Genomic DNA, 223,175 nt, shown 5'->3' on the forward strand with positions numbered 1-223,175 from the left:
GTGGAGCACGTTGTGCCCGACCTCCATGTTGTCGAGCACCTTCGACAGGGTCAGCGAGGCCGTTCCCAGCCACCACGCGGTGCGGCTCCGGCTGCCGAGGAGGACCACTCGACCCGCCACCTCGAGGCAGCGCTGGACGGCGATCACGCGTCGGATGTACGCCGCGTCGCGGGCGCCGCGGTCGGCGAGGACCTCGTCGCGCAGGGCGTCCAGGGTGCGGCCGATCTCATCGACCTCGGCGTCCGTCAGGTCGGCGTACGTCCGCTGGCGCGGGGAGTGCTGGAGAAAGGCAGCCATCGCTCCCAGTGCCCCGGTGCCGGTGGTGGCATGCATCTGGGAATTGCCTCCCCTCGGGTGGACTGGGACACGACCCGGTGGGTACGGAGCGCGCATGACCGAGCAATCCCACCACGACCAGGACGCGGACCCGCCGACGCCCACCGGGGAGGAGCCCGACCCGGGGCAGCTCGAGCCGGGCTCCGAGCCGGCCAGCCATCCAGACCCCGACCCCGACCCCGACGCAGGCATCACCCACACCCACTCCGAGGAGGACGCATGACGACCTACGGAAATGACCCACTCAGCGCCGGCGGCACGAGCGGCACCGGCACCAGCGGCTACGACGCGGACACGACCGGGACGACCGGCACCACCGGCACCACCGGAACGGGCGGCTACGGCACGAGCGGCTACGACTCAGGCAGCAGCGGCACGAGCACGACCGACAAGGCCAAGGACACCGCGTCCACCGCAGCCGACCAGGGCAAGCAGGTGGCCGGCACCGCGAAGGACGAGGCGCTCAACGTCGCCGGGACCGCGGCCGAGCAGGCCCGCAACGTCGTCGGTGAGGCGAAGCAGCAGGTCACCAGCCAGCTGAGCGACCAGGCCACCACCGGCCGCGACAAGCTGTCGCAGACCCTGCGGACCCTGGGCGACGACCTGCAGCAGATGGCACAGGGACAGGCCCCCTCGCAGGGCATGGCGACCGACCTCGCGCAGGAGGTCTCCGACCGTGTCCGCGCCCTCGGGAGCCACCTCGAGAACCGTGACCCCGGACAGCTCCTCGACGACGCCCGCGACTTCGCGCGACGCCGCCCCGGGACGTTCCTCCTGGGCGCGCTGGCCGCAGGCGTCGTGGCCGGGCGGATGTTCCGAGCGACCGCCGACGGTGCGGCCGCCGCATCGCTCGCCGAGTCCGGCGGCACGGGCACGACGTACGGTAGCCGCCCGACCGACCCGACGTACGGCACCACCGGTGTCGGGACGGGCCCGATGGCCACGGCCAGCGGCGCAGCGCCCCTGGCGGGTCAGTCGAGCACCGACCGCCCGGGCACGACGGGGTACGACACCCCCGTGGCGGACCCCACGCTGACGACCCCGTCCAGCCTCGACTCCACCTCGTCGGGGCTCCCCGGCCAGCGCACCCAGGACACCCCGTGACAGGGGCGCCGGGCGTGGATCCCGTGCCGACGACGACCACGGCGGGCCCGGTGGGCTCCCACGTCGCCGGTGTGGAGGACGAGCGCAGCCTCGGACAGATCGTGGGCGACCTGAGCAACGACCTGACGACGCTGGTCAAGCAGGAGCTCGAGCTCGCACGCACCGAGCTCAAGGAGGAGGCGGCCAAGGCCGGGAAGGGCGCCGGGATGCTCGGCGGTGCCGGCGTCGCCGGCCTGCTGACGCTGATCCTGGCGAGCTTCGCCCTGGCCTACCTGCTCGACAACTGGATGCCCGTCGAGCTGGCGTTCCTGATCGTCACGATCCTGTGGGCGATCGTCGGCGCCGTCCTCGCGGCGAGGGGCCGCAAGGAGCTCAAGAACGCCAACCCGCAGCTGCCGGAGACGCAGCAGACACTCAAGGAGGACGCAGCATGGGTCAAAGCACAGAAGAACTGAGGTCCGAGATCGAGCAGACGCGGCAGTCGATGACCGCTGACGTCGACGCCCTGCAGGACCGGGTGAGCCCGTCTGCCATCGTCGAGCGGCGCAAGCAGGCGGCGCGCAGCCGCGTGCTCGGCGTCCGCGACAAGGTGATGGGCACCGCCCACGGCGTGAGCTCCTCCACCTCCGGCACGGCCGGGTCCGCCAAGGACTCCGCCAGCGGGGCAGTCGACTCCGTCAAGGGCACCGCCCAGGGCGCCGTCAGCGGCGCCCAGGACAAGGTGCAGGGCGCTCCGCTGGCGGCCGGCCTGGTCGCCTTCGGGGCCGGGGTGATCGTCGCCGCGCTGATCCCCGCCTCCGAGAAGGAGGCCGTGGCGGCCGGTCACGTCGTCGACGCCGCCAAGGAGCACGGCCAGCCGGTCGTGGACCAGGCGAAGTCGGTGGCCCAGGACGTCGCCGACGGCGTCAAGGAGACGGCTGCCCAGGCCGCGCAGGAGGTCAAGGACACGGCCTCCGACAGCGCCGGCAAGGTGAAGTCCGAGGGTCAGTCGGGAGTGGACGAGGTCCGCTCGCAGACCCAGTCCTGATCCCGGTCCACCCGCAGCACAGCCGGCCCGTCCCCACCCGGGGGCGGGCCGGCTCGCTGCGCGTGGGGTTCGACCCCAGTGGGTACGGCGATGCATGACCTCACTCGCGGACCAGGACATCGAGCAGCTCGGCGGGCCCCTGAGCATCCTCACCCGGCAGAAGCGCGACCACGAGCGGCTCGACCGGCTCCTCAAGCGCCTCGCCCACAGCTCCCCGGGCGTCGAGGAGCAGGCCACGCTCCACTCGATCGCCCGGCTGGTCTTCCCGCACGCCTTCGCCGAGGAGTCCGTGCTCTGGCCCGAGGCGCGCCGCGTCCTCCCCGACGGTGAGGCGCTGACGCTGCAGGTCGAGCAGGAGCACCAGGAGGTCAACGAGCTCTGGACCTCCCTCGAGCAGCTGCCCTCCGGCAGCCCGGCCCGGAGCACCGCCATCGTGCGGCTGACCGAGGTCCTGCGCGAGGACGTGCGTGACGAGGAGGACGAGCTCCTCCCCCGGTTGCAGGACGCGGTCGGCGTACGACGCCTGCGTGTGCTGGGCGTCGCCTGGGAGGCCGTGCGTCGCACGGCCCCCACCCGCCCGCACCCCGTCGTCTCCCGACGCCCGCCGGGCAACGCCCTCGCCGCGCTGCCGCTGACGGTGCTGGACCACGGGCGGGACCTGCTCGACGCATCCGTGCGCCGGTTCCCGAAGGCGCACGGTCCGGCGTCACGGGCGAGCGACGGCCTGGCGCGGGCGGCCGGCCGCGTGGAGCGGACCGGCGTGCTGCGGCGTGGTGAGCACCCCTCGACGCACCGCGACTGAGCGGTCCACGGCCCGACGGGCCGAGCGCCGCGCCGCGAGCACGCCGAGGACGACCACCGCCATCGTGACGCCCCAGGGCGTCCCGGTCAGGGCGCAGCAGAGCGCCAGGGTCAGCTGGAGCCGGTCGCTGAGGGACAGGTGCAGCGGACCGGCCAGCGGGCGCGCGAGGTGGGCGGCGGCGTGGGTGGGGACGCGGGCTGGGACATGGGTGCTCATGGGTGCTACCTCCAGGGAGTCGGTCGAGGTCGGTCGTGGGTCAGGTGAGGACGAGAAAGGCCAGCCCGACCAGCAGGGCGGGAACGGTGGTCAGCACCGTGGCGAGGAGCGCCGAGCGGTGCTCCAGGGCCAGGAGCGGCAGCAGCGCGTCGCCGTCCTGGCTGATGGTGTTGGCCACGAAGGTCGCGAGCGGCATGCCACCGGCGGCGAAGATGCCGACGAAGACGATCTGCACCGCGCAGCCGGGCACCAGGCCGATGAGGGCGCCCACCAGCACGCCCGCCAGCCCGAGGACGGGGAGCTGGGAGCCGTCGAACCCGGTGACGTGGGTGAGCAGCGACCAGGCGAGGTACGCGACGGCGACCCAGACGGTCACGAACGCGACCTCGTGACCTCCGTGCCGCAGCACCGCCGCCATCGACGTCTCGGTCGCGCTGCCCTCGTCGTCGTCCGCGAGACGGCACCCGCCGCGCACGAAGACGACGAGCGCGACAGCCGCGCCGAGCACGCCGAGCACGAGGTAGAGCGTCTCCGGGTCGAGCAGCTGGAAGGTGACGGGGACGCTGACGGTGGCGCCACCGCCGATCGCGAGCCACAGGAGCACCGGCAGCGCGCCCACGTCGTGGAGGACGAGGCCCCGTCGGGGCACCACCGGTGCGGTGACCAACGGCCGTGACGGCGCCGGGGTCGGCGCGACCGCCGGGGGGATCGGCGACCTCCCACGCCGCCGCGGGTCGATGCCCAGCGCGTCGACGAGCAGGCCGCTGACGGTGCCGACGACGAGCAGCAGCGCCTTGAGCTGGACGGTCAGCCACGGGTCGTGCGCGAGCAGCACCCACGAGGCGTCGCCCATCGTCGCCACGAGGGCGGCGACGGCCGCGCCGTAGGACACCGCGCCGCGCCCGTAGGCCGCCATCACCAGGATCGCGCCGCCGCAACCGGGCGGCATGGTGAGGGCGGCCGCGACGAGGGGGCCCGCCGCCCGACGCCGCTCGAGAGCGGCGTCGAGGCGGTGGCCCCACCGGCAGCGGGCCCAGCCGAACGGCGCGACCATGAGGGCGACGAAGACGCCGACCTGCATGAAGGCGTCCGCCAGCGGGCGCAGCAGGAGCTCGGTCATGACGGGTGCTCGCCGTCGGCTCACTCGCCGGGAGTGAGCTTCTCCTTGGCCTTGCTCACCAGGTTCTGCGCTCCCTGCGCGTAGGCCACGCCGGCGTTCCCGGGCTTGCCGGGGCCCTTGGAGCCGTCGTACGTCGCGAACTGCAGCGGGTCCGGTGCGGGCAGCTCCTGCACGTCGTCGGTGAGCGCGCGTCCCTCCTCGAAGCGGATCTCCTCGTCGCCCACGAGCGTGGTGCCCTGGGCCCAGCGACCCTCGTGGGCGGTGCTGCCCTCGTGGAAGCTGTAGAAGACGCTGGCGTGCTCGGAGGCCTCCTCGTCCTTGCGCGAGTCCTCGAGGCCGTCGGTGTGGCCGTCCTCGATGAGCTGCTCGATGCCGAGCAGCCACTGCTGCTGGTGGAAGGTGTCGCGGGCCAGGGCGAACGACAGCGTCTCCTTCACCCCCGGGTCGTCGGTCATGCCGATGAGCCGGGAGACCTGCAGGCGGCCCTGGGCCTCCGCGGCGACGTTGTGCCGGAAGTCGGCCAGCAGGTTGCCGCTGGCCACGATGTAGCCGGCGTTCCACGGGACGCCCTGGCTGTTGGTCGGCATCGCGAAGCCGCCGCTGACAATGGCCTGCTGGGGGTTCTGGCCACCGAGCACCGCCGCGAGCGCGGGGTTGGCGGCGGCGGCCTCGGCCTGGGTCTCGGCCGGCGCGCCCTCGAGCAGCCGGGCGAGCAGCGTGGTCAGCATCTCGACGTGGCCGATCTCCTCGGTGCCGATGTCGAAGATCATGTCCTTGTACTTGCCCGGGGTGCGGCAGGCCCAGCCCTGCCACAGGTATTGCATCATCACGGTCATCTCGCCGAACTGGCCGCCGATCACCTCCTGCAGCTTGGCGGCGTAGAGAGCGTCGGGACGCTCGGGCTTGGCGCTCCACTGGAGCTCCTTGGTGTGCCGGTACATGTCGTTCTCCTCGCGATCGGGTCGAGCCTGGAGCGCCGGTCGCTCCCGGTGGTCCACGCTTCCGGAGCCCCGTTCGGGGCCCGTGACGGTCGCGGCAGCAGCGGCGTGCGAGCGGGGTCCTCACCCGCGTGCAGGCTCCGCCTGCTCGCGCGTCTCCGCCGACGCCGCCGGTCCTGCAACGGGCCGTCACGGCGGCGTCACCGGCATGCATCGGACGCAGGCCCGTGGGGCACTGTCCGCGCACGCGATCTGGGGAGGCGCAGTGGCACTGACGGCACGGCTGAGCCTGCTGGGTGGGTTCCGTCTGGAGGTGGACGGCCAACCCCACCCGGTGCCTGCCAGCGCGCGCCGTCTCCTGGCGCTGCTCGCCGTCGTCCACCAGGGTCGGCGCGCCTCACGCAGTGCGCTCGCCGAGATGATGCGACCCGACTCCGACCCCGCCCGCGCGACCTCCACCCTGCGGTCGGTCCTGTGGCGGCTGCCCCGCGACCGGGGTCGGGCGCTCGTGCTCGGCGACGCGCTCGAGGTGTGGCTGCACCCCGAGCTGCGCGTGGACCTCTGGGAGGCGGAGAAGCAGGCGCGGGTGCTGTGCGGCAGCGACGCACCCGCTGTCGAGGAGCTGCCGGACCTGTCGTTGCTGACGCAGGACCTGCTGCCCAGCTGGCACGACGACTGGCTGTCGGTGGAGCAGGAGTCGTTCCGGCAGCGGCGCCTCCACGCACTGGAGCGGGGGGCCGACCTGCTGTGCCACGCCGGTCGCTACCACGACGCCCTCAGCGCGGGGCTGGGCGCCGTGCGCTCGGAGCCGCTGCGCGAGAGCGCGCACCGACGCGTGATCCAGGTGCACCTCGCGGAGGACAACCACGCCGAGGCGCTCCGGCAGTACGACCACTACCGCCGGCTACTGGCCTCCGAGCTGGGCCTGGCGCCCAGCGCCACCATCCGCCGCTTGGTCGCCCCCCTGCTCGGGCGGCCGGTGGACCTCCCGGCAGGGCGGGACTGAGGCCGGCAGCCTCAGCCGAGGGGGTTCGGGTCGAGGCTGACGACCCCACCGCGCTCCGGGCACCTCAGGCGCTCGGCGAGCCCGGCGGCACCGGCGCGCTCGACGAAGTCGCCGAGCGGCGACCGGAAGACGGTGTAGTCGTCGTGGTGCACCGGCACCACGACCCGCGGGCGGGTGCGCTCGACGAAGTCGACGCCCATCCGCCCGTCCATGGTGACCGTGCGCAGCAGCACCCGCGTGCCACCGAGGTGGACCACAGCGGCCTCGATGTCGGGGAACCGCTCGCGGACCTCGTCCACGTGGTCGCCGGTCAGCGTGTCCCCACTGACGTAGACGCGGCGCCGTACCTGTCCGTCCACGAGGTGCTCGAGGACGCTTCCCATCACGGGCGGCAGCATTCGGCCGAGGAGCCCGCGCGCGTGCACGGCGGGGACCGCGGTCACCCGCAGCTCCTCGGCGCCCTTCGTGAGGACGTGCTGGTCCCAGGTCCGCAGTGCGTGCGCGTCGAAGCCCCACGGGCCGAGACGGCGTACGGCGTGCGGCGTCGACAGCACCGGCGCGGAGCGGTCGAGGCGCTCACGGCTGACCCGGTCGAAGTGGTCGCCGTGCAGGTGGGAGAGAAGGACCGCGTCGAGCGCCGGGAGCGCCTCGGGCTCGATCGCCGGTTCCGTCAGCCGACGGCTGGACAGGCCCCATCCCAGGTAGGCCCGCTGGCCGCGGTGCAGGAAGTTGGGATCCGTCAGCAGCGTGAAGGAGCCCAGCGACATCACGGTCGTGGCGGTGCCGATGAAGTGCAGTCGGTCGCCGGTCGTCATCGTGGGCTGCCGGTGCTCAGCGACGGACGCCGGTCGTGCCGGGCCGCCTGGCCAGCACGACACCGAGGGCGATCATGCCTGCGCCCAGCACGAAGTGCAGCCAGTCGTCGGCGGTGTTGAGCGGCACGAAGTTGGCCTGGGAGTCCTTGTCGACGATCAGCCCGTAGAGGAACAGCCCGAGGTAGATCACGCCGCCGCCGACGAGGAAGGCCCGCGCGCTCGACGGCCTCCGCGCCAACGCGATCCCGGCCGCACCGAAGAGGAGGTGGACCACGTTGTGCAGGACCGACACCTGGAAGATCCCGAGCAGCTCGGCGTGCGACTCGTGCCCGGCCCCCTCGAGGCTGCCGGTGGTGATGCCGGGGATGAACCCCAGCACCCCGACGAGCAGGAAGACGGCACCCACAAGGGCGGCCGCTGCCTGGACGGGCGTCCCGGACGCGGTGGACCGGGACCGGAGACGGGTGTTCTCTGTCATGGGAGCTCCTCTCTCGTCACGCCGAGCCGCTCGGCGTGGGCCCGCTACGTACCCTCTGACCGGTGCCGCACACATCGCTCCCACCCGGAGTGAGGTGGCGCAGGTCACGGTCTGTGCGGCGCCGATCGGGGTACTGGTGTGTCCCGACCGAGAACCTTGAGAACCTTGACGAGAGGATCGCTGGTGAACCCCATCCGCCTGGTCTCCGGAGCCGTCACGCTCCCCGCCCACGCCGCCGCAGCCGTCATCGGGACGTCCGTCGGCGTCGCGACCACCGGGGTCCGCACGACGGCCCGCGTCGTCGCCCGGGTCATCGAGCAGGTGTCGGGCTCGGCTCCGGCCCCGTCCGCGCCGTGGCCTGCCGACCAGTCCGCCGACCAGCCCGTCCAGCCTGCCGACCGGCCCGCGTCCACGGACGTCGACCCGATGCTGGGTACGCGCCGGTCCTCGGCAGCCGAGAAGGTGCCAGCCGCGAAGACCGCGGCCAAGAAGGCGCCCGCGAAGAAGGCCGCGGCCCGGAAGGCGCCCGCGAAGAAGGCTGCCGCGAAGAAGGCGCCGTCGAAGCAGGCCGCCGTGCTCGCCCCGGCCCTCGGGCTGAGCGAGGCCGAGGTGGAGGCCGAGCTCGACGCGACGAGCACCGACGACATCACCACGCCGTCGGGCATCCCCGCTGCGGGAGAGGGGTTCAACCCCGACACCACCGACACCGACCTGCACCAGCCGGGCACCGAGCCGCTGATGGACCCGGCCACGGTCAAGGCCGTGGCCAGCGAGTCCGAGGTGCTGCGCCGGGCGGCGGACACCGACAAGGGCTGAGCCCGGCACCAGCCGGGACGGATGTCCGTCGTCCGCCCTATCCTCGGACCGTGCACCGGATCTTCACCACGAGCGTGGCCTCGGTCTACCCCCACTACGTCGCCAAGGCGGAGCGCAAGGGACGCACCCGCGAGGAGGTCGACGAGGTCATCGAGTGGCTGACCGGCTTCGACGCCGCGCAGCTGCGGGCCCACCTCGACGACGGCACGACGTTCGAGGAGTTCTTCGCCGCGGCGCACCTCAACCCCCGCTCGGACCAGATCACCGGCTCCGTGTGCGGCGTCAAGGTGCAGGAGGTCGAGGACCCGCTCATGCGGCAGATCCGCTACCTCGACAAGCTGGTCGACGAGCTCGCCAAGGGCCGGCCCATGGACAAGGTGCTGCGGGCCTGAGCCACTGGACAACCGTGTCCGGGGGTACCTAGCGCCATGCACCTCCACGCGGACCCGCTCCCCGACCCGCACCTGTCATGGCGTCGCCGCACCGTCCGTGGCGACGGGGTCGACCTGGCCGTGCAGGAGGCCGGCGATCCCGACGCCCCCGCGGTCGTCCTGGTGCACGGCTACCCCGACACCCACCGGATGTGGTTGCCGGTCGCCGAGCGGCTCGCCGCCGACCTGCGGGTCGTGCTCTACGACACGCGCGGCCAGGGCCTGTCCCCCACCGACGCCTCCCACGAGGCCTTCGCCCTCCCCCACCTCGCCGCCGACCTGATGGCCGTCGTCGACGACGCGAGCCCCGACCGCCCTGCCCACGTCGTGGGCCACGACTGGGGATCGGTGCAGGCGTGGGAGGCGGTGTGCGAGCCGGGCGCAGCCGACCGCATCGCCTCCTTCACCTCGATCAGCGGACCCAACCTCGACCACGTGGCCGCCTGGACGCGTCGTACGCTCCGGCATCCCACGCCGGCCGCGGTCACCCGCCTGGCCGGCCAGGGCCTCTCCTCCTCCTACGTCCCGTTCCTCGTCTCGCCGCTGGCACCTCCGGTCCTGCGGGTGCTGGGCGGCCGGGAGATGGTCTCCGGGCTGCGCTACTACCGAGGCAACGTCGCTGTCGGCCGCCGGCCCCGCGAGCGTCGTACGTCCGTGCCGGTGCTGCAGCTCGCGCTCATCCGCGACCCCGCGATCCGGGAGTCGTCGCTCACGGCGAGCGAGCCCTGGTGCGACGACCTCCGGCGCCACCACCTGCCCCTCGGTCACTGGGCGCCCCGGACCCACCCCGACGTCGTCGCCGAGGAGGTCCTCGGCCACGTCACGGACGTCGAGGCGCGGCGGTGACCAACCGGTCCGTCACCGCCCGCAGCGGCGGCCAGCCTCCCCGCCCGCGCCGGGTCACCGCATAGGCGCGCAGCCGCACCTCCGGGTCCCGCAGGCGTACGACGCTCACGCCGCGTCGCGACGCTCGCCCCCGTGGCAGCAGGGCGACCCCGCGTCCGGCCACCACGAGGTCGTCGACGAGCTCGAGCGCGTCGATGCGGTGCACGACGTGCGGCACGAAGCCGGCCCGCGAGGCCAGGGTGCGCAGCGCGTCCTCGTCCGCGGTGTGGCGCGAGTTCACGATCCAGTCGCGGTCGGCGAGGTCGGCGAGCGCCAGGTGCCGGTCACGCGTCGGCACGCCGATCCCCCACTCGAGGTCCCACAGCGGGGAGACGACGTGGTCGTCGCGCCACTCCGCCGGCGCGAGGTCGTAGTCGTAGACGAGGGCCAGGTCGACGTCGTCGCGGGCCAGCAGGTCGAGCGACTCCAGCGGCTCGTACTCGTGGATGCGCACCTCGAGGCGAGGGTGGGTCGAGCGCAGGTCGTCGATCGCCGGCAGCAGCGACCTCCTGATCGCGGAGGCGAACCCTGCGACGCGCACCACGCCGGCCGGCTCCGCGGTCGGGTCGAGGTCGAGCCGCGCGGCCTCGACGGCGGCGAGGATCGTCACGGCGTGGTCGGCCAGCCGTCGTCCGGCCGGCGTGAGCCGCACCCGCCTGCCGTCGGGCTCGAGCAACGGGCTCCCGACGTCGCGGGCCAGCGCGGCGATCCCCTGCGACACGCTCGACGTCGTGGTCCCGACCGCGTCGGCGACCTCGTGCATCGAGCCGAGGCGCGATAGCTCCAGCAGCATGCGGAGGCGTCGGACGTCCATGGCTCTATTGTGTCGATAGGACGAACAGACTGTCCAGCAAAGTCACGTGGACACGAACGGTCGGACCGCCGTCTACTGGGGCCATGGCTTCCACCACCCTCCGATCCGGAGCCCGCGCAGGCGCCTCCATGGCTGTCGCGTCGATGCTCTGCGTGCAGCTCGGCCTGGCCGTCTCCGTCGGACTCATCGACGACCTCGGTGCGTCGGGCGCGGCCTGGCTGCGGCTCTTCTGGGCGGGCATCCTCCTCCTGGTCCTCGTCCGCCCCCGACTGTCGCTGTACTCGCGTGAGGCACTGTGGTCGGGTGCCGCGCTCGGCGTGGTCACCGCCGGGGTGACCTTGCTCTTCATGGCCGCCGTGGCCCGCCTCCCCCTCGGCACGGCCAGCGCGCTCGAGTTCCTCGGTCCCCTCACGATCGCCGTGTGGCGCAGCCGCGGCGTGGGCCGGTCCTGGGCGGCGGTGGCTGCCGTCGGCGTGCTCCTCCTGACCCAGCCGTGGACGGGCGCGGCCGACCCGGTCGGCGTGGCGTGTGCGCTGGGCGCCGCCGTCTGCTGGGCGGCATACATCCTGCTGACCCAGCGCGTCGGCGACGCGGTGGGTGGGCTGGGCGGCCTGGCGGTCTCGATGCCCGTCGCCGCCCTCGTCGCGACCTTCGTCGCGGGCCCGGGTGTCGTCGGGCAGCTCACGCCCGAGCTGCTGCTGTACGGCCTGGGGCTGGCGATCCTGCTGCCCGTCGTGCCCTTCGCCCTGGAGCTCCTCGCGCTGCGCCGGCTCACCACCGGCGCCTTCGGGACCCTGATGGCCCTCGAGCCGGCCTTCGCCCTGGTGATCGGCTTCCTCGTGCTCAGCCAGGTGCCCAACGGCATCGCCGTCGTGGGCATCCTGCTCGTCGTCGCCGCCGGGATCGGTGCCGAGCGCACCGGCGCCCGCGCGGACGAGCCCGCGCCGGTGGACGGGTCGGGCCTGGTCCCGGCCTGACCGCCCGGGCGACCGTGCGCTGGCACGGCGCGGGCGGGCCGCCCGCTGGCGACCCGCCCTCACCCGTCCGTCGTCGTGCGTCAGCGGGTGCGCTGGTCCCTGATCGCGGCGAGGGTCCGCTCGGACTCACCGGGCTTGACCTGGCCCCGACCCGGGTGCCCCGGCGCGCCGTTGACGGTCGACGTGTCGTAGGCGAACGTCAGCACCGCGGTGGCGATGGCGTCGGAGTTCACGTCCAGCGCGTGCACGTTGATGTTCCCGATGAGGGTGTAGTCCGCGCGCAGCTGGTCGTAGAGGGCCGTGTTCTGCCCTTCTCCGGTGAGGTTGTCGCACGGCTCGTGGTAGCACGGGTCGTACGCCGCGCCGGCCACGCCACCGTAGAGCGCCGCCTCTGCAACGGTCTTCGGCACCTCCGCGCCGGTGAAGAGACCACCGGCCGGGATGCCCACCGCGATGAACGGCCCGTAGTCGGAGCGACCGGAGAACTCGCTGTCCTGCGAGGGCTCCCCGCGGTCGGCGTAGAACTTCTCGAAGACGTCCTCGATCTGGGCGCTGCCCGCCGGGATGAAGCCGGGTGCCGCGGTCCCGCCGGAGTTGTCCCCGTCGTAGATGCCGAACATGTAGTTGGGCGAGGCGACCATGTCGAAGTTGAGGTAGAGGGCGATGTCCTCGGCCTCCTCGTCGCTCAGCTGGTCGACGTAGTACTCCGAGCCGAGCAAACCTTCCTCCTCGGCACCCCACCAGGCGAACCGCACCGTGTTGGTGGGCTTGACCTTCGCCATCTGGATGGCGGTCTCGAGGAGCGCGGCGCTGCCGGAGCCGTTGTCGTTGATGCCCGCGCCGTTCTGGACGCTGTCGAGGTGAGCCCCGGCCATGACCGTGTTGTCGTCGTTGCCATCGGCGGTCTCGGCAAGCACGTTCGAGGCGGTACGGATTTCGGCGGCGTAGTCGACTGTCACCGTGACCGTCGCGCCGGGAGTGCTTGCGAGGTCGGCGCCGGCCTCGAAGGTTGCGAAGACCGCCGGGATCGTCAGGCCGGTGGCGTCACCGATCATGTTGAGCAGGCCGGTACGGCCCGGCTGACCCTCGTTCATGATGACGACAGCGGAGGCCCCAGCGGCCTGCGCATTGAGGGCCTTGATCGAGAAGCCGCAGGTGCCCCGCTGCATCAGGGCAACCCCCCCGACCGGGAAGCCCGCGAAGTCGGCGGCCTCGCAGCCGCTCGAGTTGCTGTTGGGCGGCAGGCTCGGGTCGATGACGAGCCCGACAGGGACGAGCGAACCCGTCGCCGTCCCCTCAGGGCTCCCGGAGTCGAAGGTGTTGCGAAGGAAGTCGGTGCCGTTGACGAAGGTGCGAGGGTTCGGCGAGACCCTGATCAGCTCCGAGTTCTCCTCGAAGTAGGGAAACTCGAACTCCTGGACGGTGGGTTCGTATCCCGCGGCCTCGAGCTGCTCGACGACGTAGTCGACGGACGCCTGGTAGCCCGGGCGTCCCGCGGCTCGGTCGCCGTACTCGTCGGCGATCTCCTGGAAGGCCTCGAGGTGGTCGACCACCCCGTCCACCGTCACGGCCTCTGTCAGCTTGCGGACCGTGTTGTTGTTCGGATCGGCGTGCGCCGGTGGGGTGGTCATGGCACCGATCAGGGCCGCTGTCGCGGCCGCGGACACGGCCAGGTGGAACCGTCTGGACATGGGATCTCCTGCGCGCGGGGGGAATAGGGATCCTTCGGACCCTAGGCCGGGCGAGGGCGCGCCGAGTCACCCGTTGCGGATGAGTGGGCAGACGGTCCAGACCAGGGCCCCGCTACCGTGGAGCGAGGGCGACCGGGTGCCGAAGGGGGATGTCATCGTGAGCGACGAAGGCAGCGACGAGGCCGAGGACCGCGCCAGCAGCCCGGTCGACTACCCCGATGCGGACCGAGCGGCGGTCGAGGACGAGCCGCCGCCGTCGGCGCGGGTCCCCCTCAGTCGCGAACGCATCGTCGAGGCCGCCCTGGAGTTCATCGACGCCAACGGCCTGCCCGGCCTCACCATGCGTCGGCTCGGGGAGCAGCTCGGCGTCGAGGCGATGGCGCTGTACCGCTACGTCCCCAGCAAGGAGGAGCTCCTCGACGCCGTGGTGGAGTACCTCGTGGCGGGCGTGCGCGCCGACGAGGTCGTCCTCGACGCGCCGCAGGACGGGTGGCAGGACTTCCTGCAACGCCTGGCGCACGGTGTCAGGCGGATGGCGCTGGCTCACCCGAAGGCGTTCCCGCTGGTGGCATCGCGTCCGGCGGAGGCGCCCTGGCTGCGCCCACCGCTGCGCAGCCTCGAGTGGGTGGAGACGTTCCTGTCCGGGCTCCTCGCCGAGGGCTTCAGTGACGAGGCCGCGCTGGAGGGCTACCGCGCGTACACCAGCTTCCTCCTCGGCCACCTCCTGCTCGAGGTCGCCGTGCACGGCGCCGACGTCGGACCCCTCGACGTCCTCGACGACCAGACCGGTGCGCCGGGCCTCGCCGACCATCCCACGGTCGCGCGGCTCCGCGAACCGCTGTCCCAGGACCACTCGGCCGTCGAGTTCGAAGAGGCACTCGAGGCCCTGCTGGACCGCCTCGCCGTCACCCGCAACGAGCACCTCACGGACTGAGCTCCCTGATCCCTCCCTGAGGGTGGAATTTCCTCGGATCCGCATCGGCCCTCCGCCGACGGGTACGGCTTACACCGTAAACCCGTACATCCACACGGCCGTGCGCCGACGTCCCCTCCCCGTGCCGGGACGTGCGTGCGCCGGCCGCAGACGGAGGACTCATGAGAGACGCACTACGTGACGGCTTGACCACGATCGCCGAGTTCGTGCCCAAGTTGGCGCTGTTCCTGGTGATCCTGGTGATCGGCATCATCATCGCCAAGGTCATCGCCAAGGCGCTCAACGCGCTGCTCGAGCGGACCGGCTTCGACCGGGCAGTCGAGCGGGGCGGCATCAAGCGCGCCCTGTCGAGCTCGAAGATGGACGCCAGCGACATCGTCGCCAAGCTCATCTACTACACGCTGCTGCTGTTCGTCCTGCAGCTCGCGTTCGGGGTCTTCGGTGCCAACCCGATCAGTCGCCTGATCGAGGACGTCATCCGCTTCCTGCCGAGCCTCGTCGTGGCGATCATCATCCTCGTCGTCGCCGCGTCCATCGCGGCCGCGGTCAAGGGCCTGCTCGAGAACATGATCGGCGGGCTGTCCTACGGCCGCGCGCTGGCCAACATCGCCTCGGCCTTCATCCTCCTCCTCGGCGTGATCGCCGCGCTCAACCAGGTCGGCGTGGCCACCACGGTCACCACGCCGGTGCTCATCGCGATCCTGGCCACCGTCGCCGGCGTCATCATCGTCGGTGTCGGCGGGGGTCTCATCCGCCCCATGCAGCAGCGGTGGGAGGGCTACCTGTCCACCGCCGAGCGCGAGGCTCCGCGCCTCAAGGCGCATGCCGAGTCCGCACCGTCCGTACGCGACCAGGCGCGGTCGGCCGCCCAGGACCTCGCCCCGTCGGGCAACGGCACCACCGCGTCCAGCACCAGCACCGGCACCCACGTCGGTGGCAGCACGGCGGTCTACGACCAGAACGCCGACCAGACCAACGGCACCGGCTACGACAGCTCGCCGCGGCAGTACTGACCCCTCGGGTCAGACCACCGTCCAACGAAGGGGCGAGGTGGCCCGGACCCCGGGCCGCTCGCCGATCAACTGAATGGAGAACACGCACATGAACACCAACGACCACGGCCGCTTCATCGGCCAGACGCTCTACTCCAGCGACAACGAGAAGATCGGCAAGATCGGTCAGGTCTTCCTCGACGACGACACCGACCGTCCCGAGTTCCTGACCGTGAACACCGGACTGTTCGGGATGAACGAGTCGTTCGTGCCCGCTGCCGACGCGAACGTCACCGGTGACGGCGTACGTGTTCCCTTCACCAAGGACCAGGTCAAGGACGCCCCCAACGTCGACGTCGACAGCGGGCACCTCGACCAGTCCGAGGAGCGACGCCTCTACGAGCACTACGGCATGACCTACTCCGAGCGGTCCAGCGACTCCGGCTTCGCCGACGGCGACACGGGCCTCGCCACCGGCACCACCGGCACGGCGGGCACGGCCGGCACGGCCGACACCACCACCGGCACGTTCACCGGCGAGGGCCACGACACCTCGGGTCCGAACACCGACGACGCGATGACGCGCTCCGAGGAGCGCCTCGACGTCGGCACGACCTCGCAGGAGGCGGGCCGCGCCCGGCTGCGGAAGTACGTCACCACCGAGCAGGAGACCGTGACCGTGCCGGTCAAGAAGGAGCGCGCCGTCCTCGAGACCGAGCCCGTCACCGGCGAGAACCGGGACGACGCGCTGTCCGGACCCGCCATCTCCGAGGAGGAGCACGAGGTGGTCCTGACGGAGGAGCGCGCGGTCGTCGGCAAGACCGCTGAGCCGGTCGAGCGCGTCAAGCTCGGCACCGAGACGGTCACCGACGAGGAGACGGTCACCGAGGAGGTCCGCAAGGAGCACATCGAGGCCGAGGGCGATGTGGACGACCGCCGAGGGACCCGGTGAGCACCAGCTCCGAGCAGCCGCGTCACGACACCGGCGCGGTGCACGGCGACGTGCGTGACACCGACGGGGACGGGGTGCCCGACCGGCACACGGTCCTCGCGCGCGAGAAGGAGGAGCACGGCGGCATCAAGTGGGGCTCGGCCTTCTTCGGCTGGCTCACCGCCGCCGGAACGGCCATCCTCGTGACCGCGCTGCTCAGCGCCATCGGCACCGCTGTGGGCCTAGGGGCGCTCTCAGGCCCCCAGCAGGCCGAGCGCGAGGCCACGCAGAACGCCCAGACCGTCGGCATCGTCGGAGCCGTCGCGCTGCTCGTCGTCCTGTTCATCGCCTACTACGCCGGCGGCTACGTCGCCGGCCGGATGGCACGGTTCGACGGGGCCAAGCAGGGCATCGCCGTGTGGCTGTGGGCTCTCGTCATCGCCATCGTCGTGGCGATCGTCGTCGCGGTGGCGGGCAGCGAGTACAACGTGCTGTCCCAGCTGAACAGCCTGCCGCGCGTGCCCATCAGCGAAGGCGACCTCGCGACCGGTGGCATCATCACCGCCGTCGCAGCCGTCGTCGCGAGCCTGGGCGGTGCCATCCTGGGCGGCCTCGCCGGCATGCGGTTCCACCGCAAGGTGGACCGCACGGGACTCGGAGCCTGATCCCACTCGAGCCGCCCGTTCCGGACACCACCGGAACGGGCGGCTCGTCCATGTCGCCTCGCGTCCTCAGCGCGTCTAGGGTGCGGGGCATGGAAGGGCTTGTGCTTCGCGTCCGGCTCGTCAGCGGTGACAGCATGGATGTCACGTACGACGACCACAGCGCGGCCAGCGAGGACGAGGTCATCGACCACGTCGTCAGCACGCTCTCGGAGGAGACCGGATTGCTCCGCTGCAGGCACGGCGACCGCCTCCTGGTGCTGTACGCACGCGGGGTTGCCGCGGTGGAGGTCGCGCCTCGCGGCGCGGTCCTCTAGCAGCCTCACCCCGCCGCCCGGTGGCGCGTACGCCTCCCAGCAGGCTCCCCACGCACCGGGTCGTTCGCGACGGCCGTCGGCACGTATGCAGCCCGTCGGAATGGGTAGTGAACGGTGCACCACGTCCGCGCACCCCGCCAGGAAGGGGGCCGTCATGCCCGATCGAACGGTTCGCGTCGGAATGACGCGACACGACCGCCCGGCAGGCTGACGTGCGCACCGACGTCGAGGCGTGGTTCGCGCGCCGCACGTCGAGGATGGCGGACTGGGACCGTGCCGCTCTCGCGCGGGCGAAGGGATCGACGTCGGTGAGCGTGGTGCTGCCGGCACGCAACGAGGAGCGGACAGTCGGCGACATCGTCCGGCGGCTGCGTCGTGAGCTGGTCGACGAGCTGCCGCTGGTGGACGAGGTCGTCGTCATCGACTCCGGCTCCGAGGACCGCACCGGCGATGAGGCCCGCGCCGCGGGGGCGACCGTGCACCGGCAGTGCGACGTCCGCCCCGAGCTGGGCGACCGGCCCGGCAAGGGCGAGGCGCTGTGGAAGTCCCTGTTCGTGACCACGGGCGACGTCGTGGTGTTCCTCGACGCAGACCTGCGGGACTTCAACCCCGGCTTCGCCGTGGGGTTGATCGGCCCGTTGCTGGCCGACCCGCGCACCCACTTCGTCAAGGCCATCTACGACCGCCCCCTGACGGACGGCCGCACCGTGCTGCCGGCCGGTGGTGGGCGGGTGACCGAGATCCTCGCCCGCCCCCTGATCAACGTCCACTTCCCCGAGCTGGCCGGTGTCGTGCAGCCGTTGGCCGGCGAGTACGCCGGGCGCCGGGCGTTGCTGGAGCGCCTACCGTTCGTCTCGGGCTACGGGGTGGAGATCGCGATGCTCGTCGACGTGCTGCACGACGTGGGGCTCGACGGCCTGGCACAGGTCGACCTCGGCCGGCGCGTGCACCGCAACTCCCCGGACGACGCCCTGTGCCGGATGGCGGGACAGGTGTACCTCGCGCTGTTGTCCCGGCTCGAGCTCCACGGCCGCGCACTGCCCACTGTGGATCCCAGCACCGACCTGACCCAGTTCGCCCGGGACCGAGGCGCCTTCGTGCCGCTGGTGTCGTGCGTCGGCGTCGACGAGCGGCCGCCTGCGGCGACCCTTCAGCAGTACCGCCCCCGGTCGGACCGCGTGCCGTCCGCATGAGTCTGCGCGTGCTCGTCAACGCCGGACCCTGGTTGCCGGTCCCGCCCATCGGCTACGGCGGCATCGAGACCGTGGTCGCGACGCTGGTGCCGGAGCTGCGGCGGCTGGGGGTCGAGGTCGCCCTCGCCACCGTCGGCACGAGCACGCTGGAGGTCGACCACCTCGTCACGCCCCTCGGCACCCCGCGCTTCGAGTCCGTGGCGCAGCCCTACAACCAGGTCTCGGGCATCGCGCACGCCCACATGCACGGCGTCCTCGCCTGGCTCCGAGACCACGAGGTCGACCTCGTGCACGACCACCTCGAGGTCGTCGGCCCGGCCGTCCTGGGCGCTGCCGGGGACAGGGTGCCGCCGACGCTGCAGACCCTGCACTGGGACCTGCGCAAGCACCGCGACTTCTACAGCTCGTTCGACGGTCACCGGCGGGTGCGCTTCGCGGGCGTCTCCCAGTCGCAGGTCGACCGTGCTCCCGAGAACCTGCGCCGCCAGGCAGTCGAGCACGTGCCCCTCGCGGTCCCCCCGCCGGTCGCACTGGACGTGGAGCGGGGCGACCACGTGGTCGTGCTGGCGCGCATCACCGCGGACAAGGCGCAGGACGTCGCCGCGCGCGTCGCCCGACGAGCGGGGCGCCCGCTGGTGCTCGCCGGACCGGTGGGAGGCGTGGGCGATCCGGAAGAGCTCGAACGCCGGCTGGCCGACGGCGACACGAAGCTGGCGTCGCACCCGGACGTCCGCTTCTTCGTCGACCGGGTCAGGCCCCAGCTCGACGGCTACCACGTCCGATGGGTGGGCGGCGTGGCCGGCGAGGAGAAGGAGCGCCTTCTGCAGTCGGCCGCCGCCCTGCTCAGCCCCCTGCGGTGGGACGAGCCCGGCGCCACCGCCGTCGTCGAGGCGCTGACCCGCGGGATACCGGTCGTCGGAAGTCCACGCGGCGTGCTGCCCGCCCTCGTCGAGCACGGTGTCACCGGCTTCCTCGCCGACACCGAGGAGGACCTCGCCGCCCACCTCGGCAAGGTCGACGACCTCGATCCCGGCGCCTGCCGCGCCGCGGCGGCGTCGTGGACCCCGGACGTCATGGCGCGCCGCTACCTCGACCGCTACGACCGCGTGCTCTCGGAGGCGCCATGAGCACGAGGCTGGTGGTGGTGGGAGCCGGCGGCGTGGCACAACGACACGTCGAGGTGCTGTCGGCGATCCCCGACGTGGACGTCGTCGGCATCATCGACCCCCTCGAGGACGCCGCCCGCTCCCTCGCGCAGCGATGCGGTGCCACGGCGTACTCCTCCACCGGTGAGGCCCTCGACGAGTGCCGTCCGGACGGCGCGTACGTCTGCGTGCCGCCGTTCGCCCACGGCGAGCCGGAGCGCGAGGTGCTCGAGCGCGGTCTCCCGCTGTTCGTCGAGAAGCCCTTGAGCGTGCGACCGGAGGTCGCGGAGGACCTGGCCCGCCGCGTGGCCGAGGCCGGCGTGGTGACCGGTACGGGCTACCACTGGCGCTGCCTCGACACCGTCCAAGCCGCCAGCGAGCGGCTGGAGGCCTCCCCTGCCGTGCTCGCCACCGGCTACTGGCTCGACAAGCGCCCTCCCGTCGCGTGGTGGCCCCACCGCGACCGGTCCGGCGGACAGGTCGTCGAGCAGCTGACGCACGTGCTCGACGTCGCCCGCGTCCTGCTCGGCGAGGCCGTCGAGGTGTACGCCGCGGGGGCGCTCCGGGCGCCCGACCCCGCGGAGAGCGACGGTGGCCCGCCGCGCGGTGACGTGGACGACGCCACCGCCGCCACGATCCGCTTCGCCTCGGGGACGGTCGCCACGCTGGCGGCCACCTCGCTGCTGCGCACCAAGCACCGCGCTGCCCTCCACACCTTCAGCGACGGCCTCGTGCTCGAGCTCACCGAGGCTTCCCTCACCGTCGACGACGGGGAACGACGAGACGTGGTCGAGCCGACCGACGACCCCCGGGAGGTGGTGGACCGTGAGTTCGTCGCGGCCGTTCGCGGGGAGCGCGAGTCCACCCGCGCCCCCTACGAGGAGGCGCTGCGGACTCACCGCCTCGCCTGCGCGCTCGCAGAGTCCGCGCGGCGGCGCGAGCCCGTCCGCCTCCGCGAGGAGGGTCAGTCGTGAAACGTCGCAACCTCGTCGTCACCGCTCCGGGCGAGCTCTCGCTGGTGGTGGAGGACCTGCCCGAGGTGCCGGACGGCGGCCTGCTGCTGGAGACGGTCGCCACCGGCCTCTCCGCCGGCACCGAGCTGACCTTCGTCAAGGGTGACCACCCCGGCCTCGCTCGCGCCCACGACGCCGAGATGGGCCTGTTCCGGGGCACGGCCGACGCCTTGCGCTACCCCGTCACCCGCCTCGGCTACATGGAGGTCGCGCGCGTGGCCCGCAGCCGCTCCCCCGCCTTCGCCGAGGGAGACCTGGTGGCGGCGGCCTACGGCCATGCCACGGCGCACGTCGCCGACCCGGTGCACGAGCACGTCGTCCCCCTGCCCGCCGACCTGGACCCGGTGCTCGGCGTCTACGTCGCCCACCTGGGGCCGATCTGCGCCAACGGGCTGCTGCACGCAGCCGCGGACGCCGTCGGCCCGACGGTCGACCACCTCGGAGCAGGTGTCTCCGGCCGTCGCGTCCTGGTCACGGGCGCAGGACTGATCGGGCTCCTGACCGCGCTCTTCGTGCGCGAGCACGGCGCCGACGAGGTCGCCGTCGTGGACGCCGACCCGCGCCGTCGAGCGGTGGCGGCGAACCTCGGCCTGCTCGCCCTCGACGAGGCGGACGACCCGGCGCTCGCGTTGAAGGCGCGGTGGCGCCACGGTCCCGGCGACCACGGCGCCGACGTCGCGTTCCAGTGCCGTGGCCGCCCCCACGCCCTCGCCACGGCGCTACGGGCGCTCCGGCCGCAAGGTGTCGTCGTCGACCTGGCCTTCTACACCGGCGGCGCTGACGACGTACGCCTCGGCGAGGAGTTCCACCACAACGGCCTGACCGTGCGGTGTGCCCAGATCAGCCGCACCCCCCGGGGCACCGCCGGCCACTGGGACCGGGCTCGGCTCTCGGCCGAGACCGTGCGACTGCTCCGCCGCTGCGGCGAGGAGGTGCGTGACCACCTGCTCACCGAGGTCGTCCCGCTGGAGGACGCGCCGCGACTCATGCTGGAGGTCGCCGGTCACCAGCGGCACGTGGTGTCGGCCGTGTTCACGGTCGACGCCGAGGGCCAGTAGCGCCCGGTCTCACGGGTCGGCCCGCCCGGTGCGTTCGACCTCCTCCGACGACAGCTCGAGACGTCCGGTGACGTGCGCGACGCGATCGCCCTCCACCTGCACCACGCACCCCTCCGCGTTCGCGACCTCCGGGCCGGGCACGTCGAAGACGGCGCCGAGCGCGACGAAGGTCCCGGCGTGGGCGGCGACCAGGACACGACGCCCGTGCCCGGCCGCGGCCAGGAGACCGTCGAGCACGCGGTCGGTGAAGGCGGCGAACTCCTCGTGGGGCCCCGGCGCTGCGACCGGCCGACCACGACGCCAGGCGGCGAGCGTCCCGGGGTACGCGGTCTCGATCTCGTCGCGCGTGCGACCCGTCATCCACTGGCTCCAGCGCTCCCGCAGGTCGGACACCACCACTGGCGCCGACAAGCCCAGGACCCCTGCGACGACCTCGCCCGTCCGGTGGGCCCGCTGCAGGTCGGAGGTGACCACGGCGTCCACCGAGCGTCCCCGGCACGTCGCCGCAAGCGCCTGCGCCTGCCGTTCGCCGAGCGCCGACAGGGGCGGGTCGGCCTGCCCGGTGAAGCGATGCTCGACGTTCCACGTCGACTGGCCGTGACGTACGACAAGGACCTCGGTCACGACACCGACCCTAGTTCGCGTCTGCGCCGTGCGGACGGAGGTCGGCACGGCAAGGTCTGACCACGAACTGCCCACGAGGCCCGAAATACAGTCAGAGGCGGCTTCCCGGATCTCTCCGGAGAACCGCCTCTGACCTGCGGTTCCACTTTGTAGCGGGGGCAGGATTTGAACCTGCGACCTCTGGGAGAGATCGAGCGCTACGGACGAGCTCGGACGATCACGGATCTTCTCGTGTTCCCGTGGAGGGACCACACGGTCCGGTGCGGAGTGTGTCTGCCCATGGCGGACGAGAACGGAACGTATGTGGCGGGTAGGTGGCGGCCGTGAATTGTCGAGAAGGTCGTGGCCATGGGGGCATCTGCGTGAGTCAAGGTGGTGCCCTTCGAGGCGATGGAGGGTGAGCAAGCAGGTCCGGAGCGGGAGCGGCTACTTGACCTCTGCCCGTACGACGAACGCGAGGCCGATGGCCAGGGGGATCAGCAGCCAGGTGAGACCAGTGACGGCGATGTTGGCCCACTGCTCACCGGTCAGTGCCTGGTCGAAGACGAACAGTCCGCTCTGGGCGAACTGGACGTCGACCCACGGCTGCAGGCCGCGGAACCACTGCTGGCTCTCCGCGAGCAGACCGAAGATGGTGGGCAGCACGAACGTGAGGACGAAGTAGGCCACGATGGCCCCGGTCGATGAGCGGATGAGCACGCCCAGCATGAAGCCGATCAGCAGGCTGAGGATCATGCCGAGGACGTAGTAGAGGCACTGGGTCCAGGTCACGTCCCACACCAAGGCGGTACCGGTCACGGCGGCACTGGCGAGGTTGCCGATGGCGCCTACCGCGAACGTCAGCACCATGGCCCCGACGGCAATGAGGACCGAGGAGACGGCCTTGGCCGAGATGATCCGGCCGCGGTGTGGAACCAGGGTGAAGGTCGTCAGCCCGGTGCGTTGGCTCCACTCGCTGGTGACCGAGAGGATCGCGATCAGCGGGAGGATGACCACGACGGGGAACCGGATGGCGGTGGCGAAGGTGGAGTAGGTCAGTTGGTTGTCTGGCGCCCACAGGATGACGCCAGCAGTCGCGAGGACCGCGGAGATGGCGATGCTGGCGATCAACCAGAACCCGGAGCGGGTGTTGAACATCTTGCGTAGCTCGACCCGCGTCACCCGTGCCAACGTCAGCCCGTGGCGCAACGGAACTCCACTCGGGAGGGCTTGTGCTGCGCTGGCAGTCATGTCGTTGCTCCTTCTCGCTGGGAGGTGGCGGTGAGCTCGAGGAACATGTCCTCGAGTCCGGCGTCCTCGGCACGCAGCTCGATCAGGGCGACGCCGGCCTCCAGCGCCACCTTCCCGACCAGGCCGGGGTCCGCGTCGGTGTGCAGGGCGCCGTCGCCGGACCTGGTCGTGGCGATGCCGAGCTCGCCGAGCGCGTCCTTGAGCAGGCGGGGGTCCGCCGCACGGACAACCGTCCCGGGAGCGTGGAGGAGCTCGATCTTGGAGCCTTGCGAGACGATCCGGCCGTTGCCGATCATCACGATGTCGTCGGCGATGACCTCGATCTCGTGGAGCAGGTGGGAGGACAGCAGGACGGTGCCACCGCGGTCGGCGTAGCCGCGGAGCAGGTCACGCATCCAGCGGATGCCCGCCGGGTCCAGGCCGTTGGCCGGCTCGTCGAGGATGAGCACCTCCGGCTCTCCGAGGAGGGCGGCGGCGATGCCGAGTCGTTGGCGCATCCCCAGGGAGTAGTTGCCGACCCGCCGGGACGCCTCGGTCTGGGTGAGGCTGACGACCTCGAGCATCTCCTCGACGCGGCTGCGCGGCAGGCCCATGTACATCTGCGCGACGGTCAGGATCTCCCGGCCGGTGCGACCGGCGTGCTGGGCAGAGGCGTCGAGCAGCACGCCGACCTCGAGCCCCGGGTTGGGCAGGTCGACGTAGCGCCGTCCGGCCATGGTGACGCTGCCCGCAGTGGCTCGGGTGAGCCCGACCATGATCCGCATGGTGGTGGACTTCCCGGCTCCGTTGGGGCCGAGGAATCCGGTGACCCGGCCGGCGCGGGCGGTGAAGCTGACGTCGTCGACCGCGGTGAACCGGTGGTACGTCTTCGTCACTCCCTCGACGGTGATCATGAGGGGGCACCGCTGCCTGCCGGCACCGGAACGGGCGCGGCCGGCAGCTCCGGGGCTTCTGCTGGCACGTCCGTCACATCTCGGCCCTCGGCGTCGATGTGGGGCAACAGGCGATCGAGCCAGGTCGGCAGCCACCAGTTGCGATCGCCGAGCAGCTCCATCGTCGCGGGGACCAGCACCATCCGGACGAGGGTCGCGTCGATGAGGACCGCCACGCCGAGCCCCAGGCCGAACATCTTCGTGAGCACGGACTCGCCCAGCACGAAGGAGAAGAAGACGGTCACCATGACAGCGGCGCTGGCGGTGATGACGCGAGCCGACTTGGCCAGGCCGTCTGCGACGGCGAGGGCGTTGTCGCCGGTGCGGTCGTACTCCTCCTTGATCCGCGAGAGCAGGAACACCTCGTAGTCCATCGAGAGGCCGAACAGGATCGCGAAGATGCCGATCGGCAGCTGGATGGGGACGGGCGTCGCCTCGGGGATGCCGACCAGGTCTCCCAGCGGTCCGCCGCCGGTGGCCAGGGCCAGGACTCCGAACGCCGCGCCGGTCGCCAGAAGATTCATGAGCACCGCCTTCAGCGGGACCAGGACCGAGCGGAACACCATCATCAGCAGCAGGAACGACACCAGCAGCACGCCGCCGAAGAAGAACGGCAGCCGGTCCGCGGTCCCCCGCGTGGAGTCGAGGTTGGCCGCGATCATGCCGCCGACGTGGACCGTCAGACCGGTGTCCGCGGTGGCCGTGGGGATCGCGTCCTCGCGCAGGAGGTCGACGAGCTTCTCGGTGACGGCGTCCTGCGGTGACGTGGTCGGGGTGACGGTGAGCACCGCGGTGTCCCCGACCTCGTTCACGATCGCGGGTGCGACGTAGGCCACCCCGTCCACCTGGCCGAGCGTGGCCCCGAGCTGGTCAGCGGCGCCCTGGAGGTCGGCGGCCGCGCCTTGCACGGTCAGCACCATCGGTGCCGAGAAGCCGGGGCCGAATCCCTCTGCCAGGAGGTCGTACGCCTGGCGGCTGGTGGAGGTCGGCGCGTCGTTCTCAGCGTCGGGGAAGCCGAACCGGATGCCGAGGAACGGCGCGGCCAGCGCGAGGAGTACCGCCAGTCCGCCGATCGCGGCGACCCAGGGACGCCGCTGGACGAAGCGGCTCCAGCGGAACCAGCGGGAGGCGTCGTAGGGACGGGCCTGCCTGCTCACGAACGGGACGTGCAGGCGTTCGATGCCATGACCGGTGAACCCGAGCATGGCTGGCAGTAGCGTCAGAGATGCTGCGACGGTGACCAGGACCGCGAGCACGACGGTGAAGGCGAACCCGTTCATCGCGGGCTGGCCCATCAGGAGGATGCCCAGCATCGAGACGATGACCGTGATCCCGGCGAACAGGACCGCGCGACCGGCGGTCGCGATCGCGGTGGAGGTCGCGCGCCGCGGGTCCTGACCGGCGGCGAGGCTGGTGCGGTAACGGGTGACGATGAGCAGGGCGTAGTCGATACCGACGCCGATGCCGACCATCGCCGCCGTCGCGGGAGCCCAGTCTGGGACGTCGACCACGCGCCGGAGCACCTCTCCGAGCGCCATCGCGACACCGAGGCCGAACAGCGCGGTGATGAGGGGCAACCCCATCGCGACCACGGAGCCGAACGTGAACAGCAAGATGACGGCGGCCGCGACCAGTCCGACCACCTCCGAGCCGACTGGCGGCGCCTGCGACAGGGCAGCCACCGGACCGCCGACCTCGACCTGAAGGGAGTTGTCGCCTGCCTCGAGGATGGGATCGACGAGGGCAGCGGCGCGCGCCGGCGTGTACTCGTTGACCGTCGTGCTGAGGGCGACGTCGGCGTACGCCGTCGTGCCGTCGTCCGAGATCTGGGCGGCACCGCCCTCGGCGAACGGGCTGGCGATCCCGACCACGTCGTCGTGGCGAGCCACCTCGGCGAACAGCGCCTCGGCCTCGCCCCGCACCTGGGGCGACCTCACCCCCTGCTCGGCGTGCAGCACCACCTGGACGGTGTCACCCGAGCGCTGCGGGAAGGTCTTCTCAAGTGCCTGGGAGGCCGCCCTCGACTCCGAGCCGGGTTGGAGGTAGTCCTGTCGGAACTCACCGCCCACGGCACCGGCCAGGAGGAAGGACGCGACCAGCGCGCCGAGCCACGTGATGACGACGACGCGGCGGCGCCTGAAGCACCAGTCAGCGAGATTGACCAACATGTCGGGCTCCTCAGGACGAAGGATCGAGATGCCTCGACGCTAGGGACGCGGCTCGCCGGTGAGGATGGGGCTGACAGCACGACTGCAGGGGCCAGCACCCCGGCCGAGATGCGCCACCACCACTAGAGTCGGGTCATGGCCTTGCGGGTCGTCTTCGCCGACGACAACTACCTCGTCCGCGAGGGCGTCGCCGCACTGCTGTCGGAGGTCGAAGGCGTCGACCTGGTCGACGTCGTGGCCGATCCCGATGAGCTGCTGGCCTCGGTGGCCGCCCGCTCCCCCGACGCGGTGCTCACCGACATCCGGATGCCGCCCACGCACACCGACGAGGGCATCGTGGCGGCCAAGCGGATCCGCTCCGAGCACGCCGGCACCGGAGTCGTCGTGCTGTCCCAGTACGTCGAGGAGGACTACGCCTTCGCCCTGCTGTCCGAGGGGGTCGCCGGCATGGGATACCTGCTCAAGGAGCGGGTCGGCGACCTGGACGAGCTCGTCCGTGCGCTCACCGCGGTCTCGCGTGGAGAGTCGGCGCTCGACCCCTTGGTCGTCGAGGCACTGCTGGCCCGACGAGCCGGTGAAGGTCCGCTGCTCGGGCTGACGGATCGTGAGCGGGAGGTGCTGGCGGTGATGGCCACCGGGCGCAACAACGCGACGATCGCCAAGACCTTGTACATGAGTGACAGGGCGGTGGAGAAGCACATCGGCTCGGTGTTCCAGAAGCTCGGGCTGGTCGACGAGCGCGAGACCAACCGGCGCGTCATGGCCGTCCTCGCCTACGTGGAGGCCCGAGGCGGTTGACCAGCGGGTCGGGTCGGGGGCCAGCCCCACCCGAGGGGTACGGCCGGTGTCCTGTCGCGTGACGGTCATGAGGCGCACACTCACAGGATGAGGATCCGCCGCGGCACCGGTCGGCTGCACAACCGCGTCCTGCACCGGGTGCTGGTGTGGATCTGCATGACCGTCTTCGTGGCGGGCGTCTACGTGGTGGTCGTCCGGGGCGGCGGGGCCGTCATCGGCCGCACCGACTCGCCGAGCGTCGCTCTATCGGTCCTTGCCACGGCGACGGTGGCGTTGTCCTTCGTCCGCGTGCAGACCGACGCCGAGCGGTGGGCATCGCGACTGCTCGGCGACGGGTCCGCGGCGCCCTACGAGGTCCTGAGTCGGTTCTCCGAGGGCGTGCCTGAGGAGGGCTCGACCGACGACCTGCCGGCACGGATGGCTCGGCTGCTCGCCGAGGGGACTGGTGCACGGTGGGCCCAGGTGTGGGTGTCGGTGTCGGACCACCTGACCCTGTCCGCCACGTGGCCGGCGGACGCCGAGGCCACCGAGACGCCACCCGCCCTCCTGCCGGGGGCACGCGATGCCGCCGGGCCGGGGCTCCGGGCCCTCCCCGTCACGCACGGCGGGGAGCTGCTGGGCGTCCTCCGACTCCAGGAGCGCCCCGGCCTCCTGCTGGCCCCGATCGAGGAACGGCTCTTCACCGCTCTCGCGGACCGGGCTGGACTGATGCTGCGCCACGTGGGGATCCGGGCCGACCTCGAGGTCCGGCACGCAGAGCTGGTCGAGCAGGCGGAGGAGCTGAAGGCGTCACGACGGCGGCTCATCGAGACCCAGGACGCCGAACGGCGGCGGTTGGAGCGAGACCTGCACGACGGAGCCCAGCAGCACCTGGTGGCCCTCACGGTCAACCTGCGGCTGGCGCAGAGCCTTTCGAACAGCTCGCCGGCTCGTGCTGCGGCGCTCCTCGGACTGCAGTCCGACGCCACGACGGTCGCGATCGAGACCCTTTCCTCTCTTTCTCGCGGGATCTACCCGAGCCTGCTGTCCGAGCAGGGCCTGGTGGCGGCGCTGCGGTCCGCCGTGGCCACCAGCGCGATCCCGGTGACCATCACCGCCGACCGGATGGTGCGACTCGCTGCCACGGTCGAGGCAGCGCTGTACTTCTGCTGCATGGAGGCCGTGCAGAACGCGGCGAAGCACTCCGGGGGCAGCACGCTCCTGGTGCGCCTCAGTGCAGACGCCGGGACGTCGCGGCTCGTGGTGATCGATGACGGTGACGGCTTCCACGCCTCCGGCGGGCAGCCGACAGGCGCGGGACTGGCCAACATGCGTGACCGGCTGGACGCCGTCGGCGGAGTCCTGACCGTGACGTCGGCGCTGGGCACGGGCACCACCGTGACGGCCCTGGTCAACGATCGGGCGGCCTGAGGTGCGAGCGCCGTTCGCCTGGGCGGTGCTGGGCGTCGTGCTGGTCGCGTCCGTCCTGGACACCGTCTTCACCGCCGCGCACGGCTCCCTGTGGACCGAAGCGACCTGGGCCGAGCACGGCTGGCCTCTGGCGCCCCTGGCCGGTGTGGGGTGTGCCCTGATGGGTGCGCTCATCGTCCGGCGCCATCCCGCGCACCCCATCGGCTGGCTCCTGTCCGTCGCCAGCCTGCTGGCGGTCACCCTGGCTGCGGATGCCTACGGCATCTGGGCGCTCGACAGCGGTGATCCCGGACGCGAGGTCTCGGGCCACCTGGCGCTGTGGGCGGCACCGCTGCTCGGCTGGCCCGCCTTCGCTGCACTGGTGCTGGTGTTCCTCCTGGCACCGGACGGCCGCCTGCCCTCGCGTCGGTGGCGTTGGGCCGTCTGGTTCACCGGTGCCGGGGTCGCGCTGCACACCCTGGGGACGTTGACCACGCCGCCCGGGGACTTCATCTACGGTCAGCGGGACAGCAGCCGCGCCATCACCGAGCCACTTCTCACAGTCGGATGGATGCTGGTCGCGGTCGGGCTCATCGCCTCGGCAGTGTCCCTGGTGGTGCGGCTCCGACGCTCGCGCGACGACGTACGCCGCCAGCTGCTCTGGGTCGCGTCGGCTGCCGCGCTGCTGGCCGTGGGCGTGGTGGTGATCCTGGTGGTGCCGCGGCTGACCGGTGTCGAGGGGACGTGGCTGGCGGCGCTTCCGCTGCGGGTGGCCCAGGTCGCCGTACCGCTGTGCGTGGCGGTCGCGGTTCTTCGCCACCGGCTGCTCGAGATCGACGTGATCGTCAACCGCGCCGTCGTTCTGGCCATTGCCACCGTGCTGGTCGCGGCGGGCTACGTGCTCGTCGTGGTCGCCGTCGGCCTCGCGGTGGAGGGGACCAACGGCTTCTGGCCCTCCGTGCTCGCCACGGCCGTCGTGGCGCTGGCCTTCCAGCCCCTGCGGAGCTGGGTGGTCCGGGTGGCAGACCGGCTGGCGTACGGCACTGCGGCTGCGCCGTACGAAGCGCTCACCGACTTCAGTCGGCGCCTCGGCACCAGCCCCGATCCCGCGTCGCTGCTGCCGGCGGTGGCCGAGGCCGCAGCGCGTGCGGTCAATGCCACCAGGGCATCGGTGGTGCTGCACGTCGCCGGCGGCGCCGACCAGACGGCGAGCTGGCCGCCCGGCCGAGCGACCGCCCCTGACGCTCCCGGGCTGCAGCTGCCGGTCATGCACCACGGGGAACGCCTCGGCAGCATCACGGTGACCATGCCGACCGGGCATCCGATGCGCCGCCGCGAGCACCAGCTGCTCACCGACCTGGCCGACCAGGCAGGACTCGCCTTCCGCAACGCGCGACTCACGGTCGAGCTGTCGGGTCAGGTGCAGCAGCTGGGCGAGCGCACCCGTGAGCTGAGCGGCTCACGCCGTCGGCTCATCAACGCCGGTGATGCCGAGCGGAGCCGTCTCGAGCGAGCGATCGCCGGTCAGGTCCTCCCCCACCTGCAGCCGCTGCCCGAGCGTCTGCGACAGCTGTCAGTGGTCGACGGCCAGGGCACGGACCCGGACGGGGCCCTCGGTCCCTCCCTCGACCCGATGGTGGGTGCCGTGAACGCAGCGTTGGAGTCGCTGCGCGAGATCACCCGCGGCGTGTTTCCCGCCCAGCTCGCTCGTTCCGGGCTCCCCACCGCCCTCCAGTCCCTCTTCACGAGGACCGGCGGCTCCCGCCGTCTCGTGCTCGACGGCCACGCCGATGGTCGGCGCTTCGATCCCCGCGTCGAGGCCGCTGCCTACTTCTGCGTCGCCGAGGCGACGCGCGACCTCGGCGACCCCGTGCGGGTCGCCTTGTCGGCTGTCGGCGACGAGCTGCTCGTGGCGGTCACCGGCGGCGACGGGGGCCAGCTGCCGCTGAGCCACATCCGTGATCGGGTCGAGGCCGCCGGCGGGACCGTCTCCCTGGCGAACGAGGAGGGCCTCACCTCCGTGGAGGCGCGGTTCCCGCGCCCACGTCAGTTGGTCGCTGCCGTCCATGCCTCCCGCAGTCGGTCCGGGCCGAAGGCCGACTTGGTGACGTAGGCCGCCGCTCCGCACTCAGCGATGAAGCGTGCGCCGGCGTCCTCGTCGTACGTCGAGAGCAACAGCACCACCGGCGCCGAGGTGCGGGCCCGTAGACGCCTCGTGGCCTCGAGCCCGTCGATGCCGGGGAGGTTGACGTCCATCAGCACCAGGTCGGGGAGCAACGCCCGTGCCGCCACGACCGCCTCCTCGCCCGAGCCGGCCCGGCCCACGACCCAGAACCCCTCGGTCTCCTCGATGACCGCGCTCATGGCACGCAGGAACGGCGCTTGGTCGTCGACGATCAGCACGCTCACGGGAATCACTCCGGCACACCTCCGCTGCCCACTCTGGTGGGGCAGGACTGCAGGGAGGAGGGGGTGAGCCGCACGACTGAGGTGATCAACCCCAGCGCGTCAGCGGTGTCACGCGGCGGCGATCCTCCCCGACGCCGTTTCCCACACGGCACGGAGCCGGTCCGGCCCGAACGCCGCCTTGGCGACTTACGCCGCAGCGCCGCACCAGGGAACAAGGTGGGCGCCTGCATCCTCATGACAGGTCGACACCGGCAGCACGACCGGCGGCGATGGCCGGGCGCGGAGCCGACTGGTGGCCTCCACCCCGTCCATCCCGGGCAGGTCGACGTCGATGAGCACCAGGTCGGGAAGCAGCTGCGCGGAGTCCACCAGGCACTGCTCCCCGGACGCCGCCTCACCGATGACCTCGCAGCCATCCGCTTCCTCGACCACGGCACTCATGGTCCGCAGGAACGGCGCCTCGCCGTCGACCACCAGCACTCGCACGTCGGTCATGGGAACCACACTCCTCACTGGATCTTGACCGCTCGGAACGGCACGTGGAATGGGGCGCACCGTACGAACGGTGGGGCCTATCCCCCTGGAACGGCATGGACAGTCCGCGAGACCACGATCTTCGCCCGCGCATGCTCCGACTCCAGATGGGCAGCGCCCCCGCGGCCTCGTCGAGACCAACGCCTTCACGAGCAGTGCTATCGGGCCCACCCTGACCGCACTCGGACCTCAACCCGGTGCTCACGCACCTACGTGCTCGCCACCATCGCGGTGCCGACCGTCATCTATGGACTCATGCCGCGACGACACCGCCTGAGGGTCCGCCTGCTCAGCGCCTAGCGTTCGCTCCGGCGAGGAGCGACAACGCTTGTCGCTTGTCGAGACGTTCCCGCTCGGGGACGGCGGTCGGGGCCAGTGCAGCCGCATCGTCGGCCCGCCCGAGAAGGGTGAAGGCCAGGGCCGGCTGAGCGTCCAGGGCCGCGTGGTGGGCCTGGGCGTCGAGGGCGTGGACCAGCACCGGTACGTCGTGCGTCCGGCGGGCTTCGTCGAGGACCGAGGCGAGTGCCGGCGCGTCCCGCCTGTCGGCGACGAGGATGCACGTGCTCAACAAGGCACCGTCGCCGCCGCCTGCGTGCGCGTACCACTCGACGTTCTGCTCAAGAAGGTCGAGGGCTGCCGGGCCCTCCCCTTCCGCGCGGAGCAGCTGGGCCACGTGCAGCCGCGCGGTCGCCGCGAGCCGTCCGTCCCCACCGGCCATGGCCTGGTCGACCGCCCGACGCAGGGTTCGCACGGCGCGCCGGTCCTGCCCGAGCTGACGCTCGACCTCGCCGAGGCTCGCCAGGTGCAGCGCCGCCTGCCCCGAGAAGCCCAGCACGCGCGACTTCTCGGCTGCTCCGCGAAGTGCGTGCGAGGCCTCGTCGAGACGCCCCTCCACCCGCGCGATGCCCGCGAGGAGCCCTTGGGCGTGCACGAGGGCCCACGCATCGTCGATCGGCGACAGGATCTCCACGGCCGCCGTCGCCTCTGCCGCCGCCGTCGCGGTGTCGCCGACCATGAGGGCCGCGTAAGCGGCCAGGATCAGGCTGGCCGCCGTCTCCCACGCTCGTTCCGCACGCTGGTTCGCGTCGAGGCTTCGACGTGCGGATCGCGCCGCCACGTCGGCTCGACCCTGCTGCAGGGCAAGGAACGCCTCGTGCCGGTCCACGTCAGCGGAGTCCAGGTCGTCATTGAACGCCGTGGCGATGCGTCGGGCGGCGCCGAGGTCGTTCTCGGCGAGCACCAGGTCACCGGCCGAGGCCTCGAGCCACGCTGCGAGCAGGTGGGCCCGGAGACGGTGAAGAGGCTTTGCGTGGAAGGTGTTCGCCTTGCGCAGGCGTGCGGCACCCACGGGTCCCTCGCCCATCACCACCCACGTCCATCCCATCTCGGTGGCGATCTCGGCGCCGAGTTCCGGGTCGTGCTCGCTGCACCAGGCAAGGGCGGCGTCGATGTTGTCCCGTTCGGCTCGGGCGATGCGCAGACATCCGGGTTGTCCGGCGGTCCGCACGTGCTGCGCGCACCACCGTGCCATGTCGGCGTACCAGGTCGCGTGCGCGGCCGCGACGAGCGGCGTTCCACCGCTGTCCTCGAGCCGGTCGGCGGCGAAGGTCGAGATGCTGTCCAGCAGCCGGTAGCGAACGGCACCGTCGACAGCGGCGTCGACTTCGACCAGAGAACGGTCGACGAGGCGCGTGATGACGTCCACCGTCGCACCAACGGGCACGCCGAGCGCGCCCAGGACGTGCTCGACCGCGTCCAGAGTGGCTCCGCCGGTGAAGCACGACAGCGCCCACAGCCCGCGCTGGTCGTCGGGGAAGAGCAGGTCGTAGCTCCATCCGATCGCACCGGCGAGTGCCCGCCGCCGCTCCGTGCTGGTGCTGCTGGGGTCGCGCAACAGGGCGAAACGGTCGTCAAGGCGCCGTGCGATGTCCTCGACCGACATGGATCTCACACGCCCCGCTGCAAGCTCGATCGCCAGAGGGAGTCCGTCGAGGGACTGGCAGATGTCTCCCACGAGGTCGGCGGTGGAGACGTCGAGGACGAAGCGGTCGCGCAGAGCCTTCGCACGGGTCGTGAACAAGGACACCGCATCGGCCTGGTCGAGCGGTGACAGGTGGTGGACGCACTCGCCCCCGACACGTAGCGGCGCCTGGCTGGTCAGAAGCAACCGCACGGAGGGAACCGTGTCCATCAGCCACGAGACGAGATCTCCAACGGCTTCGGCCACGTGCTCGCAGTTGTCCAGCAGGAGCAGCGTCTGGGCACCGCCCAGCCGTTCCAGCAGGGCCGCATCGCCTCCGGAGACGTGGAGCTGGCCGGCGACGACGTTCCTCAGGTCGGCACTGCCATCGAGACCTTCCAACCGGATCAGCCACACACCGCCCGGCAGCTGACGGCGATGGGCTGATGCGAGGGCGAGAGCCGTCTTGCCGATGCCCGCCGTACCGACCAGGGTCACGATCCTGTGGTTGTCCATCGACTGCATCACCCGGGCGAGGTCGCCGTTGCGGCCGATCAGCTGGGCTGCCTGCTCAGGCAGGTTGCCGGGGCGGACCAGCGCGTCGTGAGGGCGCGGGTTCGACACGAGGGCTCCCTGGCGGAGCACCTGCACCTCAAGAAGTCGCAGCTCCGTCCCGGGCTCGACGCCCAGCTCCTCGACCAGCAGCGCTCGCACCCGCGCGTAGGCGGTCAGCGCCTCCGCCTGCCGACCGGAGCGGTAGAGCGCGGTAATCAGTGCAGCCCAGAGCCGCTCGCGAAGGGGATGCTGGGCGACGAGCATCTCCAGCTCTCCGATGAGCTCGCCTCCGGCACCCAGATCGGTGCGCGCAGTCATCGAGACCTCGACGAGAGTCAGTCGCACCTCCTCCAGCTGGACCCGGTGCGGAGTCGCCCAACCGCCGAGATCGACGAGGATGTCGCCGCGGAACAGAGCCAGGCCCTCGAGTGCCCGTGCGGCGGCCTCGGACGATTCGCCGCGCTCGAGAGCGGCGGTCGCCGCGGCTGCCAACGCGATGGCGCGCCCGGCGTCGACCTGCTGCGGATCGACGGCCAGGACGTAGCCGTCCCCCGTTCCGCGGACGAGATCCCGGTCGCCCAGGGCTCGCCTCAGCTGGGAGACCTTGGACTGCAGTGTGTTCCGGTTCGCCGACGCTCCGCCCCACAGGTCCTCCAGCAGCGCATCGGTGCGCACGCGGCCCCCTGGTGACAGAGCCAGCCTGACCAGCAGCTCGGTGGTCCGACCTGCCGGGACGGTGAGCATCGACCCACGTTGGCGGATCTCGACCGCGCCCAGCAGGGCGACTGTCAGCATGCTTCGACAGTAGGCCTCTGAACCGCTTCCTGCGCCGCGCGGACTAGACGTTCCGCCCCCGAAGCAATGCTGACGGCCGGTCCCGGCGCCCGTCAGCCAGTCGTCAGCGCCGCGGAGCAGGGTTCCTCCATGCCTGACCCGACACTCGTCCTGCTGCACCGCCTCATCGGTGGTGACCCCTCCGCCGCCGCCCAGATCATCCGTGCCTCTGAGACGTCGAGCTCCCCTCCCCTCCTGGTGGCCGCCGCGCTGCTCGGTCGACACGGCGACATCCTCGACAGGGCCGAGGCGCTCTCGACCACCAGCCGCGACCGGCAGCTCGTCGTCCTCGCCCGCACCCACCTGGGCGGCGACACCGACCGCCTCGACGCGCTCGTGCGCGACCACCTCAGCGACTACCCCGACAACCTGCTGGCGTCCTGGATCGCTGGACGTCCGGCCCCATCAGAGGTCCTACCCACATCCATCACCAGCCCGGAGGACACGACATCATGACCACCACACCTGCCAAGCCGCGCGATGCGGCGAGCGGCCCCCGTCCAGCTGACCCCAGCAGCACGGCCCCATCCAGCCCCTGGCGCACGTTCGGCCGCTGGTTGGTGTCCTTCCTCGGCTTCCCCGTCGGTGGGTACGTCGCGTTCCTGACCATCGGGCCCTTGGAGTCGATCCCCACCGCTCTCGCGGGAGGAGCCCTCACTGGCGTCGTCCTCGGCCTGGCACAGGCCTGGGCCTTCGGTCCCACCCGCCCCCGTTCGATCATTTGGGTGCTGAGCACGGCAGCCGGGCTCGCGGCCGGGACGGCGCTCGGCGCGGCCCTCACCGACTACGCCACCGACACGACGTCGCTCGTCGTGCTGGGGGCGGTGACCGGTGCGTTCGTCGGGGCCGCTCAAGGCGTGCTGTTGATCCGCCACCTGAGGGCTGTCGCCCTTGCGTGGCCCCTCGTCCTCAGCGGAACATGGGCACTCGGCTGGCTGGTCTCTGAGGCCGTCATCGGCAGCTCCGTCGACCAACACTTCTACATCTTCGGATCCAGCGGCGCCATCGTGGTCGCCGTACTGACGGCGCCGCTCGCGCTGGTGCTGGCCGGTCCAGGGTCCACCGACAGGCCGTCCAGTGCAGCCCGGCCCATGGGGAGCGCGTCGTGAGCCGCCACGTCGTCTTCGGCACCGGCCAGGTGGGCCGTCTCGTCGTCGAGCACCTCGTCCGCGACGGGCACGACGTCATCGCCGTCAACCGCAACGGCGCAGCCGACCTCCCCGGCGCTCGTCTCATGGCCGGTGACGCCGGCGACACCCGGTTCACCGAACGAGTCTGCTCAAGCGCCGACGCGGTCTACTTCTGCCTCAACGCACCGAGCTACGACCGCTGGGAGGAGCAGTTCCCTCCCCTCCAGCGCGGTGTGCTGACTGGTGCGGCGAGCGCCGGGGCACGCCTAGTGGTCCTCGACAACCTCTACGCCTACGGCCCGCCTCGCGGGCGGGACCTGGTCGAGACCATGGCGCCGGCGCCCACGTCGGACAAGTCGGCCACCCGCGCCGCGATGACCGAGGAGCTGCTCCTCGCGCATGCCAAGGGTGACGTCGAGGTCGTGATCGGTCGCGCATCGGACTACTACGGACCCGGTACGACCCACTCCGCCTTCGGTGAGTCCGTCTTCGGCCCGGCCATCACCGGCCGCACGGCGCAGGTGATGGGCGATCCCCGGCAGCTGCACAGCTACTCCTACACCCCGGATGTCGCGGCCGCGCTCGTGAACCTGGCCGCGGCCGAGGGCGTCACCGGGCAGATCTGGCACCTGCCCGTCGCGTCGGCGCAGACCACCCAGGACCTCATCGGTCAGGTCTACACATTGACGGGGCACCGACCCCGCACGCTCGCCGCCGGCCGCCTCACCCTGGGCGCGTTCGGCCTGATCAAGCCCATGATGCGCGAGTACCAGCACACCCTCTACCAGTTCACCGACCGGTGGGTGGTGGACGACGCGAAGTACCGCGCCCGCTTCGGCGAGCACGCGACTGCCCTCCACGACGGCCTCGCCGCCACCGTCGCCTGGTACCGCGACGCCGCCCTCGCTCACGCCGGCTGACACACACCGTCCGTCCCCTCACCTCAGGAGTCCCTGATGTCCACCACGCTGACCCGCCCCACGACCCATGCCAGCTCCACGCACGCTCGTGTGGCCGCCGCTTCCCTCGCTTCGGCGTCCCTGCTGGCGATCGCCGGATTCACCGTCCTCGGAGTCGTCTTCGAGTACCCCCAGATCCTCGAAGAGCCCACCAGCGATGTCCTGTCGCTCTTCCGCGAGAACCAGACCTCCGTCACCACGTGGTTCCTCGTCCTCGCGGTCAGCGCGGCGCTGATGGCGCCCGCCGGCATCGCCCTCGGGCGTCTCGCCGGCGGCCGGCTCGGCCGATGGATCGCCATCGTCGGCATCGCAGCCGCCACGGTCCAGGTCATCGGCCTGCAGCGCTGGATCACGCTCGTGCCCGGCATTGCCAAGGACGCTCTGGACCCGGCCGCCAGCGAGGACGCAGAGGCCCGCTTCGAGCTGTTCCACCTGGTGCTGGGCAAGGTCGTCGGAGAGACGATCGGCTACGCGCTCACCGCCGTCTTCACCGTGCTCGTCGTGCGGGCGCTTCGCCGCACGGTCCTACCGCGGTGGGCCGCCGCCATCGGCTACACCGCCGCCGCGCTCATCGCGACCGGGATCGCCGTCCCCCTCGTGCCGGCAGCAAGCCTCACCAACTTCGCCGGCTACGTCGCCTGGTGCGCCTGGCTGCTCCTGGTCAGCTGGCTGCTGGTGAGGCCGTACGCCGCCGAGCAGGCGTCCGTCTTCCCCGACAGCCAGCGCACACCGGCATGACGAACCCATCGAGCCGGCCGATGACGGGCAAGGCGGTCCTCATCACTGGAGGCAGCGGCGGCATCGGCAAGGCGACCGCCCTCCGCCTCGCCCAGATGGGAGCCTCCGTGTCCATCATCGGTCGCGACGCCGGGCGCACCGCGACCGCGGCCCGCGAGATCGGAACCGCCGGCGGGACCCAGACCAACGCCTACACCGCGGACCTGTCTTCCCAAGCCGAGGTGCGGCGCGTCGCGGCCGAGGTGCTTCTCGCGCTTCCCCGGCTCGACGTGCTGGTCAACAACGTCGGCGGCTACTGGAACACCCGCCACACCACCGTCGACGGTCTCGAGCGCACCTTCGCCGTGAACCAGCTGGCCCCGTTCTTGTTGACGAGCCTGCTCCTCGAACGGCTCACCGCCTCCATGCCGGCACGGGTGGTGACCGTGGCGTCGAACGCCCAGGCCCTCGGACGCATCGACTTCGACGACCTGCAAGGCGAGCACCGGTACTCCGGAGCCCGCGCCTACAACCAGTCCAAGCTCGCCAACGTCCTCTTCACCTACGAGCTCGCGCGACGTATGTCGGGCAAAGGCGTCACGGCGAACGCCCTGCACCCGGGAGTCGTCAGCACCGGGTTCGGGGCCTCGGACCCGGGGCGGAGCCAACGCCTGATCGTCCCGTTCGCCCGCCCGTTCATGCGACGAGCCGACCAAGGTGCGGCCACCTCGGTCCTGCTCGCCGCCGACCCAGCTGTCGGAGCAACGACCGGGGCCTTCTTCGCCCGCGGCAAGCCGAGGAAGTCGTCACCCCGAAGCCACGACCAGGCCGTGGCCCGTCGTCTGTGGCAGGTGTGTGACGAACTGGTGAACTCCCCCACATCTCGCCACAACTAGGCGCTGCCAAGGCGACCAGTACCGAGCTGACTCGTTGAGAGCGCCGATTCATGGAGCCACTATCGACCGATCCGGCAACAACTTGATGACCCGTACAAGATGAACCCAGCTCTCGGGTTCCGCTGCTTGACGTCCACCAGGGACATCCCAGCGGAGGCCGATCCGCCGCCACTGCACCGCCCGGGTTCCTACTCGCCCGCGTACATCGATCCTGTCGAGCGGTCAGTCCTGGGTGAAGGTGATGGACTTGACCAGCTGGGTCACAAGCTTCGCGTCACGCTTGGTCGCTCCGAACGTGCGCGCCCGGAGGACGTGTCGGACGCCGTCGACGTCCAGGATCCAGATCCGGTCGACGGTTCCGGGTTCTTCGACGCCCTGGGGGTCCTGCATGATGACGTCAACCGACCCGTCCTGGCAGGCCGAGACGTTCGCGTCGTCGGGGACACTCGCTTTGACGAACAGTCCGTCCGCGCCGCCGACGGTGACCGCGACCGGCTTGGTGGTGGTGAGATAGGGCTGGCGGTGCAACGCTGACGCCAAGTCGCCGACGGTTGGCCCGACGACCTTGCGGTCGTGGTTTCGGCATGGGTGGACTGGCAGTGAGGTGCGCTTGTTCGCTTGGGTCAGCCAGACGATGGAGTCTCCGCCGGCCCGTCGGCCCGGGTTCAGGTACACCCCGCTGTGCACGTCGGAGTAGGCGGGGAGGTCGAACTGGTACAGCAGCGACTCCGAGACCCGCACCGCGTACCGCCCTGCATCCACCGGGGCGAAGCCCTCGACGTCCTGCGACAGCACCTTGACCCCACCGGGAAGTGTCGGTTCGTCGGGATCAAAGGGATTGAACAAGCCGTCCGACGGCTCGTCTGCCTCGGTGGGAGCGGTGGTCTTCGGGCTGCCGGTCGTCGCGGAGCCCGAGTCGGGTGACTCGGCACTGCACGCACCGAGCAGCACGGCCAGCGTCACGAGCAGCGCCGGTGCCCATCGAGCTGCGCGGAGGCGAGTCCTTCGGCCTTCTTCGCCGTGGGTCGAGAGTGTCCCGCTGCCCGCACGAAGCCTGGTCGGAAACATGGTGACCCTCCTCTGGGTCGACGACCGTGCACCTCTACTGTGCTAGATCACTGATACAGTTAGATTCACGACGGTAGGCCTCAGGAGGAACAGTTGTCAACCTTTCAGCTCTACCCTCGATCGGGCTTGGGCATCGCGGCGCAGATCCGTGCCCGCATCGCCCTGCAGATAGCCGATGCGGAGCTCGCTCCAGGTGACCGACTGCCTTCTGTCCGCTCCTTGGCAGGCGACCTCGGCGTCAACGTCAACACGGTCCGTGCCGCTTACGCCAAGCTGGAGGCGGACGGTCTGGTCGAGACCAGGCAAGGAATCGGCTCGGTGGTGCTGGCGACGCCGACCGCGGGTCCGCCGAGTGGCGCCGTCGGGTTCGGAGCCAACACGATCGCCGTGCTCATCGCGGGCCTGAACCCGTTCTACCTTCCCCTGCTGCGCGGAATCGAGGACGCCGCCGGCGAGCGGGGGTCACTCGTGCTGATCACCGACTCCCATGATTCACCCGCCCTCGCCGATGCCATGATGCGTCGCCTGATCGCGCGCGGGGTGGACGGCATCATCGCGGTCTCCGTCGGCTCCACGCCGGATCCTGTCCCCGAGGACGGCATCGCTCGGCTGCCACCGATCGTCTACGTCGACCAACCCGAGCGGCGCGGATACAGCCTGGTCTTCGACGGGTCCGGCGGCGGTTACGCCGCCACACGTCACCTCAACGACCACGGGCACGCCCGGATCGGACTCCTTACACCTCCCCTCACCTTGCCCAACGTCGCCGAGGTCCACCGTGGATACCTGAAGGCCCTCGAGGACGCCGGTCACGCACCCTCACCCGAGCTCGTGTCCGAGGTGCCAGAGTTCAGCGCCGAAGCCGGCCGCGCGGCCCTGTCCCGGTTGCTGGAGTCGCCCGATCCCCCCGCCGCTGTCTTCGCGGCCGATTCGAACCTGGCCCTGGGGGCGCTGTACGAGGCGAGGCTACGAGGGCTGCATGTCCCGCACGACCTGGCCATCGTCGGCTACACCGACTCGCCGTTGTCGACGCTTGTCGACCCCCCGTTGACCATGGTCGAGGTCCCCGCGCGCGAGATCGGCGTCAAGGCCATGCGAACGCTCTCCGACCTGATCGACGGCAAGAAGCCCCGCCCGCGGCGCACCGTGCTGCCCACCGAGCTCATTCTTCGCGACAGCTGCGGGTCACACTGACATACCACCGCCAGCACAGGTTCCTGTTGCCCAACCCTGACTATGCCTCTCCAGGCGACCCGGTCGACACGACAGCAATGGCGAGGCGGCGCCCAGCTGGCGCTGATCCGGCCAGCACTCACAAGCCTCCCTCCGCGCACCGTTGCGCTTGCGTCATGTCACCGCCTGCCGGACGAAAGGTCCGGCGGGGCGCATTCAGAGTTCGTACGAGTCTGTCGCGTGCGTAGTAACGGGAGCCGCTGCAGTCATACGCTGGGCGCATGGCCATCTTTGCCAGCATCGCGGCCAGTCTCGACGGCTTCATCCGGACGGAGAGCGGCGACATGGCGTGGCTCAACGGCGCGATGCGACGCGACGAGGACTACGGGATGGCGAACACGATGCAGCGCGCGGGGGCCTACGTGCTGGGTGCCCGGACGTACCGCGAGTCCGTGGCGACGTTCGGTGGCGGCATGACCACGTCGCCGACCTACGTGCTGACTCACGCAGCGCCCGATGAGGCGCCATCAGGCGTGACGTTCACGTCCGAGGACGTTCGCACGGTCGTGATGACCGCCCAGTCCGCCACTGACAAGGACGTGAACGTCTTCGGGGGAGGCGATGTGCTGACCCAGGCTCTTGCGGCTGACGCCCTCGACGAGTTGATGGTCGCCTTGATCCCCGTCCTGCTGGGCGGTGGCACCCGACTCTTTGGTGAGCTCCAAGAGTCCAAACGGCTCAGCCTGACGGATTGCACGTCATTCAAGAGCGGATCGTCCTGCTGCGCTACGCGAGCGCCTGAAGAAAGCTCAGCGCGCCGCGGGCAACCGACAGGACGACGCGGGTTCGTGCGTTCCAACGACCCTGGTTCAGGCAATCCCGGATTCGTGCGCTTTGAGCGCCGCCGCAGTGCGGTCGGGCACCTGCAGCTTGGTCAGGATCTGGGACACGTGGTTTCGCACCGTCTTCTCCGACATCGACAGCCGCCGCGAGATCTCGTGGTTGCGGCAGCCGTGTGCAAGCAGCTCGAGCACGTCTCGCTCTCGTGGAGTGAGGTCCGGGAAGGCCCGCGCCGTCGCTGTGGTGGTTGGCTCACCGGCATAGAACGCGACAATGCGGCGTGCGACGCTCCCGCCGTAGACCGCGCCGCCGCCAGCCACTGCGTGCACGGCGCGCACGATCTCCTCGCCGTCGGCTCCCTTGACGAGGTAGCCGCGGGCTCCGGCACGCAGGGCAGCGAAGACGTGTTCGTCGTCCTCGTGCATGGTCAGGGCGATGATCGGCAGCTCCGGCCATGCCTCCAACAGTTGCCGCGTGGCGGCGACCCCGTCGAGGTCCGGCATGGCCAGGTCGGTGAGGACCAGGTCGGGCGCGTGCTCGGCCACGGCCGCGATGAGTGCGGACCCGTCGCCAACCTCGGCCACCACCTCGATGCCTTCGGCCTGGCTGAGGACTGCGGTCAACCCGAAGCGGTACATGGGGTGGTCGTCAGCAACGACGATGCGTAGCGTCATGCGGGCGCCTCCAGCGGTAGGACGGCGGTGACGACAGTGCCGCTGGGGTCTACTGGGTCGATGGTGAGGCTCCCGCCGACGTCGGCTGCGCGGCGGCGCATCGAGTCCAGACCGTGTCCTTGACTCCGATGGACGTCGATGCCCCACCCGTCGTCACTGACTTGGACCCGCAGGTCGCCGTTGGCCTGCTCTAGGTGGACCGCGCAGTGGTCGGCATGGGAGTGGCGTACGACGTTGGTCAGCGACTCGGCAGCGATGCGGAAGGCCGCCTCCTCGATGCTCGGTGGGAGCAAGGGCGGCAGGTCGGCGCGGAGGTCGAAGTGCGGAGCTCCGGGGTGGCCCATTCCGAGCGACGACGCGGTGTCGCGGACCGCGCCGTCCAATGCGTGCATGTCCAGGGCACCCGGGCGGAGCCCGTCGAGGACCCGACGGATCTCGCGCACCGCCGCGTCCGCCTCGGTGCGGGTGCGTCGGAGGAGCTCGGGGATGGCGTCGGGGTCGACGTCGTACGCCGTCGAGGCCGCCTCGAGCCCGAGAGCGATGCCGGACAACGAAGGGCCGAGCCCGTCGTGCAGGTCCCGGCGGAGTCGGTCACGCTCGGCGAGGGTGGCCCTGGTGACACGGATCCGCGCGCTGGCGAGGTCCTGCGTGAGCCGGCTGGACCTGACGACCACCGCAAGCTGGGGTGCCAGGGCGGTGACCAACTTCAGGTCGCGACCGGACGGCGAGCGCTGGCCGGTCGCAGCCCCTACCTCGAGCACCCCCAGGTCCTCACCGCCGTGGAGCAGGGGCACCCGCATCACAAGCTCCCCGGTGCCGCCGACCTGGGCGAGGAGCTGCCCGTTCGGGTCGCGGACCACCGCGTACGACGCGTCGGCTGCGGACGCGACCGCCTCGAGCATGGAGGCCACCGGGTCGGCGTGCTCGACCTCGAGACCGGCTCCGACCCGATCCACGACGGCCAGCGGATCCGCGCGCTCGCCCAGCACCAGCCGATCGACCGCGCGGCGCAGCCAGGCCGCGACCGGGACCAGGACCACCGCCACCACGGCCGAGGCTGCGAGCAGGGGCAGTGGACCTTCGGGCGCCAGTCGTGCCAGCGCAGTGGTCAGCCCACCCACGACCAGGGCGACCATGACGGTGAGGGGCAGGTACAGGAGAGTGCGACGCAGGGCGAGCTCGATCCCGAGGAGGCCGTAGCGGAGCACACCGATCGCCACGGCGACGGGGATCAGGGTGTAGGACAACAAGAAGAGGATCTCCGGGGGGTTGAACGTCGTGGCGACCAGCACCGCGACCACGCTGATCAGCCAGAGCAGCTGCTGGCGTTCGGGTGCGCTGGCCCGCCAGGCCCGCACGAACGTGCCCACGATGCTGCTCGCCACGGCGACGACGAGCAGGACGGCTGCCGACAACCCGAGCACGTACGTCGTCCACACCGGCGCCGCCCACGGGAGCTGTGTTCCGGCCACGGTGTCGTCGAGTCCGCCGGAGGCTGAGGCCAGGGCCAGCGAGGCCAGCACGATCCCCATCAGCGAGACCCGGACGTGCCAGCGCCAGTAGCGCGATGGTGGCCGACCGGTCGGGTAGAGCGCGGGCAGGACGAGTATCGGCAGCAGGAGCGACGGTGGCCAGGTCCACGAGGCCAGCCACGCCATGGGCAGCCCCAGGGGAAGCGAGCCGTCGGGGTCGGTCAGCGCCCGGGTGGCGTAGGAGTCCGCCGCGAGGTTGGTGACCTGGAACAGCCCGGAGATGAGCAGGATCCAGCCGATCGGGTTCCGCGGCCGCAGGTGGACCAGGACTCCCCCGGACAGGATGAACGCCGGCACGAAGGCCGCGATCCAAGGGCCGGGACCGGCAGCCACCACCCCGGGCCGGGTCATGACTCCGTCGGACAGCGACAGCGGCACGCTCACGAGCAGCAGCAGACCGAGGAAGACCAGGCACCAGCCACCGAGTCGGCGCGCGCGGTCACCGGAGAGGGCTCCCATACGTGCAGTGTGCGCCCGTTCCGTGTGTTTGTCCCGGGACAGGAGTCCTGCCACGTGCAGGAAAGTCTCCCGGTCGGTTTGCGTCTCCTGACAGGTCCTGCCCGGCCACCACCGGTGGTGTGCTCGTCACCTCATCACCACACGGAAGGCACACCCCATGAGCACCATCGCCACCCGACCCGCCCAGCGGGTCGACGTCCTGCATCCACTCGTCGCCTCGACCGTCGGTGCGGTCACGTTCGCCTGCACGATGGTCGCGGGCGACGTGCTCGGCCTCAACTCCGACGGGGACGACGCGCCGGCCACGACCCTGCAGGACCTGGCCTGGTACGCCGGGCTCGTCCTCGTCGGGGTCACGCTCGCCATCTGGCTGGGCACACGTGCCCGCTCGGGCACGCCGGACAGGCTGGCCAAGGCGTCGCTCGCGTTCGCCCTGGCCTCAGCCGTGACCTTTATCGGCTTCTGGTCCGGCTGGCCGCACATCTTCGCCGCGGTGGGCGTCGCGCTCGCGCTCGAGCACCGCCGCCGCGTCGGAGCATTCTCGGCAATCACTGTGGCCGCCCTGGTGATCAGCGCCGTCTGCTTCATCGCCACGTCCTGGATCTGCCTGGTCGGCTGATCCCCCAACTCGAGGAGCACACCATGCGACACCGCCTCAGCACGCTGCTCGGCAGCGCTGCGTTGATCTACGCAGCAGTCACCGGCCCCGCCACGGCCGCCGAAGCCGACCGCGACTTCTACCCCGAGCACTACGACGCCTACGAGCACTTCGCAGCAGGTGAAGGATTCTGCGTCACCTGGGCCGGCACCTTCCACGAGGTGCGCAACGGCGGCTACCGCCTGGTCGCCGCACCCGGAGGCCAGCAGCCCGGCGAGCTGCACATCAACGGGGTCATCGACGGCACCGTCGAGCTGATCCCCGACGACAAGTCCTTGCCGACGTTTGCCGGCGACTACCGCGAGAAGGTGAACGGCGTCGTCACCGAGTTCACCGACGAGGGCGACATCGAGCGCATCGGCCAGTTCCGCCTGCGCACCACCCTGCACGGCACAGACGGATCGAGCCTCGAGCTGAGACTCTCGGGCAAAGTCACGTTCAACGCCAACGGGGTGGCCACCGTCGCAAGGGAAACCTTCACCTGCGCGTAGCCAGACGAAAGGCCCTGCACCTGCCACGCGCGGACAAGATGAGGTGCCTCCTGGCGCCGCGACCGCTCACGCGGGTCAGGCAGGGGCTCGCCACTTCGACGGCGATTGGGGCGGGGCCCAGCCCACTTCGCCGGCGTTGGTTCGACTGGTGCGAAACGCACGTCCTCGACCTTCGAGGCGGGAGTCCCGCTGCGCGACGCTCAGATCCTGGCCACGCACGCCGACCCCCGCGCCACCGAGCACTACGACCGCGCCCGCGGGAATCTCGACCGTCACGGCGTCCACTTCCTCACGGCTTGTGTTGCCGCCGTCTGGACGAGCTGGGCGTGTGCAGCCCCGTCGAGCAACTACGCTCACTATGACGGTGGTCGCCACGCGAGTCAGGTCAGATTGACAGTGCTGCGGTCAGCCGAGCAGTGCTTCCACATCGGGGAGCCCATCGAACCGGGAGAATGTCCCGGCTTCGGCGATCTCCTCGGCGGCCTTGAGGAACCCGTCCCAAGCGGTTCGGGCGAGTGTGCCGCCCACGCTGATCCGCCGCACCCCCAGCTGCGCCGCCTCCCCAACCGTCGTGAACGGAGCGTTGATCAGTAGGTTCACCGGCTTCGGCGACACCGCGGCCACGATCGCCGACACGTGATCAAGGTTGTCGATGCGGGGTGCGTAGAGGCAGTCCGCTCCGGCCTCGGCGTATGCCACGAGCCGACGGATCGTCTCGTCGATGTCGGGACGCCCGTAGACGAAGCCCTCTGAGCGTCCCGTCAGAAGGACGTTCGTGCCGCTCTGGTCGATGGCGCGGCGAGCGGCGACCAAGCGTCTCACCGACAGGTCGAACCCGAGGAGCGGGTCAACGTCATCACCAGAAGAGTCCTCGATGGAGAGCCCGGCGATCCCCGTGCCCACGGCCATCGTCACGTTGGCCGCGACCCCCTCCGGCTCGATCGCGTAACCGTCGCGGAAGTCCGCATTCACCGGCACAGCCACCGTGCCGGCCAGGAGACGAAGATGCTCCAGCGCCGCGTCCAGCGTGACCTGCGCGTCGCCGCGACCGAGCGACCAGGCCAGGCCGGCGCTCGTCGTGGCCAAGGCCTCGAACCCCAGCTGCTCAAGCACCCGCGCGCTGCCCACGTCCCACGGGTTCGGCATCACGAAGCACCCCGTGGCATGAAGCGAGTGAAACGTGTCGACCCGAGTCACCTGCGTGTCCATGCCACACCTCACCAACGGCCGGGATCAGCACGATACCCCTGCCCGCCCCGCGCCTGCGCTCGAGGCCTCCGGGCGGTCGACATCAGGTTGTCGGAGGGGGCGTCCATGTCCGACGGCACCCGGAACGGAGTCATTCCGCTGCCTCAGAGCGCTGCTCAGGCTTGGAGAAGGTGCCTCTGTGTGCACCGGACTGACGACCTGGCCGGGTTGCTCACTTGGGCGCGCTACGAAGGGTTGCGACTGCCTCGATCTCCAGGTCGAGGTGGCGGCCGACCAGTCCTCGTGATCCGGTGATGCCGAACGCGGTGCGATCCAAACCTCGAGCCCACCCATGCACGTGAAGCTCCGAGGCGTCGGTCGTGAGCCGGTCGACGCGTACGTCGATCCGTACCGCGTGTCCGTGCGCGGTGACGGTGCCGGGAACGAGCCAACCTTCAGGTGTTCTGCGAATGCTCTCCGACGCAAAGGTGATGTCGGGGTACTGCTCGACGTCGAGCAGGCCACGGGATCGGACGTCCCGGTCCCGCTTGCTGCTGCCGGAGAGAAAGCTGGCGGCGTCCACAGTCACCTTGGTGCTCAGCGTTTGTCCGTCGTCGCCTATGCGCAGTTCTCCTTCCCGGACCGAGAACGTGGCGTGGACCGTTCCGAGGCCCAGCATGTGCTTGCCGGTGTAACGCACCCGCGACTTCTGTGGGTCCACGCGGTAGATGCCGGATGCCGGCGCTGACAACGGCTGCGAGTGCTGGTCGAGCATGGCTCCTACTTCCCCGGACGACACCTGCCCTAGTGGCGTAGCACCGCCCTAATCATTAGAGTGTTACTCTGTCCAATGTGTCTGTCAAGAGGTCCTACTCCTCCGCACGTCGCGACGCCCAGGCCCGCGAGACCCGCCGGTCGATTCTCGACGCGGCAGGTCTCTTGTTCATCGCGCACGGGTATGCCGCCACCACCCTTCAGGCAATCGCCGATCAAGCGGGGGTGGCGGTGCAAACCGTCTACGCCGCCTTCGGGAGCAAGCGTGAGCTCATGCGGCAGCTGATAGAGGCCACGATCGCCGGCGACGACAACCCCGGGCCCGTCACCGAGCAGGCCGAGGCGAAGGGCGTCGCCGCCGAACCGGACGTGCGCCGGCGCGCGGAGCTCGACGCCGCTCTTGCACGCGCCATCGTTCAACGTGTCGGCCCGATCGTGCGAGTTGCGGAGGAGGCGGCGGCGTCCGATCCCGAGCTCGCCACCATGATGGAGAAGATCAAAGCGGCTCGACGAGACGAGATGCTCGTGTCGGCCCGCCAGCTGGCCGGCCCCGAAGGGCTACGCCTGGACCCGGACGAGGCCGCCGCGACCCTGTACGTGCTCTACAGCCCACACGTGGCAGACATGCTGATGAGAGACCATGGCTGGTCACCTCAGCGTTACCAGGCCTGGTTGGCCAGGATGCTGCTGGAGACCGTCCTCGGGACAGCGCCGCACGATCGAGCGTAGAAGCCCTTAGCGCGTTGCAGGTGCACGCCCGCGTCGATGCAGGCAACTCCGAGGCGTCCAACCGGCGCTTGCTCTTGAGCGAGGGACACGCTTGCACCGGTCGACAGCCCTGACGCTGGGTGCCGCGCGCGAGAGGCGCCAATTTGCTGACTTCAAAGGTCTAGCCGCAGCTGTTGGCGTACCGAAAACGAGAATCACCGTCGCGTCGGACTGACCCCCTCACTGTTCAAACCGAGGACAAGGAAAGAGACCGGGCCGCCGGTCCCGACGGCGGCTGTTACGACCGCTGCGCGTCTGGGCGGACCAAAGAGCCATCCAGCAGTACCGCGATTGGAAAGATCGGAATCGCCATGTCCTCTCCGGCGGACGCTGCTCTCCCCTTGAACCCATACCGGGCCGGGCGAACAGGTCAAAACGACGCGCCGATCATGCAACCTCGCCGGGGTGGCCTGTCTTCTCGACGTGATCGGACGCCTTCCGATCCCCCCTCCGACGCAGAACAGCGACGCCGATGCCGACCATGAAGACGAAGAAGCCGAGAAAGCCAATCGTGGAAATTCCCTCGAAGACCGGTCACCGACCACAAGTGTGCGTATCAACTGGCTCGCAGAGCCGACAGTCCTGGGGGCGAGGTGGACGCGGTCTGCGCCGTCGCGATCGCGTGTTATTCCACGTCCGATTGCGCCGCGTCCCTACTGGTGCCTGGCAGTTCACAAGCGGACGGGTTGCAGGGCAGGTCGACCCTGGAGAACCGGCCGTCACCGTGGAAGATCCTCCGCTGCGAAGGCGCCAGATGAGTGCCTGTCGATGGGTCTTCGCTCGTACCGAGGTTCCGTGCATACCTCGGATGCGCTCCACCAGAGACCTGTAGCCGGATCCGGACTCCGGACGTGAAGCGGTGAGCGATTGCGTCAAGCCGGAGCTGGACCGTCCCGTTCGGTTGATTGGGTTCCAGTCTCGTGAACCCGTCGCTCACGTTGATGGATCGACCGTCCTGCCCGACCTCGCACAGTCTGACGAAGAAGTCGGCGTGTGGATTGTCGGTCTCGTACGACAGCTCGACGCGGGGGCTGCCGACAACCTCCACAGGCTCGACCAGAGGTGTGCTGGTGAAGGTGAGGACGTCCGATCGCTCCTCCAGTCTGCGGTTGTCGCGGTGACCCCCGATCGTCGGGTTGATCACGCGGCCGCCAACAGCCGGAGTGGGATCCGCGGGGTCGTAGGTGAACGCCGTTGGGGTACTGCGTGGCGGCGGCATGCTCGCTTTGAGCCCACCGTGTGGCTGGAGGTAGAGCACCCGCTCCTCGGTCGGTGGCGGCCAAGTCGCAAGGTGGCGCCATTCCTCGGCTCCTGTCACGTAGATGCGGACCGGGCTCGGCCGTCGGCGGTCACCGGTCGTGATGAGATGTTCGGCGAACCAGTCGAGGGCCTCGGTCATGACGGTTCCAGCGCCCTTCGTGGCGGTCTGGACGTGGGTCCACGGTCCGACAGTGAGTCCAACTGCCACACCTCGCCGCTGGAGCCGCTCGTACTGCTCGAGCATCTGAGCCGGGAACCGGTCCTGCCACCCCGTCTGCAACAGGACCGGGACAGCAACCCTCTCGAGTGCCGGACCGAGGCGCATGCTCCGCCACACGGGATCCTCAGGATCCGTGGCCTGGAGCCAGTCCCGGTACGGCATGCCGCTGTCCGCGAGGACGGTGTCCTGTGCCCGTGCCAGCGGGAGATCTTCGAAGGCAGATCGCAGCCGTCGGCTCGCCGTCACCCCACGCAGGAGTCCCCGGGCCGCACCGTCGCCGAGGTGACCGAGACCGTCCATCAGGCTCACGACTTCCTCGAGGGAGAAGGCGCCGGCACCGTGGGCGACCCAGTGCCCGTCGTGCGCGGACATGGCCACCACCGCAGTCGCCAGCTCCGGGGGAGGATCCATCATCACCGCCCACGCCGTGTACCCCATGTACGAGGCTCCCCACAGCGCGAAGCGGCCGCCGAACCAGGGTTGCTGTCGCAGCCACGCGACGGCATCGGCCCCGTCGGCGATCTCCTGGCTGAACGGGTCGAGGTCACCACCCGACCCGAACGTCCCGCGGCAGCTCTGATTGACGACGTGGTAGCCGTGGCTGGCGAAGAAGCCCGCAGTGAGATGTGCGATCAACCCGTCACGGCCGTACGGCGTGCGGATCAGAACTACGCCCAACGACGTGCCCACAGGGGCATGGACGTCAGTCAGGAGCTGCACGCCGTCACGCATTCGGACACGTTCCTGAACCACCGTGTAGCCGTGGCGGCCCGATGGCAGCCGCAGGATCCGACCAACCGCTGATCCGATCGGAAGCCGCAACCGGGGCCGCCTCATGCCGCCCTCCCTGCTCAGCGAACGAGCGGGTCGATCACACCGCACGCCACGCGAGCGCCCGCGTCACCTGAACCCAGCGTCGTGCCGTCCGGTCCTGCCACGCCACCAGCCGTGTATCGGAGCGGGATGTTAGCAAGGTTGTCGCGCCCGGCGTGCACCATCACCGCGGACCCGTCCACGTCGCGCAGACTGTCCAGGCTGAACCGGTCGGTGGCGAAGCTGGTGTACGCGTGGCCGTCGGCGGTCACCAGCAGCGGCGGCATGTCGCCGGGGTGGTCCCCGTGGTTCAGCAGCGTCGGGCTGTAGTGACCACCGGCGGACATGAAGGGCCCGGTCGGTGCCGCCGGGTCACACACTCCGACCGCGTGGATGTGGAATCCGTGGAAGCCCGGCGTCAGTCCCCGCGCGAGGCCGCTCACCACCACCTTGTCCCGGACCTCGTGCATCATCACCCAGCCCATCGCGCCGCCGTCGACACCGGCCAGCTCGACCCTCACGGCCGAGGAACCAGGGTGCTTGCGGTCGGTCCCCGCAGTGGCGTTCGTCGCGACAACGCTCGCCATCACGAGCACGGCCGACGCGCCCGCCAACGTCAACCTGCGTACCTTGCTTCTGTTCGTCACGTTGCTCACCTCATCCATAGACTTTTGCGTCTGACGTCTCGGACGGGCCCAACCCGCGTCGGTGCCGAGAGCTCTGGACTCGGTCGCCGCCCAGGATTGACTGGCCCAGGCGTTCGCTTCTGCCTTTCAACGATTGATCCGGGTACGGAATCTGTCAACGAGACCTCTAGACCGGACTGCCTGCCACCGGCTCTTCGTTGCCCTCTCAAGCACGTGCAAACGGAATCGTCTTCGCTGCGTGAACCAGACGATTGGGCTCCCCAGATTGCGGCGAGGTCCCACGCTTCGGTCGACTCCCCCGTGCTGTTCGGAAGGTGGCGTGTCGCCAATCGGGGCGTCGATTGTTGAACGACGAGCGCTCACGCGCGGCGTACGAAGCTTTCTCGACCCTGCCACACCGGCCTCTACCGCAACTCGAGGGCGGCCCTGGCCTGCGGCGGTGGCTGGATGGACGTCAAGAAGGACGGGGATCTACTTGCGCACCTGTCACGGTTCACGGACGAGTCTGCGTCCTATCCCCGCCTGTCGGCGCGTGTGCGGACGACCGGATCTAGCGATGGGCGGAGCCTGACGCGGTGCTGACTTACGGTTGCTTGGTGAACGATCCGCGATCGGCGCTGCTGCACGACATGAAGCCTGAGCTGTTGCGGAGGTTCAAGGAGTCCGGGGTGTTGCGAGTTGAGTACGTGTCCGCCTTCTCGTTTCAGGACGATGCCTGGGTGTGGCTCGGAACGGCGACGGACGCCGAGCGGGACGCCTTGACGGGCTCGGAACCTCGCCTGCTCGCGGAGGCGCGTCTGATCGCGGAGAGCCACGGCTTCCCCGCGCAGAACGTCAGCGGAGTGACCGTGCAGTCAGAGGAGACAGGCGCCCGTGACTTCGAGGGAAGTTGGTTCTACGCGCTTCGGTGAACATCCGGATCTGCCACGACGAGTGCGCGGATCTACCGATACCCGGAAGGGGGCAGCGTGCGTCGCTACCGGTTCAAGTCCATCCCCCGTGAGCGGTAGAGGAGGGTTGCGCCATAGACGGTGATTCCTCCCAACACGATGGCGGTAAGCCAAAAGACCGCGCTGAACCAGCCGTCGGTGTTCACAGCCCCAATGATCGAGCCGGCGCTGGTCAAGGCCCACAGATTAGTCTGGACCGCAACTTCCATCTTCAGCCCCATTCTTCTATGTGAGCGCACCTCGGGACGGATCGCAATATGCGCGCCCTCAGACGGTGACAAGAACTGAACCCCTCCGACATGCCGCTGTCGGATCGGAGCATCCGACCATGCCGCGATGGGTGCGTCTTATCGCCGCTTGTCGGCGTCGGGCGGTAGCCCAAGGGTGGGGCGCCGGCGGAACGAGGGTCAGGCCAGCGATAGGAACAGCTTCTCCATCTTCTTCACGTCGAGGGTGTCGAGGTCACCCTCGCCTTCGACGAGACACTGCTGGAGGCCGTTGGCGACGATGGCGAACCCAGCGCGGTCTAGCGCCTTGGAGACGGCCGCGAGCTGGGTGACGACGTCCTCACATTCGCGGCCTTCCTCAAGGAGCCGCAGGACGCCGGCGAGCTGGCCCTGGGCGCGCTTGATGCGGTTGATGACCGGCTTCATCGAGGTCGGGTCGAGCTCCATCAGTTCTCCTGGTTGTGCGAGGCGAGCGCGGCAAGGGCTGCGGTGAGGCGCTGCTTGGCGTCGGCAGCCACCGTGTCGAGGGCACCCTCATCAGAGTCGGTGCTGGCGAGGCCCATCATGGCGTCGGGGTCGAAGGCCTCCACGACGGTGGTGGTATCGCCGGTCGAGCGGACGACGACGTTGCACGGCAGAACGGCGGCGATCGACGGGTCGATGCCGAGAGCTTCGTAGGCCAGCTGCGGCCGGCAGGCGCCGAGGATGACCTGGGGCGGCAGGTCGACGTCGAGCTTGGCCTTCAGGGTGGCGGCGAGGTCGATCTCGGTGAGGATGCCGAAGCCCTGGTCAGCGAGGGCGGCCCGGGTGGCGGAGACGGTCTCGTCGTAGGGCAGGTCGACGGTGGTGCTCAGCGTGTAGCTCATGCGCTCCTCCGCTCGGTGTTGGAGCCGGAGTTCGTCTCGGCCTCGCTCAGTGCTGCCTGGACGTCGAGGGCGCGGACGGAGGCGATGAGCTCGTTGAGGGCCGCGGCCGGGAGCGCGCCGGGCTGGGAGAACACGAGCACGCCGTCCTTGAACGCCATCAGCGTCGGGATGGAGGTGATGTTCGCGGCGGCGGCGAGCTGTTGCTCAGCCTCGGTGTCGACCTTGCCGAACACGATGTCGGGGTTGGCAGCGGCTGCGGCGTCGTACACGGGAGCGAACTGGCGGCACGGGCCGCACCAGGCAGCCCAGAAGTCGACGAGCACGATGTCGTGCTCGGTCACGGTGGCCTCGAAGTTCGCGGCAGTCAGGTCCTGAGTGGTCAAGAAACCTCTCCTTGTCGTAGTGCGGTTGGGGTTGCAACCACCTCAACCACGATACCCCCCACCGTATGCCCAGCGCCCCTCGTGAGCGCCATCACCCGGGGCTCCCTCCGCGCGCTCGCGCAGCCCACTGCACTGTCGCATCGTGGCGTAGCGCCGTGGGTCGACTCGGTGAGCCACCGGTTTTGGATACCCCCGGGGGTGTGTGTATCGTCGTCGAGTAGATACCCCACGGGGTATCACCCAAGCGAGATGAAAGGACGAACCGCCATGACCAGTCGCACGCCTGAAGTTGACGTCGACCAGCTCGCCGCAGCTCTGGACGGCGGCGCCTCGCTCGTGGACGTCCGCGAACGTGGCGAGTACGCCCACGTGCACGTCCCCGGTGCGCAGCTCATCCCGATGGGCCACCTCACGGCCCGCATGGACGAGCTCGACAAGACCGCACCGGTCTACGTCATCTGCGCCAGCGGGAACCGCTCCAGCGCCATGACCGACCTGCTGCGCGCGAACGGCTTCGACGCCTACTCCGTCGCCGGAGGCACCCAGGCCTGGGCCGCGTCCGGACGGGCCGTCGGAGTCGGTCTGTGATTCCCGACCTCTACGACGCACACGACCTGCCTGAGCCGACCGACTCGAAGGAGACGTCCCAGATGACCCACCACACCAGCGACTCCCACGCAGACCTGACCTTTCTCACCATCGAGACCCCCACCCTCGGTGACCGCGACTACCTCGTCCACGACGGGGAGGTCGCGTTCGTCGTCGACCCCCAGCGCGACATCGACCGTGTGCTGGACCTGCTCGACGAGCACCAGGTCCGCCTCACCCACGTCGCGGAAACGCACCTCCACAACGATTTTGTCACCGGCGGCTACGCCCTCGCGGAGCACACCGGTGCCACCTACCTCGTCAATGGCGAGGATGACGTCTCCTTCTCCCGCACCCCCGTAGCGGACGGAGATGTCATCGAGGTGGGTGAACGTATGCGCCTCACCGCGCTGGCAACCCCCGGCCACACGTTCACCCACCTCTCCTACGCGTTGACCGACGCCGCCACCGGCAAGCAGGTTGCCGTGTTCACCGGCGGGTCGCTGCTCTTCGGCGCCACCGGCCGCCCCGACCTCCTGGGCGCCGAGCACACCCACGACCTGGTGCACCACCAGCACGCGTCCGCGCACAAGCTCGCGGAGCTGCTGCCTGACGACGCCGAGGTGTTGCCCACCCACGGGTTCGGGTCGTTCTGTTCCGCCAGCCAGTCGGATGCGACGTCGTCGACCATCGGGCAGGAGAAGGAGTCCAACCCGGTCCTCACCCAGGACGAGCAGACCTACGTCGACGAGCTCCTGGCGGGCCTCGGCCCGTACCCGGCCTACTACGCGCACATGGGACCGGCCAACGCTGCCGGCCCGTCGGCGCCCGACCTGTCGCCGCCTGCGAAGGCCGACGCCGTCGAGCTGCGTCGCCGCATCGAGGCCGGCGAATGGGTGGTGGACCTGCGGACCCGCACTGCGTTCGCCGCCGGGCACGCACCGGGGACGCTCAACTTCGGTCTGGATGGCGCCTTCGTCACCTACCTCGGCTGGCTCATCCCGTGGGGCACCCCCGTCACGCTGCTCGGTGAGAGCGCAGACGACGTCGCCGAAGCGCAGCGCGAGCTGGTTCGCATCGGCATCGAGCGGCCCGCAGCCCATGCCACCGGTGGACCCGAGCAGTGGAGTGAGGGTGAGCTCAGCTCGTTCCCCACCGCCACGTTCGCCGACCTCGCCCAGGTCCGTCACCACCGCGACGTCGTCGTCCTCGACGTCCGCCGCGCCGACGAGCACGACAAGGCCCGCATCGACGGTGCCGTCAACGTGCCCATCCACGAGCTGCCCCAGCGTCTCGACGACGTCCCCGCCGGCGAGGTGTGGGTCCACTGCGCCGGCGGGTACCGCGCCTCGGTCGCCGCGTCCTTCCTCTCCGCTGCCGGGCGGAACCTCGTCGCCGTCGACGACAGCTTCGACAACGCCGAGAAGGTCGGACTCCACCTGGTCGGACCCGAAGCGTGACCCTCGCACTCCTGGCCGCCGTCGTCGCCGGCGCGCTCATCGGGCTCAGCCTCGGAGCGCTCGGCGGCGGCGGCTCCATCCTCGCGGTCCCCGTGCTCCTCGCGCTGGGACAGACCGCGACGCAGGCCACCACCGGGTCCCTGGTCGTCGTGGGCGTCACCTCCGTGGCTGGAGCCGTGACCGCCTACCGCGCCGGGAACGTCCTCCTCGCGCGCGGCGTCGCGTTCGGAGTGGTCGCCATCGCTGGCGCCGTGGCCGGCGCCCACGCCTCCTCGGCCGTCCCCGAGGACGTGTTGTTGACCGCCTTCGCGGGCCTGATGCTCGTCGTGGCCGGCCTGATGGCCGTCCGCCAGCTGCGCAACCGCCGCGGCAGCTCCTCGGGTGCTCACGCCGACCGGCCTCGCCTGGACGACCCCATCATCACGTTCAGCCCCACCTTCATGTGCCAGTGCCCCCACGCGCTGAAGGTGCTGGTCACCGCGACCGCGGTCGGCCTGCTCACCGGGTTCCTCGGCGTCGGCGGCGGGTTCCTCGTCGTCCCCGCACTCGTCCTCGCCCTGGCGCTCCCCATGGGCTACGCCGCGGGGACCTCGCTGGTCGTCATGACCATCACCAGCGCCGCCGCTGTCGCCGTTCGGGCCGGCACCGGCATCGCACCCGACTGGTGGCTGGTCGCCGCCCTCACCGTCACCGCCGTCGCCGGCTCCGTCGCCGGAGCCCGCCTCGCCGCGCGCACCGACACCGCCAAGCTGTCCGCCGCCTTCACCGGCCTGGTCCTCCTCGTCGCCGCCTACACCGCCGCGACCGCCGTACCCGCCCTCCTCTGACCGCTTCCCCGCACGCCCCCCGACAAGAAACGAGTCCCACTCATGACGTCGACGGCCACCCGCCGCCACGCCCACACCCCGACCGATGCTGACCCGTACGGCATCGGCTACCGCCCCGGCCCGCTCGGCCGGATCGGCCTGTGGGTCACCCACCACCGCAAGGCCACCGCCCTCGTGTGGCTGCTCCTCGTCATCGGCCTCGGCGCCTTCGCCCCCAAGGTCGAGGCGAACCTCTCCGGCGCCGGCTGGCAGGCCGACGGCTCCGAGTCCGTCGCCGTACGCGAGCTCGCCACCGACAGCTTCGGCGGCAACGCCAGCTCCGCCATCCAGGTCGTCATCCACGCGGACGACGGACCCGTCACCACGGGCACCGGCGCGGACGTCATCGAGGAGGTCACCGCCATCCTCGAGGACGAATCGCGGATCGCCGACGTCATCGCGCCCCAGCCCGGCGCCACGCTCAGCCAGGACGGCGACACCGCCGTCATCCTCGCCGGCGCGGGCGCTGACCCCAACGAGATGGTCCGCGTCGCCGACGACCTCAAGGGTGAGCTCGAAGCCCTCTCCGGGAACGGCATCGAGGTCAACCCGACCGGCGCGTCCCTGCTGTGGTCGGACTTCAACGAAGCGAACCTCGACGCCATGCTGAAGTCCGAGATGATGTCGTGGCCGGTCACCCTGGCCATCCTCGTCCTCGCGTTCGGCGCCCTCGTCGCCGCCGGCCTGCCGCTCATCCTCACCCTCGCAGGCCTGGTCGCCTCCGCCGGCTCACTGGTCCTCATCAACGAACTCATCCCGGTCTCCATCTGGGCGATGAACTTCGCCATGATGTTCGCCCTCGCGCTCGGCATCGACTACGCCCTGTTCCTCGTCGTCCGGTTCCGCGCCGCACGCATGGGCCACCACGAAACGCCACGCCAGGCCATCGCCGAGACGATGGACACCGCCGGCAAGGCCGTCCTGCTGTCCGGCGCCACCGTCCTCGTGTCGCTGTCCGCCGTCATGCTCGTGCCGTCACCGGCGTTCCGGTCCATGGCTGGCGGCATCATGCTCGCCGTCGTCTTCGTCCTCGCCGCCACGCTGACCCTGCTTCCGCTCGTGCTGTTCAAGCTTGACTACAAGATCAACAAGGGCAGCCTGAAGTGGGTGCACAGCGGCGAGCACCGGTCCCCGAAGTTCGCCGCCTGGGGGGAGCGCCTGTGGAAACGCCCCGTCGCGTTCGGGCTCGCGTCCCTCGTCGTGCTGCTCGCCCTCGCCGCGCCGGTCCTGGGCTTGAAGACCGCGATGCCGTCCATTCAGGTCCTCCCCGACGACGCCAGCGCCCGCGTCGGCTACAACCAGGTCAAGGACGCCTTCGGCGACGGAGCCCCCGGCACCCTCCAGGTCATCACCGACGCGTCCGACGCCAAGGCCACCGCCAAGATCCTGGGAAGCGACCCAGGCATCGCCGGCGCCATGCCGGCCCAGCCGTCGGCAGACGACACCGACGTGGTCCTCATCCAAGCGGTCCCGACCGTCGACCCGTCCGACCCCGGGCTCTCCGAGACCGTCGACCGGCTGAGAGCCGACCTGCCCGACTCGGCGCTCGTCGGCGGCGCCGCGGTCGAGAACCTCGACCTCAAGACCCAGCTCGACGACTCGACCCCGCTCGTCATCGGCGTCGTCCTCGGCCTCGGGTTCCTGCTGCTCCTCATCGCGTTGCAGGCGCCGCTCATCTCGCTCCTCGGCACCCTCGCCAGCCTGCTGTCCACCGCCGCCGCATTCGGTGTCGCGCGCCTGGTCTTCCAGGACGGCATCGGCGCCGACCTGCTCGGCTTCGAGTCCCAAGGGTTCCTCGACGCGTGGGCGCCGGTGTTCTTCTTCGCGATGATCTTCGCCATTGCGATGGACTACACCGTGTTCCTCCTCGCCTCAGCCAAGGAGCACTACGAGAAGTCCGGCGACCCCAAGGAAGCCATGGTGGGTTCGCTGGCGCACTCCGGACGCGTCATCTTCGCCGCCGGCGCCGTCATGGTCGCCGTGTTCTTCACCTTCGCGCTCTCCGGCCCGCTGCCCCCGAAGGAGATGGGCATCGTCCTCGGCGTCGCCGTCCTCCTCGACGCGTTCCTCGTCCGCCTCGTCCTGCTGCCCGTGCTGCTCCGCCTCACCGGTAGGGCCGCCTGGTGGACCCCACGCTGGCTCACCCGCGTCCTGCCCAACATCACCTTCTCCCACGGCTGAGCGCCCAGCACAAGACCAACCAGCTCGACCTACACCCACAGAACGGAGTCACATCATGTGCCGACCGACCACCTGCAAAACCTGCAGCAAGACCACTTGGGCCGGCTGCGGCCAGCACGTCGCCGACGTCAAGGCGATGGTCCCCAGCAACCAGTGGTGCAACGGGCAGCACACCCCGGCCGAGAAGGCCGCGGCCAAGGCCGACAAGGCCGGAAGCAGTGGTGGCTTCCTGTCGCGGCTCTTCGGCCGCTGACCCCTGACCGGGTGGAAGACGCACACCCCCGGCGTTCCCCACCCGCCCCGCTGCCCCCCGAACGGACCGAATCCCTTGATGAACGACCGCGCCGTGCTTGCCCTCGCAGGGCCATGTGAAGTTGGGAGCGTCGCGCTGGCCGTCCTCGTCTTGGTGCTCACTGCAATTCTGAGGCTCAACATGCTCGAGCCAGCGTCACCTGGTTCTGCTGGGCGCGCGCATGTTCCGCCGGCTCGGCGTAGATCCCGGCTGCGCCTTCCCCTGAGAGCCAGCGGTCGGATGTTCGCACATGCCGCATTCCGAACAGTCGCAAGATCACCCATTCCGCCGCGTGACGGCGACGCCCCATCATGAAGCCGCTGTAGTCGCTCAGTCGTGAGGCACGCGCCTGGCCCGGCTGCCCGGCGCGGGGTTCGGAAGGGTTCCGTCGGCGGCGGGCTCCGAATCCGGGATGCCCGCGCGTGGCACGGCCGGGTCGGCGGCGTGCGCCGCCGCCTCGAAGTAGCGCAGCAGTTCCACCGGGAAGGGCACCACCAGGGTCGAGTTCCGCTCAGCGGCCACCTCGACCATCGTCTGCATCAACCGCAACTGAAGGGCACCGGGTGTCGCGGTCATCGCTGCAGCAGCCTCGGACAGCTTCTTCGAAGCCTGGAACTCCCCGTCGGCGGTGATCACGCGGGACCGGCGCTCACGCTCGGCCTCCGCCTGGCGCGACATCGACCGCTTCATCGTCTCAGGCAGCGCGACGTCCTTGATCTCCACACGGTCGATCTCGATGCCCCACGGGGCGGCCGGGCTGTCGAGCATCACTTCGAGGCCCTGGTTGAGTTGCTCACGGTTGGACAACAGGTCGTCGAGCTCGCTCTTGCCGATGACCGACCGCAACGAGGTTTGTGCCACCTGCGAGATCGCATACCGGTAGTCCTGCACCTGGACAACCGCGCTGATCGGGTCGTGGACTCGGAAGTAGACGACCGCATCCACGCGCACGGTCACGTTGTCGCGGGTGATGCCGTCCTGCGCCGGAACAGGCATGGTGGCGACCTGCATGTTCACGCGACGCATCCGGTCCACAAACGGGATCAGCATCGTCGGGCCAGGTCGCCTCACCTCCCGCTGAGCCCGGCCGAGCCGGAACACGACGCCGCGCTCGATCTGCGTGACCACGCGGAAGCTCGTGGCGACGCCCACGACGACCAGGGCGACCAGCGCTAGCAGCACGATGAGCAGGACGTCCATGACGACCTCCAGAGGACCGATGATTGCCTCGCTATAGAGCGTACGTCGCCCGAGCCGTTCTCCCCATCAGCCCGCGTCACAACCGGCAGTGACGCCGTCCTCGGCTTCGGCGTCTACCAGATCCCGCCGGAGGACACCGAGCGCGCCGTGTCCGAGGCCGCCCTCGAGGTCGGCTACCGCCACCTCGACACCGCCGCCGCCTACGGCAACGAGGAAGCGGTCGGCCGGGCCGTCGCCGCCAGCGGAATCCCGCGCCAGGAACTGTTCGTCACCACCAAGCTCTGGATCCAGGACCGCCCCGCGCAGGACAACACCGGGCGTGCGTTCGAGACGTCGCTGCGGCGTCTGGGGCTCGACCACGTCGACCTGTACCTGATGCACCAGCCCTACGGCGACGTCCACGGCCAGTGGCGGGCCATGGAGGAGATCAACGCCGGCGATGGCGCACGCGCCATCGGCGTCTCCAACTTCCACCCCGACCGGCTCGTCGACGTCATCGTCCACAACGACGTCGCACCGACCGTCAACCAGATCGAGACCCACCCCTTCCACCAGCGCCACGCCGACCAGCAGGTCATGCGCGAGCACGGCGTGCAGATCGAGTCCTGGGGACCATTCGCCGAAGGCCGCAACGACCTGTTCACCAACCCGGTGCTCGCCGAGATCGGCCGAGGCCACGGCAAGTCCGTGGCTCACGGGTACTGCGTTGGCTCATCCAGCGCGACGTGGTCGTCATCCCCAAGTCCGTGCGCCGCGAGCGGATTGCCGAGAACTACGGCGTCTTCGACTTCCAGCTCACCGACGAGCAGATGGCCCGTATCAGCGAACTCGAGACCGGAGACAGCCTGTTCTTCGACCACCGCGACCCCGCCACGACCGCCCAGCTCGGCGGGTGCCGCCTGTCATGACCGCACGCGGAGACACGACCGTGCCGTCGTCGGTTCGGCGCATCCTGGTCGTCGGCGCGACGGGCACCGTCGGCCGGCACGTGGTCGAGCAGGCACGCGACCTCGGGCTCGACCTCCGCGCCCTCGTCCGCGACCCTGAGCTCACCCTGGCTGACGATCTTCGTCCGCTCAGCGAGCAGCTCCTTGAGCCTGCGTTCGGCGGCGCGCGGACTGCTGGAGGTGGCTTGCACGCGACGCAGCTGGCCGTCGTAGTCCCGGAAACGAGTCGAAGCTCGTCCGCGGGCGTCCGGCAGTGTCTCGAGATAGGGGTACGGGGCCTGGCCACGTCAGCTCACCCGCCGCTGGGCCCGTGCCCGGGCTCGCTCTCGCGCTGGCGCACCAGCCACGCGAGGACATCGGAGGTGGCGAAGCGGACCCGTCCCCCGGCCTTGACGGCACAGGGTCCCTTGCCGTCGGTGCGCCAGTCCCGGATGGTCGTCACCGGCACGTGGAGGTAGTCGGCGAGCTCGTCGATGCTCAGCAACGGCTCCAAGCCGCTCAGCGTGCTGTTGTTGGTCTTCATGCAGCTGAGGTGCACGGGTGGATCCGCGCGGTCGTACGGTGGTCCGCACCCGACCGTGTCGGTGCCTGCCGGAGCGTGTTTGTGGCGGCTCACCGCAGGTCTGGCGGGTTTGTGGCGGTCGGATCAAGTCTCAAATGCTTTCAGGCTCGGAGATCAGTGATCTCCGAGCCTGAAACTTTGTAGCGGGGGCAGGATTTGAACCTGCGACCTCTGGGTTATGAGCCCAGCGAGCTACCGAGCTGCTCCACCCCGCGTCGGTGAACAGAACATTACAGGGGTGGTCGGCCGAGCCCAAATCGGGGTCAGTCCGCGAGCTCGACAGCCTCCTCGATGAGCGCTCGACCCTGCTCCATCAGGCGGGCCCACCTCACCGTCTCGCCGTCAGCCTGGGCCTGGTCCGCCTGGACGAACTTGGTCTCGGCCCGCCGGAGCAGCTCGCGGATCTGCGCCTGGACGCTGCCCGACGGTGCCTCGGTCGGGCTGGCACCCTCGCTGGGGGTCGGCTCGTCAGTCGGACTGGGCTCGTCGGTGGGTTCCGGGGACTGGTTCTGGTCCCGGCCGCCGTCGTCGGCGAAGATCAGCGAGTCGGCGATCGCCCCGCGCAGCGTCTCCCCGATGCCGACGTTGCCCTCGTAGGAGACCAGCACGAAGCGCAGGATCGGGAAGTTCGACTCACCGGCACGACGGGTGTAGACCGGCTGCACGTACATGAACGTGTCACCGATCGGCAGCGTCAGCAGGTTGCCGGGCACCCGGTCGGCGTCGCCGGTCGTGTAGGGCAGCAGCGCCTGGCTGACGTCCTCGTTGGTGGCGAACGTGTTGGCGATCTGCAGGGGGCCACCCGAGGGCTCGTTGGGCAGCTGCAGCACCGAGACCTTGCCGTAGTCCGTGCTGGTCGCGTCGCTGTTGACCGCCATGTAGGCCGCGAGGTTGTTCTCCTTGCGCCGCGGCACGTAGACGGAGGTCAACGACCACGTCTCGCCCTCACCGGTGTCGGTGAAGAGGCGGTACGGCGGCTGCAGGCGGGTGGTGCGCTGCGGGTCGCTCGGGACCTCCCAACGGCTCGATCCCTCGAACCACGCCGACGCCGACGTCTCGTGGTAGCGCTGGAACTGGAATCGCTGGGCCTTGAACAGGTCCTCCGGGTAGCGCAGGTGCTCCCTCAGCGCCTCGGGGATGTCCTCGTTGGGCTGCACGACATCGGGGAAGACCTCCTCCCACGCCTGGAGGATCGGGTCCTCCTCGTCCCACTCGTAGAGGGTGACCGTGCCGTCGTACGCGTCGACCGTGGCCTTCACCGAGTTGCGGAGGTAGTTGATCTCGTCGGTCGGCAGCGTCTGGAAGCCGGTGTTCTCCTGCAGCGAGTCGTCGGTCATCTCCTCGAGCGACTCGCGCTGGGAGAGCGGGTACTTGTCGGTGACGGTGTAGCCGTCGAGGATCCACTGGATCCGGCCGTCCACCACGGCCGGGTAGGGGTCGGAGTCGACGGTCAGCCACGGGGCGACCTTCTCGACCATCTGGCGAGGGTTGCGGTCGTAGAGGATCTTCGAGTTCTCGTGCACGCGGCTCGACAGCAGCAGGTTGGGCTCGCTGAAGCGCACCGCGTAGAGCAGCTGGCTGAAGATGTTGCCGATCGGGACGCCGGCCGCGCCGTCGTACGTCGTCGCGACCTCCTCGTCGCTGCGGTCGCCGCGGGGCAGGTCGAACTCCACCGGGGCACCACCGGGCCGCTGGCCGACGATGCTGTAGGTCGGGCTCTGCTCGCCGAAGTAGACGCGCGTCTCGTAGCCGTCCTCGCCGGCGAGCCTGGTGAGCGCGTCCTCGTCGGCCTCCTGGCCCTCGGCCCACTGGATGCCGGTCTGCTGGACCGAGTCGTCCTCGGGTCGCTGGTTGGCGTAGGCAGCGATCACGCCGTTGCCGTGGGTGTAGGCGGTGTGGAGGTTGGACCAGTTCTGGTCGCCCTCGGCGAGCCCGCTCTGGTCGAGCTCGCGGACGCCCAGCACCACGGCGCGGTCCTTGCCCTCGATCTCGTAGCGGTCGACGTCGAGCACGTTGGGCACCGAGTAGTAGGCCCGGACCTGCTGCTGCTGCTCGAAGATCTCGCTGACGATCTGCGGGTCGACCAGCGGGATCCCGTCGGTCACGTCGTCCAGGGTCTCGAGCTCACCGTCGCCGGAGACGGCGGTCCCGCCGACGTCGCGCACGTCGATCTGGTCGAGCTGGTAGGCCGCGCGCGTCGCGTCGATGTTGGCCTTGATGTAGGGGCCCTCACGGTCCGGCACGTTGGGGTTGACCCGGATCGCCTGGACGAGCGTCGGGACGATCAGGCCGAGGATGATGGCGGACAGCGCGAAGAGCGCGACGCCCACCGACGGCAGCAGCCACGTGCGCCGCCAGATGTTGGCCAGGAACAGCAGCGCGCAGACGATCGCGATGCCGGCGAGGATCTCCTTGGCGGGCAGCACCGCCTTGTCGTCGGTGTAGCCCATGCCGGTGAAGATCGAGCCGGAGTTGGTGACCAGGTCGAAGCGGTCGAGCCAGTAGTCGACGGCCTTGGCCAGCACGAAGAGCGCCAGCAGGGCCGAGACCTGGATCTGCGCGGCGCTCGTGAGCCGCTCGCCGGGACGGGCGGAGAGCCGGATGCCGCCGAACAGGTAGTTCATCAGCAGCGAGGCGATGAGGCCGACGACCGCCAGGGCCATCACGAAGTCGACGATGTAGTGCCAGAACGGCAGGTCGAAGACGTAGAAGCCGACGTCCTTGTTGAAGTACGGGTCGGTCGTGCCGAACTCCTTGCTGTGCCGCCACAGGGAGTAGCTGCGCCACTGGCCCGACGCCGAGGCACCGGCGAAGAGGCCCATCAGGGCGGCAGTGCCACCGATGACCCAGCCCATGCGCGGGCCCACCAGCTGGCGGTAGCGGTCCATCCCGTCGTCGGGCATCCCCGGCATGCCGGGCCACAGCACGGGCCGGTAGCGGTAGGCCATGGCCATCGCCACCGCGACCACGGCAGCCATCAGCCCGGCGAAGACGAAGAAGAGCCCGATGCGGGTGAGCAGGAGCGTCGTGAAGACCTCCTGGTAGCCGACGGAGCCGAACCACAGCCGCTCGGTCCAGAAGGACGCGAAGGCGCTGAGCAGCATGAAGGCGAGGACGAGGATGATGGCGGTGATGACCAGCGCACCCGGTCGGCGTGACGTGCTCGCCGGACGCGCGCCGCCCGAGCCTCCGTTCCCGCCGGGCCGCTGGGGGCCGTCGGGTCCGGTGGGTCCGCTGGGTCGGTCGAAGGGATTGCTCATGGCCTCAGGGGTTCTCGTCGGGGCGGGGCTGGGTGTCGTGCGTGAGGTCGTGGGACGGGTCGTGCAACGTCGCGTGGAGGAGGTCGAGGAGACCGGGGACCAGCTCCGTGCCGTTGACCACCGACTGCTCGTCGTCGTGCGCCCGCAGGCGCAGGGCGCAGTACGACGCCCCGGCGCGCGTCACGCCGGCGACCATCCGCACCTCCTGGCGATCGGGGTGCTCCCGCGCGAACAGCTCCGCAGCGGTGGGGTCGTCCGGGATCTCGTCGTCGACGTCGGGCGGGAGCACGAGCCGTTCGATGACGGCGGCGCACCCGGCGACGCTCTCGGGCCAGGCGATGGTGTGCAGCGCGTCCTCGAGCACCTGGCCGGGTGGCAGACCGTCCTGCTCGATGGGCGTGAACGACCCGTCGTCGCCGGGGCCGTCGATCGCCATCGCGGCGGCCAGCTCCGGCTCCTGGGCCACGAGCGTCGCCGTGTCGACGAGGGCGTACAGCCGGGCCGGCTGGTCCCACCCTTCCTGGGCGACGTGCGCCTCGATCTCGAGGATCGCCGCGGCCAGGGCCGGGTCCTCCGGGAGCGCGTCGGGAGCGCCGGGCTCGGGGACGGCGTCGGGAGTCGGGTCGGTGGGGCTCGTCATGAGGCGGTCTCCTCGCAGCTGGGGAGGTCGGCGTCGGGGTCGGCGACCCAGTCGTCCAACGTCTTCACGGCGCCGTCCATCGTGGTGGCCTTCGCCAGGCGCATGTCGCCCGGGTCCACTCCCCCGATGCCGTCGCAGTTGTCGGACGGGACGAGGAACAGCTCCGCGCCGGCGTCGCGGGCGGCAGCGATCTTCTGCTGGATGCCGCCGATGGGTCCCACCTTGCCGGCCGGCGTGATGGTGCCGGTGCCGGCGATGTCGGCGCCGCCGGTCAGCGAGCCGGGGGTGAGGGTGTCGTAGATGGCCAGCGACATCATCAGCCCGGCGCTGGGCCCGCCGATGTTGTCGGCGATGTCCACGCTGACCTCGAAGGGGAAGTCGAAGCCGACGCCCGGCGTGATGCCGATGCGGAGGTCGCCGTCGACCTCCTCGGGGGTGACGTCGACCGCCACCTCCTTCTTCCCGCGTCGTACGACGAACGCGACCGGCTCACCGGGCGACGCGGCGTCGACGGCGTCGACGACGTCCTGGGCGCCGGTGACCTTGGCGCCGCCGACCTGCAGCAGCACGTCGCGCACCTCGAGCTTGCCGTCGGCCGGCAGGCCCGGGGTCACGTCGAGGACCTCCACGAGCGGGTCCACCTGCTCCCCGAGCTGCGTGAGGGCAGCCGCGATCGCGGTGTCCTGCGAGGACACCATCGCGGCCTCGGACTGGCGGTCGCTCGACTCGTCGGTCTCCTCGGGGGCGTAGATGGAGGAGCGTGGCCAGACCGCGGCGTCGGGGTCGAAGTAGGCGCGCAGGAGCTCGGGAAGGCTGACGTCCTCCTGCGGCGTGCTGACGTAGACGGTCGTCATCCGCAGCTCGCCGTCGTCGTAGTAGGCCTCGTGGCCGGTGACCTCGACGATCTCGTCACCGTCGTCCTCGGCCAGGATGTCGACGGTCGGTCCTGGGTAGTAGGTGACGTAGGGCAGGGGGACGAACGCGGCCGTCGCCCACAGCACTGCCAGCAGGCACAGCGCGAGCAATCCCGCCCTGGTCCGCTGACTCATGGGCGCAACTCTCTCAAACGACGGCAACTCCGCGGCAACGCGCGTCGCTCACGAGGCGCGTCGGGTGGCGCGGTCGCCCGGGTCGGCCCCGTGGCTGGGCCGGACGGCGATGCCCGTGCTGCGGTCACGCACCCGTGTCGACGTACGACGCGTGCCCGCCGGTGGCTCCTTGGTGAGGGCTCGGCCGAGGCGTTCGACGGCGACGTCGCGGTCGACCTCGCCGCGGCCGTCCCGCCCGGCCCACGACACCCACGCCATCGCCGCGAGGGCCACGACGGCCGACGGCACGAGCCACAGCAGGATCTCCACGCGACGAGCGTAGGTGCCGCGAGGGGTCCGGGCCGGGAGGCCCTACGGCGTGCCGACCCACTCCTCGGTGTGGTCGTCGAAGACCTGGTGCTTCCAGATCGGCACCTCGGCCTTCAGCGTGTCGATGAGGGCGCGCGAGGCAGCGAAGGCGTCGCCGCGGTGGGCGGCGGTCGTGGCGACCACGACGGCGAGGTCCCCGATCCGCAGCTGGCCCACCCGGTGCACCGCCGCCACGCCGCGGACGTCGTGGTCGGCGGCCACCTGTCGGCAGACGTCCTCGAGCCGCGCCAGCGCGGTCGGGTGCGCGGAGTAGTCGAGCGCCGTGACGCCCTTGCCACCGTCGTGGTCGCGGACCTGGCCCACGAAGAGGGTGAGCCCGCCGGCACCGTCGTCACCGAGCGCGTCGAGGACCTCGGTCACGTCGAGCGGGGTGTCGCGGATGTCGACGAGGCGCACGGGATCGGACGTGGGGTCGCTCACCCGGCCGAGTCTAGGGGTGCCGCTGCTGGGCGCGGTGAGTACCGTGGAGGCCATGAGTGACACCCCCGGTGGTCCCGGATCGTCCGGTCAGGGTCCCGACGACAACAACCCCTTCAAGGGCACGCCCTTCGAGCAGATCTTCTCCCAGATGGGCGGCTTCGGCCCGGGAGGCGGCCTGCCCGACCTCAACTCGCTGATGGCGCAGATGCAGTCCTTCTTCGCGCCGCACGACGGCCCGGTCAACTGGGAGACGGTCACCGACCTGGCCCGCCGGGCCGCGGCCCAGGAGCCCGACCCCACCGTCAGCCCCGCCCAGTCGGGCGCGGTCGCCGACGCCGTGCGCCTCGCCGACCACTGGCTGGACACCACGACCGAGTTCCCCTCGGGCGTGACCACCACCGCCGCGTGGTCGCGGGCCGAGTGGATCGTCGAGACGATCCCGGTCTGGAAGGTGCTCGTGGAGCCGATCGCCGGCTCCGCCACCCAGGCCCTGGGCCAGGCGATGCCCGAGGAGATGAAGCAGCTCGCCGGTCCGCTCATGGCGATGCTCGGCAAGGCGAGCGGCGCGATGGTCGCCTCCCAGGTCGGCAGCGGCCTGGGTGCGCTCGCCGCCGACGTGCTCAGCGCCTCCGACATCGGCCTGCCCCTCGGGCCGATCGGCAAGGCCGCGCTCCTGCCCACCAATGTCACGGCGTTCGCCGAGGAGCTGCCCGACGTCTCCGCCGACGACGTGCTGCTCTACCTCGCGCTGCGCGAGGCCGCCCACCAGCGGCTGTTCGCCGGCGTGCCGTGGCTGCGCGACCACCTCATCGAAGCGGTCTCGGAGTACGGCGCCGGCATGGACTTCGACACCTCCGGGATGGAGGCCAAGCTGCGCGAGGTCGACATGACGAACCCCGAGGCCATGCAGGACGCCCTCGCGGGCGGGCTCTTCGACCCCGAGCCGTCGACCGCACAGAAGGCGGCGCTGGAGAAGCTCGAGGTGACCCTCGCCCTCGTGGAGGGCTGGGTCGACGAGGTCGTCAGCCAGGCCACGGCCGAGCGGATGCCCGCCGCGGCCAAGCTGCAGGAGACCGTACGCCGCCGGCGCGCCGCGGGCGGTCCGGCCGAGCAGACGTTCGCCACCCTCGTCGGCCTCGAGCTGCGGCCTCGCCGGCTCCGGGACGCGTCGGTCCTCTGGGGCTCGCTGCGCACCCGCCAGGGCGCCGAGGCCCGCGACGGCGTCTGGATGTCGCCGCACCTGCTGCCCACCGCCGCCGACCTCGACGACCCGCTTGGCTTCCGGGAGGACTCGGTGACGCCCGACGAGCTGTCGGAGGAGGAGTTCGACGCCGGCCTGCGCGACCTGCTCGACGGCGGCGACAGCGGCACCCGCCCCGCCGAGTGACCCTCCACGCGAGCGCCGTCGCCACGCTGTCGGGCTGGGTCGCGCCGACGCCCGCGCAGGCCGCACTGCGCGACCGCTACCTCGCCCACCTGGCCGCGCACCCCGACGGCCTGGCCAAGGCGTGCTTCCCCGACCACCTCACCGCCGGCGCGATCGTCGTCTCCCCCGACGGCGGCGCGGTGCTCCTCAACCACCACCGCAAGGCCGACGCGTGGCTCGCCTTCGGCGGCCACCTCGAGCCCGACGACGCCTCCCTGGCCCGCGGCGCCCGGCGGGAGCTCGTCGAGGAGTCCGGGCTGATGTCGTTCGACTTCGACGAGGAGCCGCTGTCGCTCGACGAGCACGCGGTGGAGTTCTGCTCCGACCGCGGCACCGTCCACCACCTCGACGTGCGCTTCCTGGCCACCGCCGAGCCGGACGCCGGCCACGCCACGAGCGAGGAGTCGCTCGACGTGCGCTGGTGGCCGGTCGACGCGCTCCCGGCGACGTTCGACGACATGTACGTCCTCATCGAGGTCGCGGTCGCGCGGGTGCGGGAGGCTCAGTCCTCGTCGACACCCGGGGGCGGCTCGAGCCGGGCGGCCGCGGAGTAGCCCTCGAGGTAGCCCTTCGCCTTGTCCGCGCGGGGATAGCGGTCGACCCACGCCCAGAACGCCGGCGTGTGGCCCGACTCCAGCAGGTGGGCCAGCTCGTGGACGAGCACGTAGTCCACGACCCAGCCGGGCACCTTCTGCAGCCGGTCGCTGAGCCGGATGGTGCGGTCGCCGGGGGTGCACGAGCCCCAGCGCGCGTTCTGGTTGGTCACCCACCGCACCGAGGCGGGGACCGCGAGGCCCCCGAGGTAGAGGTCGTTGAGCTTGGCGGCCCGGGCGACGAGGTCGTCGTCGGACCGCAGGCGGCGCTTCTCCTGCCGCTCGATGCGCGCGACCATGTCGGCGACCCACGTCGCCTCGTCGCGCTTGCTCATGGCGGCGGGGATGAGCACCACGATGCGGTCGCCGTCGCGGTAGGCCGAGACCGTCCGACGGCGGCGGCGCGAGCGGCGCACCTCCACGTCGGGCGGGGTGGCCGGGGTGCTCATGTGCCGAACCTAGCCCCCGCCACCCACACTCGAGGGTGGACTCGCTGGGGCGCAGCCACGCTCAGAGCCGGGCCGCGGCCCACTCGAGGAGCCGGTCGCGGTCCCAGGTGGTGACGATCCGGTCGGCGTCGATCCCCGCCTCGGTGGCGCGGGCGGCGCCGTAGTCGAGCATGTCGAGCTGGCCCGGCGCATGGGCGTCGGAGTCGATCGAGAACAGGCACCCGAGGTCGCGGGCGAGCTCGAGCAGCCCGGTGGGCGGGTCGCGGCGCTCGGGCCGCGAGTTGATCTCCACGGCCACGCCCTCCTCCGCGCACGCGGTGAACACCGCCTTCGCGTCGAACTGGCTCTGCGGTCGCACACCCCGGTTGCCGGTCACCAGGCGACCGGTGCAGTGGCCGAGGACGTTGGTGTGCGGGTTCCGGACGGCGGTGACCATCCGCTTCGTCATCGGGGCGGCGTCCATCTTGAGCTTGGAGTGCACGGACGCGACCCGGACGTCGAGTCGGCCCAGCATCTCCGGGGTCTGGTCGAGCGAACCGTCGTCGAGGATGTCCACCTCGATCCCCTTCAGCAGGGTGAACGACCCGCCGAGGTGCTCGTTGACGGCGTCCACGACGCCGAGCTGGCGCGTCAGCCGCTCGGCGCTGAGCCCGTTGGCCACCCGCAGCCGGGGGCTGTGGTCGGTGAGCACGAGGTAGTCGTGGCCGAGCTCCATGGCGGTCATCGCCATCTCCTCCAGCGGCGAGCCGCCGTCGGACCAGTCCGAGTGGGAGTGCAGGTCGCCCCGCAGCCGGGCGCGCAGCTCCTCCCCGCCCTGCGCCAGGGGTCCGGCGGTCGCCTCGAGCCTGACGAGGCGCTCGGGGACGACCCCGTTGCACGCGTCGGTGATGGCGGCAGCGGTGCTGGGGCCGATGCCGGTCAGCTCGGTGAGCGTGCCGTCGGCCGCGCGTCGGCGTACCTCCTCCTCGGGCAGCGGCAGGATCGTGCGCGCCGCCTTGCGGAAGGCCTCGATCCGGCGGGTCTCCTCGCGCTGGCGCTCCATCAGGAACGCGATGCGCCGCAGGGTCGCCACGGGACCGCGGGCGGTGCCCGCCGTCGACTCCTCGCCCAACTTCTTCTCCTCCACAGCCCCGTCGCGGGTGAAACCGCTGGTCACCCGCACAGTACGGCGCTCGCCCCGGGCGTGTCGCGCACAGGGTCCTCCCCACACCCGGTGCCTCCGTCCACCCCCGACGGACCGCGGTGCACACCGTCTCCACAGGACTGTCCACAGGGGTGGACACCCACCCGTTGACCGCGCGGGTGGCCGGCCCTAGCGTTGCGCCCAGAAGGGCCCCACGGCTCCTCGACGCCAGCTGGGGAAGGCAGGCGTCGGAGGCTGCGGGGCCCCTTCTTCGTCCTCTCTTCCGGGAGGCCGCGCGCGGTCAGCGTCCGTGGAACTGCGCGGACCGCTTCTCCCTCGCGGCCGCGATGCCCTCCTGGAGGTCGGCGGTCGCGAGCGTCATCGGCTGGGCGAGCGCCTCCCACTGCAGCGCCGACTCGAAGTCGGCGTGGCCACCGTCGGCGAGCGCGACCTTGGTCAGGCGCGCCGCGATCGGCGCGGTCGCCGCGATGCCGGCCGCCGTCTCCAGCACCTCGTCCAGGAAGGACCCGGAGTCGATGACGCGCGAGACCAGGCCGAGCCGCAATGCCTCGTCGGCCTCCACGACGCGGCCGGTGAGGAGCAGGTCGCGCGCGTGGGCGGGGCCGACGACGTTGGGGAGCAGCCAGGTGCCGGCCATGCCCGCGTGCATGCCCAGCTTGTTGAAGGGCACGCCGAGCTTGGCGCCGTCCGCCGCGTAGCGGATGTCGCAGGCCAGGGCGAGGCACAGGCCGGCCCCGATGGCGGCGCCGTTGACGGCGGCGATGGTGGGCACCTCGAGGCGCCGGATCGACAGCCATGCGCGGTAGAACGGCAGCATCCGCGACCGCAGCCGGTCGACGCTCGCGTCGGGCTCGCTGGCGATCCACGACGTGTTGCCACCGGAGCAGAAGGCACTGCCCTCCCCCGTCACCACCACCGCGCGCACCGACGTGTCGGCAGCGATCTCCTCGACGGCCGCGACCCACGACGAGGTCATCTCGTCGCTCATCGCGTTGCGCATCCCGGGGTTGTCGAGGGTCAGCAGGACGACCCCCTCGGAGGGGCGCTCGAGGCGGAGGTGGGTGAGGTCGGAAGAGGTCGCGGGCATGGCCCGAGGGTACTGATCCGGCTGAGCGTGAACTGACCCGGATTCACGCTCAGCGCGTGTGGTGCGTGAGCGTGGCCCACGCGTGGCGTAGGGTCGTCGGCGGAGCGCTGGCAACCGTCGGCTCTCCCCGGCGGGCTTCCCCGAGAGACTTCCCCGTCGCGACGACCAAGAAAACAAGCAAGGAGGCCGTCATGGCGGAGACCTGGAGCGGTGAGTTCTACTGCGTCAAGTGCAAGGAGAAGCGCGAGGCGGAGGGCGAGATCAAGGTCAACGACAAGGGCACCAAGATGGCCAAGGGCGTCTGCCCGGTCTGCGGCACGAACCTGAACCGGATCCTCGGCAAGGCGTGAGCCTCAGCTCTTGAGCTCTCGGCAGCGGCGTCACCCCTCGGGTGGCGCCGCTGCTGCATGTCGGGGTGCTGAACCCGGGGTCGCCTGTGGACGACGGCCCGCACCCGTCACCGTCGTGGCACCGTCGGAGGGTGCCCACCCGCCCCGCCCCCTCGCCGTACGCCGGCGGCACGCGCGCGCAGCTCGACTGCCCTGACGCCTGGACCGGGCCCGTCGTCGCCGCGCTCACCGCGGCGGGGGTCGCCGTCGACCGCGGCGCGCCCGTCGGGATCGCGGTGACCCCGGCACGCCTGGTCTCGGCCACGGTCGACGCGTGGTGCGTCGACTCGCTGCCCCACGTGCTGGTGGGCGTGCAGCCCTACGCCGTGGATGTCGGCCCGTGGGTCGCGCCCGGCGTCGGGCCGTGCGCGCGGTGCGTGGCCGCTGCGGTGCTCGACGAGGGCGATCGCGCGGCACCGGGAGCCGTCCCGAGGCCGTTGCTCTCGCTCGCCGCCGGAGCGGTCGCCCGCGACCTCGCCGCGTGGTCGCGGAGCGAGCTGCCGCACACGTGGCTCACCTCGTGGCGCGTCGACCACGAGCCGGTGCCGGCCGCACGGCGCTGGCAGCGCCACCCCTACTGCGGGTGCGCGTGGTTCGACGGGATCGACGCAGGCTTCGACACCGGCTGATCGGCGTCGGTCACCACCACTCGCTGTCGAGCTTGCTCTCCATCGCCCGCAGGTGGGTGCGCGAGCAGGTGTCGCAGTAGGCGCGTCGCCGGCCGTTCTCGACGGCGGTCGTCCACGTGAGGGTCTCCCCCTCGGGGGCCTGGGTGCCGCAGAAGTCGCACGTCACGAGGTCGCTCACACCTCGAGGCTACCGCCGCGCGACGGGGTCGCGAGCCGGCCGGACGTCCAGGAAATGGCAGCGAGCCGGTACGTCGTCACGGTGACGACGTACCGGCTCGCTGTGTGTGCTCACCCGCGATCAGGGCGAGAGCCGTCCCGGGGCCAGGTCGGCCTCGGAACACGTCAGATCGCGCGAGCGAGGGCGAGACGCGCCTGCTGCGCGGCCTGCTCGGCCTTGCGGCTCATACGACGGGCCAGGGCCAGCTGGTGGCCGCGCCGCAGTTCGTGCGCCTCTCCCAGGCGCGCGGTCATTTGCGCGCGTGCGAGTTCTTCATGCATGAGATTCATGTCGTTTCGTCCATTTCGGTAGGTCTTCATGGCAGATGTGTTCCTGTACTTCTTCGGAGGTGGTGGAGCGGTGGCGCCTACGCGGCGGCCCCGTCCTTCTGGTTCTGGCCGGCCTGAGCGGCGACCTGCTCGGACTTGCGGGGCCGGCCTCGCGGCCGCTTGCGCGGGATCACCACACCCTGGAGGAAGAGCTCGCCTCCCCAGACGCCCCACGGCTCACGCCGCTCGAGGGCTCCGTCGAGGCACAGTGCCTGCACGGGGCAGTCGATGCAGAGGGCCTTGGCGTGCTCCACGTCCGCGGGGGACTCGGCAAACCACAGCTCTGCGTCGTTGACGCGGCAGGGCAGCAGCTCCTCGTTCACTCCGGCAGCTGCGTCGTGCAGGACTCCGAGCGGGGCCTGGGGCTCCACCTCGGTCTTGTCGGCAGCTCGGTCTCGGTCGAGAACGCTGATGGTCATGTTGTTCACCTCCTCCTCGTTGACCTGATCGCGGTTGGACTCACTCGGGACAAACAGAAAGGCCGCGGATCCCGGGTTTCGGGTTCCGCGGCCTGGAGGCTGCCGATGTAGGTGTGTGACCTAAGTCGACGGACTCCAGGCTGGAGTACCCGGGAAGACGCCCTTGACGCGCTCGATGGACACAGCGGTCCCCTGGAGCGCAGCTTCGGCACCGAGGATGCGCACATCAGTGGCGCAGCGGTGGCCGGCAGCGGGCATGCCGAAGGACGGCGTCCAAGCCGTCATCGTCTTCGTGTAGTTCTCCATGGGGGCCACCTCCTTCGGGGCGTCGGGCGCGGATCGTTGTCAGCGATCCCATGCGCGGGTTGTTGTTGAGGGAACGTTAGACCCCTCACATCGTCAGGGGCAAACCATTTAATGGGTATTACCGAGATTTCTTTTCAGGACGCTCTCCGGCGGCCGTCCGCACCCCTTGTCAGTCAGCTGCCGGCCTCGGCGACCAGCGCGAGCACCTCGTCGCCGTACTTGGCGATCTTGCTCGGCCCGACGCCGCTGATCTTGCGCAGGCCCGTCTCGTCGGTGGGCACGTGCTCGGCGATCAGCTGCAGGGTCGCGTCGGTGAACACCACGAACGCCGGCACGCTGTCCTCCGCGGACCGTGCCAGGCGCCACTCCCGGAGACGCTCGTAGAGCGCCTCGTCGTAGGACGCGGGGCAGTCGGCACAGCGGCCGGTCTTCTTCTCCACCGACGTCGACAGGGCCTTGCCGCACTCGCGGCAGTGCATCGCGGCGCGGTTGCGCTTGGTGCGCTCGCGCCGCTGGGCGGACACGCCGGGCACGCCGTCGAGCAGGGGCGCCAGGAACGGCGAGCTGCCGCGCGTCGAGCGACCGCCCGGCTCGCGCGCGGTCGCCCACGAGACGGTGAGCTCGTCGCGGGCGCGGGTCATCGCGACGTAGAGGAGGCGTCGTTCCTCCTCGACCTCGGCGGGCGTCTGCGCCTGCGAGATCGGCATCATCTTGTCGTGCATGCCGGCCACGAAGACGGCGTCCCACTCCAGGCCCTTGGCGGAGTGGATCGTCGCGAGGGTGACGGCGTCCGCCACCGGCGCGTGCTGCTCGCTGGCCCGGCGGTCGAGGTCGTCGACGAAGTCGCCGACGCCCGCCTCGGGACGCTCGCGGCCGAAGTCGGCCGACAGGTCGACGAGCGCCTGCAGCGACTCCCACCGGTTGCGGACCTCGCCCCTGCCCTCGGGCGGATCGGTGGAGTGACCCATCTGCGAGAGCACGGCGAGGACCGCCTCGGACACCGGGCCGGACGCCTCGCCCGAGCGGGCCGCGCCTCGGACCAGGGTGATCGCCTGCCGCACCTCGGGACGGTCGAAGAACCGCGCGGCACCGCGTACGACGTAGGGGACGCCGCGAGCGGCCAGCGCCTCCTCGAAGCGCTCGGACTGCGCGTTGATGCGCAGCAGCACGGCCATCCGGCTGGCGGGCGTGCCCTGCGCGCGGAGCGCAGCGATCCGGTCGGCCACGGCGTCGGCCTCCGCGACCTCGTCGGTGGCCTCCCGCCACGTGATGCGGGCCCCGGACGGACGTTGGGCGACGAGGTCGACACCCTTGCTGGGCGTGCCGGCGAGCAGTCGGTTGGCCGCGGAGACGACCTCGGGGGTCGAGCGGTAGTTGCGGACCAGGTCGACACTCGTGGCGGACGGGAAGCGCTGGGTGAACTCACGCAGGTAGCGCGCGTCGGCGCCGGCGAAGGAGTAGATCGTCTGGGCGGGGTCACCCACGACGCACAGCTCGTCGCGCCCGCCGAGCCACAGGTCGAGCAGGGCGTGCTGGAGGGGCGAGACGTCCTGGAACTCGTCGACGACGAACCACTTGTACTGGCGGCGGACCTGGGCGGCCACGGCCTCGTTGTCGGCGAGGAGCCCCGCGCCGAACAGCAGCACGTCCTCCATGTCCATCCGGCCCTGGCCGCGCTTGACCTCCTCGTAGGCGTCGAACGCGCGGGCCACGACCTCGGGATCGAGGCTGGACACCGCGCGCCCGCGCGTCCGGGCGATCGCGGCATAGCTGTCGGGGCCGACGTTGGAGACCTTGGCCCACTCGATCTCGCTGGCGAGGTCGCGCAGCGTGGCCTGGTCGACGCCGAGGCGCTGCCGACGCGCGGCGAGCGCGAGCATCCCGAGCTTGGACTGGACGAGCTCGGGCAGCTCGCGCTGGTGCACGCGCGGCCAGAAGAACCGCAGCTGGCGCAGCGCGGCGGAGTGGAAGGTCCGAGCCTGCACCCCCGGCGCCCCGAGGGCGCGCAGCCGCTCGCGCATCTCCCCCGCGGCGCGGGTGGTGAACGACAGCGCCAGCACCTCGGTGGGCGCGTAGACCCCCTGGGCGACGCCGTGCGCGATGCGGTGCGTGACCGCGCGGGTCTTGCCGGTGCCGGCACCGGCCAGGACCCGCACGGGTCCACGCAGCGCCTCGGCGACCTGTCGCTGCTCGGGGTCCAGCGCTTCGAGCAACGGAACAACTCCTGCGACGTCGTGGTTGGGCCTGGTGGAGGGTGTCGAGCACCCTCCTCCTCAAACCCTAGACGCCGGAGGGGACACTCGATCCATGACCTTCACGATGTTCAGCACCCCGTGGTGCGGCTACTGCCACCGCCTCAAGAGCCAGCTCGACCGCGAGGGCATCGAGTTCTCGATCGTCGACATCGAGCAGGAGCCCGAGGCCGCGCTCACCGTCGAGCAGGCCAACGGCGGCAACCAGACCGTCCCCACCCTGCTCTTCTCCGACGGCAGCACGCTGACGAACCCGTCGGTCGCGCAGGTCAAGGAGAAGCTGGCCGCGATCTCGTGACGCTGCCGTGGAGCGCGCGCGGCACCGGGGTTAGCCTGACGTCGTGTCACTGCTGAACTCGATCGACCGCGACCACGTCCTCACCGCGATGGAGACGTGGGACGCCGCGGGTGGCGCCAACTACATGCTGGTGCGCGGGGGCGTCTCGACGCACGTGCTGATGCACCACGGCAAGGAGTACGACGCCGCGGCGATCGCCGGCATCGCGCACGGCCTCGCGACCGGGCGCACCCTCACCCCCGCCGACATCCCCGGCGGCGGCGCCGGGGCGAGCAAGCACCTCGTCCGGCTCGGCTTCGACATCCGCGACGACTCGCCCCCCACCGAGCGGGTCTCGGGCACCCGGGCGCGCACCCCGCGTACGTCGTCGGCGTCGCCTCGCGCCTCGCGCAGCACGGGCACGCCGCGCCCCACGCGGGTGGCCGCGAGCGACAAGCCGGTCAACCTGTGCCCGCGCTGCTTCATCGCGCTGCCCGCCACGGGCGTGTGCGACACCTGCGACTGAGCCCTTCCCCAGCGCTCAGTCCCAGCCGGGACCGTCGAGCGGGCGTCCGAACCAGCTCTCGATGAGCGACGCCGAGATCGAGATGCCGCGGGGCACGACGAGCTCGCCGGACCGGCCGGCGGCCTCGAAGTCGGCCCTCGTCCACCAGCGCGCCTCCTCGATCTCCGCGCCGTCGACGTCGATCTCGGTGGTCATGGCCCGTCCGGTGAAGCCCAGCATCAGGCTCGCCGGCAGCGGCCACGGCTGGCTGCCGAAGTAGGCGACCTCGCCGACCTGCACGCCGACCTCCTCCATCACCTCGCGGCGCACCGCGTCCTCGAGGGTCTCCCCCGGCTCGCAGAACCCGGCGAGCGTGGACCAGCGACCCGCCGGCCAGGCCGTGTTGCGGCCGAGCAGGATCGCCTCGTCGTCCCCGTCGCCGTGCGTGATGGCCATGATCACCGCGGGGTCCGTGCGCGGGAACTGGGCGCGGTCGCACTGCGTGCACCGCAGCTCGTGCCCGGCCGACCGGCTGGCGAGGGTGCCGCCGCAGCGCGGGCAGAACCGGGTGGCGTGGTGCCACTCGGCCAGGCCGATGGCGTGCATGACGAGCGGCGCGTGCTGCGGGCTGCCCTCGGCGAGCAGGGTCAGGACCGAGCGCAGCGGCACCCACTCCTCGGGCACGCCGGGGGCGTCGTCGGGCGCCACGATGACGGCGAGGTGGACCACGCCGTCCCTCTCTCCCAGCAGCACCACGGTGCCCTGCGGGGCTTCGTCCGGACCCACCCACCAGACGGCACCGTCGACGGGGCGCAGCCGGTTGCCCGCGACGACGAGGACGCGCGTGGTGGGGTCGGCCATCTGCTCGGCGATCCAGGCGTCGTCCGTCCGCCGGAGTCCCATCCGGTTGTGCGCGTGGGCGGAGAGGGCGACGTGCGGCAGAAGGCGTTCGGGGCTCACGCCTTCCCACGCTAGCCGGTGCGCCAGTCGCTAACGTCACCCCCGTGAGCACCCACATCGGCGCCCAGCCCGGCGACATCGCCCCCACCGTCCTCCTGCCCGGCGACCCCCTCCGGGCCAGGTGGATCGCCGAGACGTTCCTCGACGACGCCCGCTGCTACAGCGAGGTGCGCGGGATGTACGGCTTCACCGGCAGCTGGAACGGCCACCCGGTCTCGGTCCAGGGCTCGGGCATGGGCCAGCCGTCGATGGCGATCTACGTCAACGAGCTCTTCACCGACTACGACGTGCAGTCCGTCGTGCGCGTCGGCTCGTGCGGCGCGGTCACCGACCGCGTGGGGGTGCGCGACATCGTCATCGCCTCCGGCGCGTGCACCGACTCCTCGATGAACCGGATCGCCTTCCACGGCATCGACTACGCCCCGGTCGCCGACTTCGGCCTGCTGCGCGGCGCGGTCGAGGCGGCCGAGGCGCGCGACGGCTCGCCCTTCCACGTCGGCCTGATCTTCTCGAGCGACTCGTTCTACCCCGCGCGCCCCGAGCTCCTCGGCGAGATGGTGGCCTACGGCGTCCTCGCGGTCGAGATGGAGGCCAGCGCGCTCTACACGCTCGCTGCCAGGCACGGACGCCGCGCCCTCGCGATCTGCACCGTCTCCGACCACATCGTCACCGGCGAGGAGACCACCTCGCAGGAGCGCGAGCAGACCTTCGGCGAGATGGTCGAGATCGCGCTGACTGCTGCTGTCGGCTGACCCGCTGGGCGGTGCGTGAGGGGGGTTCTCGGCGGCGAGAGTCATGCCTCATTCACCGCTCGGCGGTGCAGGAGGGGGGTTCGCGGCTGGGAGATCCCCCTCAGGCACCGCTCCTGCGCGTGTCGGCGTACGCCGCGCTGGGCGGCGGTGAGTGAGCCACCTTCCGTCGCTCTGGAACGTGGGTGGGGCACCGCCGGCGGTTCTAGAGGAGGGTTCTCGGCGGCGAGAGTCCCCCTCAGTCACCGCTCCTGCGCGTGTCGGCGCACGCCGCACCCGCGGGCGGTGCAGGAGGGGGGTTCGCGGCCGGGAAATCCCCCTCAGACACCGCTCCTGCGCGTGTCGGCGTACGCCGCGCTGGCCGGCGGTGCGTGAGCCACCTTCCGTCGCTCTGGAACGTGGGTGGGGCACCGCCGGTGCAGGAGGAGGGTTTGAGGGCGACGCGAGTCCCCCTCGGCCACCGCTCCCTAGCGTGTCGGCGCACGCCGCGCCCGCGGGCGGTGCAGGAGGAGGACTCCAAGCGGCGAGAATCCCCCTCAGACACCGCTCCACAGCGTGTCGGCGTACGACGCGCTGGGCGGCGGTGCGTGAGGCAGGTTCTGGAACCGCAGAACCTGCCTCACGCACCGCTCGGGCGGCTCAGACGTCGGTGAGGAGCTTCGCGAGGGCGTCCCGGTCGGGCAGGTCGTCGAAGTGGACGGTGCGACCGGAGCGGACGTAGTGGAAGGCGGCGCGGACCCGGTCGAGGGGCGTGCCGGTGAGCTCGGACCAGGCGAGGCGGTAGAGCGCGAGCTGGAGCGGGTCGGCGGTCTCGTGACGGTTGGTCTTCCAGTCGACGACGAGGTAGCCGTCACCGGCCGGGGAGGCCTCGGCGTAGACCGCGTCGATCCGGCCGCGCACGACCTGCCCGGCCAGCACGAGGGCGAAGGGCGCCTCGACTGCGTGGGGCGCGCGATCGCCGAAGGGGCCGTCCTCGAAGCGCTTCACGACCTCACCCAGGTCGGCCTCGTCGTCGATGCCCGCGTCGGCGCGACCGGGGAGCTCGTCGGGCTCGATCAGTGCCTGCTGGCCGAACCGTTCCTCGATCCAGGCGTGGAACGCCGTGCCGAAGCGGGCTGCCGGTGCCGGCGGCCGTGGCATCGGCCGGGCCAGCTCGCGGGCGAACGCCTCGGGGTCCTCGCGCAGCCGGGCGAGGGCGGTGACGGACAGGCTGTCGGGCAGCGGGAGGTCCACCGTGGTGGCGCGCTCGGCGCGGGCCTCGGTGAGGAGCTGCGCGAGGTCGTCGTCCCACTCGGCCACCCGGGCGGCCTCGACCATGTCGAGGCCCTCGTCGGGGGCGGTGGGGTCGACGGAGCGCACGAGCTCGGCAGCGGCGAGCCGCCGGCGGGTCTCCTCGCCGGTGCCGGGTACCGGCCACGGGCGCGAGGTGTCGACGTCGTCGTTGGGGTTGGGCGACTTCGGCGGCGGCTTCTCCAGCCACCGCTCGACCGTCCGGCCCCAGTCCTCGAGCTGCTCGCGCACGACCCGCTGGTAGTCCGACGGACCGAACGCCGACGAGCGCTGACCCCAGACGTACGACGTCACCGCGAGGTGGTGGGCGGCGCGGGTGTAGGCGACGTAGCCGAGTCGCAGCTCCTCCTCGGCGTCGTGGGCCTTGGTCGCCGCGCGGTAGGCGTCGAGCGCCGCCTTGTCGTGCCCGGCGAGCTGCGGCTGGTCGGCCCTGTCGCCCCGCAGCGGTGCGGGCAGCACGGCCGGGGACGAGGTCCAGAGGGTGCGCGAGCGGTTGCTCGGGAACCGGGTCTCCCCCACGCCCACGCAGAACACCGACGACCACTCGAGGCCCTTCGCGCGGTGGACCGTCAGCAGCTTGACCGAGTCGGCGGCCGTCGGCGTGGCGACGTCGAGGCCGTTGCCCTGGTCGTCCTCGGCGGTGAGGTAGGCCAGGAGCGCCGGCAGGGTCACGTCGCCGTCGACGGACTGGAACTCCGCGACGGCCTTCACGAACAGGTCGAGGTTGTCACGACGGGCGGCGGCCGCCTGCGACGTGGCCGACGCCAGCTCGACGTCGACGCCGGTGGTGTCGATGATGCGGCGGACCACGTCGAGCAGCGGGTCGCCGACGTGGCCGCGCAGCCGGCGCAGCTCGACCGCGAGCAGGCCGAAGCGGTCGAGCGCCTCGGCGGAGTAGGCGGCCTCCCCCGGCGACTCCACGGCGTCGCTCAGCGCGGGCAGCTCGGAGGAGTCGATGCCGTCGGCGATCTGGAGCAGCTGGTCGGCGATCGACGCGGCCTCCGCGCGCCCGCGCACACCGGCGATCTCGGCGGCACGCTCGGCGAGCAGCCGCAGGTCGCGTGGCCCGATCGACCAGCGCGGCCCGGTCAGCAGGGTGAGCATCGAGGAGTTGGCCGTGACGTCGTGCATCAGCGTCAGCGTCGCCACCACCTCGGCGACCTCGGGCAGCCGGACCAGGCCAGAGAGGCCCACGATCTCGACGGGGATCCCGGCAGCCGTGAGGGTGTCGTAGACCTCCTCGCCCTGGGCGTTGTCGCGGCTGAGGACGCCGATCTCGGACCAGGGGGTGCCGGTGTCGTGGACGCGCTGCACCTCGGCCGCCAGCCATGCGAGCTCGTCGACCGAACGCTCGAACACGTGCACCTCGACGTGTCCTTCCGCGGCATCGTCGGCCGCGCGCAGCCGCGCGACCTTGTCGCCGTAGGCGGCCAGCAGCGGCTCGGCGAGCCGGTTGGCGACGTCGAGGATGTGGCGGTCGGAGCGCCGGTTGACCGTCAGCGGCAGTCGCCCGGGCTCTCCGTCGACGGCCGGGAAGGTGTCGGCGAAGTTGAGGATGTTGGACACCGACGCGCCGCGCCAGCCGTAGATCGCCTGGTTGGGGTCGCCGACGGCCATCACCGGGTGGCCGAGCCCGTGGGCGGGATCGGGCCCGGAGAACAGCCGCGAGAGCATCGTCGCCTGCGCGACCGAGGTGTCCTGGTACTCGTCCAGCAGCACGACCTTGAAGCGCGCCCGCTCGAGCTCGCCCACCTCGGGCTGCTCCTCGACGAGCCGGGCTGCGAGGGCGATCTGGTCACCGAAGTCCATCAGCCCCAGGTCGGCCTTGAGCCTGCGGTAGCCGCTGACGAGCTGCAGGAGCTCGGCGCGCCGGTCGATCGCGTTGATGGCCTTGGCCGGCGGCTCGAGGTAGGTCTTGCGGGCCTTGCCGGCCTGCTCCTCGGCGAGCGCGCGCTCGAACCCACGGCGGGCCTCCTCGTCGACACGGCGTACGTCGTCGGCGTCGACGAGGTGCTCGCTCATCGCACCGTCGAGGGCGAGGAGGTTCTGGATGGCGGTCGCGGGGTGGTCGGTCAGCAGCTCGATGTGGCCGGTGAACCGGTCGATGACCCGGGCGCCGAGCTGGTAGCGCGAGGCGTCGGAGACGACGCGGGTGTCGGGCTCGTGGCCGATCCGCAGGCCGTGGTCGGCGAGGAGGTTGGCGGCGTAGGCGTGGTAGGTCGCGACCGTGGGCTCGAGGACGTCCTCCCCCTCGACCACCACGGACCGGTCGAGCAGGCCGGCGGCTCCGAGGGCGGCGGTGACCCGCTGGCGCAGCTCGGCGGCGGCCTTGGTGGTGAAGGTCAGCCCGAGGACCTCCTCGGGACGGACCTTGCCGGTCGCCACGAGCCAAACCACGCGCTGCGCCATCAGCGTGGTCTTGCCGCTGCCGGCTCCGGCGACGACGACGGTCGGCCGCAGCGGCGAGGTGATGGCGGCCCACTGCTCGTCGCTGGCGGCGTGCTTGGCGCCCATGAGGACGCGGAGGTCCTCGGGTGACTCGAGCCGGATCGGCTCGAACGTCTGCTGGGTCACTGGACGGTCACGCTCCCCGCGCCCCGGGCCGGGCAGATGGCGACGAACGGGCAGTCGCGGCAGTGGGGGCCCGTGGTTGCCGGGAACGTCTCGGCACGCACGAGGTCGGCGGCACGGGCGAGGCCGGCGCGGAGGACGAGCCGCTCCGGCCCGGCGTCGGCGTGCGGCGGCTGGGGCTGCACCTTGGCGACGGCCGAGTCGTCGTCGATGCCGAGCTGCACGAGCTCGGCTCCTCCCGAGGCGACGGGACGCCCCGCCGACTCGTCGAGCGCGCCGGTGTCGACGGCGTACTGGTAGAGCGCGAGCTGGAGGTTGCCGGCGACGGAGGGCCCGGTGGGAGCGCTGCGGGAGCTCTTGAAGTCCACCACGACCACCCGGCCGGCGTCGTCGATCTCGAGCCGGTCGGCGAAGCCGGTGAGCAGGACGGGCCGGCCGTCGACGTCGACCACGCTCTGGAACCGCTTTTCCGCGCCGAGGAACTCCCGTGGGTTGTCGAGGTGCCAACGGACGAAACGGGCGACGGCCTTGCGGATCCGGGCGAGCTCGCGCTGCCGGGACCACGGCGTGCGGAAGGCGAGCCGGTCCCAGACCGCCTCGACCTCGGCCATGAGCGGCTCGACCTCGGCAGGCAGGTCGCCGACGGCGACCCGCTCGGCGAGCGCGTGGAGGACCTGCCCGAGGTTGGCGGACTGGTGGACCGCGGAGACGCCGCCGGCCTCGCGCTCGAAGAACCACTGCGCGGGGCAGACCAGGATCGACTCGAGCATGCTGGCCGAGATCGGCACCGGGCGGTCGGGGTCGCGGATCGGCCGGACGGAGCGGGTGGCGCTGCGGGTGCCCCACCACGTCGACGGGTCGGCGGTCGGCACCAGCTGTCGGCCACCGACCTCCTCCGCGGCCAGCGCGGCCAGCCGGCGGGCGGCGGCCTCGCGGAGCGGCGCGGACACGGCCGGGTCGGCGGCCGTGCGTCGCAGCTCGGCCACCAGTCCTCCCAGCGACAGCGGCCGCGGCGGCCGGCCGTCCTGGTGGTCGATCGTGACGCCGAGCTCCTCCAGGAACCGGGAGGGCTGCTCGCCGTCGTCGTCCGGGGACCGCACCGCGCTCACCACGAGGCGGCGCCGGGCGCGGGTGCAGGCGACGTAGAACAGCCGCCGCTCCTCCATCAGCAGCGCGCGGGTCGTGACCGGCGGGACGAGGTCGGGGTGCCCGGCGGTGTCGACCCCGATGCGGTCGGCGCCGAGCAGGGTCGTACGACGGCGCAGGTCGGGCCAGCCCTCCTGCTGCACGTGGGCCACGACGACGAGATCCCACTCGAGCCCCTTGGACCGGTGGGCGGTGAGGAGGCGCACCGCTGCCCCGCGCACGCCCTGCTCGGCGAGCGTGTCGGCGGGCAGCTGCTGGGCGACGACGCTCGCGAAGAACGCGCCGACGCCGACGTGGTCGCGCTGGTCCACCGCGCGTGAGGCCAGGTCGAAGAGCGCGACGATCGCGTCGAGGTCACGGTGGGCCCGGCGGGTGCTCGCCCCGCCCGTGTCGACCTGGCGCCGCAGCCGCTGGGGCCACGTGGTGCCGGACCAGAGGTGCCAGAGCACGTCCTCGACACCGGCCCGCTCCTCGAGCATCCGTGCACCCCCGCGCAGCAGGCCGGCCACGCCAGCGGCCCGCTCGACGTCCGTGCCCTCGAGGCCGTCGAGGAAGCCGGGCTCCACGACCGCGAGCCGGAGCAGCTCGCGGGACGTGCGCCGGACGGAGGGGTCGGCCTCGACCTTCTCGCGCATGCGGAGGCGGCGCAGCAGCGCGCGGAGGTCGGAGGCGTCGAGCCCGCCCAACGGCGAGAGGAGCAGCGACTCGATGCGGCCCGGGTCGAGGTAGTCGGGTGAGTCGGGGTCGTCGTTGTCGAGGTTGACCACGGCCCGCAGCCCGTCGAGGAGCGGCACCACCGCCGGGTCGCGGACCAGCGGCAGGTCGTCGGAGGCCACCTCGACCGGGACACCGGCCGCCGCCAGGGCGCGACGGAGCGGCGGGATGCTCGTGCGCCCCGAGCGCACCAGGACCGCCATCCGGTCCCACGCGATGCCGTCCTCGAGGTGGGCCCGGCGCAGCAGATCGGCCAGCCGCTCGGCCTCGGCGCGCTCGGTGTCGTAGGTGACGACCTCGACGCGGCCGTCGCCCTGCGGCCCGGGGACGGCCTCCGGGGCAAGGAACGCCTCGCGCGCCGCGGGGTCGATGCTGCCGGTGAGGGTGAGGCGGTTGGCCACGCGGCCGGCGGCCAGCAGGATCCGTGGACCGAACCGGCGGGTGCGCTGCAGCACCACCACCGGGGCCGGGGCACTGGAGGCCGTCGGGAAGCTCGCCGGGAAGTCGAGGATGCCGCGCACGTCTGCGCCGCGGAAGCCGTAGATCGACTGGTGCGGGTCGCCCACGACCGTGAGGTCGCGCCCGTCGCCGGCCAGCGCGCGGAGCAGGGCGACCTGCCCGGGGTCGGTGTCCTGGTACTCGTCCACGAACACGTGCTGCCAGCGCGCGCGGAGCTCGTCGCGGTGGGTCTCGGCCTCGATCACGGCCCGGCGGATGAGGTCGGAGTAGTCGGTGGCGCCGAGGTTGTCGAGAACGGTGAGGTACTGCTCGAGGAAGAGGCCGGCCGTCACCAGCTCCGGGAGCTCGTGCTCGATGCCGAGGGCACGCAGCCCGGACGGGTCGAGACCCTTCTCCCGGGCGCGCGCCAGCACGGCCTGGACCTCCCGGACGAAGCCCCGGGTGCCGGCCGCTCGACGCAGCTGCTCGGGCCAGACGACCGACTCGGGGTTGTCGCGGAGCAGCTCGCGCAGCACCACGTCGGCCTCGGGGGCCGACAGCAGCCGGATGGCTCCCTCGTAGAGCTCGGCCGGGGCGTACTTCCGGACGAGCGCGTAGGCGAAGGAGTGGAACGTCGAGCACGCCGCCGCCGCGGTCGTGCGGGCGACGCGGGCGGTGACCCGGTCGCGCAGCTGCTCGGCGGCCTTGCGGGAGAACGTGAGCGCCAGCACCGCGTCGGGCGAGGCCCCGCGCTGCTCGATGCGGTCGACGATCGCCTCGACCAGCGTCGTCGTCTTGCCGGTGCCGGGGCCGGCGAGCACGAGGAGCGGGCCGCCCTCGTGGTCGACCACCCGCTGCTGGTGCTCGTCGAGCTGCGGGACGACGACCTCGCGCTCGGGCCGCACCAGGCGGTAGCGGGTGGACGTGTCGTTCATGGACCCCACCTCATCACGCGGGACCGACAGTGTCCTGCCGGCCCCGCGGTGGGGTGTGGACGAACCTCAGCCCAAGTCGACGATCGCGGCGACCGGGCCGCCGCCCTCGGGGCCCTGGTGGGCGGCGGAGACCGAGACGAAGACCGCCGGGTCGCCGGTCACGGCGGCGGTGACGCCGCCGACGCACGACTTGATCTGGCGGTGCCAGTGCACGTCGGAGTCGTCGAGCATCGCGTTGCGGCGCCCGCGGACCATGCCGTCCTGGCTGGCCTCGCACTTGAGGAAGACGTTGACCAGCTTGCCGTCCAGGTCGCTGGTGCGCGGCCGCTCGGGCAGGTCGAGGCCGGCGGACCGGATCGCCTCCCAGATGCCGTCGGCGTCGAGGGCGTCCTCCATCACCGAGTGGCCGATGCGGTAGCGGCCGCCGACACCCTTGGCGTTGCCGACGACGACGATCTGCGCCTGGTCGAGCTCGACGCCCGAGGAGCAGGATGCGACGGAGGAGTAGAGCTCGCGGTTGTGCATGACGTCGGCGTCCTTGGGCATCTCGATCTCGCCGAGGGCGACGGCGATGCCGAGGCCGGTGACGCCGTTGGAGAGGTCCATCGACTCGTGGGTGTGCTCCGTCCACACCTTCTTGCCGCGCGACTTCGCGTCACGGATGGTGTGGATGGTCAGCAGCGGGGTCTTCGTCTGCACGTAGTGCACGTCAGCCGGGTCGGTGATCCCGGCACGCTCCATCGCGACCTTCACGCCCGCCGCGACCTTCTCGATCATCGCGGTGTAGCCGATCTCCTCGGGCAGGATCGCCTCGCTCATCGCGAAGCCCGCGGTCAGCCGCATCTCCTCGCGCGACGGGTCGTCCTCGGGGACGTCGGTCGTGGCGAAGATCGTGGCGTGCGGGCTGATCACGCCGTCGGTGCCACCCGACCAGACGATCGGGATGCCCTTGACCTGCTCGGGGTCGGCACCCTTGGCGACCAGCGCCTCACGGAACGCACGGTCGGCGATGATCCGCGTGTAGTCGTTGACGCCGCCGTTGCCCTCGGTCTTGCCGATGATCGCGAAGACCCGGTCGGCGGCGATGACTCCGTCGTCCACGAGCCTGGTCAGCTCGGAGGCGTCGGCCACGGAGTGGATGGGGACCTTGCGGACTTCGATGGCGCTGGGCATGGAGTTCCTTTCGGGCGGAGTGCGGGATGGTTCAGGCGGGTACGACGACGGTGCCGGCGTCGCCGGCGACGGCCGCGGTGATCTGGTCGAGGCTGGTGATGACGCCGGTGCCCCCGGTGGTCTCGACGAAGCGGCAGACCGCGTCGACCTTGGGGCCCATCGAGCCGGACGCGAAGTGGCCGTCGGCGGCGTGGGCGCGGAGCTCCTCGGCGGTGATCCGACCCAGCGGCTCCGCGTCCGGCTCGCCCCAGCGGATCACGGCGTTGGGCACGTCGGTGGCGATGACGAGCACCTCGGCTCCGGTGGTGCGGGCGAGCAGGGCGGCGCCGAGGTCCTTGTCGATGACGGCCTCGACGCCGGCGAGGGAGCCGTCGGGTCGACGTACGTGCGGGATGCCGCCGCCACCGTTGGCGACGACGACGAAGCCGGCCTCGATGAGCGCGGCCACGGCCGGGGTGTCGAGGATCTCCTGCGGCTCGGGCGAGGCGACGACGCGGCGCCACCCCTTCTCGCCGCGGTCCTCCCACGTCTCGCCGTGGTCGACCAGCACCCTGGCCTCGGCCTCGGGCAGGTGGCGCCCGATCGGCTTGGTCGGCCGGGTGAAGCCCTCGTCGGCGGCGTCCACCAGCGCGCGGGTGACCAGGGCTGCGCTGCGCCGGTCGATCCCGCGGGCGGCGAGCTCCTGGTCGAGGGCGTCCATCAGCACGAAGCCGAGCGTGGCCTGCGTCTGCGCGCCGCACCAGTCCAGCGGGACGGGGGGCACGACGCTCGCGGCGAGCTCGTTCTTGACGAGCAGGTTGCCGACCTGGGGGCCGTTGCCGTGGGTGATGACCACGTCGTGGTCGTGCTCGAGCAGGCCGGCGACCGCGGCCATCGCGACCTGCGCCGCCTCGATCTGGTCCTCGGGGCGCGCCCGGCCGTCGGCGTTCGTCATGGCGTTGCCACCGAGTGCGAGCAGGACCCTCATGCGGCAACCGTAGTGATCTGGCGCACGCTCCCCACCGGCAACAGATGTCAGGTGCGCACGACTTGCTGAGCAGATGTTGCCAACGGCCGATCGAGGATCAGCGGCTGCGTTCGTCGTGCTCGGCGTCGTGGGTCGCAGCCCCTGGCGCCTCGTCGTCCAGCGACTGCCGGTAGGCCACGCACCCGCGCATGAACCTCGGCCACGGCGGGACGGCGATCTCGGGGTCGACCCGTTCGGGGAGCGTGCCCCACAGGTCGGGGTGGTGCCAGCACAGGTCGTGCCCGGAGCTGTCCCGGTGCGTCCGGATCGCCGCGCGGAGCGCGAGCACCTCGGCGACCAGCTCCTCGCGACCCATCCGCGCGACGTCCTCGTCCATCGACCCAGTGTGCGTGGGCAGTGCCCTGGCTGGCGAGGGCCACATCCGCCGCACGTGCGGCGGTCAGGCGTCCCTGGGCAGGTTCCACCAGGTGTCGAGGCGCGCGATCGCGGGCGTCGTACGCCCCTCCCGGAGGACGCGGGCGAGACGGAGGAGGTACGCCGCGATGCCCGCGCTCCCCTGCATCCAGCCGACGCCGGGCGGGAGGAGCGGGTCGGCGTTGCGGTGCTCTGTGAAGCGCCAGCAGGCGCGGCCCTCCTCGACGATCGCCCGCTCGACGAGCGCGTCGCCGAGCACGCGCGCGAAGACGAGGTCGTCGTCGACCCCCAGCCGCTGCCAGGCGTCGAGGAACACCTCGCCCACCCCGGCGGTGCCGCAGCAGCGGCCGTCGTTGTCCCAGAAGCCCGGGCGGCGGCGCTCGGGGATGCCCGAGGTGCGGATCGCGTGCAGGCAGCGGCGGTGCCACTGCGCCGGCGTCTCGCCCGCGACGAGGTCCACGCCGGCGTGCTCGAGGGCGCTGAAGAGCAGGGACGTGCCGGTCGGGCCGTGGCACCAGCTGTAGGTGACCTCGTCCGTGTCGGGGTCCGGCGGGATCACGTGGGGCACCACGAAGCCGCCGTCGCGCGCGTCGCCGAGGGTGACGAGGTGCTCCGCGCCGCTGCGGGCCGCGGCGACGAGGTCCGGGCGGTCGAGCTCGGCACCGGCGACGGCGAGGGAGGCCGCGATCCCGGCCAGCCCGTGCGACCAGTTGGGCATCTGCTGGTCCCCGCGTTCGGCCCGCACCTGCTCCGTGAAGCGCCGCGGGATGAAGGGCCAGGTCGTGCCGGCCTCGGTCGGCTCCCCCTCCGCCAGGAGGATGCCGGCCGCGCGCTGGGCCAGCTCGGCCGCGCCAGGGGTGCCGTGCCGGTGTGCCCAGACCGCCCCGAGGAGGTTGCCCGCCGTGCCCAGGGTGGCGTCGTTGATGCGGGTGTGCGGAGGGAACCGCGGGGGCGTCATCCACGGCTGCTCCCAGCCGTCGTCGGTGGCGATCTCGGCGAGCCGCGCGACCGCCTCCGACGCACCGTCCGCGCCCAGGGCGGAGAGGACGCCGAGGTCGCTGACGAGGCCGTCGAAGTAGGAGTCCGCCTCGCTCGTCGGGAGCCGGCGCCGGACCCGGTCGACGATCCCGTCCGCCAGCGCCTGCTCCTCCGCGGTCCACGCCCTGCTCGCGCGGACCTCCGCCAGCACGTGGGCGAGCCCACCGATGCCGCTGTGCATGCCGTCGCGCTCCTCGGGCGGGCCGCCGGCGTGCGGCACGGTCTCGGGGATCCAGGGCCCGTCGTCCCACTGCACCTGGTCGAGCACCCAGCGCCAGGCCGCCTCACCGAGGTCGGCGTACGTGTCGTGCGAGGTCATCCGGAGGCCCTCCCGCTCATCCCTGGTAGGGCGGCGCGACGCCCCAGCCCCACCGCGGGGTGGGCGCGTGCTCGACCACCTGCGCTCCGTGCCGGGAGTTCTCCATCGCCAGCCGGGTGCCCCACTCGAGGTAGCCGATGATCGCCGCGCGGAACTCCGGGTCGGCCGGGAGGTCGGCGTCGTCGGCCGCGAGGCTCATCGTGGTGGCGAAGCGGTGCCGCTGCGCAGGGGTGATGTCGAGCCCCACGTGGTGGCGGAGCATCGACTCGTAGCCGCCGTGCCGGTCGGTGTAGGTCGTCGGCCCGCCGAGCACCTCGGCCCACCAGTCGGTGACGTGCTCCCGGTGCCGTTGCGACACCCCGCCGGGGAAGAAGCCGGCGAGTGCGTCGTCGGCCTCGACCCGGTCGTAGAAGGAGTCGATCATCCGTCGCAGCGGGCCGAGGCCGCCCGCCCACTCGTACAGCGTCGGTAGCCCCGGTTCGTCCACTCCACCCATGCAGGCATTCCACCGCACGGGACGCCCGGCCGCACCTGCAATTGCGCGCGGCTGGTCAGCGCCGCTCGACCAGCGCGTCCAGGACGCGCGTGCCCACGGGCAGCCCGTGGTCGTCGTAGTAGGCGAACATCGCCGACAACCAGGCGTGGGTGCCGGGGTCGTCGACCCGACGCACCGGGACACCCGCCTCGTCGGCCAGCTCCCGGACGGTCGCGACCCGGCTGGCGAGCTCGTACGTTGCTCCTCCGTGGCCCGGCTCGGTCAGGACGACGGCCGCGGCGCGACCGAGGTCGGTGAGGTCGAGGAAGCCGAACCGGACGTCGGGCGAGTAGGGCAGGTCGACCGGGCCGGTCAGGTCGAGGTTCTGCAGGTAGGCGCCGGGCTGGAGGATCGTCCAACCGAGCCCGCTGCGCCGGACCAGGTCCTCGCTGACCGCCTTGCCGACGTGGTGCGGCATCGCCGGCGCGTAGGGCGAGGCGACGGAGTGGTAGACCACCCGCTCGACCCCGGCGCTGCCGAGCGCGGCCAGCACGGAGGCGACGTACGCCGGCTCGTCGGGGTGCAGGTTCGGCGCGATGACGTACGCCGCCTCGCAGCCGACCACCGCCGACGCGAGGTCCGGCCAGTCGGCCCGCCCCAGCGGCCGGGCGTCGACGCCGCAATCGGCCAGCGCCGAGCAGACCGCCCGGCCGGTCTTGCCGTGACCACCGACGACCGCAATGCCCATCAGACCCGGTCGACCTCGGCGAACGCCGCGCCGTCGGCCAGCGAGGCGTAACCGGGGCCACGGTCGAAGAACGGGTCGTCGTCCCGGCTCCACGCGGCGCGCGACGACCGCTCGGTCGCCGTCGCGGAGGCGTCGAAGCCCAGGCTCCCGTCGTCGGCCGAGCCGGTCAGCACCACGCCGTAGTCGCGCAGCGCGGCCTCGGCCGACACCTTGCGCCAGACCACGTCGCGGACGACCGACTCGGGGTCGCGGGCGAGCGGGTCGCCCCAGCCGCCGCCACCGGTCGTCCGGATCCGGACGAGCTGGCCGGCCTTGATCTCCTCGGCGTCGGCGAGGGCGTCGACCTCGCGCTCGTCGGGGCCGCCGGGGTCGATGACGACCTGGAAGGGCATGCCGGCCCTGCCGCCCCGCACGCCCCAGCAGGCCAGGATCGAGCGGTCGGCGATGGACATGAAGTGCGCGTCCTTGAGCATCCGGATGTGCTTCTCGTAGCCGAGGCCGCCGCGGTACTCCCCTGCGCCGCCGGAGTCCATCGCGAGGCCGAGGCGCTCGACGATGAACGGGAAGCGCGACTCGGTGAACTCCGTCGGCAGGTTGCGGGAGTCGGGCACCACGTGGATGGTGTCCTCGCCGTCGGCGTAGTAGCGACCGCCCGAGCCGCCGCCGAGCACCTCGCGCATGAGGTAGTCGTTGCCGTCCAGGTCCTTGCCGTAGACGCCGGTGTAGCGGATCGTCTCCTGGTCGGCCGGCATCTTGCCGTCGACGGCCTTGGCCACGACGCCGGCGAGCACGCCGAGCAGCCGCAGGATCACGAACGTGCGGGCGTTGGTCGGGCCGGGGTGGATCGGCGTGAGCAGGGTGCCCTTCTCGGGGAAGCGCATCTCGATGAGCGGCACGATGCCCTCGTTGACGTCGAGCTCGGCCATCCGCTCGGGGGTGTCGGCGAGGTTGCGGAGGATCGGGGCGAGCCACTTCTTGAGGAAGTTGCCGCCGACGTAGTCGCCGCAGTGGTTGATCGGCCCCTTCGCCTGGGCGCTGGTGCCGGTGAAGTCGATGATCAGCCGCGGTCCGGCAGGGCGGCCGTTCTCCGGGTCGGCGGGGGCGTCGCTGACCTTGGTGAGGGTGATCCGCTGGGTGTGCAGCTGCGGCTCGTCGACGCCGTCGTGCTCGGCGTAGTCCTCCCAGACGTAGGTGCCGTCGGGGATCTTGGAGAGGATCTCGCGACGGTAGGTCTCCGTCGTCGTGTCCAGGATCGCGTCGAACGCCGTCTCGATCGCGTCGCGGCCGTAGCGCTCGAACAGCTCGCCGAGCCGGCGCGCGCCCATCAGGCAGGCGGAGCACTCGGCGTCGAGGTCGGCGGCGAGGCTGTCGGGCATGCGCGAGTTGCGCGTCATGATCCGCAGCGCCGACCTGTTGGGCACGCCGGCGTCCCACAGCTTGATCGGCGGGACGGCCAGACCCTCCTCGTAGACGGTGGTCGCGTTGCTGGGCATGGAGCCCGGCACCGCGCCGCCGATGTCGTCGTGGTGGCCGAAGGCCTGCACGAAGGCGACGACCTCGCCGTCGTGGAAGACCGGCACGGTGACGCACAGGTCGGGAAGGTGGCCGATGCCGCCCTCGGACTCGTAGACGTCGTTGTGGAAGAAGACGTCGCCCTCGCGCATCTCCTCGATCGGGTAGTCGCGCACGATCGGGTGCACCAGGGCGCTGTAGGAGCGGCCGGTCAGCTTGCGCAGCTGGCGGTCGTGGATGCCCGCGCGGAAGTCGTGGGCGTCGCGGATCATCGGCGAGCGGCTGGTGCGACCGATCGCGGTCTCCACCTCCATCTCGACGCTGGCGAGCGTGCCCTGGACGATCTCGACCAGGATCGGGTCGACGCTCGTCCCCTCGGCCGTCAGGCGGCCGCCGTGCTCGTAGGCGGTCGGCAGGCCGGCCGGGTTCACCGGCTTGGCGGTGACGTACGCCGGGTCCACTGCGCGGGTGCTGACGTCGGTCATCGGGCCGACTCCTTCCGGATCACGAGGTTGGCCCAGTCGTCGACCACGACCTCGAAGCCGGGGTGGACGGGGATCGTCGAGCCGAACTCCTCGACGATGGCCGGTCCGCTGAAGGTGTCGCCGGCGCCGAGGTCCGCGCGCCAGACGACCGGGGTGTCGAGGTAGCCCTGCTCGGCGTCGAAGCAGACCTCGCGCCGGCTGCGGACGGCGCGCTCGAGGACGTCGCCGTCGGCCTTGTCGAGCGTCGGGATCTCCGGTCGCGTGATCGGACCGATGCCGGTCACGCGCAGGTTGACCCACTCGACCTGCTGGTCGCGGTCGCCGCGGAAGTCGTAGCCGTAGAGCTGGTGGTGCTCGCTGTGGAACGTCTCGGCCACCTGCTCGACGTACGCCTGGTCGACGGTGCCCTCCGGCGCGGCCACCCGCACCTCGAAGGCCTGGCCGACGTAGCGCACGTCGATGGTGCGCTGGAAGCGGTGCTCCTCGGGCGCGAAGCCCTCCTTGGCCAACGCTGCCCGGGCCCGGTCGGTGAGGTCGTCGAGGATCGACTGGACGGCCGCGTGGTCGAGCGCGGACTCCTTGGCGACGTGGGTCTGGACGTAGTCGTTCTTCACGTCGACCGTCAGCAGGCCGAAGGCGCTCACGTTGCCCGGGTTGGGGGGTACGACGACGCCGGCGAGGTCGAGGATGTCGACGAGCCGGCAGGCCAGCAGCGAGCCGGAGCCACCGAAGGTCGTCAGCATGAAGTCGCGGACGTCGAGACCGCGCTTCACGCTGACCTGGCGCAGGGCGTTGGCCTGGTTCCAGGCCGAGATCTCCAGGATGCCGGTGGCGCAGCGCTCGAAGTCGAGCCCGAGCTGCTCGGCGAGGTCGGCGATGCCGGTCCGGGCGGCCTCCACGTCGAGCGGGATCTCGCCGCCGAGCAGGTGGGGAGGGATCCGGCCGAGGGTGACGTGGGCGTCGGTGATGGTCGGCTGGGTGCCGCCCTTCGCGTAGCAGAGCGGGCCCGGGTCGGCGCCGGCCGAGTGCGGGCCCACCTTGAGCGTGCCCTCGGGCGAGAGCCAGGCGATCGAGCCGCCGCCCGCCCCGACGGTGACGACGTCGATCATCGGGATCTTGCTCGGGTAGGCGCCGACGGTGCCCTCGGTGGTGAGGGTCGGCTGGCCGTCGAGGACGACCGACACGTCGGTCGACGTGCCGCCGCCGTCGCAGGTGAGGATCCGGGGGAAGCCGGCGACCTTGGCGATCAGCGCGGCGCCCAGGGCACCGGCGGCGGGGCCGGACAGCACCGTGGTGATCGGCTGGTGGACGACCTCGTCGGCCGAGAGCACGCCGCCGTTGGACTTCATCACGTAGAACGGGATGGCGCTGCCGGTGAACCCGAGCAGCCGGTCGGAGATGTTGGTGACGTACCGGCTGACGTTGGGCTTCACGGCCGCGTCGACGAGCGTGGTCATCGAGCGCTCGTACTCGCGGTACTCGCGGAGCACCTCGCTCGAGATGGAGACGACGGCGTCGGGGTGCTCGCGGCGGAGGATGTCGCGCATCCGCAGCTCGTGCTCGTCGTTGGCGTAGGCGTGGAGGAGGCAGACGCCGATCGTGGTGATGCCCTGGTCCTTGAACCAGCGGGCAGCAGCGACGGCGTGGTCCTCGTCGAAGGGGCGGATCTCCGCGCCGGTGAAGTCGAGGCGGCCACCCACGGTGCGCACGCGGTCCGCCGGGACGATGCGGTCGGGCTTGACCCAGAAGTAGGAGTTCCCGTAGCCGTCGGGCACCGACTGGCGGGCGATCTCGAGCATGAACTCGTAGCCCTCGGTGGTGATGAAGCCGAGGGCCTCGACCTTGCCCTCGAGCAGCTTGTTGGTCGCCACCGTCGTGCCGTGCGAGACGGCGGTGATGTCGCTGCCCCCGGCGCCGACGATGTCGAGGATCTTCTCGATGCCGGCGATGAAGCCGTCGGCCGGGTTGCCCGGCGTGCTGGGGGTCTTCGTGGTGACCAGCTCACCCGAGTCCTCGTCGAAGGCCACCACGTCGGTGAACGTGCCCCCGGTGTCGATGCCGATCCTGATCCGCCGCGCGCTCATGGGGACGATTCAACAGATCCGGGCGCCGCGGTGACCACGGCACAGTTTGCCGACGGATCGCCACTTCCTCGGCAAGACCTGCCGGGTGACGCGGGGAGGAAGGGTGTGCGGGGTACGTGCAGTCCCAAAGGCGAAGGGCCCTCGGCGGTATGAGCGCCAAGGGCCCTTCTGGTGACCGGTCATGTGATGCTCCCGGTCGATCGCTCTCTCCGTTCGTCCCAGCCACCTCATCACCTGGTGCCTGCGACGTTCCCCGGCGTGCCGGTTCCCGTCGTGCGGACTCACGTCCAGAGCCATCCCGCCTCCCCTTGCGGGGCTGCGTAAGGAGAGTTCTATGCCCTGCGTCACACCGTCCGCAAGGGCTCTGGGCGGGCTTCTTCGACATACTTCGGGTTCCGGCGCGTCGTGCACAGCCAGGCCCGCACCGTCCCCAGGTGTCAGCAGTTCTCCACAGGTTCGTGCACAGCTTCATCCACACCGCCGTCGCCGTCGAGGACGCGGGCGAGCACCTGGTCGAGGGTCAGCCGCGCGCCCTCGGCGCGCAGCTCCTCGAACCGCTCGTCACCCAGGGCGCTGCGGAGCGCTGCCACCACCCGGTCGTGCTCGGGCACGTCGCCGGGGTGGCGCCGGGCGCCGAGGACGCGCAACGCCTCGTCGCCCGCGCCGACGAGCACGGCCCCCAGCTCGGGGCGGCCCAGCGCGTGCTCGGGCCCGGCGAGCTGGGAGACGGTCCACGCCGCCATCAGCCGCCGGCCCTGCGACCAGCAGATGCGCAGTGCCTGGTGGGTGAGCCGCCGGGCCTCCTCGTGGTCGCCCCGGTGGTCGGCCAGGTAGCTGAGGTTGGACAGGAACACGCTGACGTACATCTCGTCGCCCAGGTCGCCGGAGATCTGCAGGCCCTCCTCGTAGGCCTCGCGGGCCTCCTCGTCGCGCCCGGCGACCCGCGTCAGCTCGCCGCGGATGTTGAGCACCTGTGCGACCAGCGCGGGGCTGCCGACGCCACGCCCCAGCGCGAGCGCCTCGTCGTTGGTCCGCATGGCGAGCCCGGTCTGCTCGACATCGCCGATGTACGTCGCCGAGGTGACCGCGAGCCCGTACGCCACGAGACGGGTCGCCCCCAGCTCGCGGAACAGGACGGTCGCGCGCTCCCAGTGGGTCCGGGCCTCGGGCCGGCTGGAGGGGAACGCCATGAATCCGGCCGCCAGGTGGATCCGGGCCGAGATGTAGGGGTCGAGCCGGCCCTCCACGGCGAGCATCTCGTCGATCCACCGCAGTCCCTCGGCATGGTTGCCCTCGAGGAACCAGTAGGCGCCCAGCGCGGCAGTGATGCGCGCGGTCAGCGGCAGGTCGCCGGTGCGCGCGGCCCACGTGTGCGCCGCCCGCACCTCCTGCAGCATCTCGCTGATGTCGTCCAGCCAGCGGTAGGTCGCGTCGGTCCACCGGCGCTCGTAGAGGTCGTCGAGCCAGGACGAGAAGTACGCCGCGTGGGCGGCCCGGGCGGCCTCGCGGTCCCCGTCGACCAGCCGGGCGGCGTGGTCGCGCACGAGCGCGAGCATCCCGAAGCGCGGCTCGTTGCGGTTGCCGGTCGTCCGCCGCACCAGGCTGTGGTCCACCAGGACGCTGAGCGGGTCGACCACGTCGCCGTCGGCCCACACCGCCTCCACCGCCTCCAGCGGCACGGCGCCGTGGAACACCGTGAACAGGCCGAACAGGTGCTGCTCCGCCGGACCGAGCAGCTGCAGGCTCCAGTCGATCGTCGCCGGGATGGTCTGCTGCCGGTCGGGCAGGTCGCGCCCCGCGCCGGCCGCCGATCCCAGTCGGCTGGTCAGCCGCTCGCGCAGCAGCGACGGGGAGAGCGTGCGCAGGTGTCCCCCGGCGATCTCGATCGCGAGCGGGAGGCCGTCCACCGCGCGGCAGATCGCGACGACGTCCGCGGTGTGGCGAGCGAGCTCGAAGTGCGGGTCGACCGCGGTGGCGACCTGGTCGAAGAGGGCGACAGCGTCCGCGAGGCCGCCGGTTCCGTCGCTGCTCTCGACCGCGAGGGGGTGCACCTCGTGGACGTGCTCGCCGGCGACGCGCAGCCGCGCCCGGCTGGTCACCAGCACCCTCAGGTCGGTGGACCACTGCAGCATCTCCGCCACGAGGTCGGCGGCCTCGACCACGTGCTCGAAGTTGTCGAGGACCAGCAGCAGGTCCTGGCGCTGGAGCGCCTCCTCGAGCATCTGCACGACGTTCGAGTTGTCGCCGGAGCGGATGCCGAGCTCGCTCACGGTGAGCTCGGCGACGAGTCCGGCGTCGGCGACCTTCGTGAGGTCGACGTAGCAGGTCCGTCGCGAGGTGGCCTGGCCCCAGGCGTGTGCCACCTCGGCCGCCAGCCGGGTCTTGCCGACGCCTCCGATGCCGAGCAGCGTCACCAGCCGGTGCCCCTCGAGCAGGGAGAGGACCGCGGCCACGTCGGCGTCGCGGCCCACCGTGGCGGTCGCCGGCCTCGGCACCCGGCTCGCGCTCGCACCCGGCGCCGCGGACGGCGGCTCGACCGGCGGCATCGCCTGCGCTCGTGCATGCAGCGCACGGGCGGCAGGGCCGGGTTCGGCGCCGAGCTCGCCGCGCCAGGTCCGGGCCATCGCCTCGAGCTGCCGCAGCGCCTGGCTGCGGCGGCCGCCGTCCACGTGCTGCTGGACCAGCCGGAGGTGCGCCTCCTCGTCGAGCGGCTCCGCGGCCACCAGGTCGGCCCAGCGCCCGGCCGAGCGGAGCAGCTCCAGGTAGGAGACGCGGAGGCGCTCGCGCTCGGCGTCGGCCCACGGCTCGTAGAGGTCCTCGGGCAGCAGGTCGCCGCCGTAGAGGTCGATCGCCTCCCCCACCGACGCCGGGTCGCCCGCCGCACGGTCGAAGCGCTCGACGTCGACCGCCACCTCCGCGTCGGGGAGCAGTCGGACCACGTCGCCGGCCAGGACCACCGCGGACGGGACCCCGACGGCCGCCCGCGCGTAGTGGGCGGCCTTGTGCAGCCTGGGCGCCGCCTGCTCCAGGAGCAGGTCGGGCCAGAGGAGGTCCACCAGCTGCTCACGGGGCAGCTGCCGGCCGGGCCTGAGCGCGAGCACCTTCACCAGGGTGGCGGCGCTGCGGCGGGCCCAGGCGTGCGCGGCGACGGCGCGGCCGTCGACGACGACCGCGAACCCTCCGAGGAGACTGATGTCGACGTGCACCGCACCCTCCCAGCCGCGAGCGATGCGACTCTACGCCGGTCCGGGTGCCCGGATCGACGCCATTTCGCGGGGCCGTCCGGCCGGACGGCGCTCAGCCGGCGACGTCGGCCCGGTCGAGCTGCTCGAGGTGCTCGACCTCGTCGCCCATCGCCGCGCTGAACCGGCGGAGCAGCGACCGGACGCCGGGAGCGTCCCAGTCGTACGCCGCCACGCGCTCGGTCACCGCCAGGAGCTCGCGCGAGAGCCGGTCGCGGGTCTCCTCGTAGCGCGCCAGCGCCGCGTGCTCAGGGACGGTGCCGGCGTGGGAGTCGAGCACCTGCCCGGCGAGCAGCTCGGCGTCCCGCAGCGCGTCGGTGATCCCGTGGGAGGTGATCGGGTCCTTGAAGCAGCCCGCGTCCCCCACGAGCGCCCACCCGCGCCCGGACGACTCGCGAACGTAGCCGGGCAGGCCGGCCCAGCCACGGACGGGGGTGACCGGCCGCAGCCCACGCGCCCGCTCCGCGGCGGCAGGCCCCGCCGCGACGAGCAGCTCGGCGAAGGCCCGCTCGACGCCGAGGCGGCGCAGGCGACGCATCCGCGCCGGGGTGGTGCCCACGAAGACGCACGAGGCGCCGTCGTTGGTCGGGATCACACCCGACCCGGCGCCGTCGCCGTAGGTCCACTCGAAGCCGTCGCCCAGGGGGTCCTCGACGTAGCGGTAGAGCACCGCGCTCGACGTGCGTCCCTGCCACGTGCTCCTCGCGCCGACCTGCTCGGCGACCCTGGACCGGATCCCGTCGGCACCGATGGTGAGCCCGGCCGCGAGCTCGACACGGCCCCCGCTCCGGGTACGGCCGACGACGCCGGCCACACGTCCCGAGCCGTCGCGGCGGAGGGACGTCACCGTCGTCTCGTGCAGCACCCGCGCGCCGGCCTCCTCGGCGGCCTCGACGAGGAGCCGGTCGAGCAGGTGCCGGCGAGGTGCGTACAGCGCGTCCACCCCGGACCGGGGTCGGATGGCGACATCGGCGACCTCCCCGTCCGCGTAGCGGAAGAGGGTGCGCCGGACGGCCGGTGTCCCGGCCGCCACGACGTCGGCCAGCACGCCCCAGCGGGACAGCTGCAGGACTCCGCCTCGCATGAGCGCGTGCGTGGAGAGGGTGTCGCTCCCGCGCCGACCCCGGTCGACCAGGGCGACCGACAGGCCGGCCCGGGCCAGGAGCAGCGCCGTGGAGGCGCCGGCGACCCGGCCGCCCACCACGACGACGTCGACGGTGCTCATGCTGCCGGCTCCCGTCGTCCGGTGCCGTAGCCAGCGCTCGCCGTCGTCCGTGCCCCGCTCGCGGCGAGCAGGTGGGCGACCACCGACCCGGCGTCGTGGCGTGCCCCGTCGATCTGGCCGGAGTCGCGCCGGTGCTGGAAGCGCTGCCCCACGACGTACACGCCCTCGGCCGGGGTCACGCCCCGGTGCTGGCGGACGGTCCCGTCGGGTCCGGTGATCGGCAGTCGCAGCCACGGGTGGTGGGGGCGGTAGCCGGAGGCCACCAGCACGGTGCCGATGCCCTCGGCACGCAGGTCGACCCGGCGCCGCGGGGTCCCGATCGCCACGGGACGGGGCCGCGGGCTGTCCCACAGCTGGCCGGCCAGGCCGATGCGCTCGACGAAGTGGTCGAGGCTGTCGAGGAGCTGGTGCAGGTTCGCGTCCGCGGCGCCGACGGTGGCGGCGAGGTCGTCGCGGAAGTGAGCCGTACGGCCGTCGACCGTGTCGAGCCGGCCGACGAGGCGGACGCCCTGCTCCTGGAGGCGGCCGAGGTCGAGGTCCTCGGTGGCCCGCTCGGGGTCGTCACGGCCCACGAGCTGCAGCGAGGTCTCCCCGCGCGCGGCCACCGGGTCGGCCACCTCGTCGATGGTCCGGGCCAGGCGTCCGGTGTTCTCGAGCCACCAGAAGATGTCGAGGCCGCGGTGCCGCCGGGGCATCCGGGTGTGCCGCCCGACCGCGAGGGTCACCTCGCGACCGGCCCGGTTGAGCTCGTCTGCGATCTGCATGCCGGACGCCGACGCGCCCACGACGAGGACGCCGCCCGTCCCGAGGCGGCCGGGGTTGCGGTAGCTGTTCGAGGTCACCAGGTCGACGCCCGAGGTGTCGAGGCCGGCCAGCCCGGCCGGCACGTGCGGTGTCCCGTGCGGGCCGGTCGCGATGACGACGTGGCGCGCGTGCCAGGTGCCGCGGCTGGTGACGACACGGTAGCGACGTGCCGGGCGGTCGCCGGGTGCGGCGGCCACTTCGTGCACGGTGGCTCCGTCGACGACGGGGGCGCCGAACGAGGCGGCGTACGCCTCGAGGTAGCCGACGAAGGAGCCGACGCTGAGGTAGCCGTCCGGATGGGGCCCGCGGTAGCTCCACCCGGGGAGCCGGGTCATCCAGCTCGGGGTGAGCAGGTGCAGGGAGTCCCAGCGCTCGGTGCGCCAGCGGTGGCCGATCCGGCCTCGGTCGAGCACGACGTGCTCGCGTCCGGCGTCCGTGAGCAGCTTGCTCACCGCAAGGCCGGCATGGCCGGCCCCGACGACGACGGTGTCGATGGTGGTCATCCAAGGTTCCCTTCAGGTTCTTCGTGCGAACGACCGGCCGGTGGTCCGGCCGGCCGCCCGCACGAGGTGTCTCTTCAGCTGGTGACGACGTCGATGTGGACGGGCGTCGGGTTGGTGAGCGCGTCGTAGACGGCCGAGCGACGGCGGGACTGGTCGACGATGTCGCGCAGGGTGGCCTCGTCGGCGTCGCCCTCGATGCGGAACGTGACCTTGACCTGCTCGTAGCCGTTGCGGACGGCGCCGCCCGAGAGCCCGAGGATCCCGAGCAGGTCGATGTCGCCCGTGACGGACGACGACACGTGCGTGAGCCGGACCCCGCGGGCCGCCGCGATGTTGGCGATGCCGGAGGTCAGGCAGGCGGCGATGGCGTGCAGCAGGTACTCGACCGGCGTGGGGGCGACGTCCGTGCCGACGAGCACGGCCGGGTGGTCGGACTCGACCACGGTGTCCTGCGCGTGCCGCATCTCCTGCATGGCGCCGTGGAAGTCGGCGAACGTCGAGCGGCTGTGGGTCCCGGACACCCAGGTGTTGGTGGCCCGGAACTGGAACTTCGCGATCTCGTTCGTCTGCCTCACGGCGTCACGCGTGCCGAAGAGCGTCGGGACGTCGACTCCGTTGAGGGGCGCCTTCTCGGTGGTGGTGCTCATGCGATCTTCTCCTGCGTCGGTGCCGGTGACCCGGCATGTGGGGCGGGTGGTGGCACCGAGGTTGGTCGACGGACCTTCCCCCCGCCTTCCGGATTCCTTCCCCGGCCGGCACGGGCTGCGGAAGGCCGGCGGAAGGGCATCGGGTCAATGTCGGACCACCCAGTCCGACACCGACCAAGGAGCCGCTCATGCACCCCACGCTCACCACCGTCCTCGCCACCTCACGCGAGCGGGAGCTGCGCACCGTCGTACGCCGCCCCGACCGCTTGATGGCACGCGTGCTCGAGCTCGAGGCGGACCCGCCGACGAGCCGGCGCGCGCCCCGATTCCTCCACGCCATCCGTTCCTGAAGGAGATCCCCATGACCTGCAGCACCACCATGGCCGCCCCCCGCACCGCTGCGCCCACCACCGGCGCAGCGGGCGGGCGGCCGGTCCACGCCGTTCCCGTCCCCGTTCCCGTCCACGTGCACGTCCACGTCCGGCTCCGTGACGGCGGGTCCGTCCTGCTCCGCCCGCTCGTCGGAGGCGAGGTCGCCGTCCTGGAGACGGTGTTCGAGGGGCTGTCGACGCGGTCGCGCAGACAGCGGTTCCTCGTCCCGATGCCGCGGCTCCCGAGCGGGCACCGACGCGCCCTGGCCGACGTCGACGGCCACCGGCACGTCGCCTGGGTCGCGCTCGTCGACGGGGTGCCCGTGGGCATCTGCCGCTACCTGACGACCGCCCCCGACGCCGGGGAGCTGGCCTTCGAGGTGGTCGACGCGCACCAGGGCCGGGGCATCGCCTCCGCACTGGTCGACGCCGTCACGACGGTCGCCCGCGCCCGCGGCATCACGTGGATGGAGGCGACCGTCGAGCCCGGCAACCTCGCGTCGGAGGCGGTCCTGGCCCGGGTCGGCATCGAGCTGTTCCTCTCCGACGGCCTGCTCGAGGGCCGCGGGGAGCTCCGCCCGGCCCCGTCGACGACGCTGGTCAACCCGCACGCCGTGCTGGCCCTCGCAGGTCAGGGGGCGAGCAGCTCCTCGACGGCAGCGGCGACCTCGAGCAGCTGACGGTCGGCGCCGTGCCGGGCGACCAGCTGGACGCCGACGGGCAGACCGTCAGCGGTGCGGCCCGCGGGGACGGAGATCGCCGGGCAGCCGGTGACGGTGATGAAGTAGGCCGAGCGCATCCAGGCCAGGTAGTCGGGCATCTGCTGCCCGTTGATCGTCTCGGGGAACTCCTGCTCGACCGGGAACGGCGGCACCTGGGAGGTCGGCAGCAGCAGCACGTCGTGGTCACCGAAGAAGAGCCGCATCGTCTCCGACAGCGAGGTGCGCTGGGTGTAGGCGCGGGCCACGTCGGCACCGGTCAGCGGCTCCCCGGCGCGGATGTTGGCCTCCAGCGACGCCTTGAACGAGGTGGGGTGCTCGGCGAGCAGCCCCCCGAGCTTGGCCTGGAAGTGCCAGGCGCGCAGCGTCCGGAAGGTGTCGTCGGCGAGGGACAGGTCGGGGTGCGCCTCGGCCACCGCCGCTCCCGCGTCCGAGAGCCGCGCCGCGGTGGCGCGTACGACGTCCGCGACCTCGTGGTCCACCACGAGCGAGCCGCCGAGGTCCACCGAGCACGCCACCCGCAGCCCGGCGAGGCGCGCGGGCGTGAGCGGCGGGGCGAACGACGCGCCGGGGTCGCCCAGCGCGAGCGGCGCCCGGGGATCGGGACCGGCGAGCACCGACAGCAGCAGGGCGAGGTCGCCGACGTTGCGGGCCATCGGGCCGCCGACGGACGTGCTCTCCCACTGGTTGTAGAGCGGCCACTCCGGCACGCGGCCGAGCGAGGGCCGCATGCCGACGACGCCGCAGAACGACGCCGGGTTGCGCAGCGAGCCGCCCATGTCGGAGCCGTCGGCCAGCGGCACCATCCCGGACGCGAGCGCGCACGCCGCTCCCCCGCTCGAGCCGCCCGCGGAACGCGACGGGTCGACCGGGTTGCGGGTGACGCCGAAGACGGTGTTGAAGGTGTGCGACCCGGCCGCGAACTCCGGCACGTTGGTCTTGCCGACGAACACCGCGCCCGCGCCGCGGATCCGCTCGACGAGGAGGTCGTCGTGGTCGGCCACGGAGTCGGCGAAGATCGGCGAGCCGTACGTCGTGCGCCATCCCTTCAGCGCATGGGTGTCCTTCACCGCGAAGGGCAGCCCGTGCAGCGGACCCACCTCCTCGCCCGACGCCTGCGCCTGGTCCGCGACGGCCGCCCGGGCGCGGGCGCGCTCGGCGTCGAGGGAGACGATCGCGTTGAGCTCGGGGTTGCGCTCCTCGATCCGGTCGAGGTGCAGCTCGAGGAGCTCGGTCGCCGAGATCTCCCCGGACCGTACGGCGGCGGCCTGGGCGCGGGCGGTGGAGTCGACCGTCAGACCGGTCACCGGCGACGTCCCAGGAGCACGCCGAGCGCGACGAGCCCCGCGCCGACGGCCACGCCGAGGAGGAAGTCCTGCTGGGAGCCGGCCGCCGCGAGGGAGGACGGCCTGGCGGGAGCGGTGAAGACCTGGCCACCGCTGGTCGGTGCGTCACCGCCGCTGGTCGAGGAAGGCGCGCTCGCGCCGGTCACGAGACCCGGCTCAGCGGCCGGTCCGCCCGCGATCGCCTTCTCGACGTTGCCGAAGAACTCGGCGGCCATCCGTCGCGACACCGAGGTGAGCATGCGCTGGCCGACGCCGCCGACCATGCCGCCGACGACCGCGTCGGCGTCGTAGGAGAGCGTCGTGGTGCCGTCGGGATTGCCCTCGAAGCGGACGGCCACGTCGGCGCCCACGGTGCCCGGGGCGCCGGCACCCTGGAGGTTCATCTTCAGCGACTCGTGCGGCGTCAGGTCGCTGAGCCTGCAGGTGCCGGCGTAGGTGCCGCGGATGCTCGCGACCCCGGCGGTGACGGTCATGTCGTAGGTGTTGTCCGCGGTCTCCTCGAGCCGCTCGCAGCCGGGGATGGTGCGGACCAGCACGGCGGGGTCGAGCAGCGCGTCCCAGACCTGCTCCACGGGCGCGACCAGGGTGGCCTCTCCGGTGATCTTCATGCGGACTCCTCGGTCAGGGGGTGGGGTTCGTCGGCGTGCGCGAGGCGCAGCTCGAAGAGCTCGGACGGCGAGATGGGCATCGACATGATCGGGAAGCCCTCGGCGTCCTCGATGGCCGCGGCGAAGACAGCGGCCGACGGGATCACGCCGGCCTCGCCGGCGCCCTTGATGCCGAGCGGGTTCAGCGGCGACGGCGTCTCGAGGTGGTCGATGTCGATGGTCGCCGGGACCTCGGTGACGTAGGGCATCAGGAAGTCCATGAACGACGCGTTCAGCAGCTGTCCCGACTGGTCGTACGCCATCCGCTCGTAGAGGGCGCCGCCCACGCCCTGCGCGACACCGCCGTGGATCTGGCCCTCGACGATCATCGGGTTGATGAGGTTGCCGCAGTCGTGCACGACGGCGTACTTGAGGATGGTGATCTCCGCGGTGTCCGGGTCGGTCTCCACGATCACGGCGTGCATGCCGTTGGCGAAGGTCGAGCGCGGCGGGGAGTAGAAGTCCTTGCCCTCGAGGCCCGGCTCGTCGTCCTCGGCCACCGGCGGCTTGCCGGGGTCGCCGACGGAGAACTGGGTGGCGGCCTTGGACGCCTCGTCGAAGGCGTAGCGAAGCGGGTTGGACAGGACCGCCACGGTGCCGAGGTCGATGGAGGCGTCGGTGCCGCGCACCGTCACGACCCCGTCGGCGATCTCGAGGTCGTCCTCGGACGCCTCCAGCGCCTCCGCCGCGATCCGCAGCGCCTTCTCCTTCGCGCGCAGGGCGGCGAGGTGGATGGCCGACCCGCTCATCACGGCCGCCCGCGAGGCGAACGTGCCCACCGCGTAGGGCATCTTGCGGGTGTCGCCGGTCGTGATCTCGACGTCCTCGAACCGCACCCCGAGTGTGTCGGCGACGATCTGGGCGAACGCCGTCTGGTGGCCCTGGCCCTGCGTGGTGAGGCCGGTCGCGACCTTGACCTTGCCGGAGGTCTCGACGTGCACGTGGGCTCCCTCGTAGGGGCCGACGCCGGTGCCCTCGACGTAGCACGCCAGGCCGATGCCGACCTTGCGGCCCTGGGCGGCCATCTCGGCACGGAAGTCCTCGAACTCGTCCCAGCCGACGAGCTCCTTGAGCCTCTCGAGGGAGGCCGGGTAGTCCCCGGAGTCGTAGGTCAGCTCGCGGCCGTCCTGGAAGACCAGGCCGTGCTCGTAGGGGAACTCGTCAGGCTGGATGAAGTTCGTCGCGCGCACCTCGGTGCGGTCCTTGCCGAGGTAGGCCGCGATCGCGTCCATCGTGCGCTCCATGACGAAGCAGCCCTGGGGCCGTCCGGCGCCGCGGTAGGGCGTCACGATGACGGTGTTGGTGTAGAGCGACTCGAAGACCACGCGGTAGTTGGCCGGCTTGTAGGGGCCGAGCAGCTGGGTGGAGGTGATGATCGGGACGATGAGCCCGTACGGCGTGTACGCGCCGTGGTCGTGCCAGAACTCCACGTTCAGCCCGATCAGCCGACCGTCGTCGTCGAAGCCGACCTCGACGTGGTGCTGCTGGGCGCGCTCGTGCGCCGAGGAGATGAAGTGCTCGCGCCGGTCCTCGGTGAACTTCACCGGGCGCCCGAGCGTCATGGCCGCCAGCGGGACGAGGAGCTCCTCGGGCCACGGGTGGTTGATCTTCACGCCGAAGCCGCCGCCGACGTCGGGGGTGACCACGTCGACCTTGGCGAGGTCGAGGCCGAGCTTCGCAGCCACACAGCCCCGCACGCCGGTCGAGGTCTGGGTCGAGGACCACACCGTCAGGCGTGAGGTGTCGGGGTCCCACCGGGCCACCGTGCCGCGCCCCTCCATCGGCGTGCACGCGGAGCGCTCGACGTCGAGGTCCAGGGTCAGCGTGTGGGGCGCCGTGGCGATGGCCGCACGGGCGTCGCCGTTCTCCTGCTCCATGCGGGCGCCCACGTTGTCGGGCACGTCGTCGTGCACGGCCGTCGCCGCCGCCCGGGCAGCGGCGATGCCGACGACGGGCTGGAGGAACTCGTAGTCGACGCGGATCCGGGACACGGCGTCCTCCGCGACGTAGCGGTCGACGGCGACGACGAAGGCGATCGCCTCGCCGACGTAGTTGACCTCGTCCTTGGCCAGCGCGTACTGGGTGCGGCCGTGGGTCAGCGTCGGGTGCGGGATGAGCAGCGGGAGCGGCTCGGCCATCGGACCGGTGAGGTCGTCCCACGTCCACACGGCGACGACGCCCTCGAGGTCGAGCACGTCGGAGACGTCGATGTCGACGATCCGCGCGTGGGCGTGCGGCGAGCGCAGCACGGCGGAGTGCAGCAGCCGTGGGTCGTCGGTGAGGAGGTCGTCGACGTAGCGACCCTGGCCGCGCAGGAAGCGCTGGTCCTCGACGCGCGCCACCTTGGCGCCGAACATCTTCGTGGTCACTGCTCGCTCCCGTCGGTCCCTGAGGGAGCCCCGCGCCCGTCACCAGCGGCACGCTCGGCCACGATCTCGCTGGCGCGCAGCACCGACTTCACGATGTTCTGGTAGCCGGTGCAGCGGCAGAGGTTGCCGGCGATCATCTCGCGGGCCTCGTCCTCGGTCGGGTCGGGCGTCTCGCGCAGGCCGGCCGTGATGGTGGTGAGGAAGCCCGGCGTGCAGAAGCCGCACTGCAGGCCGTGGCAGTCGGAGAACGCCTGCTGCACCGGGCTCAACCGACCCTGGGCGGAACCGTCGTCCTCGGTCAGCCCCTCGACCGTGGTGATCTCGGCGTCGACGGCGGAGACCGCGAGCATCAGGCACGAGCGCATCGGCGTGCCGTCGACCAGCACCGTGCACGCGCCGCACACGCCGTGCTCGCATCCGACGTGGGTGCCGGTCAGCCCGCAGTCGTGACGCAGCGCGTCGGACAGCAGGCGCCGGGCCGGCACCTGCACCTCGTGGACGGATCCGTTGACGTGCAGGCGTACGTCGTGGAGCTGTTCGGTGGTCACGGGTGGATCGCCTCTCCTGCCCGCGAACGGGCGTGGTCGGTCGCGGCCGCCAGGACCCGCGGCGCCAGCACCTTCACCAGGTGGGTCCGGTAGGCGGCGGTGGCATGGATGTCCTCGGCGGGGTCGAGCTCGGCGAGGGCCGTGGCGGCTGGGTCGCCCGCCGGGTCCTGGACGGCGTCGGTGACGTCGACGACGACGGGGACGTCGCTCACCGACACGAAGCCCACCCGGGCGCGGGTGATGGCCTCGCCGTCCGTCTCGACGTGGGCGGCGACGCCGACGAGGGCGTAGTCGCCGTGGCGCCGGGCGATCTCCTGGAAGGCGACGCCGGCCCCGGGCGCGAGGCCCGGGAAGAACGCCTCGACCGCGATCTCGTCGTGGGCGAGGGTCGACTCGAGGGGGCCGGCGAACAGCTCCGCTGCCGGGACCGTACGACGACCGCGCACCGACGCGACGTCGACCGATCCCTCCAGCAGCCGCAGCACCATCGGCATCTCGGCCGCGGCGTCGGCGTGCACGATCGAGCCGACGGTGGTGCCGCGGTTGCGGATCGTCGGGTGCGCGACGTGGCTCAGCGCCATGCCCAGCAGCGGCTGGGCCTGCGCGGCCTCGGCCGAGGCGAGCACCTCGGCGTGCCGCGCAAGCGCCCCCACCCTGACCCCGTCCTCGGCCACGCGGACGTGGCCGAGGCCGGGGAGGGCGTTGATGTCGACGAGCATCGAGGGAGCGGCCAGCCGCATGGAGAGCAGCGGGACGAGCGACTGACCACCGGCCAGCACCTTCGCCCCCTGCTCCCCCGCGAGCGCCGCGAGGGCTTCCTCGAGGGTGGACGGTCGCAGGTAGGCGAAGGGTGCGGGCTTCATCGCTTGTGGGTGCCTCCGGAGGCCGCGTCGTCGACGCCCTCGTCGTAGTCGGGGTGGCTGAGGTTGCGGGTGACGGTGCCGGAGCCGTCGCTCCCGCGGCCCTTGACCATGTGGAAGAAGACGATGACCAGGATCGTGCCGAGGGCGATGCCGCCGAGCTCGAAGTCGTCGCCGAAGGTGAGCGTCACGCCACCGATGCCGGCGATGATGCCCGCGGAGAGGCCGACCATGTTGACCGGGTTGCCGAAGTCGATGTTGTTCTCGACCCAGATCTTCGCCCCCACCAGGCCGATCATCCCGTACAGGACAACCGTGATGCCGCCGAGGACGCCGCCGGGCGTCGCGTTGACGACCGCGCCGAACTTCGGGCAGAGGCCGAGCAGGATGGCGACCAGCGCAGCGACGTAGTAGGCAGCCGAGGAGTAGACCCGGGTCGCGCCCATGACGCCGATGTTCTCGGCGTACGTCGTGGTCGGGGAGCCACCGAACGCGCTGGAGAAGGCGGTCGCGATGCCATCGGCACCGATCGCGCGGCCCATGTAGGGGTCGAGGTCCTGGCCGGTCATCTCGGCGACGGCCTTGACGTGGCCGGTGTTCTCCGCGACGAGCGCGATGACGCCGGGCAGGACGAGCAGGATCGCGGTGAGCGAGAACGACGGGCCGTGGACGACCGAGACGCCGTCGGCGAGGGTGCCGCTCGGCAGGCCGATCCAGTTGGCGGCCTCGACGCCGGCCCACGAGACGCGGTCGTGCTCGGTCGCCTCGGTGGCGCCGCCGAGGACGGAGGTGATGGGACCGAGGACGAGGTCGGCGAGCCAGGACAGCACGTAGCCGAAGATCAGGGCGAGGAGGACCGCGATGCGCGACCAGAAGCCGGGGAGCACCACGGCCGCGAAGACCATGAAGGCCGCTGTCAGCAGCGCGATCCACTGGTCCTGGGGCCAGTAGATCCCGGCGACGACGGGAGCGAGGTTGAAGCCGATCAGCATGACGACCGCACCGGTGACCGCCGGCGGCAGGATGCGGTGGATGAGCTGGGCGCCGGCGAAGTGCACGAGCACGCCGACGGCGGCGAGGACGAGGCCGCCGACGAGGATCGCGCCGGTGACGTACGACGAGTCGTTGCCCTCGTCGAGCGCGCGGATCGCTGCCACCGACGCCACGAACGACGCGCTCGTGCCGAGGTAGCTGGGCACCCGGTTCTGCACGATCAGCAGGAACAGGATGGTGCAGAAGCCCGAGAACAGGATCGCGAGGTTGGGGTCGAGCCCCATCACCAGGGGGAAGACGAAGGTGGCGCCGAACATGGCGACCACGTGCTGGGCACCGAGACCGATCGTCTTGCCCCACGGCAGGCGCTGCATCGGCAGCACTGCTTGCCCCGGTGCGGGATCGACCACTTCCCACTTGAACATCGACATGTGCAGGCCTCCAGATTCGACGGGGTGGTTACCCGAGAAGCCACAAACTAGTGCGGTCCATCTCACACCCTCACTGGCGACATCTGCCGAAGGAACGCCGCAGTCGCTGACAAGTTCTCGGGCGGGTCGAGCCGCGCCGGTGACCTCACCACTTTCGGTCATGTCCGTGGGCGGTCCCGCCGCCGACGGCGTCCCGCGCCCTAGCGTCGCCGCCGCGTCCTCTCGGGCGCCCGGACGCACGATCCCCCAAGGAGATGAGATGAGAAGGATCCTGGCAACGACCGTCGTGGCCCTGGCGACCGTGGCAGCGACCGGCACGGCCGCGTCCGCCGGCGAGATCACGGGCAACGGCAACCCGACCCCGATCAACGGCTACAACGCGAACTCGATCTGTGCGTTCTCGGGCCTCGACGACATGGACTTCGAGGCACCGGTCCAGCCCGGTGTCGTGCAGAACTGGGGCAGCATCCCCCGGGAGATCCGGGACTTCCTCGCCACCATCGGCGAGCACCCCGGCACCGCGTGCAACGGCAGCAAGAACGGCACCAAGGGCTGAGCCGCTGCCACACTCGCGGGGTGACCGACCTCCGTCGGGCCGACGCCGCCGACGCGCCTGCGCTGCACCGCATCGCGTCGGCGGCGTACTCGCCCTACCTGCCGCGGATGGGCGGGCAACGCCCGGGCCCGTTGGACGCCGACTACGCCGCCGCCGTCGAGGAGTGCGAGACGTGGCTGGCGCTCCTGGACGGGTCCCCGGTCGGCTTCGTCGTGCTCGCCGGCGAGGGGTCGGACGTGCTGGTCCTCGAGAACGTCGCCGTCCTCCCCTCCCACCGCGGCCGCGGCATCGGCCGGGCCCTGCTCGAGCTGGCCGAGGCCCGCGCCGCCACCCGCGGCTGCACGCGCATCCGCCTCTTCACCCACGTGACGATGGTCGAGAACCAGGCGCTCTACGAGCGCATCGGCTACCTCCGGACCCACCACGCCACCGACGACGGCGTCACGCTGGTGTTCTACGAGAAGGTCCTCTGACCCTCCCACCCGCTGGTGGAGGCGGTCACCCAGCGACCGTCACCAGACGGTGACCCCACTCCCGTGAGATCTCGCCCGGGGGGGTGTGTGGCACCGGTCCAGACCTGTGGCATCTTCTTGCTCCCGTTCATCTCGCTGGAGACCAACGGCGAGTACCCACCCGTGCACGGAAGAGCGACAACGTGACCACCGCGTCCCTCGCCCCTGAACGTCCCACCAGCCCGCCCGGCACGTCCGAGGCCGTCCGACGGCTCGTCGAGGACCACCTCGACGTCGCGACCTCGATGGCGACCCGCTACCGCAACCGCGGCATCGAGCTCGAGGACCTCCAGCAGGTCGCGCTGCTGGGCCTCACCAAGGCCGCCCACCGCTTCGACCCCGACCTGGGCCACGACTTCCTGTCGTTCGCAGTCCCCACCATCCGGGGCGAGCTGCGGCGCCACTTCCGCGACCTCGGCTGGGTGGTTCGTCCGCCGCGCCGCGTGCAGGAGCTCCAGTCGCGGATCAGCGGGGCCCAGGCCCAGCTCGAGCAGGCGCTCGGCCGCTCACCGCGTCCCAGCGAGGTGGCGAGCCACCTCGAGGTCGATCTCGACGACGTGGTGGAGGCCCTGGCCGCCGACGGCTGCTTCACGCCCACCTCGTTGGACACGCCGCTCGACGACGTCGCCACGACGCTCGGCGACATGATCGGCGAGGAGGACACGACGGTCGAGGCCGTCGAGGCCAAGGTGGTGCTCGAGCCGCTGATCGCCGAGCTGCCCGCCCGCGAGCGTCGGATCCTCTTCCTGCGCTTCTACGAGGAGCGCAGCCAGCAGGACATCGCCGAGGCCGTCGGGCTCACGCAGGCGCAGGTCTCACGCATCCTCGCGCGCCTCATGACCCAGCTGCGGGCCGGCCTGGACGACTCCCGACCGGCAGCCTGAGCCCGCCTAGCCCACGATCTCCAACGCCCGCAGCGCGACGGCGACGTCGAGGCGCAGGTGGGGGTCGGTGGCGACGGGGCCGAGGATCCGCTGCAGCTTGCCGACGCGGTAGCGCATCGTGTTGTAGTGGAAGAACTGGGCGCGAGCCGCCTCGGCCACGTTGAAGTTGGTGTCGAGCAGCACCTGGAGCGTCTCGCGGAGGTCGGCCGCCTCGGGCGTGCGCTCGGCGAGCGGGCCGAGGACGTCGGCGGCGAACGACGTCAGCTCGGAGCTGTCCGGGACGAGGGCGAGCAGCCGGTGGAGGCCGAGCTGGTCGAAGCGGGTCACCGATCCCCCGCCGTGCACCCGGCGCCCGATCTCGACCGCGCGCTGCGCCTGGCGGAACGCCTCGGGCAGCTCGCCGAGACCGTGGGAGACGCGGCTGACCCCGGCCGAGAAGGCGATCCGGCCGCCGCCGCGGTCGCCACGCACGGCGGCGATGATCCGGTCCACGGCGACGTGCGCGTCGGCGGGGTCGGCCGGGTCGACGGGCACCAGCGTCACCACCTCCCGGCTGAAGGCGACCGACGCGATCGTGGCGTCCACCGTCGCCGAGACCTGCCGCCACGCGTGGGCGAAGCGGTCCTGCCAGGCGCGCCGTTCCTCCGGGTCGGGAGCGAGCGAGGCGATCGCGTCGGGGTCGAGCACCGCCACCACGACCATCACCGGGCGGTCCAGGTGCCAGCCGAACGCCTGCGCGTGCTCGGCGACGTACTCGTCCTCGCCGGCCCGGTCGAGGAACACGTCGCGCAGGAAGTCGCCGCGGTACTTGTTCTCCACGGCTGTGATCGCCTCCACGCGCGTCACGAGCAGCGCGGCCACGATCGCGGCCCGCTCGAGCGCCTGCACGTCGGAGGAGTGGATCGTGCCGTCGGGGCGCAGCGCCACCAGCCGCGCGAGGTCGACGCCGGCCGCGACCACCCGGCGCACGAGCGCCTCGCCCTTCCCCACGGCCGTGCCCTCGGGGTCGATGCGCTCGACCCGCACGCGGCCGGTGGGGTCGAGGAGGTCGGCGCCCGCCATCGCCGCCCGCTGCGCCTCGTCGAGGTGCGCGGCGCGCTCGCGGCCGTCGGTCGAGGTGAAGACGACGCCGCAGCCCAACGCGTCACCGACGGCCTCCGCGATCGCGGCGAGGTCGCCGCCCTCGAGCACGATGTGGGTGAGGGCGGTGTGGAGCGCGTCGGCGCGCTCCAGCGCGGCCACGGCCTCCGGGTCGCTTATCAAGTCTTGGCGCACATTCACCCCTTGGTCCGACAAGTTCTCACATTCGCGAGTGTCGCACGAGCCGTTAGCGTCTGGGGAGTGATGTCCGGACCGATCCCCGTCGCGGCGCCGCTGCGGGTGCACGATCGGCTCCGTGCAGCCTCCGACGGCCCACGCCGGGTCGTCCACCGCAGCAGCACCGCCCTGTACGTCGACCTCGACGGCTGGTGCCTCGGCCTCGTGTCGGCGACGGCGACCCGCGTGCCGTGCGCGCTCTGGTCGACGCTGCCCGACCTCGACGCCCTCGACCCGGTCGCCGAGGTGCACCGCGGGGCGCTGGTGGTCGGCGACCTGGCGGTCCGGATCACCCGCCTCGTCGACCCGCGCACGGCCCGCGTGGGACGTCACGAGGAGCCGTCGCCCCGACCGGCGGACGCGACCACGTCCGAGCTCGACGGCCTCGACCTCCCCGCCGACGGCGGCCTCACCCCTGCCCACCTCGACCGCCTCGTCGGGCGCGGGCCCGGCCTGACGCCGCTCGGAGACGACGTGCTGGCCGGGTGGTTCACCGCCCGAGCCGCCCTGGGACGACCCGACGACGTGCTGGCCACGGCCGTACGAGGTCGCTTGCACACCACGACCCTGCTGTCCGCGACGCTGCTCGACTGCGCGATCCGCGGCGAGGCGCTGCCCCAGCTCGCCGACTGGCTCGCCGACCCCACCGACTCCGCCGCGGACGCGCTGCTCGCCGTCGGCGCCACCTCGGGCGCCGGCCTCCTCGCCGGCGCGGGGCTCGCCCTGGCATCGATCGAGGACCACACCACATCCCGGAGGGTTGCATGACCACGCCGACCAAGGACCACGTCGAGCTCCGCAGCGGTGCGTACGCCGACTCGGTGACGCTGCTGCAGGTGAGCCGGGCCGTGCAGGCCACCCCCGGCGTCGTGACCGCGCAGGTCGCGATGGCGACCGGCCTCAACCTCGAGGTGCTCGAGGGGATGGGCTTCGACGTGCCCGGCTCCTCCCCCAACGACATGGTCGTCGCCCTCCGCCTCGACGCCGACGCCGACGTCTCGGCAGCCCTCGCTGCGGTCGACGCGGCGCTCACGCCCGTCCGCCCCACGGGTGGCGACACGACGGTCGCGCCGCCGCGCACCACCGGGAGCGCCCTGCGGCGCGCGGCCACCGGCGCGATCGCGCTCGTCTCGGTGCCCGGCGCCAGCGCCACCGTCGAGGCGATGGACGCGCTCGAGGCCGGCCACGACGTGATGGTCTTCAGCGACAACGTGCCGGTCACCGAGGAGGTCGCCCTCAAGCGGTACGCCGCCTCCCGCGGCGCGCTGGTCATGGGGCCGGACTGCGGCACCGCGGTCGTCGACGGCGTCGGGCTCGGCTTCGCCAACGCGGTCCGTCCCGGACGGATCGGCATCGTCGCTGCCTCCGGCACCGGCTGCCAGCAGCTCCTCGCCCTCCTCCACCACGCCGGCGGGACGGCCGAGGGGGTCGGGGTGCGCCACGCGCTCGGCGTCGGCGGTCGCGACCTGTCGGCAGCCGTCGGCGGGCTCGCGACCCGGGAGGCCCTGCGCCGCCTCGACGCCGACCCCGACGTCGACCTGGTCGTGGTGGTGTCCAAGCCCCCGGCGCCGGAGGTCGCGGAGGCACTCACGAAGGAGACCGGGGCGTTCGACACGCCCGTCGAGCTGGGCCTGCTCGGCCGCGGCCAGCGCGACCTCACCGCGGTCGCCGAGGCCGTGCTGGAGCGGCTCGGCCACACGCCGCCGGAGTGGCCGGTCCACGGCGCCCACAACACCGGTCCCGCGACCGGGCCGCTGCTGCGCGGGCTCTTCGTCGGCGGCACGCTCTGCGACGAGTCGATGCTGATGGCGTCCGCGGCCCTCGGGCCGGTCCGCAGCAACATCCCGCTCTCCGACGACCTCGCGCTGGACCCGGACCCGCACGGTGACCTGCTCGTGGACGACCACACGATGGTCGACTTCGGTGACGACGCGCTCACCCAGGGACGCGCGCACCCCATGATCGACCCGACCCTGCGCAACGAGCAGCTGGCCAGGGCCGCCGCCGACCCAGCGACCGGTGTCATCCTGCTCGACCTCGTGCTCGGCCACGGCGCCGAGCCCGACCCGGCCGCCCTCCTCGCCCCGGCGATCGCGGCCGCCCGCCGGGACCGTCAGGTACCGGTGGTCGTCAGCCTGGTCGGCACCGACCTGGACCCGCAGGGCCTCGACGCCCAGCGCGACGCCCTCGTCGCCGCCGGCGCCGAGGTCCACCTCTCCAACGCGAGCGCCACCCGCCGCGCCATCCAGCTGATCGAAGGAGCGGCCCGATGAGCCAGCCCCCCGTCGTCACCGTCGGCGCCTCCACCCCCGCGGTCGTCACCTGCGGCGCCGACATGTTCGCCGACTCCGTGGCCGGTCAGGCCGTCGACGTCGAGCGCGTCGACTGGCGCCCGCCGATGCCGGGCACCGAGGCAGACCTCGCGACGATCGCCACCGATCCCCGTCGCTCCGACGCCAACCGCCGTGCGGTCGAGGCGATGCTCGGCGTCACCGCCCACCTCGTCGACGTCGCGCCCGCCTCCGAGGTGCTCGGCCTCGAGAAGGGCCAGTTCCTCCACGCCGGCCCGCCCATCGAGTGGGAGCGGACGTCCGGCCCCCTGCGCGGCGCACTCATGGGCGGCGCCGCCCTCGAGGGGCTCGTCGACGACCCCGAGGACGCCGCCGCGCTCTTCGAGGCCGGCAGCTCCGTCAGCCTCGAGCCGTGCCACCACCGCAGCGCCGTCGGCCCGATGGCCGGCGTCGTCACGCCGTCCATGTGGATGTGGGTCCTCGAGGACCGCGCGACCGGGCGCCGGACGTACTGCTCCCTCAACGAGGGGCTCGGCAAGGTGCTGCGCTACGGCGCGTACTCGTCCGAGGTGCTCACCCGGCTGCGCTGGATGGGCGACGTGCTCGGCCCCCTGCTCCAGGTCGCCGTGCGCGGCACCGAGGAGGCGCCCGACGTCACCGGCATCCTCACCCAGATGCTGCAGATGGGCGACGAGGCGCACAACCGCAACCGCGCCGGCACGCTGATGCTGCTGCGCGACCTCTCCCCCGCCATGGTCAGCGGCGGGTCCGACGCCGGTTTCGACAGCAAGGACGTCGCCGACGTCCTGCGCTTCGTCGGCGGCAACGACCACTTCTTCCTCAACCTCGCGATGCCGGCGTGCAAGCTCGCGCTGGACGCCGGTCGCGACGTGCCGGGCTCGACGATGGTCGTGGCCATGGCGCGCAACGGCACCGACTTCGGCATCCAGGTCTCCAACACCGGCGACGAGTGGTTCACCGGACCGGCGCAGGTGGCCGAAGGCCTCTTCCTCGGCGACTACGGCCCCGACGACGCCAACGCCGACATCGGCGACTCCGCCATCACCGAGACCGCCGGCATCGGCGGCTTCGCGATGGCGACCGCCCCGGCGATCGTCCGCCTCGTCGGCGGGACCGTGCCCGACGCGCTCGCCACCACCCGGCGGATGCACGAGATCACCCTGGCGGAGAACCCCCGCTGGTCGGTGCCCGTCCTGGAGTTCATGGGCACGCCCACCGGCATCGATGTCACCAAGGTGTGCCGCACCGGGATCCTGCCGCAGATCAACACCGGCATGGCCGGCAAGGTCGCGGGCGTGGGCCAGGTGGGCGCCGGGCTCGTCACCCCGCCCGCGGAGATCTTCCCGAAGGCCCTCGCCGCGCTCGCTGCAGAGGTCCCGACCACCTGAGCGGTGCGTGAGGGGGGTTCTCGGCCGCCGGATTCCCCCTCAGCCACCGCCCACCCGGGCGTCGGTGTACGACACACCACCCGGCGGTGCGTGAGGGGGGTTCCCGGCCGCCGGACTCCCCCTCAGCCACCGCCCACCCGGGCGTCCACAGCGGCTACGAGCTCAGGGGTCAGGTCAGGCCGGGGAGGCCGGCCGCTCGTTGTAGACGCCGGCCGGCTCCTGACCGGTGAGGCCCCCGATGGCGGCCATGATCCGGTCGGTCAGGTCACGACGGGCGCGGCCGCTCGGCACGCCGTCGTACTCGTCGGCGACGGTGATCGGCTCGCCGACCCGCACGGTGACGTCGACCTTGCCCAGCCGCGGGCGGCTCGCGCCGACCGGCTGGATCTCCTCGGTCCCCAGGAGGCCGACCGGCAGGACCGGGCAGCCGGCGGTGAGGGCGAGGTGCGCCACGCCGGTGCGACCGCGGTAGAGCCGCCCGTCGCGCGAGCGGGTGCCCTCGGGGTAGATGCCGAACGCCTCCCCGCGCCGGAGCACCTCGAGCGCGGTGTCGAGGCTGGCGATCGCCGCCTTGGTGTCGTCGCGGTCGACGGGCAGCATGCCCAGGCCCTCGAACCACGCCCGCGTCAGCGCCCCCTTCACCCCGGTGCCGGTGAAGTAGTCGGACTTGGCGAGGAAGACGACCTTGCGCGGGACGACGACCGGGATGACGACGCTGTCGAAGAAGGACAGGTGGTTGCTCGCCACGATGACGGGTCCGGTGGCGGGCACGTGGTGCAGCCCCTCGACCACGGGGCGCCACACGGCACGGGCGAGCGGGGGGATGACTCCGTGCGCGACCGTGTAGAGCATGGCGGTCATTGTGCCCCGAGGCGCGGCGACCAGAACGCCCGTGTCAGATCCACGGACCCGCTCGGCCGCAACGGGGTGGCCTCCTCGAGGTAGGCCTGCCGGGCCTCCTCGCCGTGCGAGGGCGGCAGGGAGCCGTCCGCGCGGACCACCCGCCACCACGGCACGCCGCCGCCGTGAGCGGCCAGCACCGACCCGACCAGGCGTGGACCGCCCCGCCCGAGCCGCTCACCCACGACGTCGGCGATGGCGCCGTACGTCGTCGCGCGACCGCGCGGGACCGACTCGGCGCACTGCAGCACCAGCTCGGCGTACAGCTCGCGCTCCTCCTCGGTCGTCATGACTGCTCCGGCCGGACCAGGCGGGCGGTGACGACCAGCGGGGCGACCGCTGTCGCGCCGGCGAGGAGCCACAGCCACGACGGGGCCAGACGCGGGTCGAGGCCGCGGACGGCCAGCCAGGTCACCGGGAGCGGCACCAGCGCCAGCCCGGCCCGGGCGAGCCACAGCCGCGCCAGGCGCGGGTCGATCGCGAGCGTCGGGGGGCCGTACGACACCACAGTGGCGACGACGTGCGCGGTGGTGAGCAGCACGCCGACCACCAGCAGCCGCCAGTCCACGACGTCGTGGACCGCCCACCAGCCGGCGACGAGCGCGAGTGGCGCGACCCCGACGGGGTGGTCGGGGAACCACGCCCAGGACGCCGCGGACAGCACGACCCCGGCGACCACCAGTCCGTGCGGCACCTCCGGCAGTGCCAGCGCCAGCGCGGCACACGGCAGCACGAGGAGCAGCGCCCGCAGTACAACCACCGAGGGGACCACGCCGGGACGCAGGAGGCGCATCACGCACGCACCCGCGGCACCTGCGCGCGGCGCGACAGCTGGTGGAGGACGGTGTCGAGGGTGCCCGGTCCGCGCCACGGCACCACGGGCGCACCGAGCGCGGCCAGGCGTCGGAGCCGGTCGTCGCGCTCGATCTTCTGCATCCGCATGGCGAGGCTCGGCAGGGCGAGCCGGTCGGCACCGTCGGGCTCGGTCAGGGCGTCGCCGAGGGTGTCGACGACGACGACCGACGTCCCGCCCCGCTGGAGGCTGGCCGTCGCGGTGACCAGCGGCGTGAACAGCATCGGCGACAGGACGTGGACCACGCTCCCGGACTCGGTGCCGAGGTCGAGGCGCTCCGGCGGGGTGCTGCGTGCGTCGGTGCGGATGCGGGCGAGGGTGCCGAGCAGCCGCTGCAGGTGGCGCGGTCCCGACCCGAGCGGCACCCGCGCGCCGTTGGCGGCGACGACGAGCAGCCCGACCCGGTCACCGGTGCGGACGTGGTGCTCGGCCAGGGCCGCAGCCGCGCGCACGGTGAGGTCGAGCGTGCTGGCGCGACCGTCGATCCCGCCCGAGACGCCGATGTCGCGCAGGGCGTCGACGAGGAGCCACACCCCGGCGTCCTGCTCGGCGCGCGTGGTGACGACGTGCAGCTCGCCGGTCCGCAACGAGACCGGCCAGTTGATCCGCTTGAGCCGGTCGCCGGTGGCGAAGGGTCGGATGCCCTCGAACTCGCTGCCGCTGCCCACCCGACGCGAGCGGTGCCGCCCGACGAGGCCGTCGGGCTGGGGCACCTCGGCCCGGGTGTCGTACGGCGCCGTCCTGGGCAGCACGACCAGGCTGGTCTCGGGGAGGTGCACCGGACCCCAGCGCCAGCCCGCCCACGGGCTGGTGAGCGCGACGCGCTCGGCGCCCACGGCGCGGCGCCCCCACCGACGCGGGCTGAAGTCGATGGTCGGCAGTCCCCGGTCGGCGAGGGAGCCGACCGCGCCGTACGTCGGCGAGGCGGCGACGTGGGCGGCGTGGGCCGCGACCCGGGTGACGTGCTCGACCCCGGCGAGGTCGTCGACGTCGAGGCGGGACGTGGCCCCCTGCCCCTCGTGCAGGCGCCGGTGGTCGAGGCGGGAGGCGACCTGCGGACTCCGGCGCGGACGGCCCGCGAGCCCGGTCGCGGCGAGGACCACGAACGGGGCGCCCAGCACCGCCAGCACCTCCTGGCCCAGCACGATCCCGACGCTCACGCCGCCGAGCCCGAGCAGGCAGGCGCGCACGAGCGCGGGAGTCGGCCGCCACGAGGTCACGGGCGGCCGCCCCGGTGCGCCTCCAGCGTGCGCGGCGTCTCGACCGAGGCCAGCACGGAGTCGACCACCCGCGAGCCGGACGCCTCGGTCATCCAGAGGTCCGGCCTGACCGTGATCCGGTGCGCCAGCACGGCACGGGAGACGACCTTGACGTCCTCCGGGACGACGAAGTCGCGGCCGCGGATCGCCGCCCAGGCCCGGGCGGTCAGCACCAGGCCGAGGCTGCCGCGCGGCGAGGCACCGGTGAGGACGTCGGAGTGGGAGCGCGTCGCGACGGCGAGGTCCACGCAGTAGCGCGCCACGGACTCGTCCACCACCACCCGTTCGACCGCGGCCTGCGCGGCGGCCAGCCCGGCGGCGTCGGTGACCTGGGCGATGTCGACCTCCTCGCGCTGCCGGTCGAGGCGGCGCCGCAGGACGTCGTGCTCCTCGCCGGCGGTGGGGTACCCGAACGCGACGCGCAGCAGGAAGCGGTCCAGCTGCGCCTCGGGCAGCGGGTAGGTGCCCTCGTACTCGACGGGATTGGCGGTGGCCAGGACGTGGAACGGGCTCGGCAGCAGGTGGGTCTTCCCCTCGACCGTGACCTGGCCCTCCTGCATCGCCTCGAGGAGCGCGGCCTGGGTCTTCGGCGGGGTCCGGTTCACCTCGTCGGCGAGCAGCAGGCCGGCGAAGACCGGTCCCGGGCGGAACTCGAACTCCGCCCGGCGCTGGTCGTAGACGTAGGAGCCCGTGAGGTCGGCCGGCAACAGGTCCGGGGTGAACTGCGCCCGGGAGAACTCCAGGCCTAGGGCACCTGCGAAGGATCGCGCCGCCAGCGTCTTGCCCAGGCCCGGGAAGTCCTCGAGCAGCACGTGTCCCTTCGCCAGGATGCCGGCCAGCACCAGCGACAGCACCTCGCGCTTGCCCACGACCGCGCGGGCCACCTCGTCGAGGACGCGCTCGGCGAACCCGGCGACCTGCGCGGGCTCCAGGAGCTGCAGGGGCTCGACCGGATGGGTGCTGGGGTCGACGTCGTTCACGGGACGTCCTCGATTCGGGTCAGGATGCGGTCGATGTCGGCCGGCGCGAGCCGACGGGTGTCGGCGAGCTCGCGCCGGACGGTCTCGCCGAGGCCGGGGTCGCGAGCGCGGGCGAGCGCCACGAGCCGGTGGGCGACGGCGTCGGACGGCTGGTCGGACTGCACGTGGCTGGAGAGGACGCGGAGGTCGGAGGAGGCCTCGTCGACCCGGTCCGTCGGCTGCGGTCCCTGCTCCCACTCCACGGCCGGGACGTCGACCGTGTCGATGACGAGGTACGCCGTCGCCAGCACGACGACCGACCACACGACGTACGGCAGCGGCTGGGGCTCCATGTCCAGCCAGGTCGCGACGACGAAACCGGCCCCGGCCAGCACGACGCCGCGGGCCGCTCGCCCGCGCCAGCGGACGGGGACCCGGATCATGCCCGCGCCCCGAGGCTGCGCCGGATGTCGGCGAGGGCGGCGAGCGCGCGTTCGCGGTGCTCCTCGGTGACCGGGTGGTCGGAGAACCTGGCCTCCCGGTAGAGCTCGGCGAGGCGGTTCACCGAGCCGTTGTCGGCCTCGGCCAGGTCGAGGATGCGCAGGCCGTACTCCGACGACGTCTCGGACGCCCGCCGGGCGACTCCCGCCCGCTCTCCCTGGAGCTCGAAGCGGTGCCAGGCGGCGACGATGCCGTTGCGCGGGTCTCCCTCGCGCAGCAGCGACTCCTGCTCCGTGGCGTCGTCCGTCACCTGCTGCGCCACCCGGGACGGCTCGTCGAGCACGGTGAAAGCGACTGCTGTGCGTTCGTCCTGGCGGAGGCGATAGGCCCGCAGCTCGCGCAGGACGATGGCGACGAGCCACGCCAGGACCGCGAGCCCACTGACGGCGGCCGCCGCCAGCATGAGCCCCGTGAGCACGCCGACCCATTGGGGCGCCGCCGTCTCGGTGGCGTCCCCCTCCGCGCCGCCGCCGAACTCGGGCGGCGGCTCGCAGTAGGGACGATCGGCCAGGTCGTCCGGGATCTCGACGGCCGTCGAGCCGTCAGCGGCCGTGGTCACGGGCAGCGGGATGCACGTCTCCGTCGTGGTGGTGGCCGGTACCGGCCCCGGACCGGTGAACACCTCGTCCGGACCCAGCAGCGTCGCCCAGGCGACCAGCACCATGAACAGCGTCGTCCCGCCCACGGCCAGCACGGCGCGCAGGCCCGGCGACCACTCCCCGAACGCACGCATGGCGCGACCCTAGGTGACGGGGTCGCGCCAGGCGAGGGAGCGCTGGGTGCAGCGGTGTCAGTAGGCCGGCTGGCTCGGGTCGACCTGGCTGACCCACGCCACGACGCCGCCGCCCACGTGCACGGCGTCGCCGTAGCCCGCGCCCTTGACGATGGCGAGCACCTCGGCGGACCGGACGCCCGACTTGCAGTGCAGGACGATCGGCTTGTCGCTGGGCAGGTCGCCGAGGGCGTTGCCGTTGAGGAACTCGCCCTTGGGGATCAGCTTGGCGCCCGGGATGCGGTTGATCTCGAACTCGTTGGGCTCGCGGACGTCGATGAGCTCGAAGTCGCGGGTGCCCTCCTCGCGCTCCTTGAGCATCGCCTCGAGCTGGGTGACCGAGATGGTCGAGCCGGCGGCGGCCTCGGCGGCCTCGTCGGAGACGGCGCCGCAGAAGGCGTCGTAGTCGATGAGACCGGTGACCGTGGGGTGGTCGCCGCAGAGCGCGCAGCTCGGGTCCTTGCGGACCTTGAGCTTGCGCCACTCGAGCTCGAGGGCGTCGTAGATGACGAGCTTGCCGATGGCCGGGTCGCCGATGCCGGTGATCAGCTTGATCGCCTCGTTGACCTGGATCGAGCCGATGCTGGCGCACAGCACGCCGAGCACACCGCCCTCGGCGCAGCTGGGGACCATGCCCGGCGGCGGGGGCTCGGGGTACAGGCAGCGGTAGCAGGGTGCGTCGTCGGCGAGGGTCGGCGCGAACACGGACGCCTGGCCGTCGAAGCGGTAGATCGAGCCCCAGACGTAGGGGATCTTCAGGAAGTAGGCGGCGTCGTTGACCATGTAGCGGGTCGCGAAGTTGTCGGTGCCGTCGACGATGAGGTCGTAGCCCTCGAAGACCTGCAGCACGTTGTCGTTGTCGAGGCGCTCGTTGTGCACGACGACCTCGACGTAGGGGTTGACCTCGGCGATCGACTCCTGGGCGGACTCGGCCTTGGGGCGGCCGATGTCGGACATGCCGTGGATGATCTGGCGCTGCAGGTTCGACTCGTCCACCTCGTCGAACTCCGCGATGCCGAGCGTGCCGACGCCGGCCGCGGCCAGGTAGAGCAGGGCGGGCGAGCCCAGTCCGCCGGCGCCGATGACGAGCACCTTGGCGTTCTTCAGCCGCTTCTGCCCGGCCATGCCCACGTCGGGGATGATCAGGTGGCGGCTGTAGCGGCGCACCTCGTCGGTGCTGAGCTCGGCTGCGGGCTCGACAAGTGCAGGGAACGACACGTCTTCTCCTCGACTCGGGTGTGGGTGCAACAGCACCGACGACTTCCATGTTCCCCGTGGGCCCCCACGCCTCTTCACCGGTCCCGCGATGCGGACGCTGGCCGCCGGGTTCCGACGCCGGAGCATCTTCGGCCCCCGGGGTGTATTCCGAAGATTTTCCTTGCCACGAGCCCCACCCTTGGGGTGGAGTAACCCGCTGGTGGCTCGATGTGACCACTTTCGGGTGGCCCGCACGGGCCACGCACCACCGTCCCCCCGCTCTCGGAACACGGAGAACTCCCTGTGAAGAAGAAGTCCCTCCCCGGCCTCGTGGCCGGAACGGCGTGCCTGGCCCTCGGCCTCGCCGCCCTGCCCGCGGCAGCGGTCCCCTCCGACGGCGCCCCGGCGTCGTCGGACCAGGTCCGCGCCAAGCCCGACAACCGGACGTCCCCGCAGATCAGGAAGCAGGCGCGCCTCAAGGCGAAGGCCCGCGCGATGGTCGAGAACGGCTCCGCCACGGCCCGCACCCTGGCTGACGGCAGCCAGGTCGTCGAGGTCGCCGACGGCGAGTTCGTCGAGCTCGGCGAGACCGGCACCGACAGGATCTGGACGGTCCTGTCGCAGTTCGGCACCCAGGGCTCGAAGAAGCTCGGCCTCACGCCCGGCCCCCTGCACAACGAGATCCCGAAGCCCGACCGCACGAAGGACAACTCCACGACCTGGGAGCCCGACTACGGCAAGGCCTACTACGACGAGCTCTTCAACGGCTCCGGCGAGTCGATGAAGAACTTCTACGAGGCGCAGTCCAACGGCACCTACAGCGTCGACGTGACCACCGAGGACTGGGTCACCGTCCCCGGCAACGCGTCGACGTACGGCGACAACGCGGTCGAGGACGACGGCGGCTCGTGGTCCTTCATCAACGACACCGCTGACTCCTGGGCCACCTCGTCCGGCAAGTCGACCGCCGAGCTCAACGACTACCTGTCGCAGTTCGACGTGTGGGACCGCTACGACTTCGACGAGGACGGCAACTTCGACGAGGCGGACGGCTACATCGACCACTTCCAGGCCGTCCATGCCGGCGAGGGCGAGGAGGCCGGCGCCGACCCCGACGCCATCTGGTCGCACCGCTGGTACGCCTACCCGACCACCGCCGGCGCCGAGGGCCCGACCGTGGCTGGCAAGCCCAACCTCAACGGCGGCGCCCGGATCGGCGACTCCGACTACTTCATCGGCGACTACACCGTCGAGCCCGAGAACGGCGGCCTGGGCGTCTTCGCCCACGAGTACGGCCACGACCTCGGCCTGCCCGACTTCTACGACACCAACGGCGGCGACAACGGCTCGTCCTTCTGGACCACGATGTCGTCCGGCTCGTGGCTCGGTCACGGAGGCGCCGACGAGGGCATCGGCACGCACCCCGGCAGCTTCGGCCCGGAGGAGAAGCTCTTCCTCGGCTGGCTGAAGTACACCGAGGTCAACAAGGGCGCCGGCACCCGGAGCATCACGTTGAGCCCGTCCGAGAAGCAGGTCGAGGGCGCTTACCAGGCCGTCAAGGTCAACCTGCCCACCGCCACGACCACGCAGGCCCAGGTCGACATCCCCGGTGGTGACTACGCCTGGTGGTCCGGTCGCGGCGACGAGCTGCGCAACACGTTGACGCGCGACGTGCCCGCCGCGAGCTCGGTCACCGTGACCGCCGACGCGTGGTACGACATCGAGCAGGGCTACGACTTCCTCTACGCCCAGTACTCCACCGACGGCGGCAGCACCTGGACCACGATCGGTCGCGGCCTCACCGGCACCAAGACGCGCTGGGGCGGCCTCCGCTTCAGCTACAAGGCGGCCGGCCAGGCCACGAAGTTCCGGTTCCGCTACGCCACCGACGGTGGCGTGAACGAGACCGGCGCGTTCCTCGACAACATCACCATCAAGGCCGACCGGACCACCTTCACCGACGACGTCGAGGCCGAGGCCCCCGGCTGGGTGGTCAAGGGCTGGAAGCGCTCGACCGGCACCGAGACGGTGTCCGACAACCGCTACTACCTCATCGAGAACCGCCAGTACGTCGGCTACGACGCCACCCTGGCGCAGGGCCCGTACAACTTCGCCGAGGCGATCACGCGGCCCAACTGGGTGGAGTTCTTCAAGTTCCAGGACGGCATGCTCGTCTGGCTCGTCGACCCCACCGCGCCCGACAACAACACCTCGGAGCACCCGGGCTCCGGCTACGCCCTGCCGGTCGACGCCTCGCCGAACTCGTTCACCTACACCGACGGCACGAGCCCGACCAACCGGCGTGAGCCGTTCGACGCCACCTTCGGCCTCGACGTCATCGACCCGACCTGCCTCCACAAGCAGGTCGCGGCCGACAACGCGGCCGGGTACACCACGCTGGAGACCTGCTCGGGCGGCGTCCCGCAGCAGGCGACCTTCGACGACACGCTCGTGTCGACCTACTACGACGCGGCCGCCAACCCGCAGAACTCGGTGAAGGTCGCCGCGGAGGGTGTCAAGGCCACCGTCAAGAGCGTGGACGGCACCAGCCGCAACATGCTCGTGGACGTCACCTACTGAGGCGTCCACCGACCGCCACGGCGGTCGTCACCTGACCGGTGACTGACACGCGGGGAGGGACTCCGGGACACCGGGGTCCCTCCTCGTACGTGCGCCTGCCGATAGGCTCCACCCTGGCCTACCCGGCAGTACCTTGCGGGCGCGAGGCCACCGCGACCCAGCACCATCCCGGCACCGCCCAGCACCACCCCCAGCACCACCCCCGGCATCAGGAGCACGACGTGACAGCAGGCAGCACCGACACCACGTCCGACGGACTCAGCCCGCGACCGCGCGGCGGCCGGATGCCGCGGCGGGAGCGTCGCGCGCAGCTGCTCGAGTCCGCGCTGGAGGTCTTCGTGGCGCAGGGCTACCACGCTGCCGCGATGGACGACATCGCCGACCGGGCCGGGGTGTCCAAGCCCGTGCTCTACCAGCACTTCCCCGGCAAGCTCGACCTCTACCTCGCACTGCTGGACACCTCGTGCGACCTGATCATCGACAACTGCCGCGAGGCGCTCGCCTCCACCAACGACAACCGGGACCGCGTCGCGGCGACGATGAAGGTGTTCTACAGCTACGTCGCGTCCGAGGAGGGCGCGTTCCGGCTGGTCTTCGAGTCCGACCTGACGAGCGAGCCCGACGTGCGCGAGCGCGTGGACCGGGTCACCACCGAGTGCGCGTCCATGATCGCTGACGTGATCCGCACCGACACGGGCCTGCCCGACGAGGCCTCGGAGCTGCTCGCGGTGTCGCTGGTGGGAATGGCGCAGGTGTCCGCGCGGTTCTGGCTCGCGGGCGGTGGTCAGATCACCCAGGACGACGCGGCCGCCCTGATCGCCGGGCTGGCCTGGCGCGGCATCCGGGGCTACCCGATGACCGACGACCACTGACCCGACCACCCACCCGGCATCATCGAGACGTCACCCAACACCCTGAGCTGAGGAGCAACATCGTGGAGGTCAAGATCGGCGTGCAGCACGCGCAGCGCGAGCTGGTGCTCGACACCGACAGCACGCCCGAGGACATCGAGGCGCGGCTGACCGAGGCGCTGTCCGCCAGCGGCGTGCTGCGCCTGGCCGACACCAAGGGCCGCTCGGTCGTCGTGCCGGCCGACAAGATCGCCTACATCGAGCTGGGGTCGCCGAGCGCCAGCACCGTCGGTTTCCGCTGACGCCTCACCGGAGGGGGTGAGACACCCCATCCTTCCGGGCGGCGTGGTGATTGATCCGGTCCACTTCGGGGAACATGATGAGCACGCCGGCACACACTGTCGGCACTCCCGTCACGAGCTCGTGACAAAGAAAGGTGGCCCATCATGGTCGTAGATCTCATCGTCCTCATCATCATCGGCGCGATCATCGGACTGCTCGGCAAGCTCGTCGCTCCGGGCGACAAGGACAACATCCCGATCTGGCTCACGATCCTGTGCGGCATCGGCGGCGTGCTGCTCGGCTACTGGATCTACTCCCTGTTCGGTGGCGACGGCTCGCGCGGCATCGACTGGGTCCGCTGGATCGTCGCGGTCGTGACCGCGGCCGTCCTGGTCGTGATCGCCTCGACGGTCACCGGCCGCAACACCGGGTCCCGCACGCGGGCCTGACCGGCACGCACCACTGCACGAGGCCCCGCATCCGACGGATGCGGGGCCTCGTCACGTCCTGGGTCGCGTCGGCGGTGCCGGCTCAGGCCTCCAGGCCGAGCCGGGCCATCCGGTCGGTGTGCAGCTCGGTCAGCCGGGTGAACATCCGGCCCAGCGCGGCCAGGTCGAGACCCGGGCGGTCCACTCCCCCGGCCAGCAGCGCGGTGAGGGAGTCACGGTCGCCGGCGACGCGCTGCGCCTGGGTGAGGGCCTCGCCCATCAGCCGCCGCCCCCAGAGCGCCAGCCGGCCGCCGAGCCGGTGGTCCTCGGCGATGCCGGCGCGGACCCGTTCGACGATGAACGCCGTCTGTCCCGAGTCCTGCAACGAGCTGATGATGACCTCGCGGGTCTCGGCGTCGAGGTAGGCGGCGATCTCGCGGTAGAAGTCGGCGGCGAGCCCGTCGCCGACGTAGGCCTTGATCAGGCCCTCGTAGTAGTCGGAGGGCGCGGTGTGCGCGTGGAAGCTGTCGAAGCTCGGCCGGAAGGCCTGCATCGCCTCAGCCGGGTCGGCGCCGAGCTGCTCGAGCCGCTCGACGAGCTTCTGCAGGTGCCCGAACTCGGCGGTGGCCATGGCGCCGATGGCGATCTTGTCGTCGATCCCGGGCGCCATCTTGCCGTCCTCGACGAGGCGCTCGAAGGCCGACAGCTCGCCGTAGGCGATCGCTCCGAGGAGGTCGACTGCGGCGCGGCGGTAGTCCTCGTCGGGCGATTCCGTCATGTTCGCAGCCTAGCGATAGCATCATGGTGACCGAGCCGCCGACGTATCTGCCGGTGGCCGCCTGTATGTGCGCGGTCGGCACTCGCCCACCAAGGGCCTCTCGAGTGGGCTGACCGCATACGTGGGACATCCGACTCAGCAGAGAGCGACACCATCTCGTGACCACCTTCCGTGAACTGGGCGTGCTGCCCGACATCTGCGACGCGCTCGACCGCGCCGGCATCACCACCCCCTTCGCCATCCAGGAGATGACCCTCTCGGTCGCCCTGATGGGCACCGACCTCATCGGCCAGGCCCGCACGGGCACCGGCAAGACCCTCGCCTTCGGCATCCCGGTCCTGCAGCGCAGCGTCGCGCCCAAGGACCCGGCGTACGCCGACATGCCGCAGGGCAAGCCGCAGGCCCTGATCGTCGCGCCGACCCGCGAGCTCGCCCTCCAGGTCTCCAACGACCTGCACCTGGCCAGCAAGGACCTCGGCCTCCGCGTCCTCACCGTCTACGGCGGCGTCGGCTACGACGCCCAGCTCGAGGCGCTCGAGTCCGGTGTCGACATCGTCGTCGGCACGCCGGGCCGGCTCATCGACCTGGCCAACCGTCGCTCGCTCGACCTCTCGCACGTGCACGCGCTCGTCCTCGACGAGGCCGACGAGATGCTCGACCTCGGCTTCCTGCCCGACGTCATCACGCTGATCTCGAAGACGCCCGAGACCCGCCAGACGATGCTGTTCTCGGCGACCATGCCGGCCGCCATCGTCTCGCTGGCCCGCATCCACATGCGGCACCCGATGAACATCCGCGCCGAGTCGTCCTACGACACCACGATGGTCCCGGCCACCGCGCAGTTCATCTACCAGGCCCACGACCTCGACAAGCCGGAGATCATCGGCCGGATCCTGCAGGCCGAGGACGCCGAGAAGATCATCGTCTTCACCCGCACGAAGCGCCAGGCGCAGCGCGTGGCGGACGACCTCGCCGAGCGCGGGTTCCTGGCCTCCCCGCTCCACGGCGACATGGCGCAGGTCGCGCGCGAGAAGGCGCTCGCCAAGTTCCGCGAGGACAAGATCCGCGTCCTGGTCGCCACCGACGTCGCTGCCCGCGGCATCGACGTCCGCGGCGTCTCGCACGTCATCAACTACACGTGCCCCGAGGACGACAAGACCTACGTCCACCGCATCGGTCGCACCGGTCGCGCCGGCGCGACCGGCACCGCGATCACCTTCGTCGACTGGGCCGACCTGCACCGCTGGAAGATGATCAACAAGACGCTCGACCTGCCCTTCGACTCCCCGCAGGAGACCTACTCGACCTCCGAGCATCTCTTCCACGACCAGGGAATCCCGGCCGGCACCAAGGGCCGCATCGTCGACCCCGCCCCCGTCGAGAAGAAGGAGCGCGCGCCGCGCGAGCGTCGTCCCGGCTCCGGCTCGGGTTCGGGCTCGGGTCGCAGCGGCTCGGACGCCACGTCCTCGGAGAAGTCCGGCGACGCACCCCGCCGCCGCAACCGCAACCGCCGCCGCACGCGCGGTGGCGAGTCGGTCGAGGCTCCCAAGGCCTGACCTCCGGCCCTCCGGGTCACCTCGCGCGAGCGGGCTTCTTCGCCACCTTCTTCTTGGGGCGGGAGGCCCGCTCGACGAGGTTCTGGGCGACCTCGCGGTAGGCGTTGGCGCCCTTGCTGCTGCGACTCGTGGCGAGGATGGACCGGCCGGCGGCCGGGGCCTCGGCGAACTTGATCGTCTTGGGGATCGGCGGCTCGACGACCTCGAGGTCGTAGGTCTCGCTGATCGTCTCCAGCACCGTGCGGGAGTGGTTGGTGCGGCCGTCGTAGAGCGTCGGGAGCACGCCCCAGACCTCGAGGCCGCGGTTGGTGAAGCGGCGCACGTCGTGCACGGTGTCGAGCAGCTGCCCCACACCGCGGTGCGACAGCGTCTCGCACTGCAGCGGCACGAGCACGCCGTCGGCGGCGGTGAGCGCGGCGACCGTCAGCACGCCGAGCGAGGGCGGGCAGTCGAGCAGCACCCAGTCGTACGGCCCCTCCTCGGAGTCCTCCAGGTCCTCGGCCAGCTGCTCCAGCGCGCCCTTGATGACGTGCTCCCGCCCCGTGCGGGTGAGGAGGTCGGCCTCGGCGCGGGCGAGCTCGATCGTGGCCGGCAGGACGTCGACGCCCTCCTCGGTCTCGAGGATCACCTCGATCGGGTCGACGCCCTGGGTCAGGACGTGGTGCACCGAGATCTCGAGGTCCTCGGGGTCGATGCCGAGGGAGAAGGTCAGGCAGGCCTGGGGGTCGAGGTCGACCAGCAGCACGCGGTGCCCGAGCTCGGCCAGCGCGGCGCCGATCGAGGCGACGGACGTGGTCTTGGCGACCCCGCCCTTCTGGTTGGCGACGGCCAGCGTGACGGGGGCCGCTCCCCGGCTCTTGGTGCTCATTGCCGGCAATTGTGCCGGACGGGCTCGCGGCCGGTGGGGCGGTCCTGAAATGCTGGTGCCATGAGCACCTCCCTGATCACCGGCGCGACCGCCGGCATCGGCCACGAGTACGCCGTCCAGCTCGCCGCCCGCGGCGACGACCTCGTCCTCGTCGCCCGCGACTCCGCCCGTCTCGAGGAGGTGGCCGAGGAGCTGCGCCGCACCCACCAGGTCCGGGTGGAGGTGCTCGTCGCCGACCTCACCGACCGTCAGCAGCTCGCCACGGTCGAGGTCCGGCTCGCCGACCGCGACCGACCGGTGGACCTGCTGGTCAACAACGCCGGCTTCGGCCTGAAGAAGCGGTTCCTGGACAACACCGCCGACGACGAGACCGCGATGCTGGAGGTCCTCGTCACCGCCGTGCTGCGGCTGAGCCACGCCGCCCTCGGTGCGATGGCCGAGCGCGGCCACGGCGGCATCATCAACGTCTCCAGCGTCGCCGCCTTCCTCCCCCGCGGGACCTACTCCGCTGCCAAGGCATGGGTCAACAGCTTCAGCGAGTGGGCGCACCTGGAGTACGCCGCCCGCGGGGTCACCGTCATGGCGCTGTGCCCCGGCTTCACCAAGACCGAGTTCCACGAGCGGATGCAGGTCAAGCGCGGCGAGGGCTTCATGTGGCTCGACGTCGACTTCCTGGTCCGCGAGTCGCTCAAGGACTTCGACAAGGGCCGCACCTACTCGATCCCCGGCATGCAGTACAAGGCGATCCGGGTGCTCACCACTGCGATCCCCAACCGCGTGCTCCGGCTCACGCAGAGCATGGGCCGCCGGTGACGGTGCGCATCGCACCGGCTCGGGTCGCCGACGCCGAGCAGCTGGCCGACCTCCACCTCGACGTCTGGGAGGAGGCGTACGCCGACCTCATGCCGGCGGCGGTGTTCACCGAGCGGCGTGCGCGCCGCGACGAGCGGGTGGCGAGCTGGAGCGGCATCATCGCCAACGGCTCGAGCGACAACCTGCTGGCCTGGTCGCCCGGGGGTCGGCTGGTGGGCTTCTCCAGCACCGGCGCCGGCCGCGACCCCCATGACGGTCTCCCTCCGCTCGAGCTGATGGCGCTCTACGTGCGCGCGTCGTCGTACGGCACCGGGGTCGGGCACGCCCTCCTCCAGGCGGCGCTCGGCGACTCCCCCGCCTACCTCTGGGTCCTCGACGGCAACGTCCGGGCGATCGGCTTCTACGAGCGCCACGGCTTCGCCTTCGACGGCGCGACGAAGCCCGAGGACGTCGGGCTCGAGCGGCGCATGGTGCGTGGTCCGACGGTGGGTTGACCACCGCGGCGCGGTGGACGCCGTGCCCGCCCGTCGCGGCGCGAAAGAACTGCGGCCGCGCGACCGATCGGCGGTGCCGCAGCCGTCGTCCGGCCGCAGTTCTTGCGGGCGGGGTGGCAGACACTGACGGTCGTACCTCTGGCGCGACAATGCGCAGGCCCGGGGAAGGTTGGACGACCTGGCTGGGCATCACACCTAGGCCCGCCCCGGCACCACCAGCCCGTGCTCGTAGCAGAGCACCACAGCCTGGACCCTGCTGGTGATGCCGAGCTTGGCGAACACGTGGTTGACGTGCGACTTCACCGTCGCCCGCGAGACGAACAGCTCGGCCGCCACCTCGTCGTTGGACCGGCCGCGGCCGACCAGCACGAGGACCTCCCGCTCGCGCTCGGTCAGACCTGCGACGAGGTCGTCGGCGCGGCCCGGGGACGGCCCGGCGAGGTGGTGCTCGATGAGGCGCCGCACGAGCGAGGGCGACAGGAGCGCCTCCCCCTGCGCCACGACCTCGATCCCCTCGACGATGCGGTCGAGGGGCGTGCTCTTGAGCAAGAAGCCGGCGGCGCCGTGCCGTAGGGCCGCATGGACAAGGTCGTCAAGGTCGTACGTCGTCAGCACGAGGACCCGCGTGGGGATCTCCTCCTCGACGATCCTGCGGGTGGCCTCGATCCCGTCCATGATCGGCATCCGGATGTCCATCAGGCACACGTCGGGTCGCACCCGCCGCACGAGGTCGACGCCGGCCTGCCCGTCCGGCGCCTCGCCGAGCACCTCCACCCCGCGCGACTCGAGCATGACCCGCAGGCCCATCCGGATCATCTCCTGGTCGTCCACCAGCACGACGCTCGTCATGCCGGCTCGCCCAGCGGCATCCGGACGTCCACCACGAAGCCGCCCTCGTCGGTCGGTCGTGCGGTGAAGGAGCCGCCGAAGACCGCGACCCGCTCCCGCATGCCGATCAGGCCCTGCCCGCCGGCTGGGAGCCTCGGAGCGCCACCGGAGGTGCTCTCCAGCACGACGTCGACCCGGTCGGCACGGCGTCGGTAGCTGACACCGACATGCGCACCGGGGGTGTGCTTGAGGGCGTTGGTCAGCCCTTCCTCCACGATCCGGTAGAGCGACAGGTCCAGCCCGGCTGGCAGCCCTTCGGTGCTGCCGTCCATGTGCAGGCGGACGTCGAGCCCCGAGCCGCGGAAGCCGTCGACGAGCCGCGGGATGTCCGAGGCGGAGGGCTGGGGCGCAACGTCGGTCTCCTCCTCCTCGCGCAAGAGCCCGAGCATGCGACCGGTCTCTCCCAGGGCCGAGCGCCCCGAACGCTGGATCTCGTCGAGCGACCGCGCCACCCCCTCGTCGTCGCGACCGAGCAGCTCCCGCGCCGCTCCCGCCTGGACCACCATGACGCTGACCGAGTGGGCGATCACGTCGTGGAGCTCGCGGGCGATGCGGCGTCTCTCGTCGGCGACGGCCCGCTCGGCGACGTGCCGCTGCTCCTCGACCAGACGCCGCGCCTGGACCGCGAGGAGGGCGCTCTGCTCCGCGTGGGTGCGCACCATGCGGCCGAAGAACCAGGGCACGAACGTCAGCGAGGCCACCCACAGCACATCGGCGAGCGGCACCGCGAGAGCTGTCTCCTGCCAGTGGACCGTCAGGTCCACCACCACCACCGCAACGGCCCCTCGCCACCAGGTCGGTACGTGGCGGCCGAGGGCGAAGCAGCCCGCGAAGAGGATCAGCAGCGGCGATGTCAGCGCGTCCTCGGGGATGCCGAAGAGCTGGGTCATCACCACCCCCATCGCTGCCAGCGTCGCGAACACCAGCGGAACCTGTCGGCGCCCGACGAGCAGGAGGCACGGGACGACGACCGATGCGATCCCCGCCGCGCGTGGCAGCCCGTCGACGGTGAAGACCTCCGCCACGCCGAGCAGTGCCAGCGCGGCCGGCACCATCCAGTCGCCGCGGGTGATCACGGGGTGCGTCCCCTCCATGGCCGGAGGTTACGCCGATCCGAGCCGGTCGAGGATCAACCCGGAGGTGGAGAAGCGCTGGCCCGCGGGCCGATGCCGCGGCCCGCTCCCGTCCCTAGCGTCGGAGCACACACACGACCAGGGGGTCCTTGGCATGAACCGTCCCGAGCTCTCCGACACCACTGTTCGACGCTGCGGCCTCGCCGCCGTCGTCCTCGCCCTCGCCAGCATCCCGCTGGCACCGCTCAACGCGCTCGCCCGCATGCAGACCGAGAGCGGTCGCAGCGATCTCGAGAACCCGCAGGCGTCCTGGTGGGCGCAGCCCTCCATGGACGCCCTGCAACCCTGGCTGCTCGACTTCGCCGACGTGGACATCGTCTACGTCACGTACGGCAAGTTCTACCTCTTCGCCGTGGTGGCCGTTCTCGCCTGCGTCCTGGCGGCGTGGAGCCGGCGCCCGGAGGAGCTCCAGTGGGCCGAGCGGTGGGGCTGGCGCCTCACCGTCGTCGGGTACGCCGTGATGTGCGTCGGCCACGTGGTGGCGTACTGGCTGCTGTGGGTCGAGGGCGGGTTCGCCGTCATCCTCTTCGCGATGCTCATCGGGATCTTCGGCAACGTCCTGCTGGGCTACGGCCTGCTCCGCGCCGGCTTCCGTCCGCGCGTGGCGGCCTGGGTGGTCCTGCTGGACCTGCCGCTCAGCCTGGTCCTGGTGGAGATGTCGACCATGGCCATGAGCATGTGGCCGATGATGCTGGCCTGGGGCCTGGTCGGGTGGTCGCTGTGGCGTGCCCCGTCACCTCGGACGACGACCGCTCACTCCCCCGCGGTGGCCGCCCGGCCGTGACGACCGTGTCGATGTGACGCGGCGCGCGAAGAACTGCGGCCGCCCGACCGATCGGCGGTGCCGCAGCTGTCGTCCGGCCGCAGTTCTTGCGGGGGCAGGGTGGCCGGACGCGGTCGGGCGGCTCAGGCGTCAGCGGCCGCGGGACCGAGCGTGTCGATCCAGGCCTCCAGGTCACGCGGGCGGCGGAAGAGGAGCACCGGCGGCCCGTCGGGCGAGGCGGCCCAGGCACGCATGCGGGAGCGCTTGCGGGCGAAGGACCGGAAGTGCCACACGATGATCGAGTCGCGCGCGACGATGTTGCGCCAGGTCTCGACGTTGCCGTTGCAGCGGGGTTCCTTCGAGATCGCACCCGACACCGTCCTCCGCACCAGCCGGCCGAGCGAGAGCCAGCGTGGGTAGTCGAGCCCGACCACCAGGTCGGTGTGCGGGAGCACCAGGTCGAGCCAGGCGCCGTACGCCGAGTCGAGCAGCCACCGCTCCCCCGCGACGACCTCGCCGATGAGCTCCCGCTGGACCTCGCCGTCGACCGGCACCCAGCCGGGGAGCCACGTCAGCTCGTCGACCAGTGTCGCCGGGCGCCCGGTGCGGGCGCCGATCGCCAGCGCAGCGGTCGACTTGCCGCTCCCCGTGACGCCGTAGACGAGGACGCGGCCGGGCAGCTCAGCCACGGAGCGGGTTGCCGGCCAGGGAGATCAGCCGCTCGTACTGCTCGGGGTCGGTCGTGTTGACGCCCAGGTCGTGGTCGACCTTGCCGAGGCCGTGGTGGTCGCTGCTCCCGGTGACGACGAGGTCGAGGTCGGCGGCGATGGCGCGCAGCTCGGCCCGGTCCGCCTCCGAGTGGTCCTGGTGGTCGACCTCGATGCCTGCCAGCCCGAGGTCCTTCAGCGTGGCGAGCGTGTCGGCGGACAGCACGGACCGGCTGCCCCGCCCCCAGGGGTGCGCGACGACCGCGACGCCCCCGGCCGCGGCGACGAGGGGGATCATCACCTCGAGGGCGGACGCGTAGCGGTTGACGTAGCCGGGATGCCCCGGGCTCAGCAGCGTCGCGAACGCCTCGGTGCGGTCTCGGACCACACCGAGCCGTGCGAGCGCGTCGGCCACGTGCGGGCGCCCCGCCGCGACCGACCCGCCCGACTCACGGCGTACGTCGTCCTCGGTGATGTCGATGCCGTGCGCGCGGAGGGCCGCGACGATGGCCGGCGTCCGAGCGGTGCGGCCCTCCAGGATCCGGTCGAGCTCCAGCACCAGCGCCGGGTCCGTCGGGTCGGGCAGGTAGCCCAGGAGGTGCACGCCCCGGTGGCCGAAGCGCGTGCTGATCTCCAGGCCCGGCACCAGCGTGATGCCGACCTCGTCGGCCACCTCCCGCGCCTCCGCCCATCCGGACATCGCGTCGTGGTCGGTCAGCGCGACGACGTCCAGGCCCGCGGCCGCGGCCTCGCGCACCAGGTCTCCTGGCGTGTCGGTGCCGTCACTCGCCGAGGAGTGGGTGTGGAGGTCGATCCGCACGTCAGCTGTTCCACTTCAGCAGCGCCGGGTGCTCGCGCTCGAAGCCCAGCACCGACACCGTCGACGTGTCGAGCTTGAAGAACCGGCCCGCGTCGGCCGGCTGCCCGGCCCAGCGCGCGGTCAGCACGCGCAGCGAGTGGCCGTGGGCGAAGACGAGGGTGCGGTCGTGCTCACGCGCCCGCGCCACCACGCGGTCCAGGCGGGCGGACACCTCGTCGAGGGTCTCGCCTCCCGGCACGGGGTGCGTCCAGATCGTCCAGCCGGGCACGTCCTCGCGGATCTCCGCGGTGGTCACACCCTCGTAGTCTCCGTAGCCCCACTCGACGAGGTCGTCGTCGACCGCAGCGTCCGGGAAGCCGGCTAGGTCCGCCGTACGACGCGCGCGCTGCCGCGGGCTCGTCAGGACGAGGTCGAACTCCACCTCGGCCAGCCGGGACGCCAACGCCGTCGCGCCCTCCTCGCCGGTCTCGGTGAGCGGCAGGTCGGTCACCGAGGTGTGCCGACCGTCGCGGCTCCACTCCGTCTCACCGTGCCGCACCACCCAGAGCTCGGGGCCATCGGACGTCGCGCCGCCGGAGGTCATGTCCGCGAGTCTGCCACGGGCGCCGGGCGGGGCTGCCACGATGCTCGGCATGACGACCGCCGACCTCCGCCGGGCGCGACGGGCGATCGCCGCGGCGTTCGCCGTGCAGGGCCTGGTCTTCATCAGCCTGACCACGCGGCTGCCCCGCTTCCAGGACCGCTGGGACCTCGGCGAGCTCGCGCTCTCGGGCGTCCTGCTGATGATGGTGCTCCTCGCCGGGGCCGGGTCGCTCGTCGCCGAGCGCCTCGCCCCACGCCTCGACAGTGCCGTGGTCCTCCGCGCCGGGCTGCTGGTCGTCGCGGTGTCGGTCGCGGTGACCGTCCTCGCCCCCACCCGACCGGTCTTCGTCGTCGGCCTCGCGGCGTACGGCGTGGGGCTCGGGCTCGTCGACGCCACCGGCAACATGCAGGCGGTGGCCCTCGAGCACCGGTGGGGCCGGGTCGTGCTGCCGTCGTGCCACGGGGCGTGGACGATGGGCGGCATCGTCGGAGCGGTCGTCACGCTGCTCACCGGCGACGTCCCGTGGTCCGCGGTCGCGCTGGTCGCCGTGCTCCCGCTCGCGGCCTCGACGGCGCCGTACCTCCGCCGCGACCACGGCGGTCCGGCGACCACCACGGAGACGGACGTGCCGTGGCGGGCGATCGTGATGGTCGGGCTGGCGCTCGTCGCCTTCTACACCGTCGACACCGCGGCGGCGACCTGGGGACCGGTCTACCTCGACGACGTCTTCGACGCCCCCGAGGACCTCGTGGCCCTGGCCACGCTCCCCTACCTCGTGGCGAGCGGCGTGGTGCGTCTCGCCGGCGACCGCCTGACCGAGCAGGTCGGCGCGGTGCGCCTGGTGCGGACCGGGGCGGCGATCGCCCTCGGCGCGCTCACCGTCGTGGTCGCCGCGCCGTCGTGGCCGGTGGCGGTGCTCGGCTTCACCCTCCTCGGCTGCGGGGTGGCCGTGGTGGCGCCGCTCAGCTTCTCGGCCGCCGCGGCGCTGGCGGGCCGGGACGCCGACCCGGCGACGCGGCGCGCCCGGGTCGACGCCGTCGTGGCGCGCTTCAACCAGTTCAACTACGCCGGTGCGCTGCTCGGCGCCGTCATGACGGGCGCTGTCGGCTCCGGCTCGCTGCGGATCGGCTTCGCCGTGCCGCTCGTGCTCGTGGTGGCGCTGTTCTGGCTGGCGAACGCGTTCGCGCCGGCGGACGAGGTGCCCGCCGGCGCGCGCTAGGTGTTCTCGGCCGAGGGGGCTCAGACGCCGCCGCCACCGGCCTTGCGTCGGTGCATCGGCTTGGCGACGTTCTTGTCGTTGACCTCGGAGCCGTGCGCCTTCTCCCGCGAGCCCGCACTGTCGTCCGGGTGGTGGTGGCCCTTCTTGCGATCGAGGGCCTCGCGCATCTTGGCCTTGATGTCGGCGTTGGGGTCCTGATCGGCCATGAGGTCCTCCTGGATCGATGAACGGTCGGAACCCCCACCCTGCCAATTCCGGCAAGCCGGGTCGAGCGGTTAACCCTTGCGCAGCACGTCGATCCGCGCGCCGAGCTTGCCCATCGTCCGGTAGACCTGCCAGCGGCAGTCGCCCAGCATCACGTCGTACGCCGCGTCCCCGAACTCGGAGCGGTAGCGCCCGGGCTCGCGCAGCAGCCGCGCCAGGCGCAGGAGCGCGCGCCCGCCGCTGCCGTCCTGCTCCTGCGACCACTCGCCCCACTCGGTGGACAGGTCGATGCTGTCGACCACGTGCAGTCCCGACCGGGCGATCGCGTCGTCGATCACCCGCGGGTCGGCGGAGGCGGGCACCACGCCCATGACGTCGAAGAGCGCGTCGGCCTCCTCGTCACCGAGCAGGTCGGTCGCGACGGCCTGGAACGCCACGACGTGGCCCCCCGGCCGCAGCACGCGGGCGAACTCCGCGAAGGCGTCGTCGGGATGCTCGACGTGGACCATCACGTCGCGACACCACACCAGGTCGAGCGTGGCGTCGGCCACCGGCAGGTGCGTGGCCGTGCCGCGCTCGAACGAGAGCCGGGAGGAGATGTCGGGGACGAGGTCGCGACGGGCCGCACGGGCGAGGTCGAGGTGGCGCTGCACCGGGTCGATGCCCAGCACGCGGAAGCCGAAGTGGGTCGCGAGCCGGACGGCGTGGGTGCCCTCACCGCAGCCGACGTCGACGACGCGGCTGTCCGGGCGCAGGTCGAGCTCGCGCACCACCTGAAGCAGCACCGACGGGTCCCGCGGTGCGAGGCTCTCGTCGAGGCGCGCCGAGAAGGCGGCCTCCAGCCGCGGGTAGGTGTCGTAGAAGAACGTGCGATCCCAGGCCACGGACCGAGTCTGACGCCACCCAGTAGGGTCACCCGCATGGCTCGCCGCGTGTTCCTCCACGTCGGCACGGCGAAGTCGGGGACCTCCTTCCTGCAGGACCTGTGGTGGCGGCACCGCGACGAGCTGCGCGGCCGCGGGCTGCTGCTGCCCGGCGTGCGCCGCGACCACTTCGCCGCAGCCGCCGTCGTCAAGGGCATGACCGCCGTCGTCGAGACCCTCGTCGACCGCGAGCGCGACGCCTGGCAGCGGCTCGTCGAGGAGGCGCGGCACTGGCCGGGCGACGTGCTGCTCACCAACGAGCACTTCGCCGACTCCCCTGCCGAGGCGGCGAGGGCCGCGCTCGACGACCTCGCGGACGTCGCGGACGAGGTGCACGTGGTCGTCACCGCCCGCGACCTCGGACGGGTGCTGCCCTCGGCGTGGCAGCAGCGGGTCAAGATGGGCGCCCGACAGGCCTACCGCCGCTTCCTCGCGACCGTCCGCCGCGACGAGGACCACCAGAAGTTCTGGCGCTACCAGGACGTGCCCGCGATCCTCGAGCTCTGGTCCACCGGCCTCCCCGACGAGCGCGCGCACCTCGTCGTCGTACCTCGGCCCGGCGCGCCGCGCGAGGAGCTGTGGTTGCGGACCGCCTCGGTCCTCGGCGTCGACGTGGCCGGCCTCGACACCGAGGCCGAGCGCCCCAACGACTCCCTCGGCCTGGTCGAGGCGGAGCTCCTGCGACGGATCAACGAACGGGTGCCGCGGTCCGAGCGGTCCCCCGCGCTCGCCCGCCACGTGAAGGGGACGTTCGTCCCCGAGGCGCTCGTCGGCTCCGCGACCCGTGAGTCGTTCGTCCTGCCCGCCCGGCACCATGCCTGGGTGCACGAGCGCGCGGCGGCGATCGTCGCCGACCTCCGCGCCAGCTCGTACGACGTCGTGGGCGACCTCGACGACCTGCTGCCGGCGCCGCCACGCGACGGCCGCACTCCCGACGACGCGACCGACGAGGAGCTGCTCGCCGCCGCCCGGGCGGTCCTGCCGCGCCTCGGCACCGACTCCGAGCCGGCGTCGCTCGAGGAGGCCGTCGGCCTGATCGCCGACGACCTGCTCGGCCGCGTGTCACCGTCACCCGGCCGAGCGATGTCTCAGCCACCTGCCGAGGCTCCCGGAGGTGGCTCAGGCACCGCCCTCGGGCGTGTCCTGCGACGGCTCACCGAGCAGCGGTGAGCCACGGGGGTTCCGGCCACCCGGAATCCCCCTCAGGCACCGCCCGGCGCGCGGCTCAGCGCGGGACGAGCGCCCAGCAGTCGAGGTCGAGCAGGACCCCGTCGGCGTACGACCCGTCGTCGCCACGCAGCGTCATCGACTCGTCGCGGCCCCGGGTGGCGACCAGCCGCAGGCGCAGTGCCCCGACGCCCGGTGCGTCGAGGACCGCGGTGTCGAGCACCTCGGACCAGGCGTGGACGGTGTCCCCGGCGAACGCCGGCGCGACGTGGGCGCCGGCGTTGATCGCGGCGAGGAGCTGGGCGTTGGCCAGGCCGTTGAAGGACAGCGCCCGCGCCAGCGAGATGACGTGGCCGCCGTAGACGAGCCGCCGGCCGTCGGGGCGTGCGTCGGTGTTGAAGTGCACCTTGGCGGTGTTCTGCCACAGCCGGGTGGCCATCATGTGCTCGGCGTCGGTGAGCGTCACGCCGTCGACGTGGTCGATGCGCTCCCCCACCTCGTAGTCGCCGAGCCGGTGCGGCTCCCCGGCAGCCACCACGTCGTACGACGAGAAGTCGAGGCCGGCGGGCACCACGAGGTCCTCCGGCGCGACGGCGCCCGCGAGCGACGGCACGACGGTCTCGGGGGCCGGCGAGTCCGCCGACCGCTTGTGCACCATCACCCAGCGGGCCCAGTCGATCGCGACCTCACCGCGCTGGTTGGTGGCGGTCGAGCGCACCCAGACCACCCCGGTGCGGCCGTTGGAGTTCTGCTTGAGTCCGATGACCTCCGAGCGGGTGCGGAGGGTGTCACCCGGCACGACCGGCACGTGGAAGCGGCACTCCGCGTAGCCGAGGTTGGCCACGGCGTTGATCGACACGTCGGGCACCGTCTTGCCGAACGCGACGTGGAAGCCGACCAGCTCCTCGACCGGGTGGGCGGGCAGCCCGACGGACGCGGCGAACTCCGCCGACGACGGGACCGCGAACCGAGTCGGGTAGATGGCGCCGTAGACCGCCCGGTCACCCTCGGTGACCGTGCGCGGGGTGGCGTGCTCGATGACCTGCCCGACGGAGAAGTCCTCGAAGAAGTTGCCCGGGTTCGTCTTGGCGGCGGAGGTCATGGCCGCCATCGTGCCGCAGGGCACGTCCCCGCGGGCCCGCCGCCGGGCGTGGGATGCGTCACCCGTGGGCGGCGAGCCGGGCCGCCTCCTCGAGCGGCAGGGCGACCCACTGGCCGGTGAGGAGGCGGATCGGGCGACCCATCAGATCGGACCCCCGTCGACCTCGACGCAGCTCCCCCCGCGTGCGGAGCTGGCCTCGATCGCGGCGAGCACGCGCTGGACGGCGAGCCCGTCCTCGAACGACGGGGTCGGCTCCCGACCGGCGGCGAGGGCCGCGAGGAAGTCGGCGGCCTGGTTGGTGAACGTGGCGTCCCAGCCGAGGACGTGGCCGGGCGGCCACCAGCCGTCGATGTAGGGGTCGTGCTGCTCGGTGACGAGCTGCCGGCTGAAGCTGTCGGCGCCGTCGAGGCAGACGTCGAGGTGGTTCAGCGACTCGAGGTCGAAGCGCAGCGCGCCGTTGCTGCCGTAGACCTCGATGCCGAGCGCGTTCTTGCGGGCGGTCGCCATGCGGGTGACCTCCAGGCTGACCACGGCACCGGCGTCGGTGCGCAGGGTGCCCCACGCGGCGTCGTCGACGGTGACCTCCTCGGGCCCGTCGGCACCGGTGCGCTCCGGGACGAAGGTATGGGTGATCGCGTTGACGGCCGCGACCTCCTGGCCGAGCAGGAAGCGCACCTGGTCGACGGCGTGGGAGGCCAGGTCGCCCAGCGCGCCGGAACCGGCCAGCTCGCGGCGCAGCCGCCAGGTCATCGGGGCAGCGTCGTCGGCGAGCCAGTCCTGCAGGTAGGAGACGCGCACCTGCCGCACGTCACCGAGACGACCCTCGGCGATGTGCCGCTGGGCCAGGGCCAGCGCGGGCACGCGCCGGTAGTTGAAGCCGACCATCGAGTGCACGCCGCGCTCGCGAGCGGCCTTCGCGGTGGCGACCATCTTCTCCGCCTCGGCCATGGTGTTGGCGAGGGGCTTCTCGGCGATGACGTGCTTGCCGGCCTCGAGGGCGGCGATCGCCACCTCGGCGTGCAGGTGCCCGGGGACGCACACGTCGACGATGTCGATGTCGTCGCGGTCCAGGACCTCGCGCCAGTCGGTGGCCGACTCGGCCCAGCCGTACTGGCCGGCGGCAGCGGCCACGGCGTCCGCGTCACGACCGACCAGCACCTGCTGGCGTACGCCGGGAGCGCCGGGGCGCAGGGCCGCGACGTTGCGCCACGCGTGGGAGTGCGCCTTGCCCATGAAGGCGTATCCGATGACGGCGACTCCCGGGGACCCGGCGGCGCCCGATGCGCTGGGTGTGCTGGTCACGTGCTTTCTCCTGACTTGCGGGGAACGGTCGCTCAGGCGAGGGACCGGAGGAAGGACAGGCCGTCTCGGGCGAGCTCGTCCTGGGTGGGTGCCAGCGGACGCCAGATGGAGGCGGCCGTGGCGATGGAGGCGTTGTCGGCGGTGAAGCTCTCGATGACGAGGGGGCCGTCGTAGCCGACGTCGTCGAGGGCGGACACCAGGGCCTCCCAGTCTGTCTGGTCGCCGCCGGGCGCGCCACGGTCGCTGCCGCAGACCTGGACGTGCACCAGGTGCCGGCCCGCGGCGCGGACCGCGTCCGCGCTGGACCGCTCCTCGATGTTCAGGTGGTAGCTGTCCAGGGCCAGGCCGAGTCCCTCGCCGAGCAACGGCTCGAGGGCGGTGAGGGCCTGGTCGACGGTGTTCACCAGGGAGGTCTCGTAGCGGTTGAGCGGCTCGATCCCGAGCCGGACGCCCTGCGCGACCGCGTGGTCGACCACCGGTGCGAGGTGCGTGCGGAGGTCGTCGTACGCCGTCTGCCGCTGGTCGGCGTCCATCCGCCAGACGCGGCCGGTCGAGGCGTAGAACGGGCCGCACACCGATCGCGCGCCGATGCCGGCGGCGAAGTCGATGCAGGCGCGTAGGTAGTCCTGGGTGTCGGCGACGCAGGCTGCGTCGACGAGGTCGCGCCCCGGTGCCATGGCTCCCACGACGCACGGCGTCAGGCCGGTCTCGGCGAGCACCTCGGACACGACGGGGACGGTGAGGTCGCCGGCGTTCTCCAGCGGCAGCTCGACGGCGTCGAAGCCCATGTCGGCGATCCGGCGCAGCAGGTCGGCCGCGCCCGCGTCGGTGAGCGGCGAGGTCCAGACCCACGTGTTGACGCCGATCTCTCGCATGGGGTGGTCCTTCCGGGGCGGTGTGCCGTGGGGTGCGTGCTGGTTGGTGCGGGGACGGGTGTCGGTGGGCCGGGCGAGCCCGGCCCACCGACGACGGGTGGATCAGATCATGCGGCGATCCGGATCAGGGCCGGATCAGGGGATCTGGCGCTCCTGCCAGACCTCGGGGTAGCCGACGAGGTCCTCGCCACCGAACTTGGCGTAGTGGCCGTCGGGCATGCCGTCGTTGGCCTCGAGGTAGTCGGCACGCTCGTCCTCGGTGATCGGGGTCTGCGGCAGGACCCACTCCTTCGGGACCTCCTCGCCGGCGAAGATCTTCTCGAGCGCGAGGAGCGGGGTGCGCCACTGGAAGTTGGAGTAGACGGGCGCCAGGCCGGTCAGCCCGGTCTCCTCCCACTTGCGCAGGAAGGTCATCTCGTCCTCACCGGTCATGACCGGGTAGTCGGCGCCGAAGTCCTCGAAGGCCTCGATGGCGGCGGCAGCGCCGTCACCGGCGTCCATCCAGACGCCCTGGACCTCGCCCTTGCCGAGCTCGTCGGTGATGATCTTCTTGATCTCGGTCGGGTCGGCGCCGGTGAAGTAGTCGACCGCCTCGATGCCGTTCTCCTCGAAGAGCTTCTCGGCAGCCGCCCAGCGCTGCTCGAGCACGTCGACGCCGGGCAGGATGCGCAGCGCGACGACCTTGTCGCCCTCCTCGAGGTTGTCGATGAGGAACTCGGCGGTGTCGATGCCCCACGCGAAGCCACCGATCGGGTGGATGAACGTGGTGGCGCAGTCGGTCTGCACGCCGCGGTCGAAGACCACGACGGGCTTGCCGGTCTCGCAGGCCCGCTCGACCGCGTCGGTCATCGCGGCGGTGGAGTTCGGCGAGATGATGAAGGCGTCGCAGTCGCCCTCGGAGATGAAGTAGTCGATGTCGGCGATCTGGGTGTTGTCGTCGTCGCCCGCGTCGCGGGTCTCCATCTCGGAGATGACACCCTTGTCCTGCATCTCCTTGAGCTGCTGGTTCATCGTGATCCAGCCGGTCTGGCGCCACGGGTTGGAGATCGAGGCGTTGGCGAAGCACGCCTTCTGGGCACCGTTGGCCTTGAAGTCGGCCGTGTCGGTCATCTCGCCGTCGATGTACTGCAGGTACGGCTTCTCGGGGTCACCCTCGAAGGTGGCCGAGCGCTGCTCGTACTGCTCGTCATAGACGGCCTGGTCGAACCATTCCTGCTCCCCCTCGGGGCTCTCCTCCGAGGCCTCCGGGGACTCGGACGTCTCCGAGCTCTCGTCGGTGCCTGACGTGGAGTCCGTCGGGTCCTCGGTGCTGCACGAGGTGGCGAACACCCCGAGCAGCAGGGCCGAGGCCACTGCCATCGGCGCGCGGTGGATCTTGTGGCGCATCAGTTTTCTCCTGTTTCAGTGCCCGGGCGGGCAGTGGTGGGTGATGGTGCAGGTGCGGCTGGGGTGGACCGAGAGGGGGGACGACGACCCAGGGACCACGCGCGTGCCGAGGCGGCGACGGCGAGGATGATGATCACGCCCTGAACCGTGTTCCTCCAGGTGGACTCGACCTCCTGGAAGTTGAGGAACGAGAAGAGCAGCTCCAGCGCGAAAGCGCCGGCGGCGGCCGAGAGCACCCAGCCGCGTCCGCCGCCCAGCACGACGCCGCCCAGCACGACGGCCGTGATGGCCTGGAACTCGTAGCCGGCGCCGACCGAGGGGTGCACTCCTGCGTAGCCGACGAGGAGGATGCCGGCGATGGTGGCCGAGAGCGCGGACAGGATGAACGCCCGGGTCTTGACCCACCAGACCTTCGCGCCGGCGAGGCCGGCGGCGTCCGGGTTGTCCCCGGTCGCGATCAGCGTGCGGCCGAACGGCGAGCGCATCAGCCAGAAGCTGCCGACCGTGACGACGACGAGGATGATGACCGAGTAGGGCAGCACGTCGAGAACGGGCACGTCCTGGACGCCGCCGCGGCCGATCTCGCGGAACGTGTCGACGGGGTTGCCGGTCGCCGCGCCGCCGGTCAGGTACTTCACCAGCCCGCCGAGGGCGAGCATGGTGCCGAGCGTGACGATGAAGCTCGGCACCCTCAGGATCGTCGTGCCGAGCCCGTTCACCACGCCGACGAGCACACCGATGACCAGCATCAGCGCGATGGCCGGGAGCACGCGTCCCTCGTCCTCGCCGATGTAGTTGCCGGCGATCACGACCTGGGTCGCGATGACGGCGCCCATCGAGAGGTCGAACTCACCGGAGACGATGACGTAGTACTGGCCCATGGCCGCGATCGCGATCGGCGCGGTGCGACCGATGAACCGGATCAGCTGCGGCGGCTCGCCGAAGGAGGGGTTGACCCAGACGACGGCGATGAAGAGGACCGCGAGCAGGATGAAGACCGCTCCGCCCGGGGTGATCGCGCCGCGGAGGATCCGCTGCGGGAGCGAGCCCTCGGTGAGCGGGAGCGTGCGGCCGGCCGCGGAGGCCTCGGGGCTCGAGGTCGCGGTGCTCATGCGGTCTCCTCCTTCGTGTTCGAGCCGGGGATGGGCAGCGAGGGCCGGTTGCCTGCGAAGCGGGGCGGACGGCGTACGACGCTGCGGCGGGCGTAGACGGCGACGGCCAGGACGATGACGAGGCCGCGGACGAAGTCCTTGAGGAACGGGTTGACCTGCATGACGCCCATGACGTTGTCGATGACCGCGAAGATCGCCACCCCGCCGATCGTGCCGACCACGCTTCCCTTGCCGCCGGCCAGCAGGGTGCCGCCGAGGACGACCGCCGCGATCGACAGCAGGTCGTAGCGCCCCTGCGAGCCGATGGTCGGCAGGCCGACACCCGTGCGGGAGAGCAGCAGGAGCCCGGCGATGCCGGCGAGCAGCGAGCACAGGACGTGCGCGGCGATGACCGGGACGGACGTGCGGACGCCCGACATGCGGGCCACGTCGCGGTTGCCGCCGATGGCGTAGATGTGGTGCCCGAGCCGCGTGTAGCGGAGCATCAGCGTGACCAGCAGGGCGGCCACGAGCAGCAGGATGAAGGCGGTCGGGATCACCGCGGCGATGCCGCTGCGCCCGAGCAGCTCCAGCGCCGGCGAGGCGTCGCCGTGGCTGCCCTGGTAGTTGGTGGCGAGGTAGCCGCTGACGATCAGGCCCACGCCGAGGCTGGCGATGAAGCCGTGCACGTCGAACACGCTGACGAGCACGCCCATCGCGAGTCCGATCAGCGCGCACAGGACCAGCGTGTTGAACACCGCGGCGGACAGGTTGGAGTCGAGGCCCTTCATGCCCCCGGCCGCGACCACCGTCGCGAGGCTCACGACGTACGGGACGGACAGGTCGAGGCTGCCGACGAGGATGACGAGGGTCTGGCCGATCGAGATCAGGCCGAGCACGCTCATCGCGGTGAGGACGGCCCAGATGTTGCCCTGGGTGAAGAAGTTCCGGCCCTCGACGGCGGTGAGCACGGCCGAGACGACGACCACGCCCAGGAGCACGAGGTAGATGAGCGCGGTCGAGCCGAGCTGCTGGCCCCCACGCGGGCGCGCGGCGCGCCGACGGCGTACGGACTCGCGGCTCTCCACGCTCGCAGCCGGGTCGGGGGTGCTCGAGGGCTCCGGCGTCCTGTCAGTGGTGGCGCTCATGCTGCTTCCTCGCTCGCTGCTCCGGTGGCCATGGCCAGCACGGCTTCCTCGCTCGCACCCGCCGGGAGCTCACCGGCGAGGGTGCCGTCGCGCATCACGAGGATCCGGTCGGACATGCCGATCACCTCGGGGAGCTCGCTGGAGACCATCAGCACGGCGACGCCCTTGCGGGTCAGCTCGCGCATCAGCTCGTAGACGCGGTGCTTGGCACCGACGTCGATGCCGCGAGTGGGCTCGTCCATGAGCACCACCAGAGGGTCGATGCTCAGCCAGCGGGCGAGCACCACCTTCTGCTGGTTGCCGCCGGACAGGAACTGCACCTCCTGGCTCAGGCTGTGGGCCGCGACGTCGAGGTTCGACAGCACCCCCGGCATGTCACGCCGCGCGGCACCGGTGCGCCGCGGGAAGACCGAGCGCACCACGCCGAGGGCGTTGTCGAGGATCGACTGGTTGAGGGCGAGGCCCTTGGCCTTGCGGTCCTCGGTGATGAAGGCGAGGCGGGCACGCACGCCCTGGCGGGGGCTGCTGACCTCGAGCGGCGAGCCGTCGAGGGCGATCGAGCCGCGGGACACGGGGTGGACGCCGAAGACGGTCTCGAGGACCTCGGTGCGTCCGGAGCCCTGCAGCCCGGCGATGCCGACGATCTCGCCGGCCCGGACCTCGAGCGACACGCCGTCGACGTAGCCGTTGCCGACGCCGGACAGCGCGAGCCGCACGTCGCCGACGGTGACGTCGACGGGCTTCTCGGGGAAGTACGTCGTCAGCGGACGGCCCACCATCAGGCGCACGAGCTCGCCCTCGGACAGCTCGGTGGCCGGCCGGGTGGCCACGTGCTGGCCGTCCTTGAGGATGGTGATCGTCGTGCAGAGCTCGAAGATCTCCTTCAGCCGGTGCGAGACGTAGACGATCGCCACGCCCCGGTCGGTGAGGCGTCGGATGATGGAGTAGAGGAGCTCGACCTCGTGGTCGGCCAACGCGGCCGTCGGCTCGTCCATCTGGATCACCTTGGCGTCGAAGCTGACGGCCTTGGCGATCTCGACGATCTGCTGCTCGGCGACCGAGAGGCTGCGGACGAGGGTCCCGGCCTTCAGGCCGGCGACACCGAGGCCGGTGAGCAGCTCCTCGGTGTCACGGCGCATGCGACCGGTGTCGACCGGTCCGAAGCGGCCGAAGCGCCGCGGCTCGCGACCGAGCCAGATGTTCTCGGCGATCGTCCGCTCGAGGAGGAGGTTGAACTCCTGGAACACGGTGGAGACGCCGGCGCGCTGGGCCTGGACCGGGTGGCTGAACGACACCTCGTCGCCACCGACGACGATCGTGCCGCTGTCGGGGGTGTAGACGCCGGCGAGCATCTTCATGAGCGTCGACTTGCCGGCGCCGTTCTCGCCGACGAGGCCGTGGACCTCACCGGCGCGCAGGGTCAGGTCCAGGCCGTCCAGCACGGTGTTGCCGAAGAAGCTCTTCGTCATCCCGGTCGCGACGAGCGCGTTCTCGACCGGGCTGTTCTGGGGTGTGATCGGAGGCACGGGCGACACTGTGGCACGCGTCACGGGCTTTTGTCGAGTACCTGTCAAAAGTGTTACATCTAGCGTGCAAAGTCATGCATGTGCTTGACTCCGGCCGTGCGAACCGGTGAGCTTTTCGATCTCCTCCGTGACGGAAGGCCCTGGACGCGAGCCCAGCTGGCCGAGGCGACGGGCCTGGCCCGATCGACGATCACGGCCCGCATCGACACCCTCATGCGCCTGGGCCTCGTGGCTCCCTTCGGCGGCGCCCGGTCCACCGGGGGTCGACCCCCGGCCCTCTTCGCCCTCAACCCCACGGCCAAGCTCGTCGTCGGCGTGGACGTGGGCGCGACCCACGCCAGCGCGGCCCTCACCGACCTCAACGGCTCGATCCTCGGCGAGGTCGACGCGCAGATCGCGGTCGCCGACGGCCCGGAGGCGGTCCTGACCTGGGTCGTGCAGTCCGTCCGCGACCTCCTGGAGGCCAGCGAGCGCCCCATCGAGGACCTCGCCGCCATCGGCATCGGCCTCCCCGGCCCCGTGGAGCACTCCACCGGACGCCCCATCAACCCGCCGATCATGCCCGGCTGGGACCGCTTCGACGTGCCTGCCTACCTGCAGGAGAAGTACCCGGTGCCGGTGCTCGTCGACAACGACGTCAACATCATGGCGCTCGGCGAGCGCCGCCGGCACCTGCGCGACGTGGACGACCTCGTCCTGATCAAGGTCGCGACCGGCATCGGCGCCGGCATCGTGTCCGGCGGCATCCTGCAGCGCGGTGCCCAGGGCACGGCCGGCGACCTCGGACACGTCCGGGTGCCCGGCGCCGACGACGTGCCGTGCCGGTGCGGCAACTCCGGGTGCCTCGAGGCCGTGGCAGCCGGACCCGCACTCGCGGCCGCCGTGCGCGCGCAGGGCGAGCAGGCCGAGAACGGCGGCGACGTGGTCGAGCTCGTGCGCTCGGGCAGCCGGGTCGCGATGGGCGTGGTGCGCCAGGCCGGGCGCGACATCGGCGAGGTCGTCGCCACCATGGTGAACCTGATCAACCCGTCGGTGGTCGTGATCGGCGGCCAGGTCGCGGGCGCCGGCGAGCACCTGCTGGCCGGGATCCGCGAGTCGGTCTACCACCGGTCGCTGCCACTGGCGACCGAGCACCTGCGCATCGTCACGTCCCGCGCCGGCGGTGAGGCGGCGGTGCTGGGAGCCTCCGCGCTCGCGATCGAGCACGTCCTCTCCCCCGACGCGGTCGAGGCCGCCAGCGAGGCTCTGGCCGCCGCCGACGCCGCGGCCGAGGCGGCCGCGGCTCGCTGAGGCGGCTCAGCGCAGCTGGTAGTCCTTGAGCAGCGACCGGCCGATGATCATCTTCTGGATGTCGGAGGTGCCCTCGCCGATGAGCATGAACTTGACCTCGCGCATCAGGCGCTCGATCTCGTACTCCTTGGAGTAGCCGTAGCCGCCGTGGATCCGGAAGGAGTCCTCGACCACCTCGTTGGCGTACTCGCTGGCGACCATCTTGGCCATCCCGGCCTCGACGTCCATCCGCTTGCCGGTGTCCTTGAGACGGGCCGCCTTGACCATCATCGTGTGCGCGACCTCGACCTTCGTGGCCATCTCCGCGAGCCGGAACAGCACGGCCTGGTGCTCGGCGATCGCCTTGCCGAAGGTCCTGCGCTGCTGGGCGTAGGCGATGGCGAGCTCGAATCCGCGCCAGGCAAGCCCGCAGGCACGGGCGGCGACGTTGACGCGGCCGACCTCGACGCCGTCCATCATCTGGACGAACCCCTTGCCGGGCTCCCCGCCGAGGACCTGCTCGGCGGCGATCTGGTGGCCCTCGAGGATGAGCTCGGTGGTCTCGACGCCCTTGTAGCCCATCTTGTCGATCTTGCCCGGCACGGTGATCCCCTGGGCGGTCTGACCGAACCCGGGCTCCTTCTCCACCAGGAAGGTCGTCATGTTCTTGTAGACGCTCTCCGCCCCTTCGTCGGTCTTGGTGAGCACCGCGACGAGGGTGGAGGTGGCGCCGTTGGTGAGCCACATCTTCTGACCGGTGATGGAGTACGACCCGTCCTCCGCCTTGGTGGCCTTCGTCGAGACGGCCGACACGTCCGAGCCCAGGCCGGGCTCGGACATCGAGAACGCGCCACGCACGTCGCCCGTGGCCATCCGCGGGAGGTACTTCTGCTTCTGCTCGTCGGTGCCGTGCTGGAGCAGCATGTAGGCCACGATGAAGTGGGTGTTGATCACCCCCGACACGCTCATCCACCCGCGCGCGATCTCCTCGACCACCAGCGCGTACGTCAACAGGCTCTCGCCCAGACCGCCGAACTCCTCCGGGATCGTGAGCCCGAAGACGCCGAGCTCCTTCAGCCCCTCGATGATCTCGGTCGGGTACTCGTCGGCGTGCTCGAGCTCCTGGGCCACCGGGATGATCTGCTCGTCCACGAACTGCCGGACGGCCTTCAGGATCTCGGACTGGTCCTCGGAGAGGCCATCGGTCTGGCAGAGGCGGGGCATGTGGGGGCTCCTGGGCGCTGGCGGCTGGATCGCTCGGAGTCTAGTTATCGACCGTTCACCCTGGGCAGGGTCGCGGGCCGAGACGGTCGTCACACCGCCGAGCGGCGTGGCCCGCGTGAGAGACTGCCGTGCATGCGAGCCACCCGTGCGATCGGACCAGCCCTCGGAGCCTCCCTCGTCCTGCTCCTCGCAGCGTGCGGGGAGGACACCCCCGACACCGGCGTCGACCCGTCGTCGGAGAGCTCGCCCTCGGACGCGTCGACCGAGACGCCCAGCGAGACCCCCAGCGCCACCCCCAGCGCCGCGCCGGTGGAGCCCGTCGACTTCGGCACGGAGCCCGCGGTGGCCCCCAAGTACAAGAAGGCGGCTCTGCGCGCGACGAGCGACGACCTCATCACCATGGTCCCCTCGACGCTGCCCGAGGGCTGGACGACGGTGGGTGGCGGCTACCAGCCCGAACCGCAGTGGTGGCGGATGGAGTTCACCGCACCTACCGGCGACGTGGTCCTCGACCAGCTCCCCGGCACGAGTGACGAGGCCCTGGCCGACCAGCCCGACCTGGTCGCGGCCGACGACGTCGACCTGTCGGACTGGGGCACCGGCACCTGGTCCGCGTGGGACCACGAGGGCGCCACGGTGCTGGCCCACGACCTGAAGGGCAGCACGGTGGTGCTCCAGGGACCCGACCTGGAGACCGTCCGCGGCCTCGCCGAGTCGATCCTGCCCGCCGACCAGGCCGGCGAGCAGGAGGGCTGACCTCGGGTCAGTCGTTCTCCCAGGTCGCGCCGCGACCCTTGAGCCGGTCGGGCTCGACCGTCACCATCGGGCCGACCCCGACGCGGCGGCCGTTGACCGTCTTCCAGGACGAGTACGTCGTGGTGTAGGCGTCGCGGCTGTAGGGCTTCTGCCACATGAGGTTGAAGTTCTTCATGTAGTCCCGCACGTTGCCGCGTCCGTGCATGCTGAACAGGATCTCGTCCTGCGGGGTGCCGAGGCTGGACCAGTTGGTCGAGCCGGTCCACACCATGTGGCTGTCGACGTTGCCCTTGTAGGAGCCCTTCAGCACGAAGTACTTGTGGTGCGTGTAGCGCTCGATGTTCTCGGGCATGTTGTCGATCTCGGGGTCACCGGTCGGCACGTCGTCGGCGAGGTTGAACCCGGTGGACCGCAGCGGCACGCGACCGCGCGCGGTCGGGGCGCCGATGTGCTGCTTGGTGTGGAAGCCCATCAGGCCGTAGTTGACCCGCAGGTTGCAGCCCTGGGCGTAGAGGTCGCGCAGCTTGTCGGCGATGTAGTTGCCGCGGCCGCCACGCATCGTGTGCATCGACAGTGCGAGCTGGGTGCGCCGCTGCGCGCCCGCCGCGTCGGTGTAGACGCACTGGACGTTGTTGAGGATGTCGAGGACCGCGTCGTTGGACGGCGTGGTGTAGCGGGGGAAGACGATGTTGTAGTACTTGTGCTGGTCGCCCGAGGGGCAGTTGAGGCCCGCCTCGCAGAACGCGTAGGTCGCACGACGCTTGTCCCAGTCGGGACGCATGTCGTTGAACAGGGCGATGTACTGGTCGTAGAGCGTCGTCTTGCCGACGGTGGTCCACAGGTCGTTCCACTGCCAGCGCACGGCGTTGAGCGTCATGTTGTACGAGCCGAGCATGACGACGTCGCGGTTCTTGCCGGTGCGGCTGAACAGGTAGAACTTGCTGTGCAGGTTGTTGTACTCGTTCTCGTCGGCACGACAGCCGGCGGTGCACCGCTTGAGGAAGTTCTTCTTCTTGGTGTTGTGGCCGAGCACGCGCTGGATGCGGACCTGCGCGCCGGGCACGAGGTGGTCGTTGAGCAGGACCCGCACCTTCACGCCACGCTTCTTGGCGCGGATCAGCTCGTCGGCGAACACCTGGCGGTCCAGGGAGTAGGCCGAGATGGTGATCTTCTCGCCCTTGGGCGTGTTGCGGATCGCGCGCAGCACGTGGCGCTCGATGACGAAGCGCTTGCTGGGGATCATCGGGTTGTTGAACTTCGCCCCGGTGGGGACCTTCCACTTCTTGTTCGGCTTGCCGGGCTTGCGCGCGGCGGGTGCCGTCAGCTTCGTCGTGGTCGCGGCGGCGGCCGGGCTCGACGTGGGCGCTGACGCGGCGGAGGCCGCACCCGAGGCGGGCGCGACCAGCGAGGCGAGCAGCCCACAGGCGGCGAAAAGGGCAACGAACTTGGAACGCACAACAACTCCTACGTGGCACCGAAGGCGGCCGGATCAGAGATTCCCCCGACGTGGCGGCACATCACCTGTGCTCGCGCGGACGTCGGCCACGATATCAGCGACGAGTCGGGACGCCGATTCGAGAAGTTCGTCGGCGGTGACGGTGTCGGGCTCGCGACCCGAGGGCCCGCCGGCGTCCGTCGTGAGCGCCGCCAGGTCCCCCAGCACGTGGAAGCCCCGGTCGACGATCACCGCGGTGGCGGCCCGGTCGAGCTCGGCGAACCGCGCACGGTACTGCTCCGGCAGACCCCCACGCTCGCGCGGCTGCCGGGCCAGCAGGTCCTCGGCGAGGTAGCCGCGGATCCACACGCCGCGCTCCTGCGCGGAGTAGGGCGGCAGGTGCTTGTTGACCAGCCGGAGCGTCTCGATCTGGACGATCCCGAGGGCGGGGTTGACCGCGTCGGTGGGAGCCTCGTAGGCGTCGGGGTCGATGCCGAGCACCTCGGCGAAGTGCCGCCAGTGCAGGTCGCGCGGCTGGCCCGCGCCGGGCATCACCAGGACGTGCACCCGGTCGGCCGGCAGGTCGGGGGTCCACCGCTCGAGGACGCCGGCCAGGTCCCAGGTGCGCATGCTGAACTCGGGCCCGCCCGCGGCCTTGCCGGACATGACGGCGTCGAGGTCGACGGTGCTGCCGTTCTTCACCGACTCCTGCCACCCGGCCGACACGACGCTCGCGGCGTCACGGGCCGTGACGACCAGGTGCACCTCGGCGTCCGGGAAGTCGGCGATCGCCCGGGACGCCTGCTCGGCGCTCGCACCGCAGAGGAACTCGTGGGTGATCAGCACGTCACCGGGCTGGGCGGACGCCTCGTCGACGAGCCGCTGCCAGGCGCCGGGGGCGTCCGCGTGACGCCGGGCGAGCCTGGGGCGCTCCTGCAGGTCCAGGGCGGCCCAGAGGTGCTCGCGGTGGCCGAACCCGGGCAGGAACACGCCCGCCGACCGCAGCCGCTCGCGGTTGGCCCAGACGACCTGCTGGAGGTACGTCGTACCGGTCTTGGGCAGCCCCACGTGCAGGAAGACGCGGCGCGGGCCGCCGCGGTCGGGTGAGCCAGGGCTCAAGAGAAGTCCCCGCGGTACTTCCCGAGCAGCTCCTCCAGCTTCTCCTCGTCGCGCGCGGCCACGGGCAGCAGCAGCTCGGTCACGACGTCGGTGAGCTCGGCGAGCCGCACGTTGAGGGCGCGGTTCTCCTGGACCGCCTCCTCGAGCGCGGCGACGCGCTTCTCGAGGTTGGCGTCGACCTCGGGGCCGGAGCGGTGCCCCTTCCGATTGCCCAGTCCGAACATGTCTGCTCCCACCTCACGCGTTCCAGTCGATGATCATGCGGCACACCTGCGAGCTCCCGGGGGCGTCCGAGACGTGCTCGCGGACCTGCTCGAGGACCCGGCCGCCCGACTCCTCGACCTCGGCCGCGACGACCGCCGGGTCGAGGGGCTTGCGGGCACCGGTGCGGCGAGCGTAGCCGTCACGTCCCTTCTCGCTGAGGAACTGCAGGTGCAGGGTGCCGGTCGTCCCGGCCAGGACCATGCGGGCCGACCGCAGCATGTTGAGCCGGCCGCGGCGCCCCAGGCGCTCGATGACGTGGACGCAGCCGACGGCGCGCGGGCCGGGCATGCGGGCGATCCAGGCGGGGACGGCGAGGACGTGGCGAAGCTCGAGGAGGTTGAAGAGCTGGAACGTCACGCGCGGGTCGTCGGCGCGGCGCTCCGCCTCCTCGTCGTAGGCGAAGGGCTGGAAGTCGAGACCGATCGCGGTGACACCGCGGTCGGCGAACCACGCGACGTCGGTGCCGCGCCCGCAGCCGATGTCGACGTACGTCGCAAGGTCCGGGTGGCGCTCGGCGACCGCCTCGGCGACGGCGGAGACCGACGCGGAGTGGTGCGCGGTGCGCTTGTGGTAGGCGTGCCACCCGGCGCGGCCGGTGCGCATCCCGCGGAACCAGCCGTTGAAGAGCTCGATGGTGCTCGCGGGGGTGGTGAACTTGTACGCCGGGTCGGGCACGCGCCAGTGGGGGCCGTAGGTGGCGGTGAGGAACCTGTCGGTGTCGGCGGGGACCGGGAACTCCCGGCCCTCCAGCGACGCCGTCCCGAGCGGGTAGACCCACTCGCGCTCGAAGGGCACGGCGATCTCGCCCATGAGGTAGAGGGTGCCGTCGCGCATGAAGCCGCCGAACACGTCGAGCCCGCGGTCGAGGCCGTCGCTCTCGAGGACGTGGACCTTCAGCGCGATGGCGCTGTAGCGCGTGACGCGGTAACCCATGTCGGTGAGCGCGCGCTGGATGCGGAAGGACTCCCGGATGACGTCGACCGGGTGGTCGTGGGTGCTGACGTAGCCGAGGTCGGCGTCACTGTCGTGGCCGATGAGGCCGCCGTCGCGGATGGCGCCGAGGGCGGTGCCGTAGGCCAGGAAGGCGTCGAGCCCGACCTGCCGCAACGCCCCGAGCACCTCCTCGATCGCGTCGAGCAGCGGCTCGACCTGCGCGGCGTCGCGCGTGTCGAAGGTCTCGACGAGCTTGAGGGACTTGTCGAGGCTCAGCGGGCGGCCGGCGGGGTTGACCACCTCGATCCGGTCCGGACGCGCCCCGAACTGCACCGTGCTCGAGAACAGCACCGTGTCGGTGCCGGGGTCGCTCAGCGTCACCTCGGTGACGCCGTCGAGGAAGGGGCGCAGCGGCTTCGGCCAGGTGAGCGTGATGCCGTCGTCGCCCTGCTCGCCGTCACGCAGCAGCCAGAAGGACCAGATGCGGCGGCCGTCGAAGGCCACGTCGACGAGCTGTTCGTGGGTCCCGGCGACCAGCAGCCCCGCGGCGTCGATCCGGAGGACCTCCAGCGCGGCGGTACGCCTCATCTGGCTCAGGGACCTCACGCGGCGGACTATACCCAGCGGCAGGCGCGGGGCTTCAGCGCCTACTCGCCGTCGCCCTCGCCGTCGCCCTCGGTGTCGGTGTCGGTGTCGGGCAGGAGCGCGGTCTCGCCGTCGTCGCCGGTGAGCGTCGCCGTGGCGTGCACCATGCTGTGGTCGGAGGCCTGGCCCGTGCCGGTGACGGCGTAGCCGGTGAAGGCGACGCCCGTGGAGCCGAAGACCCAGTCGACCTGCATGCTCGGGGGCGGGGCGCAGCCGCCGGCCGAGCTGCCGCCCGCAGCAGCGGTGAAGACGCCGCCGGCGGTGAAGCGGCAGAAGATCTCGGCGCGCTCGTTGTAGTCACCGGTCGCGATCACCGGTACGCCCTCGGCCTGGTGCAGCTCGGTGAGGTGGGCGACCTCGATGGCGGCCGCCTCGGCCCGCCAGCGCGCGTTGTTGCCGAGGTTGGGCGTGTCGGCGGGGTTGTGGAAGTTGGCGAACCACGCGCGGCGACCGGTGCTGATCGACTCCAGCAGGACGACCGGCATCGCGATGCGGCTGCCACCGGCGTACGGGATGGTGAGGGTGTGGGCCTCCACCATGCGGAACACGTCGGAGCGCCACGCGATGTTGAATCGCACGGACTTGTTGCCGAGCGCCATCCCCGGGTAGAGCGAGTACTCCCCCGCGCGCGAGCTGAACATGCCGTACTGGCTCTGCTCGAACTCCTGGAACCCGACGACGTCGATGCCGTTGTTGCGGAGCGCGGCGATGGACATGTCCATGCGCGGGCCCGCGTCGGGGTAGCCGGGCTTGTTGCCCCCCGGCCCCGTGTGCGAGTCGCCGAGGACGTTGTAGGACGCGACCTGGAACTCGAACGGCTCGATGCGTCGCTCGACCACCTTGACCTGCCGGGAGACCCGGGCGGCCAGCCGGCGCTGGGCGGCCCGGAAGCGGCGCACGGACTCCTCGAGCTGCTCGGGCTCCGCGTGCTCGGGCTCGGCCCCGGCCGATCGCGACCGGTCCCCCGCACCGCCGTCGTCGCCGCCCGACCTGTCGGGCTCGCCCGAAGCGTCCGAGGCAGGGGTGGCCTGCGAGGCGTCCGACCGGTCGCTGGCGACCTCGTCCACCGCAGAGTCCGACCAGAAGGACGCCCACACGACGGCCGCGACGACCGCTAGCACGAGGAACGGAGCCCACAGCTCGACGCGCGAGCGGCGCGGGGCGCCCGCGCTGCTCGTCGTCTCGGGGTCCTTGTGCTTCACGGCCACCTTCTGCGGAGGGCGAGCCGACGGCCCCGGCGGACGACTCCACGCCGGGCGTGGACGGCTCAGAGCCGCAAGCCTAACCGGGCGCCGTCGCCCGGCACCAACCGTCGCGCGTCAGGACCCGGGCACCAGCAGCGGGTCGAAGACCTGGAACCGCTGCTCCGGGTCCATCGAGGATGCCGGCACCGGCGGGACGCCCAGCAAGCGCGTCACCAGGTTGGTCAGGTCACCGACCCGGATGGGCTGGGAGCCGGAGTAGCTCGGCTGCTGCGTGCCGGGCGAGGTGAAGGACGGGTTGAGGCCGTAGAGGTCGCTGCCGGCCGGGACGCCCGGACCGGTCACCCACATCGGCACCTTGTAGCTCTGTGCCCAGGTGCGCGACGAGCCGCGGGACTTCTGAGCGCCGCCGGTGCCGGTGACGATCAGCAGCGTGGTGCCGTTCATCGCGGGCGACTTGGCGATGCTGCGGCGGATGCCGGCCACCTTCTGGAACGCCTTGCGGACCGCCTTCTGGTAGGCCGGGCCCTTGAAGCCGTCGTCCTCGCCCGCCTTCAGCACGCCCGAGAGCTCGATGACGCTCAGCTCGGCGGGCTTGCGCTCGATGGTGTCGCGCCACCAGCCGACGCTCCTCGAGTCGTCGCGCATGATCTTGAACCGGTCGATCTTGGCGGTGCCGTCGTCGACGCCGTACGGGTCCTTGCCGCCCTCCTTGCGGTTCCAGCTGCGGAGGACGAGCTGGGTCTCCTTGCGGCTCGAGGCGAACATCGTCCGCGCCGAGTTGTTGTGCGCGAGGTCGAAGAGGCTGGAGACGTACTGGCCGGCCGAGTCGTGGACCGTGGACGGGAGCGTCTTCTTGGAGCCGACGCCGTGGCCTCCACCCTTGGGGAACACCCGCCGTCCGCTGAGCAGCGAGATCAGGTTGGCGTCGGCCTGCGTGCTCTCCGTGACCGTCCGCGCGTTCGTCGTCGACGTGCCGTTGGTGGCCATGCGGGTGGCCTCACCCGGCGCGCTCGAGCCGCCGGCGATCGCCGAGGTCAGGCCGGGGACGGCGACCACCACGACGTGGTCGACGCCGACCGGCGCGGAGGCCGGGACGACGACGTTGGCGGTGTAGAGCGGGTGGTCGCTGGTCTTGGAGACGAAGTCGTTCCAGACCCGCGTATAGCTGTTGAAGAAGGCGTCCTTGGTGCCCATGATCCAGTCGATCGCGCCGCCGCCGGGCGGGGAGCACGTGCTGCCGTCGACGTAGCCACCGCTCGCCGACCACATGTCGGCGCCGGGAGCGACCTTGCAGTAGTAGCTGCCGCGCTCGTTCTTGTCGCCCAGCGAGATGAAGGGCGCGTCGGGGTAGGCCGCCCGCAGCTCGTTGGCGAGGGCCACCTCCATCGCGAAGCCGGCGTCGCGGTAGCCCTGCGCCGGACCGCGGACGTCGGCGGGGTTGTGCGTGTTGAAGAACCAGACGCGGCGGCCGGTCTCGACGTTCTGCAGGAGCACGGCGGGCATCCGGCTCGGAACGCCGTCGAAGTAGGGGATCGGCAGGGTGCGCGCCTCGAGGAGCGTCCAGACGTCGGTGCGCCACCCGATCGAGTTGACCGACGGGCCGGCCGGGTTGTTGAGGCCCGGGTAGGTCTGCCACGACGCGCCCGTCAGCTCCGCGAAGCGCGTCGCCTGCGGCGGCTGGAACTCCTGGAAGCCGACGACGTCGAGGGTGTGCTCCTGCAGCAGGCTGACGACGCGGTCCGTGCGCACGGTGCCCGACTCCCAGCCCTTCCGGTTGCCGCCGGGAGCGGTGTGGTCGGCGCCGAGGACGTTGAAGCTGGCCACCCGGAAGCCGGTGGCCGGGGTCGTCTGGGGGACGGTCATGGACCGGGCGGCGACGGGCGCCGCGACCGGCTCGGCCGCGGCGGGAGCGAGGCCTGCGTCGGGCGCGGCCGGGGCCACGAGCAGGGCCGTGGCGAGCGTCAGGCCGACGGCACAGAGGCGTCGGACGGAGGACGGGCGCGGGGAAGCAGTCGTGCCGGGCATGGAGGGGGCCTCACAGATGTCGGGGAAGTGGCGTCGTCGAGGTGACCCGACCGTGACCACTCCCCACACGTCGACGACGTGTCGGCCCGGGTCCGATCGATGTGACAGAAGTGACTCGTGCGACAGTAGGGTACACCACCCCTTCGGCGCGGAGGCGGTTCGCGGAGGACGGGGCACGCTAACGTTGCGGCCGTGAGCAACACCCCGACCCGCGTCTTCGTGGCCCGGCTCGTCGGGCTGCCGATCTTCGACCCCCAGGGCGACCAGGTGGCCAAGGTGCGCGACCTCGTCGTCGCGCTCCGCACGGAGACGAGCCAGCCGCGCGTCCTCGGCATGGTCGCCGAGGTGTTCGGGCGACGCCGGATCTTCGTGCCGATGACGCGGATCACCGCCATCGACAGCGGTCAGGTCCACACGACCGGGCTGCTCAACATGCGCCGGTTCGAGCAGCGCTCGACCGAGACGCTCGTGATGGGCCAGATGCTCGACCGCACCGTGACGATCCGCGAGTCCGGCGTGACCGGCGCGGTCTACGACGTGGCGATGGAGCAGGCCCGCAACCGAGACTGGGTGCTCTCGCGCGTCGCGGTGCAGGAGCCGAGCAAGGGCTTCCGGCGGCGGGGCCAGACCCACGTCGTGGAGTGGCGCGACGTCACCGGCCTGACCACGCAGGAGCCCACGCAGGGCGCCACCCACCTCATCGCAGCGCTCAACGACATGCGCCCGGCCGACGCGGCCAACATGATCCACGACCTCCCGCCGGAGCGGCGCGCGGCCGTCGTGGCCGCTCTCGGCGACGAGCGGCTCGCCGACGTGCTGGAGGAGCTGCCGGAGGAGGACCAGGTCGAGATCCTCGAGCACCTGGACTCCGAGCGCGCTGCCGACATCCTCGAGGAGATGTCGGCCGACGACGCCGCCGACCTGATCGCCGACCTCAACCCGGAGACCGCCGCGACCCTGCTCGGGTTGATGGAGCCGGAGGAGGCCGAGGACGTGCGGCGCCTCATGTCGTACGCCGACGACACGGCCGGCGCGATGATGACGCCCGAGCCGGTGATCCTCTCCCCCGACGCCACCATCGCCGACGCGCTCGCACACGTCCGCAACCCCGAGCTGACGCCCGCCCTCGCCGCCCTGGTCTACGTCTGCCGCCAGCCGCTCGAGACCCCGACCGGCAAGCTCCTCGGCGCGGCGCACATCCAGCGGCTGCTGCGCGAGCCACCGTCGACGCTGGTCGCTGCCGCGCTCGACGACTCGATGGACCCCTTGCGCCCCGACGCCTCCCTGGACCAGGTCGCCGCCCACCTGGCGACGTACAACCTGGTCGCGGCACCCGTGGTGGACGACGAGGGACGCCTGATCGGCGCGGTCACCGTCGACGACCTCCTCGACCACATGCTGCCCGAGGGCTGGCGCGACCGCGCTCCGCGGCCCGGCCGGATCAACGGCGGACCCAGCGCTGGGAGGGCCGGGTGAGCTCCGACCGTCGGACCCGCCTCGACACTCCGCGGGACACGCGACGCCAGATCGTGCGACGCCCGAGCGTGGACGCCGACGCGTTCGGCGTGTTCGCGGAGTCGTTCGCCCGCTACATGGGCACCGCGAAGTTCCTGCTCTGGATGACGATGTTCGTCGCCGCCTGGATCTGCTGGAACGTCCTGGCGCCGGCGGACCTGCGCTTCGACGAGTTCCCGTTCATCTTCCTGACGCTCATGCTCAGCCTCCAGGCGTCGTACGCCGCCCCGCTGATCCTGCTCGCCCAGAACCGCCAGGAGCAGCGCGACAAGGTGATCGCCGAGCAGGACCGCCAGGCCAACGCCCGCGCCCACGCCGACATGGAGTTCCTCGCCCGCGAGGTCGCCTCGCTGCGCATGTCGGTCGGCGAGGTCGCCACCCGCGACTTCCTCCGCTCGGAGCTCCGCGGCCTGCTGGGCGACATCGAGGATCTGGCGCGCCGCGAGCCGGAGGACGAGCCGGGACCGTGAGCCCACGGGGTGGCTCGTAGACTTCTCCATCATGAGCACCCCCACGCAGCAGCAGGTGATGGACGCCCTGGCGACCGTCAACGATCCCGAGATCAAGCGCCCGATCACGGAGCTGGGGATGGTCGACACCGTCGAGGTGGCCGACGACGGCTCGGTCGCGGTCCACGTGCTGCTGACGGTGGCCGGCTGCCCGCTCAAGGACACCATCAACCGGGACGTCACCGCGGCCGTCACCAAGGTCCCCGGCGTCGCGTCGATCGACCTCAGCCTCGGAGTGATGACCGCCGAGCAACGCGCCGGCCTCAAGGAGATCCTCAGCGACGGCCGCGCCCAGCGCGAGATCCCGTTCGCCCAGCCGGGCTCGCTGACCAAGGTCTACGCCATCGCCAGCGGCAAGGGCGGCGTCGGCAAGTCCTCGGTCACCGTCAACCTCGCCCTCTCGCTCGCTGCGCAGGGGCTCAAGGTCGGTGTCGTCGACGCCGACATCTACGGCCACTCCGTGCCCGCCATGCTCGGCGTGGCCGACACCCGGCCGACCCAGGTCGACGACCTGATCATGCCCGTGCCCACGCCCAGCGGCGTCTCCGTGATCTCCATCGGCATGCTCAAGCCCCGCCGTGACCAGGTCGTCGCCTGGCGCGGCCCGATGCTCGACCGCGCGCTGGTGCAGATGCTGGCCGACGTCTACTGGGGCGACCTCGACGCCCTGCTGCTCGACCTGCCCCCGGGCACCGGCGACGTGGCGATCTCGCTCGGCCAGCACCTGCCGAGCGCCGAGGTCGTGGTCGTGACGACGCCGCAGGAGGCGGCCGCCGAGGTCGCCGAGCGCGCCGGCACCATGGCGTCGATGATGCACCAGCGCGTCGTGGGGGTCGTCGAGAACATGAGCTACCTCCCCTGCCCGCACTGCCCGCCCGAGGACGACCACCGCCTGGAGATCTTCGGCTCCGGTGGCGGCGCCCGCGTCGCGGCGACGCTCTCCGAGCGGTTCGGCTACGACGTGCCGGTGCTCGCGCAGATCCCGCTCGACATCTCGCTCCGCGAGGGCGGTGACGTCGGCAAGCCCATCGTGGAGGCCGACCCGACCGCCCCCGCCGCGCGCGAGCTCACGCGGGTCGCCGAGACGCTGGTAGGCCGCGGCCGCGGTCTCGCCGGCATGCAGCTCGGCCTCACCCCGTCCAGCAAGTTCTGACCACGTCCGAGCGCGGCTCCGGCCAGGCAGTAGGTTCTCAACCATGTTCGACGTCGGGCTCCTCGAGCTGGCCGTGATCGCCCTCGTGGCGGTCGTCGTGCTCGGTCCTGACAAGCTGCCCGACCTCGCTCGCCAGGCCGCACAGCTGCTGCACCGCGCCCGCGGGCTCGCCAACAACGCCCGCGACGAGCTGCGCAACGAGCTCGGCCCGGAGTACTCCGACCTCCAGCTGCGCGACCTGGACCCGCGCTCGATCGTGCGCAAGCACATCACCGAGGCCATGGCGGAGGTCGACCGCGAGCAGGCAGCGGCCGCCAAGCAGTCCGCCCTCCCCGACGGCCAGGTCCCGCCGTACGACGTCGAGGCCACCTGACGCTCGCGGTCGCCACCGCGCGTCAGTCGTCGCGGCTCTGCACGGCGAGGAGTCCGGCGTAGGGCACGAGGAATACCTCACCCGAGGTGGCGCGCCCCTCGAGGAAGTCCGCACCGACGCGCTGGACGTACGCCTCGTGGCGGGTGCCGTCGGCCAGGTGGACCAGGCACCGGGCACCGGCGTCGGCCAGGCGGCGCAGGGCGGCGCGCAGCCCCAGCCGGTCCACCGGTGACCAGGCCACCTCCGGCACCGACCGCTCGCTCGCCCCGCGTACGCCGGTGACCGCGCGCAGCGGGACGATCCAGTCCTGCCCGGTCGCGTCGAGCAGGCACCACTCCTCCCCCACCCGGGCCAGCCGTCCCTCGATCCGGCCGACGTGCGGCAGGTCGAGGGCCACGTCGCGGCCGCGCGAGGCCATCAGGCGGCTGGCGAGCGTGACGGCGGCGTACTCGGTGCGCGCCCGGTCGGCGAGCTCGGCCTGCCGGTCGGCCTCCCACGCTGCCGCCGCCTGCCCCTCGAGGTCGTCGAGCAGCGCGAACAGCTCGTGCTCCCAGGACATGGGCCGAGCCTAGCGACGCGAGCCGCCACCCCGGGTGGGTCAGCACCGTGTGGATGGGCCGTTGACACACGGCGTGAACGTTCGTTGAATGATGCAAACGCACGCAAACGGAAGGATCGCGTGATGCCTCGGGGGATCGTCCACACGGCTCGGCCGTACGTCGTGTGGCTCGGCGTCACCGCCGCCTGCACCGCGGCGGCACTCGCGGTGCCCGCCACCTGGCGTGGCGCCGCCGACGCGAGCGCCCCCGACACGGTCCCGCAGGTGCTCGTGGCCGCCTGCGCCACCGGGCTGGCCCTGTCCCTGGCGTGGCTCTGGCTGGTCACGTCGCTGACGGTCGCCGAGGTCGTGACGGGCTCGGTGCCGCGCCGCGGCGGAGCCGCGCGCCGCTGGGTGCTGCTCGCGTGCGGCGCGGCCGTGGTGGCCGGTACGGCGTTGCCGGCGCACGCCTCGGGCGGCGACGGGGCCGAGGTGCTCGCCGGGCTCCCGCTGCCCGAGCGCGCCGTCGCACCCGCCACGTCGGCCACCTCGGCCACGTCGGCGCACCCGGACGCACCCGCCGCCGCGCCGGGCGAGGACCCCTACGTGGTCCGGTCCGGCGACTCGCTGTGGTCCATCGCCCGGGCGCACCCGGCGTCGGGCACCGACGTCGAGGCCCGGTGGCGGGCCATCTGGCGCCACAACCGCGACGTCGTGGGCGACGACCCCGACCTGATCCACCCGGGCCAGGCGCTCCGCCTGCCCGACACCCACACCGACCCGAAGGACGGAGAACGACGATGAGCACACCCGACAGCGCCGAGGCCGAGGTCGTCCTCCTCCGACCGAGCGCCGGCATCGCCAGCGTGCAGGGAGCGCTGGCCCTGGACCTGACGCCGCGCACCGCTCCCCCGCGGCCACGCCTGCGCAGCACCCGCGCGAGCGACCTGGCCGAGCTGGAGCGCGCCTCGCGGGAGCAGGTGGACGCCTTCGTCGGCCGCTACCTGCAGGCCGCGGTCGAGATCGCCGCCGGCGACCGCCCGGTCGCCCAGCTGCTGCGCCACACGGTCCCCGACGTCTTCGACACGTTGTCGGGCCGCGCCCGGTCGGTCACCGCCGCCGGCGGCCTCGCGCCGGGCCGGGTCCGGGGACCCAACCCGGCGCGGCCGGTCGTGGTCGGCGTGCGCACCGCCCTGATCCGCAGCGACGCGGTCGAGGCCAGCGCGCACGTGCGCTACGGCCGACGCTCACGCGCGGTCGCCGCACGGTTCGAGGTCGTGCGGGACCGGTGGCAGTGTGTGGCGATCGCGTGGGGCTGACGGCCCCGTCCTGCTCCGCGCTCGATTCCGGGGTCCCTGCGGCGTTGCTCGGAGGAGCGCAGCGGAGGAGAAGGACGTCGTGGGGTGGTCAGCCGCCCATGGTCGCGCGGCCGGTGGCGCCGCCGGGGGCACCGTGGCAGCGCTTGAACTTCTGTCCCGACCCGCAGGGGCACAGCGAGTTGCGACCGACACCGGCGAACGGGTCGTCCTCGCCACCCGGTGACGCGTGGACCTCGGCCTCGCCGTCCTCGGACGGCGCGCTGTAGGACAGGTTCTGGGGACGGTTGGGCCTGTCGAGGCCCTTGGCCCGGATGGTGGGCGAGTGCTGCTGCGGCTGCTGCGGCTGCTGCTGCGCCTGGGCACCCGGCGCGTGGGCCGCCGCCTGCGCGAAGTCGATCTGCGGGGTGGCGCCGGAGACCTGGGGCGCGACCGGCTGGGCCTGCACCTCGTCCGGCTCGTCGTCCTCGGCCTCGACCTCGACCTGGAGGTTGAACAGGAAGCCGACCGACTCCTCCTTGATGCCGTCCATCATCGCGGCGAACATGTCGAAGCCCTCGCGCTGGTACTCCACGAGCGGGTCGCGCTGGGAGTAGGCCCGGAGGTAGATGCCCTCGCGGAGGTAGTCCATCTCGTAGAGGTGCTCGCGCCACTTGCGGTCGAGCACGGAGAGCACGACGCGGCGCTCGAGCTCGCGCTGCACCTCCTCGCCCATCTCGTCCTCGCGGCGGTCGTAGGCCTCCTGCACGTCCTTCTGCAGGTCCTCGACGAGCTTCTCGCGGTTGAGCCCCTCGACGCCGCCAGCCTGCTTGACCACGCCCTCCTTGGTCAGGCCGACCGGGTAGAGCTGGTTGAGCGCGGTGAACAGTCCGTCGAGGTCCCAGTCCTCGCCGTAGCCCTCGGTCGCGCCGCGGACGTAGCCCGCGATCACGTCGTCGAGGAAGCCACGGATCTGCTCACCGAGGTCGGCGCCCTCGAGCACCCGGCGGCGCTCGGCGTAGATGACCTCGCGCTGACGGCTCATCACGTCGTCGTACTTGAGCACGTTCTTGCGCGACTCGAAGTTCTGCGACTCGATGTTGGCCTGGGCGCCGGCGATGGCGTTGCTGACGCGCTTGGCGTCGATGGGCACGTCGTCGGGAACCTTGAGGACGGTGAGGATGCGGTCGACCCACTCCGACTTGAACAGGCGCATCATCTCGTCCTGCAGCGACAGGTAGAACCGGGACTCGCCCGGGTCGCCTTGGCGGCCGGAACGACCGCGGAGCTGGTTGTCGATGCGACGCGACTCGTGGCGCTCGGTGCCCACGACGTAGAGGCCGCCGAGGTCCCTGACCTCGTCGTGCTCGGCTGCGACCTGCGCCTTGATGCGCTCGACCATGGCGGGCCACGCGGCGTCGTACTCCTCCGGCGCCTCCACCGGGTCCAGGCCCTGCTTGCGCAGCTCCTGGTCGGCGAGGAAGTCGACCGAGCCGCCGAGCATGATGTCGGTGCCTCGACCGGCCATGTTGGTGGCGACGGTGACCGAGCCCTTGTGACCGGCGAGCGCGACGACCTTGGCCTCGTCGGCGTGCTGCTTGGCGTTGAGGACCGTGTGCGGGATGCCGCGCTTCTTGAGCAGGTTCGAGAGGTACTCCGACTTCTCGACCGAGACGGTGCCGATCAGGATCGGCTGGCCCTTCTCGTGGCGCTCGGCGATGTCGTCGGCGACGGCCTCGTACTTGGCCTCCTCGGTGCGGTAGACCAGGTCGACGTTGTCCACGCGCTGCATCGGACGGTTCGTCGGGATCGGGACCACGCCGAGCTTGTAGATCTTGTCGAACTCCGAGGCCTCGGTCATGGCCGTACCGGTCATGCCGGAGAGCTTCTCGTAGAGGCGGAAGTAGTTCTGCAGGGTGATCGTGGCGAGGGTCTGGTACTCCTCGCGGACGGTCACGCCCTCCTTGGCCTCGATGGCCTGGTGAAGGCCGTCGTTGTAGCGGCGACCGGCCAGGATGCGGCCGGTGTGCTCGTCGACGATGAGCACCTCGCCGTCCATGACGACGTACTCCTTGTCGTTGCGGAACAGCTCCTTGGCCTTGATGGAGTTGTTCAGGAACGAGATGAGCGGGGTGTTGACCGAGTCGTAGAGGTTGTCGATGCCCAGGTGGTCCTCGACCTTGGTGATGCCGGGCTCGAGCACGGAGATCGTGCGCTTCTTCTCGTCGACCTCGTAGTCGGTGTCGCGGACCATCGAGCGCGCCACCTTGGAGAACTCGGCGTACCACTTCACCTCGTCCTGGGTCGGGCCGCTGATGATGAGCGGGGTCCGCGCCTCGTCGATGAGGATCGAGTCGACCTCGTCGACGATCGCGAAGTTGTGGCCGCGCTGCACGCAGTCGTCGACCGAGTCGGCCATGTTGTCGCGGAGGTAGTCGAAGCCGAGCTCGTTGTTGGTGCCGTAGGTGATGTCGCAGGCGTACGCCTCGCGTCGCTCGGCGGGCTTCATCGACGGCAGGATCACGCCGACGGTCAGGCCGAGGAAGTGGTGCACGCGGCCCATCTGCTCGGACTGGAACTTGGCGAGGTAGTCGTTGACCGTGACCACGTGCACGCCCTTGCCGGCGAGGGCGTTGAGGTAGGAGGGCAGCACGGCGACGAGCGTCTTGCCCTCACCGGTCTTCATCTCGGCGATGTTGCCGAGGTGGAGGGCCGCCGCGCCCATGATCTGCACGTCGAAGGGCCGCATGCCGAGCACGCGCTTGCTCGCCTCGCGGACGGTAGCGAAGGCCTCCGGCATCAGGTCGTCGAGGGTCTCCCCGTTGGCGAGCCGCTCGCGGAACTCGTCGGTCATCCCGCGGAGCTCGTCGTCGGTCATCTTGACGAAGTCGTCCTCGATGGCGTTGACGGCCTTGGACACGGACTCGAGCTCACGGAGGATCTTGCCCTCGCCGATGCGGAGGAGCTTGTCGATGATGGCAGGCACGAGTGGTAACTGTACCTACCTCGACAACGGCTCTCCCAATGCGTGCGACAGGTCACCCCGCTCGCCCACCACGACGTCGTCCAGCCCGAGCCAGTCGGCCATCCGCCGCAGCTCGCCGGCCAGCTCGTGGGCGGTCTCGGGTGGGGCGCCCGCCTCGGCGAACGCGCCCTGGACGAGCAGGCGTCCCGTGGCCCGGTCGGCCTTGAGGTCGACCCGCCCGACCAGCCGGTCGCCGAGGAGGAACGGCAGGACGTAGTAGCCGTGCACACGCTTCTCCGCCGGGACGTAGATCTCGATCCGATAGAAGAAGTCGAAGAGGGCCTCGGCCCGCGCCCGTTCCCACACCAGCGGGTCGAACGGGCTGAGCAGCGTGCGGGCGCCCACCCGCCGCGGGAGCCGCGCGTCGCGGTGGAGGTAGGCCTGCCGCTTCCACCCCTGCACCGCCACGGGGGCCAGCTCGCCGGACTCGACGAGCTCGTCGATCGCCACCTTGACGCTCGCCTTCCCGGGCGCGGGCTGGAGCCGCAGGCGGTAGTAGTCGGCCAGGCACGGTCCGCTCGCCACGCCGTGCGAGCGCGCGGCGCGGCGTACGAGCTCGGTGACCGCCTCCTGCGGCGTCGGCGTGGGGGCGGCCAGCACGCTCGCGGGCAGGACCCGCTCGGGCACGTCGTAGACGACCTCGAACTGGCTGTTGCGCCCAGCGACGGCGACGTCACCCACGAGGTAGAGGTAGTCGAGGACCTTGCGGGCCTCGGACCAGTTCCAGCCCCAGTGATGCTTGGTGCGCGGGCCGGTGCTGAAGTCGGCCTCCAGGTCGCGCGCGGTGACCGGGCCCCGGTCGCGCACGGCGTCGAGCACCTGGGGCTCGAGCGACGCGTCCGCGGTGAAGCCCCACTTGCCGCGCTCGCCGCGGTACTTCTCCATCCGGTGGCGCATCAGGGGCCACAGCTCGACGGGCATCAGCGCCTGGACGTGCGCCCAGTACTCGACGAGGCGGCGCGGTCGCCGCGGGGTGCCGTGCTGGGCGCGGCGCAGCAGGTCGACGTCGTACGGGCCCATCCGCGAGTAGAGCGGCATGAAGTGGGCGCGCTGGAGGACGTTGACCGAGTCGACCTGGAGGACGCCGGTGCGCGCCAGCGTGCGGTCGAACGTCGCCATCGTGGGTGTGGCGTGGGGCCGGTCGGTGAAGCCCTGGGCGGCCAGGGCGATCCGGCGGGCCTGGAGCTGCGTGAGCTGGTCCACGGCCCGAACTCAACCAGACGCCACCGACACAGGGCGGGGTCTCGATACAACCCGTCACGTCCTCGCGGGCTCGGCCGTGGGGCCACTCGACCTGATCGTGCTCACGGCGTGCGCTCGTTCCTCGCGCTCGCCCGCACGATCACGGCAGGTCGAGGAGCTTCTCGCGCATGGCGTACATGACGGCCTCCATGCGGGAGTGGAGCTGCAGCTTCTCCAGGATGTTGCGGACGTGGTTCTTGACCGTGTTCTCCGAGATGAAGAGCTCCTTGGCGACCTCACGGTTGTTGAGGCCCTTGGCCACGAGGCGCAGGACCTCGAGCTCGCGCTCGGTGAGCCGCAGGGCCGGGCCCTGCTCGCGCTCGGGCTTCGACATCTGCTTGAACTCGTCGATGAGCTTGACGGCCATGGAGGGGCTGATGAGGGACTGGCCCTCGTTGACCACGCGGATCGCCTGCGCGACCTCCTCGATGGAGGAGTCCTTGAGCAGGTAGCCGGCGGCACCGTTCTTGACCGACTCGTAGAGGTCGGCCTCCTCGTCGGAGACGGTGAGCATGATGATCTTGGTGGCCGGCACGGCCTCCTTGATCGCGCGGCAGGCCTCGACGCCGGTGCGACGCGGCATCCGTACGTCGAGCAGGATCACGTCGGGCGCGGTGGTGATCGCCAGCTCGGTGGCGGTGATGCCGTCGGCCGCCTCGCCGACCACCTCGATGTCGATGTCTCCACCCAGCAGCATGATGAGGCCACGGCGGAAGAGCTCTTGGTCGTCCACGACGAGCACGCGGACGGGTTCGGTCCCAGCTGATGTTGCCTCGGTCACGCGCGCATCATGTCATGCGCGCGCGACCGTGGGCAGTGGTCGGTTCAGTCCACCTCGAGCGAGATGACTCCGTAGTCGTACCCGCGGCGGCGGTAGACCACGGACGGCCGCTCGCTCTCCTTGTCCACGAAGAGGTAGAAGTCGTGCCCGACGAGCTCCATCTCGTAGAGGGCCTGGTCAAGGGTCATCGCCACCGCGCTGTGGGACTTCTCGCGGACCACGAGCGGGCCGTCGCCCGTCACCGTGATCGGGCCGACCTTGCGCTCGACGACGGCCTCGTCGTCAGCGGGGGCGTCGTCCACCTCCGGCAACGAGGCGAGCGCCTCGCCGACGCCGACGTGGGCGTTGCGTCCCTTGTGCACGCGGCGGCGGTCCGCGGCGCGACGCATCTGGGCCTGCATCTTGTCGAGCGCCAGGTCGAGGGCGCCCATCTTGTCCTCGGCGGCGGCCTCGGCGCGGATCACCGGACCCTTGGAGAAGGCCGTGAGCTCGACCTTGGTCGACCGGTCGTGCTGGCGGGGGTTCTTCTCGAGCCCGACCTCCACCTGGACGCGCATGATGCGGTGATCATGCTTCTCCAGACGGCTGAGCTTCTCGGACACGTGCTCGCGGAACCGGTCGGACACCTCGCAGTGCCGTCCCGTGACCACAACCTCCATGTGAACCTCCTCAACTAGCGAACGGTCCGCACCCCTCCATTCGCCGCGGCGGCACACCCGCCGAGGCAGGGTGGGATGGAGCCCGCCCGGCCGACCTGGTCTTCGACCCCACAACCGCCTGCTGAAGCGTTCGCAACTTCTCCGTCACTACTGGCCTTCTCCCGGCTTCCGGCACATCTGGTGCCGGAGACGAGGCAGGACTTACTTCTAAGCCGCACCGTGATCGTCCGACGGGCGTCGGGCTGCTGAGCAGCGCGGTGCCCGGGGACTTACGTGGACCGTTTCGCCTGCGACTGGCATCGGCTTGCCACGGTTCGGACGTGTCGCTGCACCTCGCGGTGCCGCGCGCAGCCCTCTCCGTGACGCAACCACGGACCCGGGCGGACTCCATGACAAGACGCTAGCCCCTCAACCGCATCGGGCCAACCGGGGGGTCACCTGTCGGGCGGGGCGATGGGGCCCGCGGGCCCGGCCCGCCGTCGGGTCGCCGCCACGGCAGCGACCGCGACGGGCGGCAGACCCACCGCCTCGAGAGCCCGCTGGGCCTCACGCGCGGTGGATCCGGTGGTCAGCACGTCGTCGCAGACCAGGACGTGGGCCCGGCTCCACCGGCGGCCGACCCGCGCGAGCGCGGCAGAGGGACAGTGCATCGAGCCGGCCACGTTGGCGGCCCGGTCGCCCGCGTCGAGGCCGGCTTGGTCGGCGGCGCCGCGCGAGACCAGCAGGGGCGCGACCGCCGAGGGCCGCTCGCGACGTACGCGGGACGCGGCCCGGCGGACGAGCGCCTCGGTGGCCTCGTAGCCGCGACGCCGACCGGCGCCCGGCCGGGACGGCACCGGGACCAGCAGCAGCGGCACCGCGGGGTCGAGGTCGGCGGCGGCGCCGCGGACCGCCTGCGCGAGCAGGTCGCCCAGCACCCGCCGGTGACCCCACTGGCCGCGGTCCTTGTGTCCCACCACCAGCGCTCGCACCGCGCCGTCGTACGCCTCCGCGACCCACGGCGTCACGAGCCCGTCGGGCACGGGCGTCGGCCACGCCACCCGCGGCCCGCCCGACAGGCCGTCGCGGCAGGCCGCGCAGAGCATCCGGCCCGGCCGGTCGCACCCCACGCACCGGCTGCCGAGGAACAGGTCGAGGGCCTCGTCGAGCACCCGCCCATGCCAGCAGCACGGGTCGTACGACGGCAACCGCGGGCGCGGCGCCTGTGGATCAGCCGACGTAGGTGAGCGACGTGAGGCCGGGCGGCAGGTCGGGGACCGAGCGCTCAGGCCGGGTCAGGGCGAACACGGAGCGCCCCGCCACGGCGTAGGCCTCGACCAGGTCGACCGGACTGGACACCAAGGTGCGGATGCGTCCGCGGAGGGTCGTCGTGCCGCCGGTCGAGATCTCGCCCGGGGCGCCGTCGACGGAGACCGTGCGCACCTGCGAGAGACCCTCGGTGATGATGTCCCTCAGCACCGACACGGTCGTGGGCGAGCGCCAGGCGATGTCCCGGATCCGCGCGTTGCCCTCGGCGGGCTCCGGCAGCACCTGCGGCCGGGTGAAGCCGACCACGGCCCCGGCGGCGTCGTGCCGGACCCGTACGGAGACGACGCGGTCCGCCTTGCCGGTCCGCACGACGGCCACCAGCCGGGTCCCGTCACGCGAGACGATCAGCTCCGTGAGTCGGCGCCCGGTGAGCCCCGGCACGACCACCTCCCCAGTCTCCCCGCCGACGACCTGGAACACCCGCGCACGTCCGTCGTTGCGGTCGAGCACCCAGATGCGGTCGCGGTAGTCCCAGTGCGGTGCGGCGAGGTCGACGGCCCCGACGACGACGGTCGCCACCTCCCCGGTGGGCGCCTCGGTCGGTGCCACCACCAGGTCCGACCCCGTGGCGGTGACGCCCGCCAGCCGGACGCCGGAGAGGCTGACGCCGATCGAGCGCAGGTCGTAGCCGGACTCCTCCTGCCCGAGCGGGCCGAGGGTGGGGGCGAGCTCGCCCATCGGTCCGGTGACGACCCTTCCCTGGTCGAGCGCGAACAGGTCCGTGGTGGCGGGCACGCCGTTGGGGTCGTAGCCGCTGCCGAACTGCAGGCTGACCTGGGGCGAGCCGCTGGGCCCGACGATCGTCCGACCACCGATGCTGAGCTGGACGGCACCGATGCGCGGCTCCTGCCGGAGCGTCCAGACGAGCTGGGCCAGCATCCGCTGGGCGGTCAGCTCGTCCACGGCGTCGGGGTCGCCGGACAGCGAGACCTGCGCGATGCCGGAGGTGATCGGCACCGAGAGGCCGTGCGTGGTGCCCGGCGGGAAGTAGCTGCGGGTGACGTCCTGCAGGTCCGAGGAGGACCGGGTCAGCAGCCCGCGCACCAGGGACGACGCGAACTGGTCACCGCGGGGCACGAACACCGGCTCGGGGACCATGATCTCGGTCGTGGGGTCGAAGTAGTAGAGCGAGGCCCGCTCGTACCAGTCGTCGAACCACGTCTCCGGCACGATGAGGGCGTCGGGCACCTCGTCGATGCGCCACTCGCCGTCCTCCTTGACCAGGCCGAGGGAGAGGGTGGCGCCACCGTGGGTCCGCTGCCAGGCACCGCGCGCGTCGTAGGTGTTCACGTCGGTCAGCGGGACCCGCACGGAGGTGCCGGCCGTCGGGTCGCCCAGCTCGGCGTAGGTGATGATCTCCTGCTCGGGCACCCACGCCTCCGCCGCGTCCCGGGAGAGGAACTGGCGGGCCACGCTGACGCTGACCGGGGTGGCCTTCATCGCCTCGAAGAAGCCCTCGACGACCTCCGCGGTCGCCTGCCCGGCCTGCGGCGGTCGGGGATCGAAGGAGATGCCGGGAACGTCCTGGGAGCCGCTGGTCCCCTCGGACTCGACGACCGGACCGGAGGTGGGCATCCGCGCGCAGCCCGCCAGCAGTGCGGCGGCGGTCACCAGGCCGAGCACGCGCGCGACCCGCGCCACCCGGCCGGCGCGACGGCTCCTCGTGCTGCCCCTCATGCCGTCTCCCGGGCGTCGACGGGGACCAGCGGCAGCGGCGAGTGGCGCAGCTGCATGCCCAGCCGGCGGGGCAGCGTCAGCCGGAACTGGGCGCCCTCCCCGGGACGACCCCACGCCTGGAGCCATCCTCCGTGCAGGTGGGTGTCCTCGAGCGAGATCGACAGACCGAGCCCGGTGCCGCCGCTGGTGCGGGCCCGCGCCGGGTCGGCCCGCCAGAACCTATTGAAGACCATCGCGGACTCCCCCGGTCCGAGGCCGACGCCGTGGTCGCGGACCGCGATGGCGGCGGACTGGAGGTCCGCACCGACGAAGATCTCGACGTCGTTGCACTCGGCGTGGTCGATGGCGTTGGTGACGAGGTTGCGCACGACCCGCTCCACCCGGCGTACGTCGGCCTCCGCGACGCAGGGCGTGCCGGGGTCGTGCAGCACCACCCGGGTGTCGCGCTGCGCGGCGAGCACCGAGGTCATGTCGACGACGCGGCGGGCGACGTCGACGAGGTCGACGTCCTCGGTCTCGAGCACCGCTGCCCCGGCGTCGAAGCGGCTGATCTCGAGCAGGTCGGCCAGGAGCGTCTCGAAGCGGTCGAGCTCCTTCTGGAGCAGCTCCGCCGCGCGACCGGTGACCGGGTCGAGGAACGGCTTGGCGTCGTGGATGACGTCACTGGCCATCCGCACGGTGGTGATGGGCGTGCGCAGCTCGTGGGAGACGTCGGAGACGAAGCGGCGCTGGAGCCGGCTGAGCTCCTCGAGCTGGCGGATCTGCTTCTGGAGGTTGGAGGCCATCTGGTTGAACGACGTCGCCAGCCGCGCCAGGTCGTCCTCGCCGGTGACGCGCAGGCGCTCCTGGAGCTGGCCGGCCGCCAGCCGCTCGGCGACCCGGCGAGCCATCCGGATCGGGGTCACCACCTGCCGGGTCACCAGCCACGTCAGCAACGCGACGAGCAGCAGCAGCGGAACGCCGGCGACGAGCATCGCCCGCGAGACGAGCGCGAGGGTCTCCTCCTGCTCGGCCAGCGGGTAGAGGTAGTAGAGCGTGTAGGTGTTGTCGTCGGCCGGGAGCCGGATCTGGCTGCCGACCACGATGCCGGGGCCGTCGGGGAGGCCCTGGATCGGCCGCGTGGTGCGGATGTCGGTGTAGGTCCATGCCGTCGGGGAGAGCGAGTCGAAGCGGGCCTCGAGGGACTCCGGCACGCTGGCCAGGTCGAGGCCCTCGGTGAACTTCGCGCCACCGTCGGCCAGCCGGACTCCCTCGTCGATCGGCGGGGACAGCACCACGGCGAAGCCGCGCGTGGTCCCGCGCGCCTGGATCGGCTCGACGAGCGCCTGTTGCTGGGCCGACTCGTCGGCGTCGATGCCGGGCGTGGCGGCCAGCGCCGCACGGGCCGCCTCCGTCTCGCCCTCCGCCTCCTGCACGACGGCCTCGACCCGGTGGTCGAGCAGCCCGTCACGGGTCTGCTGCATGAGGAACCAGCCGACGATGCCGACGACCGCCGCCGAGAGCAGGACCGTGCTGACCACGACGCGCGCCTGCACCGAGCGCCGCCAGAAGGCGGGCCCGTGCCTCAGCACCGGTGGGAGCCGGTCACGCATGCTCACCGGTGCTCCTAGGACTTGCCGGCCTTGTAGCCCACGCCGCGGACGGTCACGACGACCTCCGGGTTCTCCGGGTCGTGCTCGACCTTGGAGCGCAGGCGCTGGACGTGCACGTTGACCAGACGGGTGTCGGCACTGTGGCGGTAGCCCCAGACCTGCTCGAGCAGCACCTCACGCGTGAAGACCTGCCACGGCTTGCGCGCGAGGCACACGAGCAGGTCGAACTCGAGCGGGGTGAGGTTGATCGACTCGCCCGCCCGGGTCACCGAGTGGCCTGCCACGTCGATGGACACGTCACCGATGGTCAGCCCCTCGCCTGGGGTGACGTCGTGGCGGCGCACCCGCGCACGGACGCGCGCGATGAGCTCCTTGGGCTTGAACGGCTTGACGATGTAGTCGTCGGCACCGGACTCGAGGCCGACGACGACGTCGATGGTGTCGCCCTTCGCGGTGAGCATCACGATCGGCACGCCGGACTCGGCGCGGATCTCCTTGCAGACGTCGATGCCGTCCTTGCCGGGGAGCATCAGGTCGAGCAGCACTAGGTCCGGCTGGTAGTCGCGGAACGCGTCGAGGGCCACGTCACCGCGCCCGACGATGCGGCTGTCGAAACCCTCCTGGCGCAGGACGATGGACAGCATCTCCGCCAAGGAGGGGTCGTCGTCGACGACGAGCACGCTGCCGCGCGCTGGCTCGGCGAAGTCGGTCATGGCGCCCAGTCTATTGGGGCACCACGACCGACCTCGGCCGAACGCGTGTTCTCGCTCAGTAGCGGTAGTGCTCCGGCTTGTACGGACCCTCGACCGGGACGCCGAGGTAGGCGGCCTGCTCCTTGGAGAGCTCGGTCAGCTCGACGCCGAGGGCGTCGAGGTGCAGCCGGGCGACCTCCTCGTCGAGGTGCTTCGGCAGCACGTGCACGCCCAGCTCGTACGAGTCGGCCTTGGTGAACAGGTCGATCTGGGCCAGCACCTGGTTGGTGAAGGAGTTCGACATGACGAACGACGGGTGTCCGGTGGCGTTGCCGAGGTTGAGCAGGCGGCCCTCCGACAGCACGATGATCTTCTTGCCGGGCGTGCCGTCCTCGCTCGGGAAGATCCACTGGTGGACCTGCGGCTTGATCTCGTCCTTGACGATGCCGGGGATCCTGGCGAGACCCGCCATGTTGATCTCGTTGTCGAAGTGACCGATGTTGCCGACGATCGCCTGGTGCTTCATCTTGTGGAAGTGCTCGACGGTGATGATGTCGAAGTTGCCGGTCGTGGTGATGAAGATGTCGGCGGTCTCGACGACCGAGTCGAGGCGCTTGACCTCGTAGCCGTCCATCGCGGCCTGCAGCGCGCAGATGGGGTCGATCTCGGTGACGATGACGCGAGCACCCTGGCCGCGCAGCGACTCCGCGGAGCCCTTGCCGACGTCGCCGTAGCCGCAGACGACGGCGACCTTGCCGCCGATCATCACGTCGGTGGCGCGGTTGATGCCGTCGACGAGCGAGTGGCGGCAGCCGTACTTGTTGTCGAACTTGGACTTGGTGACCGAGTCGTTCACGTTGATCGCCGGGAAGAGGAGCGTGCCCTCCTTGAAGCGCTCGTAGAGCCGCAGCACGCCGGTCGTGGTCTCCTCGGAGACTCCCTTGACCATGGGGGCGCGCTTGGTCCAGCGCTGCGGGTCGGCCTCGAGCGAGCGGGCCAGCACGCGCAGCACCTCCTTGAACTCCTCGTTGTCGGTGGAGTCCTGCGACGGGACGGCGCCCGCCTTCTCGTACTCGACACCGAGGTGCAGCAGCATCGTGATGTCGCCGCCGTCGTCGAGCAGCATGTTGGGGCCGCCCGGCTCGCCGTTCTCGCCCGGGAAGTCGAAGACCTTCTCCGCCTCGTCCCAGTACTCGGCGAGGCTCTCACCCTTCCACGCGAAGACCGGGACGCCCTTCGGGTCCTCGGGGGTGCCCCCCTTCGACGGGTGGCCGACGACGACCGCCGCGGCGGCGTGGTCCTGGGTGGAGAAGATGTTGCAGGTGGCCCAGCGGATGTCCGCGCCGAGGGCCGCGAGGGTCTCGATCAGCACGGCGGTCTGGATGGTCATGTGCAGCGAGCCGGCGATGCGCGCACCCTTGAGGGGCTGCTCCTTGCCGTAGCGCTCGCGCATGGCCATCAGGCCCGGCATCTCGTGCTCGGCGAGCTCGATCTCCTTGCGGCCGTAGGCGGCGAGGTTGAGGTCGGCGACCTTGAAGTCCATCGGTTGTCTCCTGGTGTGGTGGAGCCGTCTGCGCCGCACATCTGTGCATCCTCGGGATCTCCCGCGCGGACCAGAAGAGGGTAGGACCGCCCTCAGCGATTCGGAGAATCCTCGGGGGGCGGGTCGCTGGGGGTCGATCCGGTCGCGCCGCCGCGTCCATCCGAGCCCGTCGGGACGTGGCCCCCGGCGTGCTCGGTGACGTCCCCACCGCCGTGCGTGCTGCCGTGCTCGGTCCCGTGCTCGTCGCCGTGCTCGTCGCCGTGGCCGCCGATGCCGAAGGCGCGCAGGGCGTACAGCACGACGAACCCGACGACGAGGCCGACGAGGGCGGAGACAAGGGTGTTGAGCAGCCAGCCGACGAGGCTGCCCAGCGCCCCGCCGATCGCGTGGTGCACGTCCTCCTCCCAGTGGTGCAGGAGGTCGTACGGCGCGTGGAGGGCGTCGCCGAGCGCCGTGCCCTCGAGCAGGCCGTCGTGAGCGCCGATCTCGTAGAGGCTGACCAGGAAGATGTGTCCACCGACCCAGAGCATGGCCAGCGTGCCGATGAAGGAGATGCCGGCGAGCAGCCTCGGCATGAAGGCGACCATCCCGAGGCCGATCCGCTTCGAGGCCCGGGAGTCGCGCAGGGACAGGGCGAGCCCGACGTCGTCCATCTTCACGATCAGCGCGACGACGCCGTAGACCAGCACGGTGATCAGCACCGCCACGACGCCGAGCACGATGGCGCGCATCCAGATGCTCGCGTCGGGGTCGGAGCTGACGACCTCCTTGAGCGCGATCACCATGATCTCGGCGCTGAGGATGAAGTCGGTGCGCACGGCGTTGGCGATGGTGCGCTTCTCGTGCTCCGGGGTGAACTCCCCCGCCCCCGACACGTCCTCCTCGGCCTCGGTGGAGTGCCCGGTGAGCCGCTCGTGCACCTTGTGGGCGCCCTCGTAGGCGAGGAATCCACCACCGAAGATCAGGATCACCGGCAGCAGCCACGGGAGGAACTGCCCGAGCAGCACCGCTGCAGGGAGGATGAAGAGCAGCTTGTTGCGCAGCGAGCCGATGGCGATCTTCTTGATGATCGGCAGCTCGCGCTCCGCGGCCGACCCGTGGAGGTACTGCGGGGTCACGGCGGTGTCGTCCACCACGACGCCGGCGGCCTTGGCGCTGGCCCGACCCGCGGCAGCGCCGACGTCGTCCACGCTGGCTGCTGCGATGCGCGCGAGCGCGGCGACGTCGTCGAGGAGGGCGAACAGTCCGCCGGCCATGGGCGATCCTTCGGGTCAGTGGGTCGGGTGGTGCGTCCGGTGGGCTCCAGCCTATCGGCGCGGCGCACGCCGTCGTGACCCGCCGACCGTGCGCGCCGAAGGCACCGGCTCACGCCTCCGCGACGGGGTCGGTCCCGGACGAGGCAGGGTCGTGGACGTAGGTCAGCAGCTCGGCGTACGGCGGCATCGGGCCGCGGCTCCGCTCACCGGTGGCGACCCATCCGTGCTTCTCCCAGAAGGCCCGCCCACGGGGGTTGGCCGCGTAGCAACGGAGCCACGGTCGCTCGACGCCGGCCGCCGCCATCCGCGCGAGCAGCTCGTCGTGGGCGGCTGACGCCAGGCCGCTCCCCCACTCGTCGAGGGCGACGCCGAAGCGCTTCACCTCGTCGCCGGCCAGGGCCGCGAAGCCGGCGACGGCACCCGCGCGCTCGATCACGAGGCACTCGATCGCCGGGTCGTCGATCTCCTCGCGCCACCGCCCGGCCAGCACCTCGCGCGGGAAGGGATGGGCGTCCTGCGGGAACACCGCCGACAGCCCGGCGACCGACGTGGGCTCCTGGACCTCCATCACGGCCGGGACGTCCTCGGCGCGCATCCGGCGCAGCACGTCTTCGGTGGCCATGCAGGGACAGTAACCTCGCCGGATGTCGACCCCGTCGCCCTCGCACCCGCCGGACACGGCCGACCACGCCTGGCTCGTCGAGGAGCGGGAGTACGCCCGGCACGAGGCCCGGCGCGGCCGGCGGCACGCCTTCGAGCACCTCGACCCGCGACGTACCGCGCTCGTCGTGGTCGACCTGGTGCCCTTCTTCGTCCGCGAGTCGGCGTACGTCCGCGGGATCGTGCCGCGCGTCGAGCGGCTCGCCTCCGCTCTCCGCTCGGCGGGCGGGGTGGTCGCGTGGGTGGTCCCCGGCTACGCGCCGCCGAGCGCCAAGGACCGCGAGTTCTTCGGCGACGAGGTGGCCCGAGCTCTACGCCCGGTCCGGCGGTGACGGTCCTCCGAGGTCGCGCGTGGACCCCTCGCTCGCCGTCGCCCCGGACGACCTGGTCGTCGAGAAGACCGCGCGGAGTGCGTACTCCCCCGGTTCCTCCGACCTTCCCGCCCTCCTCGCGGCTCGCGACGTCGACACGCTCGTGGTCACGGGCACCGTCACCAACGTCTGCGTCGAGGACACCGTGCGCGACGCCAGCGCCGCCGGCCTCCGCGTCGTCCTCGTCGCCGACGCGTGCGCGGCGGTGCGCGACCAGGACCACAACGCCACCCTCCACGTCGTCCACCGCTCCTACGGCGACGTACGGCCCACCGCCGAGGTGCTCGACCTGCTCGCCGGGCCCTCGGTCGGTTGAGGCGGGACGGAGTCCCGTCACGAAGCCCGCTGCTCCGGTGGTTGAGGAGGGACGAAGTCCCGAAATCAGTCGACCCTTGCTGGTTGAGGAAAGACGAAGTCCCGTCACGAAACCAGTCCACCCTCGCTGCTTGAGGAGGGACGAAAGTCCCGTCACGAAACCCTGCGAGAAAGAGCCGGCCAGCAACCGTCCAGAGTCAGGCCAACTCAAGGGTGACTGTCGGTGCTCGCCTCTAGGATCGAACACATGATCGAGATACTGGGACCCGGAGCACGTGAGGTCGACGACCTCACCGCCTCCGACCTGCTCGCCTCGATCCGCGAGCGCCGCGCCGCTGAGGACCGAGCAGCGGCCGACGTGCTGGTCCTCGCCGCTCGGTGGGCCGACCTGCACCCGCCGGAGTCGATCCACGACGCGGCTGCCTTCACCGTGCCGGGCTGCGAGCACGAGGAGCCCATCGCGGGTGAGGGCGCCCCACTGGTCGCGGAGTTCTGTCTCGCCGAGCTCGGCACCGTCCTCGGGATATCGACGACCGCGGCGAAGAAGCTCGTCGGCCACGCCCTCGAGCTCCGGCACCGCCTCGCGCGCCTTTGGGCGCAGGTCCAGGCCGGGCGGATCCCGGCCTGGCGGGCCCGCGCGGTCGCCGAAGCCACCATCCACTCGACACCGGCACTCACTCGCGAAGCCGCGGCGTTCGTCGACGCGCAGGTCGCCGCCGTCGCCGGTCGGATCGGTGCGGCGCAGCTGGACCGGCTCGTCGCCGAGACCATCAAGCGCTACGACCTCGCCGGGTTCGATCCGGCCGCGGACCCGGAGGACGGCTACCTCCACGTCGACCCGCGCCACGTGAGCATCGACACCACCGAGGTCCACTTCGCCGGCACGATGCGGATGGAGGCCGAGCTCGACCTCGCCGACGCCCTCGACGTCGACCGCGCCGTGACTCACGGGGCCGCAACCCAGGCCGCACTCGGCTCCACCGAATCGCTCGCCGTGCGGCGCGCGAAGGCCCTCGGCGATCTCGCCCGCACCCAGACCGCCCTCGACCTCCCAACCCAACGCCTCGTCAGCGACGACGGCAACCAGGACGATCCGGACGCTCAGCCCACGCTTCCCGCAGCTCGGGAGGTCGTGCTCCACGCCCACTTCGACGCCGCCCTCGCCGGGCTGGACACCGTCTTCGCGCCCACCGGCCGGATGGAAGAGGGCCAGCGCCTGCTCCTCCTCGACCAGGTCAAGGACTGGAGCGCTGACTCCCGCACGAAGGTCACCGTGAAGCCGGTGATCGACCTCAACGCCGACCTCTCCACGCCGGCGTACGAGGTGCCCGACCGGATCCGCGAGCAAGTCATCCTCCGCGACACGACGTGCGTCTTCCCGTGGTGCACCCGACCGGCCCGGCGCTGCGACGTTGACCACGTCACCGAGTACGACCACGCCGCCGACGCCGAGGGTCGACCACAACCCGGCCCGACGACGACCGACAACCTCGCGGCATTGTGCCGCTTCCACCACCGCCTCAAGACCCACACCGCCTGGCACTACCGCATGACCGAGGCCGGAGTCTTCGAGTGGACCTCACCCCACGGCCACCACTACCGACGCGACCGCCACGGCACCACCGCGAGCAACGAGGCCGAGACGCCCGACCCGCCCGACGTCCCGCACCCGCGCCCGCGCCCGCGCCCGCGCCGACCATGACCTCGCCCCGCACCCCGCCACCCACCGAGTAGCGGGGCTGCAGGCGCGTCCCGGAGTCGGACGATCACGGCTCCACACGTCCACCCCGGGTTCTGCCATGGTGATCGCCATGCGCTCCGAGCCGATCTACGACGGCGACGACTTCTACTGCGACGTGGCCATCCCGCGAGCCGTCCCGTTGGAGGTCGTCCACGAGGACGACCTGGTGCTCGCCTACCACCACACACGGCCCTTCTGGCAGGTCCACCTCGTCGCGGTGCCGAAGCGGCACATCGCCTCGTTCACGACGATCGGGGCGACCGACGAGGCGGACGTCCGGGCACTCCTCGCGGTCGTCCGACGGCTCGCGCGGGAGGTCGAGGACGAGCACGGCGCAGCCGCCGTCCTGACGAACCTCGGCGCCTACCAGGACTCCAAGCACCTCCACGTCCACGTGCACTCGGGCGCGCAGCTCCGCGTCTGAGCCGATGTCGGGACCGACGGGCACACTCGGGGGATGGACGCGCGAGCACTGATCACCGGCCTGGCCGAGCTCATCGACGCCCACGACTGGGAGGCGCTGCCCGGCGTGCTGCACCGCGACTTCACGTGCCGGCTGGTGCACACCGGCGAGGTCTTCGACCGGGAGAAGTGGGTGCGGTTCAACGCCGACTACCCCGGCTTCGAGCGGATGCACGTCGAGGACCTCGTCGCCGAGGGCGACCGTGGGGTGCTGCGGGCGCGGGTGACCGGTAGGGGCGGCAGGGGCGAGGAGCTCGAGTTCGCCGTGGCGAGCTTCGCGACCGTGCGCGACGGCCTCCTGGTCGAGCTCGTCGAGGTCTGGGCCGACGTCGACCAGCAGCCACCGGAGGGCACGCGACCGTAACCTGACCCGGTGCTTCCCGAGCCGACCGAGCGCCTGCGATTCCGCCGCATGCGGATGGCGGACCTCGACGACGTCACCGCGCTCCTCGTCGCGTTCGACCCCATGCGTGGCGAACGCCCTCCCAGCACCCGGGACGACGGCGTGCGCTGGATCAAGTGGCAGGAGCGCAACCACGCCGACCACGGGTTCGGGCTGTGGGTCGCGGAGTCCCACGACGGCACGTTCGTCGGGGACTGCGGCCTCACCGTGCAGGACGTCGAGGGCACGCCCCACGTCGAGATCGGCTACCACCTCCTCCCCGCGATGCGCGGCCATGGGTACGCCACGGAGGCGGCGCTGTCCGTCTGCGACTGGGCTGCTGCCCACGGGGTCGACCACCTCGTCGCCCTCGTGCGGCCGGACAACGCGCCCTCGCAGCGGGTTGCGCGCCGTCTGGGGATGGAGGTCGAGCGGACGGCCCACGTCCACGGCGCCGACGCGCTGGTCTTCGGGATGCGGCTGGTCCGACCCTGACCACACCGGAGCCCCGGGCCGATCCGCGTGGTGAGGTCGGCTCCGGGGCTCCGTGAGGTCACCTCGGGCGAGGCGTCACTTCATCTTCTTGGCGGCGACCTTCGCGAGCTTCTTGATGGCGGACGCGGGGATGGCCGCGTCGTCGATGGCCACGACGGCCGCGGCGCGCTTGCCGTCGCCGATGAACACGGTGCTCGAGTAGGAGACGACGCCCGCGACGGCGGTCTCCTGCTGCAGCATCACCGTCGACTGGCCGAGCCTGGGTGCCTTGACCAGCGTGGTCGTGACCGTGCCGCCCGAGGTGGGCTCGGTGAAGGTGGCGCAGTCCTCGGCGTACTTCTTGTACGACTTGAGGTACGTCTTGACCTTGGCCGCCGACGAGTGCTGGACGACCGTGGACTGCACGTAGGACGCCCCGGCGGACGAGACGCCGCGGATGCTGGCGAGGCGCTTGACCTTCACGATCTCCGCCGTGTCGCAGGTCGCGCCCGGCACCGAGCTCTGCTTCGAGGTGAAGGAGGTGAACTCGGCGTCCGCCATCTCCGGGAACGCCGTGACGATGTCACCCTTCTTCGGAAGGTCCTTCGCGGACACGGCCGCCTGGGCGGCCGGGGTGCCGGAGACGAGCAGGACCGCGGTGATGCCGGCGGCGATGGACAGGGAGGTGCGACGCATGGATGCTCCTGTATGACGTGGATGCTGACTGCCCAGTCCTGCCCGGCACCGAGAGGCTCAAACCTCCCGCGACGTGAGAGCCCGGGTCAGTCGTCGACCAGGCCGACGCGGAGGTACTCCGCGGCGTAGTTGCCGGTGAGCAGCAGCGACGCGTAGCGCGCGACCTCGTCGCCGGCGTCGGTCTCGAGCACCTCGACCCGTACGCCGTGACGCGCGGCCGCGGCCTTGAGCTCGCCGGTCTGCACGCGCACGACCGGGTCGTCGGACCCGTCGTCGAGGATGAGCAGCAGCGGACGCAGGTCGCCGGGCTCGTCGGCGAACGGGTCGGCGAACAGGTCGTGCGGCCTGGTGGCCTCGATGACGGGGAGCAGGTGCTCGGCATCGCCGGCGATGGCCGATCGGCCGCTGGTGCGACGCAGCGACTCGGTCAGCCGCCGGGCCGCCCGGGCCGCGAGGACGGAGCCGCCCCAGACGAGCGGGTTGGTGTCGGCCATCGCGATCGCCAGCATCTTCGCGGGATTGACCGCGAGGTCGCGGTGCGGCGAGCAGCTCTCGGCGACCCGGTCGAGGGACTCGGCCACCGACTCGGCGTCGGCACGCGGACCGAGGTGGACGTGGGCGAGGTAGTCGAGGACGACGACGGCGGTCGCGAGCTGGTCGCCCGTCACGGTCGGCAGCACCGTCACGTGCCGCCCGGCGGCGTGCTCGCCCACGAGCGAGCGCTCGGGACACGCGACCACGACCTGAGCCCCCCGGCGTACGGCCTCGGCGACGGCCGACGCCGACCCGTGGTCGTTGCCCTCGGGCGCCAGCATGACGACGAGGTCGATCGACCCAGCCCACCCGGGGAGCCCCGGGTTGGGCCACGCCACGAACGGCACCGGGCACCACGGCTCGAGCACCGCCCGGAGCAGCCGCGAGTCGGGCCCCGCCGCGATCACCGCGCGGGGGCGGGCCTCGTCGCGACCGCGAGCGATGGCCTCTGCGGTCGCCGCCGCTGCCTCGTGGGCCTCGCGGCGCACCCGGGCACCGCTCTCGGCGAGCGTGCGCAGCCGGAGGTCGACCGTCTCCAGCACCCCGGCGTCGTCCAGCCGAGCCTCGTCGAACCAGGTCGCCACGGCCAGCTCCTCGGTGTTCAGGCGGGCTTGCGGGCCTCGTCGACCAGCAGCACCGGGATGTCGTCGCGGACCGGGTAGGCGTTGCCGCAGCCCTGGCACACGAGCTCCTCGACGCCGTCGGACGCGGGAGACAGCTCGCCGTGGCAGGCCGGGCAGACGATGATGCTCAGCAGCTGCTGGTCGATGTTCACGCCGATGATCCTAGGGGGTGCGGCCGCGGGTCAGTCAGTGGGCGTGAGCACGCGCAGGTGACCGCGCTTGGCGCCGCGGGTCGCGTCGTCGGTGGAGTGCAGCGGGACCGGCGCCGGAGCCGGTCGGGCCGCCTCCCGGACCGCGTCGGCAAGCGCCAGCAGGTCGTCGCTGCTCGGGCCCTGGGCCGTCGGGTCGGGCGCCAGCCGGAGCACCTCCCAGCCGCGGGGGGCCGACAGCCGCTCGCTGTGCACCTCGCAGAGGTCGTAGGCGTGCGGCTCGGCGTACGTCGCCAACGGACCCAGGACAGCGGTCTGGTCGGCGTAGACGTAGGTCAGCGTGTTGACCGCGGGACGGCCACACGCCGTCCGCGAACAACGACGGGCAAGGCTCACGGCGCCGACGCTACCCGGCACACGCACGCGCGGCGCTTAGGCTCGCGGCGTGGACATCGGGGTGGGCAGCGACACGGGCAGCGAGCCGGCCGGCGAGGCACGACGCCGGACCCGGGACCGGCGGGGCCGCGGCATGCGCGGCCCCGGGGTGGTGCCCGCCCGTCCGGGCACCACGGCGCTGCGGACGGCGCGCCAGCGGTTCGACCAGCTCGTGCTCGACGTGGTGACCCCGCTGGACGAGCGGTGGCACCGCCACCTCGGCCTGGTGGAGTACGCCGTCGAGGACGCGCCGATGCTGCCCGACGACTGGGGCGACGAGACCGTCCCGCTGTCGTCGCTGGTGCGCGGCAAGGGCCAGGAACCGACCCGGCTGGTGATCTTCCGCCGCCCCATCGAGCACCGCTCGACGTCGCGCGACGAGCTCGAGGCGCTGGTGCACACCGTCGTCGTGGAGCAGCTGGCCGAGCTGCTCAACCTCACGCCTGGCCAGGTCGACGAGAGGTACGCCGACTGATGCTGCCGGGTCGCGCCTAGCGCTGGGCCGGGCGCACGTCCGCGACCTCGCTGGTGGTGCCGAGCTGCGACAGGGGCAGGACGGACAGTCCCCGGTCGCTGACCTCGACCGACACCACCGCGCCGGTGCGCTCGACCAGCACCTGGGCGAGCACCGCGTCGTCGGGCACCCGGATGCGCGCCGCCGTCGCCGGGTCGACCTCGACCCGGCGCTCGCGGACCACGGCGTCGCCGTCCTCGTCCCAGGCCTGCAGCGTCACCACACCGGGAGCGGTCGCGCCCGTCACCACGATGCGCTTGGCCCCGGCCGGCAGGGCGACGGCGGCGGCGCCCTCGATCGTCGACCCGGCCGACGTCAGCGCGAGGTCGGTCGGGGTGCGGGTGCGCAGCGACGCGGTGACCGGGCCGGTGGCCTCCAGCCGGAGCGCCTGGACGCCCGCGAGGCCGCGGCCGCGCAGCACGCCGCTGAGGTCGACCTCGTTGACCGACGCCGGGTCGAGGGTGACCTCCTCGAGGCCGGACGGGGCGAACTCGCTGTCCTCGCTGACCAGCTCGAGGGTGACCCGCACCTCGCTGTCGCCGGGGTTGGCCAGGGTGAGGGTCCGGTCGGCGGCGCCCGTGCCGATGCCGGCGACGTACGACGTCGAGGCGGGCGCGGCCTGGGCGGGGAGCCACTCGCGCACCGGGCGGTCGCGTCCGACCGGGTCGACCACGTCGACCACGCTGGAGGCGAGCCGGCCGCGCGAGACGCTGACCCGCAGCGCCAGGGCGTCCCTGTTGGGCACGACCTCGGAGAGGTCGAAGGAGGTCGAGCGGCCGCCGGGCACCCGCACGCCGCGGAGCCCGGGGACGTCGACGAGCCCGCTGCCGTCCCAGACGGTGACGTCGGCGACCGCCGGCCCCCGGTCGGGGTTGATGAGGGTGAGCGTCGAGGTGTGCTCGGCGGACGCGCCGGCGCCGGTGAACCAGCGCTCGGGAGCGGGCTGGTCGCACCCGGTCGCCGATCCGCCGCCGGAGCGCGACGCGACGAGGCCGGGCGCGAGCTCGCCGCTGCCGTTGATGACGACGTACTGCCGCTCGGTGCGCGACGCGACTCCGCCGGACAGGGTCTGGGTGTCGTCCTGGCGTCCGACGCGCAGCGCCAGGTCACCCGAGCCCAGCGTCGTGGTGCCGATCCGGATCTCGTCGGCGCCGGGCAGGCGGGCGGGACAGACGGCGGTGACGCGGTCGAGCGGAGCCTCCGCGGGGGCGTGGGACGACGGCGCCTCCTCGGCCGGTCGGACCAGGGCGAGGGCGGCCACGGTCAGCAGGGGGATCAGCACGGCGAGGATCGTCACCGGCGAGGGCCGGGTGCGCGCGGTCTCGGCAGCCCGCCGCCGGCCGCCTCCCGGAGCGGAGGTGCTCGGCTCAGTCATCGCGGTCCCCCTCCCGGCGCCGCTGCCGGACGGTGGGTGCGGCGAGCACCAGCACGAGCACGATCGCCAGCCCCTGCACGACCAGCAGCGCCGTGCGCCACCACGGGCTGGGGCCGTCGAGCGACGCCGGGTCGAGCGGCCGGTCGACGCGCCAGGCGCGGGTCGTGCGGTCCTCGGCGCTGGCCTGCTCGAGCCCGGCGGTCGCGTCGAGCAGCGACGAGATGCGCCCGTCGGCGGGCGAGCTGAGGACGACGTACTCCACTCCGCGGGCGCCCAGGTCCGCCACGACCGCTGGCGTGGGGGCCGACACCAGGTCGCGCACGTCGCTGGTCAGACCGGCGTCCTCGTCGGCCAGGGTGAGGATCTCGTCCTCGCCCACCGTCGTACCGTCGTCGCGACGGATGCGGTAGGTGACGCCCTCGTCGACGGACCCCCCGATGACGAGCACGCCGTGCTCCTGGCCGAGCAGCGAGCTCTGCCTCATGTAGACCGGGACCGACTGCTCGGCGTCGCGCGCGAGCAGGTCGTCCCCGCCATCGGCGGTCAACCACCAGACGAGACCCCCGAGGGGCACGGCCGCCGCGGCCACGGCGAGGGCCGTGGCCACGACCCGCTGCCACCACGGGTGATGGTCGGCGAGCCGCCGCAGGTAGGCGTCGGCACCCAGCACGACCGCCACGACCGACGTGCCCTGCAGGATGACCACGAACAGCCCCAGGCTGGGCCGGGTGGTCACCGACGGCAGGTCGAGCGTCACGTGCGAGAGCAGGCCGGACACGACGGCCGCCGCCAGCGCCACGAGCCAGCAGATGAGCACCGGCACGCGCGTACGACGCGGGATGAGGGCGACGAGGGCGAGCAGGCCGAGCACCACGCCGAACCACATCGGTGCTCCGAGGTCGTTGAGCCGGCCGGTCACCAGGCCGCCGAAGGTCACCTGGTCGACGGTGAGGCGCCCGGCCTCCAGCAGCAGGCCGGACGCCGAGCCGGTGGTGAGCAGCGGCAGCAGCCAGGGCGCGAGGAGCACGGGCGTCGCGGCGACGGCGACCACCGGCGGGCCCCAGCTGTCGCGCTCGCGCAGCAGTCGCGGGGCGATCACCGCCGCGGCACCCAGGACCACGGCCGTGGCCAGCAGCGCGAAGAGCCAGAGCCCGGGCACGAACGCCGCACCGAGGGCGAGGAGCAGGGCCGTGCGCCAGGCCGCGCGCCACCGCCGGTCGCGGTCCGGGTCGACGAAGCCCAGGGCGGCGTGCGCGGTCCACGGCAGCAGGGCGGCGACGGCCACCGTGCCGAAGCGTCCCTCCGCCCAGGCGCCGGAGGTCACCGGGACGAGGGCGTAGGTCAGGGCACCCCACACCACCAGCCAGCGCGGCAGCCCCAGCGGGTCGACGAGCCGTCCGACGACCTTGAGCAGCCGCCACGCGCCCCACGCGGCCACCGGGACGGCGAGCAGCATGAGGCCGGACACGACGGCTCCGGTGTGGCCGAGCAGGAGGGTCGCGGCGAACGCGAACGGCAGCACGTACGCGGGGGCCGGCACGTCGGTGCCGGTGCCGAGCGGGTGCCAGCTCGAGACGTGCAGGCGCCACCAGTCCGCCGCGGCGTCCGGCACCGGGGACAGCGCGCCGCCGGTGATGGAGCCGAAGGCCTCGCGGGCGGCGAGCAGCGACAGGACGCCGAAGAGCGCCAGCACCACGGCGACCGGGTTGGTGAGCAGGCGGGCCACGAAGCCGGAGTCGGTGAGGTAGGCGTCCTCGTCGTCGTCCTCCGGCGTCCCGGACCCGCGTCGCGCGTCGCGCACGCCCGGCCCGGTGCCCGGCGCGTCCGCGGTCCTCGCGAGGCGGCGCCGCTCGGCGACGTCGGCGGCCTGGCTGGTGGCGGCCGAGGCGAGGTCGGTGACGAAGTCGAGGCCGTGGCGGTAGGGCAGCCAGGCCGGGGCGAGCAGACGGCGTACGTCGGCGGGGTCGCCCTGGCGCAGCTGGGCCCGCTCGCGGCGCGCGGCCAGCACCTGACGGGGCCGCCCGTGCACGGACAGCGCGGCGGCGAGCTCGTCGAGCGCCTCCCCCACCGACCTCACGACGAGGAAGCCGAGGACGCGAAGCAGCGAGCCGAGGAAGAGCCGGACGTACTGCCAGGCGAACCCGCGCGAGGAGACGTTGGCCAGCGACGTGAGCAGGGCGGCGCGCCGCTCCTGGTAGTGGGTGTGCCGTCCGGTGAGCGGCGTACGCCGGATGCCGCGGTGCGCGGCCTCGGCGTGGAAGACCACGGCCTGCGGGACGACGAGCGTCCGGTGCCCGGCCAGCGCGGCACGCCAACCGAAGTCGATGTCGTTGCCGAAGATCGGCAGGTCCTCGTCGAGCCCGCCGAGCGACTCCAGCACGGAGCGGCGCACCAGCATCCCGGCGGTGTTGACCGCGAGCACCTCGCGCACGGCGTCGTGCTGGCCCTGGTCGTACTCGCCCCGCTCCAGGCCGGTCTCCCGGTGTCCGGTCCCGGTGATGGTCAGGCCGACCTCGAGGAGGCGGCGCAGCGAGGGCCACTCGCGCAGCTTGGGGCCGAGGATCGCGACCGAGGGGTGCTCCAGGGCTGCGTCGAGGAGCTCGGCGAGGGCCGTCGGGGCGGGGTTGCTGTCGTCGTGGAGCAGCCAGATCCACTCGTCGTCACCGGCCGCCGGCGCCAGGTCCAGGCCGTGGCGCACCGCGGCGGGATAGCTGGTCGAGCCGGGAACGACGTCGAGCACGACGTGCTCGCCGAGCGCCTCGCGGACGAGCGTGACGCTGTCGTCGCGGCTCGTGGTGTCGACGGTCACCACGCGGTCCACCGGGAGGGTCTGCCCGCTCAGACCGGTCAGGACTGCTGGGAGCCATCGCGCCCCGTCATGACTGACGAGAAGCGCTGTGACGGTCACCGGAGCACCCTAGCGAGGGCCTCCGCGCTCCATGAAACCGCCGGAGTGCTGCTGGCGACGGGCCGGACGGGCCGGCCCGGACGTCACCCTGCGGCGCTCTTCTTCAGCTTGCGGCGCTCGCGCTCGGACAGACCGCCCCAGATGCCGAAGCGCTCGTCGTTCATCAACGCGGACTCCAAGCAGTCGTCACGGACCTCGCACGTCAGGCAGACCTTCTTGGCCTCCCGGGTGGAGCCGCCCTTCTCGGGGAAGAACGCCTCCGGATCCGTCTGCGCGCACAAGGCGCGGTCCTGCCAACCGAACTCCTCGCCCTCGGGCTCTAGGAGGAACAGTTCTGCTCTCATGGCTGACGCCCTTTCGACCCTGTATCGAGAACTGGACGATGCTGAAGCAACATCACGACACTGTGGGAATTACATGCCTGTCGTACCCGCCACGTCAAGCCCGGATCTGATATACCCGTTCCGCTTCCGGCAGGCTGTTCCTATGCCATCATCCGCAGCCACGCTCCGCCGTATCACCGTCCTCTCCGGCGGCGTCGGCGGGGCCCGCTTCCTCCAGGGCCTCCTCCACGGCCTCCGCACCGGCGTCGTACCGGGAGGGTCCGCCGACACCGAGGTCACCGTCGTGGCCAACACCGCCGACGACTGGTGGATCCACGGCCTCAAGGTCTGCCCCGACCTCGACACCGTGATGTACACCCTCGGTGACGGCATCGACGTCGAGCGCGGGTGGGGCCGCCGCGACGAGACGTGGAGCGCGCGCACGGAGCTCGAGGCGTACGGCGTCGAGCCGACGTGGTTCGGCCTCGGGGACCGCGACATCGCGACCCACCTGGTCCGCACCCAGATGCTCGAGGCCGGCTACACGCTGTCGCAGGTCACCGAGGCGCTCTGCCGCCGCTGGCTCACCCCCCTGCACGGCGAGACGGTGCGACTCCTCCCGATGACGGACGACCGGGTCGAGACCCACGTCGCCGTGGCCGACCCCGACAGCGCGAGCGGACGCCGGGTGGTCCACTTCCAGGAGTACTGGGTGCGGCTGCGCGCCGCGGTGCCGGCCGAGACGGTGCTCGCGGTCGGCCAGGACACCGCGACCCCCGCGCCCGGCGTGCTCGAGGCCATCGGCGAGGCCGACCTCGTCGTGCTGCCGCCGTCCAACCCGGTGGTGTCGATCGGCACCATCCTCGGGGTGCCCGGGATCCGGGACGCCGTCCGATCGACTCCCGCACCCGTCGTCGGGCTCTCCCCCATCGTGGGCGCCTCCCACGTGCACGGCATGGCGGCGCAGATGCTCACCAGCATCGGGGTCGAGGTCAGCGCCGGCGCGGTGGGCGCGCACTACGGCGCCCGGTCGGCGGGGGGCGTGCTCGACGGCTGGCTGGTCGACGAGCGCGACGCCGGGCAGCTCGCCGGACTGGACCAGGCCGGGATCCGCGCCGCGGCCGTCCCCCTCATGATGTCCGGCCACGACGCCACCGCGGCGATGGCCGCGGCCGCCGTCTCGCTCGTCACCCCCGGGCCGGCATGAGCAACCGGCTCGAGGTGTGGGCCCCGGAGGGGATGCCCGAGGTCGTCTGGGGCGACGACCTGGCAGGCCTGGTGCTCGACTCCCTCCAGGGCGACGACGGCCTCGCCGACGGCGACGTGCTGTGCGTGACCAGCAAGGTGGTGAGCAAGGCCGAGGGGCGGGTGCGGGCGGGCGACCGCGACGCGGCCGTCGAGGAGGAGACGGTCCGCGTCGTCGCGCGCCGCGGACCGGTGGCCATCGTGCGCAACCGTCTCGGCCTCACCATGGCCGCCGCCGGGGTCGACGCCTCCAACGTGGCCGCCGGGTCGGTCGTGCTCCTCCCCCTCGACCCCGACGCCTCGGCGCGCTCGCTGCGCCACGAGGTGCGCCGACGCACCGGCATCAACGTCGGGGTCGTCGTCACCGACACCTCGGGCCGCGCGTGGCGCGAGGGTCAGACCGACATCGCGATCGGGGCGGCCGGGCTGCTCGTCGCCGAGGACTTCGCCGGCAGCACCGACCCCCACGGCAACGCCCTGGCCGTCACCCTCCCCGCTGTGGCCGACGAGATCGCCGGGGCCGCCGAGCTCGCGCAGGGCAAGCTGGCCGGGCGGCCGGTCGCCGTCGTCCGCGGGCGCGCCGACCTGGTGCTGCCGCCCGGCGAGGACGGCCCCGGCGCCACGTCGCTGGTGCGTCCCGACGGTGGCGACCTGTTCGGGTGGGGCGCCCGCGAGGCCGTGGTGCGCGCGCTGAGAGGGGACGACGCGGACCGGGCCCCGTTCGGGGCGCCCGCCTCGGCCCACGAGCTGCACTCCGCGCTCGCCCGTGTGCTCGCCGCCGGGCAGGCGCTCTCCTCCTCGCTCCTGCTGACCTTCGACGACGACCCGGGCCGCGTCGTCCTGCACCTGCCGGGCGACGCCGACCACGCTGCCGTGGCCGCCGTGTGCTTCGCGCACGGGTGGCGGATCAACGACTGGGAGCGGGCCGGAAACGACGTCGTGTGCGACGTGTCACCTGCGACTACGTAGACTCTGCCAGCGCAGACGCAACCGTCGCGCCCAGCAGCACCCCCCAGCAGTCGACCGAGAGACACCGAGCACCGTGGCCAAGCAGGCAAAGACCGACCGTCAGGCGGTCATCGACTCCATCCGCTCCCAGCAGTCCAAGCGCGAGAACCGGCGCGGGCTGGCGATCGTGGGCGTGTGCGTCCTCGTCGCCGTGCTGATCGTCGGCGCCGCGGCGTTCAAGCCGATCAAGGACTGGTGGGACCTGCGGGCCTACGCCTCGGACTCGCTCGGCGAGATCGGCGCGAAGGCCTCGGTCTGCCAGGACGTCACCACCAAGTCGGCCGAGGGCAGCCAGGACCACGTCGAGGTCGGCACGCCGATGACCTACCCCGACGCCCCGCCGGCCTTCGGCCAGCACTGGAACATGTGGGACAGCATGGAGCGCAAGCTCTACACCGCCTCGGACCGCCCGGAGCTCGGCGAGCTCGTGCACAACCTCGAGCACGGCTTCACGATCCTCTGGTACGACGAGACCATCGCAGACGACTCCGACCAGATGGACGTCCTGCGCGGCATCGCCTCCAAGCTGCAGGGCACCGACAACCTGCGCGACAAGTTCAAGGCCGTGCCGTGGACCTCCGAGGACGGCAAGTCCTTCCCCAAGGGCCAGCACGTCGCGCTGACGCACTGGTCGCTCGGCGGCGTCGGCGAGACCGACCCCGAGAAGCAGGTCGGCGTCTGGCAGTACTGCTCCGAGGTCAGCGGCTCCGCGCTGGAGACGTTCATGGAGGACTACCCCTACATGGACTCCCCGGAGCCCAACGCCGTCTGAGGTCCTGACCCGATGACCACGCCGGACACGTCCGGCTCCCCCGCCACCTTCGCCGAGGTGCTGGCGGCGCAGCTGCGCCGCGACCCCGGGCGTCCGCTGGTGACCTTCTACGACCACGCGACCGACGAGCGGGTCGAGCTGTCGGTGACGACGTACGCCAACTGGGTGGCGAAGGCATCCGGCCTGCTGACCGACGTCGCCGACCTCGAGCGCGGCATGTCGCTGCGCATCGACCTCCCGCCGCACTGGCTCTCACCGGTCTTCCTGGGCGCTGCGTGGACGGTCGGCCTGCGGGTGACCACCTCCGACGACCCGGATGCCGTCGTGTGCGGACCCGACGGGCTCGACGCGTGGGCGCCCCGCGCCGGCTCGATCCCGGTGCTCGCGTGCAGCCTCCGCCCCCTGGGCGTGCGGTTCGCCGAGGAGCTCCCGGCCGGCGTGCTCGACGTGGGCGTGGAGATCTGGTCGCAGCCCGACGGCTTCACCGCCTGGGACCCGCCGACCGGTGACGACCTCGCCACCGACGACCTCACCCAGGCCCGGCTCTGGACCAACGACAGGACGGCCGCCGTCGGGAGTGGTCTCACCGACGGCGGCCGTCTTCTCTCGGTGGCCGACCCGGCTTCCCCACCAGGAATGGCCACCTTCACCGAGCCCCTCGCACGAGGCGGCTCGCTGGTCCTTGTCCGCAATCCCGACCCGGCTCGCCTCGACGACGTCCACGACGCCGAACGGGCGACCGCCCGGGCCTGATCGCTCTTCGCTGGGAGCCGGTCACCCGGCCAGGTCGAAGGCCCCCAGTCCCTCGCCCAGCACCCGCGGCTGGGAGACGCCGGACTTGCGGCCGGAGTAGACGTACGCCACCCCGCTCGCCCGGTCGCGGACGATGTAGTCGGCCGACCCCTTGAGCGTCATGGCCTGGACCCCGAGGACCCAGTCGAAGCCGGACAGGTCCGACGGCAGCCCGGCCCGGGAGGGAACCGCGCCGCCCTTGACGGCGACGGCAGCACCGAAGCCGGAGCCGTTGCCGGGCCACACCATCAACGCACCGCCGGCCGGGGTGCCGATGAGGTCGGGCAGGCCGTCGCCGGTCACGTCGCCGACCGCCCTGAGGCCCTGGACCGTGGCCCAGCCGTGGCCGAGGACGGTGCCCGCGGCGAGCGCGCCGGTGCCGTTCCCGGTGAAGAGCCACAGCTGGCCCGAGCCGTCGCGGGTGAGCACGTCGCCGAAGCCGTCACGGTTGACGTCGCCGGCGTTGAGGATGGTGGTCATCCCGACGAAGGAGACGCCGGTGTCGACCGGAGCGCCGAGCTCGAAGGTGTCGCGGTTGGCGACGACCACGAGCTGCTTGCCCGAGACGCCGATCAGGTCCGCACCTGCACCGCCGACCATGTTGGCGCCGGTGATCCAGCGCATCGACTTGAGGTTCGTTGCCGGGCCGAGCGCTGCGCCGTACGTGCCGTCACCGCGTCCCGGCATCAGCATGATGTTGCCCTTGGACGAACGGGCCACCAGGTCGGAGCGTCCGTCCCCGTTGAAGTCGCCGGCGATGACGCGGTTGTAGCCGCTCCAGGAGCCGGAGACCCGCGTGGGCGCGCCGAACCGGCCGGTGCCGTAGCCCGTCTGCAGGAACAGCCGGTTCTTGGTGCGCAGCAGGAGGTCTGCCCGCCCGTCGCCGTTGGCGTCACCGGCGCCCACGAGCTGCCGGTAGTTGCCGTAGCCCTTCCGGGTGACCTTGCGGGCGAAGCCGCCCTTCTCGGTCGCGAGCAGCGTGGTCAGGCGCCCCTTGAAGCGGGCCACGAGGTCGTTGCGGCCGTCACCGTTGATGTCGCCGACGGCGGTGATCATCGAGTAGCCGCGCAGCTTCAGCGTGCGGGCGGTCTTGCCGAACTTGCCGTTGCCCTTGCCGGCTCGCACCCGGACCACGCCGGACTTGTCGGCCGTCACCAGGTCCGGCAGGCCGTCGCCCGTGAGGTCGGGCGAGACCAGCACGTCGGCGCGCTCGTCCCAGCCCTTCTTGCCCACGACCGTGCGCGTCTGGAAGGAGGTCAGGCCACCGGTCGGCAGCACCAGTCCGCGGCCGTCGGCGGCACGCCGCACGACGAGGTCCGGGTAGGGCGAGGCGTCCAGGTTGTTCTGGGGAGCGGGCTCGGCGATGGGCACCTCGGTCGGCGGGGGCGGCGGCGTGACCACCGGCGCGGACTGGGAGGCGTACGTCCGGATCAGCGGCAGCTGGGCGTAGAGGTACTTGCCCGGGCAGGCGGTGGAGCCGGCATCGCGGTGCCCGCTGATCGCCTGGAACGTGCCGCGGCCGATCTTCTGCGACGTCGACGCCGGGTTGACGCCGTGCAGCGACAGCTTCCACGCGAAGAGCTGGCCGTAGGCGCGCAGCATCACGTCGGGCGGCTGGACGGTGTCGAAGTTGCCGATCGCCGACATCGCGAAGGAGTAGTCGTTGTAGTTGAGCGTGTGGGCGCCGACGACGGGCTTGTCGATGCCGCCGTAGCGACCCTCCCAGATGCGACCGAAGCGGTCGACGAGGAAGTTGTAGCCGATGTCGCTCCAGCCCCTCGACTTCACGTGGTAGGCGTAGATGCTGCGCAGGAGCGCGGGCACCTGGGCCTCGGTGTAGTCGTTGGCGTTGACCGTGTGGTGGACGAAGCCGCCGCTGATCGTGCCGTAGCGCAGCGCGCTCTTGTTGCGGATGCTCTCGTCGGCGCCCCACTGGGCGCGCGAGTAGATCGTGGGCTGCGCGACGGTCTGCTTGCGCGCGGCCTGCAGGGTGATGCCCTCGGACGCGGCGTCGGTGCTGTCCTGCTGCGCGTAGTCGTCGTCGTACGACGCACTGGGGTCCTCGTCGGCGGTGTCGGCCGGCGCCTCGGTCTCGGTCCTCGTGGCCGACCCCGGGTCGACCAGGGCGAGGGACAGGTCGTCCGGCAGGGCGACGCCGTCAGTGCGCGCCTCGACCTGCACGTCGTCGACGTCGCCGACGAACGTCGGCTCCGTGCCGGGGCGGGCGTCAGCAGCCTCCGCGCTGGCCGGGTCGGGACCGTGCTCGTCGTGGTACTCGAGGTCCTCCCAGGCGCTCCACTCGTCGCCGCTGCGGGTGCGGACGCGGAGGGTGATCTGGTCCTCCTCGAGCACCTCGCCGCTCTGCCAGGTCACGCCCACAGCGCCGAACGCGTCCACCGGCTGCGGGGTGCTGACCACGCGTGCCTCGGTGGCACCGCCGGCGACGGTGCGCCCGCGGAGGCCGGCGAAGCCGCCGGCGGCGCCGGTCAGGGGCACCTCGGTGACGCTCGGCGTCACCGCCTTCGTGGGGACGGTCGCCGACATCAGCGCCGCGGGGGCGGCCGGGACGGCCGTGGGCGCGCCGGGCGCCTCCCCCACGATGTCGAGGGACACGACACCGGAGGCGGGGGTGAGCACGACGAGCACGACACCGAGAGCCAGCACCTGCTGGCAGAAGGTGACGAGGCGGGCCTGAAGAGGACGCATGACAAGACTCCTGCTGTGTGGGGGAAGGTCACACAAGGCAGGAGTTTCACACCAGTCACATCAGTCACGGAAGGGTTTCTGAGTAACTACAGCGTTGTAATTTCCAGCCGACACGCCGTTACATCGGTGTCATTCTGCACGATCTTGGCACGAGATGCGTCGAGCGGTGCGTGAGGCACGTTCCTCAGGCCAGGAACGTGCCTCACGCACCGCTCGGGCTGGGCGGCTGTGCGGTTCAGATGTCGGCGCCGAGGCCGTCGTCCTCGCCGGAGTCCTCGTCGCCCTCGTCGTAGTGCAGGTAGTGGATGCCCTCCTCGACGTCGCCGTCGAAACCGAGGCGCCCGTTCTCCATCACCAGGACGCGGTCGCAGAGGTTGCGGACGGAGCCGGGCGCGTGCGAGACGTAGAACATCGTCACGCCGGACTTCACGATCTCGTCCATGCGGCGCTTGCACTTGCGCTTGAACGGCCGGTCCCCCACGGCCAGGGCCTCGTCGGCGATGAAGATGTCGGCGTCGACGTTGACCGCGACGGAGAAGCCGAGGCGGGCCTTCATGCCGGAGCTGTAGTAGGCCACCTCGGTGTCCAGGAACTTGCCGAGGTCGGCGAAGTCGACGATCTCGTCGAACTTGCGGTCGGTCTCGGCCCGCGACATCCCGAGGATGGCCGCGTTGAGGTAGAGGTTCTCCCGGCCGCTCAGGTTGTTGTCGAAGCCCGTGCCGGTCGCGATGAGTCCGGCGATGCGACCGCGGGTGAGCACCGAGCCGGAGTCGGGTCGCATCACGCCGCTGATCAGCTTGAGCAGCGTCGACTTCCCGGAGCCGTTGAGGCCCATCAGGCCGACCGACTCCCCCTCGTGCACCTTGAAGCTGACGTCGTCGACGGCGTTGAAGCTGTCGTGGGTCTTGCGCCCGCGGGCCTTGGCCAGGACGGTCTGCTTGAGCGAGCGCTGGTAGGACAGCGTGAAGGACTTGGTGGCGTTCTCCACCGAGATCATCGTCGTCATCAGAGGCGCTCCGGGACCTTCGACTCCAGGCGGGCGAAGATGCGCTGCGACAGCACCAGCAGCACGAGCGAGATGGCCGTCATCACGAGGCCGCGCGTGAACAGGTGGTCGGGCAGGTGCACCGCGGCCGTCGCCTCGGGGTCGCTGGTGGTGCCGGTCCAGAAGCCGCGCTGGATGAGCAGCACCGCCTCCGCCATCGGGTTGAGGAGGTAGTAGCTCGCGATCGGCTCCCCGAAACGGTCGTAGACCAGCGTGAACGGGTACATCATCGGCACGCTGAACGTGACGAACTGGGTGAGGGTCTGGGCGACCTTGCCGATGTCGCGCATGAAGACGTTGCCGACGCTGAAGAGCAGGCCCAGCGCCAGCCCGAGCGATGCGGTGAGCGTGAAGCCCAGCAGCGCGGCGGCCATCCCCACCGGGTCGGGTGTCCAGCCGAGGAAGAGGCAGGGAATCACGAGGATCACCAGCATCGGGATGGTGTGCCAGCCGGCCACGAGCATGCGCGCCACCGGGAACATCTCCCGCGGCACGGGCAGCTTGGTGATCAGCGACCTGTTCTGCACCAGCGACTGGGTGCCGCCGTTGAAGGTCTCGGTGAAGAAGTGCACGACCACCATGCCGGCGAACAGATGGATGGCGAAGTTCTCGATCCCCGCACCGCGGCCGATCATCACCTGGAACAGGAAGTAGAACATGCAGAACCGGATGGCCGGCTGCAGGTAGCTCCACACCCAGCCCAGCACCGTGCCCTGGTAGCGCGACTTGATGGTGTTGCGCACGAGCATGCTGAGGAGGTAGCGACGGCGTACGACCTCGCCGAGGCCCGTGGCCGCGGGCGGGGCCAGGGGCAGGGTCTCCAGCTCGGCCCTGGTGCGCCGGGCCGGGCCCGATGCTGTCGTGCTCACGGGCGGCTCACTCGGTCGTGCTCGCCGGACCGTCGGCGGGGGTCTCCGCGGGGCGGTCCGCCGGGTCGGTCCAGGGGGCGAAGGTCTTCTCCCACGCCTCCGGGGAGGTGATCTCGCCGAGGGCGTCGCGGTACTGCTGGGCCAGGGCGGGCCACTCGCGGTGGAACCGGCGGTGGATCGCGACGGTGCGCTTCAGGAGGTCGCGGTACTCCTCGGGGTCACGGCGGTAGAGCGCCACCGAGCTGCCGTCGTTCATCGACACGACCGCGGAGTCGTACTTGACCAGGTTGAACCAGGCGGCGTCCATCGCGGTGAGCTCGGCCTCCGGGTAGTCGCGCGACATCGCCCGGACGGGGCGCAGCTGCCGGATCGGGGCGAGCCCCGCACCGATCAGCGTGCTCCACCGACCCGGGATCTCGATGTCGGACTTGCCCTTCTTGGGCGGCTTCTTGCGCCGCACCGGCGGCAGGTCGTCGCGGTCGGCGTGCAGCTGGGCGTCGACGAACTGCTTGCGGAAGGCGTTGACCTCCGGCAGCTTCGTCGCGAGCTCGCCGTGCAGGGCGTGCGGACCCGCCAGCACGTCCTCCATCGCGCGGTGGCGCAGCTCGGCGGTGGAGTACTGCAGCGACGCGAGGTGCTTGACCTGGTGATTGAACGACTCGCGGACCATCCGGCCACCGCGCTCGTAGGGCGAGTGCAGCAGGGCGGCGATGATCCGGTTGCGGTGGTGGAAGTAGGCCTGCCAGTCCACGCCGTCGTTCTTGTCGGTCCACGGCACGTGCCACACCGCGGCGCCCGGGAACGAGACGGTCGGGTAGCCGGACTCCTTGGCGCGCAGGCCGAACTCGGAGTCGTCCCACTTGATGAAGAGCGGCAGCGAGAGGCCGACCTCCTCGAGCACCACGCGGGGGATCAGGCAGGAGAACCAGCCGTTGAAGTCGACGTCCGCACGCTTGTGCAACCAGCGGGCGGATCGCAGGTTGCGGGCCGCGAAGTCCCAGTCGCTGTAGCCGTCGAGGCGGGTCTGCCACCAGAACCGCCACGGCTGCACGATCTCGCCGAAGGAGTGCAGGCGCGAGCGGGAGTAGATGCTGAACATGTGACCGCCCACGATCGTGGGGCGCTTGGCGAGGTCGCCGAAGGTCACCGCCCGGATGATGCCCTCGGGCTCGCAGACGACGTCGTCGTCCATCATCAGCGCATAGGTCGCCGTGCCCTTGCGGATGCTCTCGAGCTGTCCGCGGGCGTAGCCGCCGGACCCTCCGAGGTTGCCCTGCACGATCACCCGCAGCCGCTCGCCGAGCGACTCCTGCGCAGCGGGGAAGTAGGAGGACTCCACCAGGGGCTTGTTGCCCTGGTCGACCACCTGGACGGTGTCGAGGTAGGGCCGCAGCTCCTCGTCGTCGGCGATCTGGCCGAGGAGCCTTGCGCAGAAGTCCTGCCGGTTCATCGTGGTGATGCAGATGTCGGCGGTGCCGTGCTGGGCACGGTCCTCGGGGACCTCAGCGGTCCACCGGGCGGACTCCACGACCGCGCCGTCGTCACCGGCGACGACGTCGTACCAGTACCAGCCGCCGTCGACGAAGGGCGTCAGGGTCAGCGCGAACTCGAACGTCTCGACGTCGTCGGCCGTGACCGTCGTGGAGTCGACCACCTGGTTGTGGCCAGCCGCCATGGACTTGTAGACCGTCACCACGGTGCCGGCTCCGCGCACCCGAAGGGTCAGGGTGACGTCGTCGACGACGGTGTAGCGCCGCCAGTAGGACGCCGGGAAGCCGTTGAAGTAGGTCCCGAAGGAGATCATCTGACCAGGCAGGGCGCGCGCGGCGGTGCGGGAGAGGACCTGGTCGGGGCGCAGCTTGCGGCCGGTCGAGGTCGACTGCCGGATCGCGGCGTTGTTGAGGTCCTTGGCGCCCTTGCTGCCACCGACCTCGTGGCGGCTGGTGTCGAGCCGGGCCTCCTCGAGGTCGACGTAGAGCGCGAACGTGTCGGGGTCGCGGTCGACCGGGAGGATCTGGCGCTGCAGCAGCCGGGTGACGGTCCGGCCGCCGGTGCTGGTCGAGCCGTCGGTCGCGCTGGTCGTGGTCGTGGTGCTCATGCGTCGATGCCTCCGCTCGTGAGCTCGGCGCCCTCGGTGAAGTGCGGCTTGAGCTTGTTGTCGTACATCGACAGGGCGGCCCCGATGGCCATGTGCATGTCGAGGTACTTGTAGGTGCCCAGGCGGCCGCCGAACAGGACCATCGGCTCGGCCTTGGCCAGCTCGCGGTACTTGAGCAGCTTGGCGCGGTCGTCGGCGGTGTTCACCGGGTAGTAGGGCTCGTCGCCCTCCTCGGCGAAGCGGCTGTACTCGTGGACGATCACGCTTTTGCCGGGCAGGTGGGTCTTCTCCCGCTCGGGGTGGAAGTGCTTGAACTCGATGATGCGCGTGTAGGGGACGTCCTGGTCGTTGTAGTTGACGACGCCGGTGCCCTGGAAGTCGTCGGTGTCGACGACGCTCTCCTCGAGGTCGACCGTGCGCCACGACAGGCGGCCCTCGGAGTTGCCGAAGTACTCGTCCACCGGGCCGGTGTAGATGATCGGCACCTTGCCCTTGTAGTCGTCGGCCACGTCGAAGAAGTCGGTCTCGAGGCGGACCTCGATGTTGGGGTGGTCGGCCATCCGGGTCAGCCACGCGGTGTAGCCGTCGACGGGCAGCCCCTCGTAGGTGTCGCTGAACCAGCCGTTCTGGAAGGTGTAGCGCACCGGGAGCCGGGTGATGATGTCCGCGCTCAGCTCGGTGGGGTCGGTCTGCCACTGCTTGCCGGTGTAGCCCTTGATGAACGCCTCGTAGAGCGGGCGGCCGATCAGGCTGATCGCCTTCTCCTCGAGGTTCGTCGCCGAGGCGGTGTCGAACTCGGAGGACTGCTCCGCGATCAGCGCGCGGGCCTCGTCGGGGGTGTGGCTCTTGCCGAAGAACTGGTTGATGAGCGCCAGGTTGAGCGGCAGGGAGTAGACCTGCCCCTGGTACATGCCGAACACCTTGTGCCGGTAGTCGGTGAACGACGTGAACCGGTTGGCGTACTCCCACACCCGCTCGTTGGAGGTGTGGAACAGGTGCGCGCCGTACTTGTGCACCTCCACGTTGGTCTCCGGGTCTCGCTCGGAGTAGGCGTTGCCGCCGAGGTGGTGGCGACGCTCGAGGATGAGCACGCGGAGACCGAGCTCCTCGGCGCACCGCTCGGCGATCGTGAGACCGAACAGCCCGGCGCCGACGATGACGAGGTCGGGAAGCTGCTCTGTGTCGTTCGTGGGGCCCTGGGACAAGGGATGAACTCCTTGGGTGAGAAACGCGGGGTGAGTCTATCGAGGGGGGCGTGCGGAAGCCGTCAGGCGGCGCATCCCCCGCGCCGAGGCCATGGCGCGGATCACGTTGCGGGCCTCGGCCCGACCGCCCCGCACCGGGCTGAGCAGCACCACGACGAGGGTGATCAGCCACGGCTTCAGCCGCACCAGCACGTTCTCGCCGTGGCGCAGGTGCACCACGAAGAGGTTGCGGTACATGTAGAAGCCCTTCCACCCGGACAGGTCGTGCTGCTGGTTGAAGTCGAGCTGGCGGACCAGGACGGCGTCGCGCACCGCCCAGATCCGGTGGCCGGCCCGTCGCGCGCGGACGGCGTACTCCGCGTCGTCGTAGAAGATGAAGAAGGAGGGATCGGGGAAGCCGACCTCCTCGACCACGCTGCGGCGGGCCATGAAGCCCTCGAAGGCGACGTTGCGCACCTCGGCGAGGTCCGGCATCGACGTGCGGTCGGCGTACGTGCCGTCCACGGTGGACCGCTTCGGGTTGATGGCCAGCGGGTTGCGGAGGTCGAACTCGACGGCGGCCTTCTCGACGAGCGCGCCGGACAGGTCCTCGCGGACCGCGATCAGGCAGTCCTCGTCGACGGCCATCAGCGCCTCGAGGCAGCCGGTGGCGGGCACGACGTCGTCGTCGACGAGCCAGACGCGGTCCCACCCGGCGTCGTACGCCGCTCGCACGCCGAGGTGGAAGCCGCCGGCGCCGCCGAGGTTCTCCTCGCTCCAGGTGACGTGCAGCGGGAGGTCGGTGCGAGCCTCGAGCACCTGCCGGGTGTGGTCGGTGCTCGCGTTGTCGACCACGATCACGGCGTCGGGCCGACGCGTCTGGGCGGCGAGGCCGTCGAGGAGCCGGGCGAGCAGGTCGGCGCGGTTGAAGGTGACCACGACGACCGCCACCGTCTCCGTCGGCTGGGCGGCCGGGGTCGTCACGACAGGAACCTCCGGTGGCCGTCGAAGTCACCGGCGATGCCGGCCCGCATGGCCCCGACGCTGAGCCGCAGCCGCGACAGGCTCGGGCGGGTGAAGGTGTAGAACCAGGCGGTCTTCACGACGAAGGCGAGCGCGTGCAGCGGACCGCGGTAGTCGCGGAGGTTGACCAGGTTGTTGCGGGCCATGCAGTAGTGCTTGAGGTCGCTCGGCGAGTCGTTGTAGGTCGTCCGGCCGAACATCATCGGCGTGCCGAGGTTGCCGACGCTGGGGTGGCGCACCGTCGCGGTGACCACCGTGGCGACGCGGGCACCGGCCTCCTCCGCGCGCAGGCGGTACTCGTGGTCGTCGCCCCAGATGAAGAACTCCTCGCGGGGCAGGCCGATCCGGTCGACGAGCTCCTTGGTGACCAGGACGCCGTTGAAGGGGATCACGATCCCGTCGATCCGGTCCTTCTTCGCGGCGCGGCGCACGTCGTCCACCGCGTGCACGACCCGGGTGCTGCCGGGCAGCCGGATGGGGAACACCAGGCGGTCCGGGTCGGCCTCGTCCACCACCAGGGGACCCCAGAAGTCGAGGTTGTCGCTCTCGAGGAGCAGCTGGTCGAGGCAGTCGACGTCGGGAAGGCCGTCGTCGTCCATCAGCCACACCAGGTCGGCGTCGCGGTCGATCGCCCAGGCGAGCCCGTCGTGGAAGCCGCCCGCGCCGCCGCGGTTGGTCGTGAGGGTGCGTCCGCTCAGCGAGATCTCGCCGGTGGTCGGGCGGGCAGCGAGCCACGCGCCCGTGCCGTCGGACGACGCGTTGTCGACGACCAGCACCTCGGCCAGGCCGTCGACCTGCCCGAGGCGCTCCACCAGCTTCTGGAGCAGCGGCAGGCGGTTGAAGGTGACCACGACCGCGACGATGCGGGGCAGGGGTCCGGTGGTCACGGCGTACACCCTAGGGGCGGCACGGGCGCGCTCAGCAAACCGCGCCGAGGTCCTCCGACTGGTTGGCGGCGTAGCCCGTGGACAGCGAGCCGAGCGACCCGCCGGTGACGGCCGGGGGCGTGCTGGGCGCCGACGGGGCAGGCTGCGTCGAGGCGGCGCCCTGGTCCGGTGCGTCGTCCGCGGCGTCCGCGGTCGCCTCGTCCCCCGTGGCGTCGGTGGTCTCGGGGGACTCGGCGTCCGGCGCGGCCTCGGCGGTCCCCACGGTCTCGGCGGGCTTCTCGGGCGTACGACCCTCCGCCTTGGCGATGGCCGCCGCGACCTTGGCGTGGACCAGGTCGATGTCGGGGTTCGCGGTGTTGACCATGGGCGGCACGAGCGACAGGGAGGCGATCTTCTGGCTCTTGGCCTTGAGCGCGAGGTCGACGAAGCGGTCGACCTCACCGCGCGGGACGTTGGTGGAGACCATCGCCGAGCCGGCGCCCGCGATCTTCTCGAAGTTGCGCAGCGCCACCTGCGGGCTGACCTGCTCCAGCATCGCGCTCATCACGCACTTCTGGCGTGCCATGCGTGAGTAGTCGTCGGAGTCGTGGCGCGCGCGGGCGAACCACAGCGTGTCCATGCCGTCGAGGGTGCGCGTGCCGGGCTCGATGTAGCGGAAGAACGAGTCGTGGGGCAGGCCGACGGGGATCCGCTGGCGCACGTTGAGCTCCACCCCGCCGACGGCGTCGACGAGGTCCTTGAAGCCCTCGAGGTTGACCATCGCCCAGTAGTTCATCTTCAGGCCCGTGATGCCCTCGACGCCCTCGATGGTCGCGTCCACGCCGGGGTTCTTCGACCCCTTGAACAGCGCGGCGTGGTCGAGCGCCCAGGTGGCGAGCCCGTTGAGGTACAACCCCTCCTCGTCGAAGCCGTCGGGGAACTGCTCGGCCATCACCGAGCCCTCGGGGAAGGGGAAGTTCTGCATGTTGCGCGGCAGCGAGATCAGCACCGTCTTGCCGGTCTCGGCGTCGATGCTGGCCACGGTCATCGAGTCGGGCCGCAGGCCCCACCGACCGGCTCCCGCGTCGCCTCCCATGAGCAGCACGTTGTAGCGCCCGTGGTGGGCGCCGACCGCGTCGCCGTTGCCGAACATCGAGATCATGAAGTCGCGCTGCACGCCGACGACGTGGGCGCCGAAGAGCAGCGCGCCGGCGACGCTGAAGCAGAGGAAGCCGTTGACCCCGACGACCGCGAGCCGGTGCTGGCGCTGCAGGGTGAGGGGCTGGCCGAGGCGCCAGGCGTCGACGAAGAGGTAGGCCCAGCCGACGGCGAGCGCCATCAGGCCGAGGCGCAGGACCTGGAGCAGCACCGTGCTGGTGCCGGCCCAGAAGGCGAGACCGTGCCAGAAGTACGACGTCACGACCGCGAGCACGCCGACGACGGCCAACGTGAGCCAGGTCCACAGCGCGATGCGGCCCACCCTGCGGTTGCCGGACACGAGCTGGGCCGATCCCGGGAGGAACAGGGTCATCAGCATGAGCGTCACCGCACGGCGGAACCTGACGCGCTGGGCGCGGTCGACCGTGGTGAACCGCTGCTGGTGCGACCCGGGGGGCGGGACGGACGGCATCGGGGGGCCTCTCTCTGCTGGGGGAAGTCAGCCCGCCCAGTATCACCAGTCACACCCGTCCCATCCGGTCGCGACGCGCCGTGGCCGGAAGGTCGGGGCACCAGGTCCTGCCCGCTCACGCCTCGCGGCCCTGGTCGATCTCCGTCTTGCGCGCCAGCCGGTGCGCGCGGCGGATCTCGGCCTCGCGCTGACGTCGTACGTCGCCGGGGGTCTCGGTCTCCAGCGGCGGCACGGGGCGCGGGTGCCCCTCCTCGTCGATGGCGACGAAGACGAAGTAGGCGCTGGCGACGTGCACCGGCTCGTCGCTCGCGTTGCCCCATGGCTGCGCCTCCACGCGCACGCCGATCTCCATCGACGAGCGCCCGGCCCAGTTGACCTGGGAGTAGGTCTTGATGATGTCTCCGACGTGGACCGGGGCCAGGAAGGTCATCTCGTCCATCGCCGCGGTGACCGCCGGCCCGCCGCTGTGGCGGTGCGCGACGGCGCCCGCGGTCGAGTCGGCCAGCTTCATGATCTCCCCGCCGTGGACGTTGCCCAGGAGGTTCGCCTCGCTCGAGTGGGCCATGATCCCGAGGCTCACCCGGCTGTACGACGTGGGGCGCCCTCGCTGACTGCGCTCGCTCATGGCCCGCACGGTAGCGTCACCGCCCATGGCTGATCGTCCGCAGGGCTCCGGGGTGCCCGAGAAGGGAACACCCGAGTACGACTGGCTCTACGGGAGCCAGTCGAAGAACCCGCCGAGCGACGCCACGCAGCGTGTCGAGGCGCAGCAGCCCCGGGGTGGCCGCCCCGACGAGACGCGCGTGATGCCGGTCGCCCGTCGCGAGGCCCGGGGCTCGGGAGGCCAGCCGCCCGCCCCCGCTCGTACGCCGGCGCCGACCCCGCCGCCGCTGCCGAAGAAGAAGCGCGGCCGGCGGCTGCGCCTCGGCCTGATCCCGCTCGTCCTGATCCTGCTGCTCGTCTACCTCCTGGGCGTCCCGCTCTACCACTGGACGAAGATCGACAAGGTCGACGCCGCGCCCAGCGGCGACCGCCCCGGCGACCAGCCCGGCACCAACTACCTCATCGTCGGCTCCGACAAGGCCGACGACCTCACCGACGAGCAGCGCAAGGCGCTGCAGACCGGTGAGCGCGGCGGCACCAACACCGACACGATCATCGTGCTGCACACCGGCTCCGGCGGCCGCACGATGATGTCGATCCCCCGCGACACCCTCGTCGAGGTCCCGGACGGTGGCACGCAGATGATCAACGCCGCCTTCGCGAGCGGCGGGGCGCCGCTGCTGGTCCAGCGGGTGGAGGCGCTGACCGGCATCCACATCGACCACTACGTCGAGCTCGGGTTCGGCAGCGTCATCAACACCGTCGACGCCTTCGGCGGGGTGGAGATCTGTCCGAAGCAGGACATGAAGGACCCGCTGGCGCGGCTCGACATCACGAAGGGCTGCCAGGAGGTCGACGGGCAGACCGCGCTGGCGTACTCACGCTCGCGCCACGTCACGGCGCTCAGCGACCTCGACCGCGTGGCCCGTCAGCGCGAGGTCATCAGCGCGATCGGCGACGAGGCGCTCTCGCCGTGGACCTTCCTGAACCCCGTGCGCTACTGGCGGATCAACGACGCCGCGACCGGCGCCATCCGCATCGACGAGGACATGAACCCGTTCGACCTCGGCAGGTTCGCCCTCGCCATGACGGGCGAGAGCCAGACCTGCACGATGCCCAACCTGCCGGCACCGAGCGACCCCAACCGGATCGTCGCCGACCCCGATCGGGCACCCGCGCTGTTCAACGCGATCATCGACGACTCCACGGTGCCGAAGCAGGCCTGCACGCCGACGGGCCGCGCCCGCCCGTAGGCGTCGCCGGTCGCTCGATCCTCTGGTTGGCCCTCTGCTCGACCCCAGCGGTGGTCCAGCCACCCGTCCGTACGCCGGACGGGTGGCTGGACCACCGTTCGTGCGTCACGCACATCTCCCTTGTCCCCGCGTCCACCTCGGCGTACGCTCACGATATATCGCGATACGTCACCGATACGTCACGACGTACCGCTCCAGCTGACCACATCACGCATCGAGGAGCACCCATGGGACACCAATGGCCCGGCGCCGACTGGCCCGGCAACAACGACGACAACGCGAGCAACGCCGGCGGCGACCGGGGCGAACGCGACTACCGCCGCCCGGCCGGCGGCGACTGGACCAGCTGGGGTCAGGCCCTCTCCGGTGGCGCCCGCGGCCGCCGTGCCGGCGGTCCCCCGCCGTGGCTCGGCGAGATCTTCGGCTTCGCGAACGCCCCGCAGCGACCGCAGCAGCGCGGCGCGCGGGTGCGCCGCGGTGACGTGCGCACCGCGATCATCGACGTGCTGCACCGGGCCCGGAAGGCCGACGAGTCGATCAACGGCTACCAGGTCATCCAGGAGATCGCCGAGCTGAGCAACGGCGAGTGGCGCCCCTCCCCCGGCTCGGTCTACCCGACGATCCAGCAGCTGCAGGACGAGGGCCTCGTGGAGTCCGACGACGAGCGCGGGCGACGGACGATCCGGCTCACCGACTCGGGCGTGGCCTGGGCCGAGGAGAACGGCACCGACCTCGCCGCCGTGTGGGCACCCTTCGCCCGCACCGAGGAGGTCCCCTCCGACCAGCCGTCCGGCCACGCCGACATCAAGAGCGAGATCGGGCAGGTCGTCAGCGCCGTCTGGCAGCTGGCCACCCAGGGCTCGGAGCAGCAGAAGAAGGCCGCCCTCGACGTGCTCGTCGACACCCGCCGCCGGCTCTACGGCATCCTCGCGGACGGACGGGACGGCGAGCGATGAACGCGCCCGATCCGCGCATGCGGATCGCCGACAGCGACCGGGAGCGCGCGATGGCCGACCTCGCGATGCACTACGCCGACGGGCGTCTCGAGCACGAGGAGTACGACGAGCGGCTGGACGCCATCTGGACCGCCCGGACGCGCGCCGACCTGGCGGTGATCTTCAACGACCTGCCGCGCCCCCAGGCCGTGCAGCCCGCACGCACGCCCGTCCGTGCATCCGGCCGACCCGGTGGTCGGTCGAAGTTCCCGCTGCTGCCGGTGCTCGCCGTCCTCATCGTCCTCAGCGTGATCGCTGACGCGCCGCTGTTCCTGCTGATCTTCCCCCTCATGTGGTTCGCGCACCGCCGTCGCGGTCCGTGGGCGCCGCCCCCGCCGGGCCGCGCCGACTACCGGCGCCACGGGCGCCCGCACGGCTGGTAGTCCGACCCACCCCTAGGACGGTCCCGTCTGCGACCATGGGCCCGTGACGTGGGAGGCGAGGGTGGTGCGCGCGCGTGCGCCGTACGCCCTCGCCCGCGCCGTGGCGGCGACGATCGTCGCCGTCACCGGCGCCACCACGGCCCACACCTGGGCCGGAGGTGGCGTGCCCACCGGACCAGGCCTGGCGCTCGTCGCCGCCGTGGTCCTCGGCGCGAGCGTGCTCGTCTTCCGGCGCGCCGTGCCCGGGTGGGCCCTCCTCCCGGCGGTGGCCGCGGCCCAGCTCGGGGTGCACGAGTCGTTCGGCCTCGTGGCGACCCACGACCACACCGCCGTGACCGCGCCCGACCCGGGCTGGTCGTGGCAGATGGTCGGGGCCCACGCCTTCGTCACCCTGCTGACCGCCGTGCTGTGGTGGGCCGGCCGGCTCGCGGCGTCGTACGCCGTCTCGGTCCGTGCGCACCCGGCCGTCCCCGTCCGCACCGGCGTGCCCCGCCGACCGTCCGGCGCCACCACGCGGTCCTCGCTCGTCCTCCTGCTCGTCTCCCCGCGGCGTGGTCCGCCCCTGGCGGTCCTGTCCGCCTGAGCCCGTCCGGGCCCGGGCGCTCACGCGACCCCAGCCGCACCACACCCAGGAGAGACATGTCCATCCGCATGCTCGCGCGCCTCGGCGCGCTCCCGGCCGCCACGGCCGCCATCGCCCTCTCGCTCGCCGCCCCGGCGAGCGCCCACGTCACCGCCACGCCCTCGACCGCCGCGGCGGGCGCCTACACGGTCGTCACGTTCAGCGTCGGCCACGGCTGCGAGGGCTCGCCCACCACGAATATCGAGATCCAGGTCCCGGAGTCGGTGCTCTCGGTGACGCCGAGCCGCAACCCCTTCTACGACGTCGAGAAGACGATCGAGAAGCTCGACGAGCCGGTGGCCGACGCCCACGGCAACGAGGTGACCGAGCGCACCGCGTCGATCGTCTACACCGCCAGCACGCCGCTCCCCGACGGCGAGCGCGACGCCTTCGAGCTGTCCTTCCAGCTGCCCGACGCCGAGGGCGAGACGCTGAGCTTCCCGACGATCCAGACCTGCCAGAAGGGCGAGACCGGCTGGACCGAGGTCCCGGCCGACGGCCAGGACGCCGAGGAGCTCGAGAACCCGGCACCGGCGTTCGAGATCGTGGCGGCCGAGGCCGGCGTACACGGTGGCGACGCGGCCGCCGAGCCGGCCGCGGACGAGGCGGACGAGGCGGCCGACGCCGACGCCGACGCGTCCGCCGAGGGCTCGGCCGACGACGCGGGCGACTCCTCCTCGGCCCTCGGGTGGGCCGGCCTCGTGGCCGGCCTGCTCGGCCTGGCCGCCGGCGGCCTCGCCCTGGCCCGGACGCGCTCGTCGTCGTGACCCCCGCGGCGCGACCGGCGCGGCGGCTCCCGTCCCGCCCTCCGGGGTGGGCGCGGGTCGGCGTCGCACTGGTCGCGCTCGCGCTCGTCGTGCTCGGGGCCGCACCTGCCTCGGCGCACGCCGAGCTGATCGACACCGACCCGGCCGAGGGCTCCGTCGTGGAGACGGCCCCCGACACCGTCACGCTGACCTTCAACGAGCCGGTGCGGCTGACGTCGCAGGAGATCGCCGTCTACGACGCGGCGGGCGACGTGGTCGGCTCCACCGCGGGCGCCACCGGCACCGAGGTGACCGTCGACCTCACCGGCGCGGCCGACCTCGCGGACGGCACCTACGTCGTGTCGTGGAACGTGCTCTCCGGCGACGGCCATCCCATCTCCGGCGCGCTGACCTTCTCGGTCGGCGCACCCTCCGCGTCGGTGACGGCAGCGCCCGAGCCGCAGAGCTCGTCGACCACCGTGACCGTGGTCCGCGACGTCGTCACGGTCGTCACGTACGTCGGGCTCCTCGTCGCGGCGGGCCTTGCGATCTTCCTCGCCCTGGTCCTCCCCCGCGCCTGGGCCGGCGCCGAGACGCGTGCCCGGCTGCGCCGCCTGCTCGTGTACGCCGCCGGGGCGGGCGCCGCCGGCATCGTCCTGCAGGTCCCCGTCGCGTCGGTCTACGGACAGGGCCTCGAGCTCACGGACGTCGTGTCGGCGTTCGACCCCGGCCTCGTCGGCAACGAGCTGCTGAGCGCCCTGCTGGTGCTGGTCGGGCTGGGCGTCGCAGCGTGGTCGTCCTCGGCCACGCCCCCGGACCGGACGCGCTGCTGGCTGCTGACCGGCGGCGCGGTGCTGGCGCTCGTCGGCCCGTCCCTGGTCGGGCACACCCGCGCGTTCGCCCCGTCCCCCCTGCTGGTGGCGGCCGACGTCCTCCACCTGGTGGCGGGTGCGACGTGGCTCGGCGGTCTCGTCGGGCTGGTGGTGTCGCTGCGGGCGCTCGCCGGGCGTGAAGTCCTCGCGGCCACCACGCTCGCCCGCTTCTCGACCCTCGCCGGCGGGTTGCTCCTGGCGGTCGCCGCCGCCGGCACCTTCCTCGCCTGGCGCATCGTCGGGTCGTGGGCGGGCCTGGTCGAGACCCGCTACGGCTGGCTGCTGCTCGGCAAGGTCGCGATCGCGCTAGTGGTCGCGAGCCTCGGCGGCTGGAACCGCTGGCGCACCCTGCCTGCCGTCGAGCGTGCGGCCGGCTTCGGCGACCGCGAGACCGCCGCCGCGGCCGTCAGGCGCACCGTCCGGATCGAGGCGGTGCTGCTCGTCGCCCTCCTCGGCGTCACCGGGTTCCTGGTCAACCAGTCACCCCGCCCGGCGCCGGTCACGGCCGTGTCCGGCACCACCGGGGTCGGCGTCGCCACCGCCGGCGACCTCCGCGTCCTGGCGGTGATGGACCCCCGGCGTACGGGCTCGAACACGCTGCTCGTGCAGGTGCAGGACGCCGCGGGCGAGCCGTACGACCCGCCCGCGAACCCGGTCGTCACGCTGCGCAGCGAAGGCCTCGACCTCGGCACGGTCGTGGTGCGGCCGATCGCCGCGGGCACCTACCGGGGCGAGGTCGTCGTGCCGCGCGCCGGCGAGTGGGAGGTGCAGGTCGGTCTCGCGCTGAGCCGCTTCGACAACCCCGTCACGACGGTCACGCTGACGGTTCGACCGTGAGCTCCACCGGCACCGTGTGCAGGAAGCCGTCGACGCGCACCTGCGCGAACAGGCGGTAGTCGCCGGGGTCGGGGATCTCGGCGTGGAAGGTCAGCTCGGAGCCGGCCTCGGTGACCTCGGGCGGGCCGAGCGGGTGCAGGTGCACCATCGCGCCGGTCTCGCGGTGGAAGCCGGTGACGTGGGCGTACGCCCCGAGGTAGGTGCCGAGCTCGACCGGCCGGTGGGCGGCGTCGCGCACGACGAGGCGCAGCTCACCGTCGGGGCCGACCGTCGGAGCCTCGGAGACGAACACCGAGATCGCCCGGTCCTCGGCAGCGGTGTCACCCGGGTCGCCCGGCGGGAGGGCGAGCGGACGGCCCAGCACGACGTGGTCGCCGTTGCCACCCTCGTCGACGGCGACGAACTCGGTGACGACCCGGTAGCCACCGGCGTCCGGCACGTCGAACGGCGCGCTCCAGGTGCCGTCCTCGTCGCGCGTGGGGTGCAGGTGGCGGAAGACGGTCAGGTCGTCGTTGACGACGTAGAGGTGCAGCTCCTTGCTGAGCTCCTCGACGTAGTCGATGACGGGCTCGCCCTCGTGGTCGTCGATGCGGAAGCGCAGCTCCCCGACGCCGTCGGGCTGCTCGCGGACCTGCAGGCCGGCGAGCGAGTAGCCGACCTCGCTGACGCGGGTGCCGTCGCCGACGGCCATCGACGTGTGGCCCTGGCCGAGCGCGTGGGTGTGGCCCGCCTCGACCTTGCCGTCCTCGTCGCTCTCCCCCGAGCTGCACCCGGCCAGCAGGGCGCCGGCCATCACGAGCGGGAGGGCGTGCCGGACGACGCGATTCACGCGCACGATCCTCCCTCAGGGCACCCAGCCGGTCTCGCCCGGGCGCGTCCGGAGGGCCGTGGCACACCAGCCGCCTCCGGTCATCGAGCCGCGAGGGTCGAGCCCAGGAGCGTGCGCAGGCTCGCGAAGTGTCGCTCGGTCGACTCCTCGTCGTACATCGACGTGTCGGCCATGGAGTAGCCGTGGGGGCCCGGGAAGACCTCGTTGACCGCAGCCAGGCCCGCCTCCGCCATCGCGGCACCGAGCGCGGTGACGGCCTCGGGCGGCATCGACCGGTCGTCGGAGGCGTGCCCGAAGGCGAACGCTGCCCGCGCCGTGGCCAGGGCCAGGTGCGGGCTGTCGGGCCCGTCGGTCACCAGGCCGCCGCCGTGCCAGCCGCCCACGGCGACGACGGCCGGGTCCGTCCCGGCCGCGCGGACCGCGATGCGAGCCCCCATGCAGTAGCCCGTGACCCCGACGTCCTCCCCCGCCGTCTCGGGACGCGAGCGCAGCGCGGACAGGTACGCCGGCAGGTCGCGGGCCAGCAGGTCGGTGGTGAGCCCCTTGACCCGCTCCATGGCGCCGGGCATGAAGGCCTCACGGGCGCCGGGCTCCCGCAGGTCCGTGCTGGGAGCCAGCTCGGCCGCGGTGCCGTCGCGGTGGAAGACGTTGGGCGCCAGCACGGTGTAGCCCCAGGAGGCGATCCGGTCGGCCATCTCCTCGATCCGGGGCCGGAGCCCGATCGCATCGACGACGAACAGGACACCCGGCGCGGGCGCCCCGCCGGGCGCGGTGGCGAGGTAGGCCTCTGCCTCGCCGTCCGGCATGGTCAGCGTCAGGGTGGGCACGCCTCCGAGGCTAGCCTCAGCGCACCACCGCGACCGGGCACTCCGCGCGCTGCAGCACCCCCTGGCTCACCGAGCCCAGCAGCAGGCCGCCGAAGAAGCCGAGGCCGTGCGAGCCGACGACCAGCAGCGAGGCGCTGCGCGAGGCGTCCACCAGGCAGCGCACGGGCGCGACCGGGACCGCTTCCTGCTCGATCACCACGTCCGGGTGGTCGACCCGCATCCCAGCGACGCTCTCGGCAAGCAGGATCTCGCGGTCCGCGAGTCCCTTCTGCACCCGCGGCTCGCTGCTCCACACGTCGGTGGACGGAGCGTGCGTGCGCCAGGCGTGCAGCGCCACCACGGTCTCGCCGGTCCGCTCGGCCCGCCGGCACGCCTGCTCCAGCGCGGCCGAGCTGGTCGCCGAGCCGTCCACCCCGACTACGATGCGGCGGGCGTCGGCGCCGCGGGTGGGGCGTACGACGACCACGGGGCAGGGCGCATGCCGGGCGAGGTGCTGGCTGACCGAGCCGATGAGCAGGTCGTCCGCCCGGCCGTGGCCCCGGCTGCCGACGACCAGGAGGTCGTCGGAGACGGAGGCGCGGAGCAGCTCGCCGGTCACGTGGCCGACGCGGGTCTCCAGCTCGACGTCGAGGTCGCCGAGCGACTCCTCCAGGCCGGCGAGCAGGTCCTCGCTCCGGTGCGCGATCTCTGCGCCCCAGGGCGACGTGATCGCATCGTCCACGGCGACCACGTGGAGGCCGCGACCGGTGGCGCGAGCCTCCTCGGCCGCCCATCGGAGGGCGAGCTCGGCGTCCGCCGAACCGTCGTAGGCGACAAGGATCCTTCGGGTGGCGCTGCGTGAGCTGTCCATGCCTCCATCGTCCGCCGCCGCCCCTCTGCGCGACAGGTGAGGACGGCCCGCCCCTGATGGGTCCAAGGACCCTGCCGCCGGCCGCTCCCCCGCCGTACGGTCGCTGCATGGACGAGCCGATCACCCGCTTGGGCACCGAGGAGTGCTGGGAGTTCCTCCGCCGCCACGAGTTCGGCAGGCTGGCCCACCACCTCGCCGACGAGGTGCACATCGCACCCGTCAACTACGCCGTCGACCACGACCCGGCCAGCGGCCGCCGGTCCCTGCTGTTCCGGACCGCCGAGGGCTCGAAGCTCCTCGGTGTCGTGATGAACCCCGACGTCGCCTTCGAGGTGGACGAGATCGTCGAGGAGCGCGCGACGAGCATCGTGCTGCGCGGCCGGGCCCGCCGGCTCGAGGAGGACGAGGAGCACCGCGCGGAGAACCTCCCGCTCCGCCCGTGGGTCGCCACGGAGAAGTGGAACGTCGTCGAGGTGGACGTCACCGAGATCAGCGGGCGTCGCTTCGAGCTCTCGCGCCCGTGGCGGCACATGACCCCGGAATGACCGGGGTCACGTGCCGGGTCAGCTGCCAGGTCGGCCTCCGGTCACACCGTCGCGGACTGCGCGGCGCGCCACTCGTCGTACGTCGTGGCAAAGAGGCGCGCGTCGGGTCCCGGGACGAGCTCGTCGCCGGACAGCACGGCTCCGAAGTACGTCGCGCCGGGATCCGCGACCACCGTGCGGGGGTCACCCTGGGCGGTGAGCGCGGCGGCGACGAAGTCGCTCATCCGGACCTTGGCCGGCCCGCCGATCTCCTGGATCCTGCCGAGCGGCTCGCCGACCGTGACCGGTCCGAGCGCGGCGACGACGTCGTCGGCAGCCATCGGCTGGAAGTAGCCGGTGGACAGGTGGACCTCGTCCCCGACGGTGGCGGCCTGGGCGATCGCGGCCGTGAACTCGTAGAACTGGGTCGCGTGGACGATCGACCACGGGACGCCGCCGTCGCGGACCAGCTGCTCCTGGGCGACCTTTGCGCGCAGGTAGCCGCTCGCCGGGAGGCGGTCGGTCCCGACGATCGAGAGAGCGACGTGGTGGCCCACGCCTGCCGCCTTCTCGGCCTCGAGGAGGTTGCCGGTCGAGCGGGTGAAGAAGTCCAGCACGTCCGCGTCGGCGAACGACGGGGAGTTGGAGACGTCGACGACGACGTCCGCCCCGACCATCACCTCCGCGAGGCCCTCGCCGGTGAGGGTGTTCACCCCCGTGCCGGGTGCGGCGGCGACGCCCTCGTGGCCGTGCTCGGTGAGGCGGGCGATGAGCTTGGAACCGATCAGGCCGGTTCCGCCGATGACGATGATCTTCATGGTGGTGTCCTTCACTGGGTGGATGGGTCCGCAGTGATGACCGGACAGCCGCGGTCGTTGTGACACCTCCGCCCGCGAGGGTCAGGGCACGCGGGCGAGCTTGTCGGGCGCCATGACCCACATCAGGCGTTCGATGCCCGCTCCGGACACGTCCAGGCTGAGGACCGCCACCGCCTGACCGTCCTGCTGGACCAGCACCGACGGCGCCCCGTTGGTGCTCAGCCAGGTGATCGTCGTGCCGGGCCAGAAGACCGGGGCGAACGCGGCGACGAACCTCGCGACCTGACGGCGGCCGACGACCGGCTGCCTCGCGGCCCGGCGCACCCTGCCGGCTCCGTCGGACACGCTGACGACGTCCTCGGCCAGGACGCGCTCCAGCGCGAGGAGGTCACCCGCACGTGCGGCGTCCAGGAACGCCTCGAGCAGCGCACGGTGCCGCGCGGGGTCGACGGGCTCGGGCGGCCGGGGCTGCTCCGCGGCGAGGTGGCGCCTGGCGCGACTGACCACCTGACGGGCGTTGGCGCTACTGGTCCCCAGGACCTCCGCGATGTCGTCGTAGTCGTAGGCGAACGCCTCCCGCAGCACGTACGCCGCGCGCTCGCGAGGCGGGAGGGACTCGAGGATCATCAGCACCGCGACACCGATCGCCTCGGCCCGCTCGGCCCCGAGCAGCGGGTCCGCACTGGTGTCGAGGGGCTCCGGCAGCCACGGGCCGACGTACTGCTCCCTGCGCATCCTGGCCGACTCAGCGGTGTTGATCGCGAGGCGCGTGGTCATGGTGGTGAGGAAGCCGCCGGGGTTGCGCACCACCGAGCGGTCGGTCTGCTGCCAGCGCACCCAGGCCTCCTGGACGATGTCCTCGGCCTCGGCGACGCTGCCCAGCATCCGGTAGGCGATGCCGAACATCCGCGGTCGCGAGTCGGCGAACAGCACCAGGGCGCGATCGAGGTCGTCGTCGGTCGCCTCCGGCTGTGCCACGCGCCCATCATGCCCGCCGGCGCGACCCCGGGGCCGCACCGACGGAGCAGGTGTCAGAGCTCCGACTGCACCCCGGCGAGGAGCTGGCGGGCCATGACGATGCGCTGGACCTGGTTGGTGCCCTCGTAGATCTGCGTGATCTTGGCGTCGCGCATCATCCGCTCGACCGGGTAGTCGCGGGTGAAGCCGTAGCCGCCGAGCACCTGCACGGCGTTGACCGTGACCTCCATCGCGACGTCGGAGGCGAAGCACTTGGCCGCGGCGCCGAAGAAGGTGAGGTCGTCGTCGCCGCGCTCGGAGCGACCCGCGGCGGCGTACGTCATCTGGCGGGCCGCCTCGACCTTCATGCCCATGTCGGCGAGCATGAACTGCAGGCCCTGGAACTCCGCGATCGCCTTGCCGAACTGCTGGCGCTCCTTGGCGTAGTCGAGCGCGTAGTCGAGGGCACCCTGGGCGACCCCCACGGCCTGCGCGGCGATGGTGACGCGAGTGTGGTCGAGGGTCTGCATCGCGGTCGTGAAGCCGGTGCCCTCCTCGCCGATCATCCGCGAGGCGGGGATGCGGACCTTGTCGAGGTAGACCTCGCGGGTGGGGCTGCCCTTGATGCCGAGCTTCTTCTCCGGCGCACCGAAGGAGACGCCCTCGTCGGACTTCTCGACCACGAACGCCGAGATGCCGCCGCGGGTCTTCTTCTCGGGGTCGGTGACGGCCATGACGGTGTAGAAGTCGGACTCCCCCGCGTTGGTGATCCAGCGCTTGACGCCGTCCAGCACCCAGTCGTCGCCGTCGCGGACGGCGCGGGTCTTCATGCCACCGGCGTCGGAGCCGGCGTCGGGCTCGGAGAGGCAGTACGAGAAGCCGCCCTCGCCGCGGGCGAGCGCACCGAGGTAGTGCTTCTTGAGCTCCTCGGAGCCGGCGATCTGCACCGGCAGCGAGCCGAGCTTGTTGACCGCCGGGATCAGTGAGGACGACACGCACGCACGGGCGACCTCCTCGATCACCAGCACGGTGGCCAGGGCGTCGGCGCCGGCGCCGCCGTACTGCTCGGGCACGTGGGGGGCGTGGAAGTCCGACGCGAGCAGCGCGGCCGCCGCCTCGTGGGGATAGCGCGCCTCCTCGTCGACAGCCGCCGCGAACGGCGCGATCTTCGCGTCGGCGACGGCGCGGACGGCCTCGCGGATCGCCTGGTGCTCCTCGGAGAGGGCGTAGAGGGGGAACTCGCTCATGGATCCGGATTCTAGGACGTCCATGCTTTCCGGAGGAGACGTCGACGGTGTGGTCATGGCCACTCCGACGCGACCGGCACGAGACGACCACCGCCCGGCCGGTGCCGAGGCACCGACCGGGCGATCGGTCGTGTGTAGCGGAGTCGCGGGACGAGGTCAGGCGACCTTGACCACGACCTTCTTGTCCGTGGACTTCTCGGTGTAGTCGTCACCGAGGTACTTCACCTTGACCTTGGTCTTGCCGGCGGGCAGCGCCTTCTTCAGCGTGACCTTGACCTTGCCCTTGGCGTTGAGCGTGCCCTTGCCGAGGACCTTCTTGCCCTTCATCACCTTGACCTTGCCGGTGGGGACCTCGTTGGCGGCCTCCACGACGACCTTGAGCTTGGTCTGCTTGCCGAGGGGCGTGACCGGCTTGGCCGGGGTCGCCTCGGTGGTCGACTCGTTCGCGGCCAGGATGACCGAGCCCAGGCTGGACGGCGACCCCGGCTTGAAGACGCACGGCACGTCGGCGAGCATCGTCACGTCGCCCTGCTTGGTGGCCGTGAACTTGAAGGCCGACGGGACGGCGATGTCGTAGGTGCCGGCACCGGGCAGGTCGACCGGCACGGTCGAGGCCGGCACCGCACCCGGGGTGGCGAGCGGGTTGGGCGTGTCGAGCTTCAGCGCGGTGTTCGGCGTGGTGGGCACGGCGGTCTGCGGGAAGCGCACGTTCTGCAGCGGCAGGTCCGCGGCGTCCGAGGAGGACAGCTCGTCGAGGGTGGCGACCATGTCGTTGGAGAAACCACCGATCGTGGTGGCGTTGAAGGGGAAACCCTTCGCCGCGTCGACGACGTCGCCCGGCAGCGTCACGCTGAGCAGCACCGGGATGGCCGGGGCGTCGAGGCCCGCGTTGGCCGCAGCCGGCAGCGTGGCCGTGATCGACACCGGGATGTCCCGGGCGCCGAGGCTCGGGAAGGTGCAGGTGTAGGTGGTCGACGCCGTTGCAGCGGTGGCAGCGGGCGACGACAGGGCGACGAGCGCGCCGGCGGTCAGCGCGCCGGCAGCAGCGACGGCGCCGAGGCGCCGAGATGCGGTGTGGAGCATGTGGTGGTGATCCCCTCGTGGTTGTGGTGTGACGGCGCTCATCTCAGCACATCCGGCACCCCGGGCGCTCGCACCGCGGCCGTGTCGCTACCAGCTGGTAACGCGGCTGGACCCTCCTGCGCCCGGCACGTGTCGGCCCGAACTACCGTGAAGCCATGAGCAGCGACTGGCAGGACCGAGAGACCGTCGACCGGATGCTCGACGAGGCCAGGACGTGGGCCGTCGTGGGCCTCTCGGGCGACCCGGGCAGGACGGCGTACTCCATCGCCGCGCTGCTCCAGGAACGTGGCAAGCGCATCGTCCCGGTCCACCCGGTCTTCGCCGACCCGGGCGCTCCCGCGGTGCTCGGGGAGCAGGGCTACGCCACGCTCGCCGACGTGCCGGTGCCGATCGACGTCGTCGACGTCTTCCGCCGCTCGGAGGCGGCCGGCGAGTTCGCCGACCAGGCCGTCGCCGTCGGCGCCAAGGGCGTGTGGTTCCAGCTCGGGGTCGTCGACGCCGACGCGTTCGAGCGGACGACCGCCGCCGGCGTGCCGATGGTGATGGACACCTGCCCGGCCATCGAGTGGCGCAAGCGCGGCCGCTGACCCCCGGTTCGGCTACAGCTCCACCGACGCCTCGGCCATCGTGACGCCGAGCTGACCGAGGGCCTCCTCGAGCACCCACATCACGTCGAGGGTGTCCTGCAGCGGCATGAGCGGGCTCTCGGTGAGCCCTGCCGCGAGGCAGCGCTGCACCTCCTCGGCCTGGTGGACGTAGCCACGCCCGGTGGGCAGGCGCTCCACCTCCACCGGCTCCGCCCCGTTGCGTCGTACGACGAGCGTGCTGGGGTGGTAGAACGGCGGGACGACCTCGATCGAGCCCTCGGTGCCCACGACGATCGCGCGGCCGGGCGTCTGGCTGGCCAGCGTGCAGGTCAGCGACGCGGCCCGCCCGTCGTCGTACGACAGCTGGATGGCCGCCGAGCGGTCGGCGCCGTTGGGATAGGTGGTGCCGGTCGTCGTCACGCGGTCGGGGCGGCCGAGGAGGTGCTGGGCCACGGAGACGGGGTAGACGCCGAGGTCGAGGAGGGAGCCGCCACCGAGCGCGAGGTCGAAGAGCCGGCTCGCCGGGTCGAAGTCGCGCTGCGCCCCGAAGTCGGCCTGCACCAGCAGCACCTCACCGATGTCGCCCGCGGCGACGAGGTCGCGGACGTGGGCGACCGCCGGTTGGAAGCGGGTCCACATCGCCTCCATGCAGAACACCTGGGCGGCGCGGGCGGCGGCGACCACCTCCTCGGCCCCGGCCAGGGTGGCGGTGAAGGCCTTCTCGACCAGCAGCGGCGTGCCGGCCTCGATGACGGCGAGGGCGAGGTCGTGGTGCTGGGGGTGCGGGGTCGCGAGGTAGACGACGTCGACGTCCCCGCGCCGGCCGGCCTCGACGAGGTCGCGGTAGGTGCCCGACCCGGGCGCCTCGAAGCGCTCGGCGAAGGCAGCGGCCGAGGACGGCGCGCGGCTGCCGACGAACGCGATCTCCGCGTCGTCGGTCAGGACGAGGTCGGAGGCGAAGGCGGCGGCCATCCCGCCGGTCGCGGCGATTCCCCAGCGTGTGGTCATGGCAGGACCCTAGACAGTCTGGTCAGGCGCGGGGCTGCCACACCTCGTCCATCACGTGGGCCGCGATCGCCAGGCTGGAGGTCGCGCCGGGCGAGGGCGCGTTGCGCACGCAGGTGACGCCGTCGGCGCGGGTGATCCGAAAGTCGTCGACGAGGCTGCCGTCCCGGTCGACCGCCTGGGCGCGGACGCCGCTGCCGGCGCGGGTCACGTCCGCGACGCCGATGTCCGGGACGTAGCGCGAGGCCGACCGCATGAAGGCCCGTTTGGACGCCGAGCCGACGACCTCGTCGACGCCCGTGCGCCAGTGCTCGCGGGCCAGCCGCCAGAACCCCGGCCACGCCAGCACGTCCCGCAGGTCGGCCGCCGAGACGTCGCGGCGCCGGTAGCCCTCGCGCCGCGTGGCCAGCACGGCGTTGGGACCGACCTCGAGCGAGCCGTCGACCCGGCGGGTGAAGTGGACGCCGAGGAAGGGGTAGCGCGGGTCCGGCACCGGGTAGACCATGCCGCGCACGAGGTCCTGCTTGGCGGCGGCGACGCCGAGGTACTCACCCCGGAACGGCAGGATCGCCGGACTGCGCTCGCCGTCGACGAGCGCGGACACCCGGTCGGCCTGCAGCCCAGCCGCGACCACGACGTGGTCGAAGCGCAGCGGGGTCGCGTCGCCCTCGACCTGCACGAGCACCGCGTCGCCCTCACGCCGGATGCCCACGACGCGCGCGCCGAGGCGTACGCCACCTCCCGCCGAGAAGACCTCGTCGGCGAGCGCCTCGGTGATCGCCGGGTAGTCGGTGATCGCGGTCTCCGGGGAGTGCAGCGCGGCCAGCCCGCGTGCGTGCGGCTCGACGTCGGTGATCTCCTGGGCCGCGAGCCGGCGCAGGCCGGGCACGCCGTTGGCGCGGGCCGTCTGCTCGAGGGCGTCGAAGCGGGCCATCTCGTCGGCGTCCACCGCGACGACGAGCTTGCCGCAGGCGTCGTACGCGATGGCGTGCTCGGCGCAGAACTCGCGGAGCAGGTCGCGGCCGCGGGCGCACAGCCGGGCCTTGAGGCTGCCCGGCTTGTAGTAGATGCCCGCGTGCACGACACCGGAGTTGTGCCCGGTCTGGTGGGCGGCGAGGCGGTCCTCCTTCTCGAGCACCACGACCTCGGTGCCGGGGCGCCTGCGGACGACCTCGCGCGCGATCGCGACACCGAGGATGCCTCCGCCCACGACGCCGACGCGCTGCTCCCCCATGGGCGAGACGGTGGTGCCTCGCGCGGTCGCCGTCAAGCAACACCGGCGTTCATCCCACAATGGGGGGATGCGCGACCTCCACGTCCCCGCCGGCCCGGGCCTCCCCGAGGGCCTGGTCGTGCCTGCCGCGGAGCTGGTGGAGCGCTTCTCGAAGTCGCCGGGTCCGGGCGGTCAGTCGGTCAACACCACCGACTCGCGGGTGGAGCTCGAGCTCGACCTCGCCTCCTCCAGGGCGCTCACCGACGCCCAGCGGGCACGGGCGCTGCGGCGGTGGCCGTCGGGACGGATCACCGTCGCGGCGTCGGAGCACCGCTCCCAGCACCGCAACCGTGTCGCCGCGCGCGAGCGCCTCGCCGACCTGCTGCGC

At 71.9% G+C, this 223,175-nt stretch carries 218 protein-coding genes, 1 tRNA gene and 6 pseudogenes (1 of these 225 only partly in view); 94 read left to right on the forward strand and 131 right to left on the reverse strand.

Translation table 11 applies throughout. The features are described 5' to 3' along the window. Positions 1–333 (reverse strand): annotated as a pseudogene (locus ACFQW6_RS17585) (hypothetical protein); the annotation flags it as partial. A gap of 58 nt (positions 334–391) precedes the next feature. Here ACFQW6_RS17585 and ACFQW6_RS17590 point away from each other — a divergent pair. The 5 genes from ACFQW6_RS17590 to ACFQW6_RS17610 all read left to right on the forward strand — a co-directional run bounded on the left by ACFQW6_RS17590 (position 392) and on the right by ACFQW6_RS17610 (position 3,269). After that, entirely contained in the window at positions 392–559 is a 168-nt protein-coding gene (locus tag ACFQW6_RS17590) for a hypothetical protein (protein WP_378548296.1), read from the forward strand. Continuing rightward, positions 556–1,440, forward strand: coding sequence for a hypothetical protein (locus ACFQW6_RS17595; protein WP_378548299.1), 885 nt, complete (start codon positions 556–558; stop codon positions 1,438–1,440). The genes ACFQW6_RS17590 and ACFQW6_RS17595 overlap by 4 nt, the downstream gene beginning before the upstream one ends. 14 nt (positions 1,441–1,454) lie before the next feature. Beyond that, on the forward strand, positions 1,455–1,895 hold the full coding sequence (locus ACFQW6_RS17600) for a phage holin family protein (protein ID WP_378548302.1): 441 nt from the start codon (positions 1,455–1,457) through the stop codon (positions 1,893–1,895). Continuing rightward, positions 1,871–2,467 carry a DUF3618 domain-containing protein gene (locus ACFQW6_RS17605; RefSeq protein WP_378548305.1) on the forward strand — a complete coding sequence of 199 codons (597 nt, stop codon included), beginning with the start codon at positions 1,871–1,873 and terminating at the stop codon, positions 2,465–2,467. Before ACFQW6_RS17600 ends, ACFQW6_RS17605 begins: the two co-directional genes overlap by 25 nt. A 94-nt stretch (positions 2,468–2,561) precedes the next feature. Then, a complete protein-coding gene (locus ACFQW6_RS17610) occupies positions 2,562–3,269 on the forward strand; it encodes a hemerythrin domain-containing protein (protein ID WP_378548308.1) in 708 nt (235 codons plus the stop codon). Here ACFQW6_RS17610 and ACFQW6_RS17615 read toward each other — a convergent pair. From ACFQW6_RS17615 to ACFQW6_RS17625, 3 genes are read right to left on the reverse strand one after another with little or no spacing between them, the layout of a single operon-like run. Beyond that, complete coding sequence (locus tag ACFQW6_RS17615; RefSeq protein WP_378548311.1) at positions 3,174–3,485, reverse strand: hypothetical protein; 312 nt, start codon at positions 3,483–3,485, stop codon at positions 3,174–3,176. The two genes, ACFQW6_RS17610 and ACFQW6_RS17615, sit on opposite strands and share 96 nt — an antisense overlap. Positions 3,486–3,525: 40 nt before the next feature. Beyond that, positions 3,526–4,605, reverse strand: coding sequence for a putative manganese transporter (locus ACFQW6_RS17620; RefSeq protein WP_378548314.1), 1,080 nt, complete (start codon positions 4,603–4,605; stop codon positions 3,526–3,528). 20 nt (positions 4,606–4,625) lie between these two features. Then, the gene (locus ACFQW6_RS17625) at positions 4,626–5,546 is read right to left on the reverse strand and encodes a manganese catalase family protein (protein WP_378548317.1); all 921 of its coding nucleotides are present in this window, start codon (positions 5,544–5,546) and stop codon (positions 4,626–4,628) included. Between the two features lie 262 nt (positions 5,547–5,808). On the opposite strand from ACFQW6_RS17625, the gene ACFQW6_RS17630 reads away from it, so the two are divergent. Then, positions 5,809–6,549: a BTAD domain-containing putative transcriptional regulator gene (locus ACFQW6_RS17630; protein WP_378548320.1), complete on the forward strand. Its 741-nt coding sequence runs from the start codon at positions 5,809–5,811 to the stop codon at positions 6,547–6,549. Positions 6,550–6,560: 11 nt separating this feature from the next. Here ACFQW6_RS17630 and ACFQW6_RS17635 read toward each other — a convergent pair whose 3' ends face one another. Together ACFQW6_RS17635 and ACFQW6_RS17640 are read right to left on the reverse strand one after the other, a co-directional pair. After that, the gene (locus tag ACFQW6_RS17635) at positions 6,561–7,364 is read right to left on the reverse strand and encodes an MBL fold metallo-hydrolase (RefSeq protein WP_378548323.1); all 804 of its coding nucleotides are present in this window, start codon (positions 7,362–7,364) and stop codon (positions 6,561–6,563) included. Between the two features lie 16 nt (positions 7,365–7,380). Next, on the reverse strand, positions 7,381–7,842 hold the full coding sequence (locus tag ACFQW6_RS17640; RefSeq protein WP_378548326.1) for a DUF4383 domain-containing protein: 462 nt from the start codon (positions 7,840–7,842) through the stop codon (positions 7,381–7,383). Positions 7,843–8,025: 183 nt separating this feature from the next. On the opposite strand from ACFQW6_RS17640, the gene ACFQW6_RS17645 reads away from it, so the two are divergent. From ACFQW6_RS17645 to ACFQW6_RS17655, 3 genes are read left to right on the forward strand one after another with little or no spacing between them, the layout of a single operon-like run. Beyond that, positions 8,026–8,658, forward strand: a complete 633-nt coding sequence (locus ACFQW6_RS17645; protein WP_378548329.1) for a hypothetical protein — start codon at positions 8,026–8,028, stop codon at positions 8,656–8,658. Positions 8,659–8,708: 50 nt separating this feature from the next. Next, positions 8,709–9,050 carry a DUF2200 domain-containing protein gene (locus tag ACFQW6_RS17650; protein WP_378548331.1) on the forward strand — a complete coding sequence of 114 codons (342 nt, stop codon included), beginning with the start codon at positions 8,709–8,711 and terminating at the stop codon, positions 9,048–9,050. A 36-nt stretch (positions 9,051–9,086) separates the two neighbouring features. Continuing rightward, the gene (locus ACFQW6_RS17655; protein ID WP_378548334.1) at positions 9,087–9,935 is read left to right on the forward strand and encodes an alpha/beta fold hydrolase; all 849 of its coding nucleotides are present in this window, start codon (positions 9,087–9,089) and stop codon (positions 9,933–9,935) included. Here the strand turns inward: ACFQW6_RS17655 and ACFQW6_RS17660 are convergent. After that, the gene (locus ACFQW6_RS17660) at positions 9,910–10,788 is read right to left on the reverse strand and encodes a LysR family transcriptional regulator (RefSeq protein WP_378548337.1); all 879 of its coding nucleotides are present in this window, start codon (positions 10,786–10,788) and stop codon (positions 9,910–9,912) included. The two genes, ACFQW6_RS17655 and ACFQW6_RS17660, sit on opposite strands and share 26 nt — an antisense overlap. 83 nt (positions 10,789–10,871) lie before the next feature. On the opposite strand from ACFQW6_RS17660, the gene ACFQW6_RS17665 reads away from it, so the two are divergent. Beyond that, positions 10,872–11,765: a DMT family transporter gene (locus tag ACFQW6_RS17665; protein ID WP_378548340.1), complete on the forward strand. Its 894-nt coding sequence runs from the start codon at positions 10,872–10,874 to the stop codon at positions 11,763–11,765. A gap of 80 nt (positions 11,766–11,845) precedes the next feature. Here ACFQW6_RS17665 and ACFQW6_RS17670 read toward each other — a convergent pair whose 3' ends face one another. After that, positions 11,846–13,456, reverse strand: a complete 1,611-nt coding sequence (locus ACFQW6_RS17670; protein ID WP_378548343.1) for a M28 family peptidase — start codon at positions 13,454–13,456, stop codon at positions 11,846–11,848. A gap of 157 nt (positions 13,457–13,613) precedes the next feature. Between ACFQW6_RS17670 and ACFQW6_RS17675 the strand changes: the two genes are divergently transcribed. The 9 genes from ACFQW6_RS17675 to ACFQW6_RS17715 all read left to right on the forward strand — a co-directional run bounded on the left by ACFQW6_RS17675 (position 13,614) and on the right by ACFQW6_RS17715 (position 21,701). Continuing rightward, a complete protein-coding gene (locus tag ACFQW6_RS17675; protein WP_378548346.1) occupies positions 13,614–14,390 on the forward strand; it encodes a TetR/AcrR family transcriptional regulator C-terminal domain-containing protein in 777 nt (258 codons plus the stop codon). A 185-nt stretch (positions 14,391–14,575) separates the two neighbouring features. Beyond that, positions 14,576–15,403, forward strand: coding sequence for a hypothetical protein (locus tag ACFQW6_RS17680; RefSeq protein WP_378548349.1), 828 nt, complete (start codon positions 14,576–14,578; stop codon positions 15,401–15,403). Positions 15,404–15,491: 88 nt separating this feature from the next. Continuing rightward, a complete protein-coding gene (locus ACFQW6_RS17685; RefSeq protein ID WP_378548352.1) occupies positions 15,492–16,334 on the forward strand; it encodes a DUF2382 domain-containing protein in 843 nt (280 codons plus the stop codon). Next, positions 16,331–16,978: a hypothetical protein gene (locus ACFQW6_RS17690; RefSeq protein WP_378548355.1), complete on the forward strand. Its 648-nt coding sequence runs from the start codon at positions 16,331–16,333 to the stop codon at positions 16,976–16,978. The genes ACFQW6_RS17685 and ACFQW6_RS17690 overlap by 4 nt, the downstream gene beginning before the upstream one ends. An 89-nt stretch (positions 16,979–17,067) precedes the next feature. Continuing rightward, positions 17,068–17,292 carry a hypothetical protein gene (locus ACFQW6_RS17695; protein WP_378548358.1) on the forward strand — a complete coding sequence of 75 codons (225 nt, stop codon included), beginning with the start codon at positions 17,068–17,070 and terminating at the stop codon, positions 17,290–17,292. Between the two features lie 212 nt (positions 17,293–17,504). Continuing rightward, positions 17,505–18,485, forward strand: coding sequence for a glucosyl-3-phosphoglycerate synthase (locus tag ACFQW6_RS17700; protein WP_378548361.1), 981 nt, complete (start codon positions 17,505–17,507; stop codon positions 18,483–18,485). Next, the gene (locus tag ACFQW6_RS17705) at positions 18,482–19,612 is read left to right on the forward strand and encodes a glycosyltransferase (RefSeq protein WP_378548364.1); all 1,131 of its coding nucleotides are present in this window, start codon (positions 18,482–18,484) and stop codon (positions 19,610–19,612) included. Before ACFQW6_RS17700 ends, ACFQW6_RS17705 begins: the two co-directional genes overlap by 4 nt. Further along, positions 19,609–20,604 (forward strand): Gfo/Idh/MocA family protein, encoded by a 996-nt coding sequence (locus tag ACFQW6_RS17710; protein ID WP_378548367.1) that lies wholly within the window; start codon positions 19,609–19,611, stop codon positions 20,602–20,604. Before ACFQW6_RS17705 ends, ACFQW6_RS17710 begins: the two co-directional genes overlap by 4 nt. Then, complete coding sequence (locus ACFQW6_RS17715) at positions 20,601–21,701, forward strand: zinc-binding alcohol dehydrogenase (RefSeq protein WP_378548370.1); 1,101 nt, start codon at positions 20,601–20,603, stop codon at positions 21,699–21,701. Before ACFQW6_RS17710 ends, ACFQW6_RS17715 begins: the two co-directional genes overlap by 4 nt. A gap of 9 nt (positions 21,702–21,710) precedes the next feature. Here ACFQW6_RS17715 and ACFQW6_RS17720 read toward each other — a convergent pair whose 3' ends face one another. From ACFQW6_RS17720 to ACFQW6_RS17735, 4 genes are all read right to left on the reverse strand, one after another. After that, a complete protein-coding gene (locus ACFQW6_RS17720; RefSeq protein ID WP_378548373.1) occupies positions 21,711–22,325 on the reverse strand; it encodes a histidine phosphatase family protein in 615 nt (204 codons plus the stop codon). Positions 22,326–22,751: 426 nt separating this feature from the next. Continuing rightward, positions 22,752–23,486, reverse strand: coding sequence for an ABC transporter permease (locus ACFQW6_RS17725; protein ID WP_378548376.1), 735 nt, complete (start codon positions 23,484–23,486; stop codon positions 22,752–22,754). A 65-nt stretch (positions 23,487–23,551) separates the two neighbouring features. Then, positions 23,552–24,448, reverse strand: a complete 897-nt coding sequence (locus ACFQW6_RS17730; RefSeq protein WP_378548379.1) for an ATP-binding cassette domain-containing protein — start codon at positions 24,446–24,448, stop codon at positions 23,552–23,554. Next, positions 24,445–26,655, reverse strand: a complete 2,211-nt coding sequence (locus ACFQW6_RS17735; protein WP_378548382.1) for an MMPL family transporter — start codon at positions 26,653–26,655, stop codon at positions 24,445–24,447. The genes ACFQW6_RS17730 and ACFQW6_RS17735 overlap by 4 nt, the downstream gene beginning before the upstream one ends. A gap of 135 nt (positions 26,656–26,790) precedes the next feature. Here ACFQW6_RS17735 and ACFQW6_RS17740 point away from each other — a divergent pair, with 135 nt between their 5' ends. The 3 genes from ACFQW6_RS17740 to ACFQW6_RS17750 all read left to right on the forward strand — a co-directional run bounded on the left by ACFQW6_RS17740 (position 26,791) and on the right by ACFQW6_RS17750 (position 30,955). Next, positions 26,791–27,453 carry a response regulator gene (locus ACFQW6_RS17740; protein WP_378548385.1) on the forward strand — a complete coding sequence of 221 codons (663 nt, stop codon included), beginning with the start codon at positions 26,791–26,793 and terminating at the stop codon, positions 27,451–27,453. A gap of 87 nt (positions 27,454–27,540) precedes the next feature. Beyond that, positions 27,541–28,863: an ATP-binding protein gene (locus ACFQW6_RS17745; protein ID WP_378548388.1), complete on the forward strand. Its 1,323-nt coding sequence runs from the start codon at positions 27,541–27,543 to the stop codon at positions 28,861–28,863. Between the two features lies 1 nt (position 28,864). Next, on the forward strand, positions 28,865–30,955 hold the full coding sequence (locus ACFQW6_RS17750) for a hypothetical protein (protein WP_378548391.1): 2,091 nt from the start codon (positions 28,865–28,867) through the stop codon (positions 30,953–30,955). Here the strand turns inward: ACFQW6_RS17750 and ACFQW6_RS17755 are convergent. The 3 genes from ACFQW6_RS17755 to ACFQW6_RS17765 all read right to left on the reverse strand — a co-directional run bounded on the left by ACFQW6_RS17755 (position 30,889) and on the right by ACFQW6_RS17765 (position 35,095). Beyond that, positions 30,889–31,260 carry a response regulator transcription factor gene (locus ACFQW6_RS17755; RefSeq protein WP_378548394.1) on the reverse strand — a complete coding sequence of 124 codons (372 nt, stop codon included), beginning with the start codon at positions 31,258–31,260 and terminating at the stop codon, positions 30,889–30,891. The genes ACFQW6_RS17750 and ACFQW6_RS17755 overlap by 67 nt on opposite strands. A 177-nt stretch (positions 31,261–31,437) precedes the next feature. Further along, a complete protein-coding gene (locus ACFQW6_RS17760; protein ID WP_378548397.1) occupies positions 31,438–31,746 on the reverse strand; it encodes a response regulator transcription factor in 309 nt (102 codons plus the stop codon). 328 nt (positions 31,747–32,074) lie between these two features. Beyond that, positions 32,075–35,095, reverse strand: coding sequence for a BTAD domain-containing putative transcriptional regulator (locus ACFQW6_RS17765; RefSeq protein WP_378548400.1), 3,021 nt, complete (start codon positions 35,093–35,095; stop codon positions 32,075–32,077). A 129-nt stretch (positions 35,096–35,224) separates the two neighbouring features. Between ACFQW6_RS17765 and ACFQW6_RS17770 the strand changes: the two genes are divergently transcribed. The 5 genes from ACFQW6_RS17770 to ACFQW6_RS17790 are packed head-to-tail and all read left to right on the forward strand — an operon-like array spanning position 35,225 to position 38,836. Next, positions 35,225–35,590: a hypothetical protein gene (locus tag ACFQW6_RS17770; protein WP_378548403.1), complete on the forward strand. Its 366-nt coding sequence runs from the start codon at positions 35,225–35,227 to the stop codon at positions 35,588–35,590. Continuing rightward, a complete protein-coding gene (locus ACFQW6_RS17775; RefSeq protein ID WP_378548406.1) occupies positions 35,587–36,243 on the forward strand; it encodes a hypothetical protein in 657 nt (218 codons plus the stop codon). The genes ACFQW6_RS17770 and ACFQW6_RS17775 overlap by 4 nt, the downstream gene beginning before the upstream one ends. Beyond that, positions 36,240–37,184, forward strand: coding sequence for an NAD-dependent epimerase/dehydratase family protein (locus ACFQW6_RS17780; RefSeq protein WP_378548409.1), 945 nt, complete (start codon positions 36,240–36,242; stop codon positions 37,182–37,184). The genes ACFQW6_RS17775 and ACFQW6_RS17780 overlap by 4 nt, the downstream gene beginning before the upstream one ends. Positions 37,185–37,220: 36 nt before the next feature. Continuing rightward, positions 37,221–37,961, forward strand: coding sequence for a hypothetical protein (locus tag ACFQW6_RS17785; protein ID WP_378548411.1), 741 nt, complete (start codon positions 37,221–37,223; stop codon positions 37,959–37,961). Then, positions 37,958–38,836 (forward strand): SDR family oxidoreductase, encoded by an 879-nt coding sequence (locus ACFQW6_RS17790; protein WP_378548414.1) that lies wholly within the window; start codon positions 37,958–37,960, stop codon positions 38,834–38,836. Before ACFQW6_RS17785 ends, ACFQW6_RS17790 begins: the two co-directional genes overlap by 4 nt. 222 nt (positions 38,837–39,058) lie before the next feature. Here the strand turns inward: ACFQW6_RS17790 and ACFQW6_RS17795 are convergent, their stop codons facing one another. After that, a complete protein-coding gene (locus ACFQW6_RS17795) occupies positions 39,059–39,799 on the reverse strand; it encodes a hypothetical protein (RefSeq protein ID WP_378548417.1) in 741 nt (246 codons plus the stop codon). 231 nt (positions 39,800–40,030) lie between these two features. Here ACFQW6_RS17795 and ACFQW6_RS17800 point away from each other — a divergent pair, with 231 nt between their 5' ends. Further along, positions 40,031–41,098, forward strand: coding sequence for a substrate-binding domain-containing protein (locus ACFQW6_RS17800; protein ID WP_378548420.1), 1,068 nt, complete (start codon positions 40,031–40,033; stop codon positions 41,096–41,098). Positions 41,099–41,358: 260 nt separating this feature from the next. Next, positions 41,359–41,838: pseudogene (locus ACFQW6_RS17805) on the forward strand (dihydrofolate reductase family protein); the annotation flags it as partial. 108 nt (positions 41,839–41,946) lie between these two features. Here the strand turns inward: ACFQW6_RS17805 and ACFQW6_RS17810 are convergent. Continuing rightward, complete coding sequence (locus ACFQW6_RS17810) at positions 41,947–42,591, reverse strand: response regulator (RefSeq protein WP_378548423.1); 645 nt, start codon at positions 42,589–42,591, stop codon at positions 41,947–41,949. Next, on the reverse strand, positions 42,588–44,582 hold the full coding sequence (locus ACFQW6_RS17815) for a GAF domain-containing sensor histidine kinase (protein ID WP_378548426.1): 1,995 nt from the start codon (positions 44,580–44,582) through the stop codon (positions 42,588–42,590). Before ACFQW6_RS17815 ends, ACFQW6_RS17810 begins: the two co-directional genes overlap by 4 nt. Before the next feature lie 157 nt (positions 44,583–44,739). On the opposite strand from ACFQW6_RS17815, the gene ACFQW6_RS17820 reads away from it, so the two are divergent. Together ACFQW6_RS17820 and ACFQW6_RS17825 are read left to right on the forward strand one after the other, a co-directional pair. Then, on the forward strand, positions 44,740–45,201 hold the full coding sequence (locus ACFQW6_RS17820; RefSeq protein WP_378548429.1) for a hypothetical protein: 462 nt from the start codon (positions 44,740–44,742) through the stop codon (positions 45,199–45,201). Between the two features lie 23 nt (positions 45,202–45,224). After that, positions 45,225–45,731 carry a hypothetical protein gene (locus ACFQW6_RS17825; RefSeq protein WP_378548432.1) on the forward strand — a complete coding sequence of 169 codons (507 nt, stop codon included), beginning with the start codon at positions 45,225–45,227 and terminating at the stop codon, positions 45,729–45,731. A 405-nt stretch (positions 45,732–46,136) separates the two neighbouring features. On the opposite strand, the gene ACFQW6_RS17830 is transcribed toward ACFQW6_RS17825, so the two are convergent. Together ACFQW6_RS17830 and ACFQW6_RS17835 are read right to left on the reverse strand one after the other, a co-directional pair. Then, positions 46,137–46,940: an oxaloacetate decarboxylase gene (locus ACFQW6_RS17830; RefSeq protein WP_378548435.1), complete on the reverse strand. Its 804-nt coding sequence runs from the start codon at positions 46,938–46,940 to the stop codon at positions 46,137–46,139. 211 nt (positions 46,941–47,151) lie between these two features. Next, positions 47,152–47,694, reverse strand: a complete 543-nt coding sequence (locus ACFQW6_RS17835) for a YceI family protein (RefSeq protein ID WP_378548438.1) — start codon at positions 47,692–47,694, stop codon at positions 47,152–47,154. A 77-nt stretch (positions 47,695–47,771) separates the two neighbouring features. Here ACFQW6_RS17835 and ACFQW6_RS17840 point away from each other — a divergent pair, with 77 nt between their 5' ends. After that, complete coding sequence (locus ACFQW6_RS17840) at positions 47,772–48,422, forward strand: TetR/AcrR family transcriptional regulator (protein ID WP_378548441.1); 651 nt, start codon at positions 47,772–47,774, stop codon at positions 48,420–48,422. 664 nt (positions 48,423–49,086) lie between these two features. Here ACFQW6_RS17840 and ACFQW6_RS17845 read toward each other — a convergent pair. After that, positions 49,087–50,673 carry a CocE/NonD family hydrolase gene (locus tag ACFQW6_RS17845; protein ID WP_378548444.1) on the reverse strand — a complete coding sequence of 529 codons (1,587 nt, stop codon included), beginning with the start codon at positions 50,671–50,673 and terminating at the stop codon, positions 49,087–49,089. Between the two features lie 119 nt (positions 50,674–50,792). Further along, complete coding sequence (locus tag ACFQW6_RS17850; protein ID WP_378548447.1) at positions 50,793–51,410, reverse strand: superoxide dismutase family protein; 618 nt, start codon at positions 51,408–51,410, stop codon at positions 50,793–50,795. 587 nt (positions 51,411–51,997) lie between these two features. On the opposite strand from ACFQW6_RS17850, the gene ACFQW6_RS17855 reads away from it, so the two are divergent. Next, a complete protein-coding gene (locus tag ACFQW6_RS17855; RefSeq protein WP_378548450.1) occupies positions 51,998–52,312 on the forward strand; it encodes a hypothetical protein in 315 nt (104 codons plus the stop codon). A gap of 65 nt (positions 52,313–52,377) precedes the next feature. On the opposite strand, the gene ACFQW6_RS17860 is transcribed toward ACFQW6_RS17855, so the two are convergent. The 4 genes from ACFQW6_RS17860 to trxA all read right to left on the reverse strand — a co-directional run bounded on the left by ACFQW6_RS17860 (position 52,378) and on the right by trxA (position 53,827). Further along, on the reverse strand, positions 52,378–52,572 hold the full coding sequence (locus tag ACFQW6_RS17860) for a hypothetical protein (protein WP_378548453.1): 195 nt from the start codon (positions 52,570–52,572) through the stop codon (positions 52,378–52,380). A 186-nt stretch (positions 52,573–52,758) separates the two neighbouring features. Continuing rightward, on the reverse strand, positions 52,759–53,025 hold the full coding sequence (locus tag ACFQW6_RS17865; protein WP_378548456.1) for a metal-sensitive transcriptional regulator: 267 nt from the start codon (positions 53,023–53,025) through the stop codon (positions 52,759–52,761). Further along, positions 53,025–53,444 carry a DUF302 domain-containing protein gene (locus ACFQW6_RS17870; RefSeq protein WP_378548459.1) on the reverse strand — a complete coding sequence of 140 codons (420 nt, stop codon included), beginning with the start codon at positions 53,442–53,444 and terminating at the stop codon, positions 53,025–53,027. The genes ACFQW6_RS17865 and ACFQW6_RS17870 overlap by 1 nt, the downstream gene beginning before the upstream one ends. Next, complete coding sequence (gene trxA / locus ACFQW6_RS17875) at positions 53,441–53,827, reverse strand: thioredoxin (RefSeq protein WP_378548462.1); 387 nt, start codon at positions 53,825–53,827, stop codon at positions 53,441–53,443. Before trxA ends, ACFQW6_RS17870 begins: the two co-directional genes overlap by 4 nt. 267 nt (positions 53,828–54,094) lie before the next feature. On the opposite strand from trxA, the gene ACFQW6_RS17880 reads away from it, so the two are divergent. From ACFQW6_RS17880 to ACFQW6_RS17900, 5 genes are all read left to right on the forward strand, one after another. Next, the gene (locus tag ACFQW6_RS17880; RefSeq protein ID WP_378548465.1) at positions 54,095–54,415 is read left to right on the forward strand and encodes a rhodanese-like domain-containing protein; all 321 of its coding nucleotides are present in this window, start codon (positions 54,095–54,097) and stop codon (positions 54,413–54,415) included. 62 nt (positions 54,416–54,477) lie between these two features. After that, a complete protein-coding gene (locus ACFQW6_RS17885; protein ID WP_378548468.1) occupies positions 54,478–55,875 on the forward strand; it encodes a rhodanese-like domain-containing protein in 1,398 nt (465 codons plus the stop codon). Then, complete coding sequence (locus ACFQW6_RS17890) at positions 55,872–56,702, forward strand: sulfite exporter TauE/SafE family protein (protein WP_378548471.1); 831 nt, start codon at positions 55,872–55,874, stop codon at positions 56,700–56,702. The genes ACFQW6_RS17885 and ACFQW6_RS17890 overlap by 4 nt, the downstream gene beginning before the upstream one ends. 42 nt (positions 56,703–56,744) lie before the next feature. Beyond that, positions 56,745–58,922, forward strand: a complete 2,178-nt coding sequence (locus tag ACFQW6_RS17895) for an MMPL family transporter (protein WP_378548474.1) — start codon at positions 56,745–56,747, stop codon at positions 58,920–58,922. Positions 58,923–58,977: 55 nt separating this feature from the next. Then, positions 58,978–59,175: a hypothetical protein gene (locus ACFQW6_RS17900; RefSeq protein ID WP_378548477.1), complete on the forward strand. Its 198-nt coding sequence runs from the start codon at positions 58,978–58,980 to the stop codon at positions 59,173–59,175. A 369-nt stretch (positions 59,176–59,544) separates the two neighbouring features. Here ACFQW6_RS17900 and ACFQW6_RS17905 read toward each other — a convergent pair whose 3' ends face one another. Beyond that, a complete protein-coding gene (locus ACFQW6_RS17905) occupies positions 59,545–60,414 on the reverse strand; it encodes a slipin family protein (protein WP_378548480.1) in 870 nt (289 codons plus the stop codon). Between the two features lie 147 nt (positions 60,415–60,561). Here ACFQW6_RS17905 and ACFQW6_RS17910 point away from each other — a divergent pair. The 3 genes and pseudogenes from ACFQW6_RS17910 to ACFQW6_RS17920 form a co-directional block, all read left to right on the forward strand. Then, positions 60,562–60,981 (forward strand): annotated as a pseudogene (locus ACFQW6_RS17910) (aldo/keto reductase); the annotation flags it as partial. Positions 60,982–61,139: 158 nt separating this feature from the next. Then, positions 61,140–61,322, forward strand: coding sequence for a hypothetical protein (locus ACFQW6_RS17915; RefSeq protein ID WP_378548483.1), 183 nt, complete (start codon positions 61,140–61,142; stop codon positions 61,320–61,322). After that, positions 61,319–61,477, forward strand: a pseudogene (locus tag ACFQW6_RS17920) (NmrA family NAD(P)-binding protein); the annotation flags it as partial. The gene ACFQW6_RS17915 and the pseudogene ACFQW6_RS17920, both read left to right, overlap by 4 nt. 176 nt (positions 61,478–61,653) lie before the next feature. Here ACFQW6_RS17920 and ACFQW6_RS17925 read toward each other — a convergent pair. The 7 genes from ACFQW6_RS17925 to ACFQW6_RS17955 form a co-directional block, all read right to left on the reverse strand. Then, a complete protein-coding gene (locus ACFQW6_RS17925; protein ID WP_378549187.1) occupies positions 61,654–61,884 on the reverse strand; it encodes a helix-turn-helix domain-containing protein in 231 nt (76 codons plus the stop codon). A 180-nt stretch (positions 61,885–62,064) separates the two neighbouring features. Continuing rightward, a tRNA-Met gene (locus tag ACFQW6_RS17930) sits at positions 62,065–62,138 on the reverse strand. Between the two features lie 48 nt (positions 62,139–62,186). Then, entirely contained in the window at positions 62,187–65,183 is a 2,997-nt protein-coding gene (locus tag ACFQW6_RS17935) for a UPF0182 family protein (protein WP_378548486.1), read from the reverse strand. 4 nt (positions 65,184–65,187) lie between these two features. Continuing rightward, positions 65,188–65,823: a PPA1309 family protein gene (locus ACFQW6_RS17940; RefSeq protein WP_378548489.1), complete on the reverse strand. Its 636-nt coding sequence runs from the start codon at positions 65,821–65,823 to the stop codon at positions 65,188–65,190. Next, the gene (locus tag ACFQW6_RS17945) at positions 65,820–66,872 is read right to left on the reverse strand and encodes a PDZ domain-containing protein (RefSeq protein WP_378548492.1); all 1,053 of its coding nucleotides are present in this window, start codon (positions 66,870–66,872) and stop codon (positions 65,820–65,822) included. The genes ACFQW6_RS17940 and ACFQW6_RS17945 overlap by 4 nt, the downstream gene beginning before the upstream one ends. Positions 66,873–66,920: 48 nt before the next feature. Further along, a complete protein-coding gene (locus ACFQW6_RS17950) occupies positions 66,921–67,181 on the reverse strand; it encodes a hypothetical protein (protein ID WP_378548495.1) in 261 nt (86 codons plus the stop codon). A 42-nt stretch (positions 67,182–67,223) separates the two neighbouring features. Beyond that, a complete protein-coding gene (locus ACFQW6_RS17955) occupies positions 67,224–67,661 on the reverse strand; it encodes a molybdenum cofactor biosynthesis protein MoaE (RefSeq protein WP_378548498.1) in 438 nt (145 codons plus the stop codon). Positions 67,662–67,713: 52 nt separating this feature from the next. Here ACFQW6_RS17955 and ACFQW6_RS17960 point away from each other — a divergent pair, with 52 nt between their 5' ends. Both ACFQW6_RS17960 and ACFQW6_RS17965 read left to right on the forward strand, forming a co-directional pair. Continuing rightward, positions 67,714–69,048, forward strand: coding sequence for a zinc-dependent metalloprotease (locus ACFQW6_RS17960; protein ID WP_378548501.1), 1,335 nt, complete (start codon positions 67,714–67,716; stop codon positions 69,046–69,048). Then, on the forward strand, positions 69,045–69,641 hold the full coding sequence (locus ACFQW6_RS17965; RefSeq protein ID WP_378548504.1) for an NUDIX hydrolase: 597 nt from the start codon (positions 69,045–69,047) through the stop codon (positions 69,639–69,641). The genes ACFQW6_RS17960 and ACFQW6_RS17965 overlap by 4 nt, the downstream gene beginning before the upstream one ends. On the opposite strand, the gene ACFQW6_RS17970 is transcribed toward ACFQW6_RS17965, so the two are convergent. The 3 genes from ACFQW6_RS17970 to ACFQW6_RS17980 form a co-directional block, all read right to left on the reverse strand. Beyond that, a complete protein-coding gene (locus tag ACFQW6_RS17970; protein ID WP_300050923.1) occupies positions 69,590–70,129 on the reverse strand; it encodes a M48 family metallopeptidase in 540 nt (179 codons plus the stop codon). The two genes, ACFQW6_RS17965 and ACFQW6_RS17970, sit on opposite strands and share 52 nt — an antisense overlap. Positions 70,130–70,190: 61 nt before the next feature. Continuing rightward, positions 70,191–71,285 (reverse strand): PHP domain-containing protein, encoded by a 1,095-nt coding sequence (locus ACFQW6_RS17975; protein ID WP_378548507.1) that lies wholly within the window; start codon positions 71,283–71,285, stop codon positions 70,191–70,193. 268 nt (positions 71,286–71,553) lie between these two features. Then, positions 71,554–72,360 carry an enoyl-CoA hydratase/isomerase family protein gene (locus tag ACFQW6_RS17980; protein ID WP_378548510.1) on the reverse strand — a complete coding sequence of 269 codons (807 nt, stop codon included), beginning with the start codon at positions 72,358–72,360 and terminating at the stop codon, positions 71,554–71,556. 191 nt (positions 72,361–72,551) lie between these two features. Here ACFQW6_RS17980 and ACFQW6_RS17985 point away from each other — a divergent pair, with 191 nt between their 5' ends. Continuing rightward, the gene (locus tag ACFQW6_RS17985; protein ID WP_090969683.1) at positions 72,552–72,710 is read left to right on the forward strand and encodes a DUF5679 domain-containing protein; all 159 of its coding nucleotides are present in this window, start codon (positions 72,552–72,554) and stop codon (positions 72,708–72,710) included. Between the two features lie 131 nt (positions 72,711–72,841). After that, positions 72,842–73,378 (forward strand): hypothetical protein, encoded by a 537-nt coding sequence (locus ACFQW6_RS17990; RefSeq protein ID WP_378548513.1) that lies wholly within the window; start codon positions 72,842–72,844, stop codon positions 73,376–73,378. A gap of 10 nt (positions 73,379–73,388) precedes the next feature. Here the strand turns inward: ACFQW6_RS17990 and ACFQW6_RS17995 are convergent, their stop codons facing one another. The 4 genes from ACFQW6_RS17995 to ACFQW6_RS18010 form a co-directional block, all read right to left on the reverse strand. Continuing rightward, on the reverse strand, positions 73,389–73,556 hold the full coding sequence (locus ACFQW6_RS17995; RefSeq protein ID WP_378548516.1) for a hypothetical protein: 168 nt from the start codon (positions 73,554–73,556) through the stop codon (positions 73,389–73,391). 164 nt (positions 73,557–73,720) lie between these two features. Next, positions 73,721–73,915 carry a hypothetical protein gene (locus ACFQW6_RS18000; protein ID WP_191195012.1) on the reverse strand — a complete coding sequence of 65 codons (195 nt, stop codon included), beginning with the start codon at positions 73,913–73,915 and terminating at the stop codon, positions 73,721–73,723. Positions 73,916–73,962: 47 nt separating this feature from the next. Further along, positions 73,963–74,343, reverse strand: a complete 381-nt coding sequence (locus tag ACFQW6_RS18005) for a WhiB family transcriptional regulator (RefSeq protein ID WP_378548519.1) — start codon at positions 74,341–74,343, stop codon at positions 73,963–73,965. 479 nt (positions 74,344–74,822) lie between these two features. Beyond that, positions 74,823–76,862 carry an ATP-dependent DNA helicase UvrD2 gene (locus ACFQW6_RS18010; RefSeq protein ID WP_378548522.1) on the reverse strand — a complete coding sequence of 680 codons (2,040 nt, stop codon included), beginning with the start codon at positions 76,860–76,862 and terminating at the stop codon, positions 74,823–74,825. A 94-nt stretch (positions 76,863–76,956) separates the two neighbouring features. Between ACFQW6_RS18010 and ACFQW6_RS18015 the strand changes: the two genes are divergently transcribed. Together ACFQW6_RS18015 and ACFQW6_RS18020 are read left to right on the forward strand one after the other, a co-directional pair. Further along, positions 76,957–77,199 carry a mycoredoxin gene (locus ACFQW6_RS18015; RefSeq protein ID WP_378548525.1) on the forward strand — a complete coding sequence of 81 codons (243 nt, stop codon included), beginning with the start codon at positions 76,957–76,959 and terminating at the stop codon, positions 77,197–77,199. Between the two features lie 43 nt (positions 77,200–77,242). Continuing rightward, entirely contained in the window at positions 77,243–77,704 is a 462-nt protein-coding gene (locus tag ACFQW6_RS18020; RefSeq protein WP_378548528.1) for a hypothetical protein, read from the forward strand. Positions 77,705–77,719: 15 nt separating this feature from the next. Here the strand turns inward: ACFQW6_RS18020 and nudC are convergent, their stop codons facing one another. Next, positions 77,720–78,643, reverse strand: coding sequence for an NAD(+) diphosphatase (nudC, locus tag ACFQW6_RS18025; protein ID WP_378548531.1), 924 nt, complete (start codon positions 78,641–78,643; stop codon positions 77,720–77,722). 44 nt (positions 78,644–78,687) lie between these two features. Here nudC and deoD point away from each other — a divergent pair, with 44 nt between their 5' ends. Next, positions 78,688–79,395, forward strand: a complete 708-nt coding sequence (deoD, locus tag ACFQW6_RS18030; RefSeq protein ID WP_378548534.1) for a purine-nucleoside phosphorylase — start codon at positions 78,688–78,690, stop codon at positions 79,393–79,395. Positions 79,396–80,031: 636 nt separating this feature from the next. On the opposite strand, the gene ACFQW6_RS18035 is transcribed toward deoD, so the two are convergent. From ACFQW6_RS18035 to ACFQW6_RS18100, 14 genes are all read right to left on the reverse strand, one after another. After that, positions 80,032–83,256 (reverse strand): UvrD-helicase domain-containing protein, encoded by a 3,225-nt coding sequence (locus tag ACFQW6_RS18035; protein ID WP_378548537.1) that lies wholly within the window; start codon positions 83,254–83,256, stop codon positions 80,032–80,034. Beyond that, entirely contained in the window at positions 83,253–86,486 is a 3,234-nt protein-coding gene (locus tag ACFQW6_RS18040) for an ATP-dependent helicase (protein WP_378548540.1), read from the reverse strand. Before ACFQW6_RS18040 ends, ACFQW6_RS18035 begins: the two co-directional genes overlap by 4 nt. A gap of 66 nt (positions 86,487–86,552) precedes the next feature. After that, positions 86,553–87,659: a ring-opening amidohydrolase gene (locus ACFQW6_RS18045; RefSeq protein WP_378548543.1), complete on the reverse strand. Its 1,107-nt coding sequence runs from the start codon at positions 87,657–87,659 to the stop codon at positions 86,553–86,555. Positions 87,660–87,690: 31 nt separating this feature from the next. Beyond that, the gene (locus ACFQW6_RS18050) at positions 87,691–88,626 is read right to left on the reverse strand and encodes a carbamate kinase (protein ID WP_378548546.1); all 936 of its coding nucleotides are present in this window, start codon (positions 88,624–88,626) and stop codon (positions 87,691–87,693) included. 97 nt (positions 88,627–88,723) lie between these two features. Next, entirely contained in the window at positions 88,724–89,002 is a 279-nt protein-coding gene (locus ACFQW6_RS18055) for a hypothetical protein (RefSeq protein WP_378548549.1), read from the reverse strand. A 63-nt stretch (positions 89,003–89,065) separates the two neighbouring features. Continuing rightward, entirely contained in the window at positions 89,066–90,397 is a 1,332-nt protein-coding gene (locus ACFQW6_RS18060; RefSeq protein ID WP_378548552.1) for a lanthionine synthetase LanC family protein, read from the reverse strand. A gap of 16 nt (positions 90,398–90,413) precedes the next feature. Then, entirely contained in the window at positions 90,414–90,893 is a 480-nt protein-coding gene (locus ACFQW6_RS18065; RefSeq protein WP_378548555.1) for a group II truncated hemoglobin, read from the reverse strand. A 55-nt stretch (positions 90,894–90,948) separates the two neighbouring features. Then, entirely contained in the window at positions 90,949–91,620 is a 672-nt protein-coding gene (locus ACFQW6_RS18070; RefSeq protein WP_378548558.1) for an SDR family oxidoreductase, read from the reverse strand. Then, positions 91,620–93,617 carry a hydantoinase B/oxoprolinase family protein gene (locus ACFQW6_RS18075; RefSeq protein WP_378548561.1) on the reverse strand — a complete coding sequence of 666 codons (1,998 nt, stop codon included), beginning with the start codon at positions 93,615–93,617 and terminating at the stop codon, positions 91,620–91,622. Before ACFQW6_RS18075 ends, ACFQW6_RS18070 begins: the two co-directional genes overlap by 1 nt. Then, positions 93,614–95,701 carry a hydantoinase/oxoprolinase family protein gene (locus ACFQW6_RS18080; protein WP_378548564.1) on the reverse strand — a complete coding sequence of 696 codons (2,088 nt, stop codon included), beginning with the start codon at positions 95,699–95,701 and terminating at the stop codon, positions 93,614–93,616. The genes ACFQW6_RS18075 and ACFQW6_RS18080 overlap by 4 nt, the downstream gene beginning before the upstream one ends. A 437-nt stretch (positions 95,702–96,138) precedes the next feature. Further along, positions 96,139–98,907: an ATP-binding protein gene (locus tag ACFQW6_RS18085; protein WP_378548567.1), complete on the reverse strand. Its 2,769-nt coding sequence runs from the start codon at positions 98,905–98,907 to the stop codon at positions 96,139–96,141. A gap of 91 nt (positions 98,908–98,998) precedes the next feature. Further along, complete coding sequence (locus ACFQW6_RS18090; protein WP_378548570.1) at positions 98,999–100,168, reverse strand: NAD(P)/FAD-dependent oxidoreductase; 1,170 nt, start codon at positions 100,166–100,168, stop codon at positions 98,999–99,001. Then, complete coding sequence (locus tag ACFQW6_RS18095; protein ID WP_378548573.1) at positions 100,165–101,475, reverse strand: flavin-containing monooxygenase; 1,311 nt, start codon at positions 101,473–101,475, stop codon at positions 100,165–100,167. Before ACFQW6_RS18095 ends, ACFQW6_RS18090 begins: the two co-directional genes overlap by 4 nt. 74 nt (positions 101,476–101,549) lie before the next feature. Next, entirely contained in the window at positions 101,550–102,122 is a 573-nt protein-coding gene (locus ACFQW6_RS18100) for an OsmC family protein (protein WP_378548576.1), read from the reverse strand. 188 nt (positions 102,123–102,310) lie between these two features. Here ACFQW6_RS18100 and ACFQW6_RS18105 point away from each other — a divergent pair, with 188 nt between their 5' ends. Then, positions 102,311–102,472, forward strand: coding sequence for a hypothetical protein (locus ACFQW6_RS18105; RefSeq protein ID WP_378548579.1), 162 nt, complete (start codon positions 102,311–102,313; stop codon positions 102,470–102,472). An 11-nt stretch (positions 102,473–102,483) separates the two neighbouring features. Further along, positions 102,484–103,173: a GNAT family N-acetyltransferase gene (locus ACFQW6_RS18110; protein ID WP_378548581.1), complete on the forward strand. Its 690-nt coding sequence runs from the start codon at positions 102,484–102,486 to the stop codon at positions 103,171–103,173. Here ACFQW6_RS18110 and ACFQW6_RS18115 read toward each other — a convergent pair. Genes ACFQW6_RS18115 through ACFQW6_RS18140 form a run of 6 tightly spaced genes read right to left on the reverse strand, consistent with a single transcriptional unit; the run spans position 103,125 to position 110,406 of the window. Beyond that, positions 103,125–104,519 (reverse strand): amidase, encoded by a 1,395-nt coding sequence (locus ACFQW6_RS18115; RefSeq protein ID WP_378548583.1) that lies wholly within the window; start codon positions 104,517–104,519, stop codon positions 103,125–103,127. The genes ACFQW6_RS18110 and ACFQW6_RS18115 overlap by 49 nt on opposite strands. Further along, positions 104,516–105,166, reverse strand: coding sequence for a carbon monoxide dehydrogenase subunit G (locus ACFQW6_RS18120; RefSeq protein WP_378548585.1), 651 nt, complete (start codon positions 105,164–105,166; stop codon positions 104,516–104,518). The genes ACFQW6_RS18115 and ACFQW6_RS18120 overlap by 4 nt, the downstream gene beginning before the upstream one ends. Then, positions 105,163–107,574: an aerobic carbon-monoxide dehydrogenase large subunit gene (gene cutA / locus ACFQW6_RS18125; protein WP_378548588.1), complete on the reverse strand. Its 2,412-nt coding sequence runs from the start codon at positions 107,572–107,574 to the stop codon at positions 105,163–105,165. The genes ACFQW6_RS18120 and cutA overlap by 4 nt, the downstream gene beginning before the upstream one ends. Next, positions 107,571–108,122: a (2Fe-2S)-binding protein gene (locus ACFQW6_RS18130; RefSeq protein WP_378548591.1), complete on the reverse strand. Its 552-nt coding sequence runs from the start codon at positions 108,120–108,122 to the stop codon at positions 107,571–107,573. Before ACFQW6_RS18130 ends, cutA begins: the two co-directional genes overlap by 4 nt. Beyond that, entirely contained in the window at positions 108,119–108,985 is an 867-nt protein-coding gene (locus ACFQW6_RS18135; protein WP_378548594.1) for an FAD binding domain-containing protein, read from the reverse strand. The genes ACFQW6_RS18130 and ACFQW6_RS18135 overlap by 4 nt, the downstream gene beginning before the upstream one ends. Then, positions 108,982–110,406 (reverse strand): uracil-xanthine permease family protein, encoded by a 1,425-nt coding sequence (locus tag ACFQW6_RS18140; protein ID WP_378548597.1) that lies wholly within the window; start codon positions 110,404–110,406, stop codon positions 108,982–108,984. Before ACFQW6_RS18140 ends, ACFQW6_RS18135 begins: the two co-directional genes overlap by 4 nt. A 259-nt stretch (positions 110,407–110,665) precedes the next feature. Between ACFQW6_RS18140 and ACFQW6_RS18145 the strand changes: the two genes are divergently transcribed. The 3 genes from ACFQW6_RS18145 to ACFQW6_RS18155 all read left to right on the forward strand — a co-directional run bounded on the left by ACFQW6_RS18145 (position 110,666) and on the right by ACFQW6_RS18155 (position 112,358). After that, complete coding sequence (locus ACFQW6_RS18145) at positions 110,666–110,962, forward strand: hypothetical protein (RefSeq protein WP_378548600.1); 297 nt, start codon at positions 110,666–110,668, stop codon at positions 110,960–110,962. Between the two features lie 20 nt (positions 110,963–110,982). After that, positions 110,983–111,435, forward strand: a complete 453-nt coding sequence (locus ACFQW6_RS18150) for a GNAT family N-acetyltransferase (RefSeq protein ID WP_378548603.1) — start codon at positions 110,983–110,985, stop codon at positions 111,433–111,435. A 182-nt stretch (positions 111,436–111,617) separates the two neighbouring features. Beyond that, the gene (locus tag ACFQW6_RS18155; protein WP_378548606.1) at positions 111,618–112,358 is read left to right on the forward strand and encodes a SigB/SigF/SigG family RNA polymerase sigma factor; all 741 of its coding nucleotides are present in this window, start codon (positions 111,618–111,620) and stop codon (positions 112,356–112,358) included. A 6-nt stretch (positions 112,359–112,364) separates the two neighbouring features. Here the strand turns inward: ACFQW6_RS18155 and ACFQW6_RS18160 are convergent, their stop codons facing one another. Further along, complete coding sequence (locus tag ACFQW6_RS18160) at positions 112,365–113,621, reverse strand: PucR family transcriptional regulator (protein WP_378548609.1); 1,257 nt, start codon at positions 113,619–113,621, stop codon at positions 112,365–112,367. An 81-nt stretch (positions 113,622–113,702) separates the two neighbouring features. On the opposite strand from ACFQW6_RS18160, the gene ACFQW6_RS18165 reads away from it, so the two are divergent. From ACFQW6_RS18165 to ACFQW6_RS18175, 3 genes are read left to right on the forward strand one after another with little or no spacing between them, the layout of a single operon-like run. Further along, positions 113,703–114,443, forward strand: a complete 741-nt coding sequence (locus ACFQW6_RS18165) for a DUF2877 domain-containing protein (RefSeq protein WP_378548612.1) — start codon at positions 113,703–113,705, stop codon at positions 114,441–114,443. Continuing rightward, positions 114,440–115,948, forward strand: a complete 1,509-nt coding sequence (locus ACFQW6_RS18170; protein WP_378548616.1) for an FdrA family protein — start codon at positions 114,440–114,442, stop codon at positions 115,946–115,948. Before ACFQW6_RS18165 ends, ACFQW6_RS18170 begins: the two co-directional genes overlap by 4 nt. Continuing rightward, positions 115,945–117,375: a DUF1116 domain-containing protein gene (locus ACFQW6_RS18175; protein WP_378548618.1), complete on the forward strand. Its 1,431-nt coding sequence runs from the start codon at positions 115,945–115,947 to the stop codon at positions 117,373–117,375. Before ACFQW6_RS18170 ends, ACFQW6_RS18175 begins: the two co-directional genes overlap by 4 nt. A gap of 174 nt (positions 117,376–117,549) precedes the next feature. Here ACFQW6_RS18175 and ACFQW6_RS18180 read toward each other — a convergent pair whose 3' ends face one another. From ACFQW6_RS18180 to moeZ, 8 genes are read right to left on the reverse strand one after another with little or no spacing between them, the layout of a single operon-like run. Continuing rightward, positions 117,550–118,227 carry a lysophospholipid acyltransferase family protein gene (locus ACFQW6_RS18180; RefSeq protein WP_378548620.1) on the reverse strand — a complete coding sequence of 226 codons (678 nt, stop codon included), beginning with the start codon at positions 118,225–118,227 and terminating at the stop codon, positions 117,550–117,552. Between the two features lie 5 nt (positions 118,228–118,232). Next, positions 118,233–118,565: an MGMT family protein gene (locus ACFQW6_RS18185; RefSeq protein ID WP_378548622.1), complete on the reverse strand. Its 333-nt coding sequence runs from the start codon at positions 118,563–118,565 to the stop codon at positions 118,233–118,235. Next, positions 118,562–119,071: a hypothetical protein gene (locus ACFQW6_RS18190; RefSeq protein WP_378548624.1), complete on the reverse strand. Its 510-nt coding sequence runs from the start codon at positions 119,069–119,071 to the stop codon at positions 118,562–118,564. Before ACFQW6_RS18190 ends, ACFQW6_RS18185 begins: the two co-directional genes overlap by 4 nt. Beyond that, a complete protein-coding gene (locus ACFQW6_RS18195; RefSeq protein ID WP_378548626.1) occupies positions 119,068–120,348 on the reverse strand; it encodes a DUF58 domain-containing protein in 1,281 nt (426 codons plus the stop codon). Before ACFQW6_RS18195 ends, ACFQW6_RS18190 begins: the two co-directional genes overlap by 4 nt. Then, positions 120,345–121,367, reverse strand: a complete 1,023-nt coding sequence (locus ACFQW6_RS18200; RefSeq protein WP_378548628.1) for an AAA family ATPase — start codon at positions 121,365–121,367, stop codon at positions 120,345–120,347. The genes ACFQW6_RS18195 and ACFQW6_RS18200 overlap by 4 nt, the downstream gene beginning before the upstream one ends. Continuing rightward, the gene (locus ACFQW6_RS18205) at positions 121,364–121,789 is read right to left on the reverse strand and encodes a hypothetical protein (protein WP_378548629.1); all 426 of its coding nucleotides are present in this window, start codon (positions 121,787–121,789) and stop codon (positions 121,364–121,366) included. The genes ACFQW6_RS18200 and ACFQW6_RS18205 overlap by 4 nt, the downstream gene beginning before the upstream one ends. Continuing rightward, positions 121,786–122,580: a DUF4129 domain-containing protein gene (locus tag ACFQW6_RS18210; RefSeq protein WP_378548631.1), complete on the reverse strand. Its 795-nt coding sequence runs from the start codon at positions 122,578–122,580 to the stop codon at positions 121,786–121,788. Before ACFQW6_RS18210 ends, ACFQW6_RS18205 begins: the two co-directional genes overlap by 4 nt. A gap of 57 nt (positions 122,581–122,637) precedes the next feature. Next, the gene (moeZ, locus tag ACFQW6_RS18215; RefSeq protein WP_378548633.1) at positions 122,638–123,837 is read right to left on the reverse strand and encodes an adenylyltransferase/sulfurtransferase MoeZ; all 1,200 of its coding nucleotides are present in this window, start codon (positions 123,835–123,837) and stop codon (positions 122,638–122,640) included. Between the two features lie 282 nt (positions 123,838–124,119). On the opposite strand from moeZ, the gene ACFQW6_RS18220 reads away from it, so the two are divergent. The 4 genes from ACFQW6_RS18220 (at position 124,120) to ACFQW6_RS18235 (ending at position 127,978) form a co-directional block, all read left to right on the forward strand. Then, positions 124,120–126,396: an immune inhibitor A domain-containing protein gene (locus ACFQW6_RS18220; RefSeq protein ID WP_378548635.1), complete on the forward strand. Its 2,277-nt coding sequence runs from the start codon at positions 124,120–124,122 to the stop codon at positions 126,394–126,396. A gap of 284 nt (positions 126,397–126,680) precedes the next feature. Beyond that, entirely contained in the window at positions 126,681–127,268 is a 588-nt protein-coding gene (locus ACFQW6_RS18225) for a TetR/AcrR family transcriptional regulator (protein ID WP_378549190.1), read from the forward strand. A 62-nt stretch (positions 127,269–127,330) separates the two neighbouring features. After that, positions 127,331–127,549, forward strand: a complete 219-nt coding sequence (locus tag ACFQW6_RS18230) for a DUF3107 domain-containing protein (protein ID WP_378548637.1) — start codon at positions 127,331–127,333, stop codon at positions 127,547–127,549. A gap of 144 nt (positions 127,550–127,693) precedes the next feature. Next, the gene (locus ACFQW6_RS18235) at positions 127,694–127,978 is read left to right on the forward strand and encodes a GlsB/YeaQ/YmgE family stress response membrane protein (protein ID WP_378548639.1); all 285 of its coding nucleotides are present in this window, start codon (positions 127,694–127,696) and stop codon (positions 127,976–127,978) included. An 82-nt stretch (positions 127,979–128,060) separates the two neighbouring features. Here the strand turns inward: ACFQW6_RS18235 and ACFQW6_RS18240 are convergent, their stop codons facing one another. Next, on the reverse strand, positions 128,061–128,735 hold the full coding sequence (locus ACFQW6_RS18240) for a ferritin-like fold-containing protein (RefSeq protein WP_378548641.1): 675 nt from the start codon (positions 128,733–128,735) through the stop codon (positions 128,061–128,063). A 248-nt stretch (positions 128,736–128,983) separates the two neighbouring features. Here ACFQW6_RS18240 and ACFQW6_RS18245 point away from each other — a divergent pair. Then, a pseudogene (locus ACFQW6_RS18245) lies at positions 128,984–130,261 on the forward strand (DEAD/DEAH box helicase); the annotation flags it as partial. A gap of 46 nt (positions 130,262–130,307) precedes the next feature. Here the strand turns inward: ACFQW6_RS18245 and ACFQW6_RS18250 are convergent. Beyond that, positions 130,308–131,159: a ParA family protein gene (locus ACFQW6_RS18250; protein WP_378548643.1), complete on the reverse strand. Its 852-nt coding sequence runs from the start codon at positions 131,157–131,159 to the stop codon at positions 130,308–130,310. Between the two features lie 60 nt (positions 131,160–131,219). Between ACFQW6_RS18250 and ACFQW6_RS18255 the strand changes: the two genes are divergently transcribed. Then, complete coding sequence (locus ACFQW6_RS18255; RefSeq protein WP_378548645.1) at positions 131,220–131,972, forward strand: SDR family NAD(P)-dependent oxidoreductase; 753 nt, start codon at positions 131,220–131,222, stop codon at positions 131,970–131,972. Next, entirely contained in the window at positions 131,969–132,466 is a 498-nt protein-coding gene (locus tag ACFQW6_RS18260; RefSeq protein ID WP_378548647.1) for a GNAT family N-acetyltransferase, read from the forward strand. The genes ACFQW6_RS18255 and ACFQW6_RS18260 overlap by 4 nt, the downstream gene beginning before the upstream one ends. A 195-nt stretch (positions 132,467–132,661) precedes the next feature. Here ACFQW6_RS18260 and ACFQW6_RS18265 read toward each other — a convergent pair whose 3' ends face one another. Beyond that, the gene (locus ACFQW6_RS18265) at positions 132,662–133,315 is read right to left on the reverse strand and encodes a response regulator (protein ID WP_378548649.1); all 654 of its coding nucleotides are present in this window, start codon (positions 133,313–133,315) and stop codon (positions 132,662–132,664) included. Beyond that, positions 133,312–134,448 (reverse strand): sensor histidine kinase, encoded by a 1,137-nt coding sequence (locus tag ACFQW6_RS18270; protein WP_378548651.1) that lies wholly within the window; start codon positions 134,446–134,448, stop codon positions 133,312–133,314. Before ACFQW6_RS18270 ends, ACFQW6_RS18265 begins: the two co-directional genes overlap by 4 nt. Positions 134,449–134,581: 133 nt before the next feature. On the opposite strand from ACFQW6_RS18270, the gene ACFQW6_RS18275 reads away from it, so the two are divergent. Beyond that, a complete protein-coding gene (locus ACFQW6_RS18275; RefSeq protein ID WP_378548653.1) occupies positions 134,582–135,271 on the forward strand; it encodes a hypothetical protein in 690 nt (229 codons plus the stop codon). Positions 135,272–135,393: 122 nt separating this feature from the next. On the opposite strand, the gene ACFQW6_RS18280 is transcribed toward ACFQW6_RS18275, so the two are convergent. From ACFQW6_RS18280 to ACFQW6_RS18290, 3 genes are read right to left on the reverse strand one after another with little or no spacing between them, the layout of a single operon-like run. Further along, positions 135,394–135,939 (reverse strand): adenylate kinase, encoded by a 546-nt coding sequence (locus ACFQW6_RS18280; RefSeq protein ID WP_378548655.1) that lies wholly within the window; start codon positions 135,937–135,939, stop codon positions 135,394–135,396. Continuing rightward, the gene (locus ACFQW6_RS18285) at positions 135,932–136,777 is read right to left on the reverse strand and encodes a PHP domain-containing protein (protein WP_378548658.1); all 846 of its coding nucleotides are present in this window, start codon (positions 136,775–136,777) and stop codon (positions 135,932–135,934) included. Before ACFQW6_RS18285 ends, ACFQW6_RS18280 begins: the two co-directional genes overlap by 8 nt. 1 nt (position 136,778) lies before the next feature. Further along, positions 136,779–137,360: a histidine phosphatase family protein gene (locus ACFQW6_RS18290; RefSeq protein WP_378548666.1), complete on the reverse strand. Its 582-nt coding sequence runs from the start codon at positions 137,358–137,360 to the stop codon at positions 136,779–136,781. 49 nt (positions 137,361–137,409) lie between these two features. Between ACFQW6_RS18290 and ACFQW6_RS18295 the strand changes: the two genes are divergently transcribed. Beyond that, positions 137,410–138,579 (forward strand): MFS transporter, encoded by a 1,170-nt coding sequence (locus ACFQW6_RS18295; protein WP_378548669.1) that lies wholly within the window; start codon positions 137,410–137,412, stop codon positions 138,577–138,579. A 20-nt stretch (positions 138,580–138,599) separates the two neighbouring features. Here ACFQW6_RS18295 and ACFQW6_RS18300 read toward each other — a convergent pair whose 3' ends face one another. Together ACFQW6_RS18300 and ACFQW6_RS18305 are read right to left on the reverse strand one after the other, a co-directional pair. Further along, positions 138,600–138,785 (reverse strand): DUF5302 domain-containing protein, encoded by a 186-nt coding sequence (locus tag ACFQW6_RS18300; RefSeq protein ID WP_378548672.1) that lies wholly within the window; start codon positions 138,783–138,785, stop codon positions 138,600–138,602. Positions 138,786–138,854: 69 nt separating this feature from the next. Continuing rightward, the gene (locus tag ACFQW6_RS18305) at positions 138,855–139,667 is read right to left on the reverse strand and encodes a class I SAM-dependent methyltransferase (protein WP_378548675.1); all 813 of its coding nucleotides are present in this window, start codon (positions 139,665–139,667) and stop codon (positions 138,855–138,857) included. Between the two features lie 36 nt (positions 139,668–139,703). On the opposite strand from ACFQW6_RS18305, the gene ACFQW6_RS18310 reads away from it, so the two are divergent. Then, positions 139,704–140,876: a hypothetical protein gene (locus tag ACFQW6_RS18310; protein ID WP_378548678.1), complete on the forward strand. Its 1,173-nt coding sequence runs from the start codon at positions 139,704–139,706 to the stop codon at positions 140,874–140,876. Positions 140,877–140,931: 55 nt separating this feature from the next. On the opposite strand, the gene ACFQW6_RS18315 is transcribed toward ACFQW6_RS18310, so the two are convergent. From ACFQW6_RS18315 to ACFQW6_RS18345, 7 genes are all read right to left on the reverse strand, one after another. Continuing rightward, positions 140,932–141,975, reverse strand: a complete 1,044-nt coding sequence (locus tag ACFQW6_RS18315) for a MaoC family dehydratase (protein ID WP_378548681.1) — start codon at positions 141,973–141,975, stop codon at positions 140,932–140,934. A 141-nt stretch (positions 141,976–142,116) separates the two neighbouring features. Further along, positions 142,117–143,277, reverse strand: a complete 1,161-nt coding sequence (locus ACFQW6_RS18320; RefSeq protein ID WP_378548684.1) for a Gfo/Idh/MocA family protein — start codon at positions 143,275–143,277, stop codon at positions 142,117–142,119. A 32-nt stretch (positions 143,278–143,309) separates the two neighbouring features. Then, complete coding sequence (locus ACFQW6_RS18325) at positions 143,310–144,152, reverse strand: sugar phosphate isomerase/epimerase family protein (protein ID WP_378548687.1); 843 nt, start codon at positions 144,150–144,152, stop codon at positions 143,310–143,312. A gap of 135 nt (positions 144,153–144,287) precedes the next feature. Beyond that, complete coding sequence (locus ACFQW6_RS18330) at positions 144,288–145,538, reverse strand: substrate-binding domain-containing protein (protein WP_378548690.1); 1,251 nt, start codon at positions 145,536–145,538, stop codon at positions 144,288–144,290. Continuing rightward, on the reverse strand, positions 145,538–146,650 hold the full coding sequence (locus ACFQW6_RS18335; protein ID WP_378548693.1) for an ABC transporter permease: 1,113 nt from the start codon (positions 146,648–146,650) through the stop codon (positions 145,538–145,540). The genes ACFQW6_RS18330 and ACFQW6_RS18335 overlap by 1 nt, the downstream gene beginning before the upstream one ends. After that, positions 146,647–147,777: an ABC transporter permease gene (locus tag ACFQW6_RS18340; protein ID WP_378548696.1), complete on the reverse strand. Its 1,131-nt coding sequence runs from the start codon at positions 147,775–147,777 to the stop codon at positions 146,647–146,649. The genes ACFQW6_RS18335 and ACFQW6_RS18340 overlap by 4 nt, the downstream gene beginning before the upstream one ends. Then, positions 147,774–149,303: a sugar ABC transporter ATP-binding protein gene (locus tag ACFQW6_RS18345; protein WP_378548699.1), complete on the reverse strand. Its 1,530-nt coding sequence runs from the start codon at positions 149,301–149,303 to the stop codon at positions 147,774–147,776. The genes ACFQW6_RS18340 and ACFQW6_RS18345 overlap by 4 nt, the downstream gene beginning before the upstream one ends. Before the next feature lie 96 nt (positions 149,304–149,399). Here ACFQW6_RS18345 and ACFQW6_RS18350 point away from each other — a divergent pair, with 96 nt between their 5' ends. After that, complete coding sequence (locus tag ACFQW6_RS18350; RefSeq protein ID WP_378548702.1) at positions 149,400–150,593, forward strand: ROK family protein; 1,194 nt, start codon at positions 149,400–149,402, stop codon at positions 150,591–150,593. Between the two features lie 6 nt (positions 150,594–150,599). Here ACFQW6_RS18350 and ACFQW6_RS18355 read toward each other — a convergent pair whose 3' ends face one another. Further along, a complete protein-coding gene (locus tag ACFQW6_RS18355) occupies positions 150,600–151,796 on the reverse strand; it encodes an acyl-CoA dehydrogenase family protein (RefSeq protein WP_378548705.1) in 1,197 nt (398 codons plus the stop codon). A 132-nt stretch (positions 151,797–151,928) separates the two neighbouring features. On the opposite strand from ACFQW6_RS18355, the gene ACFQW6_RS18360 reads away from it, so the two are divergent. After that, complete coding sequence (locus ACFQW6_RS18360) at positions 151,929–152,552, forward strand: hypothetical protein (RefSeq protein ID WP_378548708.1); 624 nt, start codon at positions 151,929–151,931, stop codon at positions 152,550–152,552. Positions 152,553–152,559: 7 nt separating this feature from the next. On the opposite strand, the gene ACFQW6_RS18365 is transcribed toward ACFQW6_RS18360, so the two are convergent. The 6 genes from ACFQW6_RS18365 to ACFQW6_RS18390 all read right to left on the reverse strand — a co-directional run bounded on the left by ACFQW6_RS18365 (position 152,560) and on the right by ACFQW6_RS18390 (position 160,178). Continuing rightward, entirely contained in the window at positions 152,560–154,008 is a 1,449-nt protein-coding gene (locus ACFQW6_RS18365) for a phospholipase D-like domain-containing protein (protein WP_378548711.1), read from the reverse strand. A 33-nt stretch (positions 154,009–154,041) separates the two neighbouring features. Beyond that, positions 154,042–155,106, reverse strand: a complete 1,065-nt coding sequence (locus ACFQW6_RS18370; RefSeq protein ID WP_378548714.1) for a hypothetical protein — start codon at positions 155,104–155,106, stop codon at positions 154,042–154,044. Next, positions 155,103–155,330 (reverse strand): DUF6752 domain-containing protein, encoded by a 228-nt coding sequence (locus tag ACFQW6_RS18375; RefSeq protein ID WP_378548716.1) that lies wholly within the window; start codon positions 155,328–155,330, stop codon positions 155,103–155,105. The genes ACFQW6_RS18370 and ACFQW6_RS18375 overlap by 4 nt, the downstream gene beginning before the upstream one ends. 13 nt (positions 155,331–155,343) lie before the next feature. Then, the gene (locus ACFQW6_RS18380; protein WP_378548719.1) at positions 155,344–156,909 is read right to left on the reverse strand and encodes a hypothetical protein; all 1,566 of its coding nucleotides are present in this window, start codon (positions 156,907–156,909) and stop codon (positions 155,344–155,346) included. A 41-nt stretch (positions 156,910–156,950) separates the two neighbouring features. Further along, positions 156,951–158,150, reverse strand: coding sequence for an endonuclease/exonuclease/phosphatase family protein (locus tag ACFQW6_RS18385; RefSeq protein WP_378548722.1), 1,200 nt, complete (start codon positions 158,148–158,150; stop codon positions 156,951–156,953). Positions 158,151–158,267: 117 nt separating this feature from the next. Beyond that, positions 158,268–160,178 (reverse strand): endonuclease/exonuclease/phosphatase family protein, encoded by a 1,911-nt coding sequence (locus ACFQW6_RS18390; protein ID WP_378548725.1) that lies wholly within the window; start codon positions 160,176–160,178, stop codon positions 158,268–158,270. Between the two features lie 192 nt (positions 160,179–160,370). Between ACFQW6_RS18390 and ACFQW6_RS18395 the strand changes: the two genes are divergently transcribed. Genes ACFQW6_RS18395 through ACFQW6_RS18410 form a run of 4 tightly spaced genes read left to right on the forward strand, consistent with a single transcriptional unit; the run spans position 160,371 to position 163,728 of the window. Next, a complete protein-coding gene (locus ACFQW6_RS18395) occupies positions 160,371–161,654 on the forward strand; it encodes a magnesium transporter MgtE N-terminal domain-containing protein (protein ID WP_378548728.1) in 1,284 nt (427 codons plus the stop codon). Beyond that, positions 161,651–162,163 (forward strand): DUF1003 domain-containing protein, encoded by a 513-nt coding sequence (locus ACFQW6_RS18400; RefSeq protein WP_378548731.1) that lies wholly within the window; start codon positions 161,651–161,653, stop codon positions 162,161–162,163. Before ACFQW6_RS18395 ends, ACFQW6_RS18400 begins: the two co-directional genes overlap by 4 nt. 31 nt (positions 162,164–162,194) lie before the next feature. Then, positions 162,195–163,355: an Mrp/NBP35 family ATP-binding protein gene (locus tag ACFQW6_RS18405; protein WP_378548734.1), complete on the forward strand. Its 1,161-nt coding sequence runs from the start codon at positions 162,195–162,197 to the stop codon at positions 163,353–163,355. Positions 163,356–163,398: 43 nt separating this feature from the next. Continuing rightward, a complete protein-coding gene (locus ACFQW6_RS18410) occupies positions 163,399–163,728 on the forward strand; it encodes a sec-independent translocase (protein WP_378548737.1) in 330 nt (109 codons plus the stop codon). A gap of 22 nt (positions 163,729–163,750) precedes the next feature. On the opposite strand, the gene ACFQW6_RS18415 is transcribed toward ACFQW6_RS18410, so the two are convergent. After that, positions 163,751–164,287 (reverse strand): hypothetical protein, encoded by a 537-nt coding sequence (locus ACFQW6_RS18415; RefSeq protein WP_378548740.1) that lies wholly within the window; start codon positions 164,285–164,287, stop codon positions 163,751–163,753. Between the two features lie 123 nt (positions 164,288–164,410). Between ACFQW6_RS18415 and ACFQW6_RS18420 the strand changes: the two genes are divergently transcribed. Both ACFQW6_RS18420 and ACFQW6_RS18425 read left to right on the forward strand, forming a co-directional pair. Next, complete coding sequence (locus tag ACFQW6_RS18420) at positions 164,411–165,070, forward strand: LysM peptidoglycan-binding domain-containing protein (protein WP_378548743.1); 660 nt, start codon at positions 164,411–164,413, stop codon at positions 165,068–165,070. Beyond that, a complete protein-coding gene (locus tag ACFQW6_RS18425) occupies positions 165,067–165,585 on the forward strand; it encodes an Rv3235 family protein (protein WP_378548746.1) in 519 nt (172 codons plus the stop codon). The genes ACFQW6_RS18420 and ACFQW6_RS18425 overlap by 4 nt, the downstream gene beginning before the upstream one ends. An 88-nt stretch (positions 165,586–165,673) precedes the next feature. Here the strand turns inward: ACFQW6_RS18425 and secA are convergent, their stop codons facing one another. From secA to ACFQW6_RS18480, 11 genes are all read right to left on the reverse strand, one after another. After that, positions 165,674–168,547 carry a preprotein translocase subunit SecA gene (gene secA / locus ACFQW6_RS18430; RefSeq protein ID WP_378548749.1) on the reverse strand — a complete coding sequence of 958 codons (2,874 nt, stop codon included), beginning with the start codon at positions 168,545–168,547 and terminating at the stop codon, positions 165,674–165,676. A 15-nt stretch (positions 168,548–168,562) separates the two neighbouring features. Continuing rightward, complete coding sequence (locus ACFQW6_RS18435) at positions 168,563–169,789, reverse strand: winged helix-turn-helix domain-containing protein (RefSeq protein ID WP_378548752.1); 1,227 nt, start codon at positions 169,787–169,789, stop codon at positions 168,563–168,565. Between the two features lie 139 nt (positions 169,790–169,928). Next, complete coding sequence (locus tag ACFQW6_RS18440; RefSeq protein ID WP_191194929.1) at positions 169,929–170,609, reverse strand: response regulator transcription factor; 681 nt, start codon at positions 170,607–170,609, stop codon at positions 169,929–169,931. A gap of 44 nt (positions 170,610–170,653) precedes the next feature. After that, positions 170,654–171,268: a ribosome hibernation-promoting factor, HPF/YfiA family gene (gene hpf, locus ACFQW6_RS18445; protein WP_378548757.1), complete on the reverse strand. Its 615-nt coding sequence runs from the start codon at positions 171,266–171,268 to the stop codon at positions 170,654–170,656. Between the two features lie 434 nt (positions 171,269–171,702). Beyond that, entirely contained in the window at positions 171,703–172,419 is a 717-nt protein-coding gene (locus ACFQW6_RS18450; RefSeq protein ID WP_378548759.1) for a ComF family protein, read from the reverse strand. A gap of 58 nt (positions 172,420–172,477) precedes the next feature. Further along, positions 172,478–174,253, reverse strand: coding sequence for an LpqB family beta-propeller domain-containing protein (locus ACFQW6_RS18455; protein ID WP_378548762.1), 1,776 nt, complete (start codon positions 174,251–174,253; stop codon positions 172,478–172,480). After that, the gene (gene mtrB, locus ACFQW6_RS18460; RefSeq protein ID WP_378549193.1) at positions 174,250–175,845 is read right to left on the reverse strand and encodes an MtrAB system histidine kinase MtrB; all 1,596 of its coding nucleotides are present in this window, start codon (positions 175,843–175,845) and stop codon (positions 174,250–174,252) included. The genes ACFQW6_RS18455 and mtrB overlap by 4 nt, the downstream gene beginning before the upstream one ends. Positions 175,846–175,859: 14 nt before the next feature. Next, entirely contained in the window at positions 175,860–176,558 is a 699-nt protein-coding gene (mtrA, locus tag ACFQW6_RS18465; protein ID WP_378548765.1) for an MtrAB system response regulator MtrA, read from the reverse strand. A gap of 55 nt (positions 176,559–176,613) precedes the next feature. Further along, on the reverse strand, positions 176,614–178,080 hold the full coding sequence (gene ahcY / locus ACFQW6_RS18470; RefSeq protein WP_378548768.1) for an adenosylhomocysteinase: 1,467 nt from the start codon (positions 178,078–178,080) through the stop codon (positions 176,614–176,616). A gap of 92 nt (positions 178,081–178,172) precedes the next feature. Continuing rightward, positions 178,173–179,336 carry a DUF808 domain-containing protein gene (locus ACFQW6_RS18475; protein WP_378548771.1) on the reverse strand — a complete coding sequence of 388 codons (1,164 nt, stop codon included), beginning with the start codon at positions 179,334–179,336 and terminating at the stop codon, positions 178,173–178,175. Between the two features lie 109 nt (positions 179,337–179,445). Further along, positions 179,446–179,958: a GNAT family N-acetyltransferase gene (locus ACFQW6_RS18480; protein ID WP_378548774.1), complete on the reverse strand. Its 513-nt coding sequence runs from the start codon at positions 179,956–179,958 to the stop codon at positions 179,446–179,448. Between the two features lie 22 nt (positions 179,959–179,980). Between ACFQW6_RS18480 and ACFQW6_RS18485 the strand changes: the two genes are divergently transcribed. From ACFQW6_RS18485 to ACFQW6_RS18510, 6 genes and pseudogenes are all read left to right on the forward strand, one after another. Then, positions 179,981–180,328 carry a hypothetical protein gene (locus ACFQW6_RS18485; RefSeq protein WP_378548777.1) on the forward strand — a complete coding sequence of 116 codons (348 nt, stop codon included), beginning with the start codon at positions 179,981–179,983 and terminating at the stop codon, positions 180,326–180,328. Further along, positions 180,279–180,683, forward strand: a pseudogene (locus ACFQW6_RS18490) (cysteine hydrolase family protein); the annotation flags it as partial. The gene ACFQW6_RS18485 and the pseudogene ACFQW6_RS18490, both read left to right, overlap by 50 nt. 246 nt (positions 180,684–180,929) lie before the next feature. Continuing rightward, a complete protein-coding gene (locus ACFQW6_RS18495; RefSeq protein WP_378548780.1) occupies positions 180,930–182,384 on the forward strand; it encodes a DUF222 domain-containing protein in 1,455 nt (484 codons plus the stop codon). Positions 182,385–182,493: 109 nt separating this feature from the next. Further along, entirely contained in the window at positions 182,494–182,847 is a 354-nt protein-coding gene (locus ACFQW6_RS18500) for an HIT domain-containing protein (protein ID WP_378548783.1), read from the forward strand. Between the two features lie 33 nt (positions 182,848–182,880). Next, entirely contained in the window at positions 182,881–183,249 is a 369-nt protein-coding gene (locus ACFQW6_RS18505; RefSeq protein WP_378548786.1) for a nuclear transport factor 2 family protein, read from the forward strand. A gap of 9 nt (positions 183,250–183,258) precedes the next feature. Then, positions 183,259–183,762, forward strand: a complete 504-nt coding sequence (locus ACFQW6_RS18510) for a GNAT family N-acetyltransferase (RefSeq protein WP_378548789.1) — start codon at positions 183,259–183,261, stop codon at positions 183,760–183,762. A 75-nt stretch (positions 183,763–183,837) separates the two neighbouring features. On the opposite strand, the gene ACFQW6_RS18515 is transcribed toward ACFQW6_RS18510, so the two are convergent. The 4 genes from ACFQW6_RS18515 to ACFQW6_RS18530 form a co-directional block, all read right to left on the reverse strand. Next, complete coding sequence (locus ACFQW6_RS18515; protein ID WP_378548792.1) at positions 183,838–184,437, reverse strand: hypothetical protein; 600 nt, start codon at positions 184,435–184,437, stop codon at positions 183,838–183,840. An 86-nt stretch (positions 184,438–184,523) separates the two neighbouring features. Then, a complete protein-coding gene (locus tag ACFQW6_RS18520) occupies positions 184,524–185,555 on the reverse strand; it encodes an SIS domain-containing protein (RefSeq protein WP_378548795.1) in 1,032 nt (343 codons plus the stop codon). Between the two features lie 17 nt (positions 185,556–185,572). Next, positions 185,573–185,746, reverse strand: coding sequence for a Trm112 family protein (locus ACFQW6_RS18525; RefSeq protein ID WP_378548799.1), 174 nt, complete (start codon positions 185,744–185,746; stop codon positions 185,573–185,575). Between the two features lie 30 nt (positions 185,747–185,776). Further along, positions 185,777–186,139: a DUF3499 domain-containing protein gene (locus tag ACFQW6_RS18530; RefSeq protein WP_378548802.1), complete on the reverse strand. Its 363-nt coding sequence runs from the start codon at positions 186,137–186,139 to the stop codon at positions 185,777–185,779. A 49-nt stretch (positions 186,140–186,188) separates the two neighbouring features. Here ACFQW6_RS18530 and ACFQW6_RS18535 point away from each other — a divergent pair, with 49 nt between their 5' ends. Next, positions 186,189–186,653, forward strand: a complete 465-nt coding sequence (locus tag ACFQW6_RS18535; RefSeq protein ID WP_378548805.1) for a metallopeptidase family protein — start codon at positions 186,189–186,191, stop codon at positions 186,651–186,653. A 16-nt stretch (positions 186,654–186,669) separates the two neighbouring features. Here ACFQW6_RS18535 and ACFQW6_RS18540 read toward each other — a convergent pair whose 3' ends face one another. The 3 genes from ACFQW6_RS18540 to ACFQW6_RS18550 all read right to left on the reverse strand — a co-directional run bounded on the left by ACFQW6_RS18540 (position 186,670) and on the right by ACFQW6_RS18550 (position 191,319). After that, entirely contained in the window at positions 186,670–188,067 is a 1,398-nt protein-coding gene (locus ACFQW6_RS18540; protein ID WP_378548808.1) for a DUF5719 family protein, read from the reverse strand. After that, positions 188,060–190,975 (reverse strand): glycosyltransferase, encoded by a 2,916-nt coding sequence (locus ACFQW6_RS18545; RefSeq protein ID WP_378548811.1) that lies wholly within the window; start codon positions 190,973–190,975, stop codon positions 188,060–188,062. Before ACFQW6_RS18545 ends, ACFQW6_RS18540 begins: the two co-directional genes overlap by 8 nt. An 83-nt stretch (positions 190,976–191,058) precedes the next feature. Continuing rightward, entirely contained in the window at positions 191,059–191,319 is a 261-nt protein-coding gene (locus tag ACFQW6_RS18550; RefSeq protein WP_191194914.1) for a WhiB family transcriptional regulator, read from the reverse strand. 142 nt (positions 191,320–191,461) lie between these two features. On the opposite strand from ACFQW6_RS18550, the gene cofD reads away from it, so the two are divergent. From cofD to ACFQW6_RS18570, 4 genes are all read left to right on the forward strand, one after another. Further along, positions 191,462–192,505 carry a 2-phospho-L-lactate transferase gene (gene cofD, locus ACFQW6_RS18555; RefSeq protein WP_378548815.1) on the forward strand — a complete coding sequence of 348 codons (1,044 nt, stop codon included), beginning with the start codon at positions 191,462–191,464 and terminating at the stop codon, positions 192,503–192,505. Next, a complete protein-coding gene (gene cofE / locus ACFQW6_RS18560) occupies positions 192,502–193,512 on the forward strand; it encodes a coenzyme F420-0:L-glutamate ligase (protein WP_378548818.1) in 1,011 nt (336 codons plus the stop codon). Before cofD ends, cofE begins: the two co-directional genes overlap by 4 nt. Before the next feature lie 73 nt (positions 193,513–193,585). Further along, positions 193,586–194,323 carry a DUF3105 domain-containing protein gene (locus ACFQW6_RS18565; RefSeq protein WP_378548821.1) on the forward strand — a complete coding sequence of 246 codons (738 nt, stop codon included), beginning with the start codon at positions 193,586–193,588 and terminating at the stop codon, positions 194,321–194,323. A gap of 12 nt (positions 194,324–194,335) precedes the next feature. Beyond that, entirely contained in the window at positions 194,336–195,076 is a 741-nt protein-coding gene (locus tag ACFQW6_RS18570; RefSeq protein WP_378548824.1) for a TIGR03089 family protein, read from the forward strand. Between the two features lie 21 nt (positions 195,077–195,097). Here ACFQW6_RS18570 and ACFQW6_RS18575 read toward each other — a convergent pair whose 3' ends face one another. The 9 genes from ACFQW6_RS18575 to ACFQW6_RS18615 form a co-directional block, all read right to left on the reverse strand. Further along, on the reverse strand, positions 195,098–197,821 hold the full coding sequence (locus tag ACFQW6_RS18575) for an FG-GAP-like repeat-containing protein (protein WP_378548827.1): 2,724 nt from the start codon (positions 197,819–197,821) through the stop codon (positions 195,098–195,100). 235 nt (positions 197,822–198,056) lie between these two features. After that, positions 198,057–198,827, reverse strand: a complete 771-nt coding sequence (locus ACFQW6_RS18580; protein WP_378548829.1) for an ABC transporter ATP-binding protein — start codon at positions 198,825–198,827, stop codon at positions 198,057–198,059. Further along, entirely contained in the window at positions 198,827–199,735 is a 909-nt protein-coding gene (locus ACFQW6_RS18585) for an ABC transporter permease (RefSeq protein ID WP_378548832.1), read from the reverse strand. Before ACFQW6_RS18585 ends, ACFQW6_RS18580 begins: the two co-directional genes overlap by 1 nt. A 7-nt stretch (positions 199,736–199,742) precedes the next feature. Further along, positions 199,743–201,833: a glycosyltransferase gene (locus ACFQW6_RS18590; protein ID WP_378548835.1), complete on the reverse strand. Its 2,091-nt coding sequence runs from the start codon at positions 201,831–201,833 to the stop codon at positions 199,743–199,745. Then, complete coding sequence (gene glf, locus ACFQW6_RS18595) at positions 201,830–203,038, reverse strand: UDP-galactopyranose mutase (protein WP_378548838.1); 1,209 nt, start codon at positions 203,036–203,038, stop codon at positions 201,830–201,832. Before glf ends, ACFQW6_RS18590 begins: the two co-directional genes overlap by 4 nt. Before the next feature lie 36 nt (positions 203,039–203,074). Further along, complete coding sequence (locus tag ACFQW6_RS18600) at positions 203,075–204,001, reverse strand: glycosyltransferase family 2 protein (protein ID WP_378548841.1); 927 nt, start codon at positions 203,999–204,001, stop codon at positions 203,075–203,077. Continuing rightward, complete coding sequence (locus ACFQW6_RS18605) at positions 203,998–204,927, reverse strand: glycosyltransferase family 2 protein (protein WP_378548843.1); 930 nt, start codon at positions 204,925–204,927, stop codon at positions 203,998–204,000. Before ACFQW6_RS18605 ends, ACFQW6_RS18600 begins: the two co-directional genes overlap by 4 nt. 31 nt (positions 204,928–204,958) lie before the next feature. Next, positions 204,959–206,536 carry an LCP family protein gene (locus tag ACFQW6_RS18610; RefSeq protein WP_378548846.1) on the reverse strand — a complete coding sequence of 526 codons (1,578 nt, stop codon included), beginning with the start codon at positions 206,534–206,536 and terminating at the stop codon, positions 204,959–204,961. A gap of 115 nt (positions 206,537–206,651) precedes the next feature. Continuing rightward, positions 206,652–207,161, reverse strand: coding sequence for an acyl-CoA thioesterase (locus ACFQW6_RS18615; RefSeq protein ID WP_378548850.1), 510 nt, complete (start codon positions 207,159–207,161; stop codon positions 206,652–206,654). Positions 207,162–207,186: 25 nt separating this feature from the next. Here ACFQW6_RS18615 and ACFQW6_RS18620 point away from each other — a divergent pair, with 25 nt between their 5' ends. From ACFQW6_RS18620 to ACFQW6_RS18645, 6 genes are all read left to right on the forward strand, one after another. Beyond that, the gene (locus tag ACFQW6_RS18620) at positions 207,187–208,392 is read left to right on the forward strand and encodes an LCP family protein (protein WP_378548852.1); all 1,206 of its coding nucleotides are present in this window, start codon (positions 207,187–207,189) and stop codon (positions 208,390–208,392) included. 227 nt (positions 208,393–208,619) lie between these two features. Beyond that, the gene (locus ACFQW6_RS18625) at positions 208,620–209,348 is read left to right on the forward strand and encodes a PadR family transcriptional regulator (RefSeq protein WP_378548854.1); all 729 of its coding nucleotides are present in this window, start codon (positions 208,620–208,622) and stop codon (positions 209,346–209,348) included. Positions 209,349–209,365: 17 nt separating this feature from the next. Further along, complete coding sequence (locus tag ACFQW6_RS18630; RefSeq protein WP_378548856.1) at positions 209,366–209,770, forward strand: DUF1707 domain-containing protein; 405 nt, start codon at positions 209,366–209,368, stop codon at positions 209,768–209,770. A 43-nt stretch (positions 209,771–209,813) separates the two neighbouring features. Further along, a complete protein-coding gene (locus tag ACFQW6_RS18635; protein WP_378548860.1) occupies positions 209,814–210,353 on the forward strand; it encodes a hypothetical protein in 540 nt (179 codons plus the stop codon). 56 nt (positions 210,354–210,409) lie between these two features. Beyond that, positions 210,410–211,159 (forward strand): YcnI family protein, encoded by a 750-nt coding sequence (locus ACFQW6_RS18640; protein ID WP_378548863.1) that lies wholly within the window; start codon positions 210,410–210,412, stop codon positions 211,157–211,159. Next, positions 211,156–212,847, forward strand: a complete 1,692-nt coding sequence (locus ACFQW6_RS18645) for a copper resistance CopC/CopD family protein (protein ID WP_378548865.1) — start codon at positions 211,156–211,158, stop codon at positions 212,845–212,847. Before ACFQW6_RS18640 ends, ACFQW6_RS18645 begins: the two co-directional genes overlap by 4 nt. On the opposite strand, the gene ACFQW6_RS18650 is transcribed toward ACFQW6_RS18645, so the two are convergent. The 3 genes from ACFQW6_RS18650 to ACFQW6_RS18660 form a co-directional block, all read right to left on the reverse strand. Then, a complete protein-coding gene (locus tag ACFQW6_RS18650; protein WP_378548868.1) occupies positions 212,825–213,676 on the reverse strand; it encodes a hypothetical protein in 852 nt (283 codons plus the stop codon). The genes ACFQW6_RS18645 and ACFQW6_RS18650 overlap by 23 nt on opposite strands. 80 nt (positions 213,677–213,756) lie before the next feature. Continuing rightward, on the reverse strand, positions 213,757–214,503 hold the full coding sequence (locus tag ACFQW6_RS18655; RefSeq protein WP_378548871.1) for a dienelactone hydrolase family protein: 747 nt from the start codon (positions 214,501–214,503) through the stop codon (positions 213,757–213,759). Between the two features lie 16 nt (positions 214,504–214,519). Next, the gene (locus ACFQW6_RS18660; RefSeq protein WP_378548874.1) at positions 214,520–215,353 is read right to left on the reverse strand and encodes a universal stress protein; all 834 of its coding nucleotides are present in this window, start codon (positions 215,351–215,353) and stop codon (positions 214,520–214,522) included. A gap of 107 nt (positions 215,354–215,460) precedes the next feature. On the opposite strand from ACFQW6_RS18660, the gene ACFQW6_RS18665 reads away from it, so the two are divergent. Then, positions 215,461–215,898, forward strand: a complete 438-nt coding sequence (locus ACFQW6_RS18665; RefSeq protein ID WP_378548877.1) for a pyridoxamine 5'-phosphate oxidase family protein — start codon at positions 215,461–215,463, stop codon at positions 215,896–215,898. Positions 215,899–215,939: 41 nt separating this feature from the next. Here ACFQW6_RS18665 and ACFQW6_RS18670 read toward each other — a convergent pair whose 3' ends face one another. From ACFQW6_RS18670 to ACFQW6_RS18685, 4 genes are all read right to left on the reverse strand, one after another. Further along, positions 215,940–216,695, reverse strand: a complete 756-nt coding sequence (locus ACFQW6_RS18670) for an SDR family oxidoreductase (RefSeq protein WP_378548880.1) — start codon at positions 216,693–216,695, stop codon at positions 215,940–215,942. An 81-nt stretch (positions 216,696–216,776) separates the two neighbouring features. After that, positions 216,777–217,673, reverse strand: coding sequence for an RNA polymerase sigma-70 factor (locus ACFQW6_RS18675; RefSeq protein ID WP_378548883.1), 897 nt, complete (start codon positions 217,671–217,673; stop codon positions 216,777–216,779). Between the two features lie 53 nt (positions 217,674–217,726). Next, positions 217,727–218,899 carry an acyl-CoA dehydrogenase family protein gene (locus ACFQW6_RS18680; RefSeq protein WP_378548886.1) on the reverse strand — a complete coding sequence of 391 codons (1,173 nt, stop codon included), beginning with the start codon at positions 218,897–218,899 and terminating at the stop codon, positions 217,727–217,729. A gap of 156 nt (positions 218,900–219,055) precedes the next feature. Next, positions 219,056–219,982 (reverse strand): DUF6801 domain-containing protein, encoded by a 927-nt coding sequence (locus tag ACFQW6_RS18685; RefSeq protein WP_378548889.1) that lies wholly within the window; start codon positions 219,980–219,982, stop codon positions 219,056–219,058. A gap of 155 nt (positions 219,983–220,137) precedes the next feature. On the opposite strand from ACFQW6_RS18685, the gene ACFQW6_RS18690 reads away from it, so the two are divergent. Further along, positions 220,138–220,569, forward strand: coding sequence for a CoA-binding protein (locus ACFQW6_RS18690; protein ID WP_378548892.1), 432 nt, complete (start codon positions 220,138–220,140; stop codon positions 220,567–220,569). A 12-nt stretch (positions 220,570–220,581) separates the two neighbouring features. On the opposite strand, the gene ACFQW6_RS18695 is transcribed toward ACFQW6_RS18690, so the two are convergent. Beyond that, positions 220,582–221,577 carry a Gfo/Idh/MocA family protein gene (locus tag ACFQW6_RS18695; RefSeq protein WP_378548895.1) on the reverse strand — a complete coding sequence of 332 codons (996 nt, stop codon included), beginning with the start codon at positions 221,575–221,577 and terminating at the stop codon, positions 220,582–220,584. Positions 221,578–221,599: 22 nt separating this feature from the next. Then, positions 221,600–222,808, reverse strand: coding sequence for an L-2-hydroxyglutarate oxidase (gene lhgO / locus ACFQW6_RS18700; RefSeq protein WP_378548898.1), 1,209 nt, complete (start codon positions 222,806–222,808; stop codon positions 221,600–221,602). A 67-nt stretch (positions 222,809–222,875) separates the two neighbouring features. Here lhgO and arfB point away from each other — a divergent pair, with 67 nt between their 5' ends. After that, positions 222,876–223,175: the 5' portion of an alternative ribosome rescue aminoacyl-tRNA hydrolase ArfB gene (arfB, locus tag ACFQW6_RS18705; RefSeq protein ID WP_378548901.1), read on the forward strand. 144 nt of this gene lie beyond the right edge of the window; the window shows 300 of its 444 coding nt (coding positions 1–300); it begins with the start codon at positions 222,876–222,878; its stop codon lies beyond the right edge, outside the window.

The organism is Nocardioides sp. GCM10028917 (genome assembly GCF_042666175.1).
Taxonomy (GTDB): domain Bacteria; phylum Actinomycetota; class Actinomycetes; order Propionibacteriales; family Nocardioidaceae; genus Nocardioides.

Bases quoted from the DNA above. Each gene is read 5' to 3' on its own strand.
- ACFQW6_RS17590 (WP_378548296.1), top strand. From the start codon at position 392: ATGACCGAGCAATCCCACCACGACCAGGACGCGGACCCGCCGACGCCC.
- ACFQW6_RS17595 (WP_378548299.1), top strand. From the start codon at position 556: ATGACGACCTACGGAAATGACCCACTCAGCGCCGGCGGCACGAGCGGC.
- ACFQW6_RS17605 (WP_378548305.1), top strand. From the start codon at position 1,871: ATGGGTCAAAGCACAGAAGAACTGAGGTCCGAGATCGAGCAGACGCGG.
- ACFQW6_RS17610 (WP_378548308.1), top strand. From the start codon at position 2,562: ATGACCTCACTCGCGGACCAGGACATCGAGCAGCTCGGCGGGCCCCTG.
- ACFQW6_RS17615 (WP_378548311.1), bottom strand. From the start codon at position 3,485: ATGAGCACCCATGTCCCAGCCCGCGTCCCCACCCACGCCGCCGCCCAC.
- ACFQW6_RS17620 (WP_378548314.1), bottom strand. From the start codon at position 4,605: ATGACCGAGCTCCTGCTGCGCCCGCTGGCGGACGCCTTCATGCAGGTC.
- ACFQW6_RS17625 (WP_378548317.1), bottom strand. From the start codon at position 5,546: ATGTACCGGCACACCAAGGAGCTCCAGTGGAGCGCCAAGCCCGAGCGT.
- ACFQW6_RS17635 (WP_378548323.1), bottom strand. From the start codon at position 7,364: ATGACGACCGGCGACCGACTGCACTTCATCGGCACCGCCACGACCGTG.
- ACFQW6_RS17640 (WP_378548326.1), bottom strand. From the start codon at position 7,842: ATGACAGAGAACACCCGTCTCCGGTCCCGGTCCACCGCGTCCGGGACG.
- ACFQW6_RS17655 (WP_378548334.1), top strand. From the start codon at position 9,087: ATGCACCTCCACGCGGACCCGCTCCCCGACCCGCACCTGTCATGGCGT.
- ACFQW6_RS17660 (WP_378548337.1), bottom strand. From the start codon at position 10,788: ATGGACGTCCGACGCCTCCGCATGCTGCTGGAGCTATCGCGCCTCGGC.
- ACFQW6_RS17665 (WP_378548340.1), top strand. From the start codon at position 10,872: ATGGCTTCCACCACCCTCCGATCCGGAGCCCGCGCAGGCGCCTCCATG.
- ACFQW6_RS17670 (WP_378548343.1), bottom strand. From the start codon at position 13,456: ATGTCCAGACGGTTCCACCTGGCCGTGTCCGCGGCCGCGACAGCGGCC.
- ACFQW6_RS17685 (WP_378548352.1), top strand. From the start codon at position 15,492: ATGAACACCAACGACCACGGCCGCTTCATCGGCCAGACGCTCTACTCC.
- ACFQW6_RS17695 (WP_378548358.1), top strand. From the start codon at position 17,068: ATGGAAGGGCTTGTGCTTCGCGTCCGGCTCGTCAGCGGTGACAGCATG.
- ACFQW6_RS17705 (WP_378548364.1), top strand. From the start codon at position 18,482: ATGAGTCTGCGCGTGCTCGTCAACGCCGGACCCTGGTTGCCGGTCCCG.
- ACFQW6_RS17710 (WP_378548367.1), top strand. From the start codon at position 19,609: ATGAGCACGAGGCTGGTGGTGGTGGGAGCCGGCGGCGTGGCACAACGA.
- ACFQW6_RS17730 (WP_378548379.1), bottom strand. From the start codon at position 24,448: ATGATCACCGTCGAGGGAGTGACGAAGACGTACCACCGGTTCACCGCG.
- ACFQW6_RS17735 (WP_378548382.1), bottom strand. From the start codon at position 26,655: ATGTTGGTCAATCTCGCTGACTGGTGCTTCAGGCGCCGCCGCGTCGTC.
- ACFQW6_RS17740 (WP_378548385.1), top strand. From the start codon at position 26,791: ATGGCCTTGCGGGTCGTCTTCGCCGACGACAACTACCTCGTCCGCGAG.
- ACFQW6_RS17745 (WP_378548388.1), top strand. From the start codon at position 27,541: ATGAGGATCCGCCGCGGCACCGGTCGGCTGCACAACCGCGTCCTGCAC.
- ACFQW6_RS17760 (WP_378548397.1), bottom strand. From the start codon at position 31,746: ATGACCGACGTGCGAGTGCTGGTGGTCGACGGCGAGGCGCCGTTCCTG.
- ACFQW6_RS17765 (WP_378548400.1), bottom strand. From the start codon at position 35,095: ATGCTGACAGTCGCCCTGCTGGGCGCGGTCGAGATCCGCCAACGTGGG.
- ACFQW6_RS17770 (WP_378548403.1), top strand. From the start codon at position 35,225: ATGCCTGACCCGACACTCGTCCTGCTGCACCGCCTCATCGGTGGTGAC.
- ACFQW6_RS17775 (WP_378548406.1), top strand. From the start codon at position 35,587: ATGACCACCACACCTGCCAAGCCGCGCGATGCGGCGAGCGGCCCCCGT.
- ACFQW6_RS17785 (WP_378548411.1), top strand. From the start codon at position 37,221: ATGTCCACCACGCTGACCCGCCCCACGACCCATGCCAGCTCCACGCAC.
- ACFQW6_RS17790 (WP_378548414.1), top strand. From the start codon at position 37,958: ATGACGAACCCATCGAGCCGGCCGATGACGGGCAAGGCGGTCCTCATC.
- ACFQW6_RS17810 (WP_378548423.1), bottom strand. From the start codon at position 42,591: ATGACGCTACGCATCGTCGTTGCTGACGACCACCCCATGTACCGCTTC.
- ACFQW6_RS17815 (WP_378548426.1), bottom strand. From the start codon at position 44,582: ATGGGAGCCCTCTCCGGTGACCGCGCGCGCCGACTCGGTGGCTGGTGC.
- ACFQW6_RS17820 (WP_378548429.1), top strand. From the start codon at position 44,740: ATGAGCACCATCGCCACCCGACCCGCCCAGCGGGTCGACGTCCTGCAT.
- ACFQW6_RS17825 (WP_378548432.1), top strand. From the start codon at position 45,225: ATGCGACACCGCCTCAGCACGCTGCTCGGCAGCGCTGCGTTGATCTAC.
- ACFQW6_RS17830 (WP_378548435.1), bottom strand. From the start codon at position 46,940: ATGGACACGCAGGTGACTCGGGTCGACACGTTTCACTCGCTTCATGCC.
- ACFQW6_RS17835 (WP_378548438.1), bottom strand. From the start codon at position 47,694: ATGCTCGACCAGCACTCGCAGCCGTTGTCAGCGCCGGCATCCGGCATC.
- ACFQW6_RS17845 (WP_378548444.1), bottom strand. From the start codon at position 50,673: ATGCGTGACGGCGTGCAGCTCCTGACTGACGTCCATGCCCCTGTGGGC.
- ACFQW6_RS17860 (WP_378548453.1), bottom strand. From the start codon at position 52,572: ATGGGGCTGAAGATGGAAGTTGCGGTCCAGACTAATCTGTGGGCCTTG.
- ACFQW6_RS17865 (WP_378548456.1), bottom strand. From the start codon at position 53,025: ATGGAGCTCGACCCGACCTCGATGAAGCCGGTCATCAACCGCATCAAG.
- ACFQW6_RS17870 (WP_378548459.1), bottom strand. From the start codon at position 53,444: ATGAGCTACACGCTGAGCACCACCGTCGACCTGCCCTACGACGAGACC.
- ACFQW6_RS17880 (WP_378548465.1), top strand. From the start codon at position 54,095: ATGACCAGTCGCACGCCTGAAGTTGACGTCGACCAGCTCGCCGCAGCT.
- ACFQW6_RS17885 (WP_378548468.1), top strand. From the start codon at position 54,478: ATGACCCACCACACCAGCGACTCCCACGCAGACCTGACCTTTCTCACC.
- ACFQW6_RS17895 (WP_378548474.1), top strand. From the start codon at position 56,745: ATGACGTCGACGGCCACCCGCCGCCACGCCCACACCCCGACCGATGCT.
- ACFQW6_RS17900 (WP_378548477.1), top strand. From the start codon at position 58,978: ATGTGCCGACCGACCACCTGCAAAACCTGCAGCAAGACCACTTGGGCC.
- ACFQW6_RS17905 (WP_378548480.1), bottom strand. From the start codon at position 60,414: ATGGACGTCCTGCTCATCGTGCTGCTAGCGCTGGTCGCCCTGGTCGTC.
- ACFQW6_RS17925 (WP_378549187.1), bottom strand. From the start codon at position 61,884: ATGAAGACCAACAACAGCACGCTGAGCGGCTTGGAGCCGTTGCTGAGC.
- ACFQW6_RS17935 (WP_378548486.1), bottom strand. From the start codon at position 65,183: ATGAGCAATCCCTTCGACCGACCCAGCGGACCCACCGGACCCGACGGC.
- ACFQW6_RS17940 (WP_378548489.1), bottom strand. From the start codon at position 65,823: ATGACGAGCCCCACCGACCCGACTCCCGACGCCGTCCCCGAGCCCGGC.
- ACFQW6_RS17945 (WP_378548492.1), bottom strand. From the start codon at position 66,872: ATGAGTCAGCGGACCAGGGCGGGATTGCTCGCGCTGTGCCTGCTGGCA.
- ACFQW6_RS17960 (WP_378548501.1), top strand. From the start codon at position 67,714: ATGAGTGACACCCCCGGTGGTCCCGGATCGTCCGGTCAGGGTCCCGAC.
- ACFQW6_RS17970 (WP_300050923.1), bottom strand. From the start codon at position 70,129: ATGAGCACCCCGGCCACCCCGCCCGACGTGGAGGTGCGCCGCTCGCGC.
- ACFQW6_RS17980 (WP_378548510.1), bottom strand. From the start codon at position 72,360: ATGCCCGCGACCTCTTCCGACCTCACCCACCTCCGCCTCGAGCGCCCC.
- ACFQW6_RS17985 (WP_090969683.1), top strand. From the start codon at position 72,552: ATGGCGGAGACCTGGAGCGGTGAGTTCTACTGCGTCAAGTGCAAGGAG.
- ACFQW6_RS18000 (WP_191195012.1), bottom strand. From the start codon at position 73,915: ATGAAGACCTACCGAAATGGACGAAACGACATGAATCTCATGCATGAA.
- ACFQW6_RS18005 (WP_378548519.1), bottom strand. From the start codon at position 74,343: ATGACCATCAGCGTTCTCGACCGAGACCGAGCTGCCGACAAGACCGAG.
- ACFQW6_RS18015 (WP_378548525.1), top strand. From the start codon at position 76,957: ATGACCTTCACGATGTTCAGCACCCCGTGGTGCGGCTACTGCCACCGC.
- ACFQW6_RS18040 (WP_378548540.1), bottom strand. From the start codon at position 86,486: ATGAACGACACGTCCACCCGCTACCGCCTGGTGCGGCCCGAGCGCGAG.
- ACFQW6_RS18045 (WP_378548543.1), bottom strand. From the start codon at position 87,659: ATGCCCAGCGCCATCGAAGTCCGCAAGGTCCCCATCCACTCCGTGGCC.
- ACFQW6_RS18050 (WP_378548546.1), bottom strand. From the start codon at position 88,626: ATGAGGGTCCTGCTCGCACTCGGTGGCAACGCCATGACGAACGCCGAC.
- ACFQW6_RS18055 (WP_378548549.1), bottom strand. From the start codon at position 89,002: ATGGACGAGGACGTCGCGCGGATGGGTCGCGAGGAGCTGGTCGCCGAG.
- ACFQW6_RS18060 (WP_378548552.1), bottom strand. From the start codon at position 90,397: ATGACCTCGCACGACACGTACGCCGACCTCGGTGAGGCGGCCTGGCGC.
- ACFQW6_RS18065 (WP_378548555.1), bottom strand. From the start codon at position 90,893: ATGGGTGGAGTGGACGAACCGGGGCTACCGACGCTGTACGAGTGGGCG.
- ACFQW6_RS18070 (WP_378548558.1), bottom strand. From the start codon at position 91,620: ATGGGCATTGCGGTCGTCGGTGGTCACGGCAAGACCGGCCGGGCGGTC.
- ACFQW6_RS18075 (WP_378548561.1), bottom strand. From the start codon at position 93,617: ATGACCGACGTCAGCACCCGCGCAGTGGACCCGGCGTACGTCACCGCC.
- ACFQW6_RS18080 (WP_378548564.1), bottom strand. From the start codon at position 95,701: ATGAGCGCGCGGCGGATCAGGATCGGCATCGACACCGGGGGCACGTTC.
- ACFQW6_RS18090 (WP_378548570.1), bottom strand. From the start codon at position 100,168: ATGAGCACCGTCGACGTCGTCGTGGTGGGCGGCCGGGTCGCCGGCGCC.
- ACFQW6_RS18095 (WP_378548573.1), bottom strand. From the start codon at position 101,475: ATGACCACCATCGACACCGTCGTCGTCGGGGCCGGCCATGCCGGCCTT.
- ACFQW6_RS18100 (WP_378548576.1), bottom strand. From the start codon at position 102,122: ATGAGCACCACCACCGAGAAGGCGCCCCTCAACGGAGTCGACGTCCCG.
- ACFQW6_RS18105 (WP_378548579.1), top strand. From the start codon at position 102,311: ATGCACCCCACGCTCACCACCGTCCTCGCCACCTCACGCGAGCGGGAG.
- ACFQW6_RS18110 (WP_378548581.1), top strand. From the start codon at position 102,484: ATGACCTGCAGCACCACCATGGCCGCCCCCCGCACCGCTGCGCCCACC.
- ACFQW6_RS18120 (WP_378548585.1), bottom strand. From the start codon at position 105,166: ATGAAGATCACCGGAGAGGCCACCCTGGTCGCGCCCGTGGAGCAGGTC.
- ACFQW6_RS18135 (WP_378548594.1), bottom strand. From the start codon at position 108,985: ATGAAGCCCGCACCCTTCGCCTACCTGCGACCGTCCACCCTCGAGGAA.
- ACFQW6_RS18140 (WP_378548597.1), bottom strand. From the start codon at position 110,406: ATGTCGATGTTCAAGTGGGAAGTGGTCGATCCCGCACCGGGGCAAGCA.
- ACFQW6_RS18145 (WP_378548600.1), top strand. From the start codon at position 110,666: ATGAGAAGGATCCTGGCAACGACCGTCGTGGCCCTGGCGACCGTGGCA.
- ACFQW6_RS18165 (WP_378548612.1), top strand. From the start codon at position 113,703: ATGTCCGGACCGATCCCCGTCGCGGCGCCGCTGCGGGTGCACGATCGG.
- ACFQW6_RS18170 (WP_378548616.1), top strand. From the start codon at position 114,440: ATGACCACGCCGACCAAGGACCACGTCGAGCTCCGCAGCGGTGCGTAC.
- ACFQW6_RS18175 (WP_378548618.1), top strand. From the start codon at position 115,945: ATGAGCCAGCCCCCCGTCGTCACCGTCGGCGCCTCCACCCCCGCGGTC.
- ACFQW6_RS18180 (WP_378548620.1), bottom strand. From the start codon at position 118,227: ATGCTCTACACGGTCGCGCACGGAGTCATCCCCCCGCTCGCCCGTGCC.
- ACFQW6_RS18185 (WP_378548622.1), bottom strand. From the start codon at position 118,565: ATGACGACCGAGGAGGAGCGCGAGCTGTACGCCGAGCTGGTGCTGCAG.
- ACFQW6_RS18205 (WP_378548629.1), bottom strand. From the start codon at position 121,789: ATGATCCGGGTCCCCGTCCGCTGGCGCGGGCGAGCGGCCCGCGGCGTC.
- ACFQW6_RS18210 (WP_378548631.1), bottom strand. From the start codon at position 122,580: ATGCGTGCGTTCGGGGAGTGGTCGCCGGGCCTGCGCGCCGTGCTGGCC.
- ACFQW6_RS18225 (WP_378549190.1), top strand. From the start codon at position 126,681: ATGCCGCGGCGGGAGCGTCGCGCGCAGCTGCTCGAGTCCGCGCTGGAG.
- ACFQW6_RS18235 (WP_378548639.1), top strand. From the start codon at position 127,694: ATGGTCGTAGATCTCATCGTCCTCATCATCATCGGCGCGATCATCGGA.
- ACFQW6_RS18240 (WP_378548641.1), bottom strand. From the start codon at position 128,735: ATGACGGAATCGCCCGACGAGGACTACCGCCGCGCCGCAGTCGACCTC.
- ACFQW6_RS18250 (WP_378548643.1), bottom strand. From the start codon at position 131,159: ATGAGCACCAAGAGCCGGGGAGCGGCCCCCGTCACGCTGGCCGTCGCC.
- ACFQW6_RS18255 (WP_378548645.1), top strand. From the start codon at position 131,220: ATGAGCACCTCCCTGATCACCGGCGCGACCGCCGGCATCGGCCACGAG.
- ACFQW6_RS18265 (WP_378548649.1), bottom strand. From the start codon at position 133,315: ATGACGAGCGTCGTGCTGGTGGACGACCAGGAGATGATCCGGATGGGC.
- ACFQW6_RS18270 (WP_378548651.1), bottom strand. From the start codon at position 134,448: ATGGAGGGGACGCACCCCGTGATCACCCGCGGCGACTGGATGGTGCCG.
- ACFQW6_RS18275 (WP_378548653.1), top strand. From the start codon at position 134,582: ATGAACCGTCCCGAGCTCTCCGACACCACTGTTCGACGCTGCGGCCTC.
- ACFQW6_RS18290 (WP_378548666.1), bottom strand. From the start codon at position 137,360: ATGACCTCCGGCGGCGCGACGTCCGATGGCCCCGAGCTCTGGGTGGTG.
- ACFQW6_RS18295 (WP_378548669.1), top strand. From the start codon at position 137,410: ATGACGACCGCCGACCTCCGCCGGGCGCGACGGGCGATCGCCGCGGCG.
- ACFQW6_RS18300 (WP_378548672.1), bottom strand. From the start codon at position 138,785: ATGGCCGATCAGGACCCCAACGCCGACATCAAGGCCAAGATGCGCGAG.
- ACFQW6_RS18310 (WP_378548678.1), top strand. From the start codon at position 139,704: ATGGCTCGCCGCGTGTTCCTCCACGTCGGCACGGCGAAGTCGGGGACC.
- ACFQW6_RS18315 (WP_378548681.1), bottom strand. From the start codon at position 141,975: ATGACCTCCGCCGCCAAGACGAACCCGGGCAACTTCTTCGAGGACTTC.
- ACFQW6_RS18325 (WP_378548687.1), bottom strand. From the start codon at position 144,152: ATGCGAGAGATCGGCGTCAACACGTGGGTCTGGACCTCGCCGCTCACC.
- ACFQW6_RS18330 (WP_378548690.1), bottom strand. From the start codon at position 145,538: ATGCGCCACAAGATCCACCGCGCGCCGATGGCAGTGGCCTCGGCCCTG.
- ACFQW6_RS18335 (WP_378548693.1), bottom strand. From the start codon at position 146,650: ATGAGCACCGCGACCTCGAGCCCCGAGGCCTCCGCGGCCGGCCGCACG.
- ACFQW6_RS18340 (WP_378548696.1), bottom strand. From the start codon at position 147,777: ATGAGCGCCACCACTGACAGGACGCCGGAGCCCTCGAGCACCCCCGAC.
- ACFQW6_RS18355 (WP_378548705.1), bottom strand. From the start codon at position 151,796: ATGCCCCGCCTCTGCCAGACCGATGGCCTCTCCGAGGACCAGTCCGAG.
- ACFQW6_RS18360 (WP_378548708.1), top strand. From the start codon at position 151,929: ATGCGAGCCACCCGTGCGATCGGACCAGCCCTCGGAGCCTCCCTCGTC.
- ACFQW6_RS18375 (WP_378548716.1), bottom strand. From the start codon at position 155,330: ATGTTCGGACTGGGCAATCGGAAGGGGCACCGCTCCGGCCCCGAGGTC.
- ACFQW6_RS18390 (WP_378548725.1), bottom strand. From the start codon at position 160,178: ATGCCCGGCACGACTGCTTCCCCGCGCCCGTCCTCCGTCCGACGCCTC.
- ACFQW6_RS18405 (WP_378548734.1), top strand. From the start codon at position 162,195: ATGAGCACCCCCACGCAGCAGCAGGTGATGGACGCCCTGGCGACCGTC.
- ACFQW6_RS18410 (WP_378548737.1), top strand. From the start codon at position 163,399: ATGTTCGACGTCGGGCTCCTCGAGCTGGCCGTGATCGCCCTCGTGGCG.
- ACFQW6_RS18415 (WP_378548740.1), bottom strand. From the start codon at position 164,287: ATGTCCTGGGAGCACGAGCTGTTCGCGCTGCTCGACGACCTCGAGGGG.
- ACFQW6_RS18420 (WP_378548743.1), top strand. From the start codon at position 164,411: ATGCCTCGGGGGATCGTCCACACGGCTCGGCCGTACGTCGTGTGGCTC.
- ACFQW6_RS18425 (WP_378548746.1), top strand. From the start codon at position 165,067: ATGAGCACACCCGACAGCGCCGAGGCCGAGGTCGTCCTCCTCCGACCG.
- hpf (WP_378548757.1), bottom strand. From the start codon at position 171,268: ATGGAGGTTGTGGTCACGGGACGGCACTGCGAGGTGTCCGACCGGTTC.
- ACFQW6_RS18455 (WP_378548762.1), bottom strand. From the start codon at position 174,253: ATGAGGGGCAGCACGAGGAGCCGTCGCGCCGGCCGGGTGGCGCGGGTC.
- mtrB (WP_378549193.1), bottom strand. From the start codon at position 175,845: ATGCGTGACCGGCTCCCACCGGTGCTGAGGCACGGGCCCGCCTTCTGG.
- mtrA (WP_378548765.1), bottom strand. From the start codon at position 176,558: ATGACCGACTTCGCCGAGCCAGCGCGCGGCAGCGTGCTCGTCGTCGAC.
- ahcY (WP_378548768.1), bottom strand. From the start codon at position 178,080: ATGGACTTCAAGGTCGCCGACCTCAACCTCGCCGCCTACGGCCGCAAG.
- ACFQW6_RS18475 (WP_378548771.1), bottom strand. From the start codon at position 179,336: ATGGCCGGCGGACTGTTCGCCCTCCTCGACGACGTCGCCGCGCTCGCG.
- ACFQW6_RS18480 (WP_378548774.1), bottom strand. From the start codon at position 179,958: ATGGCCACCGAAGACGTGCTGCGCCGGATGCGCGCCGAGGACGTCCCG.
- ACFQW6_RS18485 (WP_378548777.1), top strand. From the start codon at position 179,981: ATGTCGACCCCGTCGCCCTCGCACCCGCCGGACACGGCCGACCACGCC.
- ACFQW6_RS18495 (WP_378548780.1), top strand. From the start codon at position 180,930: ATGATCGAGATACTGGGACCCGGAGCACGTGAGGTCGACGACCTCACC.
- ACFQW6_RS18500 (WP_378548783.1), top strand. From the start codon at position 182,494: ATGCGCTCCGAGCCGATCTACGACGGCGACGACTTCTACTGCGACGTG.
- ACFQW6_RS18505 (WP_378548786.1), top strand. From the start codon at position 182,881: ATGGACGCGCGAGCACTGATCACCGGCCTGGCCGAGCTCATCGACGCC.
- ACFQW6_RS18515 (WP_378548792.1), bottom strand. From the start codon at position 184,437: ATGCGTCGCACCTCCCTGTCCATCGCCGCCGGCATCACCGCGGTCCTG.
- ACFQW6_RS18540 (WP_378548808.1), bottom strand. From the start codon at position 188,067: ATGACTGAGCCGAGCACCTCCGCTCCGGGAGGCGGCCGGCGGCGGGCT.
- ACFQW6_RS18550 (WP_191194914.1), bottom strand. From the start codon at position 191,319: ATGAGAGCAGAACTGTTCCTCCTAGAGCCCGAGGGCGAGGAGTTCGGT.
- cofD (WP_378548815.1), top strand. From the start codon at position 191,462: ATGCCATCATCCGCAGCCACGCTCCGCCGTATCACCGTCCTCTCCGGC.
- cofE (WP_378548818.1), top strand. From the start codon at position 192,502: ATGAGCAACCGGCTCGAGGTGTGGGCCCCGGAGGGGATGCCCGAGGTC.
- ACFQW6_RS18570 (WP_378548824.1), top strand. From the start codon at position 194,336: ATGACCACGCCGGACACGTCCGGCTCCCCCGCCACCTTCGCCGAGGTG.
- ACFQW6_RS18575 (WP_378548827.1), bottom strand. From the start codon at position 197,821: ATGCGTCCTCTTCAGGCCCGCCTCGTCACCTTCTGCCAGCAGGTGCTG.
- ACFQW6_RS18580 (WP_378548829.1), bottom strand. From the start codon at position 198,827: ATGACGACGATGATCTCGGTGGAGAACGCCACCAAGTCCTTCACGCTG.
- ACFQW6_RS18590 (WP_378548835.1), bottom strand. From the start codon at position 201,833: ATGAGCACCACGACCACGACCAGCGCGACCGACGGCTCGACCAGCACC.
- ACFQW6_RS18610 (WP_378548846.1), bottom strand. From the start codon at position 206,536: ATGCCGTCCGTCCCGCCCCCCGGGTCGCACCAGCAGCGGTTCACCACG.
- ACFQW6_RS18615 (WP_378548850.1), bottom strand. From the start codon at position 207,161: ATGAGCGAGCGCAGTCAGCGAGGGCGCCCCACGTCGTACAGCCGGGTG.
- ACFQW6_RS18620 (WP_378548852.1), top strand. From the start codon at position 207,187: ATGGCTGATCGTCCGCAGGGCTCCGGGGTGCCCGAGAAGGGAACACCC.
- ACFQW6_RS18625 (WP_378548854.1), top strand. From the start codon at position 208,620: ATGGGACACCAATGGCCCGGCGCCGACTGGCCCGGCAACAACGACGAC.
- ACFQW6_RS18630 (WP_378548856.1), top strand. From the start codon at position 209,366: ATGCGGATCGCCGACAGCGACCGGGAGCGCGCGATGGCCGACCTCGCG.
- ACFQW6_RS18640 (WP_378548863.1), top strand. From the start codon at position 210,410: ATGTCCATCCGCATGCTCGCGCGCCTCGGCGCGCTCCCGGCCGCCACG.
- ACFQW6_RS18660 (WP_378548874.1), bottom strand. From the start codon at position 215,353: ATGGACAGCTCACGCAGCGCCACCCGAAGGATCCTTGTCGCCTACGAC.
- ACFQW6_RS18665 (WP_378548877.1), top strand. From the start codon at position 215,461: ATGGACGAGCCGATCACCCGCTTGGGCACCGAGGAGTGCTGGGAGTTC.
- ACFQW6_RS18670 (WP_378548880.1), bottom strand. From the start codon at position 216,695: ATGAAGATCATCGTCATCGGCGGAACCGGCCTGATCGGTTCCAAGCTC.
- ACFQW6_RS18680 (WP_378548886.1), bottom strand. From the start codon at position 218,899: ATGAGCGAGTTCCCCCTCTACGCCCTCTCCGAGGAGCACCAGGCGATC.
- ACFQW6_RS18685 (WP_378548889.1), bottom strand. From the start codon at position 219,982: ATGCTCCACACCGCATCTCGGCGCCTCGGCGCCGTCGCTGCTGCCGGC.
- ACFQW6_RS18690 (WP_378548892.1), top strand. From the start codon at position 220,138: ATGAGCAGCGACTGGCAGGACCGAGAGACCGTCGACCGGATGCTCGAC.
- ACFQW6_RS18695 (WP_378548895.1), bottom strand. From the start codon at position 221,577: ATGACCACACGCTGGGGAATCGCCGCGACCGGCGGGATGGCCGCCGCC.
- lhgO (WP_378548898.1), bottom strand. From the start codon at position 222,808: ATGGGGGAGCAGCGCGTCGGCGTCGTGGGCGGAGGCATCCTCGGTGTC.